This window comes from Paenibacillus sp. JT22N1 (genome assembly GCF_059692155.1).
On record NZ_JCAUAW010000005.1, the window covers coordinates 1 to 230,686 of the forward strand.

The window sequence follows — 230,686 nt, forward strand, 5'->3', positions numbered from 1 at the left end:
TAGCTGGTGGGTTAGCGATGTTTTTCATCGTTAGAGTAGCTGATTGCTGGTTGTGAGTGGGTGTTGAGCCATTTTAGGGATGTTTTTCATCGCTAAAGTTGGAATAGATGAGCTAGCTGGTGGGTTAGCGATGTTTTTCATCGTTAGAGTAGCTGATTGCTGGTTGTGAGTGGGTGTTGAGCCATTTTAGGGATGTTTTTCATCGCTAAAGTTGGAATAGATGATCTAGCAGGTGGGTTAGTGATGTTTTTCATCGTTAGAGTAGCTGCTTGCTAGTTGTAAGTGAGTATTTAGTGATTTTAGGGATGTTTTATACCGCTAAAGTGTATACGAAGGGGAAAAGTGTTTCCGTAGTGATGAAAAACATGCTTAAAACCTGAAGATGAAGCTGGATAAGGAAAATTCTCGTTTTATAGAGTTATTTTAAGCAATACTCAGGAAGGGAGTTGAGCCTCAATATGTCAGGATATGAACTGCATGTCATTTCCAATGGCAAGTTATCTTGGACGGAGTTGGCGGCGACTACAGCTCAGATTTACCCTCATGTCACAGCCATTCATATACGTGAGAAGACGAAATCATTAGACGAGATCTTCCTAGGTGTGCAGTTTCTACTCGAAACAGGTATTCCCGCGAAAAGCCTATATATCAATGGTTACCCGTCCATTGTCACGGCTGCGGGATTAGGTGGATTACAGCTCCAGGGCAGCACCCCGCCGCTTTCAACCCTAAGAGAATTCTCTCAGGGAGTGCAGAGGACTGGCGTATCGATACATAGTGCGGAGGAAGCTAAGCAGCGAGAGCGGGAGGGGGCAGATTATGTGATGTTCGGTCATGTTTTTCCTACGAATTCTAAGCTAGGTATCCCACCTCGGGGGCTGGAGTCCCTCAGAGATGTGGCAGCCCAAGTCTCAATTCCGATTATTGCGATCGGAGGCATGAGACCTGAACGTGTAGGATCAGTTTTGGAAGCGGGAGCTTCTGGTATAGCAGTGATGAGTGGGATATGGGAAGCGGAAAATCCGTTGGAAGCAGTGAAAGCTTACGCCAACGTGCTGGAGCGAAAGGAGGTGGGATAAATGAAACATATGAACGATGTGATCATCGTCGGCGGTGGGGTCATTGGCTCCTCAATCGCCTATAATTTAGCAAAGCGAGGCCAGTCCGTCATGCTCCTCGAACGCGGGAGGCTTGGCATGGAGGCTTCGGCGGCGGCAGGCGGCATGCTCGGAGCACAATCCGAGATGGAGGATACGGGCCCTCTTTTCCAATGGGCCCGGCAAAGCCGAGCGATGTTCCCTCAGCTGAGCGAGGAACTGAAAGCTCTCACGGGCATCGACATCGGCCTCGTCCGTGAAGGTCTACTGAACGTGGCGCTCAGCGACGTTCAAGAGCAGGAGCTGCGCACGAGGGAGAAGCTCCAACGCGCAGCGGGCGAGCAGGCGGAGTGGCTGAGCGCAGCTGCAGCCGCCAAGCTCGAGCCCGCCTTGAACGGGGCGACGCGCGGAGCCTTGTACCTGCCGGGCGATGGGCAGGTAGAGGCGCCGCTGCTGGCGGCGGCGTTCGCGCAGGCAGCCCGGGTGCTGGGGGCGAAGGTGCAAGAATTCGCCCAGGTACAAGGGCTGCTGACGGAGCGAGGCCGAGCCATCGGGGTTATGACGAGCGAAGGTCCGCTCTACAGCGACCACGTCGTAGTTGCGGCTGGCACGTGGAGCGGGCAGCTAATGGCAGGTATCGGCGTCGACCTGCCGGTGTATCCCGTGAAGGGCGAGTGCTTCTCTGTCCTTACGACGAAGCCGCTGCTCAGGAAGACCCTGTTCACGACAGGGTGTTATATCGTCCCGAAAGCCGGAGGACGACTGCTGGTCGGCGCGACGGTAGTGCCGAACAGCTACGACCGCAAGGTGTCGTTGGCTGGGCTGGCTGAGCTGATGGATCGCGCGAGGCTGCTCATGCCCGCGTTAGGCGAAGCCGAGTGGGAGAAAGCTTGGTCGGGTCTGCGACCGCAGACGGCAGACGGGCTGCCGTACATCGGCAAAGTGCCGGCGTACGATGGTTTATATGCCGCTTGCGGGCATTACCGCAATGGGATTTTGCTCAGTCCGGTCACCGGGAAGGTGATTGCGGATTTTGTTTTAGGCGAGGGAGAGGACTCCTTTCAGCCAGAGCTTGAACTGGGATTTGAGATAGGATCTGGATCAAGATACGAGATAAGATCTCAGACTGGATCAGAGACAAGATTAGGGACAGGATCAGAAATGCGAGCTGAGACAAGATCAGAGACAGGATCCGAGGCAGAAACACAGACAGAAGCACAGACCTTTTCGGCTATGGAATCGTTGCTAGATGCTTTTATTCCTGATCTATCTGGGCAATCGAAGCGGATTGGGCGGCGTGAAGGGAACCTATTTTCAGCCACAGGAAAGGAGCTGTACAGCATTGAAGCTGCACATTAATGGGCAAAGCGTAGACATTCCAGATTCGATCCGAACCGTTGAAGAGCTGCTCGCACATTTTGATTTGAGTGAGAAAATGCTCGTCGTGGAACATAACGAAAACATTTTACAAAAAGAAGATCACGCGAAAGTTGAGCTTTCCGAAGGACATAAAATCGAAATCGTTCATTTTGTTGGAGGGGGATAATTCTTATGTTAAAAATCGGTCCTTACGAGTTTCGTTCACGACTATTGCTAGGCACGGGGAAATTTCCGGATTTCAATATTCAGAAACAGGCGGTTGAGGTTAGTGAATCTCAGATTTTGACGTTTGCGGTGCGTCGTATGAATATTTTTGAAGCGAGTCAGCCTAATTTCTTGTCGATGCTGAATGTGTCGAATTTCACCTTACTGCCGAATACGGCAGGCGCCAAAACAGCCGAAGAGGCTGTACGTATCGCGAGACTAGCGAAGGCATCTGGACTATGCCACATGATTAAAGTCGAAGTTATTGGGGATGAGATGACGCTGCTGCCTGACCCAGTTGAAACGTTGAAAGCTTCGGAAATGCTGCTAGAGGAGGGCTTCATCGTGCTGCCATACACATCAGATGATGTTCTTTTAGCCAAACGCTTGCAAGCCCTCGGAGTTCATGCCATTATGCCTGGCGCATCGCCAATCGGAACAGGTCAAGGCATCATTAATCCGCTGAATCTGAGCTTCATTATTGAGCAAGCGACCGTTCCTGTAATCGTCGATGCCGGCATTGGCGCTCCTTCGGACGCGGCGCTTGCTATGGAGATGGGAGCCGATGGTGTGCTGCTCAACACCGCTGTGTCGGGTGCCAAGGATCCGGTCAAAATGGCTTATGCCATGAAATTGGCGATTGAAGCCGGGCGTGCAGGATTCGATGCGGGCCGCATTCCGAAGAAGCGGTATGCCTCGGCTAGCAGTCCGATGGAGGGTTTTAGTCGCGTTTAATTGGGGGAGAGCAAAAGTGTGAATCGGAGAGGGCCGGAATGGACGTCTCGGTAGAGGAATAGTGAATATTCCATAGTGAGCGGTCGGAAAAGGTGTTCTCAGCAAATGTTAGCGGGTTGAAAGCAAGCTCTGAGAAGCCGGGAAATAAAAGTTGAAGCTGAAAGGGGGAGCAAGATGTCTGTTTACAAAGCATTAACGATCGCGGGCTCGGATAGCGGAGGGGGTGCGGGGATTCAAGCAGACCTAAAGACGTTTCAAGAGCTGGGCGTTTATGGGATGTCGGTCATTACTGCGGTGACTGCGCAGAACACGCTGGGTGTTCAAGGGGTTTATCCGATGAGCGCTGAGGCGATCGAGCAGCAGTTGGCTTCTATCGGGGAAGATCTACCTCCCAATGCGCTCAAAACAGGGATGTTATTCAGTGGTGACATTATACGAATCGTAGCGGCCGCGATACAAACCTACAAGTGGCAGCGTGTCGTGGTCGACCCAGTGATGATAGCCAAAGGCGGGGCCTCTTTACTTCAGCAAGAGGCTGTTGAGGCTATGATCCACTCTTTATTGCCGCTGGCCGATGTGGTCACACCGAACATACCTGAGGCAGAAGCACTTAGCGGTATGCAAATAACAGACAGCGAGTCACGTCAACAGGCTGCGAAACGAATTTATCTCTACGGCTGCAAGAACGTGATGATTAAAGGCGGTCATGAGGTGAATACGGAGCATGCAACTGATTTGCTCTATGACGGGAAGACTTTCACGGAGTTTTCGTCCAGACGCTTGGTTACCAAGCATACGCACGGTACTGGTTGCACGTTTGCTGCAGCGGTCACTTCGGGACTTGGACAGGGTTTAACGACGAAAGAAGCCATCCAACTCGCAAAAAGATTCATCCAGGCTGCAATTGCGAAGCCATTACACATAGGCAGCGGTCATGGTCCTACGAACCATTGGGCTTATCAACGTGGAGTTAGAGCGAGCAATGCACGAACGGTGATGAATGAGCTTGATAGGACGTCAGCTGGGGGGCAGCTAAAGAGTGATATGGCTGTGAACGCTGAAGCTAATTCCGCTAACCTAGATGACATTTTTGTCAACGAGGATGTCTTCATTCGAGGTGCACGATGAATAGCGAGCAGCTGCGCAAAGCGCTGCGTTTGTATTTGGTAATGGGCAGCCCGAACTGTGGCGGAGCTGATCCGTATGCAGTGCTGGAGGCCGCGATTGCCGGCGGCATCACGATGTTTCAGTTCCGCGAGAAGGGTGCCGGAGCCCTGCAGGGGGCGGCGAAGCTCGAGCTGGGCGCGCGGCTGCGCCGCTTGTGCGCGCAGCACGCGATCCCCTTCATCGTCAACGATGATGAAGGGCTCGCTCTAGAGCTTGAGGCCGATGGCATTCACATCGGCCAAGAAGACGCCCCAGCGGCCGCCGTGCGGCAGCGGCTGAAAAACAAGATCGTGGGCGTCTCCGCCCACGATCTCGCAGAAGCTCAGGCGGCGCTCGCCGAAGGTGCCGACTATCTAGGCGTAGGCCCCCAATACGCCACGCGCACCAAGCTAGATGCGCGTGAGGTCCAGGGGCCTGCCGTCATCCAGCGGATTCGCGCAGGCGGCATCCGGCTGCCGCTCGTTGGCATCGGAGGCATCGATGCTACGAATGCATGCCACGTCATCCGCGCAGGGGCGGATGGCGTAGCCGTAGTCAGCGCGATTGCAAGCGCGCACTCACCACGTGAAGCAGCAGCTGAGCTGCTTAGAAACATCAAATAGAGGAGGAATTCGTATGACAACGAGTAATAGTAGTTCCGTAAAAGACGTCCAAATTTCTACATTTCCAGGTAGTAAAAAGGTATACGTACAAGGCTCAAGACCAGATATTCAAGTGCCAATGAGGGAAATTTCTTTGGGAACCTCCACGAATATACAAGGAGAGGAAGTAGCTAATGAGCCTGTGCAGGTTTATGACACAAGTGGTGTTTATACCGATACAGAACTGAAAACGGATATCCGTCAGGGTCTTCCCGCTAATCGCTTAACATGGATCGAAGAACGTGGTGACGTTGAATCTTACGTTGGACGTGAAGTGAAGCCAGAAGATAATGGGCTTGCATCTCCTGATGCAAGAGGTGCCGCAGAAATATTCCCTGGCTTACACCGCAGGCCGCTCCGAGCTAAGCAAGGCTGCAACGTGACACAGATGCATTATGCACGCCAAGGCATCGTGACACCAGAAATGGAGTACATTGCGATTCGAGAAAATCTCGATGCTGAATTCGTTCGTAAAGAGGTTGCTATAGGTCGTGCCATCATTCCTTCCAATATTAATCATCCCGAAAGCGAGCCGATGATTATCGGGCGCAACTTCCTTGTGAAAATTAATGCCAACATTGGAAATTCCGCCGTCGCTTCTTCCATTGAAGAAGAAGTAGAAAAAATGACGTGGGCTACCCGGTGGGGCGCTGACACGATTATGGATTTATCGACTGGTAAAAACATACATACAACACGCGAATGGATCATTCGTAACTCCCCTGTTCCTGTTGGAACGGTGCCATTGTATCAAGCGCTCGAAAAAGTGAACGGCAAAGCGGAAGATCTCACTTGGGAAGTGTACCGTGATACGCTGATTGAGCAAGCAGAACAGGGTGTAAGCTACTTCACGATCCATGCGGGCGTACTGCTGCGTTACATCCCTATGACGGCTCAGCGCGTAACCGGTATCGTCTCTCGCGGTGGATCTATTATGGCTGCATGGTGCCTAGCCCACCACCAAGAGAATTTTCTTTATACGCATTTCGAAGATATTTGCGAAATTATGAAAGCTTACGACGTCGCCTTCTCCCTTGGTGACGGACTGCGTCCTGGTTCGATCGCGGACGCGAACGATGAAGCCCAATTCGCCGAACTGGAGACACTCGGTGAACTGACGCAAATCGCTTGGAAGCATGATGTCCAAGTCATGGTTGAAGGACCTGGCCACGTGCCGATGCACCTGGTCAAAGAAAATATGGACCGTCAGCTAGAAGTTTGCCAAGAAGCGCCGTTCTACACGCTTGGACCGCTGACGACTGACATTGCACCAGGCTACGATCATATCACCTCTGCCATTGGAGCAGCGATGATCGGCTGGTTCGGCACGGCGATGCTGTGCTATGTGACGCCAAAGGAGCATCTCGGCCTGCCGAATAAAGAAGACGTCCGTGTTGGGGTTATCACGTACAAGATTGCTGCGCACGCCGCCGATCTGGCTAAAGGCCATCCGGGAGCGCAAATTCGCGACAACGCGCTGTCGAAGGCGCGCTTCGAATTCCGCTGGCGCGATCAGTTCAATCTCTCGCTCGATCCAGAACGCGCAATTGAGTACCACGATGAGACGCTGCCGGCCGAAGGCGCGAAGACGGCGCACTTCTGCTCCATGTGTGGGCCGAAGTTTTGCAGCATGCGCATTACACAGGATATAAGGCAGTACGCACACGCTCAAGGGCTTGATGAAGAGTCCGCGCGAAACAGCGGCATGGAGGAAAAGTCCAAAGAATTCCGTGAAGCAGGAAGCCAAATTTATCGATAAAAATGAGGGACGTTTCCACCATTAATTGGTGACAGAAACGTCCCTTTTTGCTACCATAGAGAAAAGCTTAACTTCGTTAATTCGTTAAAGCGTTGAAATGGTCAGAAAAGAGGACATTCATGCTTGCTGAGACTGCAATTGACATGAAATCCTTTTCGCATTATGATACGGTTAAAAAGATTTGACCGTCGTTTAATTAATCTCATTAAGAGATTAAGAGTTGACCATGAGCGCATGTTTAAGGGCTAGATTGGTACAATAGAGGGAGGTCGAGTCCAGATGAAGCTGCAACCAGTTTATATTATTGAAGAACTTGAGCAATTAAAAACGATAAGCGATCCACTACGCGCCAAGGTGTTACTTTATTTAATAGAGAAAGCTTACACCGGTCAGCAAATAGCTAAAATGCTGGGAATGGCACGTGCAAAAGTGCATTATCATTTGAACGAACTTGAGAAGCATGGTTTAATCTCGGTCGTTCGTACGGAACTCAAGAATGGTATTTTGCAAAAGTTTTATCGTGCAATAGCCCGCGGCTTCGTCCCTAGTGAAAAACTGCTGCCTTACGTCTCAGAGGTAGAGAATTACTATCGCGAGAGGACGCTTAGCGTACTTGGACGTGCCAGACGCAGAGCGATTAATGCCCCTGAAGAGGCGTTTCAAATTCCTTCTTCTGATCGTACCCAATGGCCGATTATCATGACCCAGGTCGAAGTCAAAATGAGCAAAGAGAAATATGCAGAATGGCTGAGAAAGTTTCGTGCTCTTATCTTTGAGCTCGATGCATCGCAGGAAGAAAATGGGGAGTGGTTTTATTTGACTACGGTCGGCTTTCAAACGAATGAGCCGAATTTTGACCCTGTTGTAGAAGAAGAGGAGAGATAAAGTATGCTAGATCCAAGACTAACGAAGCTCGCAGATGTGCTTGTGAATTATTCGGTTAAAGCGCAGCCTGGCGAAAATATTTTGATAGAAGCGTATGGCATTGATTCTGCTCTAGTGAAAGAGATCGTGAAAAAGGTTCACGCAGCTGGCGCGCACCCTTTCGTCAATGTAAGAGATCATGTGATTATGCGTCAACTCATCATGAACGGTACAGAGGCTCAAATGCAAACATGGGCAGAAGCCGATGCTTTCCAAATGAAACAAATGCAAGGCTACATAGGTGTACGCGGCGGAGCCAATATTTATGAACTGTCGGATATTCCGGCAGATCGGATGAAGCTGTACAATTCGATTTATTATCAACAGGTTCATTTTGATGTCCGCGTGAAGGATACGAGATGGGTCGTTCTTCGTTACCCGACGTCATCTATGGCGCAGCTTGCTAGCATGAGTACGGATGAGTTCGAGGAGTTCTACTTCAACGTATGTACGATGGATTATGGCAAAATGTCCAAAGCGATGGATGCTTTGAAAGACCTAATGGATCGCACAGATAAAGTGCGACTCGTCGGTCCAGGAACGGATTTGACGTTCTCGATTAAAGGAATCGGCGGCGTTAAATGCGATGGCGAGCTCAACATCCCGGATGGCGAGGTTTACTCCGCACCGGTTCGTGAGTCGGTGAATGGTATCATTTCCTACAATACACCGACGCCTCATGATGGTTTCATTTTTGAGAATATCGTACTTGAATTCGAAAATGGTAAAATCATAAAAGCGACAGCTAACGATACAGATCGAATTAATGAAATTTTCGATATGGATGAAGGTGCGCGTTATATAGGGGAATTCGCGATTGGTGTGAATCCTTACATTCAAGAGCCGATGAAGGATACACTTTTCGATGAGAAAATCGACGGCAGCTTCCACTTCACACCAGGTAATTGTTACGATGATGCCTACAACGGCAACAAATCCTCCTTGCACTGGGATATCGTGAATATCCAACGTCCGGAATACGGCGGCGGCGAAATTTGGTTTGACGATGTGCTGATTCGTAAGGACGGTATTTTCGTACTGCCTGAGCTTCTACAGCTGAATCCGGAAAACTTGAAGTAGAGCAGATGTGGGTTTGGTAATTAGGTAGCTTATTTTCAAGGTATCTCCTCTAGCAGGTAGATATATTTTGTGCAGCAAATTTGGCTCGAATGCACCTATATGCTTGATTTAACTGCAAAATGTGCAGCTATATTCAGCGATCAGGCCTTCATTTGCTCAAAATCGGGAAATTAGATGCACTTTCTGCAGCAAGTCAACTCGTTTAGAGTGATTCCTCACGAAATTGATGTACTTTATGCAGTTACTTGGCAGTAGCGCTCCTATTCTCCGGATTTCAGCCTGTTCCGATTACCCCCTTCATAGTCCCAACAAAAAAAGGTTGTCCTAAGTCACGAAGACTTGGGCAACCTTTTTCAGTTTGGCGACCTTTTTAATGGCACTTCCTCAATTGCTGTCTAGCGCCCTTTTCAAACGCACCTGTTCATTCGCAATCTACCCAACCTATTCAACTCGCAGTTACACAATCAAACCCGCCGCTGCTGGGCCTGATACTGCCGAGGAGGAAGGCCGACAGCCTTCTTAAACGTTCGGATAAAGTTGGAGTAGTCGTTGAAGCCTGCTAGCTGGCATGTATCTGTGACTGTAGAGCCCTCGCGCAGCAGCTGTTTCGCTTTGGCGATGCGCTTGAACAAAATATGCTCATGGATGGTGCTGCCTGTGTGTTTTTTGAACAGTCTGCATAAGTAGGAACGATTCATGAACACGACGTGTTCCAGCACTTCGAGCGATAGATCTTGATCTAAATTTTCGTCAATGTAGGTGAATAGAGAGGAGAGCTTATCGGGAATCATGATCTGTTCCTCTTGTTTACCTTGATTTTGAAAAATTCGATTGATAAACACGAGCAGCTCGATAAAGGCTGAAACAAACAGGATTTCCGATCCAGGGAGCGCTTGAGGTCGCTTATGCATCTCCATACGCTCGTAAAGCTTCATAATGTCATCAATTTGCTGGGGAGTCAGCCGCATCCGGTTTTGCTCACCAAATATACGGTTATTGAAGCAATCGAGCAAGTTAAACTGCGGAGAACTAAACGTCTCCACTAGCATTGGATTAAAATGGATCACGACGTTCTCATATCGCTGTTTTTTGGATTGAAAATTAGGTCTGTGCAATTCATTACTGTGCATGATCAGCAGATCCCCGTACTGCAAGGGGTAAACCTGTTTTTCGATGAAGTAGTGAACGTCTCCAGTAAGGAAAAAGTAAATTTCATATTGGTCCTGGTGCTGGTGGAAATCCAATGGAATCGGATCATGGGTCACGGCATGTCTAAATTGGATCATGCGATGAAGATTCTGGTAAAGTTCCTGCATGTGAGGCTCTCCTCTATATTTAGCTGGAGTCAATATTAGCAAACTTTTGCCCAATTATTGCAATGAATACGTTTTTATTATACTGCAAAATAAAGAATAGATAAACAATCAACCTGCTCTTGTTAAAATATTAGGAGGCTCGTATATGAAATTATCCGTGTTTACTGTAGCTACACCTGACCTGACACCAGAAGAACTAGCAAAGGCGGCCATTGCTGCCGGGATTGAAGGCATTGAATGGCGTTTTAAAGATATTCCTGCTGAAATGGTAAATGAGAAGCCATCTTTCTGGAGAAATAATCTTTGTTCCATTGATCCGAATGGTTCGGATGAAGAATTGGAACGTTTCCGACTCGCTGCTGTTAACAATAACTTAGTGAACTTGAGCATCACCCCTTACTTAAACGCTTGTAATGTTGCAGAGACCGAGCATGTTTTCAAAACTGCTAAGAAAATTGGAGCTTCCTTCATTCGTGTTGGTGTTCCTGGCTATGACAAAAGCAAAAATTATAATGACTTGTATGCAACGGCTGTGGACTATTTACATCATGTGCAGGAGTTTTCTCAGCAGTATGGCGTTAAAGCCTTAACTGAAATCCACCATAATACGATCACACCAAGTGCTGGTTTGGCACATCGACTGGTTTCCAACTTCAATTCGGATCACATCGGGGTTCTGCATGATGCCGGCAACATGGTGCATGAAGGATACGAGAATTTCCGCATGGGTCTTGAGCTGCTCGGGCCTTATCTAGCACATGTTCATGTTAAAAATGCAAGATGGTTGCCAACCGGCGAAGAGCAAGATGGCATCAAGCTCTGGAAAAGCGAGTGGTCACCACTAAGCGAAGGGATCGTCAATTGGAAGCAACTGCTGAATGACTTAAAAGCGGTCGGCTACGATGGTTACCTAGGTATTGAAGATTTCAGCGGTCAATATGGTTCACAGGAGATGCTGAACAATTTTGCTTCGAAAGTGAAGCAATGGTTGGCATAAATAATTGAATGGTTCATGAGTCTCACTCGTCTTCAGCGGGTGGGGCTTTTTTCATTTCGTTTATCCTTGTTTGCATGCCCATGGTTGATATGTAGCCCATGCTTTGTGTAAGATGGAACTCAAGAATACTGGGCAAAGGAGGGGAGCCATGGCGCGCTCGAAATCGCTCTGGTTACTATTGTTATGGTTTATAATCGCTGTCGCTGGTCTGCTTATTTTGAAATGGACCGGTGTATGGGAGCGCTTGGATCTGGATTGGATGACCGATTGGCTGCGTGACTTAGGTCCACTTGGTGGGCTGCTATATATTATTGTTTACACACTTCGTCCATTGGTGTTATTTCCGGCGACACCTTTGACCCTATATGGGGGCTATGTGTTTGGAGCTTTCTGGGGCACTATCTATGATATTATTGGGGCTGGCGCCGGGGCTATGCTTTCTTTCTATATTACGCGCAAATGGGGCCGCAACAGCTTTCAGCGGATTTTGCGAAATAAGAAGCTGCAGTCTTTCGATCAGAAGGCCGAAGAAAAAGGTTTTATGGTCGTCCTGTATATGCGGCTAATGCCTTTCTTTCCTTTTGATGGCGTGAGTTATGGGGCAGGACTGTCCAAAATCCGCTTTTGGGACTATACGTGGGGAACGCTGATTGGTATAATTCCGGGTGCCGTTGTTTATAACGTTTTTGGCGCATCACTGCAAGACATTGGGTCGGGTAAGTTTTATGCCGCAGTGGGAATGTACATCGCTTTTGCGTTAATACCGCTGCTCCTGAAAAAGACACAGGCTTTAAGAACTCGCGACCGGGCATAGCGTACATAGCGTAAAGAGAAGATCATTATGGGGGAGAACTTAAGTTATGCAGGGGAAATCATTGTACAAAGATTTATTTTGGGGATTTGGGGCAGCGTGCGTGTTGTTAATCGGTTTCGTTCTATTGTCTCAAAGCTTGTCATCCAGCTGGTTAAAGGAATTTGACGAGAGTATTGGTAGTGCTGTACGTTCGCTGAGGAGTGACGCTGTAACACCGGTTGCTTTATTTTTTACGATAATGGGAAAAGCGATAACAGAATTCATTGTATTCGTTGTTGTAGCCCTGATCCTACTGCTCAAATTTAAGCACAAATGGGAGACACTTGTACTGCTCATTGGTGTATTAACAGCGTGGGGATTGAATCAACTGCTTAAAGATCTTTTTCAGCGTGACCGCCCTACGGGAATGCGATTGATTGAGGAAGACAGCTTCAGCTTCCCTAGTGGACATGCGATGGTATCCATCCTGTTCTATGGATTGATCGGCTACTTATTGTGGATCAATGTGCGTAAAGTTTGGAAAGCGGCCTGGCTAATCCCAGTTGCTACTATCGTTGTGGTTGCATGTATCGGACTAAGCCGGATTTATCTAGGTGTTCATTATCCAAGCGATGTTCTGGCAGGGTTTGCCGCTGGCGGCGGCGGACTCATTGGATGTATCATGGCGATTCACCGTATAAGGACGAGAAAGATACGAAGCATACATAGAACGGAACAGCTGCGAGGTTGAGTTTATGACTTTTGTATTAAAGCGAGTTTGGTAAGATAGAAAAAGCCGTCAGGATTATCCTGACGGCTTTTTTGCAAGTTGTTGTACAGCGTACAACAATTTTCTTGATTTCTTCTCGGAATGATAAGAATGTTGTATGTTGTACAACAATTTTGCCTTATTAGAGGCTAAAGAGCTACTTTTGGCTGAAACTGTTGTATTTCTTGCAACATTCGCGTGGAAAACGCGGATTTGCTTGCTTAAAGTTGTACGAAATACAACTTCACTAGGTTGAGCAGCGAATGTAAGTCTTAGTGGCAACTTGCTTTGCATCAACTTTTATAGACGCTCCCGCTCAAGGATAGCGTAAATCGTTTTTTTATAAGAAAAGGTTAGGTTTCAAAAAGAATCATTTGGTGACCAGTTAGATTAACAGAAACGGAAGTATAACCTTCTTCGTCCGTCCTATGAGGAATCATCGTCATCTCAGGCAGCAGCATGACTTGTTTAACTTCCTTATCCAATTTGATCTGTACGGAGAGATCCTTTAAAGTCAGCACATCTTCGATGACCTGGGTGTCTCCTCGAAAGATAGGGACGGCATAGAGCAAATGCAGCACGTAATCAGTCCCATTGGATTGACGGGTCAAGTTTACTTTCCCAGCAGAAGGCAGATCGGTTTTCACCATTGGAGCCGAGATAGACTGTTTGACACACGCAAGGAATAAGTCCCTATACAACTGCACGCCGTGCTTCCGATACAACCTAAATAGAGGTTGGGCGATATAGATGATATTGCCGTGTTTAACAACAGCCGGATAATCCGCTTCTTCTTTGGCCGGAGCGTGAAGATGCGAACAGAAATGCCCGTGCCTCCGGTTGAAATAAGGCCTGTAGGTCTGGGCCAATACTTCAGCTTTGTTCACCTGAACTTGATAACCCGATTCATAATTGAGAAAAGGGGATCTCACAAGCGAACCTGTTAGTTGATCAGTGACAAGAGTATAATCCACATCCCACTCTGATTTTCCTTTGAATTCTACTCCTAGATCCAGAGCGAACTCAGGGCGATCTGACCGAAGTCCACTTTCTGCGCTCATAATCAGATTTCCGCCGCTAGCCATATAATCTTCAAGTTTGCGCTGTAAGGCATCGGATACTCGAATACAGTCGGGCAGAACGATAATTCGATAGGCGGAGAAGTCCATCGAGTCGTCAATGATATCGAACAAATAGTGGCCCTCTTCAAGCATCATATAAGCACCCATATCGCTTGTTCGGCTATCTTCGGCATCCATTCGTGCATTGGCTGAAAGGATGGCAATCTCGGCTACGCTGGTCGTATCCTTACACCATGGTTCTTTGGCCGCAATCCCATCGAAAGCTTCCCCAATAATCCGGTAGGTTTCTTCGTCCATTTGTCCATCGGGGTGAAGCTGATCCCCAATACAAATTCTTGCTCCGAAGGCTAACATTTGCTGGCATTCATACTTCAATGCGGCCGGATTTTTGAATCCGCCGAATTCTCCCCACGATTTGTGGAATTTCCCTGTCATCCCAAGATACTGGAAGTCTTGTTTGCGAATGTACCGAACCATGCTAGTGAAGTAATCATAACCCCAGCCGCCTGTCGGCAGCGATTCGATGTCATAATGCGAATAGTAAGGATAGTATTGTTTTTCACCCATTTTCTCAGTGCAGCAGTTATGATACAGTCTGGTTTCCGGGTTAAGGGACCAGATCAATTCGGATGTTTGCTGCAAGTAATTCAAGTACACTTTTTTGGCCAATTGCTTGCGGTGATCCGGGTTGTTTTCGTCAAGACCCATTTCTTTGAGGCTGTCGCGGCAGTAAGAACAAACGCATGGATATTCTCCGACAATATCGTAAAAGATTCCAACTGGCTGGAATCTCTCCATGACTTCCTTCGTATAGTCCAGAAGATACTGCAAATACGGTGTATTCAGACATAGCATATGCCAACCGTCAAATCCGGTCGAACGGGGGTCATCTGGATCAGATTTCGGTGGACCATAGGGATCATCACCTTCGGGGGCGATTGCCACCCATTCAGGATGCTCGCGGGCAGAAAGCTCGTTAAATCCGACCGTAATATAAATCGGAGCTTCGATGTCATTTTTGCTGCAAGCATCTAACATGCGAGGCAACAAATTCGTTTCCAAATGAGGATGAGGGTTCCCGACTTTCGTGTCAAAATAACTCCAACCATGATGGCACATGGCGAAGACGTTGATGGTATCTACTTGAGCACTTTGCAAACAAGAGATGAATTGTTCTTCATCGAAATTTCTACCAACGCCGGTAATGTGCTCAGACGTATGAAAGTCCAGATGGACTTGGCGGTAACGAATAGATTTAAATGATTTCATAGATTCACATTCTTTCTAAGTGTATTGTTATTCCGTGTGAACCATCAATCTGGATGGAAACCCAAATTTAGAATAACAAAAGCGTTATGAGCTGTCTTTGAAGGAATGTATTACATTTGTACAAAACTATCCTAATCTTTTAATATCCCTCCCTTAAACGTTTGCGATAGGCTGAGGGTGACTCGCCGAAATTTTGTGTAAATAATCTTGAGAAGTAATGTATGGAACCGAAACCAAGGTCTTCCGTGATATCAGTGATAGACAGATTGGTCTCTCGTAGAATCTTCTTGGCTCTCTCCAGCTTGCATTTAATCGCATAAGAATGAGGGCTCATGCCTATTTCCTGGATAAATAACTTATGCAAATATGAAGTGCTAATCCCTAGTTGCGAAGCCCATTTTTCAATAGAAATATTATGTTGAGGAAATTCCTTCATTTGCTTCATGATCGATTGCATTCTTCTGTCACTTTTAAGGGTAGGGTTCCGCCAGAGGTTCGCCAATTCTGAAACAAATTGCTCAAAGGAAGCCCTTCTGAAAAGTTTGGCATCTTCCTGTGTCTGCTCGATATTTTCGATTACGTGAAGGTACAATTCCATCCATCTCATCTGCTTTGGGGCGTGCACTTTGGTAGGAATCGTAGGCATATCCTGAAATACGACGTTAGGTGAGCATTCGGAAGGATCACAGATCTGGTCTCCGAAATGAAACAAAGACATATCTCCCACTCGAGGTATCGTGTTGATCCAATCAAAGTAAATCGAAGCATGGACCATCGGATGCTGGTGTTCCGCATGAAAAGAGTGAGGCAGGCCTGGCGGAATGTAAAATAGCTCTTCTCTGGTACAGGAATAAACGGTTGTTCCAATAGTTATTAAACCTTTGCCTTCATAGATGTATACAAAGGAATGTACGAACGATTTACGCGGACCAATTCGCTCATTTGGACGAAACGGAAAATAATCGGCTCGATATATTTGCGGAACAATGTCGGAAAGTTGTATCGTTTTCACTTCTAGGTTCATATATGCAGTGTCACCTCGATCACCTTAATATTTGTATAATACAATACTTTATGAATGAATGAGATTCGTAGGGTGAAAATTTTAACCCTTTGTAAATTTATGCCATTGTCAAAAGAAGATAATCGATTTATACTATGAACCAGAAGCACAGATAACCTTCTGGTATCGATACCAGAAAACACATTGTGTATTCAGATACAAATTAATTTGGATATCTAGCACCGAATCTGGTATCGATACCAGATAGTTGTAATCTTACACAGGAAGGTGGTTAGCCCCTGCGAACGTTTTGCCTACCATTCTGGTATCGATACCAGAAATAATTCTTAGACGAAATGTTTATGCTAATGAATGCATATAGGGTGGTGCAAGCGCCATGAATAACGTGAAATCAAGAGGGCGTCGTATGTGGTTGGGGAAAGCTGAAATGAGCCTTGGAATTACAAATGTCTAATATGATTATCAAATTTCTTTTAATCGGAGGAACAAGACTATGAAATTTAAAGCATTGTCCAGTGTACCACTAGCTCTTAGTTTGATTCTTGTCGTTTCTGCCTGTGGTAACCAGAATAATACGAATACTTCGACGCAAAAACCAACTACGACCAGCTCTAATCAAAATGAAAGCGCTTCTAACCAGAAGGTTTCGTTAACGATGTGGTATTGGAACGGTGCGATATCCGACTCAACCATTGAAGCAGCTAAGAAAAAATTCCCGAACATTGATTTGCAAGCACAGAAACTTCCGTCCGGAGGTGATTACGCTACCAAATTAAAAACAACAATCTCAGGCGGAGGAAGCGGGCCGGACATCGTAGCGATGGATAGCTGGATTTCTTCCATGCTCCCTTACAAAGAAAAATTCGTGAATTTATACGATCAAGGCGCTAAGGACATTCAACCCCAGTATTTGGATTGGAAATGGAAAATGGCCGCGTCAGCAGACAATAAATATTTGATCGGTTTGCCGATCGATGTTGCTCCTCTTGTTATGTACTATCGGAAAGATTTGTTTGAGAAAGCGGGAGTGCCGAGCACGCCGGAAGCCATTAAAATCCAAGTGAAGACGTGGAGTGATTATTTCAATCTTCAACAGAAAGTGAAAGACGCAACAGGATCGCAATTATTATCCATTGTGGATGTTTTCAGAAACATCATAGGCCAAAATAGCCAAGGTTATTTTACGGAAGATGGGAAATATATTGGTGATCAGGCCCATATAAAAGGTGCTTGGGATATGGCTGTGAAAGCCTACCAATCGGGCTTAACGTACCCAAATGTTAGTGATGCTGAGAAAAATGCCGCAACGAATAACAGCAAAGTTTCTTCTTTCATCGGGGCGTCTTGGGCTGTTGGTGATTTGATTGGCGCAGCTCCTGACACGAAGGGGAAATGGCAGATTGCTTACCCGCCTGGTGGTGTGGGTAATCAGGGAGGATCCTTCTTCGGATTGTTGAAATCGACGAAAAATCCGAAAGAAGCGTATGAAGTTATTAAATTCCTAACTAGCCCCGACAATCTGGTTGCTGGATATAAGGAATTCGGTAACTATCCGTCTACACCGGAAGTTTACACGAAACCTGAAATGGTAAATAAAAATGAGTTCTTCGGAAACCAAGATCTGAGTCCGATATTCGCTGACGCGGCAAAAGATGTAAAAATCGCGCCTGTCGATCCAAGAGACGATATGGTCGGTACTTCTTTAACCGACGAAATTGGTTTAATTGACACGCAGAAGAAAGACCCAGAAAAGGCTTGGAAAGATGCGCAGGAAAAAATTAAAAGGCAGCTTTCACGCTAAGCCGGATTTGACAAGAAAATGAATGAAATAATGGATGTAGGTGAGGAAGTAGGCTTCCTCGCCTCATCCAATTAGCGGAGGAATAGCATGGGAGGTCTTTTTAAAGAAATTTATAAGAGCAGAACACTGTATCTTTTTATTTCTCCATTTTATATTTTGTTCCTGATCTTTTCGGTATTTCCCATTTTGTTCTCGATGTACTTAGCCGTACATAAATGGGATGGGATTGGAGAAATGAAATATGTTGGATTCAAGAATTTTGATTATATGCTCCATGATCCGACTTTTTGGAAAGTGTTAGTCAACAATATCGCGCTTTGGATATTAGGGAACGCCCCGCAGCTTCTGTGTGCGTTGGTTGTCGCCTATATCATCAATTTATCCATCGTAAGATTCAAGGGTTTTTACAGAATTGCCTATTTTCTACCGAATGTAACAGCTATGGTGGCTGTCGTCATTATCTTTCAGTCTTTGTTCGGCAACGAGTACGGGCTAATTAACTATTTGATGGAAAAAATCGGCCTTCATAAGATAGCATGGTTAAATTCTGAATTTGGAGCAAGAGTTGTAATTGCATCCATGATTTCTTGGAGATATATGGGGTATAACGCCGTCATCTATTTATCGGGCTTGCAAAGGATTCCAAAAGATCTATATGAAGCAGCTGAGCTGGACGGCGCTACCTTATTTCAAACTTTCACTAAAATTACGATACCAATGCTCAGACCTATCATCTTGTTCTCTGTGATGATGTCGACAATCGGCGGGTTTCAAATTTTCACGGAACCTCAAGTATTAGCTGGAAATCAACCGCCATACCCGGGTACCGATACGATCGTTCTCTATATGTTCCGGGAAGGTTTTAATTATCAGAATTATGGTTATGCAGCTGCGGTATCATGGGTGTTATTCATCATCATCGGCTTATTATCCGTCCTCAATTGGAAATTTTTCAACAGATCGGATGATTGATAAAAAGGAGAATACAAGATGACTGTTGAAGTGTTGACCAAAAAAATAATCGTAAATACTTTTTTGATGATCGGTGTCGCGATCTCCATATTCCCGTTTTACTGGCTTATCGTCATGTCTACAAATGAGACAAGCGCGATGTTTGCTTTTCCTCCGAAGTTAACGTTCGGAACTAATTTTATGAATAATTTTCATCATGTATTGGAGAAAAGCAATTTTATTCGTGCATTCTTCAACACGGTTTTCATTGCATTGATTAGCTGCGCGCTTCAGTTGTTTTTCAATTCATTGACTGGATTTGCATTTGCCAAATTTAAGTTTCCGGGTTCTAAATTGCTCTTTTTTGCCATGATGGCCACGATGATGATTCCTGCGCAAATGCTGCTTGTTCCGCAATTCATCATCATTAAGGAGTTCGGGTGGCTGGGAAGTTATAAGGCCTTGATTATCCCGGGCATGGCAAGTGCATTCGGGATTTTTTGGATCAGACAATATGCGTTAGCGATCCATGATGATTTGCTCGAGGCTGCGAGAATCGATGGCTGTAATAAATTTGGACTTTATTGGCATGTTGCTTTGCCGATTTTAAGACCTGCGCTTGCCTTTCTCGCTATCACGACGTTTATGGGCGTGTGGGAAGATTATTTGTGGCCTTTGATCGTATTGACGGACACATCCAAATTCACATTAATGTTGGCTTTACAACAATTAAAATCGGCTCATACAGCAGACTATTCCATGGTCATGACTGGAGCTCTTATGGCTACCCTTCCATTGATTGTCTTCTTCCTCATTGTGAGCAGACAATTCATCGCGGGGATCACGGAAGGTGCAGTTAAAAGCTAAGACATACATTGGAAGAGAACTAGTTTTCAGAAGGTAGGGTGACAAGGTTGGCTCCGAAGATTAAGGATGTCGCCAAACAAGCAGGCGTTTCCGTGACTACGGTTTCGCGGGTGCTTAATGGAGAGAAGTATGTAAAGGACGATCTAAAAGCTAGGGTGAAGAGAGCTATTGACGAGCTCGGGTACGCGCCTAGTCATATCGCAAGGAGTCTGGTACGGAAAAAGACGAACCTTATCGGTGTCATTGTCCCAGACCTTACGTCAAGCTTTTACTCCACTATTCTAAGCAGTATTGAAGAAACAGCGAGCCTTAATGATTACAATCTTCTGGTGTGTAACATTATTGAGGATATCGATAAAGAGTTTAAATATTTAAATGTATTTAATGAAATGCGTGTAGACGGCATTATCATTATGCATGAGAAATTGAATGATGAAATCCGGGCATTTTTGAATAAGCTGGATATTCCGATTATTTTCTCAAGTGTAAGACCATCGGATCAAACGTTCCTTTCTGTGATCATTGATGATTACGCGGCAGCCTTCGATGCAACCAATTATTTGATAGAGCTTGGACATGAACGAATTGGCTTTATTGGTGGCGATATGAGAGACGTAACTTCTGGTCAAAACCGATATATCGGTTACCGAGGTGCTCTATCCGAGCGCAACATCCCAATCGTAGATGAGTACATTCGGTTCGGTGATTATAAAATACAAAGCGGATATAATCTCATGAAAGAGATTCTGGCTTGCGGTACCCATCCAACTGCTATATTTGCAGTGAGTGACGATATGGCTGTAGGTGCTATGAATTGCATTCATGACCATCAGTTGAAAGTTCCGGAAGACATTTCGATTATTGGATTCGATGGAAGCCAGTTGACGGAGTTGGTTCGTCCACAGTTATCCTCGATGGAGCAGCCTATTCAGGATATGGGGAAAGTTACGGTGGAAACGCTGCTTGATTTGATTTCAGGGGATGCGGAAACGCCGAAGGAAGATATCATTTTAAAACATAAGCTAGTTGTCCGTAATAGCTGTGGGCCTTATCGTGAAGACAAATAAGCATAGAAAAACATAGATATAGAGAAGCGTAAAAGCATAAATATTTATCTGGATTGAGAGAGGGAGAGTATATTGAAAAAATTTGATGTGGTGGTCATCGGTGACGCCAATATAGATCTCGTTGTGGCAGGACTTAATCAAATTCCTCAGCCAGGGCAGGAGATTTTCGTTGATAATATGACGATGCATGTTGGCGGGGGGGCGGCATTGTTCTCGATTTCACTCGCTAAGCTCGGGCTTCATGTGGCTTTTAACGGTGTTCTGGGAGATGATGGCTATGGCCATTATGTTCGAGAGCAGTTTGGCCAATATGGAATCGATACCAGCTTGATTAAAACGAGTACAACGAGTAACACCGGTCTCACGATCGCGATTAATCCCGAAACGGATCGGTCTTTTATCACTTATGGGGGATCCAATATGGAGCTTCAAATAAGGGATTTGGACTTGTCACAAATCGCTCAAGGGAAACATGTCCACGTGACGGGATATAGAGGAAGACGTAACCACGAGGAATTCATAGCGATGGCCAAAACACTGAAGGAGATGGGGCTAACCCTTTCTTGCGATGTAGGCTGGGATGATTCCGGCGAGTGGTTTAAGGGTGTTTTCGATTTAATGGCTTATTTTGATGTGTTTCTAATGAACGAAACGGAAGCTTTTCATTACACAGGCTTCGATCATATAGAAGAAAGCTTACGCTTTATGGCGAACTATTCCAATCATCTTGTGGTTAAACTCGGTCCAAAAGGGGCCGTAGCCATGAAGGAAGGCCAGATAACGTACCATTCGGCATTTCCTGCCGAGACTGTAGATACAACTGGCGCAGGGGATTCATTTAACGCTGGCTATATCTATGGACATTTGACGGGGCAAAATGTGGAAACATGCTTGCAGTACGGAAATGTTTGCGGAGCACTATCTGTCGGAGCTCACGGCGGCAGCACGGGTACACCGGACAAGGATGGGCTTGAGGCCTTTATCCTTCAATTCGGAGATCACATCAAAGAACGTATGGAGGCGTAATTATGAAATTGACCTTAATCGGAGGCGGCGGGGTTCGCGCCGTGTTATTTACAAAAAGCTTAACGTTAAAAGCCGAAGATGCCGGGATTACTAAGCTTGTTCTTCATGATACGGATGCGGAGCAGCTTACTGTTATTTCGAAATTATGCCAAATCGTAATCGACCGCAGCGGAATTAACCTTCAGCTGGAGACGACAACAGATAGCCGCGTAGCGATTAAGGGTGCGGACTACATTGTAACTACGGTACGTGTAGGTAAGGAATGGTCACGGTATGTAGATGAGCAGATCGCTCTAAAGCATGGCGTGATCGGTCAAGAAACCACTGGCCCAGCCGGTTTCTCGATGGCGATTCGTACGATTCCAGTTCTCATGGAATATTGCGAGATTGCCAAAGAGCTTGCACCCCAGGCTTGGATCTTTAACTTCTCAAACCCGTCTGGACTCGTTACGCAAGCATTGCGAAATGCGGGTTACGATCGGGTGATCGGCATCTGCGATTCGCCAAGCCATACGAAGCTGCGAATGGCGGAAGCGCTAGAGCTCGATCCGAAGGAGCTTGAAGTTGAATTTTTCGGACTTAATCATTTGTCATGGATGACCAAAGTGATTTACCAAGGCAAAGACATTATGTCGGAGCTTAAGAATAATCCGGATTTTACAAGTCGGGTGGATGAATTCAAAATGTTCGACACCGATTTGCTGAAATCACTTCCTTTTCTGCCGAATGAATATTTGTACTACTATTACCACCGCGAAAAGGCCTTCGCCAATATTGTCAAATCAGGAATGACGCGCGGCCAGATGATCGCTGAGAATAATAAGGAAATGTTGGATATCTTACGTAAGATGGATATTGAAAGCAACCCGGATGAAGCTATTCAAACCTATTTGTACTATACGCAAAAAAGGGAAGCTTCTTATATGGCGATTGAAACCAACTCGGAATCGAAGCCTGTTCTACCGACAGATAAGCTGGAGCTGCCTAACTCACTTGGCTATGCAGGTGTCATGCTGGATTTTGTGGAGTCGCTGCAAACGGGTGAGACCAATAATATCGTTTTATCTGTACCGAATGAAGGCAGTATCGAAGGTTTCGCGGATGATGACGTCGTTGAAATTTCTTGCGTTATTACGAAAGACGGGGCCAAGCCAGTTCAGATCGGTTCCGTGCCGGAGGAAATGAGCTTGCTGATGAAAAATGTGAAGCTGTTTGAGCGTCTGACCGTTGAGGCTGTCAAACATAAATCGCGTGATCTAGCCATCCAGGCACTCACCGTTCATCCACTTGTCAATTCCTATTCCATTGCTAAGCTGCTTGTCGATGATTATTTGGAAGCCTATAAGGATATTCTGGGGGAATGGAAATAATGACCTTGCCTAATTCTGTCACTTCCTTGCTTGAAGAAGCGGAGCTTAAACTTGCTGGGCACCCGAAACTGCTCGCCATGTTCAAGAACTGCTATCCGAATACGCTTGAAACGACAACCAAAATAATGAACGACAATACCGCATTTGTATTCACCGGGGATATCCCGGCGATGTGGTTAAGGGATTCCAGTGCGCAGGTGAGGCACTATATACCGCTCACAGCCGGAGACAAAGAACTGCAGGAAATAGTGGCTGGCTTGATTCGCAGGCAAATCGCTTATATTCATATCGACCCTTATGCCAATGCTTTCAATGAGGAAGCGAATGATAACCGGTACGATCAGGATCTGACCGAGCTGAATCCGTGGATTTGGGAACGCAAATACGAAATTGATTCGCTCTGTTACCCGATCCAACTGTCTTACTTGTTTTGGAAGGCGACCGGACGGACGGATATGTTCGATGATTCCTTCCGGTCAGCGGTTCACACTATTATCTCGCTATGGAAAACCGAACAAAGACATGCTGAACAATCTCCATACCGGTTCGCCCGTGTAGATTGTCCGCCAAGTGATACACTTCGTAATAATCGGATGGGAATGCCCGTAAATTATACAGGGATGACTTGGTCTGGATTTCGTCCAAGCGACGATGCTTGTACGTTCGGTTATTTGATTCCCGCCAATATGTTTGCGGTCGTGGTGCTTCGATACATCGAGGAAATTGCCCAGCTTGTATGGGACGATCAGGAATGTGTACAGCTTGCGGCGGAGCTTCGAGAAGAGATAGACTTTGGCATTCAAACCTACGGCACTTATCTTCATCCTAAGTATGGAAAGATCTATGCATATGAAACAGACGGATTCGGCAATTACAACCTGATGGATGACGCCAATGTTCCCAGTTTGCTGTCGATTCCTTATTTGGGTTACACGACCTCTGACGATCCAGTCTATCAGAATACGCGTAGATTTGTGCTAAGCAGTGACAATCCATATTACTTTGATGGGAAATATGCGAAGGGGATCGGAAGCCCACATACGCCTGCGGGCTACATTTGGCCGATCAGTCTGGCGATGCAGGCCCTTACCTCGGAGGATGAAACCGAAGTAAAAGAGCTTCTGGAGATGTTACTGCGAACGGATGCGGATACGGGGTACATGCATGAAGGGTTCGATCCGAATTCGCCGTCCGATTTTACGCGTCCATGGTTTGCTTGGGCGAATAGCTTATTCGGCGAGTTGATCCACCGTTTGCTGGTAAAGGGTCACTTTAATTAATAGATGTCTTTACGAGGGAGAGAGTGGTCACATTGATTCACATCAATCGATATTGGGAAGACTTAAATGTTTTGCAGGTGAACAGGGAGACTCCTAGGGCCCATTACATCCCTTATGGAGATGAGGGATCGGCGAAATCCAGAAAACGCGCTCGTTCCCCTTTTTATCAGACATTGAACGGAAGTTGGAAGTTTCAATATCATCGCAGTGTTAGGGAGGTAGAAGAAGCTTTCTACGAGGAATCGGCCAATGTCAGCACTTGGGATGAATTAATCGTTCCGTCTTGCTGGCAGGTCAATGGCTATGATCAGCTTCAATACACCAATATCAATTATCCTTTTCCTTGCGATCCCCCTTATGTACCGGATAACAACCCAGCCGGACTATATGTGAGAGAATTCAACGTTTCGGGTCACTGGGACAAAAAGGACAAATATATCGTGTTTGAAGGGGTTAACTCGTGCTTTTATCTTTGGGTAAACGGCAAATTCGCCGGTTACAGCCAAGGCAGCCGGGTACCTGCGGAATTCAACGTATCTTCCTTGCTCCGCGAAGGGAAAAACCGTATTGCCGTCATGGTGTTGAAATGGTGCGACGGTTCTTATCTGGAAGACCAAGATGCGTGGCGGTATACCGGAATCTTCCGGGATGTGTATTTGCTTGCACGCGATTCTGTCCATGTTCGAGATGTGTTCAATAAACAAACGTTCGAAGACGGTTTCCGGAAGGTTACTCTGTTGACAGAACTGGAGACGACAGGTCAGGTTGCGGTCCGAGCTGAATTAAAGGATGCTGAAGGTAACATCGTGGGTACCGACGAAGCTGCAGTCGACGGAAAAGGCACGCTCCGCTTCGAGGTGACGAATCCGGTCTTGTGGAATGCCGAGAAACCGAATCTGTACCAACTCTATGTTCATTGTGGTAATGAGGTGCTTCAATTTCCAGTCGGGTTCCGGCAAATTACAATTACGGACGGCGTTTTCCAGATCAATGGACAGGCGGTTAAGCTAAAGGGCGTTAATCGCCACGATTCCCATCCTGAGCTAGGACAAACGATTCCGCTGAATCATATGATCAAAGACCTCATTCTGATGAAGAAGCATAATATCAACACGATCCGAACCTCGCATTATCCGAACGATTCCCGATTTATGGATCTGTGCGACGAGTACGGTTTCTATGTTATTGATGAAGCTGACTTGGAATGCCATGGAATGGGGACGGCCAGCGAGGAATGGGATGATACGAATATTCATCTGCTTTCTCAGAAACCTGAATGGAAAGCTTCGTTTCTAGATCGGGCTATTCGTATGGTAGAACGTGATAAAAATCATCCATCGATCGTGATGTGGTCCATGGGCAACGAGTCTGGTTACGATGTTAACCATATCGCGATGGCTGAATGGACAAAATCGCGTGATGCATCCATACCGGTTCATTATGAAGGTGCTGCTTCGAGTCAAGCTAATCCCGACGTGGAGAGTCTCGATATGCTAAGCCGAATGTATGCTTCCGTGCAAGAAATTGAAGCGTATGCTCGGGACGAGAAACAAAAGAAGCCGCTGTTCCTATGCGAATATAGCCATGCTATGGGGAATGGGCCAGGCGATTTGAAGGATTACTGGGATGCCATTTACAAATATCCGAAGCTCATGGGCGGCTGTGTGTGGGAGTGGTGCGACCATGGCATCAAGACGGAGACGAAAGACGGTACGCCTTTCTTTGCTTATGGGGGCGATTTTGGAGATAAGCCTAACGACGGGAATTTCTGTATCGATGGTCTGATTACGCCGGATAGGAAACCACATACAGGGTTGCTTGAACTCAAGAAGGTGATCGCGCCGATTCGCATCGAAGCGCAAGATTTGCGAAAAGGTACGATCAAGGTGACGAACCTTTATGACTTCATCGATTTATCTCATTTGGGATTTCACTGGAAAGTGGAGATGGATGGTTTGGTTGTCCAACAGGGACAACTTGGGTCTATTGAAGCCGCACCGCATGGTCATCAAATGGTGACAATTCCTTATGATTTGCCGGAAACATCAACGGGAACCTATCTGCTGACCTTATCCTGTTGGTTGAAGGAACAGACGATTTGGGCGGAAGTCGGCTACGAAATCACATTTGAACAGTTTGTATTACCTGTGCAGCAGGTGAAAGAATCAGGCGATAGCCAGTGGCAGATTCCTCCTCTTCAAGCTTATCAGGAGGGAGATATCCTGACTATCGAAGGCTTTGATTTCTGTCATTCCTTTGACTTGTACAACGGAACGATACAGAAGATTTCCAAGCAGGGAGTGAATATGCTCCAGGCTCCGGCCCAGCTCACTATTTGGCGCGCTCCAACGGATAATGACATGCATGTGAAGGAAAGATGGATGAACGCCGGTTATGATCGGACAGCAATGAAAACCTACAGCTGTGAATGGACGGAAATTGACGGTACATCTGTTGAAATCAAGAGCGATTTCTCCCTCGGCGGTGATAGCCGGTTTACCATCCTTCATGGAGAAGCGATATGGAGAGTAGATGGAACTGGCGAGATTTCAGTCAAGCTGCAAGTAAAAGTGGGGGAAAAGCAGGTCTATCTTCCGCGTTTTGGCCTTCAGCTTACGATGCCTCAAGGTATGGAGGAAGTGGAATACTTAGGCTTCGGACCGCATGAGAGCTATATTGACAAGCGTCAAAGCGTGAAAAAAGGCAGATACCTGATGACCGTCGATGAGATGTTTGAAGATTACATCATGCCTCAGGAAAATGGGTCCAGGTATGGAACAGAGTGGGCTATTGTTTCCAATGAGCAGGGGATGGGGATCAAGTTTTCCTCTCCAGAGGACTTCTCCTTGAATGTGGGCCATTTTACCCCAGAGGATTTGACAAGAGCGGCTCATAACTACGAGCTTGCGAAAAGGAAAGAAACGATCGTCCATCTGGATTACAAGATGAGTGGGGTTGGATCCAATTCTTGTGGACCGGAGCTTCTTGAGTCATACCGTCTTAACGAAAAAGAATTCGCGTTTGAACTCCGTTTGCTGCCGGTGTTTAAAGAGGATGAATAGAACGGCAGCCGTACTCACTTTGATTGGTCGGTCAAATGTTTGAAGGAGGATTCATGATGAGATATATGTATATCAAGGGCGTAGATAAACCCATTTCCCGGTTGTTCATGGGAACGGGAGATTTGAGAAAATTGGAAGAGCCAGAACGGATGATGCTGGATGCTTACATTCGCGCTGGCGGCAATGCCTTCGATACTGCTCATCAATATCGGGGGAAAGAATTGGTTCTCGGCCAATGGCTCGCGGAGCAGAAAAACCGAGAGAATGTGGTCATTCTAACGAAGGGTGCTCATCATGATGACGGCAGTCCGGGTCCACGGGTAAATCCGGAAGCGATCCGCAAGGATTTAACGGAGAGTCTGGAAAGGCTAGGAACGGAGTATGTCGATCTATATGCGCTGCACCGGGACGATCCGGACGTTGCGGTCGGACCGATCATCGAAGAGCTGAATGCACACCTTGAGGCCAAGCGAATCCGGGCAATTGGAGCATCTAACTGGTCGCATAAGCGAATCCAGGAAGCGAATGAGTACGCGGCTGCCCATAAACTCACAGGTTTTTCATTCAGTAGTCCGAATCTTAGTCTTGCTAAGCCGAACGTACCCCGCTGGGAAGGCTGCGTTTCGGCAGATGAGGAAACCTGCGGTTGGCATTCGGTCAATCAGCTGCCATTATTGGCATGGTCCGCCCAAGCTGGCGGATTTTTCTCAGGAAATTTCACACCAGATAATCGTGCGGATGAGGAAATGGTACGCGTGTACTACAGCGAAAACAACTGGGAACGTTATCGTCGTGCCGCAAAGCTGGCAGAAGAGAAACAAGTTACACCGATTCAAATTGCCTTATCATACGTTCTTAATCAGTCATTCCCGACATGTGCAATCATTGGGCCTCGAAATCCCGAGGAGTTGGATTCCTCCATACAAGCTATGAATCTGCCCTTAACTGAGCAAGAGGTTGAATGGTTGGATTTGAAAAGGGAGGAGATTGCAGAATGATCAAACATAAATTAGCTGCGCAATTGTATACCTTGAGAAACGAATTGAAAAAAGATTTCCCAAGCGTACTAAGAGAGCTGAAAAAGATGGGATGGGCAGCTGTCCAAATCGATGGACTGCATGGAAACCCCGCTAAAGATATTGCTGCGGTAATGAATGAAATCGGCTTGCAAACGGCTGGCATGCATGTCGGTTTGGAGCGGTTGAAGAACGATATGGACGCCGTATTGGAGGAGGCTCGCCTTTTCGATACGAAAGATCTGATCTGCCACTCGCTCCCCGATGGGCTGCAGAATCCAGAAGGATATACTAGCGTGCGTAAAGATTTGTTGCAGGCAGCATCCAAAGTCAGCGGCATGGGATACCGCGTAGGGTATCATAATCACGATTTTGAATTTCATACGACAATCGACGGTAAATTTGCGTTGGAATATTTGCTTGAAGATCCGGCTATTTATGCGGAGATAGACACCTACTGGGTAAAAAAAGCGGATCATGATCCGCTATCCTTCATCCAAAATTATGCTTTTCGTATGCCGATCCTCCATTTGAAGGATATTACTGCAGACGAAAGAAAATATTTCGCTGAAATCGGAACTGGATTGATTGATTTCGCGCCTATCCTGAAGTGGGGATTGCAAAATGGGGTAGAATGGTTCGCTGTTGAGCAAGATTATTGCCCGGGAAACCCGATGGATAGTTTGGCGTTAAGTTATTCCAATTTGCTCAAGCTAGAGAAATTGATTCACTGAAATCGATAGGAGGAGAGATTCGATATGTTTTTTACAGAATCCAAGCTGGAAGCGAGACTGCGCGAATTAAGCGAAACCCGGTATCGCGATGCGGTACCTTTGGAGCGATTTTCAGCTACGGAAGACGAGGAAGGAACGATTGGAGCAAGGCCGCCAGTCACGCAGCCTACGTTTGAACTGAAGACTGGTGAGACTTGGAAAGGGCGCGATCGCTACGTGTGGCTATCGCGCACGATTGATATTCCAAAGGAATGGGCAGACAAAACCATTTTGGGGCGCTTCGATTTCGGTGAAACGGGCGGAGGCAACAATGACGGTTTCGAATCCTTATTATTTTGGAACGGTTCCCCTTTTCAGGGCGTAGATTCGAACCATCAAGAAGTATTTTTGCCGGAAGAAGCGGCAGGTACGAAGGGGCGGATGGATATCCGCCTGTGGTCAGGACTCGAAGGAGGCGGGAAACCGCGCGAGAAGAAGCATACGGTAAATCGCGCTGAAATCTGCTGGCTGGATGAGCGGGTTGACGATTTCTACTACACAGGACGCGCTGTGATGGAAACAATCCGCAGTCTGGATGCTAACCATCCTGAACGTACTCAGTTAGTTAAAGCGCTCGATCGTTCTTTTAAGCTAGTTGATTGGTCGAATCCGCTCTCGGACGCCTACTATGAATCCGTGTATAGTTCCCGTGAGCTGCTGCTTGAGGAATTAAATCAGATGGAGAAGAAGCATCCCGTTACGGTTACTTGTATTGGGCATACCCATATTGATGTGGCTTGGTTGTGGAGACTTAAGCATACTCGGGAGAAATGTGCGCGCTCATTCTCAACAGTACTGCGCTTAATGGAACGATTCCCTGACTATGTGTTTTTGCAGACGCAGCCTCAACTATACGCCTATATCAAGCAAGATTATCCTGATATTTACGAGCAAATTCTTGAGCGTGTACGTGAAGGGCGCTGGGAAGTTGGCGGAGGCATGTGGCTGGAAGCGGATTGCAACCTAACCTCCGGGGAATCGCTGGTGAGACAATTTTTACACGGAACCCGATTTATACGAGAAGAGTTCGGAGTGGAAAGCACCTATTTATGGCTTCCCGACGTATTCGGGTACAGCTGGGCTTTGCCGCAAATTTTGCGGAAATCCGGTTTCGATACGTTCATGACGACCAAAATCAGCTGGAACCAGTTCAATCGTATGCCTCACGATACCTTCAAATGGCGGGGAATTGATGGCACCGAAGTGTTGACGCATTTCATTACCACACCTGGCGATTGGGAAGAAGCTAACTCATTCTTCTATACGTACAACGGCGAGGTAACGCCGATGACAGTCAAAGGTACTTGGGATGCCTACCGAGATAAAGAAGTGAATCAAGAGCTTTTGCTTTCTTACGGTTATGGGGATGGCGGCGGAGGCGTCAATCGAGAGATGCTGGAGATGCGCCGTCGTTTGGAAGACATGCCTGGCCTGCCACAAGTGAAAACAGGGCGTGCAGACGAATACTTCGAGCGGTTACATGAAACTGTTGAAGCAACCGATCGTTATGTGCATACATGGGACGGTGAGCTGTATCTTGAATACCATCGCGGGACTTATACAAGCCAGGCCTATATCAAACGAATGAATCGTAAGCTGGAGCTTCTATATCGTGAAACGGAATATGTCAACGCTTTGGCCGCTTTGTTGAAATCCGATTGGAGCGTTTATCCACAGGAAATGCTTAACAAGGGTTGGACTATCATTTTACGCAATCAGTTCCATGATATTATTCCTGGTTCTTCGATTACTGAAGTCTACGAGGACAGTCGTGAGGAGTATGCGGAAGCTATGTCTATAGGGACAGCCGCGTGGAATGAAGCTGCAGCACGAATTGGAACACAGCAAGAAAAAGGTGCGGTTACGGTTCTGAATAGCGCTTCATGGGAACGCAGCGATCTTGTTGTAATCCCTGGGGAAAAAGCTGCAATTGGCAGCGTTTGGACTGATCGGGAAGGCAATCAATTGAAATCGCAATACACGGATGGTCGCTGGCTCATCGACGCACCTAAGATGCCATCATTAGGTATGACGACGATTCACTTTAATGATCAATCTCAATCAACTGCTGCTGACGAGATTCCTTTCCAACTGGAAGGACGCTCGCTGAAAACACCTCATTATGAAATTGAATGGAACGAATCCGGTCAATTGGTTCGCGTATTCGACCTAGATAATCGCCGGAACGTGCTTGCCGCAAGCTCGCGAGGCAACGTTCTGCAGGTGTTTGAAGATAAGCCGATTGATTTCGACGCTTGGGATATCGATATTTTCTACCAAGAAAAAATGCGCGAAATTACCGATCTCGTATCTGTTGAGCTCGTTGAAAAGGGACCATTAGCAGCAACTGTTGCATTCAAATGGAACTTTGCGAAGTCTACGATCTCGCAGTCGATGACTGTCTACGCAGGCAGCCGACGCATTGATTTCAGCACCCATATCGACTGGCAGGAACGTCAGCAACTGCTGAAGGTTGCATTCCCGGTAGACGTACGTTCTACGGAGGCTACTTACGATATCCAGTTCGGTAACGTCAAACGTCCGACGCATTGGAATACGAGCTGGGATTGGGCGCGTTTTGAATCCGTCGGGCATCAATGGGCGGACTTGTCTGAACGAGGATACGGCGTAAGCTTGCTTAATGATTGTAAGTATGGCTACGACATTAAGGATAACGTCATGCGCTTATCGCTAATTAAATCCGCGATTCATCCGGACCCGACAGCTGATCTTGGGGAACATTCCTTTGTGTATGCTCTTCTCCCACATGCTGGGGATTGGTATGCAGGCGGTACTGTACAGGAAGCATGGGCGCTTAACAATCCGCTGACGAGTTACGACGGCGTTCCAACGCAAGGTACACTTTCCATGTTCGAATTCTCTGCTCCAAACGTGATGGCGGATGCGATCAAGAAAGCAGAGGATGGAGAGAGACTGGTGCTGCGTATCCATGAGTTTGCTGGAGTCCGTACTCATGTGGATATTAAGAGCGATTTTAAAGTTCGATCCCTGCAGGAATGTGATTTGATGGAGCGTCCTATTGGAGACGTTGAGGCTACTAATATTGAGCTTAAGCCTTATGAAATTAAAACATTTCTTGTTAGTCTTGAAATTTAAGTAACGGTTGGAAAACCTGAATCTAATCCTAAATTCCCACCTACGTCTCAATATAGTTGCAAAACAATGGACCTAGCGGTGATTTTCCGCTAGGTTCTTCGCTTATCTCCTATATTGCATGGTTGGCTGTGGATGCTTGGACATGCGGAGCTTTTGGCAGACAATGGTGTAGTTTCGAGACTGTGGATTCATTCGGGTAATCCTCCTAATGGGCTATCGTAGTTACCCAATGTTGTAATATCTACAACAATTCACACGCCTAAAAGCCATTTTGCAGGTAGAAGTTGTAGTTTGTACAACAATTTGAACCCATTTGCTCCGTAATGGCCTGTATAGGGCCCAATTGTTGTACATTATGCAACAACGAAGGGAGAAAGGCGAGATTTAGGCAGCAATTGTTGTACGTTCTACAACATCGTTCAACCGAGCATAGGGATTCTTTCATCTAGTAACCTCACTGAGCCTATATGACGACGGATTCCGATTTTATACCCCTCAATTAAAGATTAAAATGTATTGAAAAATGCTGTTTGGAAAAAAGGTTGGCATAAAATTTCCCTGTAACCATACACTTTTAGTAAGTAAGAGGAATGGATTAATCAAAATTTAACAATTCGGGACAACGCCATTAGGGGTTTGTCCTTTTTCTTTTGTTGGTCGGACGTTGTATAATCAAGATCATCGGCAGATGACTCAGAAAGAAGGGATGACAATGCTGAAGCTAAGTATTCTTGATCAGTCACCGGTATCATCCGGGTTTACGCATAGCGAGGCGTTACAGCAAACAATTGGGTTGGCTCAGGTGGCCGACCGTCTAGGCTACACCCGATTCTGGGTGTCGGAGCATCATAACTCGGCAGGCCTTGCGGGCTCCTCGCCAGAGGTACTTCTCTCCACGCTGGCTGCCCGCACTAGTCGTATTCGGCTCGGCTCCGGCGGCGTACTGCTGCCTCATTACAGCCCCTACAAGGTCGCTGAGAATTTCCGTATGCTCGAAGCACTCTATCCAGGGCGCATCGACCTTGGCATCGGGCGTGCGCCCGGAGGCACGCCGCATACGGCCAAAGCGCTGCGAGGCATCAGCGCTGATATGTTCGAAGGACTTGAGCGGTTCCCAGCGCAAGTCACGGATCTACTCGGGTTCCTCGCCGACTCGGTGGAACCCGGGCACGTGTTCGAGGGCATCCGCGCCACCCCTTTGGTGGACTCGATGCCCCAGGTGTGGCTGCTCGGCTCCACCGGACAGAGCGGGGTGTATGCCTCGCAAGCAGGCGCAGCTTTCTGCTTCGCGCACTTCATCAACGGAGCGGGAGGACAGCATGCGGTGCGCAGCTACCGCAGCTCGTTCCGACCGTCTGCGCTGAATGTCGTACCGCAGGCGACGGTGTGCATCTATGTGCTGTGCGCTGAGACGCAGGCGGAGGCCGAGGGGCTTGCGTCTTCGATTGATTTGCGCATCCTGCAAATGGAAAAAGGCGAATTCACAGGAGTGAAATCGCCCGAAGAAGCGGCTGACTATGTGTACTCAGATTGGGATCAAACAAGGGTAAGGGACAATCGATCCCGTATGATTATTGGTGATCCGAACCAAGTAAGGGAGCAACTGCTGAACCTAGCCGAAAGCTACCAAGTCGACGAAGTGATGATCGTGGCTGGCGGCTACCGTTTTGAAACGAGACTGCAGACGATTGAATTGTTGGCAGAAGCTTTTAAACTTGAGATGAGGCAGCATGCATTTTAAACAAACGATTAACGGTTCTTACTCGGACGCTTATCGATTTCTTGTGTGACGATGAAGGCGAGCTCCTCGTTGCCGAATAGAGATAGTACGCCTAGTACAGTATCATCAGGGACTTCACCGGCTTCTTCTTTAGGAACCGTTAAATCAAGGGCTTGCTGCAGCGATTCGTTATTAGGCTGGTCGGGATAGGCGCTATGATAAAGCGCAGCAGGATCCAAATCATGGTTGATACACCATTGTGCAAAAACGAGGATCATCATATGCTCTTCACGTTTGTAATTTTCGATCATTTGCTCTTCTAATTGTTTATTATTCATATTTGAATAGACATCTCCTTAAAACAACCTCTTCCTGGTGATGGGTTCATTATAGCGAAAGATTAGGTGTAATCACAATGATTAAGAATGAGAAAATTAAAGCATCCGAGGTTCATGTTACGGGACTGCTTGGCGAAGATCTGGGCGTTATGTCCACGAAGGAAGCATTGCTGCTAGCGAAACAGCTGAAAGTGGATTTAATCTGCACCTCGCTCATGAGCAGTCCTCCCCCATGTAAGCTCATAGGCGCTGGGCAAGCGAAGCAAGAAGCACTGCAGGAAAAGCAGCAAGCCCGCAAGCGAGAGCAAGCACCGAAGGTCAAGGAGCTCCGCTTAACACCTCACATCGAAGACCATGACTTGGAGACGAAGAGGCAGCAGGCGGAGCGCATTCTGCAAGGCGGTGACGCTGTGCTGCTGGTTGTGAAGATTTCAGGCAAAGAAGGCGCGAAGGCCAAAGAATTGCTTGAGACGCTGACCAAAGATTTGAGCTCGCATGGGCGTAAGCACACAGGCATACAGCTTAGCGGTAAGCAAGCGGCTGTGCAAATGGATCCCATATAAAAAAAGCATGGACTACTCGGGATAGATCGAGCAGTTCATGCTTTTTATTGTTTGGAGACTTTGGGCTGTGTATAGATGCCACACAAAGCAAGAGAGACTTTCGGTTAATTAACTGTAATCGCTTGAGAACCCATCTGCTCCCAGACTGTTTTGAAATCAGATAAAGCATAGGATTCCTGCTTTCCGGTCATAGGATCGTTCATATAGGCGTAATCGTCGTCCCAGCCTGTTAAGAGTAAAGCGTGCTCAGGTTGATACCACTCGACTAGCTGCCCCTCTTCATCCTGCCATTCCATTTCCAGATAAGGTGTATCCATATGTTCGGTTGCCCAGATCATGGCTGGTTTTCCTTGGGCAATAATCGTGAGCAAATCATCAAAGGCAATACCAGACAAATCCGTAACTCGACCGGGTAACCATTGATCCAGCATGTCCGCGATCGGCTTATGATAAATACCATAACCTACCTCATAAGGGTTACCTACAAATACATCTTTGGGATTACTGCCAATAAATGCACCGTCGTCATTCACATAGGGCAACTCGCCTAAGGGGAGTGCATCAGCGACTTCCTCTTTGGGTACTGGGACTCCAGCCCAGTTTAGCAGCATCGTGGCAACGACTGCTTCGCATCCGTTCGGCAGCTCAGGCAGTTGCGATAGGGCAGGAACATTTTGTAACTGAAAATGATGCTCCTTATTGGGTTGAATGGATGGTGCAGGGGTATGTAATGAAATTGATATTGATATTGGTTGTTCTGTACCATCTAGATGTGGTTTAGTGACGGATATAGGTAATACCTGCTCCAGGGCAGGAGATGTTGGCATAGCGATTGCCAAACAAAAGATGCTGAATAACACTAAAAAGCAACAAGCCATTTTCTTCATTTCCCACGTCCAATCTGGGTTATCTTCTCATTACAACATGGGAAAATGCAAAAATCAAATAAAGGATTCGGCCATTTATTTCTGCAAAGTGGAAATGATCTAATCAATGCACATACAATGACAATACTGCAGCCTAGTTTAGGAGAACGGATTATTGTCAAGGGCGTAGGTTTTTTAAAGCGAACGCTCATTGCCCATTTAAATTTATGAATTATAAAACTTGGCGTATGAACTTGTGAGGTATATGCACATAGAATAGGGTAAAATGGGAGCAAAGACTCGTTTAACGGATATAAAGGGAGACTTATGAATAAACACGAGGATCAGAAAAAGGCGATGGAACAAGCCGCTATTGATATCTTTCTGGAGTTATACAATTTGAACAACGAGGTTCCCCTTCGTATGGTTCAGCAGCAAGAGAAGCCGGACGCACTGCTTGAGGATGCCAGGAATAATCGAATAGGGTTAGAAGTCACCCATCTGTTCTACGATACCGAGGAAGCACGGCTTATGCTATCGCGTTCCGAGCTGACTAAGCCTAGTGTCGAAGGAATAGATACGTTTATTAAGGTCATTAATGACCGCATTCAAAGTAAGGAACATAAATTTAAAGATTACTCACATGATTATCCCTGCATGCTGCTTATTCGTAATCTATCCCTTTTGTTTGGGATGTCCGATATACTTGGCCGGAAGCGTAATTTGGTACTACCGCATGGAAATTTCACCCAGGTGTGGCTCCTGTCTAGAGATTTCACACCAGACTGGTTATTGATTAACTTGAACGAAGTTGGTCGTGGAGGTATGAAATGAAGCGTTTCTACATGGGACTTATCGTAGCTTTTGGTGTATATGCGTTAACCTTGATCGTTTACTTCTTAAAAGGGGACTTGTTCCACATCCCATATGCACTAATTGGAACCATTGCAGACCCGCATACGTTCATGACCACACAAGAAATTACAAAGGCCGAGTCCTTGTCACGCATACGGTCGCTAGCTTATTTCCTAAGCACTCCACTGCAAATGGGGGTCCTGCTGGCACTGCTCGGAATTGCAGTAAAGTTTCGCGGTATAGCAGAGAGATTGTTCCGAGCCTCCTTCCTGCAGATGGTTTCTTTTGTGCTTTTATTTACCTTACTTATGGACGTGCTCTTGCTGCCGATTGATTATTTCCTGTTCAAAATCGATCAGGCTTATGGGTTGTCCACGGAAACACTAACCATGTTTTGGAGTGATCATGGCAAAGATTTTCTGATTAATGTCTTGGGTACGACAGTTATCGTCTGGATTTTTAGAGGGGTGTTAAAATGGAGTCCTAACCGTTGGTGGCTATGGTTCTGGCTGGTATCTATTCCGCTTATTTTGTTCGTCACTTTCATCCAGCCCGTTGTGCTGGACCCGCTGTATCACGATTTTCAACCGCTTCAAAATCAAGAGCTAAAGGCACAAATACTCCAGCTTGCTGCGCAATCACACATCCCTGCGGATCAAGTATATGAAGTCAATATGTCTGAGCGGACTCATACAATTAATGCCTATGTGAATGGCATTGGAGGGAACGCGCGCATCGTTCTTTGGGATACGATACTGAAGAAGCTGCAGCCTGATGAAATTTTGACCGTGATGGCTCATGAAATGGGACATTACGCCGAGCAGCATATCTATCTAGGGATTGCCTATGGGATCGCACTTAGTTTTATCGGTTTCTGGCTTGCCTTTCATGCTTATCGTTGGTTTATTCGACGTTGGGGTTCAATTTGGGGAATACGAGGGGAAAACGATTTGGCTGCTCTGCCGATCCTGCTGCTTATAGTAACGATCATGAGTTTTGCCTCTGCGCCAGCACAAAATGCGTTCTCGAGAGTCATCGAGCATCGAGCTGATGCCTATGCTATGAAAATGACCGGAGACGGCAGCGCCGCGATCCGCGCCTTTCAACACATTGCCAAAGAAAATCTCAGCCCCGTCACACAACCAAAGCTGGTTCAGTGGTTCCGCGGCTCGCATCCAACGATTTTGGAGCGGATTTTGTATTTCGAGCAGTTTGAAGCTAAGCGTTAGGGACGAGTATGAATCGAATGAAGAGTAGAAAGAGTTAGAAGAGAAGAAGGAGTAGAAAGAGAAGGGCGAGTAGAAAGATAGAAGATAAGTCGTAAGTATAAAGAAGGCAGGAGAAAAAAGCACGGAAGCTATCCAGAAATTCTGGATGCCTTCCGTGCTTTTTATAGACTAAGCAGGGGTAGGGCGACGAGGTTGACCTTATTTAGAAAAGCAAGTTGTAAAGAGCTCCAACAATTTCCTTGATTTCTTCTTGGAAAGCTAAGAATGTTGTATCTTCTACAACAATGTAGCCTTTGTATAGGTATTTAGAGCTACTTTAGTTGAAATTGCTGTATTTTTTACAACATTCGGGCGGAAAACGCGGATTAGCTTGCCTAGAAGTTGTACAAATCTCAACTTTACACGTTGAGAAACCTTGTGAATGTAGCTTATTTTGGCATTAACCTTACAAGCACGCACACCCAAACAAGGCGTAACTTCCACCGAACACTATTCGTTTCTACGCGTCATTTGCTGCCAGACAGAGCCTTCGGCGGCGTGCCCGCCTTCGATGCGCTCGAGTGCGATTTTCACCTGCATGCGCACCTCGAATTCGGGGTCATCTACTGCCTGGTGCAGGTCACTGAGCACAGTGTTGTCTCCCACTTCGTACAAGAAGCGCGCCGCACGCCAGCGGACTAGCTTATTGCGGTCTTTGAGCGCCTTCGCCATGGCCGGAATGGCGGCAGGGTCTCCGATGTCGGACAGCGTATCGCCTGCGGTCCGCCGAACGGAAGGTGTATCGTCCTCGAGGGCACGATACAGGAAGGGCAGTACCTCGGGTTCCTTGATATCCCCGAGGTATACGGTTGCCAGTCGCCGAATCGACGTGTTCTCGTCCTGCAGGGCATGGACGAGAAGTGGCAGCGTCTCAAGCGACGGCTGGATCTTCTGAAGCGCGGCATAGCGCAGCTTCCAGTCGCTATGGCGCAGCTGCGCACTTGCTGCGCTTGCATCTTCAACCCCTGTGGATTCCTCCGCAGGGGAAGTTTCTGAGGTCTCCTCCATCGCGAGGGAGACCAAGCTTTCGACGCGGGCGTCGTCGTAAGAAGCGTCCAGCTCCTGGACGACTTCGCCCGCGATGTCCCCGAGCTCGCCGTAGCGTACGCCGAGCTCCTCGAGCTTCCGCTCCTTTATCAGGTTCGGCGATGCCGTACCTGCGCGAACTGCCGCTTGCGTAAAGCGCTCCGGCATTCCTACGCGCACTTCCTCAGCGCCAGCGCGTACCCTCACCTGGAGCGGGATACCACGAAACATCTGCACGAGGACTTGTGCCTCACCGAATGCAGCTTCAGCCGTAGGCTGCTGCTCCGGAGGTAGGCCTCCGTCTGCAGATGGCTGCGCTTCGCCGAAAATCTCACGGGCTCTGGCCAGAATGAACTGCCAGTCCCCCTTAGAGGTACGGTCTACGGCAATGAAATCCGCAGCGTGGAACACACTAATCACGCCTTGGACAGCCAGCAATTGCCCAAGGTTTTCAGGTGCTTGCTTGCTGTTTTCTTTTGTATAGGTTTTTCGCTCACCAGTAGGAAGCGACTCATCCATATTGAGCTTCATCGAATTCGGGCTAGGTGTAGGTTCAATAGATATAATTTTCAAGTGGACAACTCCTTTATGAAGGCATCGCAGCCGCGAACTGTTACGTGAAAAGACCCGGACGAAGTTCCGTCCAGGCCTGATATAGGCAGTTACTGCCGTTTAATCTAAATCAACTAAATTGCGATTTAAGTACTGATCCAACGTTTTCGTTAAATCAAACACCGTATGAGCTAAATCAACATTCTCAAAGACATGATCACATTGGTCACGGAAAGCTAATTCATCTTCGTAATAAGAGAGATACTTTGAAATGACTTCTGCAGAATCTCCACTTTCTTTCATCCGTTGTTCAAGTTTATCCCGTCCGGCATGAATGAAGATAAGGACTACGTGATCTCCGTAAATCTTTTTGAGGGTTTCGGCGCCAAAGCGATTCAAGATTAAATAAATGCTTCCGCTGAGCTCGAACATGTGTTCAATATCTGCACTTTTGATACCATACAAATGGTCATTAACTGTACTAACCTCAATGAATTCACCGGCAGCTTGGGCTTTAACAAACTCAGCCGGAGAGATAAAGTGATAATCTTGACCATCTTCTTCGGTAGCCTTCGGAGGTCTAGTGGTATAAGAGATGACCTGCTTCATGCCGAGCGTAGAGCCTGACATTTCCGCGACCGTCTTACGACCAGCACCGTGAGGACCGGTGAATACAAAAATCATTTCCTTGTCCTTTAATGCGTACATGGAACATACCTCCTTAATGGGAATTGTGGGGGGTAAATCCTACGTGCGTGCAACGGTATGAAACGATTTTTGATAAGTAGGATCACTTGCAGCCGTATTTATATTTTACAACGTTCGGGTTATTCGGTAAAGCCTTGTGTGGAAAGCGCTTTTTTTCTTAGCGCTTTCCGCCACGGCCGCCACCACGTGGTGCACTGCCGCGGGATCCGCCTGATTGCCCGCCGCGAGGCGAGCTGGATCTGTCGCCACGCGGCGCTCCGCCGCGTGCTCCGAAGCTATCACCGCGAGGTGCGCTACCGCGAGCTCCACGCTCGGCACTGTCGCCACGTCCGCGTGCCTGGCCGCTGCGTTCGCCGCCAGCTTGCCCGCCGCGAGGCGCACTCGGTCTGTCGCCACGCGGCGCTCCGCCACGTGCTCCAAAGCCTTCGCCACGCGGCGCTCCGCCGCGAGCCCCAAAGCCTTCGCCGCGCGGCGCTCCACCGCGAGCTCCAAAGCCTTCACCGCGAGGCGCAGCTGCACCTCGAGCTCCGCGCTCGGGACTGTCGCCACGGCCTTTGCCGCCGCGAATCGTGCGTGACGCACTTGCAGCGTCGTCACGCCCCGTGCCGGCATACTTGTTATATGGCGAGTAAGACTTATCGCCATGAGGAGCAGAACGTTTGCGCTCTGTACCTTCACCGCGACCTGCTGTACGAGGCGCGCGTTCGGCTTCGTCTCCGCCACTCCATGAACGGGTGACGCGAGCTTTAGCCGCATTCATGTTGTCACCGCGACCTGGTCCAGCGTTCGTTGCTGCAGGGCGGTCTTTATTCTCAGCGCGTCCCCATGTATTCGGATTGCGTTCCGAGTTGACCTTCGCAGGACGTGGACCTGTACGTGCACTTCCAGGTGCAGCAGTACGCGAACCGAATTTATCGCCTCTAGAGGACGAACTATTTGTTCCATACTGAACGTTGTCTCGACCACCACGGCTAGCTTCGCGAGCGCCGGATCTTCCGCTGCGTCCGCCGCGCTGTTCAGCTGCGCCGTTTCTTTCATTACGGCCACCGCGTGATTGCCCGCCGCTGCTTCTGCGTGCGGAACCTCTGCCATCTGTGTCTACATATTCTTCAGAGTTGGAACGAACACGTCTTTGCTGTTGTTCCGGACTTCTCAAAGACATCCGAATCCCTTTTTCGATCAATTCAATAGTAGGCATATCTCGTTGTGTAGCAAAAGTCACAGCTACACCCGATTCCCCAGCACGGCCAGTTCGGCCAATACGGTGAATATAGCTCTCAGCATCTTGCGGGACATCATAATTGAAAATATGAGTGACGCCTTCAACATCTAAGCCACGAGCTGCGATATCCGTTGCAACCAAAAGTTCGATTCGCCCGTCTCTGAAACGCTTCATGACTTGTTCGCGCTTCGCTTGAGACAAATCACCATGAAGCTCATCCGACATTAAGCCGATTTCCTGCAAAACCTCATTGAGCGCTATAGCCTTAGCTTTCGTACGACAGAAGATCATAGCTAGATATGGCTTATATTCTTTTATAGCTGCTATCAAAGCATCTTGTTTGTCTCGATCTGTCGTTGGAACCAGTACTTGTTTAATTTCAGTCAAAGTCACTTGTTTACTTTGAATTTTAATTTCCTTAGCTTCTTTCATATAAGCTTTGGATAGGTTTACGACCTGCTCAGGCATAGTTGCAGAGAAGAGAAGTGTTTGACGATAAGGGGATGTTTGGGCAATGATATCCTTCACTTCATGAAGGAAGCCCATATGCAGCATTTGATCGGCTTCATCTAATACAAGTATTTTCAATTTATAGAAGTTGATAGAACCGCGGCGAAGGTGATCGAGCAATCTTCCCGGTGTTCCTACTACTATATGTATGTTACCTTGTAGCTTTCTAAGCTGCTTTTCTACATCTTGCCCGCCATATGCCGCCAAAACCTTTGCTCCTGTAACAGGGACAAGGTTTTTTAGCTCGTTGCTAATTTGAATAGCTAATTCACGTGTCGGTGTCAATATAAGTGCTTGAACATCTGGGCTTTCTACATCAATTGTTTCTAATATAGGAAGTACAAAGGCAAGGGTTTTACCAGTACCTGTTTGTGCTTGTGCGATAACATCTGTACCTTTTAATAAAACAGGAATCGCTTCTTTTTGAATGGGGGTCGGTTCTACGACTCCTCCAGATTGTAATACTTGAACAAGACTTTCTCTAATACCTAATGAGGCAAATCCATTTGACATGGTAAATTGGCCAGCTCCCTTTTTCCTGCTAATATAGGGACTTTGGTCGTAGACCAGAGTCTCTCCTTGTTAAAGACGATTCCCTCATTGTACAGGAATGCCAGACAAATGAAAACAGGAGCCGACCAACAAGCAGTAATTACTACTTTATATAGAAGGAATTTTCGTGAATTCATGTAGTTTGCTTCTACGTTAGTGTTCAGGCAATACTTGCGCTGTGCCGAAAACGCGCGTAACCGTTTGATTGAAATCCGTTAATAAAGGCATAAGTGAGTGGCCCTTCCAGCTTTCTTGGGCGTAGTTATTCATTTTATTAAGGAAATCACGGTTTGCCGAAATGTATACATCCATAATGTTAGGCTGAAGCGAACGAATTTTCTCAGCCATGGCTTGTTTGAAACGATGTGAAAGTAGATCGTGGTGCACGGCAGTTTCATAACTATTGTAGCCATTGTTTAAATCATTGGACGGCATGGAGTCGTTGAGTGGCGCCTTATCGTTATAAAAACCTTTGTTAGTCCCCTGGTTATTCGTCTCTTTGGTGGTACCTTTAGTACCTATAGCACTGCTGTCAATCATTAGAGCGACGTAGGCATTCTGATCCGTAGTCATCACGATGGCTGTATTAACCCCGTTCATAGCATGTAATTGATTGGAAAGAAATTGGCTGTATTCCAGCTTTGAATTGTTGTGCGTAACTGGACCATAGAGCTGCTGAGTTTGATAAGATCTTTCGGTTTCCTCTGTTTTTTCGACAGGGGCGCCAAAATTCGTGTGGTCGGGACTTTTCCCGTATTCTCTTCCATTCTCTGCACAACCGGATAATGTCAGCAGGAGGAATAACATTCCACAAATCGGAAAACCTAACTTCCTGAGCATCAAAAGAGACCTCCCATATACGTTGTAATGTTTATAGGATGGGATGTTTCTGCGCTTTTATTCGTGTTCACAAATAAAGGCTTTTATGCATAAAGAGGCGGGTGTATGGAAATAACCATGGAGGGAAAATATATCGCTACAGAGCGGTTTAAGAACAATTTGTGAACTTCCCTCCAGCGATTGACAAAAACTTTTCACGAATTTATAGTTAATAAAGTGAATTGACATGGGCATGGCCTTCGTGGTAAAAATATTGTTTTAAAAGTGGGGTTGATACAATGAGTCGATTGAAAAAGTTATGGCGTCTGGTGCCCCTTTTAGCGGCAATGACGTTCTTGCTAACCGGGTGTGGAGACCCAACCTTGTCTGCTTTAGTACCAAAAGGTCCTGTGGCAACCGAGCAGCTTTATTTAATGAAATTAAGTCTCTTTATCATGGTTTTTGTCGTAATTGTCGTATTTGCAATTTATGTGTATGTGTTAATTCGCTTTCGTAAGCGTGAAGGTGATAATAGCGTACCTAAGCAAGTTGAAGGTAGCCACGTGCTTGAGATTATCTGGACCGTTGTTCCGATTCTCCTTCTGTTAGTACTTGCGGTGCCAACAGTGACCTACACATTTAAGCATTCAACAAATTACAATAAGGACAAAGCTGCGGTTCATGTCAAAGTAACTGCACATCAATTCTGGTGGCAGTTTGAATATCCCGATTTAGGCATCGCTACAGCTCAAGAGCTTGTCGTACCTAAGGATAAAATCATTGCATTTGAACTTGTTTCGGCTGACGTTTCTCATGCTTTCTGGGTACCGTCCTTGGGCGGTAAAGTAGATACAAATCCTGGCATCACGAACACGCTTTACTTGCAAGCAGATGAAATCGCTACATTCCAAGGTAGATGTACAGAGCTTTGCGGAGCCTCGCATGCCTTAATGAACTTCACAGTCGAATCGAAGACTGAAGCAGATTTCAATGCATGGGTAGCGAAAATGAAAGCTCCTGCTAGTGTGCCGGCAACTGCACAAAAAGGTGAAGAGCTTTTCAAAGAAAATTGTATGTCTTGTCATGCTGTAAATGCAAATGGTCCTGGTGTTGCTCCTAACCTCAAAGGTTTTGCAGATCGCAATACGCTTGCTGGTATTCTTGAACACACTCCTGAGAAGATGGCGCTGTGGATACATAATCCGCAAGAACAAAAACCAGGCAATAAAATGCCGGCTTTTGGTAAAGAAGCAGGCGGCAAGCTTGATGACGCTCAAATTAAAGATATTGTTCAGTACTTACAGACTTTGAAATAAACTTCTCAGGTAAAGGAGGTTAATACGTTGGCTCACTCTCATCCAGTAAAAAAATACAGCGGTTTGATGGATTGGCTCACTACAGTCGATCACAAGAAAATCGGTATCCTGTACTTAATAGCGGGCGGCTTCTTCTTCCTCGTAGGAGGACTTGAAGCCATCTTGATCCGGATTCAACTTGCTTATCCCGATCAACACATTTTTATCGGCGATTCATTTAACCAATTAACGACGATGCACGGAACAACGATGATTTTCTTTGCGGCTATGCCGGTTATCTTCGCATTCATGAATGCCATCGTTCCTCTACAAATTGGTGCAAGGGACGTTGCGTTCCCTTTCGTTAACTCACTTGGTCTCTGGTTGTTCATCGCAGGTGGGGTACTGATGAACACTAGTTGGTTCTTGGGCGGGGCACCTGATGGCGGTTGGACGGGGTATGCACCATTGTCCTCGATAACAGACAGTGCTTTGGGACAAACAATAGAAAACAACCTGCAAGGTATGGACTTCTATGTAATTGGATTACAAATTGCCGGTATTGGTACACTAATCGGGGGGATTAACTTCCTCGTTACCATTATCAACATGCGTGCACCAGGTCTAACGTATATGCGTATGCCAATGTTCACATGGTCTGCTTTCATTACTTCCGGTTTGATCGTGCTTGCCTTCCCGGCATTTACGGTTGCCCTTGTTGAACTTATGTTTGACCGTGTCTTCGGTGGTGCATTCTTCGATGCAGCCAGAGGCGGTAACAACGTACTATGGGAGCATTTATTCTGGATTTTCGGGCATCCCGAAGTTTACATTTTGATTCTTCCTGCTTTTGGTATCATTTCTGAGATTGTTTCAACTTTCTCGAAGAAACGTCTTTTCGGATACAGCTCCATGGTATTTGCAACAGTTTTGATTGGTTTCCTAGGCTTCATGGTTTGGGTTCACCATATGTTTACAGCTGGTTTAGGTCCAGTGGCCAATTCCATCTTCGCGATTGCTACTATGGCTATTGCAGTTCCAACTGGCGTGAAGATCTTTAACTGGTTATTCACACTTTGGGGCGGGCAAATTCGCTTCACAACAGCGAATATTTTCGCAACAGCTTTTATCCCAACATTCGTAATGGGTGGAACAACGGGGGTTATGCTTGCGATTCCAGCAGCAGACTTCCAGTATCATGATACGTATTTCGTTGTCGCACACTTTCACTATGTTATCGTTGGTGGTCTAGTACTTGGTTTATTCGCGGGTCTTTACTACTGGTGGCCAAAAATGTTTGGACGTATGTTAAACGAAGGAATGGGTAAACTGCATTTCTGGTTGTTCTTCATTGGCTTCCATCTAACATTCTTCCCTCAGCATTTCTTGGGACTTATGGGAATGCCGCGTCGTGTCTTTACGTACCAACCCGGACATGATCTCGAAGTAGGTAACTTGGTTTCAACCGTAGGTGCATTCTTGATGGGTATCGGTACATTGGTATTCCTGATCAATATTATTTCAACAGCAAGAAAACCAATTACGGCTCCTGCAGATCCATGGGACGGTCGTACATTGGAGTGGGCGATTCCTTCTCCTGCACCTGAATATAACTTCAAACAAACGCCGCTTGTTCGCGGATTAGATGCACTTTGGAAAGAAAAAATGGCTGGTAATAAAGAGATGACTCCGGCAGAACCTGTAGGTTCGATTCATATGCCTTCAGCATCCATTTTACCGCTTGTTATGTCCGTTGGTTTGTTCATTGCAGGATTTGGTTTTATGTACAAAAACCACTATGTAGCTGTCGCGGGTATGATTGTTACATTTATTGCAATGTTCTTGCGTTCCGTATATGACGATCATGGTTGGCATATTGAAAAGGAAGAGCTTGAAGATGACAAGGGGGTAAAGGCATGAGTACTCATCATACGGGCGCACTGCCTGCTAATCCGGAAACGGCTACCCTCGAAGGGAAAAATAAAGTTCTCGGATTTTGGTTGTTCCTCGGTGCCGAGGTTGTGTTGTTCGGTTGTTTATTCGCAACCTACATCGCGCTTCGGAACTCTGTTCCAGACGGTCCTACAGCGGATGAACTTTTCAAGCTCAAAACAGTAGGCTGGTCTACGTTCATCCTCTTAACAAGTAGCTTAACGAGTGTATTCGCGATCATGGCGATGCACAAACAGAAGCTAGGACAATTGCTGTTTTGGCTTGCAATTACTGTATTGTTTGGTCTTTCGTTCTTGGGAATGGAGATTTACGAGTTCGTTGAATATGTGCACGAAGGTCACAAGTTCACAACAAGTGCTTTCTCAACCTCGTTTTATACCTTAGTCGGGTTCCATGGAGCTCACGTAGCGTTCGGTGTTTGCTGGATTACACTGTTGATTTTGCAAGGATTCAAAAAAGGTCTTACGGTTGTTACAGCGCCTAAGTTTTATGTAGCAGCCTTGTATTGGCACTTTATTGACTTAGTCTGGGTATTTATCTTCACAGTCGTTTATCTGATGGGGAAGGTGGGTCACTAAGATGAGCAATTCTCATGATACACACACACCTAGCAAACGAGTTAAGCATGAATCACCACTGAACCACTACTTGTCATACATTATCTCGATTCTTCTCACGATGTTGGCATTCGCAGTCGTTCTTTACGGAGACTTAGATCGTTCCTTTATTTTAATCTTCATCGTAACTTTGGCGCTTGTGCAAGCTATCGTCCAACTTCTGTTCTGGATGCATGCCAAAGAAAGAGGACACTTATTCCCGCTAATTTTCCTCGGGGCAGGAGCGTTTGTAGCTCTAACAGGAGTTATTACAGCGGTATATTGGATGTGGTGGTAAGAAAGCAGGAAGAGGCAACTTTGTCTAGACAAAGTGCCTCCTCTTTTTTTAGTTGAAAGGAGATAGAGATTAGCTATGAGCCAAATTGGTGGATTTTTCGATTTGTGGAATCCTGTTATTCTGTTGGTGGTCGTCGTTGTCGGATATGTCTATAGTCGATTTGTCGCTAAGGGGAATGGGAATTTCGCAGATGCCGAGCCAGTTACGGGTAAGCAGAAGCTATATTTCTATACGGGGCTTGCCCTATTCTACATTGGACAGGGGAGTCCGATTAACTACATCGGCCATCATTACTTGTTTAGTGTGCATATGCTGCAGCAAACAATTCTTTATTTAATTGTTCCTATATTTATATGGCTAGGTACGCCTGCTTGGGTGCTCCGTCTTTTTATGCAAAATCGAGTCTTCCGCGGCATATTTTCATTTTTCACACGTCCGCTGATCGCGCTGTTTTTGTTCAACATGCTCTTCTCCATCTATCACATGCCTTTTATTATGGACGGTTTGATGAAGAATGATGTGTTACTTTTAAGTTATCATACGGTGCTTCTGATTACTGCGTTCATGATGTGGTTCCCTGTATTTTGTCCACTTCCGGAGCTGAATAGCCTGAATGACCTGAAGAAATTGGCCTATATTTTTGGCAATGGTATGTTGTTGACACCTGCCTGCGCGCTTATAATATTTGCTGATTCAATCATTTATGATATGTATTCGAATGTTACTGTGCCTTTCACTCATTTGTCTCCGCTCGATGATCAACAGCTCGGCGGTGTTCTTATGAAAATCATCCAAGAAGTCGTATATGGCACTACACTTGCCTATATTTTCTTCAGATGGTACCGTAGAGAGCGTAAGGAAGATGACGATATGGATCTTCTTGAGGCACAAGAGAGCTTGAATAACCAAGGCGGGAATTGGAATCGCGCTTAGAAAGGATTTATGGAGATGCACATTTTACCAACTATTTCTACGATGTTTATCGTTATCAGTGCCATATTTGTTGGTTTCGGCTGGTATCATATTGTAAAAGGGAATCGGGAAACGCATCAAAAGCTGATGGTTCTTGGAGCAATCTTCGCACTAGCGTTTTTCATCATCTACATGTCCCGTACCTTGTTTGAGGGAAACACGGCATTTGGCGGACCGGAGAGTCTGAAGCTGCCGTATCACTTATTCTTGTTCTTCCATATAACGCTGGCAACGGTGGGTGGAGTGCTGGGTCTAATCACATTATGGTTTGCTTACAAAAACAAATTTCTAAAACATAAAAAAATCGGACGAGTCGCCGCGATTGTATGGCTGCTTACCGCGCCTACAGGCGTCATGGTGTATGTTCTGCTCTATTTGATGTATCCAGGTGGAACAACGAAGCCAGTTATTGATGCGATTTTTGGCTTGTAAGGAGAAGCTGAATGTGTGAGTTATGCTCACAACATTCGGCTTTTTTTGTTCCCGTTTTTTTCCAAATATTGTGGTAAACTAATTCATGAACAAATAAACGTGTTATCTAAGGAAGGTGGTTAAAAGGTGACATATCCTTTGATCGTTGATCATGTTACAAAGCAATACGGGGAGAAAACAGCAGTGAATGACATCCAGCTTCGTGTAAAGCAGGGAGAGATATATGGGTTACTTGGGGCTAATGGAGCTGGGAAGACAACGACGATGCGGATGGTATTAGGTCTGATTTATCCGGATCATGGAAGCATAAAGTGGAAGGGTCAAGGCTATCGGGAAGAGCTGAGACAGTTGATGGGCTATTTGCCAGAAGAGCGAGGTTTGTATCCGAAGGTCAAAGTTAGCGATCAGATCATCTATTTAGCGGAGCTGCGTGGTCTTTCCCGTAAACAGGCTGATGCCAGTCTGAAGCTGTGGTTGGAGCGATTTGACGTCCCCGAATATTACAATAAGAAGGTGGAGGAGCTATCTAAGGGAAACCAGCAGAAGATCCAATTCATCGCTGCGGTCATACATAACCCGGAAATACTAATTCTGGATGAAGCCTTTAGTGGACTCGATCCGGTGAATGTGGAGCTGCTGAAAACAACAGTGAAAATCTTACGCGACGAGGGAAAGACGATTCTCTTTTCCAGTCATCGCATGGATCATGTGGAGGAGCTGTGCGAGCATATTTGCATTCTGCATCGTTCCAATACGCTTGTGCAAGGCAGCTTGAAAGATATTAAAGCAACGTTTCCTAAAGAGAGAATCATACTCGAGACCGAGAATCCGATTGAAGGTTTGGAGAAGCTCCAAGGCGTTACTGGGGTAGAAAAGCATCTGACCGGGTATGAGATACGCATTAATGATGCTGCGGCGTCGCAGCATATTCTCAGACATGCCATGGGGCAGTCAAACGTATATCGGTTTCAGTTGATGGAGCCAACGTTAAATGAAATCTTTATTCAGAAGGTGGGGAGCGCACATGAATAGGATCATGACCGTTATTCAATTCACTTTCATGACCCGTTTTCGATCCAAATCGTTTCGTGTGATGAGTGTGATTCTGATTCTGCTATTATCCATTATGATTCATTTACCTGCACTCATTGAAAAACTTTCCTCCCATGAAGCGACGAAGATTGGTGTCTTTGGAGGCAAACAAACGGAGCTTGCTGGTAAGCTAGCGGCATTTTATAATAATCAACCGAATCCGGATATTGTCATTATTCCACTTCCGGATGCGGGAAGTACTGCAGCGAATGAAGCTTTAGGTAAGCAGCAGATCGCTGATAAGAAGATCAAGGGATATTTGGAATTTACAGATGCCGTTGCAGCCGGTTTTCCGAAAATGGTGTATAAATCCGAAGGCACGATGGAATTTTCGTTAAAGGGCAAGCTTCAGACAGCTCTTCAGCTTATTAAAACTGACACGGCCTTACAAGGAGCAGGTCTCGCGGCTGAACAAAAGGCTAATATTCAAGCGCCAGTTTCCTTAGAGACTGTGCAAATCTCAACTAATGACAAGGCTGCGTCTGGCAAAACGGAATCGCAAATGGTGATGTCCTACGCGCTTGTATACGTGATGCTGTTCATGCTTTACATGGGTGTTATCGGCTTTGGGAACATGGTCGCGATGGAAATCACAGCAGAGAAGAGCTCCCGAGTAATGGAGCTTCTTATCACCAGTGTGTCCCCGCTTAAGCAGATGTTTGGCAAAATCATCGGAATTTGTCTACTCGCTTTATCACAAATAGCGCTGACGATTGTGGTGGGTGCAATCAATTTAAGCTTTTCTGGCAGCAGCAAACTAATTTCGGAGCTGCACCTTAACTGGTCCGATTTACAAATATCACTTATCGTATATTTCTTAATCTTCTACCTGTTAGGGTTCTTCATCTATGCAACGGTTTTTGCGGCTGTAGGTTCACTTGTGAGCCGTACAGAGGAGGTGGGGCAGGCGATCATGCCGGTAACCCTGCTCATCGTGGCAGCCTTCATGATTGCCATGTTTGGACTGAATAACCCGAATGCCGGATTCGTTGTTACGATGTCATTCATACCGTTCTTTTCGCCGCTTATCATGTTCCTGCGCATAGGAATGAGTAGTCCGCCTATTTGGCAAATATGGCTCTCCATCGCCATTCAATTGGCATCTATCGGTGCTATGGCTTGGCTTGCTGCTAAGATCTATCGCACAGGGGTGTTGATGTACGGCAAACGTCCTTCGTGGCGAGAGCTGCGGAAGGCGATGCGGGCTTATAAGGTGTAGGGGGATATCGTCTGCAGTCCCCCAGTATGAAATGAGATCAACCAGAATGATCTAGTTGATCTCATCATACGACGCTTTAATGCGTAATAGGAAGACTTATCTCTATCGTTGTCCCTTTATTTTCCTCACTGAACACGGCGATTTCTCCATTGTGATTTTCTATAATCCTTTTACTGACCATGAAGCCTAGTCCGGTTCCCTTTTCTTTTGTTGTGTAGAAGGGTTCTCCTAACTTAGAAAGAATGTGTTCGGGAATTCCACACCCTTGATCAATAAAGCGAAGCAAGATATGATTTGGATTTTCATTTTTACTTATTACTTGAATAACGATATTTCCGCCTTTCGGCATAGCTTCGATAGCATTCTTAATAAAGTTAATACACACTTGCTTCAGTTGATTTTCATCACACAGAATAAGGGGAATGTCCGGATCAAACTCTGTGATGATTTGAACATTGTTGATAATAGCTTGCGTATCTAGTAAGGTAGTCACTTGTGCTAGGAGCATCCGAATATCTCTACGTTCCGTTTGAATGATTTGAGGCTTTGCAAGAATTAATAGTTCACTTAGAATCATTTCAATTCGTTCGATTTCGGAGGCCATGATGTCCAAATACATTTTTTTCTCGACGATGCCAGATTTCATGAGTTGAACGAATCCTTTAATTGCCGTGATCGGATTGCGAATTTCATGAGCAATTCCGGCCGCTAATTGCCCTGCAATGGACAATTTTTCTGACCTAATCAATAGCTCTTCCGCTTGCTTTTTGTCAGTGATATCCCTTAGGATCACAGCCCAACCAGTAATATGCCCATTCTCTCTGCGCATTGTGAAAGTTGAAATCATAACCGTAAGATTAACGCCATCTTTTCTTTTTCTAATGGTTTCATATCCCTCGACGGTCTCAATGGATTTAATCCTAGCCAGATTATGAGCGACATCCGGTTTGAGTTCAAGAGGAATGTTGGGTAAATCCAATACATGGAGTCCAATAATTTCGGGCTCTGTCCATCCATACGTTTTTTCAAAAGCCTGATTGATTCTTACTGCTGTTCCTTCCAAATTAAGAATAAGAATCGGATCCACATTTCGATCAATAAAGGATTCAAGCTGGTCTTTCGCTGCTTTCAGTTCTTGCTCCGCACGTTTTCTTTCACTAATATCTCTTCCCACAGCTAATACTTTAACAATTTCCCTGTCTTCATTACGAATGATTTTTGCCGTTGTTTCAAACCAGATATAGTGTCCTTGTTTATGACGAACTCGGGAAGTAAAAGTATCTACATCTGATTTTTGCAGAATATTTTCATCGATAAATGAAGCAACATCATCCGGGTGCCAGAAGTCTATTGCGACTTTGCCCACATATTCATCAGGCTCATATCCAAGTAAAGTCTTAATGGCAGGGGAAACATAACGAACTACGCCATCAGGCGTTGCAAACGTAATAATATCCTGCGCATTCTCTGAAATGAGTTGGTATAGATTTTGACTTTCTTCTAATCTTTTCCACAATTCTTTTCGGTATGTGATATCACTAGCAAGTCCGTAGACACCAATGACTTGCTGATTGACTAAGATCGGGACATTGGTCACATCGAAAGTTGTATATCTCCCTTTCTTATTTATACCTGATGCCTCGTATCGTTGTGCAAAACCTTTTGCCGCTTGATTGAAATGATTCTCTACCAGTTCTAAATCTGTAGGAGCTGCGACCGAACGAAAGTTTATCAGATTCTCTATCATTTCCTGTTTCGTATAACCCATCAGTTCTTCAAAAGATTGATTAATAGAGGTGTAGTTACCCTCCAAATCCATCGAATAAATTAAATCCGGATGATAGTCGAAAAGGGATTTATACCGCTGTTCGTTGTCCTGTAAGTTACGCTCTTTTTTGATTCGTTCGGTAATATCTCTGGAAACGACGATAATTTCTTTCGTCTCACCAGTTTCTGAATCGAGAAGGGAGCTGCTAGTTGACTCGGTCCATATATAACTCCCGTCCTTTTTTCGTATTCGAACGATCCTGTTAGATTGCTTGTCTGTTTGAAGGATATCTATATGATCCTGAATGGCTATTTGGACATCCTCAGGATGAAGGAATTCATAACCTGCTTTCCCGATCATTTCTTCAGGCACATATCCAAGAACTTCATAACAAGAAGGAGATGCGTAAAGATAGGTTCCGTCAGGGTTGTGCATGGTAATGAAATCAAATGCATGTTCCACAACGGATCGATAGCGCTGCTCTCTTTCTATTAAAAGGCGCTTTTTCTCCTGGATTTCGTTATAAGCGATCCTTTGATCGGTGATATTGATAACCTGAGATATGAAAAATAGGGGTTCTCCAGCTTTATTTTTCACTAAGGAGACCGTTATTTGTACCCATACAATCTCGCCCTCTTGCTTAATCAGGCGTTTTTCCATTTGGTATGATTCTCTCATACCTTCTATTAATTGGTTCCTAAATGCAAGATCAAGGTCTAAATCATTGGGATGTGTCACTTCTTGAACGGTCTTACGGAGTAATTCTTCCTCAGATATTCCTAAGATCGAGCAGACAGTTGAATTTGCTTTGAGTACGCTCCCATTAATTGCTACGAGAACCATACCAATCGGAGCATATTGAAAGGCCTGGAAAAATAAGGTTTGATTCTCTAGCTGGTGCTCAATTAGCATGGGGTAACCCTCCTGTTATAACTCGATGTATGAATTCTTCTATGGAATTGATCTTTTCTCCTTCTAGCTTTAAAAACAAATATGCAGTTGCTCTTTTTTCGGATTCGATGATACACTAAGACGCGAAATCAGATTGAGCGGGGGAGCGACTCATGCCCAGAATAGGCACCTTCTATCAGAACCATTTGAAGCGGAAAATGTTTAATAAAATATTGTTTCTCTATACCATTGCACTGATTATCCTGTTTGTCACCGTGGCCTTCTTAGCCTATCGGTACTACGAACAGCGCGTTATTCAGGAAAAAATGGATAAAAATTTGCAAACGATCGATATTGTTAGCGTTTACATAAATCAGCAGGTAGAGAGAATGCAGTCCAATATTCAAGAGCTGTATACAGATGCGGCCGTCAGCGAAGATTTGAATTATTTTCTGATGCATGACTATTCTGCCTACTTGGAACATCGACTAAATCGCTATTATATGAATGAAAATTACCAAGGAAAAGGGATAGACACTTATCTCAAATCGATCGTAAACGAAGAGGCAGGAATCGAGAACCTCATTCTATACAGTTATGAGAAAAAGTTTTTTTACATCCTAAATCAAAGCTACCAAGACCGCATTACTTCGCCGATTAGCGAATCTGAGGAAACCAAGTGGCTCATGGAGATGAAAAATCAAAGCTGGAGGAGTTTGGATGAGGGTGCTTTGCTGGAGCGGAGGGTGGAAGGGAAGTCCTTGTTTATGTATGCGAGGATGCTTCAGGATCCGATAACGCTCAAGACGAACGGCCTTATGATTTTTGATTTTAATACGGATCAAATTATTAAATCCATTCACAGCAAGACAGAAGACAGACGAGGGAACTTTGTTATCGCGACGCCAACTGGCGAAGTCATTTACGATTCCGAAAACAAATATTACGGCAAGAAATATCCGTATTGGAACGAATTGCAAAGCCAGAAAGAATGGTATGCACTGGATGAGTCATCGAAGGTGAATCTCATCAATATCGGAAACACAGGGCTCGTGATCGCCGGTATTATGCCGCTGTCGACGATTCAGAAGAGTGTAAATACGGTGCGCAACAGCTTAATCGGCGTCACGCTGCTTGGCATCGCACTCAGTTTTGCCTTTACATTTTCGGTGATCGGTCGATTTTCGAAGAAAATTAGGAAGATTATGCTGCATACCAGTCGGCTGCAAGGCGGAGATTTGTCAGCGCGAATTCGCATGGAAGGGGAAGACGAGCTTCAGCAAATATCCGAAAGCTTTAATTATATGTGCGATCGTCTGGAATCCTACATCGAGAAGATGTATGTGTCGGAAATTAGGCAGAAGAGTGCCGAATTGTCTGCTTTGCAGGCGCAAATTAACCCCCATTTTCTCTACAATACGCTGGAAAGCATTCGGATGAAAGCTTTTGCCTCCGGAAACAGAGATGTGGGACAAATGATTTACTTGCTTGCGGGCATTTTCCGCAATATGATTCGCAATCAGACGAGCATCAAACTGGCGGAAGAAATCAATATGTGCAGCACCTATCTGGAATTGTTTCGATTCCGATATGAAGATAAGCTGATGGTTGATATCCGACTGGACGGTTCGATCGCGGGCTGTAAAGTGATAAAGCTGCTCATCCAGCCTATTGTAGAGAACTATGTCGTTCATGGATTTCGACCGGATTCGGGTGAGAATCGAATTTCCATTACGGCCGACCAGGTGGAAGGTCGTATTGTTATCATGGTGGCAGACAACGGGAAGGGGATTTCACAGGTAAGATTGGATGAAATTGAAAAAAGGCTGAAGCCAGTCTATGCAGGTGCATCCGAAACTAGTGATTCACTTGGCTTGTTTAACGTGAATGAACGCATTCGTTTGACGTATGGGAATGATTATGGACTTCGTATCCGAAGCGAAGAAAATAGGGGTACAGAAGTTATTTTGGAGCTCCCGGCGCTGAAGGAGGAGGCAATCGCATGAGAAAAGTTTTTTTCGCGGATGATGAGCCATTAATCGCTAAAGGAATGCCTTCTGTTCTTGATTGGCAGCAATTTGGTTTGTCCGTCACAGGAACGGCGATGGATGGTGCAGAAGCGTTTGCGAAGCTGCAAGAAGAGCCGGTGGACTTGTTGATTACAGATATTATGATGCCAGAGATGAACGGATTGGATTTGATTCGCAAGGTCAAAACGATCCATCCCCGAACGAAGTTCATTGTGATGAGCGGTTACGAAGAATTTCAATACGTGAAGGAAGGCATTACGTTAGGCATTGAAAATTATATTCTGAAACCGATCAATATCGATGAGCTGGAATCGACAATTAAGCACATTATTAGGGACTGGGAGCGAGAAGAGTTCAGCTTGTTCCGTACCGATGAGGATTGGAAAATACTCCGCAACAACATTTTACAGCGCTGGTCGAGCGGAGAAATTGAAGGTCAGGAACTAAGAGATCGGGCTGCACTCTTGGGAATTCCCATGTTTCATGCTTATTATCAAGTCGCTACATTGAAAATTGTGTATGAAAGCGATCCGTCCTCCCGGCTTCACAAGTTGGACGTGCTGGCTGAACAATGCGAGAGAATGGCGAAGGAAAGGCTGCCTAAGGGCAGTGAGGTTGTCTCATTTTCCGATGGCGATGAAAACATTGTTGTCATTTTCGCTTTGACCAGCTCAGATCACCAAGACGTATCCTATCTCGCTATTGAAGATATGATCAGTTGGCTTACACAGGCTACAGGCTATCCGGTTTGGGGAGTGTCAGACGGGGCCCAAGAAGACGGTCAAAGCGTAGCCAAGAGTTATGGTTCCGTGAAACAATGGTTTCACGAACACTTGCTGCAAAGCGCAGATCAGGTGAACCTTCATAAGCTAGCTGAAAGTGTGGAGACTGTGCCAGCTGTCTCGAAGCAAGAAGTTGATATCCATGCCTTTGTTCAGATTTTGGCGGGAGATCAGCTAGAGCAGATCCAGCCTTTCGTTGAGACAGCTCTCTCCGTAGAGCTAGAGGACACTCCAACTCAGCCGAGCAGACACCCTTACTTTAATTCAGCGATCCAGTTGATGCTTGCCGCTAAAGATCGGGAGAAAGGCCAGGATTACGCAGAAATTTTTGCACCATTAGCTCATATTCATACGCTCGCCGGATTGAAAAAGCATGTCATCAAGATCATTGAAGGGACGATAGAACGCACTGCCAATGCTTCTCTTCAAACGTATAGTCCTCATGTCGGGGCGCTGCTGGACCATGTGCATGCACATTATCGTGAGGAGCTATCGTTAAAGACTTGGGGGCATAAAGTTGAGCTGCATCCGAATTATCTGGGACAATTGTTTCAAACAGAGGTCGGAACCAGCTTCTCCGATTATTTGAATCAGTTCCGAATTGAGAAAGCGACCCATCTGCTGCTTTACACTGATCGTAAAACAGCGGATATCGCCCAAGACGTGGGCTATTGGGACACATCCTACTTCTATCGGCAATTTAAGAAATATGCCGGCGTATCTCCCACCGAACTAAGATCGATGTACGCCAAAAAGTAAAAGCAAGCGACAAGTTAACGAACACATCCGATCTATTGATCGCATGTGTTTTGTTTTTTTCTAAAACTTATCTTTAATTTATCCATCTATATGTAGTATTTCTCTACTTTCTAGGCTTCATCATCTACTGGCATAATAAGGTAGACGTTAGAGAGAGGGGGAGAAGCCATGCCGCGTGGAGTCAAGAACATTTTGAAGAACCAAGCTTTTCTCTTCATGGTACTACCGGGAGCGCTGTACTTTATCGTATTCGCCTATTTACCTATGTTCGGTTCCGTTTTGGCTTTCAAGGATTTTCATATTAGCTCCAATGGTTTTTTTGCAAGCGTTTTTAACAGTAAGTGGGTCGGGTTGAAAAACTTCGAATTTCTGTTCTCCACGGACGATGCGTATCTGATTACTAGAAATACGGTTCTTTACAATCTGGCTTTAATCTTCATTGGCCTTGTTTGTGCGGTCGCTTTCGCCATTATCTTGAATGAATTATTAAGCAAAAAGCTAGCAAAGTTGTATCAGACGGCGATGTTCATGCCTTACTTTTTATCTTGGGTCATTATCAGTTACTTTACTTTCACCTTTCTTAGTGTGGATAAAGGGGTCATGAACAGGCTAATCCTCTTCTTCGGAGGTGAAAAAGTCAGCTGGTATGCAGATACCACCTACTGGCCTTACATTCTGATTATTATGGGCATCTGGAAATCCGTTGGCTATGGCAGTGTCGTTTATCTCGCAGCGATTGCGGGCATTGACCGTTCCTACTATGAAGCCGCCATGATCGATGGAGCGACCAAGCTGCAGCAAATTCGGTTTATCACACTTCCACTGCTGAAGCCGCTAATGATTATTTTGACGATTCTTTCCTTGGGCGGCATTTTCCGGTCTGATTTCGGGCTATTCTTTCAAATTCCGAAAGATTCAGGCGCATTATACGCAGTTACCAATGTTATCGATACCTTCGTCTATAACAGTTTAATTAACACAGGAGACATCGGCATGAGTACGGCGGCTGGCTTGTACCAGTCTGTGGTAGGACTTATTTTAGTGCTACTGGCTAACTATACCGTTCGGAAAATGGAGAAAGACTATGCGGTCTTTTAGCAGCAGGGGAGGTGAAGAGAATGTCGCGTATTAACAAAGCTAAGGATTTGAACAGGATCAGTTATTTCTGGAATACGATTTTTAGCCTTCTGATCGGTCTGTTTGCCGTATCCTGTGTATTTCCTTTTTTATTCGTTATTCTCATCTCGTTTACGGATGAACACACGCTTGCTGTCGAAGGGTTCAAAGTGATACCCAGCAAGTGGAGCGGTGAAGCGTACAAGTTCGTTTTCGAGTCAGGACACCAGTTGTTCCGCTCCTTTGGAGTCACCATAACGGTGACGATCATCGGGACGCTGCTAACGTTGTTTTGCGTTTCTACTTACGCTTATGCGATTTCAAGAAAGAATTTTACATATCGCAGATTTTTCAGCTTTCTGGCTTTTTTCACGATGCTCTTCTCTGGCGGATTAGTGCCATCCTACATCATCATGACGCAATTTCTTCATTTGCAAAATACGATCTGGAGCCTCATCCTGCCATCAATCGTCAATGCGTTCTACATTATCGTCATGCGCACGTTTTTTATAACCACGGTTCCAGATGCTCTCATTGAATCAGCTAAAATCGATGGCGCAACGGAGTTCGGTATTTATCTGAAAATCGTGTTACCGATTTCACTTCCAGGCATTGCAACGATAGGTTTATTCAGCACCTTAGGCTTCTGGAATGACTGGTTTAACGCGCTGCTGTATATTGACGATCCGAATTTGGTCCCTCTTCAGTCCATGCTGATGCGTATTGAGGGCAATATGGATTTCATGGTTCAGAACAGTAAGAATCTCATTTCCTATGAAGTGATCAGCACACTGCCTACTGAAACGGTTCGGATGGCGATGGTCGTTCTGGCCACGCTGCCAATTGCACTAGCATATCCGTTCTTCCAAAAGTATTTCGTAGCGGGCTTAACGATTGGTTCAGTGAAAGAGTAACCGGGATTGTCCCCGCATTAGCGGTGTCAATAGATATGATCGATCATAAGGGGGAAAAGAATCAATATGGTGAAAAACAAACTATTTCCACTGACGATGGCTACGATGCTGCTCAGTACTGTGGCACTAACCGCATGTGGAACAGATAACAACAAAACGAGCACACCAGCACCGACAGCGGCCGGAACAGCCACGAAAGCGCCAAGCAAAGACAAGGATAAGCTAGATCCTGTTAAGCTGAAAATGTATTTGATCGGCGGACCGCAAGGGGATATGAAAACGGTTCAAGAAGAAATGAACAAGTATGTGAAGGAAAAAATCAACGCCGAGTTGGACATCACGCAAATCGACTGGGGCGATTATACGAAAAGGATGCAAGTCATAACAGCGTCTGGCGAGAGTTTCGATATCGCTTTCACTAGTTCTTGGGCATTCGATTATCGCCAGAATGTGGCAAAGGGTGTGTTCTTGCCGCTGAATGATTTGCTGGATAAATACGGCCAAGGCATTAAAGATACGCTGGACCCGCGTTTTCTGGCAGGGACCAAAGTTAGCGGCAAGAATTATGCTATTCCTGTAAACAAAGAGCTAGCTCAGCAATTCGTATGGCGCTTTAACAAGAAATATGTTGATAAGTACAATCTGGATATCACCAAAGTGCGCACGCTGGAGGACCTGGAGCCGCTGCTCAAGAAGGTGAAAGAAGGCGAATCGAAAGATATTATTCCACTTGCCGTGCCGAAAGGATTCAAAGCATACCTGCCTTTCGACTACCTATTTGACGACAATATTCCAATCGGAATGCCGATGGATACGAAGGACTTCAAATTCGTTAACATGCTCGATACGCCTGATATGAAAAACTCCTTGAAGACGATGCGCAAATATTACCAAGCTGGATACCTGCGTGAAGATGTAGCGACGCTGGAAGGTATCGACAATATGAAGACAGGCAAATGGCTGGTGGATAAGGAAATTACACAGCCTTATGCGGACAAAGGTTGGTCCCGCAGCGCCGGCTATGAGATCGTATCAGCGCCTATGCAGGATCCTATTATTTACACAGGTTCCGCTGCTGGATCGATGCACGCCATCTCCGCTAACTCCAAAAATCCGGAGCGCGCGATGATGTTCCTGAATTTGCTCAACTCGGATAAAAAGCTGCGCAACATGATTCAGTACGGTATTGAAGGCGTGCATTATAAGAAGGTTTCTGAGAATGTCATCGAAGATCTTCCTGCTATGAAAGAAAGATATGCGATGCCTGGATTCGCGCTTGGCAATATGTTCTTAACGTATCTGCATGCTGATGAGCCAGCGGATAAGTGGGACGCTTTCGGCAAATTCAATAAGTCTGCCACCGTTGCTCCTACATTTGGATTTAACTTCGATCCAACTCCGGTAAAAACGGAAGTAGCGAACATCACGAATGTGGCCAAAGAATTTATGCCAGCAATTTATACGGGATCTGTTGATCCTGATGCTTATGTAGTCAAAGCTATGGAGAAGTTTAAATCGGCTGGTATGGATAAAGTTATCCAAGAAGCTCAGAAACAGTATGATGAATGGAAGAAAACGAATAAATAAGGCTTGAGCAAAGCAGCACCAGGCAGAGGGAATCGGATGTACAGCATCATACATCATACCGTTTCCCTTATTTTTTACGCACTAAATCATATTGTTCTAGGAGTGAGAGTTTACATAGTCTTGATTGAATGAATTGGAGGTTATTTGATGAAAAAACATGGGTTAAGTCTAATGTTCTTAGTATTGATTTGTCTTGTCTTGCCATTAACAGTTTCGGCTAAACAACCCCAATCCTCGTATTGGTTTCCGGAGCAATTGCTCCAGTGGAGTCCGGAAAGCGATCAGGATGCGGAGTTTAACCGGAGCATAATCCAACTGGAGGATCGTTTCGCTGGGAATAAAGTGAATCCCAATGCTTCCAAGGATACCAAAATTGCGGCGCTCTCGGCCATGAATCGGCAGACCAGCGGTGTGCCGTCGCAGGGCTCGCGAAAGTTTGAATCGAACACATTCTCTTACTGGCAATATGTAGACAAGCTTGTATACTGGGGTGGCTCTTCCGGCGAAGGCATCATCGTGCCGCCAAGCGCGGATGTGACGGACTCGGCGCATAAGAATGGCGTTCCTGTGCTTGGAACGGTGTTCTTTCCTCCGAGTGCTTACGGGGGCAAATATGAATGGGTGCAGCAATTTCTGAAGCAAAACCAAGATGGCTCATTCCCGATGGCTGACAAGTTGATCGAAGTCGCGAAACATTACGGTTTCGATGGCTGGTTCATTAATCAGGAGACCCAAGGGGGGACGGCTGAAGATTCGAAAAAGATGCAGGAGTTTCTGACGTATATTCAGGCACATAAGTCCGCGGGCATGCAGGTCATGTGGTATGATTCCATGACGTCGGATGGAAGAATCAACTGGCAGAATGCGCTGAACGATAAGAACAGCATGTTCCTGCAGATGAACAAGCAACAAGTATCGGACAGCATGTTCCTCAACTTCTGGTGGAGGGAGCTGGATTCTTCGGCTTTGAAGGCGAAGAGCTTGGAAAGAAGTCCTTCTGATCTGTTTGCAGGCATTGATGTAGAAGCAAACGGGTATAACACCAATGTTAGATGGAATGCTTGGTTCCCAGAGGGTAAAGCGCCAGGGACCTCCCTTGGCATTTATCGCCCTGACTGGGCGTTCAACAGTGCAGGCAGCATGGAGGATTTCTTTGCTAGAGAAAACCGTTTCTGGGTTGGCGAGAAAGGTGATCCGAGCCACACGCAGACCACATCATCTTGGAAGGGAATGGCTCACTATGCCGTTGAACAATCTCCCGTAAATGAATTGCCGTTCACAACGAATTTTAACACAGGCAGCGGCAAGCAATTTTATGTAGCCGGTAAAATAAGCAGTGAGAAGGCTTGGAACAACCGCAGCTTGCAAGATGTGCTGCCGACGTGGCGCTGGCTGGCGGAAAGCAAGGGTCAAGCGCTGAAGGCGAGTCTCGATTGGTCGACAGCCTATAATGGAGGAAGCTCCTTGAAAGTTGAAGGAAAGCTGAGTCCGGACAATGCAACCCACTTGAAGCTTTATAAGACGGATCTTCTAGTGGAGGAGAGTACTAAATTGTCCATCACCTACTTGACGCAGCTTGCTCCCGAGATGAAAGTAGGGCTCGCTTTCTCGGACAGTCCGGATCAATACCTATTCTTGGACGTGAAGGGCGGCACGAATATGGATTGGACGACAGAATCGTTTAACCTTACCAAATATAAAGGAAAACGAATTACGGCGGTCTCTTTACATTTTGATTCGAAAAAGACCATCGACCATTATTCGATCCAAATCGGCCAATTATCCATAAGCAATGCGAATGACAAAGGTGGACCACTTCCGGCTGTCAAGGATTTGAAAGTGCTTGGCGCGGACTTCAGAGATGGCATTTATGGTGACGCAAGACTTGGGTGGAAGGCTATTGGTAAAGATGTGAAGCATTATGAAGTCTACAGAGTGTATCCGGATGGCAAAGAGGAATGGGTCGGTGCGACGCCGAACCGAGTTTACTACGTGCCGGAAATGCGAAGAGCCGGGAAAGAAAGCCAAACAACGCTGAAGGTTGTAGCTGTGGATACGGCAAATCGCCAAGGCAAATCAGCGGAAATCGTTTACACCTGGCCGACGTATCCGAAGCCAGTCGCCGGGTTTAAGGCGGACCATACATTGATCGCGCCAGGGGATAAAGTGAACTTTACCGACTTATCTTCGGAGGTTACCGAAAGTTGGGCGTGGTCCTTTGAAGGAGGTACGCCTGCGACAAGTACCGATAAGAATCCTGTTGTAACGTATTCACAAGAAGGAACATTCTCTGTGACGCTGACAGCAAAGAACAGTGTAGGGGATCAAAGTATCACGAAACAAGGATTGATTACCGTTACGAAGCTCGCTTCGGGCGGAGTAAAGAACCTGGCGTTGAATAAAACGGCAACGGCGGATGGAGCTTGCGGTCCGAATGAGGGGCCTTCTGGAGCGCTCGATGGTAAAGTGACCGATAACAGCAAGTGGTGCGCCCTCGGCAGCGGGCCGCATTGGTTAGCGGTTGATCTCGGAGGGGAACACTTGATTAGCGAGTTTGTCATTAAGCACGCTGAGACTGGCGGCGAAGCGGCTGCTTACAATACAAGAGAGTATCAAATTCAAGTCAGCAACGATGGCAGCACGTGGACGGATATGGTATCCGTAACGGGCAACACGATGGGTGAGACGAAGGATGCCATTTCGCTGACTAAAGCGAGATATGTGAAGCTTACCATTGTGAAGGCGACGCAAGGCGGCGATACGGCGGCTCGTATTTACGAATTCGAGGTAAATGGGCTGGAGTAGGCACGTAGGGACAGGTTCAGGTCCTTCACCGGGAGCGGTGGAGGACCTTTTTTGTTTTTATACAGCATGATTACATTTTCCCTAGCTTCAATGAGTGGGAAGGTGGATGCCCGACGATTTTCTTGTACATGTAGTTGAAATAGGTCTGGTCGCAGTAGCCGAGCGAATCCGATATTTCCCCGATCGTCATATTCGTCGTCAGAAGCAGCTCCCTTGCGGAGGCCACACGTATTTCATGCATATATTCTATCGGCGTTCGTCCGATTACTTCCTTGAACACATTCGAAACATAATTCGGGCTTCGGTCGACATGCTGGGCGAGATCTTGTATCCGCAGAGGTTCCCGATAATGCTGAACGATATATTGCTGAATCCGCAGCGCGAGACTTCGACGCGAGGATGAGAACGCTTCGTTCGTTAATTCACGCTGTACAAGTCCAAGTATCTCCGTTAATATGCCTTCGGATATCATCTCATAGAATGGCATCTTGCCGATCCACGATTCATTGAGAACGGAGAAGCGCTGCTTGATGTAGTCAAAACCGGTCGGACGGTATTGCAAATAGGGCTCGCTGCTGAATCCAGTGAGTTTATCGAGAGGTAAATCACTAAAGTGTGCAGAGTACATATGGTGTGGCTCGCTCTCATCGGCTTCTGCAGCCCGCCAAGTGCCTTGGGTTAGGAACAGTCCTTCCCCCTTCGAAATGCATAATGTCCGATCACCAATTGCGTAGCGTACTTTTCCTTTTACGACGAGCAGCAGAATATGATGCCGAGTAGGGCCCAGGTCCACATGCCAATTCGATCCGGCCGGTTGTTGGTCGAATATAATATGTTCGATCTTCATCAGAAACGTCTCCCCTCGGTCCTTTGAAAATCGTAGAATCCTTAAAAAAACTGTATGATTACCAATCGTAACCTCTATCAAAAGAAATTACAATAAGGACAGACGAAGGAAAGGGGTTTGATGTATGAACAAGGAAATGAAATGCATTGATGTCGATGTCCATAACGACCTGAAGAGTCCACAAGAATTGCTGCCGTATTTGCCAGAGCCGTGGAGATCTAGAGTAGCGAGCTCGGGGCTCGGCTTTCCTGGGCATGGATATTGGTCTCCGGTCGGGGTCGTCCGCAAGGATTGCATTCCGCCTTCCGGAGGACCGTCTGCTTCCGATCCGGATTATCTCGTTAAGGATCTTGTCGAGCAGTTCAACATGGATAAAGTGATCCTAACGGGCAACTTGACGAACTCCTCGACGATCCATGATCCGGATTACGCAGCAGTGCTCGTTTCGGCCTACAACGATCATATTGTCGCCGACTGGCTGCCGAAGCACGAATCATTCCGGGGGTCGATCACCGTCGCTCCGCAGGATCCGTCCCTCGCTGTGAGGGAGATCGATCGGCTGGCCGATCATCCGGCTATGGTACAGGTTCTCATGGGCAGCGCGCAGCGTGCAGGGCTCGGACAGCGCCAGTTCCATCCGATTTACGAAGCAGCCGAGCGGCATGGTCTGCCCATTGCCATTCATCCGGGGGGCGAAGGCGCAGCAGGGATGCCGGCCCCGACGCCAGCCGGTTATCCAACCCGTTACCTGGAGTGGCATACCTGCCTTTCGCAAAATTATATGGCACATCTGACCAGTCTCGTCTGCGAAGGCGTATTCGAGAAATTTCCGAAGCTGAAGTTCGTGATGCTGGAGGGCGGCATTGCTTGGCTTCCGCATCTCATGTGGCGGCTGGATAAAAACTACAAGGCATTGCGTTCCTCGGTGCCATGGCTGAAGCGGCTGCCGAGCGAGTATATCCGGGAACATTGCATGTTCTCTACACAGCCGATCGAGGAACCAGATGACCCTAAGCAGCTGATCTCGATCTTCGATATGATCGATGCCGAGAATATATTGATGTTCTCCAGCGACTATCCACATTGGGACAACGATATGCCGACGGAGATTTTGAAGCGGCTTAGCTACGAAGCGCGGCAAAAAATATTTTACGATAACGCCAAAGCGTTGTATCGCATATAGGAGGGGGGATGAACAATGGCAATCCATTATGTAGCTGAAGCGGATGATATTCGGGAAGGCCAGAGCAAGATCGTGGATGTCGAGGGTCGGTCTATCGGAATCTACTGCGTAGGAGGCGAATATTACGCGCTGCATAACAGGTGTCCGCATGAAGGCGCTCCGTTGTGCAAAGGTCCGGTTTGCGGAACAACGCTGCCGTCCAAGGTATACGAATACGAATTCGGCCGCAATGGCGAGCTGGTGCGTTGTCCTTGGCATGGCTGGGAATTCGAGATCAAGACGGGGAAATCGATCTTTGACGAGAAAGTTCGAACGAGAAGCTATAAGGTTCAGGTCGATAACGGCAAAATCGGGATCATCATTTAGACATTAATGCCGAATTGACTAGTTTCCTGTATGATGAGGAAACAGCATGTTTATCGGAAAGGGCATTCCTTGCTGTCATAAGGCGGGGAATGTCGTTTCGTTTTTAATTGCTATCGTCGATACAGAAAGGGGAAGGTCGACTATGCCGTTTTTTTTCAAAACGAGATCGTTTCGGATCACTCTGTTCTGGCAGTTTTTCGCGAAATATTTCTTGCTTATCGTGGTACCTGCCATTCTCGCTACCATATTCATTAATGTGTTCGTCGTTCGTTTAATCGAGAACGAAGCTGAAAAATCGAGTTTAGGCATTATGCGCAATTACGCGAGACAGATGGATGCTCATTTCCAATCCTTGCAAGCTAGCATGATTCAATTGCTCGGCTCGCCCAACATGAAAAGCTTGTTGAAGGATATCGGCAAGCAGCCGCCGACCCCCGAACAGATCGAGCTCTTCTATGCGACGATGGAAGAGATGAATACGATCCGGACGGAACCAATCGTATCCGGGGCCTTTCTTTACTTTGCCAATGCCGATCTTGTGATCGATCATCATATTCATACAAGCAAGTCTTATTATTTCAGGAATCAGTTTTCACTGGAGCCACCGGACGCCGAGCGTCTATGGTCGCAATTCACCGGCAAAAAAATGATGCACTTCACCGATCCGTACTATGCTTACATGACGGATTACGGGGCGAGAGCTTCTTTCACGTCCGTCGTCATGGGGTTTCCGTTCAATTCCGATATGCCGGGCGTATTCCTCTCTGTTCAGATTGAGAAGGAAAAGCTGCAGCGCTTGATTCAGACGCAGGAGAGTTGGATCTCCCGCACGGCGATTCTGGATGCGGACCGCAGTGTGGTCAGCCAGTCGGATGAAGAAAAGCTGGATAAAGAACAATGGCTGAAGGTGATTCATTCGGGGTCCGAAGGAGCCTTGGCCAAATATGATCGCAGACTGGCCGCATCTTACGTCCGGTCGGAATTCGATTCATCGTGGTACTACGTCAGCTGGGTCGATCTGCAGACGCTGATGCAGCCTGCGCGCACGCTTAGAATGTTAAGCATCGCGTTTCTCTGTTTTTTTCTGCTGCTAGGCGCTTTCGTATCGTATTACTTGAGCCGCCGCCTGTACAATCCGATCTCGGAGATCCGGAACAGGCTGCAGTCGCATCCTCCGCATCGTCTATCGGAGCATGCGGTGCCGCAGGATAACGATTTCGATATCATCCAACGATTTACTAAGTTGCTGATGAATGAGCATAAAGAGCTGTCTCAATTGGTAAAGGGAATTCTTCCTGTCGTCCAAGAAGATTTTATCTCGCGAATATTGCTCGGGGAATATCGGGATGACTTGTCGATCGCGTATTATTCCAAAGAAATCGCGTTTGCCTGTGAGCTTGAGGGTGCGCGCGCCGTGCTTGTGGTCGAGTATCAATATTACGACTCCGTACTTGAGCAGCTGTCGGAAACGTCCAAGTCATTTCTGCTCGCGGAGGTGAAGGAGATGATCGGCAAGCAGGCGCAGGGCACGATCTGGCTTTGCCAGACCCGGGCGGACATACTGGCCTGTGTCGTTCACTGGGATCACGACCAGCAAGGGGAGTTGGCGGAGGTCGCCGCACAAATCAAATTGGTGCTGGAGCCGTACGCAATCTATTTTAAAGCGACGATCGGATTAGGCAAGATCGTCCAAACGATGGGCGAGCTGAGTGTATCCTATCAATACGGATTAGCGCTGCTAAAGCAAAAAAGCTTGAATGCCCAAGTGGAAATATTCAGTGATGACGACAGCTGGGACGACCGGGAGCCGCTGGACAGTTTTCTCTCCGCGGAGGAAGTCAATCGGATCGGAAATGTGTATCGAGCGGGCGATTACCCTCGTTTGCTTCAGTCTGCGAGAGAGTTTCTCGAAATGGGCAAAAGGAAGCAAGCGAACGCCTCCCAGATGAAAAGCTTGTTCTCCGATGTGCTCAATACATGGATACGCGCCGTAGAGACCGACAGAAGAGATTTGGAGATCTCGATGTATTCCGGTTTGTTTGATTCCTTGAACCGCAGCCAGACTTGGGACGAGATGGAGCAGTGTCTCGAACGCATCCACGCCATGCTGTTCCTGTCGCTGCCGTCTATGAGCCGCAGCGACCAGTTCGAAGATGTCGTGAGGTATATCCGCGAACATTATGACGAGGATCTGTCGATCGAGCGGTTTACGGAACAGATGAATATGTCGGTCAGTCATTTCAGCCGCACGTTCAAAGAGGTAGTTGGCGAGAAATATGTGGAATTCATTACGAGTGTCCGTCTGTCGGCGGCCAAACAACTGCTGCGCGAGACAGACATGAAGATCGAAGAAATTGCGGAGCGGGTAGGTTATTTGGGCAGCAATGCGTTTATTCGCAGCTTTCGTAAGTACGAAGGGGTTACGCCTGGGAAATACCGCAGCATCAAGTAAATGGGCTTTTTTTGCGCGGTGTGCCTTTTTTGTTTAAAGCGCGTGAGAGAGAGGATGCCACAGCATCATGTAGAACCGAGAAGTCGGCCAATTGGCCGGCTTCTTTTGCTATTCTCGCATTCTTCGCAAAACAAGCCAATCGCGAAAAAATGCACGATATACAAGGGAGGGGTCATATCCCTATGCTATGACTAAGCGTTCCCGGCTTGCCTCAGGCCAGCCAAATCGCTGGGGCGATACAGAAACGACTATACAGATGAACGATTTGGGAGTGTGATTCATGAATGGTTGCAAGCAATTGGAAAGCGGGCTGGAGGGTCGCTCGGAAGAACAAGATCCTATATTTGTTGATGCTGCCGGGCATTCTGTACTATATCATTTTTAAATATGTTCCGATGTACGGGATCCTTATCGCGTTTCAGGATTATTCAATGGGACTTGGCATCTGGGGGAGCAAGTTTGTAGGATTCAAGCATTTCACCGAGTTTTTCGTGAATACGCCCGATTCATGGAAGCTCATACGCAATACGCTGATGCTGAACTTGTACGATTTATTGTTCCATTTTCCGACGCCGATCGTGTTAGCGCTTCTATTTCACGAGCTGAGTAACAAGTATTTTAAACGGATGGTCCAGACGATCAGCTATATGCCGCATTTCTTGTCCACCGTGGTGATCGCGGGCATTCTCGTCATCTTCCTGTCGCCCACGACTGGGATAGCTAATGTCATCATGAAGTGGTTCGGTGCTGAACCCGTCATGTTCCTTGGGCTCCCGGAATGGTTTCGAACGATCTTCATCGGATCCGAAATCTGGCAAAAAGCGGGCTGGGGCACAATCCTTTATCTAGCGGCAATTGCGGGTATCGACCCGTCCTTATACGAAGCGGCTGAGATGGACGGTGCAAACCGATTCCAAAAGATGCGACATATTACGCTTGTCGGCATGGTCCCGGTCATGATTATTTTGTTCGTGCTTAATTTGGGCCACATTATGGAGATCGGCTACCAGAAGATCATTCTGCTGTATAACCCTATGAACTATGAAACCTCGGACGTGATTAATACTTACGTGTACCGGAGAGGGATTCTCGATGCAGACTTCAGCTTCGCATCGGCCGTCGGCCTGTTCCAATCGGTTATCGGTCTCGTGCTGGTCGTGTTCGCAAACCGGATCGCCCGCAAACATTCCGAGACCAGTTTATGGTAGAAGGAGGTACACATGCATACCAAGCAAAGTTTTTCATCGAAGTTGTTCGACTTCTTCAACGTACTTATCATGCTGTTATTGATAATCGTTATGCTTTATCCGATGGTTTTTGTGTTCTCAGCTTCTATTAGTAACAACGCCATGGTAGCGGCAGGAAAGATCGTGCTATGGCCTAAAGGGATCACTCTGATTGCTTACGAACGGCTAGTTTCTGATAAACAACTATGGCTCAGCTACTGGAACACGCTCCGCTACACGTTCTTCCATACGCTGCTGACCGTATTTGCGACGGCTGCGATGGCTTATCCACTGGCCAAGAGATGGCTGCCCGGCAGACGGGCGATCCTGATGCTCGCAGCCTTTACGATGCTGTTCAGCGGTGGACTTATTCCGACCTTCATGGTCGTGAAGCAACTGAATATGCTAAACACGATCTGGGCGATTGTCCTTCCTTCATTGATCAGCACCTGGCACCTCTTTATTATGCGGACTTTTTTTGAAGCGCTCCCACAGGAGATTGAAGATGCCGCGACGATAGACGGCTGTGGGCCGGTGCAAGTGCTGCTGCACACTGTGATTCCGCTCTCCATGCCGGTTATCATGACGATTAGCCTGTTTACAGCCGTCGGACAGTGGAATGCCTTTTTCGATGCGCTCCTTTACTTGAACGAAAAGCACATGTATCCTCTGCAGATCATGCTGCGCAGCTATCTGATCGAAGGTTTGAATCCTCCGCAGGGCGAAGGTGATCTCAATTCGATGGAAACGGTGAAGTATGCGCTGATTATGATTGCAACGCTGCCTATTCTGTGCGTGTACCCGTTTGTTCAGAAACATTTCGTTCAAGGCAGCATGATTGGTGGAGTGAAAGGATAGAGTCGGATTCACATCGAATCTGTTTTCTATAGATAAAACTAGATAATGGGAGGTTTGCAATATGAAAAAGAAGAAGATAGCGGCGATGCTTGTCCCGGTCCTGCTTGCCGGGATTGCAACGGCTTGCAGCAGCGGAGGGAAAGCCGGCCAATCGCCGGATCCTGTAACAAGTGATTCAGGAGCGGCTAAGCCGAAATCGTCTGTGTTCACGTGGCTTGTTGCCGATCGCGTCGAAGGGCCTGTGCGTCAAGACTGGGAAGTGTTCAAGGAGCTTGAAAAGAAAACGGGTGCTAAGATTGAATTCCAGGCGGTTCCAGCCGCGTCCTTTGCCGAGAAGCAAAAGATTCTGATTGCGACCAATTCGGTTACCGACTTGATGTTGGTGACCAATCAGGAGGGCCGGGAGTATGGTCAAGAGAAGATATTTCTGAATCTGAAGGATTACTTGGATCAGGCCCCCAATATCAAGAAGTTTTTCGATTCGAATCCGGAAGCGAAGGCACAGGCCACCGCAGCGGATGGAGGCTTGTACACGATTCCTCAACTGGACAGCTATATCGGGGGAAAAGGATTCAACCAGGCCTGGTATGTGCGACAAGATCTGATGGATAAATACGGTTTGAAAGCGCCGAAAACCCTCGATGAGCTCTACCAGCTCCTCAAAGCGTTCAAGCAGCAGAATCCTGATTCCTACCCGCTTACGTTGACCCCGCCTGAGTCAGGCGAGATGGGGGTGTATGGCGTATTTATGAAAGCATTTACCGGTATACAAGGTTATATCAATCTGAATCCCGAGAACGATCAATTTGCATTTACTGGGAATCAGAAAGGATTCAAGGAAGCTCTCCAATTCATGAATAAATTGTACAGTGAGAAACTGCTAGACCCCGAATATTCGCTGCTGACACGGGCGCAATATGACGAGCGGCTGATCTCGAGCAAATCGTTCGTCACCTACTATTGGAAGGCGGATGTCGAACTTCTCCAGAGCAAAGCGCGCACAGCAAGCGGCAATCAGCAATTCAATTTGGACGGATTTCTACCTGTTACTGCTCCAGGTGTGAAAAATTATTTGTTCTCCCGTCCGGTTGTTGGAAGTCTGGGCATGGCGGTATCTGCCAAAGTCAAAGACAAGCAAGCGGCAGTCAAACTTATCGATTATTTAGTTGGCGACGAAGGCAAGAAACTGCTTAATCTTGGTATCGAGGGTAAGACGTATAAAATGGTGGACGGAAAGCCTCGTTTTATGGAGGAGTTCGGAACGGCCCCATACAACACGCTTCGTCGCGATTACGGCGTCTGGTATCCAATGATCGGCTTTGACTTCGCTCTCCCGCGCTTGGCTTGGGAAAGCGCATTGGACGAGAAGACGAAGAAGATCAATGCGGCTTACGAACCGCTTGTCATCTCGGCTCCGCGATCCTATGTGAAGACGAAAGAAGAGCAGGAGATGGAGAAGTCGAAGCTGAACAATCTCACGAAATATCTAGATCAGAGGATGGCTGAATTCGTGATGGGGAAAACGCCGATCAACGATGAGAAAATCAATGACTTAATCGAGCAGTCGAAAAAGCTCGGCCTGGACGACATTGTGAATATGTACAACACGGCCTATAAGCGGACTTACGGTTCGAAGTAATGACTCTCCTGAGACCCGAAAATAGATTTGGAAAGACGAATGCAAACCTAGAGTTTGCATTCGTTTTGATCAAAATAGAAAGCGTTTTCTTTTGTTTTTTTGGCCTTTACGGTGAGATTGGAGGTCCATTAATTCAAACTCCATTAATGAAAATGAAGAAAGGGTGGATGCATAATGTATAAAAAGATAATGTCGGGGCTCATTTTATGTACTCTTCTAGTTTCGTTGTTACTCCCGCTACCTAAAGGATTTGCCGCCGGAAGTACAGGCGTCCTTCAATTCCAGGATGATTTCAGTACAGGGATGTCACTGTGGAATGGAATTAACGGGTCATGGGTCGTTGATAATGGCGCACTTCGCGTTACAACGTCCAGCTCGAACAATATTGAGATGAAAGGGACGAATTCGGTTTGGCAGGATCAAATCGTTGATTTCAGGCTGAAAATCTTGGAAACGCCAGGAGGTGGATTTACAAGAGTATATACGAGGTATAGTAGCAATACCAGCAATTTGAGCTTGATGATCCGGCCAATCGGGTTAAGTTATACCATTAATGGGTCTAGCGAGGTGTCCCTTTCCGGCTATAAATTTACCGTTGGCAGTAACTACGACATCAAGATGAATATATCGGGAAGCACGGCAACCGTATATGCAAAAACTGAATCGGAAACCAATTATACGAGTGTAGGAACGATTACGGGTGTACCCGTTCAAAGCGGGAAGGTCAGATTTTCAACCTTCAACGATAAAGTGCAGCTCGATAATGTAGGCGTTGCCAATTTGCGCGATTCGGCTTTTATGGCTAACGGAAACATATTGTCTTCTTTGAACGTGGGAAGTCAATCCAATATGCAATTAATAAATGCGACTGGAAATTCGGTTATATGGACTTCTGGCGATGCGGCGAAGGCAACTGTTGATGGAAACGGTGTGGTTACCGGATTAAGCAGAGGACTAGTTACTATTACTGCCGCTACGGCAGACAATTTGTCGCAAGTGAAATTCGATATCTATGTGAAAGATCCGGTCGATTCCATAGGGGTATTGCAGTTCCAGGACGATTTCAGCAATGGCATGAATCTATGGAATCCTGTACAGGGGACTTGGATGGTTGATAATTCCCGCTTATCTTCGACAACAACCGCTTCCTCTCTGATTGAACTCAAAGGGGCGAATGCACAATGGAGAAATCAGACGATTTCGATGCGGTTTAATCGTGGAGACAACTTGGCCGGCAACTTCATTTCCATTAAGCTTAGATATGTGAGCGATTCCGATTACACACGGCTGCTGATCAGAGGGACCGGGTTAAGCTATATTAAAGCAGGCGGTACGGAGCAGTCTTTTTATTCCGCAGCATTTAATCAAGGGATAGATTACGATATCAAACTGGCTGCTTTGGACGATTCGGTTCAAGTATATGTAAAAAGCGCAGCGGATGCTGATTATACGTTTGCGGGAGCCATTTCCAACGTTGCGTATTCATTTGGCAAGGTGCAGTTGACTACTTACAATCTAAAGGCGACTATTGATGATATTAAAATTTGGAACCATGAAAGCTCGAAGTTAGTCATGGGCACCAAGCTGGCCGCTTACGCCAGAGGAAATAGCGCGCCTATTCCGATCACCAATAACACCGGAAAAAATGTCATATTGAGCTCAAGCAACCATGCTGTAGCAACAGTCGATCAAGCTGGTGTTGTTACAGCCGTCGCAAAGGGGCGGGCTACTATTACCGCTGCAACGTATGACGGTTCTTATCAAGATAAGAGTGACGTTGTCGTCTATGTCCGGCCAACAGGCGTTTCCCTAAATAAGGCCAGTACTTCGCTATATGTAGGGGAATCCGAGGAACTTACAGCGACGATCGCTCCAACTGATGCTGATAACTTGTTCACCGTATGGTCAATCAGCGACCCATCCGTGGCAAGCTTGGTCGGCGGAGCAAGCAAGTCCAGAGCCATCAAAGCGTTGTCCGCCGGGACGACGACGGTTACTGTTACTACGGTAGACGGCGGATTTTCGGCCACAACCCAGGTTACGGTGAATCCTATACCGGGTCCAACCGTTTCATCTGCGGAATTCCAGATCGATACGACTCCGTACGCTTTGTCGCCCTATCTATTAGGGGTGCATAACGAACAAGTTTTAAAAATCGGCAGGGTGACCGACTTTCAACCTGTAAGTCATGATAATCTCGGCATGGAGCTTAAGCTACAAAACGTACGTGGTCCGGATGGAACAGGTGCCGATTTCTACATGTACAACGAAGGTACCCTTATTAATTCGAAGGATCCGCGTTATCAGCAATTTTACGGAAATAAAACGATCGGGGCTATTGAAAATGTAAGCTTAAAGCCGGGCTATCCGGGGCTATCCCTTGCGAATTCGTACCATCTGGCTAATACTTTGGGTGTGCCGTACGTATATGACTTGAACGTCATCTCACAGTCGGTAGAAGAAATTATGACTCAAATTCGGCAGATGAAGCAGCTGACAACCCAGCCAATTTATGTGGAAATGGGGAATGAGCTATATTCCATTTTCTTTGATAAAGCGTTCCCATCGGTAAACGAGTACATTGCAAAATGCAAATTGATTTATCAGGGCATCAAAAACATCGACCCAACCATAAAAGTTGGTATTGTTGCGGTCGCGAAAGACCTTGAAGACAGGATCGCGGCTGACCCCAATAATCAGCCAGATCCTAACGTCGACTGGGGAGCGACGCAAGGGGGGCGAGTTGCTGCCTGGAACCAGAGCCTAGCGCAAGACACCAGTTTCTACGATGCGATCATCGTCCATGTGTATTCCCCTATTCCATATCTGAACGATTTGACGAACAGCAAGATGATGGATTATTTGTATACGTATAACCAAAGCGCATTGGAAGGGCTCATCATTCAAAAAAATCAATTCCCGGGCAAGGAAATGTGGGTAACGGAATGGTCCTCGCTTCCGACGGTCCTTTTCGGAGAGACGGACTTGAACGAGAAGGCGCGCAAACAGTTCATGAAGACACCAGGATTTGCGATCCACAATATGGAGCGGGTGCTGCAAATGATTGAGTCAGGCGCAGTGACGATTACCGACGTGCACGCGATGGTGGATACTCAGGGGTTTGGAATCGTGCAGCAGGCATCGAATGGCGATCTCGTCAAATTACCGAATTTTCATGTATTTAAAGCATTAGGCGATTTGCTTGACGCAAACAGCAGTTACTACAAGATCAATCTCGCACAGGGCAACGTTCAAAATGAAAAACTTCGCTTTATAGCAACGAATGTATATTATAATATCGCGGATGTTGGCGCATGGGGATTCGGCGATGCAAGCGGCATTAAGAAGGTCGTATTTGCCAACCGCACGATGAACCCGGTTAACGTATCCGTACCAGGAGCGGCGCTCAAGACGAATTGGATATACGGGGGAGAAAATCCTTTGCCGGATTACCTGACCAACCCGAATGCGAGCTGGCTGGACGCTCCTCAGGTCAATCCGTTGCCAGAGGCACCTGTCTCAAGTTTTGCCGGACAGATCCAATTGAAGCCTTATTCGATGACGATCGTGGACATTACAGACACGACAGTGCCGACTGCATCGGTCGCATATAGTAGCACAACACCGACCAATGACATTGTAGTAGCGTCCATTATACCAAGTGAGCATGTAACGATCACGAACAACGGGGGATCAAACAGCTACTCGTTCATCATGAACGGCAGCTTTACTTTTGAATTTGTTGATGATGCAGGCAATCAAGGTACTGCGACCGCAACCGTAAACAACATGATTACGAAAAGCAAAGGAGTGCCGGGAAAACCCGATCTGTCTAATGACAATGGGTATGATACTGGCATTCAAGACGGCAATTATAGGGTGAAAATGGATATGTGGTGGGGAGAAAACGGTAGAATCTATAAGCTGTATGAAAATGATGTGCTCATCGAGACCCAAATTCTTGCGGATAATTCACCGAGTGCCCAATCTACCGTAACGTCAGTTACCTACAAGATGAATGGGACCTACCGCTACTACGCTGAACTCACCAATACTTTTGGCACAACGAGAAGTGACATTATGACCGTTATCGTTACTCAGGCAACACCGGCTAAACCGGTCCTTTCCAATGACAACTGGGATGGCGACGGGAATTTCAAAGCCACCATGAACATGTGGTGGGGCACGAATGGAACAACTTATCATTTATATGAAAACGGCGTTCTTATCGATACGCAAACACTTTTGGATAAAACACCCAATGCTCAATCAGCAGTAACGACCGTAGCAAATAGAGCAATAGGCACCTATGAGTATCACGCTGAGCTCGTCAACCATGCAGGAGCTGTATCCAGCGATAAGATGTTTGTAAAAGTAACTAAGTAATACTCATCTACGAATGACTTTAGACACCAACCGTAAGTGAATGTTGGTAGAGTCAGCTCTCTGTCTCAGACAGCTCTTGGCTAAACGAGATAAACTCACGCATAGCGTAAGAGACGTAATGATCCTTAGGCCAAATAATGACTAAATTCCAGGGAATAGAAGGCTCTGTTAAAGGTAATGTAAGTACCTCCGGACAAGTGATTTTACTGCAAATCGTCTCGGGTATGATGGAAATGCCTGCATTCGAAGCAACCATTTCAGCCAAAAGGTCCCATTGCGAGCTTTCGTAGACAACGGAAGGATCGAATCCAACGGATCGACAGGCATGAATGACATGGTTTCGAACGGCATAGCCGCTAGGAAACAGGATAAAGGGTTCATTTCTAAGCTCCAGCAGAGATACACTAGGTTGATCAGCTAGCGGATGAGAACGATGGATGATGAGCGCTAATTTTTGAAAGAGAAAAGGCAAGGTTTCAAAGTTAGACGTATCTACTGGCCCAACCACCACACCAAGATCAAGCTTTCGATTTTGCACAAGGCTTTCTACATTCTTAGCGCCTTCTTCGACAAGTTGGAAGTGGATATTTGGATGTTTAATTTGGAACTTTGCGATAACTCGTGTAAAGAAAACGGAACCAACTACTGGGGGCAACCCTATGGTAATGGTTCCTTTTTTTAGGTTGGAGACATCATCTAATAGGTGATGAAGATCTTGGACAGCCTGCACGATGACTTGAATCTGTTGAACGGCGATCTCTCCCGAGTCCGTCAATTGAACATATTTACCTGAACGATCAAATAAAGTAGCGCCCAGTTCTTCCTCTATATTTTTCACCATTTTACTCAGTGTTGGTTGTGTGAGGTGAAGGGCTTCGGCCGCTTTAGTAAAATTCATATGTTTAGCAATTTCAAGCAGATAAGTTAATTGGCGTAAATCCAAAGGATCATCCCTCCCCGACCTATAGCATTTTTTCATGATGGTCATTCCAAATATGAATTTTACCTCTTGGGAATCTGCGTGTAAACTGAAATTAATCCAAATGTAATTTAAACAGCTTATTCATACCAGACAAGTTGGAAGCGCTTTACAAATGACTATAAAGGAGAACAAAACATGTTTATTGAGATTTTAGCGATTGTGTTATCCTTAGGCCTGCTGATGTTTTTTGCTTACAGAGGCTACCCAGTCATCGTTTTCGCACCTATTTTCACCTTGCTGGCCGTATTGATTTCGGGAATTGCTTTAATGCCGAGCTATACAGAAGTGTATATGGTGAACGCAGCGAATTATGTGAAAAACTTTTTCCCGATTTTTCTATTGGGAGCTGTGTTCGGTAAAGTAATGGAACTGAACGGTGCGGCGTCCTCCATTGCGCAATCGTTAGTGAAGGCATTGGGATCCAAAAGAGCGATGCTTTCCGTAGTTCTTGCGTGTGGTATCTTAACGTACGGCGGCGTTTCATTATTTGTGGTAGCGTTTGCAGTGTACCCTTTCGCTGTTTCGATCTTCCGAGAAGCGAATATTCCAAAGAGATTGATTCCCGGCACGATTGCTTTGGGAGCGTTTACTTTTACGATGGATGCGCTGCCAGGAACACCGCAAATTCAGAATATTATTCCTACAACTTATTTCGGAACGGATTCGTATGCGGCTCCAATCCTTGGTATTATCGGCGGTCTTATTGTATTTGGCTTAGGGCTGTTCTGGTTGGAACGCAGACGCAAACAAGCAGAAGCAGCGGGTGAAGGCTATGGTCAAGGACATAAGAATGAGCCTGAAGGGTTAGACAATCAGAAATATCCGAATCTTTGGGTGTCCATCATCCCGTTAGTGCTGGTCTTGTTATTTAACTATTTGCTGAGCAGAGGTTTCTTAACGGTAAACAACTGGTATTCAGCAGATCTTTTGAAAACGTTTAACATTGCCAACGTAAAAACGGTATCGTCTTCCTGGGCATTGATCGTAGCCTTGTGCATAGGTATTCTTTCTGCAATCTGCATTAATGCACGCGTTGTTCAAAGCAAATTGGCAGCGGGCTTGACGGCTGCAGCAATGGGAGCGCTGCTTGCTATTTTCAACACAGCATCTGAGGTAGGCTTCGGTAATGTTGTAAAAACCCTACCAGGATTCAAAGCTATTCAAGGTTGGATTCTAGGCTTAAGTTCTCATCCGCTTATTTCGGAAGCCATTTCTGTCAATATATTGGCCGGCGTAACGGGCTCCGCATCAGGAGGGCTGTCCATCGCCTTGGAAGTCATGGGTAAGCAATATTTGGCCGCAGCAAACAATGCAGGGATTAGCCCGGAACTGTTACACCGAATTGCTTCGATGGCATCAGGTGGTATGGATACGCTTCCTCATAATGGTGCAGTCATCACACTCCTTGCCATTACAGGACTCACACATCGACAATCGTACAAGGATATTTTCGCAATTACGGTTATCAAAACAGTAACTGTTCTAGTGCTCGCGATCATTTTATCGATTTTTTAACCACATAAGAAAGTATAAGTTTTCGGTTTTCGAAAACAGCTTTCTTATTGGCGATAAAACCTACTACTAAACGTGGTCGCACATCCCTGAATGGCCTCGATAGAGGTTTTCTCATAGTTAAAGATGGAGGTATGCGCAATGGCTAGGTTCTTGGAAAATAGAGTCGCTTTGATAACAGGGGCAGCAAGCGGTATTGGTCTTGAAATCGCACGCACTTATGCACGGGAAGGAGCCAAGGTGGTCATTTCCGACATCAATGGTGAACAAGCGAATCTGGCTGCGCATAAGTTGCAGCAAGAAGGTTTTGAAGCCATAGGGGTCAAGTGTGATGTAACGCAGGAGCCGCAATTCATAGAAGCGATCGAAACTGTGGTTCAAACCTATAAGAGACTTGACATCCTCGTCAATAATGCAGGATTACAGCATGTTGCATCCATTGAGGAATTCCCTGTAGAAAAGTTTGAATTCTTGATAAAGGTTATGTTAACAGGCGCATTTATCGGCATCAAGCATGCGTTCCCTATCATGAAGGAACAAGGCTTTGGCCGGATCATTAATATGGCTTCGATCAACGGAGTCATTGGATTTGCAGGCAAAGCTGCCTATAACAGCGCAAAGCACGGGTTGATTGGCTTGACGAAGGTAGCGGCACTGGAAGGTGCGGCTCACGGCATTACGGTGAACGCGCTGTGTCCGGGATATGTAGATACACCTCTTGTTAGAGGACAGCTGCAGGACTTGGCAAAAACGCGCAATGTTCCTTTAGAAAGTGTCCTTGAAGAAGTTATTTACCCTTTGGTTCCACAAAGACGGCTCTTAGCTGTAGAGGAAATTGCTGACTATGCGATGTTAATTGCAAGCGATAAATTACGAGGGGTTACGGGAGCTTCACTATTAATCGACGGCGGTTACACGGCACAGTAGAGATAGAACAACCTAGGGATAGGAATAGGAGATGGATTATCATGAATAAAATATGTTCTTCCATAGAGGAAGCTGTAGCGGATATTCGTGACGGAGCCACGTTAATTGTTGGCGGTTTCGGGCTTTGCGGGATTCCGGAGAATTTGATTGCGGCGCTTAAAGCGCAAGGAACCAAAGATTTATGCGTAGTTAGCAACAACTGCGGGGTTGATGATTGCGGCCTTGGTCAACTGCTGGCTAACAAACAAATCAAGAAAATGATTTCCTCCTATGTGGGAGAAAACAAAACGTTTGAGCAGCAGTTCTTAAGCGGGGAGCTCGAGGTGGAGCTGGTTCCTCAAGGAACACTTGCCGAAAGAATTCGCGCCGGAGGAGCCGGCATTCCGGGGTTTTATACAGCTTCAGGCGTAGGCACTTTAGTCGCAGAAGGCAAAGAGCACAAAACATTTGAAGGACGCACCTATTTGTTGGAAAAAGGGATTGTTGGTGATTTTGCCTTGGTCAAAGCTTGGAAGGCTGATCCGCTGGGCAATCTAGTTTTCCGCAAAACATCGCGCAACTTTAATCCGTTGGCAGCAGCAGCAGGGAAAGTGACGATCGTTGAGGTTGAAGAAATTGTGCAGGTAGGCGAGTTGAGCCCGGACGATATTCATACGCCAGGTATTTATGTGCAGCGGATTGTAAAGGGTGCGTCCTACGAAAAACGGATTGAGCGTCTCACCGTTCGAAGTAAGGAGGTATCGGCATGAAAAATGACCGTTTAACGATTATTAAGTGCGCCGTTGAGGAAATTAAAGAGGGCATGTATGTCAATTTAGGCATTGGCCTGCCTACGCTAGTCGCCAATTATATACCGCCAGAAATGACGGTTATGCTGCAATCGGAAAATGGGCTTCTGGGCATCGGTGCCTACCCTTACGTAGGAGAAGAAGATCCGGATTTGATTAATGCAGGCAAAGAAACGGTAACCGCTGTGGCGGGCGCTTCTTTTTTTGACAGCGCAGAATCGTTCGCTATGATCCGGGGCGGCCATATTGACTTGGCCATTCTTGGGGGTATGGAAGTAGCGGAGAACGGTGACCTTGCCAACTGGATGATTCCCGGAAAAATGGTGAAAGGGATGGGCGGCGCTATGGATTTGGTCAACGGCGCCAAACGGATCATTGTCATCATGGAACATGTGAATAAAGCAGGGGAGTCTAAGGTTAAAAAGGCATGCACCCTGCCACTGACAGGCAAAGGTGTAGTGAATCGTCTGATCACGGATTTAGCCGTTTTTGATTTTACAGATGAGGGCATGGTGTTATCGGGCATACACCCAGGCGTAACGTTGGAAGAGGTTCTCGCCAACACAGAAGCGCATTTTACAATTAGTCCTCTTCTTCAAAATGAACCCCAGATGAGCAAAGGAGATCGTTATGAGTAGAGAAGTCGTCATCGTTAGCGCAGTTCGAACAGCCGTTGGCAGCTTTCAGGGAGCATTGGCAGACATATCTGCTCCGCAGCTGGGCAGTACAGTTATCCAAGAGGCTTTGAAGAGAGCTAATCTGGTTGACAGCCAAGTAGACGAGGTCATCATGGGTAACGTGCTTCAGGCTGGACTTGGGCAAAACCCAGCCCGGCAAGCTTGGCTGAAGGCGGGGTATTCGCAATTCGTTCCAGCGATGACGATTAACAAGGTGTGTGGTTCGGGACTGAAGTCCGTCATGCTGGCGGCACAGTCTGTGAGCCTCGGAGATACGGATATCGTGGTGGCAGGCGGTATGGAAAATATGACGCAGGCGCCTTTTCTGCTGCCCGGGGCTCGATCGGGCTTGCGGCTCGGTGACAGCACCATGGTCGATTCGATGATTCGGGATGGATTATGGTGCGCGATGTGCGACATCCATATGGGTATCACGGCTGAGAATATAGCAGAGCATCATAGCGTTACACGTGCAGAGCAGGATGAGTTTGCTGCTTGGAGCCAGCTGAAAGCGGAGCAGGCGATTGCATCCGGCAGATTCAAGGATGAGATAGTGCCTGTAGCTATCCCGCAAAGAAAAGGTGATCCGGTGCTATTCGCGCAGGATGAGTTTCCTCGGGCGGGTACGACGGCTGAGATCCTTGGCAAGCTTCGTCCGGCATTCAAGAAAGAGGGAACGGTTACGGCTGGCAACGCTTCTGGCATTAATGACGGAGCCGCTGCGCTGGTTGTTATGTCCGCGGATAAGGCTAAGGAGCTTGGGCTTAAGCCCTTAGCTCGGATCAAAGGCTATGCGAACGCTGCCTTAGATCCATCCATGATGGGAATGGGACCCGTAGATGCTGTTCATAAGCTTCTTAGCAAATCAGGCGTTTCCTTAGATAGAGTTGATTTATTTGAGCTGAATGAAGCCTTTGCTTCGCAGTCTTTAGCCGTTGGCCGTGAGCTGGGCATCCCGCGGGAGAAATTAAATGTCAATGGAGGATCGATTGCTATTGGACACCCGATTGGTGCAAGCGGAGCCCGCATTCTGGTTACGCTGCTGCATGAGCTGGAGAAGAGAGATGGCAAGCTGGGGATAGCTGCTTTATGTATTGGCGGCGGACAAGGCGTTGCCATGTTGGTGGAGCGGGGATAAATGGAAAGAAGCAAAAGAGCAAGCTGCTGATCCTGCGGCTTGCTCTTTTGCTGTATAGTGGAGCTTTTGGATTCCGTTTTAAACGCGAAAGCTAGTTACTCGCTACACAAGCGATTAGTCAAGCTGCCTAATTTCTCGATAGAAATCGTGACGACATCACCGTCTTTTAAGTATACGCGCTTATCAACTGGATCGCCGAGCACAACACCTTCTGGTGTACCTGTTAGAATGATGTCTCCCGGATACAGCGTCATATGCTGAGAAATATAGCTGACAATTTCGTCACAGTGGAAAATCATATCCGCCGTGTTCGAGTTTTGACGTACTTTGCCGTTGACTGTGGTGCTAATCTGAAGGTCATTCGGGTTGCCAACTTCATCCGCAGTCACTAGATAAGGACCGAGTGGACTGAAGTCATCGCACGATTTGCCAAGCAGCCATTGCTGGGTCCGCATCTGTAAATCACGCGCAGAAAGGTCATTCACACAGCAATAACCGTATACGTGTTCTAAGGCTTGTTCTTTGGAGATATACTTGGCCTGCTTACCAATTACGATAACTAGCTCGGCTTCGTAATCGACTTCTTTGGTTACACGAGGTAGTGCAATGTCATGCCCGTGTCCGGTAAGCGTATTATTAAATTTGTTGAAAAGAATCGGGTATTGCGGGATTGGGGCATTCGTTTCTTCGGCATGCTTGCGATAGTTCAGGCCTACGCAAATGATTTTGTTAGGATGCGTAACGCAGGGGCCGTAAATCATTGTCTCTTCGCTGAGCAGCAAGGAAGCACGGTCTTCGCGCTCTAGGACAAGATTAACAAGGTTAAGTAATGCATCGGTAGCGGCTGCCCCGCCATTAATGGCTTCGTGAACAGTGGCAGGGACTGTGAATGCTGGCGACAGCTGCTTGACAGCTTGAATGACATCCAGCACGCCAAACTCGGTTTGGACGCCTAGAGTGAATGTATCATTATTCTTAAAAGTAAGCAGTTTCATTAGAAAAACCTCCTGAATGAATGTAGTAGTGAATGAATAAATGAATAAATGCAGGATGCAGGCCGTCTTCTTAAGCGTTCTTGCCGAAAGTCACGCCTCCGTCAATATATAACGGTGAACCCATCATGAATTTGGAATCGTCTGAAGCGAGGAACAATGCCGCTAGCGCGACGTCTTCCGGACGGCCCATTTCGTTGCTTAACTGCCTGGATTTCAAAGAGGCGATGGCTGCTTCAGGATCGTCGTAGGAAGTGCGGAGATAGTTTTCTACGAACGGTGTTAAAATGGTCCCCGGCAGCAGCGCATTCACCCGAATGCCATAGGCGGCATAATCCACCTGCATGGATTTCGTTAATGCGAGAACAGCGCCTTTTGTTGCTGCGTAAGATGCCCGGCGGGCCAGACCGATTTCAGCGATACAGGAAGACATGTTAATAATAGAACCGGATTTGCGCTCCATCATATGCGGCACGACATACTTAGAAGGTAAGAATACACCTTTGACATTAACGCTCATGATGCGGTCCCAGGCGTCAGGTTCTAGCTCATGAAGCGCGCCTACACCGCTAATTCCGGCATTGTTGAAAAGCACGTCTATACGGCCATGTGCCTGTATGATTTGCTCTACCATCTGACTAACGGAGTCTGCTTGGGTAACGTCCGCTTGTATATACGTAGCAGCTCCGCCAGCCCCGATTATTTCATCCGCTGTCTCCTGCCCTTTGACGACGTCAAGATCGTTCACGATGACTTGCGCACCTTCTTGTCCAAATAAGAGAGCGGTACTTTTGCCAATTCCTGATCCTGCACCTGTGATGAGAATGACTTTGTCTTGTAATCGCATGTGAATTCTCCTTTTTATTCGGATAGTTTATGAGCGAGCTTGCAAATTTCTTCTATACAGGACTGCTTCTTTTGCTCCCATTGAGGCAGCATCATGGAGCAGCTGACAGCGGCAATGACTTGGCCTTGGGCATTACGGATCGGAGCCGCTGCGCAGCTAAAACCAAGCACGGCTTCCTCCAAATCCAGCGCATAGCCTTGTTGTCGGATTTGCTCTAAACTTTGCTTTAATGCTTGTAAAGAGGTAATGGAATGAACCGTTAAATGTGGAAATGGTTCTTGGTCAGAACGATAAAGCATATCAATTTCCTCATCGCTCAGATCAGCCAGCATGACCTTACCGAGTGCTGTGGCATGTGCAGGCAACCGCATTCCTGGTTCAGAAGCGAGCCTAACAGGCGTAAGCGCTTCCTCTTTGGCGATATAAAGAACTTCCTTGCCATCTAATTTGGCGAGTTGGAAAGATTCACCCAGCTTCAGCTTGGATATGGCTGCTTCCTTATGGAAGGACTCATTCAAGTCACCCTGCTGTATGGCGGCATGGCCGAAACGAGACAATTCTCTTCCTAACCGGTAGGTTTCTCCGGTCTCCTTTTCGATCCACCCCAAGTTCTCCATGGTTAATAACAATGAGTACATCGAGCTTTTGTTAATGGCGAGCGTTCGTGATAAGTCGATGAGTTTCAACTCACCGGGATGCTGAGAGATTTCTTTGAGAATCAGGTGTGCACGTTCGATGGCCGGAACGCGGTATTTATCATCCAAGTAAGGGCCTCCTTGATCGTAAAGCGATCGTTCAAATCATGTCGATTTTGTTGTGTGGTTTTGTATATAAAACCAAGTTTATATGATAGAACCATTTTATCATAATATCATCAAAAAAACGAGAACCCCCCGTGAGGAATTCTCGTTTTTTTTCAAGATAGATTAGGATTCTTACACTGCATGTTGTATAACGTACAACAATTTCCTTAGTCTCATCCCTCAAAGCTGGAGATGATGTATCTTGTACAACAATTTTGCGGGATTTCGTGCTAAATGGTTACTTTGAGGCGGAATTGTTGTATGATCTGCAACATTTAGACGAGCTAGCACGGATTTGCTTGAGTAAAGTTGTAGAAAATACAACTTTCTGAGTGAGGATGCGCTGAATGAAATCAGGGATTCCAAATACGAAGTTACTCCACTTCGATTTAGCTCTCAGGCCACCCAGCTTACAAGACAACTACTACTTATCTGCCACCTGGAATGAACTGTTTAATCCACCCGCCGAAACCCTGCGGATTCCTCGTTTGAATAAGCACGACACCTTCGCCGCGGAATCGGCAGACCACGCCTTCGCCGCTCGTCAAACTGGATAACCAGCCTTTGGCTGCTTTTTCAATCGTATACTGCGTATAATCCGGCCAAGCGACAAGATGTCCATTATCGATGATTACTTCTTGCCCTGGAGCTAGATTAATGGCATGAATAGCGCCGTAGGAGGAAAGGAAGACGGTGCCTTTTCCGCTAATTTCAACGATGAAAAAGCCCTCGCCTGACATAAACCCACTCATCAGGTTTTGCATTTTCGTATTCACCTGAATGCCGGATGTTCCAGCAAGAAAGCCATCTTTTTGCACATACAGCTTGTAGGATCCGTCTAGTTCTACGGCCTCAATATCGCCAATGACAGTAGGTGCCAGTAAAACCTCGCCCGATCCTCTGGTTGGTGTTAGTTCTTGGAAGAAGAATTTCTCGCCGCTCAGCATTCGGCCTAAACCGCGCATGAGACCGCCCTCTACGGTTCCCTTAAGTTCGATATTGGGGGACATAGAGACCATGGCTCCAGCTTCCGCCTTGATATTCTCGCCTGCTTCAAGCTCTACCTTCAACATAGGAAATGCGCCTTTATATAAAATTTCGTGTTTCATAGTCATCCTCCAATTTTAAATGAAATGGTTGTGTTAAGCCGTTTTTGAATGGTAATGACTGTCTAAACTGCGATTCGTATAGACGAATCCAGCACAGAGCAGTAAAATGCCCATCGTGACATAGAAGACGGATGTGAAACCGTACGCTGCTGCAAGATGGCTGCCAATTAAGGGGCCAATCAGATTGCCTAGGAACAGCGATGAGGTATTAAAGCCGTAAGCGGTCCCTTGAATCTGAGTAGGTGCCAGCTTCATGACCAGCGCGTTCAGAGAGGGAATCATGCCGCCGATGAACAGCCCGAGCAGGAACCTGCCGACTAGGAGCATAGTGATGCTAGTGGCAAAAGCCTGCGGGATGAAGGCAAGTGCCGCCATCGATAAGGCGATTACAAGCGTTTTGCGCTGACCGATACGGTCGCCGAGTCTCCCTAAGGTTGGAGCACCGAATAAGTTCGCGATGCCGGTAATCGCAACGATTAGACCAGCGAACAGCTCTAAGTGGCTGCCGGTATATAAGGTCTTCGCGTACACCGTCACAATCGGCTCGATGCTCATCATTCCGATCTGTGTGATCAGGGAAGCAGCGAAGACCGGGAACAAAGGCCGAAACAGCCGCCAATCTGTGCGCTGTCGTTCTTTTTTCTTAGAGGGAGGCTTACGCTCCTCTTTAATGAAAATCATGACGATGATGCTCGCGCAGAGCATGAGCCCTCCAGTGAAGAAGAACACATGGCTGTAACCGAAGAAACCTGCTAGCAAGCCTCCAAGTAAAGGGCCGATGAGCGATCCGGCGATCGCTCCTGTTTGTAAGGTGCCGAGCGATTTGCCCGAATGCTCCGGCGGTGTAACAGAAGCTTGAAGAGACACCGCCATGGAAATGAAGCCGGAGAAGATACCGTTGAGCAGCCGCAGAGACAGCAGCTGCCAAGGTGACGTGACGATGCCCATGAGTGCTGTCACAATCGCCATCCCGAACCCGGCGCGAAGCAGCATGATTTTACGTCCGCGTCGATCCGCAATTGCTCCCCAGAGCGGCTGAGTGAGAAACGATGTGATGAACTGTGCTGCGACAATCCAGCCTGTCCAACGTACAATTTCGCCAAGATCTTGAACCCCGAGTTCTCCGATGTAGAGCGGTAGAAACGGAAGAACGAGATTCATGCCGCACATAACGGAGAAATTAGCACCCCATAGAATCCATAGTGACTTTTTCCAATGTAAGGGGGATGGCATGTTTGTGGACTCCTTATCATTTTTTTCCAGTATAACATAAAAAGAGCTATCCCCAAGCGGTTACGGCCGCATGGAGGATAGCTGTGCAGGAGAAGGTTTTATTGATTCATATTCGACATCATTGCGCCGAAGAAGAGAACAAAGAAAATAAAATAGAGACCGATTCCGATGAGAGCCCAGATTAAGCTTGCTTTGGCATAATTAGATTTTGTAGGGTTTTCTCCTTTACTGAATGCCCACACGAATAACATCACAATATTTACAAGTGGAATCGCAAGGAGCAGGATTGTAATCATCCAATCTTTTACACTTAGGACAGGCGCATTTTGTTGTTCTTCCAAATCAAGTCAACTCCCTCTAAGTTATATAAGTTAACTGTATTTTGAAGTTAACCTATATATGCCTTCGAGTTGTTGGTTAATTACCCCCGCGAGAACCGCTGCCTGTACTTGCGAGGAGAGATACCTTCCATTTTGGTGAAGCAGGTGGCAAAATAGGCAGGCTGCTCAAAACCAACTTCTTCCGCGATGTGCGCGACGGGAAGATCGGTTTGAAGCAGCAGCAGCTTAGCCTGCTGGATCCTTAACCTGAGCAGGTATTCCGTTGGGGAGCAGCCATATTCCTTTTGCATGCAGCGTGCAATGTAAACAGGGTGGAAGTTGACATGATCGCCGATCTCTTTGGCTGAAACAGACGATTTGTAATGCTGCCTTAAATAAGAGGCCGCTTTTTCCGCACAGGCCGTGGACGGTGATGGATGATCGCTGTCCGTGGTAGCGGAAAGCTGGCGCAATAATTCATGAAAAAGCTGCTGCTGCGCAAAACGGATACTGCTCATATGAGCACTTGGTTGCAGCTGCCCAAGCTGTTCGAACAGGTCATAGGTTTTTTCTGGCTGCAGAAGTGTTGTATATTGAGGGATCCGTATCGTAAAGGGCTCTACAGCAAATGGCTCAATTGGGGTTTGTGTTAGATCTTCCAGAGGTATAGGTTGGACCGTATGGTCTACCATAGCCCATGGTCCACCCGCGTGGAAATGCATCCAATAAGTACCCGTCAGCTCGGAACAGACTTCTGTAGCGAAATGATAGCTGTCCGGCCTTAGAATAACGGCTTGTCCTGCTGCTACCTCGAACCTAGCATCCTCCTCGCCTATATAGAAGCAGCCCGATGTGGTGATTAGTAAGTCAAATACTTGGATATTGCGTCTGCTCGGATGTTTGCTGCCTTTGGATATCGTGCTGAAACCGCTTGTAATGTAGTGCGGCAGCGGAGGGACAGTCATTTCGATAAAAGCCATCGGTGTCACCTTTTCATCTCTTGAATGGAGGTTGGAATTTTGAAACTTTAAGTTGCAATACTCATACTTGGAGTCAACTATAGCATCTATAATTTGAGCAGACAACAAAGTTTCATTTATACAAAAAGAGAGATGATAATCGGATGGTGAAAAACATGGTCAAAGAGAAAAATAAGTTTACACTATGGCTTCTAGCTTGGCCTATTTTCGTCGAATTGCTTCTGCAATTGCTTTTAGGAGCCGTCGATACCTTAATGGTGAGCCGCGTATCGGATGATGCAGTGGCGGTGGTTGGTTTATCGAACCAATTGTTCCAAGCGATGATGATCTTATTTATGACGGTTGCGAGTGGCGCCGGGATTTTGATTGCTCAGAAAATAGGAGCCAAGCAGAATGAATCTGCGCGTACCGTCGCCATTATGGCCGTAACCGTCAGTGCAGTGATAGGCAGTGTGCTGAGTGTGATTCTTTATATGGAGGCTCGCCCTCTAGCCAATCTGTTCCACTTGGAGGAGCGGCTGCTTCCTCTGGCTGAAACCTATATATCGATTGTGGGGAGCGGGATGGTTTTAACGGCTTTGACGGCGGCGCTTAGCACCGTAATTCGGAATACGGGGAACACCAAAGGGCCAATGATTACGGCTATTGGTATGAATGTTATACACATCGTGTTCAACTACGGATTTATATATGGCGAGCTCGGATTTCCTCAACTGGGTTTAACAGGTGTTGCCATTTCTACCCTCGTGAGCCGGTTGTTGGCGACGTGTTTGCTGCTGTTTATGTTCGTTTCCGCGTTCGAGCGGAGGATGGAGTGGCGGGATCTTATCGTATTCAATCGAAAGCTGTTTGGTGATATTTTGAAAATAGGTTGGCCGCTCGGCGTGAACATGTCTTCCTGGGTATTGACGCAGTTGACGATCTACACGTTCCTAGCCACGATGGGAGCTAAGGAATTGGCAGCGAGAACGTATATGAACACGCTCGAGTCGATTTGTTTTATGTTAGGCTACTCAATTGCCTTAGCGGTTCAAATTCAGATAGCCCATCTGTATGGAGCCGGAAATATCAAAGAAGCTTATAAGAGCGGATATCGAGGTACATGGATTGGACTCGGTCTTGTTGGGTTCAACAGCATCATTCTCTTTCTCATCGGTAAAAGCTTTCTCGGCTTCTTCACCTCAGACGCGGATATTATCAAGCTGGGACTCTCCTGTTTGGTGTTGACACTTATCCTGCAGCCAGGGAGAATGCTCAATATGGGCTTCGGTAATGCACTGAGCGCGGTAGGCGATACCCGTTACAATATGATTATCTCGCTGTTCTCGATGTGGGGAGTGGCCGCGGGCCTTTCTTATGTCTTGGGCTTGCACATGGGCTGGGGACTGGCGGGTATTTATGTCGCTATGATCTGCGACGAATATTTGCGCGGTATCCTCGTCGTCATCCGTTGGCGCCAGCAGAAGTATTTGCGCCGGGCGGAGGCGCGGGATAAGAGCGCTGCTTCAGGGAGCGGTGAGGCTGCTGGTATGGGTATAAATGCGTAGCGTGAGTATGACGAGGTTGGTTAGACAAACAACACCATTTGTTTCTGAAAGGCACGGGATTTCTCTTCCGTGTCTTTTTTGTTTCGAGAATGGAATGAATAGGCAGAATACACCAAACTTGACATGCAGACAAATGGTTGCATATAATGATGGCATGGATAAAGTATTTAAAGCTCTTGCTGATTCAAGCCGAAGACAACTCCTTGATGAGCTCTTCAAGAAAAATGGCCAGACATTAAATGAACTATGTGATCATCTTGAAATGACGCGTCAATCAGTAACGAAACACCTGCTTATTTTGGAGGAAGCGAATCTGATTCATATTGATTGGCAAGGCCGAAATAAAATTCATTATCTAAATGTTGAACCCATTGGAGAGATTTATGACCGCTGGATCAACAAATATGATCGTGATCGCATCGAAGCATTGCATGAACTTAAAAAGCAGCTTGAAGCAGAGTGACTTTGAGCAAGCTCAAATATCCCTAAGCGGAGAGACTTTGAACAAGCTCAAAGATCCCTATATATGGAGGAAAATAATGACTGATGCAGCATTTGTTTATGTAACTTACATCAAGACGACGCCTGAAAAGCTTTGGGAAGCTTTGACAAGCAGCGATTTTACCGAAAAATACTTCTTCGGAAGCAAAATCCAATCTGATTGGCAGGAAGGCTCTAACGTTACCTATTCGCGGAATGGACAAGTCACCGATCACGGAATCATACTAAAATGCGAGCCGCATCGTTTACTTTCTTTTACATGGAACATGGTAGGAGATGAAACTTCTCGTAAGCAGCCGTCACAGGTCACCTTTGAGTTGAAACCGCTGGATTCGACTGTCAAACTAATACTTAAGCACGAAAATTTAGAACCTGCTGATATCGTGGATAGAGAAGATACGTTTGAGGGATTAAATAATGGATGGCCAGCCATTCTGAGCAACTTGAAGAGTTTACTCGAAACTGGGAACACTTTGCCGCCCATTTCCATTTAACCAATCACAACTATATCGAAAGAGAGTTGATTTAGGATGAACAACCTTACGAAATTTAAAATAGTTAAGCCCGTTAATGAAGTATTTGAAGCTCTTATAGACCCTGCAAAAATGTCCAATTATTGGTTTTCTTCGGGTTCTGGAAGATTGGAGCAAGGCGAGACGATTACATGGAGATATGATGAATATGATGCACAAGTGGATATAAAAGTATTGGAAATCGAGGTAAATAAGACAATCGTTTTCCAGTGGGGTGCAACGGATGAAGGTAATGTTGTTACGATTACGCTGAAAGAGTTGGATAATTCGAGTACCGTTATTGAAGTTAACGAAGAAGGTTTTAATGAAAATGATGGGGACCTAATCAGTCAATTGATAGATAATAAAGAAGGTTGGGTTTATATGTTGACCTGTTTAAAGGGGTATTTGGAATTTGGTGTTAATGGATTACGAGCAGCCATTGTGAGATGAGTGTTAAAAGAAGTTCAAAAGAGCCCATGGGGCTCTTTTTTACATAGCGCACCTAGCCATGCTAAGCACAACTAATAGTGGCGAGCTGCGGGAGGGAAGCCTGCGGGGGTTTTAACACCGATGAAATGAGGACAACAAAAGCTCAGGGGGGAGGAACCCCTACTTTGTTCAAGCATGTGGAGGAGGAACGAGTGAGTGCAGTCAAACCTGCTAGCTACGCCAAAGTAAAGGCTCCAGAACTTCTGCCGAGAAGTCGATTTCCATCTTCTCGGACTCAGTGGGCGAGCTTCGGCTCGCATAGTTCTCGCTGTAAGCGCGTATTTTGCGCTTATTTGTTCGGGCGCTCCAGATTAAGCGCGTTTTCCGAGCTTAATCTGCTTGGACGCACGGGAAAGGTCTGCCGAGAAGTCGATTTCCGTCTTCTCGGACTCAGTTGGCGAGCTTCGGCTCGCATAGTTCTCGCTGTAAGCGCGTATTTCGCGCTTATTTGTTCGAGCGCTCCAGAATAAGCGCGAAATACGCGCTTATTCTGCATGGACGCGCGGGAAAGTCTGCCGAGAAGTCGATTTCCGGCTTCTCGGACTCAGTGGGCGAGCTTCGGCTCGCAGAGGTCTCACTGTAAGCGCGTATTTCGCGCTTATTTGTTCGAGCGCTACAGAATAAGCGCGTTTTCCGAGCTTATTCTGCATGGACGCGCGGGAAAGGTCTGCCGAGAAGTCGATTTCCGGCTTCTCGGACTCAGTGGGCGATATGACTTGGGACAGCCCCCTATTCATACGTGTACACAAGACGCCCCCTACCTACGGTAGGTGCGAAACAGAATGTCACGGTTGTAGTTGCCAAACCCCTCACCGTACAAGGTCAAACCGCCGACATGCGCCGCATGGTTCGGCACTTCGAGCCGCAGTGTCCACTCGTTGCGGGACATGGGGATATCCTTGATCGAGACAGCCGATAGCCGTTGTCCATCAAGGAACGTTCCCTGCTCCGTGACCCGGATGATCTTCAACCAACCATATTGGTTGATTGAATCCGGCCACCAGGCAGGAGTGAGTTGGCCGCGGCCTTGTCCCGAATCACCGGGACTCGTCCAATAGCCGAGCAGCGTATCATTGACGTAAAAATGAATGTCGGACGGCCAATTCGCTTCAATACCTGGAGCTTCGGAGCCTATTTCTAGCGAAATCTCGATTTCTTCAAGTGTCTGACCGGGCAGTACATAGTTCGGAATGCGATACTCCACGAAGCCGCTACCGAACCAAAGAATCTTCGCATGCATCCGCTCCGGCTCGAAGAAGAAGCGCGGATCATCATACTGACCAATCACATGATCAGCCGTAGCCAAACCGCAGGTTGGATGCACATCGAAGCGTGTGTAGTGGCCAACCGGAATCGCAACTTCATCGAACGCTCGCTGCTGCTCAATTGGCTGCGGGAGCCGCATTTCGATGCGGGAGAGGGCCAACTTGCACATTTTGTGCGTGCCGCCTTGCTTACGAACTAAATCTGTCTGAATAAGCCCTCCAGCCTCGAGCTTTTTTACATGCATAGTTACGATGGCGCTGCTTAATCCGAGCATATGGGCTAATTCCTTGACATTCATCTCTTTCTCAGCGAGCAACTCCAGTATCTTAAGCCGCACATCGCTTGCCAGCGCTTCATACAGCGGCAGCCATTTGCGGTCTGTTGTCGTTTGGATCATTGGACAATCTCCTCATAAGTAGACTAATTAATGAAAATGTGAATTCAACAGAAGGCAGATAAAAAGCTTGAAATCATCTTCTGATTATTGTTTAATATAGTCAATAGCATTATAAATATATTAACTGATTCATATTTTTATTAATTATACTACGAGGTGAATGCAATGTCTATGAAAGCGAGTATGATTATCGACAAAGATTTTAAAATCGGAGAAGTAGATTCTCGTATTTATGGCTCATTTATTGAGCATTTGGGACGCGCGGTCTATGGCGGAATTTACGAACCTGGACATCCGCAAGCGGATGAGCAAGGCTTTCGAGCAGACGTACTGGAGCTGGTAAAAGGTTTGGATGTTCCAATCGTTCGTTATCCAGGAGGTAACTTTGTATCCGGTTATAACTGGGAGGATGGCATTGGGCCATTAGAAGGACGTAAGAAGAGACTTGATCTGGCTTGGCGCACCATTGAACCTAACTTGGTTGGTCTGAACGAATTCATGGATTGGTGCCGCAAAGCAAATACAGAAGCAATGATGGCCGTTAATCTGGGGACCCGCGGTCCGGATGAGGCAAGAGATATCATTGAATATTCCAATATCAAAGGCGGTACCTACTGGAGTGATTTACGGATTAGTCATGGGTACAAGGCGCCTCATAATATCAAAACCTGGTGTCTAGGCAATGAAATGGATGGGCCTTGGCAAATAGGCAGCAAAACAGCCGCGGAATATGGACGTGCAGCCTGTGAAACTGCCAAAGTAATGAAGTGGGTAGACCCTTCTATCGAACTTGTTGCTTGTGGCAGCTCCAGTCTAACTATGCCGACTTTCCCTGAATGGGAAGCGACTGTACTTGAGCATACGTATGATCACGTTGATTATATTTCCCTGCACCAATATTATGGCAATCGTGATAAAGATTCTGCCAATTTCCTCGCACAATCTATGGGCATGGATCGGTTCATCAATACAGTGATCTCGACGGCTGATTACATTCAGGCCAAAAAGCGCGGAAAGAAGAAAATCAACTTATCTTTTGACGAATGGAATGTTTGGTATCACTCCAACGAGGCGGACCGACGAATTGAGCCTTGGTCCATCGCGCCGCCGCAGCTTGAAGACATCTACAACCACGAGGATGCCTTGTTAGTTGGTTGTATGCTTATCTCCATGCTGAAGCGTGCGGATCGTGTGAAGATGGCTTGTTTGGCACAACTCGTTAACGTCATCGCACCGATCATGACCGCGAATGGGGGAGCAGCCTGGAAACAAACGATCTACTATCCATACATGCATACAAGTGTGTTTGGACGAGGGACTGTTCTTGTGCCGCTGATCAAATCACCGAAATACGACGCGAAGGATTATACGGATGTGCCTTACTTAGAAGCTGTTGCCGTTCATAATGAAGACAAGTCCGAAGTGACGATCTTCGCAGTTAACCGTCATCTGGAGGAAGCACTTCCGCTGGAGCTGGATCTTCGCAGTTTTGGTGAATGCCGAGTTATTGAGCATATCGTTCTGGAGAACGATGATCTGAAAGCTTCGAATACCATTGATGCCCAGGATCGGGTGAAGCCTCACACAGGAGGTAATGCGGCCATATCGTCAAACAGCCAGATTCAGGCGGTACTTGGCAAAGCATCGTGGAATGTCATTCGGTTGAAATTAGCTTAAAAATTAAGACATGGCCCGGGTTATTGCCCTTGCCATGTCTTTTTATTATCCAGCCATTTGCTTGATACAACAGCCGTTGGAAATCATCTGACTAAAAAATAAGGAAATAATTAATATTTATAAGCAACTACCTTCATAAGTCTTTGTCGCGTGAGCGGCATGGCTGGCTGGCGGGAAACACAACCTCGAATATTAAACTCCCTTGTTCCTGACGGAACAAGGGAGTTTTTAACTATATTACGATTTATTGCAGAGACGCAGCCAAACGGATCAAGACGTCGGCCTGGTGAGTCGTCAGTCTTTTGCCGGTTTGTGCCTGCACTTCATTGATAAAAGCATCGTAATTACCGTTCTCAAGCTTTTTCACAAGCGAGTTCGTAACCCCGTCTGCTCCCGGTCCTGTCACAAATGTACGGGTTACGTTTGAAATGGAACTAAGGGTCGCCTGCACCGTGTACGTAATCGATGCGGAGGCTGTGTTGCCTGCGGCATCCTGAACGTCGACGGTCACGACGTGCGTGCCGAGACCAATCTCATAGGCCGGAGCATCGACAAGGAGCGCGGAGCACGGATTATAGACGAGGCCCGAAACCGTATCGGAAGCGGTACATTTTATTTGAACGGTTTGATCTACGGAGTAAGTGGCCCCGCCGCCCATTTGAATCAATGGGGCGGACCGGTCGATGCGAATTTCCATGCTTTTCGCTTGTTCCACGTTGCCGGCAGCATCCTCGGACCGGTAAAGAAGGGTGGTCCCGCCGTCGGCCTCAACGGTAACAGGCCCACCGTACGGCTGCCAGCTTGCGCCGTTGTCGGTGCTGTAATACGTGGAGCTGACGCCGGTAAGGTCGTCCGTCGCCGTAAGCATCACGGTCGCCACCGAAACGTACCAGCCGTTATGCATCGTTCCTTCCACGCTCACAGTCGTCACAGGTGCTGTCACATCAAGTATGTTCGTTATCGCAATCGCATTGCTGGCCGCACTTTCGTTGTGGAGGCGGTCCACAGCGGTAATGACATAAGTATACCGCGCGCCGTCAGCGGCAGTCCGGTCGACGAACGATCCCTTCGCGCTCTCCTGCTTGCGGAGGGTTGCGACGATCTTCGACGCATCCTGTAAGCTTCCTGCCGTATCGCCCTCGAAACGGTAAACGACATAGTAGGCTGCGTCTGCTGTACCATTCGCCCAAGTAAGCTCCACGCCGGATGGTTTGCGGATGGCGGAAGCGAGAACAGGGGTGTTTGGCGCTTGATTGTCAAGCCAAGGCATCGCAGGGACAAGGGCCGAGTAGCGGTAGAGATCGGTTTTTAACCGGTCCGTAAAGCCCAGCGGATTCGCCGGCAGCCATTTGGCGCTGAAGAAGATGCTTCCCTTGACGTTGCCGAAATTACGATTATAGCTTACTTGGTCTGGCATTTCGTTCGGGTTCAGCCAACTCGGATCGTTCGAGCCGATGCGGTAGGTGGCCTGGCCACTGTAGAGGTGAACGTTTTTGTTGGTAGTAACGCCGTTCCACCATTCGATCAACTTGTCGTAGGCGGCAGGCGAATAGCCCATGTACCAATAGATTTGCGGTGTGATGTAATCGATCCATTGCTGGTCGATCCATTTTTTCGAGTCCGCATAAATAGCGTCGTAGCTGCTGAGACCGTTCGTATCGGAGCCTGCAGGATCTTCCCCTTTGTTCCTCCAGATGCCGAACGGACTGATACCGAATTTGACGTAGCTTTTCTCCTGCTTGATTCTGGTGCCTATCTCCTGTACGAACGAATTGACGTTGTTACGTCTCCAGTCCGCTTTGCTTGCAAAGCCCGCACCGTATTTCTGGAAAGCATCTTGGTCGGGGAAGTCGACACCGCTGACCGGGTACGGATAGAAATAATCGTCAAAATGAACCGCGTCGACATCGTAATTATTCACGACTTCCATAATGCCGTCCATGATGAACTGCTTCGCTTCCGGAATTCCTGGGTTGAAATACAACTTCCCGCCGTACGAAACGACCCAGTCCGGATGCTGGCGCGCCGGGTGATCCGATACCAGCTTGTCGAGACGATCCTCTAAGCTGATCCGGTATGGGTTGAACCAAGCGTGGAACTCCATATTGCGCTTATGCACTTCCTCCAGCATGAACGCAAGCGGGTTATAGCCGGGATCCTTGCCCTGCACGCCCGTCAGCCATTCCGACCAAGGACCGAATTGGGACGGGTAAAAGGAATCCGCCGTCGGCTTTACCTGCACGATGACCGCGTTGATCCCCGTAGCTTGCAGCTGGTCAAGCAGCTTTGTGAAATCGCGTTTTTGCTGCTCAGGGTCCGTTACACCTTTGTCCGGCCAATCGATATTGTCGACCGTTGCGATCCAAGCCGCTCTGAGCTCGGACTTCGGAATGGCTGCCATTTTGTTCACCACCAAGTAGAAATCGCTCGTTTTTCCGCCATACATCGCAGTAATCCGTGAGGTGCCGAATTTCAGTGCCGTAACGAAACCGCTTGCGCTCACCGCGGCGACCGCCGGGTTGCTGCTCGTATACGTAACACCGTTAATCAATTGAACGGGCTCCGGAAGCCATGTGTAGGTGCCGTGAGTCTTCGCTTGCAAGGTATCGCCAACTGTCATTGTGTGGAGCTCGGTCAGCTTGATGCTCTGCAATATGGGTACAGGGGCGTTTACATTCAGCGTGTAAGCTGATGAGATGCCCTTATAGGATATTGTGATCGTTGTCGTTCCGGGTTTTATGGCCTTCACTACGCCATCGACATCGACGGTTGCAACATCAGGAGTGCTGCTTTCAAACGTTGCTCCGCTCCGCACGGTAACGGGTTCAGTCATTTCAGGGTACACGGCGTAGAGGCGAATTTTGTTCGTGGAGCCGGATTCCAACTTCTCCAAGGAAGATTGCTCTAATTTCGACGGCACGGCTGCACTTGTTGATACTTTCAGCACGTAGGATGCTTCTGGTGCCGTCCCATAGGAGGCATAGATCGTAGCTGTGCCTGACTGCAGCGCCCGAACTGTGCCGTCTGCGTCGACGGTTGCGACCTGCTCGTTGCTGCTGCGGAAGGATAGCCCGCTTGTAACGGGGACCGGCTCCACCGCGTTTTGGTAAGTCGCGAATACTTGCGCCTTCTTCGATTCCCCAACCTGAAGCGGAGGCAGATCCACTAAATCGAGCCCGTTAACGGTCGAATCCGTGTAAAACGCCGTCAACTGGTCAAAATAAAGCGTACCTTTGTTTTTGTTGTAGTCTTTGGTCTCCGCGACATAGATTTGATTGAGCTTGATCGGAGCTCTCAGCGAGCTCGGAACGGATACCGTGATGTACTTCCAGCCGGTCCAGTTCAGCCCAGTGCTGGATGTGAAATCAAGCGTCGTGACGGTTCCCGCTGAGTCTTTGACTTGGGTGCGCAGCCAGTGGTTGTTGCCGTCACCGTACACCCAGAGGCCGAGTCTCTTCGGAAGTCCCTGCAGTGTTCTGCCCGTTGTGCCGTCCGGATCCTTGAAGTTGACGTAAGCTGCCGACGTTCCGGTAGTGCCGGTAAAATCGTAGGACAAATTAACAGCATGATAGCCGTAATAAATGGTTTCCGGTCGGCTGATAAGTCCGATGCTTGCCGTCGCTCTCGCCGAGGACGAGAAGAGATTAGCGGTTTGTTCAAAGCCATCCACACCAGCCGCAGCCTGGACGCCGGCTAACGCCTGCGCATCTGAGATTAAAGCAGCCTCCGTGCCCGCGCTAGCAACGGGTACACCGAACATGATCGTGCTCAAGAATATAAATAAGGCCATGGTAAAATGGATGGATGCCGTGCGACTTTGAGCTGTTTTCTTCAAATGGAATTCACTTCCTTCTCGTTATGTATCCGCTTACATTAAAGCCGAATAAATGGTTTTCCTCCTTTCTTCCTTTCTCTTGGCAAATGTTATAAATAATTTCGGCTGTCTTAAGCATACAAAATATTATTTCAACAATCAATAATATATGTGAAATTTTATTTTAAATGAATAAAGATTTTCCCGATGAGTTTAATCCGGCTTTGTTGTATTGTTGCATGCACTTGGGCGGACTCCTTTATTTTACAATCTATGCTCTGGTATGATGAGAGAAATACAACAGATTGAAGGAGTTTCGTGCGTATGAAATTAAAGCTATTTAGTGTAATTGTTCTGGCTCTCGTCTTATCTGCCTGTGGAAATAAACAAAATGAATCGCAGCCGGCGGCGGTCAAAGTGGATGTTCCTAAGCTTTATCAAAATTTCTGCATCTCGTGTCATGGTAATCAATTACAAGGTGGACAAGGCCCTAATATCCAAAAAGTGGGAGAACGTTTAGATGAAGCGGAGATCATAAAGCGTATTCAAAAGGGTGGTGGCGGGATGCCGCCGTTCCAAGTGACAATGAAGGAGGAAGAATTGAAGGCATTGGCGTCATGGCTGGCAGGGCTTAAATAATGGGATTTTTATGGTAAAACTAAGCTTCCTTTAAGGTTACCTACATAATTTCTTCACAATTGGTGTTTATAATAGGGGCAAGAGGAGAGTGATGCAATATGCACTTGAATTTGAAGCCCCGGAACCATCTTCCTAAGAAGATGAGACCAAACCGTCTGGGAGCGACGATTTCGCTTTTATTATTTATGATATGCTTACCTATACTTTCTGTAGCGGGAATGGAACTTCTCGAACGTGGTACTTTGCATGAAACGGTCCAATGGATAACATCTAACCGATCACTTTTTCTATTAAATGTAGCCATATCCTTCTGTTTATTAGCTTTCCTTTATGCTGTTGTAGGATCATTAGCTATTTCCGGATCCATCGCAACCTTATTGCTTGGCCTTATGGCACTGATCTCTTATATGAAGGTGAAAATGATCGGGGAGCCCTTCTTCCCGTGGGATATTTTGCTGAATAAAGAAAGTATGGATATAGCTTCGCTCGTTACAGGGAAAGCCGCACTTCTCCGGATCGGAGCTGTGGTCATCGCGGTCATCCTTGTATTGTTATTAAAATGGGTACTCCCACGTATATCTCTATCTATCGTCAGTCGAATTGGTTTAGGGCTGTTCTCGCTCTATGCCTTGTATGCATTTGCAATCAAAACACCGTTAGCTGGCAAAATTCTTGACCATATAGGTGTAAACGAAATTGTATGGAATCAGAAAGAGAACTATGCGAATAATGGGCTAGCGCTCGCTTTCACCCTCAATGTCAAAAATTCGATCGTTCAAAAGCCAGAAACGTATAGTGATCAGAGCATTGCAACCGTTGCAGCTAATCTCCAAGAGGTAGGCATGCAAAAGGCAGGACAGAAGAAATCCGTAGATGCTGATTCTCTAAAAGGGAAGAAGCCGAACGTGATTTTTATTATGAGTGAAGCGTTCTGGGATCCGACTTTGTTAACGAATGTGAAGTTCAGTGAAGATCCGGTACCCACCCTCCACCGCTTGCAGAAGGAGTCAACATCCGGATACCTGTTGTCTCCCCAATTCGGTGGCGGTACAAGCAATGTGGAATTCGAAGTGTTGACGGGGAACTCGATGAGCTTCCTGCCGGGAGGGTCCATTCCGTATCAACAATATATAACCAAACCTGTACCGAGCTTGGCGAGTTATTTTGCCGATCAGGGCTACAAAAGTATGGGGATTCACTCCTATGAAGGCTGGTTCTGGAACCGTAATTCGGTGTATAAGGAGTTAGGCTTCCAAAGCTTTAAGAGCAGTGAACATTTCGTGAATCCGGAAATGAAGGGTTACTTTATCTCGGACGCCGAAGTGTCTAGGAGCATTATAGACGAAGTAGATAAAACCGAAGATCCTATGTTTATGTACACGGTAACCATGCAAAATCATGGACCCTATGATGAACCGCGGTACGGAGAAAATCATTTCAAAGCGCAAGGTGACTTGACGCCTGAAGCAAAAACGATTCTTGAGACATACGCGCAGGGCGCGCACGATGCAGATCAAAGCTTACAAATGCTGATCGATCACTTCCAGGAATCGGATGAACCGACGATGATCGTCTTCTACGGAGACCATTTGCCGATGCTGGGATTAGATTATCAAGTATATAAAGAAGCAGGTTTCATCCAAACGAGCAACGCGAATAATTGGTCGCTGGAAGAAGTGAAGAAGATGCACAGCATCCCGCTTGTTACTTGGTCGAACTTCGATATGCCGAAGCAGGACATTCCACTGCTCAGTGATTCCTTCCTTGGTGCCCACGTGCTGGATATGCTGCATATGGAGAAACCAGCTAATTTCAAGTTGAATGCCGAATTGGCGGCGCAAGTGCCAGGACTTCTGAGTAATCTTGTCGTTGATGCGAACCAAGAACTCCATGCTGAAGTCCCCGAATCGGTGCAAGCACTCCGTGATGACTATAGGAATGTGCAGTACGATTTACTATTCGGTAAGCAGTACTTGGCTGAACACATCGATCATGAATATTTGACGAAAACCAGTCAGGATAACTATAACGCTGAGTTTAGTGAAGGAAATGTTCCTCCGCAAGCTGCGGGAGTGAACAGCAATTCCCCGCCGGCTAAGCCGGTGAGCGCGCAGTAAATAGAAGTCCCTATTTTGTTGCTTTGAGCGACGAGATGGGGACTTTTTCATTTTTGAAGATGTGTTATCTGAAACTTAAAATAATCATTGCTATAGTTAGGGGGATTTTGGTAATATAGACTTCCGTCTCTACGCGGCGGCTGCAAAAAAAGGCTAGTTGATAAGGATCAAAACAGCTCAGGAGGTGTTTTATGCTTTTCGCGGTTTTGGCGCGCAAGGCGTATGCGAGGAATTTGCAGTATCGCGGTTCGCATCTGCTGCACAATGCAGTGAGTGCGGTGTTTGGCTTCATTTATGCTAGCATCTGGACCGGTTTGGGGAGCGACTCGTCACTCGGCGAATACGGTGCGAAAGGGATTGTAGGTTATATTGCTTTTAACCAAGCGATCCTTTGGATTACGCAGTTCACGACGAATGGACTCGGGCTCGAGCAATCGGTGCGCACCGGGCAAATTGCGGTTGATCTCATGCGGCCGGTACACTTATTCTATCAGGCGATGAGCCGGGAATGGGGCCAGGTATATTATCAGTTTCTTTATAAATTTATCCCGATTTATGCCCTCTACTACTTCATTTTCTCCTTACAGATTCCACATCACGCTTCGGTTTATGGCTGGACAGCGATTGCGCTCGTCTTAGCGGCATATATCTCCATTTGCACAAATTACTTGATAGGTGTTGCAGCCTTGTGGACCACGGAATCTCGTTGGTTTTACTGGGTTAATTATTCCTTTAGTACACTGCTCTCTGGTTTTTTCATTCCTCTAGAATGGTTGCCAGGTTGGCTCCGCACGATTAGCTTTTACACTCCATATCCTTATTTACTCTATTACCCAACTCGTATCTACATGCAGCTTGAACAAGGAACTGTTGTGCTCGGCGCTCTTGCTTGGGGCATCGGGTTAACTTGTGTCTGTCTGGCGGTTACGCAGGGGGTACGCAGAAAGCTGGAGGTGCAGGGCGGATGATGTCAGTGAGGCTCTATATGCTGCTGATCAAGGCGAGCTTACGAAGCCGAATGCAGTATAAGTTTAATTTCTTTTTTTCGACGGTGATGGCTTCCTTTGTACATACCTCAGAATTTCTGATGGTGGCGTTGGTGATGATGCGTTTTGGTAATATCAAAGGTTGGACGCTGTATGAGGTTTGCTATCTCTACGGGGTTATGATGGTATCCAAGGCGATTTATCGCACATTGGCTTCCGATGTGCATCATTTAGAGAAATATCTCGTTTCAGGTGACTTAGATGCACTTCTCACAAGACCTGTTCCGGTGCTGCTTGCGCTGATGACACAAAACTCACGCCTCTTATTTGCCGAAGTAGGGCAAGGTATCATTTTACTTTTCATTGCTATGAATGCCTTAATGGCTACTGGACAAATTGGATGGTCCGCCATACCTTTAACGGTGTTAATTATCATAACGGGTGCCATTATTTTATTCGCCATCGGTCTCGCAACTGCGGCTGCCGGCTTCTGGCTGACCCGGATCGAATCCTTGCAAAATATGACCGAAGATGCTTCTCAAACCGCGGCGCGCTATCCGCTTTCTTTGTATCCAAAGTGGCTGCAGGGTGCTCTGTTGGTACTCGTTCCGGTAGGCTTCGTCAATTACATACCTACCTTATATTTGCTAAGACATCAAGGCGGCATAGGTATGCTGCTAGGAACCATAGCTGTTTCAATTGCTGCGCTCTGGCTAGCTATGCGTTTCTGGAAGCTAGGCTTATCTCGCTATCAAAGCACGGGAAGTTAATTGGATGGCCTTATACAAGGAGGGATCACATAAACATGATAACCGTAACGAATTTACGCAAAACTTTTCAAACTCCGATAGTCAAAGATGGCAAGTTCTCAGGTATTCGAACGTTGTTCTCACGAGCCTATAAAGAGAAGGAAGCGGTACGCGATGTAAGCTTCGAGATTGAATCTGGCGAGTTCGTCGGGTATATTGGACCTAATGGAGCAGGAAAATCTACGACGATCAAAATGCTCACCGGCATTCTACACCCAACCTCCGGCGAAGTGCTGATTCACGGCTATAGTCCTCAGAAGCATCGAAGACGAGTCGTAAAGCAGCTTGGCGTTGTATTCGGACAGCGCAGTCAGCTGTGGTGGGATCTGCCGGTTAAGGATTCCTATGAAATTCTAACGGCGATGTATCGGGTGGAGGAAAGCACCGCTCGCCGCAGATTAGGCGAACTGACTGAGCTTCTTGAACTGAAGGAGCTGATGGACACGCCTGTCCGGAAGTTGTCCCTTGGGCAGCGGATGAGGGCCGATTTGGCGGCTTCGATGCTGCATGATCCGGATATTTTGTTTCTGGATGAGCCGACCATCGGGTTGGATGTTGTCGCCAAGCGGAACATTCGCGGCTTTCTTCAGACTTTAAATCGAGATTTCGGTAAGACGATTCTGCTGACAACGCATGATATGGATGATATCGAGCAATTGTGTAAACGAGTGATCGTCATTAATCATGGGCAAATTGGCTATGACGGGTCGATCGATGAGCTGCGGGATCGCATTGGCTTACCGACGATGATGAAGGTCACTTATCGAGGTGATATTCAAGTCCCAACTAGCTGGGAGCTTCCATTTCGCGTGGTGGAGCAAGAAGCGAATAGTCTCACGATCGCTTGCAACCGCCAGGAGCTGAAAGCGATGGAAGTGCTGCGTATCGTCAGCAGCTGGGGCGATATGGACGATGTACATATGGAAGAGCCTGAGTTTGAAGAGGTGATCCACGGGGTATATAAATAGATAGAAGTGGAGTGAGACCGTATGCCTATAGAGAACGAAGAACGGGAGAGGGAAACGCAGCGCGTTGCCTCTGTACGTTCCAATATACAGCAGCGAATTGAAGAGCTGCGCCAAACGGTGGATGAGCGCCGATCTGAAGCGACAGCGATTGGCCGCAGCTTCTGGGATGATATCTCGGTGAATGCGGATAATGCTGATGATTTGATTGAGACGGCAGCGAGTATGGCCCAGCAGGAGCATGTACTGCAGGGCCAAGAACGCAGCTATCGTTTGGCGCAGGATGCGCTGCGTAAGCTGCAGCGTGTCGTCGATGCGCCGTATTTCAGCCGCATTGATTTCAAGGAGCGCGGGGAGCAGGAGCGTGAGAAGATTTACATCGGATTGACATCTTTTATAGATGCCAAGACGGATGAAATTCTTATCTACGACTGGCGTGCACCCATAGCCAGCCTGTTCTATGACTATCCGCCGGGTCCTGCGACATATCGGACACCGGAGATGGATGTCAGCGGTGAGCTGATGCTCAAGCGCCAGTACATCATCAAAGCCGGCGTGCTGCAGGATGTGTTCGATACGGGGATCTCCATCGGTGACGAGATGCTTCAGCAGATGCTGAGCCGCAGCGCCGACGAGAAGATGCACAGTATCGTCACGACGATCCAGCGCGAGCAGAACAAGATCATCCGCGATGATCGGCACAAGGTGCTCGTCGTGCAGGGGGCGGCAGGCAGCGGCAAAACCTCCGTCGCGCTGCAGCGCATCGCGTATTTGCTCTACAAATATCGGACGACGCTGAGCGCCGACAATATGATTTTGTTCTCGCCGAACTCACTGTTCAGCGACTACGTCTCTCACGTACTGCCGGAGCTAGGCGAAGCTACCATGCAGCAGACAACATTCCAAGATTATTTAACACATAAATTAAGCGACACGGGTCTTACGCTGGAGGATCCCTACGATCAATTGGAGTTCATCCTTACGGGGACGGATCAAGATCCCGCCTACGCAGCGCGGCTGCAAAGCATTCATTACAAAACGTCTGCTGCTTTTCTCAGCGTCATTGAGGCCTACGGAGAGAAACTGAAAAATGGCGGAATTCGTTTTCTCGATTTATCCGTAGGTAAGAAAGTATTGATTACTGCGGATGAGCTTAGCGAGCGATTTTACAGCAAGTCCTCCATTCTTGCGCTAGGTGAACGGATGGAACAATTATCGGAGTGGATGCTGGAGAAGTTGGATGAGTTTCAAGCGGATGTACAGATGAGGTTTTATCGTAAAATGGTGCGGGAGCCGAAATATTTGGGCACCGAGCCAGAGATGAAAAAGATGAGCAAGGTCAAAGCGCATAAAGCGATTGCTCCTCTTAAAGAGAAGGCGCGAAAGCTCGCTTATGTGGACGTGCTCGGAATGTACCAAGATCTTTATACGAATAGTGAACTACATCAAGAGCTTATGCACCATTCGGAACAGCGTCTACCCGCAGCTTGGGAAACAATCAGCTCGTTCACGGCTGATGCGCTCTCTGGTGGAATGCTGCATTACGAAGATGCGACACCTCTTGTATATTTGAAGGGCCTTGTTGAGGGTCAACTGCGCGTAGGTACCATCCGTTATTGTCTTGTGGATGAGGCGCAGGATTACTCGCCGTTTCACTATGCGTACTTGAAGAAGCTGTTCCCACGTGCTCGGTTCACCCTGCTTGGGGACTGGAATCAAGGGATCTTCACGCACGCGAACGCGAGCAGCAGTACGGATGGCGAGGGGCAAACGAGCGAGTACAGCTCCATAAGCGAGCTGATGAAGGAAGACGAGACGGAGACAATCCGCCTCGTCAAGAGCTACCGCTCGACGCGCGAAATCGTCGATTTCGCTAGTCGCGTGCTGCCGGGCGGCGAGCCGATCGAGCCGTTCAGCCGCAGCGGCGAGGCGCCGCGTGTTCTGCGCGCGGCGGACGAGACCGAACTCAGCCGCCTCGTGGCTGAGGCGGCCAAGGCCAGACGCGACGGCGGCGCAAGCTCCGTCGCGATCATTTGCAAGACCGAGCGCGAGACGCGGGGCGCGCACGCCAGCCTGAAGCCGCTGCTGCCGGGACTCGCGCGGATCACCAAAGAGACGCTGCACTATGAGGCAGGCGTCATGATCCTGCCGGCGTACCTCGCCAAAGGGCTCGAGTTCGACGCCGTTATTCTCTACGATGCCGGGGCGGCTGTCTACGCGGAAGCGAAGGAACGCAAGCTGTTTTACACTGCTTGTACCCGTGCGCTTCATCACCTAGACGTATTCTATCTAGGTGAATTGACACCTTTTCTCCTGAATAAATAGACATACGTCCATACCTATCTGCCCTGCCCGACATAGGATATATCGAGTAACAACAAAGAAAAGGTTCTTGCAGGCAGAAGGGAGGAACCACCATGTCAGGCGTTGGATATTCTAGCACAGCTGTCGTATTGGTACTGTACATTCTGTTGGTCATCATTCTTGCAACATTCTAATATACAAATAGGATGCACAAAGCCGCCCTCCGATTGATCGGAGGGCGGCTTTCTTGTTGTCAACTTTTTGAATTTCCCCAAGTCTCGCTGAATATCAAATTATTCAGGCTTCTGCGTTTTTCCCAATTGGCTGTCTCTAAAATGGGCTTCTCTGGATAATTTTCTGTGAACCCAATAGATAGCAATGCTACTGGATCAATATGAGGAGGTATCCCTAGGATATCTCGTACATCATTTTTCTTATAAAAGCTTACCCAGCCCATAGCTAATCCCTCTGCACATGCCGCTAACCACATGTTTTGAATCGCACAAGCAACGGACATGATATCTGTTTCTGGTATAGAATTTCTTCCTAGCACATGAGAACCGCCGCGTGTTGGGTCACAAGTTACGCAAATCGTGAGAGGGGCCTGCTTGATCCCTTCGATCTTGAGATTTAGAAATTCGTCTTGACGTGTATCTTCATAATGAATGGCCAAAGCCCGTCTCTCTTTATCTGCCGCCCAAGCCAAACGCTCTTTCACTTTATCTGTAGAAATTATTATAAAATTCCAGGGCTGCATAAATCCAACTGAAGGACCATGATGCGCTGCATTTAGCAATTTCATTATCGTTTCTTCCGGGATAGGATCCGATAAAAATGTTCGTACATCCCGTCTTGTATAAATGCTCTTGTACAAGCCTTCCTTTTCTTCTTCCGTAAACATTCCTTTCACCTCACCCCTTCATTAAGCTCCCATACAATGTAATTATTCATTAAATTTACACCCTCTCTTCTCTTTTTGCAATCGATTGAAGACCTAATTTCGACAGGCGTCTAAATCTAATTTGTCGCACCGTATAAATCCACATGAATAGGAAATCTTAACTTATAAAAAGTTTCCACCTAATACCAATGCGGGAGATTAGCTTATGTCTGGAACCAAGAAAATTACCGCGCTTCAATTATATTTTATCTTAATTCTATCCATTAGCATTACGAACCATGTCTTATTAATTCCGGTACTGCTGCATGTTGGTAAGCGTGATTCCTGGTTCGGCGCAGCGGTCTCCCTGATTCCTTTGCTTATATGGGTATGTCTGCTATATATCGTTGTTAAACGTACGAAACAGCAGTATATGATGGAGTGGATCAAACGGAAATTTGGGAAAGTGGCTGTTTTTCCATTCAAGATAGGTCTCATTGCCATTTGTTTTGTAAATGCAATAATAACTATAAAAGATATGGTGACATGGACACATGTGACCTATTTACCTCGGACACCGCCTTTCATGATCAGTCTTCTGTTTATAGTCTTTTGCTTCTTCGCAGCGAGATCCGGGTTGCGAGCGATTGCGATCACCGCAGGTATTCTACTGCCGGTTGTCGTTTTTCTTGGGTATTTTGTAATGGGAGCTAACTTCCAATATAAAGACTACAGCCTGCTTACACCTTTATTTACACACGGTTATGGACCTACACTTACATCCATCATGCTTACTTGCGGCGCCTCCTTCGAACTGCTAGTTATCGTATTCCTCCAGCATCATGCCGATACGCGCATCCGGCTGTCGGCTTTATTGATTCTTGCGGCATGTGTGATCGGACTTACCATAGGACCGTTAACGGGCTCCATTGCCATATTTGGCCCCTTTGAAGCCGCGGATTTAAGATATCCAGCTTTTGAACAGTGGCGTATGGTGACCTTGGGGAAATATATTTCCCATTTGGATTTCTTGTCTATTTTCCAATGGATATCAGGGGCTTGTGTCCGGACGTCGATGCTAATGTTTCTTAGTGTGGATCTAATTGGTATTCAAAAGAAGCGCACACGGACTCTAATGCTGATAGGGATCAGCCTGTTGTTCCTAGCGGCGAGCTTGTACCCAGTTACAGACAACCAGATGGTGTATCTGATTCAAAATCGATATTATCCCATTATGTTTGGAATAGGCTTAAGCTTGCTTCTTGTCTTGCTTGTGATGTCTATCCTGCCGGGGAAACGAAAGGAGAAGAATGCCTAATGCATGAGCAGGATTTACGGGATTGGTTTGCGTTGTCTGATGATGTCATCGTGAAATCTTACCGATTATCGGAAGCTCATCCGAAGGGGCGAGTGTTACTCATGTACTGTGAGGGTATGACCAATATGGATCATATCGAGAATCTCGTACTGCCTAAGCTTGAAGGTTTATTCAAAAATGAACTTGATGTTAGCGGGTCTAAGCTAGATGTGAATACAATGCTTCAATTGATTGAAATTACGGGTCCTAATGCCATGGAGTCAATGACAGTTTCATTGTATGCAGGATCGCTGATCTTATTTTTCGAAGAGACGCAATTGCTGTATGCACTGGATATTTCTGCGCCTCCCAATCGCTCACCAGAGGAATCAAGTACAGAGACTTCCATCAAAGGTCCAAGAGATGCCTTTACAGAAAGCATCGTTACGAATATCGCGCTCGTTCGCAAACGCTTGCTGACGCGCAGTTTTTGTGTTGAAAAAATGCAAATTGGAACGAGAAGTAACACCTCGGTAGCTCTCCTCTATATAGACGATGTAATAAATGCTAATATCCTCCAGGAAGCAAAGCAGCGGCTTCAAGCTATTAACGTTGATGCCCTGATTAGCAGCTCGCAATTAGAAGGTGAGATGTCTGGGCGCAAATACCCATTCTTTCCTCTATTGGATTATGCGGGAAGACCCGATTATATAGCGGATTGCTTGCTGCGCGGACGATTCGCGGTCATCGTGGACGGTTCCCCCATGGTTGTTATTGCGCCGGCGAATTTGATGTATATATTGAAATCCCCTGAAGATGTGCATGCCCCCTACTATTATGTCGCGTTCGAACGTATTTTGCGTATAGGCGGGTTGATCGTTTCAGCCTTATTGCCTGGTTTTTGGATTTCACTATCCGCCTTTAATCTGGACCAAATCCCGTATCCGTTAGTAGCTACTATCGCTACATCCAGGTTGGGTTTACCCTTGTCAGGTCCGATGGATTTTATTATCATGCTGCTGCTGTTCGAAATGTTTCGTGAAGCGGGAGCGCGGCTGCCCAAGGTGGTAGGTCAAACGGTCACTGTCGTTGGCGGGCTTATTGTTGGGGACGCCGCGATACGTTCGGGAATTACGAGCCCTACAACATTAGTGGTGACCTCCATTTCGACGATATCGATGTACACCCTAGTGAATCAATCGCTAGCGGGAACGATTACCGTGCTGCGGATCATAATTTTAATCATATCCACAATTTTCGGTATTTACGGGTTTATGGTATCCCTCATGGGGCTCGTTTTATATTTGTCAACATTAGAATCATTCGGAGTGCCTTACTTATCGCCCTTGTCGCCACCTCAGTTCAGGGATATTATCTCTTCCGTATTGGCCAAGCCGTGGAACAAAATGAAGCGAAGACCGAAGGCATTACATACGAAGGATGACACACGCCAAGGCGGGGAGTCCTCATGATAACGAAAGGGTTAGGACGACTGGTCTTCGGAATGCTGCTTCTGGTAAGTCAGACAGGCTGTTGGGATATAAAGACGATCCAAGATACGAATTACATTACTGCGATAGGCTTCGATTATCAAAAAGGGCGCTATGTCGTATACTGCCAAATGTTAGACTTCTCTAGCGTGGCTAAACAGGAGGGCGGTAAAGGAGGGGCTTCCATGATTTGGGTTGGACAAGAGGAAGGGGACACGGTTGATGATGCTTACACCCGTTTGTACAAAACAACACAGCAGCGAGTCTTTTGGGGGCATGTAGGAGCTTATGTTTTTACAAGAGAGGCACTTAAGCAAGGTGTAGGTAATTTTACTGATAGTTCCGTACGTTATGGTGAAACGAGGTATACCCAATGGGTTTATAGTACGGATGAGCCTATAGAGACGATTTTTTCGGTCATCCCTTTTTTTAATGTCTCCCCTCTGTCTTCTATTCTTATGCAGCCTGTAGAAAATTACCTTCAACGTTCTTATATTCGACCGCTCAAATTGTATAGGGTTGCTGCCCTAACCAGAGAGCCTGGGAACACGGTGATGATGCCCACCTTGGCCATTCGTAAGGACGTGTGGGTGAAAAATGAAAAACCAGATCCTAAATTAGAAGTAAGCGGTGTTTATGCAATTGCTAAAAAAAATCATGTGGAATGGCTGTCAGAGGATGAATTCAAAGGTGCGCGTTGGTTAGAAAAAAGCACCGTCCGTACACCTTTAGTCGTTTATATAAATGGGAAAGCTGGACTATCTGTTTCTATTCAGAAGCCTGAAGCCCGCATTACATCTCGAATGGAAGGAGATCAACCTTTATTCGATATTCATATCGAAGCCAAGGCAATCGTTGCCGAATTGCTGGAGAACGTTGATGAAGATACGCTGAAAAAACAGGTTGTCAAACAAATCGCAGAGGAAATCGAACAAACGTTTAAGCAGGGAAGAAGCCGTGATACGGATGTCTATCAGCTAGAACATGTATTATATAAACAAGCTTTTCCTGAGTGGTCTAAGCTTACAACTAACGGAGAGAAACCGCTGGAAAATTATCAATTAGGCGATATAAAAGTAGATATCCAGCTAACCCACTCCGGGATGCTTATGATGAGAGAAAAAGAGCAGCAATACTAGTTATTGACCCATATTTGAAGCCTTCATCTCCGCAGATATTGCGGTTTTGCAGGCTTTTTTTAATAAAGTTTTAAGAATTGTTTTAGGCACGGTTAATAGGTGATTTAGAGGCAGTTAATGCAGAGGGGATAAGATGAATACATGGAAGCGAGGAACGCATCCAAATTAGATAAAGCGTATAAATACGCGGAGGAAATAAGATATGAATAAGAAGTTAGCGATGATGGGATTAGGCGTTGCGGTAGGCAGCATGATGCTAGTGACCTCGGTATATGCAGGTGTGGGAGACGCTCCCGGGTATGAGACATTCAAATCAGCATTCAAAAAGACAGCAGCAGTGGAGAATGTGACTCGTCAGGTGAATGTGTCCCTACAGGACAATGGAGCTTCATTACTCAATGTGAAATCAACGATTAAGAGCACAGGTGTCGATCACGCCGGCAGCGCTGTAGTTACAGTGAAAAGTGGAACGGATGAGCAAACCATTCACATCTACAGCCAAGATGGGAAGCGGATTGTAAAAACCGAGGATTCCGAGGTGTATAAAGTGCTGGAAGGTGAAGGCATGCCGGCCAAGTTCAAAGGACATGATCAAGCAAACCATACACCTGGCCCACAAGTGATTAGCGAAGTGGAAAATGTGGTCGATGCATTGGTTGGTAACCTGAAGAACTATGTAACCATGAGTGAAGCACCTGGTAACGTGAAGGACATTCATTTCAAACTGTCCGGTAGTCAGATTTCACCTGTTGTGAACACAATTGGCTCTCTGGTTATTAAACACGGCACTGTTGAGAACAGTCACCGTCCTCTACCGGCTAAAGCGGATACCCTTGGTGTAGATGTAACAACACTCAAAAACAGTCTGCCTCAGCTTGTAACAGACATCAAAATGGATGAAGTCGAAGTGAATGCTAGCGTGGATGCGGATAACCACATTACGAATCAAACGGCACAAATTCATATTTCCGGTAAGGACGCTCAGGGTGCAGCGCATGATGTGGTCTTGAGTGTTGATGTGACACTATCTAGCCTGAACTCGACAACGTCGGATACGATTGATTTGAACGGAAAACAAGTAGAAAATGTGAAGTTTGATGAGAATTCCCACAAAAACTGGGGAGAGAAGCATTAATAGAAAGACGAGAGGAGGATTCAACGATCGTTGACCTCCTCATTCATCCTGAAAGGCGGCCCGTTCATGAAGCCAGTAGTAGAAATTAAGAACCTCACGAAAACTTACAAAAATTTGCGCGGCATCCATCAAGTGAATATGACCGTGCAGCAAGGCGATATCTATGGTTTCTTCGGACCCAATGGCGCTGGTAAAACATCGGTCATGAAGATCATGACTGGTTTAACCAGAGCGCAGCAAGGCGAAGTAAAGCTGTTCGGCCATGATGTGTCTACGCATTATGAGCAGGCAATGGCGAAGGTTGGCGTGCTGATTGAAACTGCTGAAGCTTATACCTATATGAGCGGGAAGCGGAATCTGGAGCTAGCGGCGCGCTTTTATCCTGGGATCGGCAAGCAGCGAGTGGATGAAGTACTAGAGATCGTTGGACTCACCCCTTTTCAGCACGAAAAGGTTGCGGGCTACTCACTAGGCATGAAGCAGCGGCTCGGACTAGCGGCAGCCATGCTGTCGAAGCCTGAATTGCTTATTCTCGATGAGCCTACCAATGGGCTCGATATTGAAGGGATGGTTCATATTCGGGAAATCATCATGCACTTAGCGCGTGAAGAGCGAATTACCTTCCTCATCTCCAGCCATCTCATTCATGAAATGGAGCTGATGTGCAATCGCATGGGCATCATTCATCAAGGACGGCTTGTTCGCGAGGGACTCGTATCCGAATTATCCAAAGGCAGCGCGACGCTGGAAGAAGCGTACTTGCGCGAAATCAATGAAGTCAGGAGGCTCGCTGCCCATGCATAGCTTAACAGCCAACGTCTGGAACGAAACAATCAAACTCGCATCGAAGAAGAAAACCATTTTCTTCCTAGCTGTTACGCTGCTTCTTCCGGTTATTGCAGGCTTATTGCTTGCACGCTTTCAAAGCGGCATCGGCATCGGAACCATTGCATCGGGTGATTTCCCTATCGTCATGCTCGGTTTGTTTACGAGTATATTCTTGCCTTTGTTCGTGTTCATGGGAGCCGCGGATGTATTCGCTGGTGAGATGGGTGAACGCACGCTGAAGAATACGCTCACTCGGCCCATCACTCGGTTTAAGGTCTTTGCATCCAAGCAAATTGCGCTGGGCGTGTATATTGCACTTTATTTAATTGCAGGTTTGCTGGCTTCGATCGTGTCTGCCTTATTTTTTCAAGACTTTGGAGGCGTAAGTACAGTACTTACTTGGTTCCTCGCCTATGGTTCGGCATTCATTCCTCTGCTTGTGCTTAGTATTGCAGCCGTACTTCTCGCGCAGTTCTTCTCCAGCAGCAGCTCCGCATTGACCGTTAGCATTCTTCTTTATTTGGCATTTAAAGTAGCTGCATTTTTCATTCCGCAAATTGCAACCTACTCGCCAACAGCTTACACAGATTGGCATATGCTCTGGATTGGCAGCTCGATGGCCATCGGTAAGATGAGCAGCATCTTTATGTTTTTGATGGCGTGTAGTATATTGTTTTTTACAGCAGGATTTTATTTGTTTGATAAAAAGGAGATTTGATCCGGATGTCGATTCGTTTACGGCTGGTACTTTCCTATATAGCCATGCTGCTTGTACCACTAGTGCTCTCCGTACTAGCCGTGATCTTAATCAGCGTCGCAACGTTTGGGAATCTGAAGTCCGTCTTTCAGGTTGATTTCTCCCAAGGCAATCCGATCAAGCGTGTTGTTGATCAAGAGCTTGAAAATGTCGCTTATATGAAAGCGAAGACGGATACGGAACCGGATGCTTTTCTGGATCCCGCATTCGTGAAGGATCTAGAGGCCAAATTCCATAAAATTAATATGGGCATCATCATCCGGAAGGATAAAGAGATTACGTACGTTTCACCGTATATTAAACAGGGTGAGGCTGAGGATACCTCCAAGCTGCCTTCATTTGGCACATCCTCCGGTCAATTTCAGCGTAATCAAGGTTCACTGTGGATAACTAGGCAGCAGGATTTTTTATTTTCGGATAATAGTAAAGGCTCTGTGTTCGTTTTTCTGGACGGTGGTCCCTTTCAAAAGTATCTTCACCAATTTTCCAAATCCGTCATTGTTACGTTTATTCTCATTCTCGTATTGACGAATGGTGTACTGACTTACTTCGTTTCTCGCAGTATTATTAGGCCTCTAAGAGCACTCAAACGTGCGGCGGAGGAGATCAAGGAAGGCAATCTCGACTTTGAGATTGTACCGCATTCCGATGATGAAATTGGTGAGCTTAGCACGGCATTTGAAGAAATGCGTCGTAAGCTCAAGAAGTCCGTGGAGGTTCAGCTTCAATATGAAGAGAACCGTAAGGAGCTTATTTCGAATATTTCCCACGATCTCAAGACGCCGGTTACGGCAATTAAAGGATATGTTGAGGGGATTATGGACGGTGTATCGAACTCCCCAGACAAGCTGGATCGGTACATTCGAACAATCTATAACAAAGCAGCTGATATGGATCGGCTCATTGATGAATTATTTCTGTTCTCCAAGCTGGATTTGGGCAAAGTGCCATTTCAATTCGAGAAGGTTGATCTCGGTCAATACGTGTTGGATTGCGCGCAGGAATTACAGTTCGATATGGAGAAAAAAGGGGTTCAGTTCGCGCTCACCGAGCTGCCGAAATCACCGCTGTATGTGACAGCAGACCGTGACAAGCTCAGACGTGTCCTGCTCAATATTATCGAAAATGCGATAAAATATAGTGAAGAGGGCCAATGTCACATTACCTTAACGTTGAGAGAGATAGACGGCAATGCCGTCATTCAAATAAAAGATAGAGGTCAAGGCATATCGGAGGAATCGCTTCCTCATATTTTTGATCGGTTTTACCGGGCAGATCCTTCACGTAACACAGCTACCGGAGGAAGCGGGCTTGGACTGGCGATAGCCAAACAAATTATGGAAGAGCACGGCGGGAGAATCAGCGCATCGAGCATCATTGGACGGGGAACGACCGTCTACATGGCATTGCCGCTTAGTCAGCAGGGGGAGAGCGAAGGATGAGTCGAATCTTAATTATTGAAGACGAGCAAAGTATTGCGGAGCTGGAGCGGGATTATTTGGAGATCAGCGGCTATGAAGTCGATATCGAAAATAGCGGGGACAAGGGGCTCCAGCGAGCCCTTTCCACGGATTATGATCTCATCATTCTCGACCTGATGCTGCCGAAGGTGGATGGCTTCGAAATCTGCCGGCGGATTCGCAGTGAGAAGGACATTCCCATCGTGATGGTTTCCGCTAAAAAGGAAGACATCGATAAAATTCGCGGTCTCGGCCTCGGCGCTGACGATTACATGATCAAGCCCTTCAGCCCCAGCGAGCTGGTGGCCAGAGTGAAAGCCCATTTAGCACGCTACGAACGGCTGATGGGACGGCGCGAAACGCGGAATGATGAAGTCCGCATCCGCGGTTTGATGATTGATAAAACAGCGCGCCGTGTTTTTGTAAACGAAAAAGAAGTCGTCTTCACGACGAAAGAATTCGATCTGCTCACCCATCTCGCGATGAACCCGAATCGGGTGTACAGCAAAGAGCAGCTTTTTGACCTCCTATGGGGGATGGACGCCATGGGGGAAATCGCGACAGTGACAGTACATATTCGCAAGCTGCGCGAGAAAATCGAGCAAGATCCGTCCAACCCGCAATACATCGAGACGATCTGGGGAGCGGGATATCGGTTTCGGATATGACGGGAAGGCCTGGGAAGAGTGTATGACTCTTCTTGGGCTTTTTGTTTTGTATGTGCTTCGCCGGCGAGGGCTCGGAAACGGACTTCTCAGGCTCTATATTCCGGCTAGGTCAAGGTGTCGCCTTGGTATAAGCGCGTTTTCGGAGCCTATTTCGGAGGATGCCAGCCGAAAGCGCGTTTTTAGAGCCAATATGATGATTTTGTAATTAACAAATGGTCATTTACTCCAATGAAATGTTAAGATATTGTAAAGGTAATTTACACAGAGGAGAAAACTTACAATGATGCTGTCCGTGGATGTAAACATTTTAATGAGATTAGGGATTTCCGCTATTTTCGGTTTAATTATTGGTCTGGAACGGGAAATCAGGAATAAACCGCTGGGTCTGAAAACTTCTTTAGTCATTTGCTTGAGCAGTTGTTTGTTGACGATAGTTTCAATCGAATCAGCAAATAAATATGCGGTTATGGGACTTCATGTCATGGATCCCATGCGGCTTGCTGCGCAAGTAGTCAGCGGGATTGGTTTCCTCGGGGCCGGGGTGATTCTTCGCAAGCATAATGATGTCATAGTCGGTTTAACGACGGCTGCAATGATCTGGGGAGCGGCTGGACTTGGTATCGCGGTAGGGGCAGGTTTCTTTGTAGAAGCCTTTTTTGGACTCGTATTAATCATGGTTAGCGTCGTTCTCTTGCCTTATTTTATTAAGAAAATGGGTCCAAGACCGCTTATTATGAAAGACCTGCGCGTGAGGCTCGTCGTCTCCCATGACGGCAACTTAACTACGATTATCAAAGCGATCATTGCCAAAGGTTACAAGATGAAAAGCGTACACATCAAAGAGCTGAACAAGGAGCAGCAAGAGCTTCATTTCATCGTGTATATTGATAGGAAATATGCTTCGGAAGTGTATGATGAGTTGAAAAGTATGGATTATATTGAGATTGCGGAAGTTGAGACTTTGTAGGGGACGAAAGAAGAATAGGATCGGATTGTGCTTTGACGCAATCCGGTCCTTTTTATAATAAGATCGTTGTACCTTATGAAGCTGCGAATCTTGCACCGAGTTAAGCTAATGTATTGGATAGGGAGCAGAAGTCTATACAACTTGAAGTGAAAAATCATGTTACAATATTGATCAAGAAATCATAACGGATAGATGAAAAGGGGCGCTGGCATGGAGGATGTTCATCTGCATTTAAAAAATCTCGGCTTCACGGACCTTGAAGCCAAGTGCCTGCATGTGCTCGCCGAAAGCGGCACGCGGACGGGCTACGAAATCGCCAAGCAGCTTGGCGTTTCGCGCTCGAATGTCTACTCCGCGCTGCAGAAGCTCGCGGAGAAGGGAGCCGTGCTCACTAGTCATGGTGAGCCCACGCATTACCAGAGCGTGCCGATCGAGGAGATCGGCGAGCGGATAGAAGCGGAGCTGCAAGCCTCGATCCGCTACGTGAAAGCGCATATGCCGAAGCAGGATGCGCACCGCTCTGAGTACTTTAGCTTGGAGGGAGACGCTAAGGTCATCGAACGTATACGAACTGAGCTGAAAAAGGCGAAGGAAGAGGCGCTCTGTGACCTATGGTCGGAGGAAGCGAAGCTGCTGAAGGATGAACTTCGGCTAGTGCCAACGCAAGGCGTGCGCTTGCTGGTTTCGACGATTGGCGAAGTGGAGCTGCCAAATGGGGTTCATCTGTTCCCACACGGACGCGAGGAGGGTGTGCAGGGACGCAATGGGCGGAAGTTTACGCTGCTGATTGACCGTAAGCTGGCGATTATTGGTACGCGAGGCGGTGTTGAGCCGACTTTGGCGATGTTGACAGAGCATCCGGCGATGGTGGAGCTGCTGCTGAACAATTTTTTCCGTGATGTGGTGATCCACGAGTTGCTGCAGGATATGGGCACGAAGCTGGAGGATAAATACGGCAAGAACTTCAAGAAAATTATCCAGAAGTACACAGAGGCCAAAGAGAAGGATATCATGCCAGCGGGTGTAGGAAAGTCCCTGGAGGGCAAGTTTAATGAAGGAAAGTCTCCCGAAGGAAAGAGGAAGAAGAAGAAATGATGCAGCGTGATGGGGAACACCTGAATACAGAAGAGCAAGAGAGCATTCTACTCGCGGCGGAAGCACTCGTTAAAGAGAAACTCGAGCGCGATAGCAGCGGCCACGACTGGTGGCACATCTATCGCGTCGTACAGACGACGAAGCGCATTGCCGCACAGGAGGGCGCCGACGGCTTCGTCTGCGAGCTTGCGGCGCTGCTTCACGACGTCGTCGATGAGAAGCTGAATGCCGATCCAGCCGCTGCGCAGCGCGAGCTGGAGGCGTGGCTCGCTACCAGCGGCACGCCAGCGGAGCAAGTGCAGCACGTGCTGGAGATCATCAGCACGATGTCATTCAAGGGCGGCGCGCGTCCACCTATGCGCACGCTGGAAGGCCAGGTCGTGCAGGATGCCGACCGGCTGGATGCGATAGGCGCGGTAGGCATCTCGCGCGTATTTGCATATTCGGGCTGGAAAGGCCGCCCGATTCACGATCCTACCGTCATGGCACGTGAGCATATGACGGAGGCAGAGTATCGCGCTGGGAAAGATACCGCGATTAATCACTTCTACGAGAAGCTCCTGAAATTGAAGGAGCTTATGAACACAGCCTACGCCCGGCAGATGGCAGAGGAGCGGCATCGCTTTATGGAGCAGTACCTCCAGCAGTTTTATGCGGAGTGGGAAGGCGAGCGATAGCAAATGAAAAAGAGCCAATGATGGCTCTTTTTTTGGTGAGATAGGCAGATCTATTCACTTCTGCAGCTAGAAATGTTGTAGAGCATACAACATTCTCTTGAAATTTAGGGTTCCAAATGAAAACTGTTGTACGCTGTACAACAATTTGTTCTAATTTGTTTCAAAAATGCCCGATTTGGAATTAAACTATTTAGTAGACACACCGTAATGGAAGACCTGTATACTGAAAATATAAATTAGGTCGAGGTGTGGCATGGGAGAAACGAGAGAAAAACGCAAACATTACACGCAAGAGTTCCGACGGAAAACAATCGAGCATTTGGAACAAACGCACAAGTCGTTGACCCAGTTATCTAGGGAACTGGATATCGGGGTGACGACCCTAAGTAACTGGAAACAAACGTATGGTGCTAATAACAAGGACAACAGCACTCAGCCATTGGTGGATTACGAGCGGATGAAAAAGCTCGAACAACAAAACCGTGAACTACAAGAGGAAAATGAAATTTTAAAAAAGGCGATGCACTTCTTCACCAAAGACCGGGACTAATTTATCCGTTTGTTTACAAACACCGCTCAAAGTACCGGATCGAGAAGTTGTGCAGCGTTATGGGTATATCACGCAGCGGTTATTACAAGTGGACTCACAAGAAACCAAGTAAAAGTGATAAGCGCATAATAAAACTTAAAGAGCGGATTCGTCACCACTTCTACGGATACAAGAAGCGGTATGGCAGTCCCAAGGTCGCAGCCAAGCTACGTGAAGACGGTTGGAAAGTGGCTACCAAAACCGTAGCACAGCTTATGAAAGAGCTGGGTCTGGTTTCGTGTACCGTTAAGAAATATAAAGCCACAACAAACTCCAAGCATAGCCTGCCGGTCTATGATAATGTGTTAAACCGCGGGTTCAAGGTAGACAAACCACACAAAGCGTGGGTGTCCGATATCACGTATATAGCTACATCAGAAGGTTGGGTGTACCTTGCAACGCAAATGGATTTATTCTCCCGCAAGATCGTGGGATGGGCCATGGGAGAACGGATTACAAAGGAACTTGTGCTAGCTGCACTTGACGATGCTCACAAGCGTGAGCAACCCTGTGGGGGCGTCATTCACCACTCCGACCGTGGCTCCCAGTATGCGTCGAATGAATATAGAGCACAGATCGATCATTACAAGATGGTGGGAAGCATGAGTCGTAAAGGTAACTGTTACGACAATGCTTGCATTGAATCGTTTCACAGCATTCTAAAAAAAGAACTTGTATATCAGACTAAATTTCGCACCCGAAAACAGGCCTATGAAGCCATCCATGGATATATTGAGATCGACTATAACCGGATTCGTATCCATTCTACATTAGGCTACAAATCCCCGTACAGGTTCGAAAAAAACTACTACGAGCAACTCAAGGTTTCATAAAGTTGTGTCTACTATCTTGACAGAAGTTCAATTTGAAGGGAATTGCTGCACTTTATACAACAATGGAGTGGATATCCTCGTCTTCAGGGGCAAATTGTTGTATAAAGTGCAACTTCGCTTCGCTTTCGGTTATTAAGGTTTGATTTGGCCATCACTCAAAAGAAGGCTTCGTCAACGGACAATTCGGCAGCCCCAGAATCTCCACATTATAAGCAGCCAGCTTACGCAGGAAATAGCAGGTTTCCGGCAAGTGATGCTCCAGAAACCGCAGTGTCAGCCGACTAAGCAGCTCGGTTTCTTGGTACTCCCGAATGACACCCTCGACAACGTGGTAGAAACCGATGACGGTTTCGGCCACCTGACGCGCAAATTTTTGCTGGATAGGGAAATTTGGCGCTGTAAAGCGAAGAAATCCGCGGATTTGCGTGTTTTTGACAATATGTGCGCTGAATTGTTGACCGTAGAGCTGTGCGGTTTTGGTTAGCTCCATCTCCGTTGGATCCAAATAATTGCCCAGAAGAAAGGCGTGACCGAGTTGATCCTCGAGCCACATTTCCATCAGGGTTACAAGCTGAAGGGGTTCATAGGGAACTCCATTCATCCAATAGTGTAAAATCCGTATATATTCACCATTCTCCAAAAGGGTCCCATTGAAATACGCGGGTATTAAGGAGATAACAATTTTATTTTCAATGCGCAGATGCTGCAAAAATCCCTCGAATTGATAATAGCCGTGAACAACGGGGTAAATATCTTTAGAGAGCTGAATCATCGTTGCCGAGGAGACCGGCAGTGCGGGGTCTGTTTTCAAGATACGGTTCCGCAGTTCTGTAAAAGCACCGATGTAACGCTTGGCTATCGCAATCCATTGCACCTCTTCATTTGCTAGCGCCTCATCCACAAAGATGGCATGATCCTGTAAAATTTCGACCCAGAATAAATGCTCCTGCCACGGTGTTATTGTCCCACTTAGGCTCATGGATAAGTTCCTCCTATACTTAAAGCTTCACGCCAAGCCCTGATTTATTACGCTTCAACGAAGTGTATTCAACTAAAAATGGTTCGAGAACGGTTTTCGTCGCATTTTGTGATAAAATAGAAAGAATGATTTATTAACTTCGAGCAGAAAGAGATGTTATGACAATGAAAAGAGAAGCAAAGTATATAGCGACGGTTTCCTTAGGGGTTATGGGAGCAGGTTTTCTGGCTACGCTGCCCACAGCGGTATCTTCAACCATATGGGGAACCTTTTTGCAGGGTGGTTTTGAGGCCGGAGTTGTAGGCGGCTTGGCTGACTGGTTTGCGGTTAGTGCACTGTTCCGTCACCCTCTTGGCATTCCGATTCCGCATACAGCCCTATTGCCAAAAAATCGTGAGAAGATTACGAAAGCGCTTGTCTCGACGGTTGAAAATGAACTGCTTTCCAAAGAAACCATTCGTGTCCGCTTACAGCAAATTCGTTTCTTAGAACGTGGACTTGAGCTGGCGGAGAGCCATCTGGACAATGTGGCGCTTCACAAAGGTCTTTCGACACTTGCCAAACAGGCTCTAAACGCGATTGATCTGGACAAATTGACGCCGCTTTTGGCGGAGGAAATTCATAAAGCACTCCAAGACGTGGATACGAGTCGACTCGTTAGTACGATTGTGGATAGCATTGTTGATGGCGGATATGACGGTAAAACGTTTGATTTTGTTATCGATAAAGTGGAAGCATGGGCCGTTAAGGCGGATACGCGCGATCAGTTGGGCGCTATGGCGCTCAAAGCGTTCGAGGGTTTGCAGTCGAATGGCTTCATGGCATTTGCCGTTAATGCGTTCATCGGTATGGTGAATGAAGAGAAGATCGGGGGCATTATCCAGAACTTCGTTCTTTCCTACATCGAGCAAATGCGAACGAAGAATCATCCGCGCAGGGAAGCGGTTCTTACTTTTATTCGGAATGAACTGAACAAGCTTGAGCGGAATCCAAAGCTTCTGGCTGAGCTTGAAGGTTTGAAAGCGAAGCTGCCGGGCCTATTTGATCTCGATGAGAAATTATCGGGGCTGTTAGAGCGGTTGAAGGCGAAGGCAGAGGATTTCGTGGATCAGCCCGATTTTGTGCCTCAGCATGTGGTTCCGGTGGTTCGTAAAATGCTGGTTTCAGTGAAAGAAAACGAGGATATGCTGCAGCGCGGCGAGAGCTGGATTCAAGAGCAAATCGCTGCTTATTTGGAGCAAAATCACAGCAAAATCGGTCTACTCGTCAAAGAAAATCTGGATAAGCTGACGAACGAAAAGCTAACCCAGTTGATGGAAGATAAGCTCGGCAATGATTTGCAGTGGATTCGTGTCAACGGTGCGATATGTGGATTTATTATCGGACTTGGCTTGGCAGGGTTAAAAATGTTGTTTTAGGTGAAAAAGACGGGACATGCCCGAGTGGAGGTAGGCATTTTGATCGAGATTAAGGGAGTCAGTAAGACGTTTGTTCAGCGATTAGGCGGCAGCTATCAGGCGCTGGATAATATCACTTTAACGATTGAAAAAGGGGAGTTCGTCTCTCTGCTGGGCCCGTCCGGATGCGGGAAATCGACCGTGCTGAATTTGGTCGCAGGCTTCGATACGCAGAGTGAAGGCCTTATTCAGGTGAATGGGAAAAAGGTGACCGGCGCTGGAGCGGACCGTGTTGTCGTGTTCCAGGAGCATGGTCTATTCCCATGGTTGACGGTGCTGGACAATGTGGCCTTCGGTCTCAAGCAGAAGGGTATAGGTAAAAAAGAGCGCTACGAGTTGGCGATGGAACAGATCAAAGCTGTGCATCTCAGCCGTTTTACGGATCGTTATCCGCATGAGCTTTCGGGCGGGATGAAGCAGCGGGCCGCAATCGCCCGGGCGCTTGCCATGGACCCAGAGATTTTGCTGATGGACGAGCCGTTCGCCGCTTTGGACGAGCAAACGCGCCTTATTTTGCATAAAGAACTGGAAGAAATCTGGATGCGTACGCGCAAAACGATCCTCTTCATTACCCATAACATTCGTGAAGCCGTGATCCTCTCGGATCGTGTATTCGTAATGTCCACGCGTCCCGGAACGATTAAGAAAGAGTTCGCCGTGAAAGCGGCGAGACCTCGGGATAGCGCAGACACCGTCCTCCATCATGTGGAGAATTCGATCATGGACGCGCTGGCAGACGAGCTGGAGAAAGTGGTAAGGGAGGAGACTGGCGATGAGTACAGCATCAAGAAGAACGATTTTTCTGGTACTGCTTCTGATAGCTTGGGAGGCGGGATTTAGAATATTCGGATGGGGATGGAAGTTCCCTTCGCCCACCCAAACCTTGCAAGCTTTCTATGATGGATTGGTGCATGGCGAACTGCTCCAAGCGACATTTGCGAGTATGGCGAGGTTGTTGATTTCCTTTGCTTTGTCTTTGCTAATAGGTACAACACTTGGTTTCTTATTCGCACGCTACAAAATGCTGGATGATACACTTGGATTTCTGGTGGTTTCTTTGCAGACCATTCCGAGTATTGCTTGGCTGCCTTTTGCTATTATTTGGTTCGGTCTTAACGAATCTTCGGTTATTTTCATTACGACACTTGGAGCAACCTGGACGATGGCATTGGCCAGCCGCACAGGGATCAAAAACATCCCCCCGATTTATTTGCGCGCCGCGCAGACGATGGGGACGGGCAATGGGTTTAATTTATTCGTACAAGTTATGATTCCTGCCGCTTTCCCGCATCTGATCAATGGTGTTCGTACGGCTTGGGCTTTCGCATGGCGCGCGCTTGTTGCCGGTGAGCTTATTGCCAAAGGGGCTGGGCTAGGCCAGCTATTGCAGGACGGAAGAAATCTGGGCGATACCTCACTAATGCTGTGTATTGTCATTATTATCGCGGTACTGGGCACGGTATCTGATCACTTCTGCTTCAAGAAACTCGAAGATAAAGTGCTAGAGCGATACGGCCTCGCTGGCTCGAAGTCTTGAGTAGGGGGCGGATCAGATGAGAAAACATGCATGGGTGCTGATGCTGCTTCTGGTCGTGGTTGCGATGGTGAGTGCTTGTGGTGAGAAGTTGACTCCTACAGGCAAAGCTCAAGTAGTACGAGTCGGCGTATTCAAAAATGTCACACATGCTGCAGCCTACATCGCGCTGGAAAATGGCTATTTCGCCCGGGAATGGGGCAGCGAAGTGAAGATCGAAGTCACAGCCTTCGATAACGGCTCTGACCTATCTATCGCTATGGCGACAGGGGATATCGATATCGGATTCGTTGGTCCTGGACCTGCGACAACCTTCTTTTTGAAAAGTGGGAATTACCGTGTCGTCTCCGGTTCGAATAATGGTGGCGCTGTGCTTGTTGCCCGGAATGGCTCAGGAATTAATAGTGTTAAAGATTTAGTAGATAAAACGGTCGCGATCCCGTCCAAAGGAAACACGAACGAAATCTCGTTGCGCATGCTTCTGCAGCAAGAAGGTGTAAGCTTGGGCAGAAGTGCTGAGAGTGCGCACCTCATCGTACGCTCCCCGTCGGATGCGCTGATCTCCTTCCGCCAGAAGGAGATCGATGCTGCGCTCGTCCCCGAGCCATGGGGCACACAGATTGAAAAGGCCGGACTTGGCAAAGTCGTCGTAGACTGGAAGGCGATCCCGCCGAACAACGGCGATTATCCGACGGTCATCATGGTCGCGAGCGACAAGTTCATTGCGCGGCACCGCGACATGGTGAAGGGCGCAATCAAGGCGAATAGGGATGGCATCGCGTTCATCCAGAACAGTCCGGAGCAAGCCTATGATCTCATCAACAACCAGCTGAAACAATACAGCGGGAAAGGGATGGACAAAGGCTTGATCAAAGCCTCGCTGAGCCGTTTGAAACTCACCACCGACGTTGACGTCAAGGTGATGGAGGAGATGGCGAAGGTGTCCATCGATGCTCGCTATATTAAGGGCATTAACAAAGAGGAGCTCGACCTTAGTAAATTCGTTGATCTGTCGATGCTCGAAGAAGTAAAGAACGGGAAGTAAGGGAAGTGAAGAAGAGAGCTTGTTAGCGTTCTTATTGGATGCAAGCTGGCTTTCTTCACTGCTTTGCAATTGCATTCATGAAAGCGCTTATAAAAATATTGTAAAGGATATTGTCAAATGGAAAAGTTGGCCTTATACTAAAAACCAGAACCACAAAACGATTATGTGGAAGCGTTACCAGAAAGGCTATTTATACTTGCAGTAAAATGGGATAGGAAGAAATTCGCAATATGGAACCGATACCAGAAAGTGCGAATGAAAATTGGAAAGGTGGTTAAACCATGCAAACGAATCTCCCCGCAGCTAAGGTTGGCGGTGCGACGAAGAAAAGAAATACGGAATTGTGGAAAAGAATTATACAGCATAAGTATATGTATCTGATGCTGCTTCCCTGTATTTTGTTCTTTATCATTTTTTCGTACATTCCAATGGGTGGCTTGCTGCTGGCTTTCAAGGAATATCAGTTCAATAAAGGGATTCTATTTAGCCCATGGGTCGGACTGAGATACTTCAAGACATTCTTCGCCAGCTATGAGAGCGGAAAGTTGATCGCTAACACACTGATTATTAGCTCCATGAAGTTATTTCTCGGACTGCCGTTCCCGATCATACTCGCGCTGATATTTAACGAGGTTAAAAGTAAGCGCTTTCGGGGTGTGACCCAAAGCATTGCTTATTTGCCCCATTTCTTGTCCTGGGTTATCGTCGTCGGAGTTATCCAAAGAGTGCTGGCTCCGGACACAGGCTTGCTAAACGAGGTCATTAAAGCGTTTGGCGGTGGAGGCGATACGTTTTTCTTGATGGAGCAAAGCTATTTCTACCCGATCATGTTTGGCAGCCATATTTGGAAGACGATCGGTTGGGACTCGATCATCTACTTAGCGGCAATCGCGGGCATCAATCCCGAATTGTACGAGGCCGGGAGAATTGACGGTGCAAGTAAATGGCGTGAAATTTGGAACATAACACTGCCAGGCATCAGGCCTACCATCATGATTTTGTTTATTTTATCGCTTGGCAGCATCTTATCTGCCGGATACGATCAGCTGTATTTGCTTAGAACACCAGGCAACATGGACCTTTCAGAAATTCTGGACACCTACGTGATTAGCGTGGGCTTGCAGAGCGGACAGTATGGTTACGCAACGGCTGTCGGTATGCTGCAGGGTGTGATTGGACTTATCTTGGTTGTTGCTGCTAATCGCATTGCCCGCCGTTTATCCGAAACATCTGTATGGTAGCGCTACCAGTAATGAAATAATCTCGTTGAAAGGCGCCTACTTCGGCGATTTTCATATAAAAATGATGTGAAATGGGGAGTGCACATGAGCAAGAAATGGATGAAATGGTCTGTATTTTCGTTAGCCTCAGTCATGCTGCTCGTCGGCTGTCAAAACAATGGTGATCAGGCAGCTCCGAAGGAAAGTGAGCAAACAAACGCTCCAAATACGGCCGGAAAGCCGGCGACATGGATCGCCGATCGTACGATTAAGGGCCGACTGTTCATCGACAGCGACGACGTTTCTAAGGACATCAATCCCGAAATCGCCAAAAAGCTAAAGGAAATGACAGGTATTACATTGGAGCTTGAAGGGGTCACAGCAGACCATGCGATTGATGCGTTAACTGCGGGACTTGCGTCTAACGATTTACCAGATTTTGTCGTCTATTACTTGAACAACAGCGGCCGGAAGGAAATGTCTGTCATCCTAAAGGGAGCACGTGAAGGCATGTTTACAGACCTAACTCCATTGATCAAAAACACAAAAATTTACAGTAAGTATTTGCAGGACAAATACTTGCCTTTAGATACGCAGTACGGCGTTATGTTCCGCCCGGAATTCAAAGGATCGACGTATTTCATGCATATGAACATCCCGAGAGAAGGCGGGTATCAGGAAACCAAGTATGTAGGCGGACCTTTTATCCGCAAAGACATCGTAGACGCGCTTGGTGTCGATCCGAAATCGATCAAAACGTCGGATCAGCTTTATGAGCTGGCTAAGAAAATTAAAGCGGGCAGCTTCAAGGACAAGAACGGCAAAGACGTATACCCGATCGGACCGCGATACTGGGGCGGGAAAGAAGTTGGCGGTCTTTACAATGATCTAGTCTGGGGAGCCGATGAGCAGCGGATCCATCAGACGAAAGACGGCAAAATTGTTCATGAAAGCCAAACGGAATATCCAATGAAACGTATCGCCTATGTGCAAAAGCTGTTAAGCGAAAAATTGATGGTTCCGGAGTTTTACACGATGGAGGAAAATCGCGCGACGGAGGGTATCTTAAACGGTTCCTATGCGATAATCGCCGACATGCATAACTACCTGGATTTCAATAAAGACGCGCACTATGTTCCACTCGGACCTATGAATACTGTGGATGGTCCATACCAAATGCAGCTCGATTACAAAACTGGCTATATGGCTTGGTCGATTCCGAAAACGACGAAGAATCCACAAGACATTGTTAAATTTTCCGACTTCCTTGCAAGCCGCGAAGGCAAGCTGCTGTGGCAGTATGGTATCGAAGGAAGAGACTACACGCTGGATGCCAAAGGCAATCCGATTGTGAAGAAAGAAGTGCTTGAACTCAGGGATAAAGATCCGAAAGCGGCTAAGGCACTAGGTTTTGATGGCGTTGGCAACTCTTGGGGCAGCTACCTTGGAAGCACTGACGTGAACCGCAACGCCGATTTTAATGAAATGCAGTATGGAGACGCCGCTTCGCCGGAAGCGAATGCAGGACCGCTCAAGATTCTCGAGATGTGGGGATATGATGAAAAACGCAAAAATGCCAAACTGAACGATGGCTATCAACCTCTTGCCTTCATGGGAGAATTCGAGCAAGAAACGCAGTTAAAAGATGCGCTCAAGAAATATGACGACAGCATGGTTCGCGCATTTTATGCCAAGAATCTGGATGATGCGAAGAAAATCATAGATTCAGCTACGGCGCAGCTTAAGGCAGCAGGGTTGGATAAATATGAAGAACTGTTGGCGAAGAAAAATGCGGATCCGAAAACCAAAGTTATTTTGAACTAGTGCAGCAAAGGGATCAGATGTTGATCCGCCGTATCGCCATTGTGGAACCGCTACCAATGTCGAAACAAGCTTGGTATATGAACTAAAAAGGGGAGTTAATGTGAATATGAAATGGATGAAATGGTCTGTGATTTCGTTGGCCTCCGTCATGCTGCTGGCTGGCTGTCAAACCAATACTGATCAAGCTGCTCCGAAGGAGAGTGGGCAGGCAAGCACCCCAAATAATGCCGGAAAGCCGGCGACATGGGTCGCCGATCGTACGATTAAAGGCCGACTATTCCTTAGTAGTGGCGACGTCTCCAAAGATATTAATCCCGAAATCGCCAAGAAGCTAAAGGACATGACGGGTATTACACTGGAGCTGGAAGGCGCCAATGCGCAAAAGTCGATTGACGGCTTGACTGCAGGTCTTGCTTCAGGAGATTTGCCGGACTTTATCGTTTACAACTTAAACAACAGCGGACGCCCAGAGATGACGCTTATTCTTAAGGCAGGGCGCGAAGGCATGTTCACCGACTTGTCTCCTTTGATCAAAAACACGAAAATTTACAGCAAATATTTGCAAGATAAATATTTGCCGATCGACACACAGTTTGGTGTTATGTTCCGCCCAGAATTCAAAGGATCGACGTATTCCATGCATATGAACATTCCGCGCGAAGGCGGGTATCAGGAAACTAAATACGTAGGTGGCCCATATATTCGCAAAGACATCGTCGACACGCTCGGTATTGATCCGAAATCGATCAAAACGTCGGATCAGCTTTATGAGTTGGCGAAGAAAATTAAAGCGGGCGGCTTCAAGGACAAGAACGGCAAAGAAGTGTACCCTATCGGCCCAAGATACTGGGGTGGCAGAGAGATGGGAGGGCTTTACAACGATCTGGTCTGGGGTGCGGATGAGCAGCGGATTCATCAGGGGACAGACGGCAAAATTCTTCATGAGAGCCAAACCGAGTATCCGATGAAGCGTATTGCCTTTGTGCAAAAGCTACTAGGGGAAAAGTTGATGGTTCCGGAGTATTACACAATGGAAGAAACCCGTGCAACGGAAGGGATCATTAACGATTCCTACGCCATTGTCGCCGAAATGCATAACTTCCTTGATTTTAACAAAGATGCGCACTATGTTCCGCTCGGGCCTCTGAATTCAGTGGACGGAGCCTACCAAATGCAGATTGACTACAAAACAGGCTACAGGGCTTGGTCAATTCCGAAAACGACGAAGAATCCCGAGGATATCGTTAAATTTGCCGATTTCCTTGCAAGCCGTGAAGGCAAGCTGCTGTGGCAGTACGGAATCGAAGGAAGAGATTACACGTTGGATGCCAAGGGCAATCCGATTGTGAAGAAAGAAGTACTCGATTTGAAAAAGAAAGATCCGAAAGCAGCTGCAGCACTTGGGTTTGATGGCGTTGGCAATTCTTGGGGCGGTTACCTCGGCAGTACTGACTTGAACCGTAAAGGCGATTTTAATGAAACGCAGTATGGCGACACCGCTTCACCGGAAACGAACGCTGGTCCTTACAAGATTCTCGATATGTGGGGATATGAGGAGAAACTCAAGAATGCGAAGCTGAACGACGGTTATCAGCCACTTGCATTCCTCGGCGAATTTGAGCAAGGCACACAGCTGAAGGAAGCTCTCAAGAAATATGATGACAGCATGATTCGCGCATTCTATGCAAAGAGTTCAGATGAAGCGAAGAAAATAATCGATGCCGCTTCGGCGCAACTTAAGGCGTCTGGCTTGGAAAAGTATGAAGAGCTGCTGGCGAAGAAAAACGCTGATCCGAAAACAAAGGTTATTTTGAACTAAAACTAGGATTGGATGATTCGGGCCACTTCCATCTTGCTTTCATGGAAGCGGCCTTCTTCTAAAAAACTTCTGCTTACGAGGAAAGTTTTCTTACGAAAACTCAAAGGAGGTTCGAGGATGGGTAACGAATTTTACAAGCTTACTGCTGGAGAGAAGCTGTTTAAGATTGGGATCTACTTGGTCATCATTGTGTTGTGTTTGTCGATCGTGATTCCGTTTCTTAATATATTTGCGCTCTCCTTTAATGCCGGTAAGGATGCGGAACGCGGAGGCATCTATTTTTGGCCGAGGATATGGACGCTTGAGAATTATAAGGAAGTATTCTCATCCTCTAACATTACTCGTGCGTTTCTCATTTCTGTATTCCGCACCGTAGTAGGAACGATATCCAGTGTTTATTTAACGGCAATGGCAGCGTACGCGCTAAAACGGACCACGATGCCGGGATCGCGTTTTTTTACACTTCTTATCGTATTTACAATGCTGTTCAGCGGGGGAATCGTTCCCTATTATATGCTGCTCAAGAGCCTTCATTTGACCAATACCATTTGGGTGTATGTTGTACCGGGCATGTACAGCGCATGGAATATTATTATCATTCGCACCTTTTTTCAACAGATTAGTGTTAGCTTGGAGGAGTCTGCGAAGCTCGATGGGTGTAATGATCTGGGTATTTTTCACCGCATCATGCTGCCGCTAAGCAAACCAGTGATCGCAGCAATATCACTTTTTACTGCCGTTGGGCATTGGAACGATTGGTTCACTGGAGCGTTTTTTGTGCAGAAAAATACGCTGCGTCCGCTGTCCACCTTGATGCAGGAAATGCTGACGAGGCAGGATGCGATCCGCGATGCGCTGCTGCAAACGGCAGGCTCGACGCAGTATCTCATGCTGGAAAAAATGCAATTGACCGGAAATTCATTGAAAATGGCCACAATTATGGTGGTCATCGCACCCATCATCTGTGCCTATCCTTTTGTGCAAAAATATTTTGCCCAAGGCGTGATGATCGGTTCAGTTAAAGAATAAAGGACCAGGGAGGGATCAAGGATGAAAATTGTTAATCCTTATGATAAACAAGGCATCTGGCTGCGAGGCAGCTTTCATAACCACACAACCAACAGTGATGGGCATCATCCGCTTTCAACGGTGTACCACATGTATCATGATTATGACTTTCTAGGCATATCCGATCATGATCTGATTACTGAGCATGAGGGTGAGCACACGATTGGGACCGTATTTGAAGCAATTGAGGTGAGCAGTTCGCAAACGCATATGCTGCTTGTCCACCCTCCGAGATCTCTCATGGATGGCTATTCCAATGAATTTTCGATTGACAATTATCAAAGGCTTTCCGATATATGTGTAGAGAACGGGGGCCTATCTATACTGGCTCATCCGAATCGATTTTTCTCCCATTATTGGCGGCATGAGGATATGCTCAGCATGCAGCGGTACAATGGCATTGAGGTTGTGAATGGGGATGGAAATCCGGAATACGACATCGCTTTCGATAAATGGGATTACCTATTGTCCGCAGGACGCAGGGTATGGGGCTTCGGAAATGATGACTCACATGTCTACGGACAGGAAAAACGAGCCTGGAATATGGTGCTTTCAGAAGAAAATACGAATGGAGCTATTCTTACCGCAATCCGCGAGGGCAGCTTTTATGTTTCTACAGGCTACGGCTTTGATGGAATTCGGGTAGAAGACGGTCAAATTATTTATGATCTTCGATCAAGCCCATTATATGATAAAATGTATAAATATGTGACATTGATCGGTAAAGAAGGCCGTATACTTCATGAGGAAACAGGAAGAATCAAACAGGTGAAGTATACGGTCAAAGGCGATGAAGGTTATATCCGCATCGCTGTCTACTTGGAAGGTGGATTCGGGGCGTTCGCTCAGCCGATATTTGTCGAATAACAGAGAAAATTGTTCATGCTGCTAGTAAGGAAGGATGATAATCATGGCGCCCAAAATTAAAGATGTAGCCAAGAAAGCGGGAGTATCCGTAACAACAGTTTCCAGAGTGTTAAACGGAGAAAAATACGTGAAGGACGATCTGAAGGCCAAAGTGAAACGCGTAATTGACGAGCTTGGTTATGCACCGAGCCACATCGCGAGGAGTTTGGTACGGAAGAAAACGAACCTGATTGGCGTCATTGTTCCCGATCTGACATCCAGCTTCTATTCCACTATTTTGAGCAGTATCGAGGAAACGGCGAGCTTGAATGATTACAACCTACTTGTCTGCAACATTATCGAGGATACGGATAAAGAGCTGAAATACTTGAATGTGTTTAAAGAGATGCGAGTAGACGGCATTATTATTATGCATGAGAAATTAAGCGATGACATTCGCAGTTTTATTAATAAATTGGATATCCCAGTCATCTTTTCAAGTGTAAGACCTTTAGATCATAAGTTCGTTTCTGTCATTATCGATGATTACGAGGCGGCTTATGATGCGACCCGTTATTTAATTGAGCTCGGACATGAGCGAATTGCCTTTATTGGCGGGGATATGAGAGACATCACATCAGGGCAGAACCGTTATGTAGGCTATCGCAATGCACTCAAAGATCAGCGGGTCAAGATTGTGAATGACTATATCCGGTTCGGCGATTATAAGACGCAGAGCGGATACAATCTGATGAAGGAACTGCTTGCCTGTGAGCCTCGTCCTACCGCTTTATTTGCGGTAAGTGATGATATGGCGGTTGGAGCTATGAACTGCATTCATGACCATCAGCTAAAGGTTCCTGATGATATATCCATCATCGGATTTGATGGAAGCCAACTGACGGAGCTCGTTCGTCCGCGCTTGTCCTCCATGGAGCAGCCTATTCAGGACATGGGAAAAATTACGGTGGATACGCTGATTGAATTAATTTCAGATCCTACATTCAGTCCGAGAGAAGATTTGATTTTGGGGCATAAGCTTGTTGTGCGCGACAGCTGCAGGGCTTATCAAACTGAAGGATAGACAGAGCGGAAGAGGGAGAGCAGAATGAACAAATTTGATGCGGTTGTCATCGGCGATGCCAATATTGATTTAGTAGTGGTGGGCTGTAATCAGATTCCTCTGCCTGGGCAGGAAATTTTTGTTGAAGATATGTTAATGCATGTAGGCGGAGGTGCAGCTTTATTCACGATCTCATTAGCCAAGCTAGGGCTGCATGTAGCCTTTAACGGTGTTCTTGGAGATGATGGCTACGGCCATTATATCCGGGAACAGTTTGGACAATATGGTATCGATACCAGTCTTATCCTGACTAGCCAAACGAGTCGTACAGGCATAACGATAGCGATTAATCCGGAGCAGGATCGTTCTTTCATTACCTATGCAGGATCAAACGCTGAGATGCAAGTAAGCGACCTGGATTTAGCTCAAGTAGCATTAGGCAGACATGCCCACGTGACCGGTTATAGAGGGCGACGCAACCATAATGAATTCGTCGCAATGGCGAAGAAGTTGAAAGAGATGGGAGTCACAATATCTTGCGATGTAGGTTGGGATGATACCGGAGAATGGTATTCCGGGGTGTTTGAATTGATGCGTTATGTAGATGTCTTTCTAATGAACGAAACCGAGGCGCACCACTATACGGGCTTCGAACACATAGATGACAGCTTAAGCTATATGTCGAGCTTCTGCAAGCATGTTGTAATCAAGCTCGGACCTCAAGGAGCCGTAGCGATGAAAGACGGTTTGCAAACGTCTTGCCCCGGATTCTCGGTCAAAGCCTTAGATACGACAGGAGCAGGAGATTCATTTAATGCGGGTTACATGTATGGGTTCTTAATAGGGTTAAATGTCGAGACTTGCCTGTTATATGGCAACGTTTGTGGAGCCATGTCCGTCGGAGCTTATGGCGGCAGCACCGGTACCCCGGATCGGGAAGGGCTGGAAGCTTTTATTAGGCAAAATAAAGAACAGGGATCTGACCATTCTGAGGTGGTATAACGACGACTTTTTACAACATCATTCTACCGAGTTTGCGAATACATTCTTAGTAGCTTATTCAGATATTTGAAACTGCGATTAGAAAGGGGCATGGATGAATGGCGGACGATCTGAGGTTCCGGGAGGACGGGACATTTACTATTGTACAGCTCACGGACTTGCATATAGGAGGCGACAAGGACAATGAAGAGGATTTGAGGACGCTCGCTTTAGTCAGTGCGGTGCTAGCGGCGGAGAAGCCGGATCTCATCGTGTATACGGGCGATCTGATTTCAAGCTATGGCGTATCTGACTCTTCAGCATCCTTTCGCAGAGCTATTGCTCCAGCTGTTGAGTCTGGCTTACCCTGGACGCACGTATTCGGTAATCACGATGCGGAGGAGAGTGTGACACGTGAGGAACTGATGGCGATCGCGCTGGAGCATAAGACTTGCTACTCGCAAGCAGGACCAGTAGATCTCAGCGGCGTTGGCAATTACATGCATACGATTCAAAGCGTGCAATCCGGGAATCCGGCCGCTGTTCTTTATTTTCTCGATTCCGGCGTGATGGCACCAGAATCAGTGGGCGGTTACGCTTGGATTGCCTCGGATCAGGTGCATTGGTATAAGCAGCAGTCGCTTGCTCTCCGCGAACGGAGCGGGGCTATATTGCCTGGGCTCGCGTTTTTCCATATCCCGCTTCCTGAATACAACGATGTATGGAATCTAGGGAAAGTGAGCGGTATCAAGCACGAAGAGGTATGTTGTCCCAAACTCAACAGCGGGTTGTTTGCTGCCATGGTGGAAATGGGCGATGTGATGGGAACCTTTGTCGGTCATGATCATGACAATGATTACTGTGGTACGCTGCATGATATTCGGTTATGTTTTGGCAGAGTGACAGGCTGCAGCACCTACGGAGACTTACCTCGGGGTGCTCGCGTTATTCGTCTGCAAGAAGGAAGGCATTCCTTTGAAACATGGCAGCGGCTAGAAGATGGAGGTATCTTAAGATGACGTTTACGGTTGGTGGAGAAAATGATGCCCAGACCCTCATTGTTCCCATCTGCTCGGACGACATCGAAGAGATGGGAGCGACACGCCTTCCTTCATGGCTGCAAGCCTATTCACTTCTGCTGCATATGGGAGAACGAGGAGCGCTGACTTGGCTGCATGGCCGTATTGGAGAGCGTGACGCGCTGCTGGTCGGTTGTGGAGAAGCCTCGTGCTTGGATACGGAACGAATCCGCGAGGCAGCGGGCAATGCAGGACGTGCGATTCATAAGCACAAGAAAGAGCTAGTAGGCATAAACTTAGGCGAGCTGCTGAAGCGCTTTGAGCATTTGGTTGCCATTAGCGAAGTGGAAGCAGTAATCGCTTGGGTGGAAGGCTGGAAGCTCGGCACTTATGCGTTTGAGGTATATCGAACGAAACAGACCAAGCATGTGGAAGTAAGCTTGCAGTTTCTCACCGAAGCGGAAGCAGAGGTAGTAAAGGTAGAGGAAGCAAGCGAGGCGTTGAACGAAGCGGTACGATGGGGACGCATTTATGCAGAGGGGGCGATTCTAGCCCGCAATCTCGCGAATGAGCCTCCCAATATGCTGCGTCCGAAGACTCTTATCGAGAAGACGGTGGAACATTTTGCCCGTACGAAAGTTGAGGCTGTCGTTTATGAAGGGGAGCGTCTGGAGCAGCAAGGTATGGTTGGCTTGATCGCCGTGGGGAAAGGCAGTAAGTACCCTCCAGCGCTTCTGGAGCTGCGCTATTGTACAGATGAGGCATTGCCGCTTACGGCTCTAATTGGCAAAGGCATTACTTTTGATACAGGTGGTATCAGTCTGAAAAAGGATTTCGATATCAGCGATATGCGCATGGATATGGCTGGGGCGGCAGCCGTGATAGGCGCTCTTGATATTCTTGCTGCTGGGGACGTGCAGGCTAACGTCGTTGTTCTGATTGCTGCTGCCGAAAATATACCAGACGGGGAGGCATTGCTGCCTGGCGAGCTGTTGCAATATCCGAACGGTGTATCGGTTCAAGTGGGCAATACGGATTCAGAAGGCCGCTTGGTGCTAGCTGACGCCTTGATTCATGCCCAGCGACTTGGGGCAGTGGAAGCCGTTGATATTGCGACCTTGACCTATTCTTGCGGAGCCGCTCTAGGTTCCAAGTATGCTGGAATCTGGGGGGAGGACGCTATGGTGGCGGAGATCGTGCAAGCGGGGAAGCAAGTGAGCGAAAAAGTGTGGCAGCTCCCGCTTGTCGATGAATATGAAGCTTACCTGCACAGTGATTATGCGGATATATGCAACATCAGCAGGGTAGGAGAAGCAGGGGCTACGACGGCAGCTTTATTTTTGCGTAAGTTCGTCCAGCCATCGCTGCGCTGGGCTCATATCGATATGGCGTCTTTAAAGGCTGCATCGTCTGCTCAAGGCTGGCATTCGGCAGGCGCAACCGGTTACGGGGCCCGTTTACTTGCGCAATTTGTACGGAATCGAACGTTGAGAGAGGAGTAGCAGGTGTGGAAGATGTCAGAAGAATTACAAGTACTTTTAGGGAAGTTTAAGGTTTAAAAGAAAAATATGGAGTAATAGAAGGGCTGTCCCAAAAATGATAAATACATTAGATGGACAGCTTCTTTATGGATGCATGCATCCATCTACCAACGGTAGGCTTCCTTTAAAGCATGCGTTAGAATAACATTGCTAACAGAGGGAGGGAACGTAGAGACCCTATTTACGTGGATTATGCTCTAATTCAAGTAAACGAGGAACGTATAGACCCTATTCCGTTGTTTTTAGCTTCGAATAGCACAAATTTCATCGAATAACGCCCTCTCGTTCCGCTAGTTGGTTATTTTCCTCAAAAAAACCCAAATAGCGACCTCTCGTTCCTCCAATTCAAATTTTCAGCTCATTTCATCCCCTTTAGCGGCTTGTCGTTCCATTAAGAACAACAATTCTACACCAAAAGGACCTCCCCTTATCGGTGGAAGTCCTCATGGATTCGTGTAACCATCTTCAATGTAGATACCCCTCAAGTCTATAGCCCTTTTGGGATAGCCCCTTACCCTTAGTATTACTTGTCTTCACCCGAAGGAGGAGTGGGTTCGCAAGATGCTTACCGGCATTTAGTTCCCGCCAGAAGCAGCCTGCTGCTCGCTCTTCTGCTGTTTATGTGCTTTGGCATCGATGACTTTGCCGTTGCCTCCGCCTTTGTCACTAACAGCGGCTAGGTTCATAGCGCTGCTTCCTTGAAAGATGCCGCCCTCCTGAATAATGAAGGAGCGGACATCGATATTGCCAACAAGCACGCCTGAGCTGGTCACGATGAGCTTGCCTTTGGTGTGAATATTACCTTTCACTTTGCCGGCAACGATGACATCGCGTGCTTGGATGTTGGACTGCACAACAGCGTTCTCGCCAATCGTGATGTCGCCTGCGCACTCAATGTCGCCGTTCATCTGACCTTCGATGCGAAGGCTGGCCTCGGACATGATTTTACCCTCACAAATGGTACTGCCCCCGATCAAAGTGTCGGTTGTTTTCGCATCAATTCGCTTCGTTTTTGAGCTTCCAAGCATTAGGGTTCATCCTTTCTATTGGAAATGAGATAAGGGGAGGGGTCAATCTGGACGCCGTTCTTATGAACTTCATAATGCAGATGGGAGCCCGTGCTTCGTCCTGTGGAGCCGAGTAGGCCGATCTTTTGACCTTTCGTTACAGATTCTCCGCGTTTGACGAGCATTTTATTCAGATGCATGTACTCCGTTTGTATCCCTCGGGAATGATCGATAATAATATGATTGCCATGTTCGTTGTCAAAGCTCGCTTCTACGACTTTACCTGCAGCAGTGGCATATACGGGGTCATTCATCTCACCATCGAGGTCAAGCCCGGCATGCATGGTCGGTTTAAGCGTAAAAGGATCTCTTCGTATGCCGAAACCTGATGTAATAAGGTGGGTCATCGTTGGCCAAAGTGTCGGTGTAATGCTGCGTAGACGCTCGGCTTCTGCCAGCCTGGCTTCGGATTCGCTCAAATTCACAAGAAGAGCATTAATATCCCCAACTAACGAAAAAAGTCCTTGTTTGGTGCTGCTGACCAAAGAAGATACTTCTTGCGAAGTAACAGGGACTTCGCTGCCACCGATGTCAGAGAGTACTCCACTCGGAGTCTCTGTACTCTCCATAGAAATCTTTTTGCTTGTCCGGTTTGTTCCTTCTGTCTGGCTCATTAACTGAATGACATGATCAAGTTTCTTAATTTCTTCTAACTTCACCTTAAATTCATTCGCTTGCTGGGATAAGTCAATCAAATTGGTTTGAAGCTGTTCCAGTTCGCTATTTTTAAGTGTAATTTGATTAACCAGTTGGCGCTCTTGTCCATCGAACGTTTGCTGCATGCTGGTTTTCGTTTGATGAGAGTAGATATTCATTAAGTAAATCGTGACAAAAAATCCAATCAACACGAGCAGGATCAAGCTTGGCACAATATACAGGCTACTGTGCGGAAGTTTGAATCTTACGGTTCGGTGGTTGGCGCCCGGAATGATCATTAAGGTGAGTTCTTTTTTACCCCAGATGAATTTCAACCGATCCTCTTCCTTTCCGTAACAATGTCCCCCTCCTTGATTCGATTGTATTCGTCAATGGGATGAGTCATGCCTAATTTATTATTTTGCTAAAAAGGGGATGTAGGTCATTCTTGCTCCCATCATAAGCACAATACGCTATGGGACATACTAAATCTGCCAAAAAACTATGTGTCTACGGGCTCAACTTTTCTCAGGAAAGTTACGTCTATAAGGTAGATCGATGAACGATTAGAAGTGAAGGGAGTTATCATCATGTTGAGAAAAACATTTACGCTTTTGGCAATTACGCTATTCGCACTTACAGGGTGTGAATCATCCGGAACAACAAGCGGGACAGTGAATGCTTCAAATTCACCGACACCTAGTGCAACGATCACGCCACAACCGACAGCTGCGGCTGAGACGCCAGCTCCAGGTTCGACAGCTGTTCCCAATAAAGGTAATGAAACACCATCGAAGGTATCGATGAACGGGGTAACAGCAGTAAGGCTGGCTGATGCCAAATCTGGCTGGATCGGCGGCAAAGGTTGGATCGCACGGACAGATGATGGCGGTGTAAAATGGAAGGTTCAATACGAGGGGACAGGCGACATTAAGCAGTTGTTTGCACTGAATAATCAAGATGCTTGGGCCGTTGCCTCGGATGAAGGTAAACTGTTAAATACGAAGGATGGAGGCCAGCACTGGACATCCGTTGGTAAAGTACCGAATCAGGCATTCCTTCATTTTGTAACGAAGACGGAAGCATTTAGCGGGAATGCACACACTGTGGATGGAGGCGTGAAGTGGACTTCTTTGCCAGTACCTGAGGGGACGAAGGGGGACGCCTATTTCCATGATAAAAATAATGGATGGGCTGTTAGACAAGTCAAGGATACTATTGAAGTCCAGCGAACACAGGATGGCGGCAAGACATGGAATAAGGTTATGTCGCGTAAAACAGAAGCTTCACTAACCGGTGTCGTTATTCGTTCTGCGGGTGTAAACGATGCGTGGGTTGAGCTAGTTGGAGAATCGGGGATGACCCAAACCTCGTATTCGTTGTTTCACACGAAAGACGGCGGGAAGAACTGGCTGACGGTTTTGGCAAACAGCACCGCCGGTGGCGGACCAGCCCCTGGTTTCCCTGCGGGCGAGAACACGGGACCGAAGAACACGGGCTCCAAGCCCGGACCTCTCTATGTCGTGAGTCCAGACGTAGCTTATATGGGCGGGCAGTGCCCGAGCTGTGACAAGCCGAACTCCGTCGGTTGGACCAAGGACGGCGGCAAGACATGGGTGAATGGCAAGGAGTTGTTCACAGGCTTTGGTGAGCTGCTGTTGGCTATGGCAGACATAAATCAAGGCTGGCTCATCACGAATGGTAATGAGCAGCCTAGCGTGATGTACACCACTGCTAGCGGTGGTGTCAGTTGGAACAAGGTGCATACGTTTGATGCACTGAAATGACGAAGAAGCCTTTCTGGAAGCAGTGCACTGCTGACGGAAAGGCTTCTTTGCTGTTAATCACCCATGAAATCCCATCCTCTATACCCCCTGACCTTGTCATCGGCCGTAGAATGGTATAGGTAAACTTGCTTATCTAGAGGAGGCCACACATGCTTGCCAAAAAATATGCGATAGCCGCTCTAGTCATTGCTTTTCTGGTGTTAATCGGTTTTACCATGAAAAATCCTGAAAACATGGAATTATCGGCTGCATTCTCGAATGCTTACGCCAATAGATGGGTAGCAGCTGCTCCTATTCAGTTATCAGGACAGGATGCCACTACCGATAAAGAACCTTCAGTGAAACCAATGACAACTCCTGATAGCAGCGAGCCTTCCGTGAAGGAGAATGAGAGCGCTCTCACACAAGATCAGACTCAAGATGGAGATGATCCAGTCCCTAATACGAAGAATGTAAATATATCCGCTGCCGAAACCGCTAAAGTCGTCGCGCATTTTGAACAGCTCGCTCATTCGGATCAAAAGGAGCCAAGTTGGAAACGCAAAGCCGACCATCTCATTGTGAAAGGATTTGGCTTCCTTGGAACCCCCTACGTATTCGGGGCGAAGTCGGACCAAACCGACTCTTTCGACTGCTCTTCCTTCTTGAGATACATCTTTATCAGTCAAGGGGTATCGCTGCCGCGAGATTCAAGGAAGCAGAGTCAGCTTGGTACTGAGGTGTCTATCGATCAACTACGTGAAGGTGATCTCGTGTTTTTCACCACGCCCAAAAGAAAAAATAAAAGCGGTATCGACCGTATCGGACATGTTGCGGTGTACTTAGGTAACGGCCTTATGCTGCATACCTTCCGTCCGGGCATTGGAGTCACGATATCTGAATTGAATGGTTCTTGGAAAGAGCGCTTTGTCCAGGCTAAGCGAGTTCTGTAACTCCCCCCAATGTTCCACGTCATTCTGTCCCAAAGTATTGTTCACCAACTGGAACCCGATTTGTAGACAATACGTCGCTTACAGTCCCTACATGCAATCCTTTATTCTTTACAGCAGTAATCATGCCATCCAAAGCTTTACTTGCTGATCGAGTAGGATGCATGAGTATTAAGAAACCTTTGTCCACTTTTGTACTTATTTTATGAATAATGGATTGCGGGCTTGGATTTCTCCAATCAACTGTATCTAATGTCCACAACACCGTATTCAGCTTCATACTTTGAGCAACTTCTACAGTCTCTTTATCGAAATCACCCGACGGGGGAGCAAACCATCGGTTTTTTACTTGCAGTTCTTGAGTGAGCAGTTTCTCGGTTTTCGAGATTTCTTGGTAAGCTTGGCTATTGCTTAATTGGCTCATGTTTTTATGAGAATAAGCATGATTGGATAATTCATGACCGCGACTGAGGATTTGTTTGGCCATGGTCACATTTTTTTTAAGCCAAGATCCGTCAAGAAAGAAAGTTGTTTTCACATGATGCTTGTCCAATGTATCGAGAATAACAGGGATATATTCATTTCCCCATGCAACATTGATCATGAAAGAAACCATCGGTTTTTGAGGGTTGCCGCGATAAATGGGGGCTGCTCCCAACTGGTTAAGATGAATCTCCGCTGGTATTTCTTTATAAACATAATGAATAGATCTGCTGCCAAGGTTGTTTTTGTTCATTTCGTATGTCTTTTGAATATCGACTTCCAGACCATTGTAACCAGGGATAGCACCCTCAACACGATCTATCCTGGCGGAAATAGGTAAGATTCGCTTTTTTGGAGCTTCGTTCATAATCTCGGTCATGACGGAGTCGCCAGCGGATGCTGTGAATCCGAACAAAACAGGCAGCGCACAAAGTATCAAACAATAACGAAGCTTAAAAATTGCCATCGAAAAGCACTCCATTTCAAATCTCTATTTAGTTAGGACCTCTCAATGTCTAATGAATTTTTGCCGGGAGAGCCTTGTTATAGTTTAGAAGTTGTGAAACGGTAACTAGCTGATATCCCCTACTTTTTAATTCCGGCAAAATGATCTTCAAGGCTGCTATGGTCTGTGTAGGACCTTCAATATAGTCATGAAATAACACAATATTTCCGTTTTTCGCATTCTTTAATACGCTATTTACAATTTTGTTGACCCCTGGTGTACTCCAATCCTTTGTATCCAATTGCCAACTCCACATAATCATCTTATAACCTTCTGCTCGAACAGTAGCTACAAGCCGTTCGTTATAAAACCCTCCAGGTGGGCGAAACAATAGGCACCGCTTTCCTGTTGTGTCATAGATAAGTTCCTCTGTTTGATTAATTTCTTTTTTGATGTTGTTTTTTTTGCTTAGATAGGCGTGGGTGTATGTATGATTAGCTATCTCATGGCCCTCGCGTATAGTTTGATTTAGAACGTCAGGATAAAGCTTTACTTTATTACCTACAACGAAAAAAGTGGCTTTAGCCTCGTACTGTTTGAGCAGTTCCAGGATCTGAGCTGTGTACTCAGGGTGAGGACCATCGTCGAACGTTAGTGCAATGACTTTTTCATCGGTATTTACTTCCCAAACGATTTCTCCGCGTGTCTCATAATAAGCTCGATCTTTCTTAGGGGTTGCACTAGCAGTAGGTTGCATCAAAAATAGACAAATACACAAAATCAAGAATATTCTCATGGTGTTCTCCTTTATACAAGTAGGTGACAAAATTATAATCCCCAAATAACCCAATCCAATTCAATATAGATTTGGCTCGATTCAGCTCTTATGGTGATTTTAAGCAAAAAAAAGGGGCTGTCCCAAAAACTTCAGCCAATAGCGGAGGTCCTTTTGGGGAAGAGTTGTTCTTAACGGAACGACAAGCCGCTAAAGTGGATGAAATGAGCTGAAAGTTAAATTAGCGGAACGAGAGGGCCTTATTCGTTGAAATTTGTGCTATTTGAAGCTAAAAACAACGGAATAGCGCCTCTACGTTCCTCATCTGCTTGAATTAGAGCATATTCCACGTAAATTGCGCCTCTACGTTCTCTTAATGGAAGTCTACCATTGGTAGATTTGGGAATGCCCCAAACCACACAAAACAATAAATTATATGGTAAAAAAATGGGACCGTCCCAAAAGGTCAGTATCTACTTTTGGGAGAGCCCCTTTTTTTACCATCTTATTAGGTCTTCGGCTGATCGCCGCCGTTACTTCCGTTTCCGTTACTGCTCCCATTCCCGTTTCCATTAAAAAACGTATTCGTCAATGCACGAATTTTCTCCATGAATTTCCCGTATCCATAACCGGTAAGAAACGCCACACTGATACGAGCGGCCATCGAGTCCCCGACTTGCAGCAGCAGAATGCCGCTCTCGAATAAGACGATGGTTATAATCGCTGATCCGAAGCAAAGTATCGGGCGCATCAGGTACCAGTACACCCACTGTGTGGTGAGGTCGTGATAATGCTCATGAAACATGCGCAGTCCATACAGCGCTCCGCCCAAAGCTCCCGCAAATCCAAAGCACGCATACTCGTGATACAGAAATATGTCGACACCGAACAGTTTCCCCTGAACTGAGCCGCTGCCCAGCACAGCCATCATCCAGAGGCTGCCGACGAACCAGATAAGCAAATAAGAGAAGATGAACTGCTTGCCGAATCGATGAAGGGGATCCATAAATAAAACACCGCCCTATACATGGTTAATACCATTGTATGAGCGGTGTTGTTGTTGATGCCTGCATATAGGGGCGCTTCTCCGATAACTTTAAGTATTGCATGATGGCTGTGGAGCAGTCTTGCGCCGTATATTTTTGATGGTTGCGGATATCTGTTCTACGTTTCACAAGCTCGGGATACTGTTCAAGCAGTAATTTGAACCAGTGGTCTATCATCTCTAGCGAAATAATTTTCTGGCCATAACCCTGTTCCTGAAAATAGTCGCAGTTCTTCTCTTCTTGACCTGGAATTGGGCTGTAGAACAGCATTGGAATGCCTTTGGCCATCGCTTCTGTACAAGTCATCCCGCCTGGCTTCGTAATGAGCAGATCGGAGATGTCCATCAGCTTGTTAATCTCGCTTGTATAACCGATTAGATGTACGTTAGGCTGCCGGAACACGTCTTCCTCGAGTAGTTGTTGACGTGCTTTTTCATTCGTTCCCAGGCAGATTAGAAGCTGGATATCCTTGCTCCAACTTGCCAAGTACGTCAGAAGTTCTTCCTTTTCTTCCTTTTTAAATACTCCCCAACCGCCGCCCATGACCATAACAGTGGGCATTGCTTTTAGACCAAATTCTTGGCGAATCTGCTCTTTGCTATGTTCCAACCGGAAATTAGGATGCACAGGAATCCCCGTGACTTCAACATGCGTTTCCGGCACGCCGCGGCCTATCAAGCGTTCTCTCACCAATGGTGTTGAAACCAAATATTTGTCCACTGCTGGATCAATCCACGTGCCATGAATGTCATAATCGGTGATGACGGTGAAGAGTGGAACAGCAAGTCCAGCTCTTTTTAGACGAGAGACAATAATGCTCGGAAAAGGATGCGTGCAAACGATGATATCTGGTTTTAACTGCTTGATGATTGCTTTCGTTTGGGAGTAGAAAATACGATGCAGAAAAAGTGCTGCAACGCGGTTAGGCGACTTTTCATATTGATTACGGTAAAGCATACCATAGAGTTTGGGTTGTGATGTAACCGTGCGGCGGTATGCCGAAAAGATCCAAGGTGCTAAGGTAGGATGCAAAAAAGCGCCAAGCTCGATCACACGTGTGATAATTTCAGATGAACTTTGTCTTAGCTCCACTGAAAGCGCATGAGCCGCTTGCGTATGACCTTTCCCGAAGCCCTCGGATAAGAGCAAAATCCGTTTTTTTCGCAAGGAACTCACCTTTCTTAATAAAACCATATCTTTGTGACCTATAGATAGTATAGCCTTTAAATTTGTGAAGACTTCCGCTTAGATGCATAACATTTACGACACACAGGTACATAGCTTTCATTACCGCCAATTTGAATCTGTTCGCCGTGGAAGATCGGCTTCCCGTCTTTGCAGCGCATATTCATAATCGCTTTTTTGTCGCAATACCAGCAGATGGTTTTGATCTCCTCAATCGTGTCAGCTACAGCTAATAATGCATCGCTTCCTTCGAATAATTGCCCCATGAAATCAGCCCTGAGCCCATAAGCAATAACGGGAATATCCAATTCATCAACAATTTCAATTAATTGAGCAACCTGCTCTTTATTCAAAAACTGCGCTTCGTCAACCAAAATGCAGTTTGGGCGTTCTGTGCTCGCGAGTGCAATCATATCCAAGTCCTTGTCTACCACGGTAGCGAACTTTTGCATGCCGATTCTGGAGACAACTTTGCCAACTCCAAAACGATCATCTACGACGGACGTGAGGAGCAGTACTTTTTTTCCTTGTTCTTCATAATTGTGAGCGACTCGTAAAACTTCAATTGATTTACCACTGTTCATTGTGCCATAACGGAAATACAATTTTGCCAAGCTGGGCCATTCCCCTCTGCGGATGTAATAAATGTAAGTATTATATGGTGAAAAAGTAAGTAGCGGTCATGCTATCGAGCTCTGCCAGTTTGACGGCAGATTGAAAGCTTGCTTCTGAGGCGAGCTTATCGCCGATCAGTGGTTGTTTCTTGTAAGGTTTTCGAATTTTGACTTCTATACTGCCTGGAACAGGCTCCCCTGTGATTTGAATCCGTTGGGGCTCGTACATCAGCACATGGATGATTTCCCTGGAAGTCGCATTATTGCTCTGCAAAAGCTCCTGGATCAATTCGTGATCCATAAGGGAAGGAATACGTTCCTTCATGCCGGGATTCGACTCGCAGTGATGAGCAGCGGCCTTAGCCAGCAGAGCATCCATCGCAAGGAACTGTGGGTTCAGAAAGAGTCGGTGGTCCTCGACAACCGCATGAACAAGCGCAGCAGCCGTATCTTCGTCAGCTTCCACATAATGACCGCGTAAGCGAAGCCCTTTGACAATCTCAGAGGGTGGTCGTACTTGTTGTCCGGCATAATAAGTATCTCTTAGAAAGCTATCAAGATGATCGAGCCCAAGCAGCGTTGTTTTATTCGTAAGAGGGCTGTCTTGATTCAAAATATCCACAATCGACGGTGGCGAAATGCCGTGCTTGATGAGAATATCAGCAACGACGCCGCGCCTAATCAATTGCTCAGTCTGCTGATGATGATCGTACCCAAGTGTTCTCTCAACCGCATGGGAGAAAGGCAAGTGTCCAATATCATGTAGAAGCGCAGCAATACGCAGATGAGGTTCATCTGGGCAAAAGTGAGCCATCAATGACCAGACGCCTACGGTATGTTCAAAGCGGGAATGTGTCATCGGTGAAAAAAGCGCAGATGCCCCGAAGTGATGGAGAAACTTCAGACGGCGCAGCGGCTGCGACCGGAAAAGCTCAACTTCAATCGGATGGGCCTTCATTTGCCATTGATAAAGAGGCTCCCAGATCGTTCCGGTTGAAAAAGTATGCTGTATACTCAAAACAGAGTTCCTCCTAGGCTGTGGAATCTGGATGTATGTTCATTGCAGCGGTATAAGCTATCATAGCATGAAACATAGAAAGTTTGCTATCATGGGCCTATGAAAAAGAAACTCAAAACTTGGTTTTGGATACTCGTTGCTTTGTTCCTAATCATCCTGTTTTACTTTACTCTAATGAGCTGGAAAGTTAACTATACTTGGAAACATTCCCATGGAACTCCTAGTGATTGTATCATTATTCTAGGCGCTGCGGTATGGGATGGCAAGCCGAGTCCGGCTTTACGTGAACGATTGGATATTGCGGTGGAGGCTTTCAGCAGTGGATTAGCTCCGAATATTATTGCCAGTGGGGGAATAGGCGGCAGTGAACCCTCTGAAGCCGAAACGATGAAACGTTATTTAATGGAGAAAGGAGTACCGGAGCGGGCCATCCTTTTAGAGGAGAAGTCACGAAGCACCATGGAGAATTTACAGAACAGTCAGGCGATTATGATGGAAAAAGGATATCGGACAGCGGTGATTGTAACGCATGGCTTCCATGCTTATCGGGCATCTCTGATGGCGAGAAGCCTGGGAATTACATCGACGGTCGAGCCGGTTCAGATTCGTCCGCTTTCGTTGACGTACTATACGTTAAGGGAGTGTGCAGGCATTGCGATTTTCACGCTGGAATCTATTAAAATGAAAACCTTTTCATATTAATTATTTTTGAATTGAACTATAAGATATCAAGTGTTAATATAATATAAAAAATATTGAGAATATTTCATCTAATTAATTAGCTTGGTTTAGGTGGAATAGGCATTCGCGTGTCATAACTTTTTAGCGCTTTAACGCGTGCGTCCAAGGGTAAACGACTCCATCGTCCAACAAGGACGAAGAGTACAACCAAAAACGAGGGAAGAAAGGTTGCACAACATGACTAAAATTGGATTACCTCCCAAACAGGGATTGTACGATCCGGGGTTTGAGCATGATGCGTGCGGTATTGGCTTTGTTGCCAATATCAAGGGCGTCAAATCACATGAAATCGTCAAGCAGGCGCTTCGTGTCCTTTGTAATTTAGATCATCGCGGTGGTCAAGGTAGTGAAACGAATACGGGTGACGGGGCAGGCTTATTGATGCAAATCCCGGATACGTATCTTCAGTCCGCTTGTGTGGAGGAGAATATAAAGCTCCCTGCTGCTGGCAGCTATGGTGTCGGTATGGTCTACTTACCTCAGGATTTGGAGGCACGCCAAGCATGTGAGAGTATAATTGAGCGAATTGTCAAACAAGAGGGTCAGCAATTCCTCGGATGGAGAACCGTTCCAACGGACAACAGTTCTTTGGGAGATTCCGCCAAGTCAGCAGAGCCTTTCGTACGCCAAGTCTTTATTGGTCAAAGTGAAGATGTTACGAGCAACTTGGATTTTGAGCGTAAGCTATATATTATTCGTAAGCTGTCAGAAAACGCTATCAAATTATCTCATCGTGATTCGCAATTTTACTATTCTAGCTTGTCTAGCAGAACGATTGTATATAAAGGAATGTTAACGCCCGAGCAAGTTGACGCTTATTACATTGAATTGCAAGATGAGAAAGTAGACTCCGCACTCGCACTCGTTCACTCCCGCTTTAGTACGAACACATTCCCGAGCTGGGAACGTGCACATCCGTACCGCTATTTGATTCATAATGGTGAAATTAATACCCTGCGCGGCAATGTGAACTGGATGCATGCCCGTCAGGCTATGTGCGAAACCGAATTATTCGGCGACGATTTCAAACGCATTCTTCCTGTTATTGATACCGATGGCTCCGATTCACAAATGTTTGATAATACATTAGAATTCCTCATGCTTTCTGGGCGTTCGCTGCCGCATGCAGCGATGATGATGGTACCTGAACCTTGGTCCAAACACGAAACGATGGATGATGAGAAGAAGGCTTTCTACGAGTACCACAGTACACTGATAGAGCCGTGGGATGGTCCAGCTGCCATTGCTTTCACAGATGGCAGTCAAATTGGAGCAATTCTTGACCGTAATGGCTTGCGTCCATCGCGTTACTATGTAACTACCGATGATTTCATTGTTCTGGCTTCTGAAGTTGGTGTCTTGGATATTGAGCCGGAGCGTATTTTGTACAAAGATCGTCTCAGACCGGGACGTATGCTGCTTGTCGATACGATAGAAGGCCGCATCGTGACCGATGAGGAAATCAAAAGCCGCATCGCTGGCGAACAGCCTTACCGTGATTGGCTGAACGAGCACCTTGTTTCCCTTGAAGACTTGGAAGATGCGCCAATCGTGCTCGGTTTCGACCATGACACGGTACTGCAGCGTCAGCATGCATTTGGATATACTTTCGAACAACTGCGTAAGACACTGGAGCCAATGGCTAAAACGGGTGTAGACCCCATTGGTTCAATGGGTACGGATGCACCGCTTGCCGTGCTTTCCGATCGACCGCAGCTGCTATATAACTATTTTAAGCAACTGTTTGCGCAAGTTACCAACCCGCCGATTGATGCGAATTTCGAAGAAATTATTACAGCTCAAGGCACTACAATCGGTCCTGAGCGTAACCTGATTAACCCTGAACCGGAGAGCTGTCGACAAATACGTTTGCAATCGCCATTCCTCTCCAACGAAGAACTGGCGAAGCTGCGTCATATTAAGCGCGATGGCTTCAAAACAGTTACCTTGCCTACGCTATTCGAGGCGGTCGAAGGCACAGAGGGTCTGGAAAGTGCTATGCAAGCCCTTTATGCTGCGGCTGATCTAGCCATTGTGGAAGGCGCTTCGCTATTAATTCTTTCAGATCGCGGTGTGGATAGCCGTAAGGCACCGATTCCAGCGCTGCTTGCGACTTCAGGTCTCCATCACCATTTGATTCGCCAAGGCACACGGACCAAAGTTAGCTTGCTTGTAGAGTCAGGCGAACCGCGTGAAGTGCACCATTTTGCTTTGCTGCTCGGTTATGGCGCAGGGGCTATTAACCCATATCTCGCGTTAGAAACGTTAGACGACATGATAGGGCGCAAGCAGCTAGTTGGCGTTGATATTGAGAAAGCGACGTATAACTACATTAAAGCGGTGACGAAGGGCGTTGTTAAAGTCCTGGCGAAAATGGGAATTTCCACGATCCAGAGTTATCGTGGGGCGCAAATTTTCGAAGCGATTGGACTTAGCCAAGAGCTCATCGATTCGTATTTTACATGGACCTACACGCCTGTTGGCGGGATTGGCATCGATATTGTGGCTAAGGAAGCTCTGATCCGCCACAACCGCGCTTTCTCTGAGCAAGAGGGACGCGATAAGGTGCTGGACACCGGGGGTGATTTGCAGTGGCGCAGAGATGGAGAAGATCATCTCTACACACCAGAAACGGTGCATGCCCTACAATCAGCCGTTCGTACGAACAACTACGCGATGTATAAGAATTTCTCGAAACTCATCAAACGTGAGGATGAGAAATATATGGCTCTGCGCGGGCTTCTGAGCTTCAAGGAAGGCCGACAACCGATCCCGATCGAAGAAGTGGAGCCGATCGAGTCGATTTTCAAGCGCTTCAAGACGGGAGCCATGTCCTATGGCTCCATCAGTAAAGAAGCGCATGAGACGATTGCGATTGCGATGAATCGCATCGGCGGCAAGAGCAATACCGGCGAGGGCGGCGAGCATCCGGAGCGCTTCACGCCGGATGCGAACGGCGACCTTCGCCGCAGCGCAATCAAGCAGGTGGCGTCCGGCCGCTTCGGCGTCACAAGCCACTATCTCGTCAATGCTGACGAGATTCAGATCAAGATGGCGCAGGGCGCGAAGCCCGGCGAGGGCGGTCAGCTCCCGGGAACCAAGGTGTACCCTTGGGTTGCCGAGGTTCGCGGTGTTACGCCAGGCGTAGGCTTGATTTCGCCGCCGCCGCATCACGATATTTATTCGATCGAGGATCTAGCTGAGCTGATCCACGATCTCAAGAATGCCAACCCGCGGGCACGGATCAGCGTGAAGCTGGTATCCGAAGTCGGTGTTGGCACCATCGCTGCCGGCGTAGCCAAAGGGAAAGCGGACGTTGTCCTGATCTCCGGCTACGACGGAGGAACAGGCGCGTCGCCGCAGACGAGTATTCGTCACGCGGGACTGCCTTGGGAGCTCGGTCTGGCGGAGACGCATCAGACGCTCGTGCTCAACAACCTGCGCAGCCGTATCGTCGTCGAGACAGACGGCAAGCTGATGACGGGGCGCGACGTTGTCGTAGCTGCCCTGCTTGGGGCTGAGGAGTTCGGCTTCGCTACAACTCCGCTCATTACAATTGGCTGCGTGATGATGCGCGTGTGCCATTTGGATACCTGTCCGGTTGGGGTTGCTACGCAAAATCCGGAGCTTCGTAAGAAATTTGCCGGGGATCCGCAGCATGTGGTCAATTTCATGACCTTCATTGCGCAGGATGTGCGTGAGATGATGGCTGAGCTTGGTTTCCGTACCATTGAAGAGATGGTCGGTCGCACAGATGTGCTTGAGTCTAAACAAGCTGTCGAGCATTGGAAGGCTAAGGGCGTCGACTTATCGCCGCTTCTGCACCAACCAGAGATGGGCGAGGATGTGGGCCGTTTCTGCCAAATGGCGCAGGATCATGGTTTGGATCGCTCATTGGACGTAACGAAGCTGCTCGCTATTTGTGAGCCTGCGATTGAGCGCAAAGAGCATGTGCACGCCATCCTGCCAATTGCGAACGTCAACCGTGTTGTCGGAACGATTGTAGGTAGTGAAGTTACACGTCGTCATGGCGTGGACGGCTTACCTCACGATACCATCCGCCTCCACTTTAATGGGTCTGCTGGACAAAGCTTCGGTGCTTTCGTACCGAAAGGGATCACACTTTCGCTGGAAGGCGATGCCAATGACTACGTTGGTAAAGGATTATCTGGTGGTAAACTGGCTATCTTCCCTTCCAGTAAGGCGAACTTTGTTCCCGAAGACAACGTGATTATTGGAAATACCGCGTTCTATGGCGCAACCGACGGGGATGCTTACATCCGGGGTATTGCAGGTGAGCGTTTCTGCGTAAGAAACAGCGGCGTGCGAGCGGTTGTCGAAGGTGTAGGCGACCATGGTTGTGAATACATGACGGGCGGCCGTGTTGTAGTTCTCGGTTCTACGGGACGCAACTTCGCTGCAGGCATGTCAGGCGGTATCGCTTATGTACTGGATGAGAAGGGGGACTTCTCAAGTAAGGTGAACAAAGAAATGGTTTACCTAGAGCAGCTGGAAGAAACGTATGAAATGAACGAACTGAAAACGATGATTCAGCATCATGCCACATTTACGGATAGCAGCGTTGCCCACCGAGTTATTCAGCACTGGGATGAGTACGTTTGGAAGTTCGTGAAGGTTATACCGAAGGACTACAAACGGATGTTTGATGCTATCGAAAAGGTGAAACGCTCCGGACTAAGCCAACAAGAAGCTATCATGGTTGCTTTCGAGGCGAATATGAGGGATGTTTCTCGGGTCGGTGGAAATTAACGAATCAGATCAGATGCTGACGAAGTAAGTTTTGCTGAAGCAAAACATGAGATGCTTCCGATGCCCGTTTTTCTGGTGAAAAACTCAGCAGATGCTTACGAAGTAAGTTTTCTCGCGAAAACTCTCAGGAGGGATTAAACGTAAATGGGTAAACCAACTGGTTTTATAGAACATCGTCGTGAAGTGGCAACTGAAGCTGCTCCCCTAGTCCGCATTGGACATTGGAAAGAGTTTGCGACGCCGCTGACTGAAGATAAATTGCAGACGCAAGGTTCAAGATGTATGGACTGTGGGATTCCTTTCTGTCACACAGGGGCGTTGATCAGCGGCATGGCCGCTGGTTGCCCGGTAAATAACCTCATTCCGGAATGGAATGATCTGGTGTACCGCGGTCAATGGAGAGAGGCTCTGGACCGTCTGCATAAAACGAACAACTTCCCTGAGTTCACGGGACGCGTTTGCCCGGCGCCATGTGAAGGTTCGTGTACGGTAGGTCTGAAGGATACACCGGTTACGATCAAAAGCATCGAAAAAGCGATTATTGATAAAGGCTTCGATGAAGGCTGGATTACACCTGAGCCTCCGGAAGTTCGGACAGGTAAGAAGGTAGCTGTCGTAGGCTCGGGTCCATCCGGACTCGCTGCAGCAGCGCAGCTGAACAAAGCTGGACACTGGGTTACCGTGTTCGAACGTGCAGACCGCGTGGGCGGACTGCTCATGTACGGTATTCCGAACATGAAGCTGGATAAGAAGTACGTCCAGCGTCGTGTGGACCTGCTCGAAGCCGAGGGCATCACGTTCGTTACTGGCGCTCATGTCGGTGTGAACTATCCGATCGAGAAGCTACAAGAGGAGTTCGATGCCATCGTTCTATGCGGCGGGGCAACGAAAGGCCGCGATCTTCCGATCGAGGGTCGTGAGCTAGGCGGCGTTCACTTGGCCATGGAATTCCTGAGCAAGAACACGAAGAGCTTGCTGGATTCCGAGCACGCCGACGGTGCTTTCATTTCCGCCGAAGGTAAGGATGTTATCGTCATCGGCGGCGGCGACACGGGTACGGACTGCGTGGGCACATCTTTGCGTCACAAAGCGAAGAGTGTTACGCAATTTGAGATTATGCCGAAGTCACCGGACACACGTCCTGCGAACAATCCTTGGCCAGAATGGCCAAAAGTCCACAAAGTGGACTACGGTCAACAAGAAGCGGCTGCGCTGCAGGGTGACGATCCGCGCCAATACTTAATCAACACGAAGAAATTCGTGGGGGATGAGAATGGCAACTTGAAGGAACTGCATACGGTGCTCATCGAGTGGCAGAAGAACGAGAAAGGCCAATTCGTTCCTGTGGAAGTTCCGGGCAGCGAGAAAGTATACCCAGCTCAGCTGGTACTGATCGCGATGGGCTTCACAGGGCCGGAGAACACGGTGCTGGATCAACTAGGCGTCGTCAAAGACGAGCGCTCCAACGCGAAAGCAGACTATGGTAAGTTTGCGACGAGCGTGGACGGTGTCTTCGCAGCCGGTGACATGCGTCGTGGGCAAAGCCTGGTGGTTTGGGCAATCAACGAAGGTCGCGCAGCGGCTCGTGAAGTCGATCGTTACTTGATGGGATCATCGAATTTACCATAAAGATGCGGATAAGAGGCTGACTCAAAAGGTTAATAACCTAGCGAGCAGCCTCTATTTTGTTTCGATACGGAGCGAAATCTAACAGGAATTCCTCCCGTTAATTTGGCGTTAATTGTTCTAAACGGTCATCTAACTGGAAAACCTCCCTCTAATTTTTGGGGGAATCGCTATTCCGCGAGAAAACATCAGAAATAACGGGAGATTTTCCATGTAAACTAGCTTTTTGTGAAAAAACACCTAAATTAACGGTAGGTTTTCCATGTAGTGCAACAGTGAAAACAGAGGCAGCCTAAAGATGAACGCCTTATGGGACAGTCCCTTTTTTTGGCCCTGATTTAGTTGTCGTCGAACAATAGCAGTGGGAGTATCACATCTATCCAACGTCTGCTCTCAAAATTGAAATAAACGCACTGACGTTCCGCCACGCTAGCATTATAGCAATTATTAAGTAAAATAGACGTTCCCTTTCGCGGTTCCATAAGATGCCCTAACCCGTCACTGAAACCGACGAATAGCAGGCACGCATAGCACACTAGCAACAATGGCAATGCCAATCGAAGCGAACAACGTTATGGTCGTAATCCCGCCAATTCCATCAGCAATTAAGCCGATGAGGAAATAACTCACAGGCAGCAGGGCGAAAGAACCTAACAGATCCAGACTGACCACACGGCCGAAGGCTTCTGCCGGTACAAGCTCCTGTAAGCTAGTTTCCCAGATAAGACCGAAGATCATAAGGCCAAAGCCTTCTACCGCCATTAGGACAGCTAGAATGACCGCTGAAGAGGTGAGAGGCAGGAGCAGCAATGCCACACCGCTGAGGAGTACAGAACCGTAAGCGAGTAGACCTCGATGAGGCCATTTCGTCTTAGAGCCGAAAATGAGTGCTGCAACAATCGCCCCAAGTCCGGAGCAAGTAATCCCGACACCATACATCAATGGATCCAGTTGTAGATGTACTTTGAATAACCAAGGAACAAGAATGACACTAATTCCACTATAACTAATATTAATGAACGAAAAGGCAAGGATCGTTATCCAAAGCCAGGGATGACCTTTGAGGATCGTAATGCCTTCTAGAAATTCGCTCTTCCACGAAGTCGAGGGTTGATCTGCAATTTGTTTGATGATCGGTGTATAAAGCGATTTTTTCACCATAAAGAGCAGGCATAGAAAGGAGAGTAGATAGGTCAGCGCATCTAATCCGAAGCCGTAACTCGCTGATAAGGAAGAAATCAGCAGTCCACCTAGGACAGGTCCGATAAGTCGGACGGCTTGATTGCTCATTTGTGTCAGAGCGTTAGCTGCATTACGAATTTCGGGTGTGAATACGGTGGCGCGTACAGCTGAATAGGCAGGATGAAAAAGGCCCTCCATGAGGCCATAGATGCCTACAAGTCCGAATAAGACATGGATGGATAAGGTGTTAGTAAAAATAAGCACCGCGATGGCTAACATGGTGATAAATCGAACGATATCAGAGAGCATCATAATTTTAACGCGATCATAACGATCTACGATCCAGCCGGAAAAAGGGAGCATGATTACGTAAGGAAGCATATAAGCAGCCATAACGATGCCCATCATCGTGGTTGAACCTGTTAGGGAATAAACAACCATGGGTAAAATAACGGTAGTAACAGAACCGCCGAGCATGGATATGAGTTGGCTAAGCCACAAATAAGGAAAGGAACGTGATTTTACAAAAGGTATCAGGAAATTATCTAGTACTCGCTGTTTCTTTTTAAGATGTGATTCTATTTGCATGTTTGATTTACTCCTAACTCTCAGAATCAAAAGGTGAACAATTCATACACATCATGTACAATAGAAAGAGCAGGTAAGCTCGCGATGATGAGGGAGCCTAATATGAACGGATTGGAGGGGAGCACATGAAGAAAGAGAATCTCATTACGCCGGCGGAACTGCATGCACTGCTAGCTGAGAATGGGCAGGACCTTCAGGAGTTTGAAATGGACGAACCCATCGGTACACAGCATCTTCATTCTCTGCAAAAAGCAGTTGTGCTCCTCTCCCAGCAGGTAGCGGATCTTCAAACGCAGCTTCATGCACATTTTGAACTCCAAAACAAACAGCAAGAACAAATGCTGCGGCAATTTAAATACCAAATTGAACATAAGCTCCATGAGCAGTTGGCAAATGGGATCGTGGTACTGCAGCAGCCGACGGACATGGATACCGAAGTTTTGCATAAGGAATCCCAACAATTGACGCTCTATGCAGCTGAATTGCTTGAACCGGTTGATGATGAGCCGACATATTCCAGGGTGAAAAGCTATAAAAAGATTCGGAAACGAAAAAAGTCGTTACTGGAGAAGCTTTTCGGATAGTTGAAAGGACAAAAGACCGCATCTTCCTAGTCGAAGAGCGGTCTTTCCGTGTCTTAGTGCATCTGGAAATCTATAGCATCCCTTCCTCATGAGCCTTCTTGGATGCTTGCACGCGGTCTCGGACGTCCATTTTCGAGTATATGCTGGAAATATAGTTCTTCACGGTGCCTTCGGACAAGAACAGCTTTTCGGCAATTTCTCTGTTATTGAGGCCATCGGCGATACAGTGCAGTACTTGCACTTCTCGTTCACTGAGTCCATAAGTATCGGCCCGAACCTGCTCTTCCAGAGCTTTGACTCCGGCACCCTGCGATGTGCTATCTGAAGCGCCTCTCGCTTGCTGGACGAGCATTCTGGCGATATCTTGAGGGATGAGTGTGCCGCCTTGATGCACCCATTTGATACCGGCCGCCAGATCCTTCGGATGAATAGCTTTGAGTAGATAGCCTTCGGCACCCGCTCCTAGGGCATCGACGACATAGCTGATTTCCTGGAAGGTAGTCAGAATGATGACGCGAATCTGAGGCCATGTGGCCTTGATTTGGCGGGTTGCTTCGACGCCGTCCATGACAGGCATATGAATGTCCATAAGTACAACGTCAGGCTGCTGTTCTTCGCACTGTTTTAGAGCTATGTGACCATTCTCGGCCAAACCGACAACATGAATATCCGGATCCATATCAAGAACGATGTGTAGGCTTTCTCTTATTAAATCCTGATCATCGACCAGGAGAAGTTTAAGCGGGGTTGTGTTCATGCTTGGTCCTCCTCAGAGTTTTTCGCCAGAAAAACTGGCATCGAAAGCGTTACTTGAGTTTTTCGCCAGAAAAACTGGCATCGTAAGCGCAGCTTAAGTTTGTATCCACATTGTACCACCCAGTGCTTCCAACGGGAAAGGATTTAGAATGACGGCAAACGTTTGGCGGGAATGGAACAATGAACGACAGTACCTTGACCTATTGTGGAACTCACCTGAAGTGTACCCTGCAGCGCAAATATGCGTTCCTGCATGGCATTGATACCAAAGCCAACTTTCAGCTGTTCCGTACCGACGCCATCGTCCTCAATGCGAATGTCTACTAAATCATCGGAGTAAGTGAGTGTTACTTCTACGGTGGAAGCCCGGCCATGCCGTTTGGCATTGGTTAGTGATTCCTGCAGACAGCGAATGAGCGAAAGCTTAGTTTGTTTCGGAATGTCGAATTCGTTACCTACGGTGGTGAATCGGATTTGGGTCCCGGTATGAAGAGCAAATTCGTTGGCCAGTCTCGTCAATTGTTGGGAGAGCAGCATATCGCCTTCGGGAACCATCTGATGAATACTGCGACGTACTTCTTCGAGTCCATTGCGGGTTACACTACGTAGGACGTCCAGCTTTTCTTTGGCTTTATCTGGCACTGTTTCGATCAGGTAGGACACAGCGTCCATCCCCATGATGACGGAAGTAAATGTATGACCTACTGTATCGTGTAATTCACGTGCCATCCGGTTACGCTCCTCAAGCAGCGTAAGCTGTTCGATTTGGTTGGCGTACTGCTCTAATGCGTTATTTTGCTCATGGATTAAATGATACTGACGTTGGTTCTCGGCTAAAAGCTTTTCGGTCTTCTCATTCGACGTCACAACCCGCTGTAAACTAAGACCAATGGCGAAAAACAGTACCGCATTTAAGATAATGCTGAATAATTGGCCAACACCCATTCCACTGTTTAGGATGAAAAAATAGGTAACAGGCATAGCCACCATAAATATGGGAGCAGTCCACCAAGCATTTTTTCGGTCGGTTAGGAATCCAATGACCATTAATGGGCAATTAATAGTAAGGTACGCATCCTGCTGCATCCATGAAAGATAGATTTGTAGAGGAATACCTGTCAGCAGCACGGCAATCGGATAGAAAGTTGAGTTGATATAGTTCGGTCTCCAGAATAGAAATGGGGCGCCGTAGGACAGGAGGATGGCCAATATCGTTTGGATGGTGGCAGTTAGTTCATGCTCATGCATATGCAGAAGCGCATAAAGTAAGCCAAGCAGCGTAGAACCGGTCAAGACGATAAACAGGGACCACTCCACACCGTGCCAAGGTCTTCTTTGAATCATAAAAGGACTCCTTTACACAAGATCTTATAAGATCATTGTACATAAAATCAGGAAAAAGCCATAGTGAGCGCAGTCATATGGTTTGGTGATGATTTGTGACATTTCTCTATGACTATTCTTAAGAAGATTACTAGGCAAAGCGGTTCAGGTAGGGTAGCATTGGGTTATATTGGTTAAAAGTTAGGGGGAGTGTTAAAGATGAAGGCAACAATAGAAGCCATTACGCCGATAGTAAAAATCGATCAAATTACGAAACGAATCGGTTCTAAGACGATTATTGATAAATTAAGCTTTGAGGTGCCGCGGGGCGAGGTGTTTGGATTTCTCGGTCCGAACGGAGCCGGTAAAACGACAACCATTCGGATGATGGTCGGACTCATGTCGATCACGGAAGGGGATATACGGATTGGCGGGTATTCGATTCGTACCCATTTTGAGCAAGCGATTCGTCATGTTGGCGCAATTGTAGAAAATCCGGAAATGTACAAGTTTCTGAGTGGTTATCATAATTTGGTCCATTACGCGAGAATGTTCCCGGGTATAGAGGAAGACCGAATTCAAGAGGTCATTGATCTTGTCGGTATGGAAAATAGAATTCATGACAAGGTCAAAACGTACTCCCTCGGTATGCGCCAAAGGCTTGGGATCGCTCAAGCTTTGCTGCATAAGCCGTCTGTGCTAATCCTGGACGAGCCTACTAATGGGCTGGATCCAGCAGGTATTCGTGAGCTGCGTGATCATTTACGAAAGCTTACCCGGGAGGATGGGATCTCAGTTATCGTGTCCAGTCATTTACTAGCGGAGATGGAGTTGATGTGCGACCGTGTCGCCATTATTCAGAACGGGAAGCTGGTGGACGTCAGACTGATTAAAGAGTTTGGTCAGGCGGATGGCAAGCAGCAGGTGGCTTTTGAGGTGGCGTCGATGGATCGAGTTTTAACATTAGCAGCAGAACACGGAGCACAAGCGGAAGTGGCTGGGGATGAGATCATCATGAATCTCGATAAGAAAGAGACAGCAGCGTGGAACAAAAGGTTCGTAGAGGCAGGGATTGCGGTCTACGGCATTCGAGCGGCAAACAAATCCCTGGAAGATCAATTTTTAGAGATGACGGGAAGTGATCCGATTGCTTAATCTCATTCGAAATGAACATATGAAAATTTATCGTAGGCTGCGAACTTGGATTCTAGGTGGATTATTGATTGTCATTGTCGTATTAGCTGCACTGTTCTCACATTCGGGCTATCAGACTGATGACGAAGGCTGGAAGACCAGAGCATCGGAATCGATTGAGCACAATCAGAAAGAGCTGGAAAATCCGGATGTGCCGGCCAAATTTAAACAGCAGATGAAGGAGGACATAGCACTCCAGCAGTACATGTTGGATCATAATTACCCTCCGACAGATAACACCTTATGGGGTGGCACGCTAAGCGCAGCAGGATTAATCATCATGGTTACGTTATTTACCGTAATCATTGCCGGAGATATGGTCGCTGGTGAGTTTACATGGGGGACAATTAAGCTGCTGCTCATTCGTCCTGCGAGTCGAGCGAAAATTCTCTTGTCTAAGTATCTAACAACGCTGCTGTTTGCAGCTACTCTGCTGATTGTGATGTTTATTACTTCTCTGATTGTGAACGGGTTTCTCTACGGATTTCAGAGTCTAAATCTTCCGCACTTGACTGTAAATGCAGCAGGACAAGTTCAGGAAGGAAGTATGCTGGTGTATGTGTTTGCAACCTATGGACTAAAGTTGATCGAGCTCGTTATGATCGTGACGATGGCCTTTATGATCTCGACCGTATTTCGCAGCTCCTCATTGGCTATTGGCCTTAGCATTTTCATCATGTTCGCGGGGCAAATTATTACGCTATTGCTGATGAGATACAGCTGGGGCAAATATTTTTTATTCGCCAACACAGATCTCACTCCCTACTTAGAGGGGCAGCCACTGGCAGAAGGGATGACGCTTGGTTTCTCTATAACCGTGCTGCTCTTCTACTTCTTATTGTTTATTGTGCTCTCTTGGGAAATATTCCGCAGACGCGATGTAGCCGCCTGATAATCGTGTGGTCTAGAGACTAACGGATACAAAAAAAGGACGACTCCTAGGTTATGAAACCTTTGGAATCGTCCTTTTCTCATTTTTGAATATACGCGTGGATGGTATCAGGAACTTCCTGCAAGGAGTTCAACTGGTAGAACGCCCCTTTAGGAGTGATGTCAATGGTTCCTGTGTTGTACTCCCAGTCCTGCTGTACTGGAATGTGAATCGAGTGGATACCGGCATGCAGCGCAGGCAGTACATCCGTCTTGATCGAGTTGCCGATCATCCATGTGTGATTGCGATCAAAACGCTGTTCATTCATGATCGTTTCCATGTATTCTCTCGTCTTATGCACCGTAACAAAGATGCGATCATCAAAGTAGGTGTCTAAGCTCAAATCCTTCACTTTTTTCATTTGGATAGTTGCATCGCCACCTGTATATAGAAACAGTCGGTGTCCGGCTTGCTGGAGATGATCGAGTGTTTCGTTCATAAGCGGATAAGGCTCTGCTGTATATTCATAAACAGTGTGGCCTAATTGCAACAACCATGATTCTTCTTTTACATTAGTTGGACGGTTATACTGTGCGGCGAACCATTGGTATGTCTCAACAAATGATTTGGGAAAACGATCCGGCATAAAGCCATGAATGTGGATGCCAGCGAGATCGATTTGGAGCTGCTTCTGCTTGATATCCTGCGCGTTAAGTCCGTGCCCAGAATACCAAGTAAGCATAAGATCGATAAACTGGTCAATCACGAAGTCAAAATATTTATTACAATGCACCAACGTATCATCAAGATCAAAAAGTATCGTCTGTTCTCTCATAGGCCTTGTCTCCTGCATCAGTTAGAAATGAATTTCCAACTATTATATCATGCGCCTAGCTCCAATCCTAGGCGAGACCCTTACATAGCCACCGTATTCCCCTTAAATGCCCCATTAGCGGATGAGGCAGGTTTACTCCCATTGTCTTGCTCACCGTTTTGGATAGGAGCAGTTGTTGATGCTTTCGATTCCATTTTACTGTTTCCTTGGAATAGTCCACCTTCTTCTATGATAAAGGAAGCCGCGCTGATATTGCCTTGAAGGGAACCTGTAGAAGTAATCGTCAGCTTGCCCTTGGTGATGATGTTACCCTGTACGCTTCCTGCCAGTACAACGTCTCTTGCAGAAATATTGGATTTTACTACGCCATTTTCCCCTATAATAACATCCCCAGCGCATTCGATATCACCTGTAATGCCGCCTTCAATGCGAATGCTCGCTGCTGATTTGATGCGGCCTTCAAAGGTTGTACCTTCTCCAATTAAAGTATCTGTTGTATTCGGATTCATGAAGTCTTTCTTTTTCTTAAACATGGCGGTTATTCATCCTTTCGATTCGCTTTGAGATAAGGTTTGGGATCGATGCTTTCCCCATTTTTGAGTACTTCATAGTGCAGATGAGGTCCAGTACTGCGTCCCGTGGATCCGACTAGGCCTATAGAACTACCTTTTTCCACCGAATCTCCCTTATTCACTAAAATTTTATTTAAATGCATGTACCAAGTGCGTAATCCCTTAGAATGCTCGATGACGATATTGTTGCCGTGGAACATATCACTCCCGGTGCTGACGACTTTGCCGTCTGCTGTTGCATAGACAGGATCATTCTCACGGGCACCGAAATCAATGCCGGAATGAAAGCTTGGACGATGCGTAAAAGGGTCCGTACGGTAACCGAACGTTGATGTGACGACCTTTGTGGTAGTCGGCCACAGGGTTGGGGTAATGCGAAGTAATTGCTGCTTGTCGGTAACCTTTTGTTTCGTTACGGTTAAGCTGGTTTGCAGCTCCTTCACTTCGCTGTTAAGTGCCGTGAAGGAAGCTAACGTCTGCTCACCAAGCTTTATGATGTCCTCCTGAGAAGCTGGATTAGAACTTCCGCCAATGCCGCTATCAAGGGCAGGGAGCTTTCCATCTGCATCCGCAGGTTTATCCTGTTTGCTGGATGACGTGCTGGCAACGGCTGTGCCGGTTGTGTTTGCGTCGATCCCGGCAATCGATTTGAGATCACTTTCGAATTTCTTCATCTCTTCAACTTGTGTTTTCATTTGTTCGGCTTGCTGAGACAGTTGAATAACTTCATTCTGTAATTGTTCGATGGCCTTGTCTTTGGAATTTAATGCAGCACTCCACTGCTGATTAGCTCCAGTTAGCTTAGACTGAAGAGCACTAGCCTTTTTCAAGGTGCTTGCATGCATTACATAAGTGATTATAGAAATTAGCAGTAGCACGGATAAGCATGCTGCGGCGATATAAGCGAATAGATGGGGAATACGAAACCTGACGACCGATTGATTGGCATCTGGAATGATGACTAGCGTCAGTTTTTTGGGTTTCCAGTTGAGCTTCATAAAGGCTTAATTGTCTCCTGTCGTGGTTGAATTTGGTAAATTGCGTTTCCTGTACTTCATTCGTCATATTCTGATAAAAACCTTCTTAATACCTACTAGTCCTAGATAAAATGAGTCGAAAGTAGGAAGGAATCTTGTCGGATATAATCGAATGTACTTAACAAATACAGGAAGTTGTAGATATGGAGTGTAGCCACTAATGATAAAGCTTGCAGGTATCGATATAGGGAACGATAGTATTAAACTGGTGCTAGATGGTTCTAGAGAACCGTTAGTGATCCCGAATATCATTGCGCCGGGATACGAAAGGCATATTTTGCAGGAAGAGGATTCCCCGTTGAAAGCGCTGGATGTGATGATTTACAGCCCGTCCCTTTCTCAAAGAAATCAACGCTATTTCGTCGGACAACTTGCTTTGGAACACGAAGATAACCTGGAGCTTGAAGACACGGATAATAAAGCGATATCGGATCAATCCCTTATTGTTGCGCTTACTGCATTAGCTTATCAAGGTCTCGCCAACCAAGCCTTTAATGCTGGGTACGGAAATGTAGACGAAATCGAGTATACGCTTGGAACCGGTTTGCCTGTTCGTGCGTTTGCGAAGTTCAATCAGCAATTCGAGCAGAGACTTCTTGGTGAGCATGAAGTGACGTTTCTATCCACTCCACAATTCCAAAACCGCAAAATTAAAGTATCGGTTCGCAAGGTTGCAGTCTCCATTGAAGGAGCGGCAGCAATGTTCCATTTGGCTACGCACGACAGCTTGCAAGTCAAGGATGAAGAGATTTACAACGGCTGCATCGGCGTTTGCGAGATCGGTGCGCTGACAACGGACTTCCCTGTTATCAAACGGATGGCCATTGACAATCACTTCAGCCATGGCGAGCAAATTGGCATCGCTACCTATCTGGATGCCGTTATTCGCGATGTCGAAGATGCTTATGGCTACGTGTTTCCAAGCCGTGCGAAGCTGGTGCAGCGTGTGAAGAATCGTGAATTTACGATTCAACTCCTTGGCGAAGGACAGGTCGATATTCGACCGATCGTAGACCAGCATTTCCGCCGCGCGGCTTTGCGTATGATCGAGATGATCAAAAAGCGCTGGCGCAAATATCCCGATATTCAATGCTTCTATGTGATTGGTGGAGGCGCATCAGCGCTGAAACCTTATATCCAAGAAGCCGCAGGGTCATTAAAACTGCGATTCGCGAATGAAAGCGAATTTCTAAATATGTATGGCTACTTGAAAGTGGCCAAAAGTCGGTTAAGCCAATCAGTTCCTGTCTAGCCATGTAACGCACCTGTTTATGAGGGTGCGTTTTTTTTATGCATTTTTTTGCCACAAAATCATTTACCGGCTTCTGATTGCTTCGAAAGGTTCACCTCCATATAAGTTGTCAGGACCGTAAGGAATAAACAACAAGCAAAACACATTGCGCAGGCGGTGCTCATGATAGGCTTATACTTGCCGAAGGCAAGTCCGATGACAATGCAGACTGTAGAAAAAACCATCAGGATATTGCCCAGCCATACCCATTGCTTGTAAGAAAATCGCGCAGTGATCTTGGTCATCTGTTTAGGAGGGGCAATATTAGAATTCCCATTGTCTCTGGGTTGCACCGCTGGTTGTGGCTGCTTCCGGAGCTTGATCCTCGCGGCAGCGAAGAGGATGCCGATCACGAAAGGCTGATATCCCAGTACGATGAGCGGCATGCTGAAATTCGCGAAGGCGAGCACCTCAGTGATACTTTTGAACGATAGAATCGTCGTAAGCGCCACCAAGAGGGCAACCTGCTTGTTAATGATGGGATAGTTGCGCTCCTTGATGACTGAGCTAATGCCTAAGAGAATCGCCAAATAAATCGCGATCATTTTGCAACCTAGTACGGGTAACCAGATGGTCATGAGAACGATGTCTAGCCGATCGAGGAAATCCGTCACATGGATCACTTGCACCAAATTGTAAGCGGGATATACGAAGTTCGCTGGCATTTTGGGTCCCAAAACGGTAAGTACCAAAAAAATAAGAAGCGTGAACAGGCAAATACCGAGCAGGGACCCGTGTCGGATTGCGGAACGGATTTGATTGGCGTTGTACATCATGTGCAGAAAGGCGCCGAGAATGAAAATATCACCCGCGCTTCCGATGGGAAGTAGGTTACTGAAGGCCAATTGTTTGAACGGCATTGTGAGAACGGGCATAGCGAGCCGAAGATTGAATTCGTTCGACAGCAAGAGCGGCATCAACAAAGTCGCGATGACGAAGAGAGGATAGAACATGTCATTGACGCGAGCGACGATTTCAACGCTGCTTCTCCCAAAATAAATCAGATACAAACAGGGCATCAGAACTAAGATTTCCAAGGGTGTGTTATGCAGCAACAACGTGGAATTGTATTTCGACGCGGCAGCCATATCCTGCACGAGAATTTGCCAGAAGTGGAACAAAATCAAGAGATTGACGGCAGTACCGCCCCAGCGCCCCAGCAAATGTATGGATATTTCGAAAATGTTCAGCTTGGGAAACATCTTCACTAAATATCCGAAAAAGGCTGCAATCACAAATATATAGAAAACAGATAGGATATAGCTGAACCACGCATCCATCTCACTTACTCGAATCAGTACATTTTGCAACGTAAAGATGCCTCCGCTTGTGATGACGGATGAGGCCAGCCATGCCAGCTGTCTCTGGTTGATCACTTGTTTTTTATCCATGAAAGACACCGCCTTTTCAATTGCTGCAAGGGCTGATCACTGAATCATTGAGTTATTGATGCTAATTTGCAATCAAATGCCCATTAAATGACTAAACCAAGGGGAGACCGTGTGGATAAAGAAGCGCGATGGCATCGGAATCGGTATGTGTAAATATTTGGTGATAAAGAGTACGAATGTGACAAAGGTAATTAGCCCATACGTTACCTTTACATTGCCTTTCTGATGCTTAAGTAGCTTGCGGTCTATCAGAAGGCTGGTAATCATAATGAAAAGAAAACTAAGTATAAATATGCTGTTCATCGCTATCTCCCATCTTTGGTCACGTTCTGATTGATAAGACCGGTTTCGGTGATGGAGGCTTCCACCTTGATGCGGAATTCAGCTTCTTTGAACACCTCACGCCACTGCGTTTTTAAACCGTTGTTCCATGTATTAGGATGGCTCCTCCAAATCATTAATCCCAGTTGTGCTGAATCGGTCCCTTCCTCTTGCATTTGCTTAATGGCGGCTAGGACGCATTTCTTCACTTGCTCTGCGAATTTACGTTCCACCTTGTGGATGGCTTCCGGCTTGTTGAGAGCTTGTTCGGATAAATCCTCACCAATAACCCCTTTAGCCTCTAGAGTAAGTTGAAAGATGACCTTGTCCCCTTGCAGTATAGGTTTGATTTCGGTATGTCCTTCCTTAACGAGAATGGAGATATCTTTGCCTGATTCGAGCGGAAAGGTGAGAAGATGTTCTCTAACACGGTTTCTCATCCACATGAGTCCATTCGCCTCCTGGTTCTTGTAAATGCCAACCATTCTGTCTCCTTTGAACTGACCATAGCCAACTAGCTGAATTTCTTGAGAGGGCTTCTTAGTTCCTTGGGTTTCCTTGGCTTCGAGGTAACTCAAAATAGGATCACTGTTAAAGCTAAGCGAAATGCCAATATCCTTCGTGGATGTCGCCATCGCGCGGCGCGATTTAGTTATTTCGCGAATGACTTCGGAGGGAAAACGTTCAAACTTGGGCTCCGCATTCAGCAGGTCGTAGCCTTTGCCCTTCGTCACGACGAGAAAGCAGGTCAGCCGACTCTCCGGTGTGCGCGCCGCATCGTCAAACATGATGCCGATTCCTGCCTTGGCAAGCTTTTCGCCTAGGACGATCGTTCGCCGATGTGATAGAAACAGTCTGCGCGACATTCGCATTTGCAGCCTGCTTGTTGCTTCGCGTATCGTCGTTCCGACTTCTGAATCTATATAGTAACTTTTGCCTCCGCTCGTACCGCCTCCACCCCCGCTGGCGCCGCCCATGGAACCGGGGAGGGGTAACATATAGGTAACGCGATACTTGCCGTCGTCCTCCAGATCAATGGAAGAGGTGAGCACAAAGGCGATATCGTTGGTTTCGGTACGATCCCAACAGCCTGTCAGGAATGTCAGCACGAGGGTGATCATCATCCCAAACACAAAAAGACGCCTACGATGAGTCATTTGAATTGCCCTCCTCACTCGCTTTATGCTCATGCTGAATTCTGCTTCCGTCTACGCCTCCGTCCTCCTTGATTTGCTGAGGCAGCTTGTGATCCATGCGCTGTGTGTCTTGAATCGCCATAAATGCAGGACGTTTCTCCATCGCCCACAAAGGAGAGCGAATCAGCGAATCCTGTAAGTCTCCAGCGGATAACGGTCCTAATGGGGATAAATAAGGCACTCCGAAGGAACGTAAATTCGCCATATGTCCAAATAAAATCATCAAGCAAAAGAGAATTCCGTAGAAACCGAATACGGAGGCAACGATTAGAAAAGGAAAACGCAGCATCCGAATGGCGATAGCGCCGTTATAACGCGGGATGGTGAATGAAGCAATCCCAGTAATGGATACGACGATGACAATCGGTGCGGATACGATGCCGGCTTGGACAGCGGCTTGTCCAACAACGAGCGCACCCAAGATGGAGACAGCGGAGCCGACCGCCTTGGGCAATCGAATACCTGCTTCTCGTAAGGCTTCGAATGTAATTTCCATGATTAACGCCTCAACAACGGCAGGGAACGGAATCGCTTCGCGGGCGGCAGCGACACTTAACATCAGTGTTGTCGGTAGTAGTTCATGGTGGTACGTCGTTATAGCTACATACAGAGCAGGTGCCGTGAGCGACAGAAACAAGAAGATGTAACGCAGCAAGCGTAATAGTGTACCGATTTGGTATCGTTCATAATAATCCTCGCTCGCTTGCATAACCTGTATGAATACGAAAGGAACGACTAGCGCAAAGGGTGTGCCATCAACGAGGATGGCCACTCGTCCTTGCAGGAGAGCACTGGCAACAACGTCTGGCCGTTCTGTGTATTGGATCTGTGGAAATGGCGAATACCATTCATCTTGGATGAGTTCTTCGAGCATGCCTGATTCCAAAATGGCATCGATCTTGATTTGCTCAATCCGCTTGACCACTTCCTCAACAAGAGAGGGCATTGCCAAGTCGTCGAGATAGCAGACGACGAGAGCGGTATTGCTCTCTTTACCGACACTCATGGATTTCATCTTCAATCTAGGCGTCTTTAATTTGCGGCGGATCATAGAGGTGTTCGTGCGAATGCTCTCCACGAACCCTTCTTTCGGTCCGCGCACGACCGTTTCCGTCTCCGGCTCGCCGACGGAGCGCTTATCTGTTCCGCGGATGCCGAGCAGGATGGCTTTCGCGTTGCCTTCCACGAGCAGGGCGGTGTCTCCGCCCAAAACAGAAACGAGCAGGTCTCCGTAATTATCGGAGATTTGTGTCTGAGACACCGGCAGTATCGTACCTGCGATGCGGTCGATCGCTGTTTGGCCGCCACCCAGAATCATTAACGATTTCATCGTTTCGTTGAGCAGTTGGGTGTTAATTAGTCCATCAACGAAGAGAAGTAGTGCCGGAATGTGCGGTTCGATCTCGAATTCACGTACGACAACATCAGAGCAGTCCTGAAACATGGCTTTAATAAATTCATGATTTTCATGTAGAAGGAGTGATAGTTTAGTCTCTTTAAGCTCTTCAATGAAGTGGTAGTCTAACGAATCCTTTAGCTCAGATTGTTCATCATTCTCACCCAGCCTATCTGATGGGCGTTTACGCAGGATACTTTTCATCAATTGTTTGGATGCTTTAACCATGCGAGGGCCCTCCTGCTGCAATCTGGATGAAGATTATAGGAATGCGTTTCATATTTTTCACGAAATGAAAGGATTTTATTACGAAAGTTGGAAAATTTTATTCAGTCGAGCCCAGACTGTGGGATGGGTATAGATGAGAAGCCCTTGGCAAAAGCTATCAGGACGAGAAATTACGGGGAAATTTGGACTAATTGGATCGTCCTTGATACAGGTTAAGTCGTTTATCTTTGTTGGCAGAGGAGATGGAGCTTTTGTTGTGGGTTGTGATACTACTGCTGCTATTCATCTTTCAGACCGCCACGATTCTGATCGGCGAATACAAACGACCAGCTAAAACGGTAGCGTGGCTGCTTGTTTTGTTTATTTTTCCAATCATCGGATTTATCATGTACTATTTCTTAGCTAAGGAATATAGCCAAAGGAAGATGGTTCGCCGTAAAGGACGTCGTAAAATGGATGAAATTAAACATCAATGGATGTATAAGGAAACTGCTGCGATTGCGACGAATGCGGGGAGTTATCAGCTTTTCGAGGAGCCGCGTCTTTGTGGATTGCTCCATAACGTTCCGGGCTCACCCATCACTCCGAAGAATCGAGTTAAGGTGTTGACCAATGGGGAAGTCACTTACGAGGCTATGTTAAAGGCGATCGAACAGGCGAGAAATCATATTCATTTTGAGTTTTATACCATAAGACATGATAAAACTGGGGTGAGATTTCAAGAAGCGTTGATCCGTAAGGCGAAGGAGGGTGTCAAGGTCAGAGTTATTTATGACGGGGTAGGGAGCTATACGCTTTCTGCGGCTTACATAAATAAGTTTAAGCAAGCTGGAGTTGAAGTGCATCCTTTTTTGCGGCCGCTCATTGCCTTCTTCGATAAACGAATGAACTATCGCAATCATCGGAAAATTATTGTTGTTGACGGCTTGGTGGGGTTCGTTGGAGGTATTAATATTGCCGATGAGTACTTAGGGAAAGATCGAAAGCTTGGTTTCTGGCGGGATACCCATCTCATGCTGCACGGTGATTCGGTGTATTATTTGCAGCAGACCTTTATGACAGACTGGATGTTCGTTAGCGGGGAGCGTTTGGTTGAAGATTCGTTATTTCCTGAGCATAATGAACCGGAAGCTTCTTTGATTCAGGTCATTTCAAGCGGTCCAGATGCTCACTGGGATGCTATTCAGGAGATGTTTTTTGCAGGTATTATAGCAGCTAAGAAGCGAATTTATATGACAACGCCATACTTTATTCCAGATCCCAGTATCACTATGGCACTCAAAACGGCGGTTATCAGCGGTGTCGATGTCCGTATTATTCTCCCTTACAAATCAGATTCGCAAATCGTGCAGTATGCATCAAGATCCTATCTGCTGGAGCTGATGCAGGCAGGGGTACAGTTCTATTTATATCGCAAAGGCTTCATGCACGCCAAGGTCATGATTATTGACCATTTAATGGCTACAGTAGGTACGGCGAACGTGGATATGCGCAGCTTTTTCAGCAACTTTGAATTGAATGCCGTTATGTTTAATAAGGATGTTATTAAGCGTTTAGAGACTGACTTTTTAATGGATTTGAAGGACAGTGTTGAATTGAAATTAGCCCAATTTGAGAGGAGGTCCCGGATGGAGAAGGGGAAGGAAGTCATTGCCCGATTATTATCCCCTTTGTTCTAAGAGAGTAGTTCTGTGAAAGGCTGTTAAAATTATTTAAGACGCTCTAATATGGCGTTCAAATTTTGTAGAGGAACCTTCTCAATGAGGTCGCCATACGTTCTCAAACGGTTCATCACCGTATGTAAATTGAAATCACGAATACTAGGACGCAGCTCAACCTCTTTCCATAACAGGGGGGTGGAAACGGAGGCGTCTTTTTTGGCGCGTGGTGTATAAGGAGCGGATAATGTTTTTCCATACCAGTGCTGCAGGTAGTCTACGTAGATTTTATCGCCGCGATTTTTCTTGAACCTTTCGATGGTAAAAAGATTAGGATATTTTTTCACGACAAAGGCGCCAATAAAATGGCCGATACGACGAAGCTCTTCAAATGTGTAACCATGCTGAATAGGGATGTAGATCTGAACACCTGTAGCCCCTGAGGTTTTGGGAACCGACTGAATATGCAGGGAATCCAACACTTCTCCAATAATGTGGGCAGCCTCCATAATACGCGGCTCTTCCTCTAGCGAAGGATCGATATCGATCACCCATTCTGCTGGCAGCGTGTCGCCAATGCGGTGGAAGGAAGGATGAAACTCCAAGCAAGCCAAATTTCCCAGCCAAATCAGGGTGGGTAACGAGTCAAGATTGATGTAATTAATGCCATCCAGCGGTGCCAGCTTCACGAAGCTAGGTACCGGATCGGGGGCATTTTTTTGATAAAAGGATTTTTCATTATACCCGTTAGGGAAACGAATGGTTGTTAAGTGGCGATTACGGCAATAACGCAGCAGGAAAGGTGACAACTCGGTTAATTTAGCGAGATAGTCGGCCTTGGTAATGCCCGTTTCAGGCCATAAAAGCTTGTTTGGGTTCGTAATCGTCAGCTCATGCCCTTCCACGAGCAGCGTTCCTTTGGTTGTGACCGCCATGTAAATTCGTCCCTCCTGATATGGATTTACATCCGATTATTCCCCGTAGGGAGGGATCTCAAACTTCTACGACCTGTTGAAAGGTAATGAAATTATACTTGACAAAAAGGTGGATTCGCATGATAATAATAAAAGTAAGTGACATTTAGTAAGTAACATATAAAGTAGAAGTTAGTTCTTATTTGTATATAAAACTTAATTCTATCAGATGATAGAAGCGGAGGAGAGATAAATATGAGTAACTCATTTTTAGCAGCAGTAAAAGAAAGACGCACGTACTATGGACTGAGCAAAGAAGTGGTCGTTTCGAATGAACGCATCCAAGAGATTGTGAACGAGGCTGTGAAACATACACCGTCCTCTTTTAACTCACAAAGTGCAAGAGTTGTTGTATTATTCGGCGAGCAATCCGATAAATTGTGGAACATTACGAAGGAAACACTCAGAAAGATCGTACCTGCTGATAGCTTCGCGCCAACAGAGGAACGTATCGATAGTTTCAAAAGCGGGTATGGAACTGTGTTGTTCTTTGAAGATGAAACGACATTAGAGAATCTGCAAAAGCAATTTGCTGCTTACGCTGACAATTTCCCGATCTGGTCCAACCAATCCTCAGGCATGCTGCAATTTGTAGTATGGACGGCACTGGAGCAAGAAGGTCTAGGAGCATCGCTGCAGCATTACAATCCTTTGATTAACGAGGAAGTTGCACAAACGTGGAACCTTCCAAGCGAGTGGAAGCTGCTTGCCCAAATGCCATTCGGTAAACCAACCTTTACACCGGGCGATAAAGAGTTTCAACCGCTTGAAAATCGCGTGAAGTTTTTCCAATAAGAAATGTAAGATTAGCCGTCAATTCGTCCTTATAAAAAAGTCATCCCATTCGTCCTTTGACGTTGGGGTGGCTTTTTGTACGTATAAAGAAAAACCTAGCAGCTTGGAAACCAAGCACTCGTGAGGTGGGATGTGAGGTGTAGGTGCGAAAGCTCGGAAATCGAGCTTTCCGCGAGGAGTGACTGAGATAGGGACTTCTCAGCAACACTTTGCTACTTATCGACGGTGAGAAGTCCATTTCGGCTCACTCAGCATACATTTGTGGTTAAAAAGCATCATTCTGGCTTGGAGAAGTCCTTTTCGGACTTCTCAGCAAAAGGTGGGAAGTGCTGCGCAGGTGCGAAAGCGCGGAAAACGAGCTTTCACCATAGCGTATAGTTGCTTAAAAATAAAAATTGTCCACCTTCTTCACAAATGGTAAAACCGCTTGCAACTCCACGTCGTTACCTTAGATAGAAAATTTAAGGAGGAGTAATCGAGCATGGGTAATTTTAAAAAAGTATTGGTATCTTCCCTAGTGTTACTAGGTCTTATGGCGGGAGTGACGGCTCTATCAGCTGTTGCGGCTGAGCCTCTGAAGGTCAAATCCGAAACGGATATAGCAGGGGATATTGGTATCCTCCAAGGAGAGGGCAATGGGCTGACGGCTGAATACTTAAACAAGCCAACTACCAGGCTGCAAGCCGCGGTAATGTCCCTAAGATTAAAAGGATTGGAAGCCGAAGCGTTAGCTTTCACCGGAACAACTAACTTTAAGGATGCTAGCGGCGTTTCCAAAGAGAACCAAGCGATTCTAGGTTATTTGAAAGCGCATCCTGATTTAGGCTGGCAAGGAACCGGCGACGATAAATTCGAACCGCTCGCAGGAATTACAGCGCAGCAGTATTATAAGGTTCTGTTGGAATCGCTAGGCTACACACAAGGCACGGATTTCGAGTACGCGAACGTATTTACCTTTGCCGGGAAAAATGGCTTATCGAAGATTGCTAATGTGAAGCAATTCAAAAACTTACATATCGCTACAGCAACCATCGAAGCTCTGAAGGTGCCAATCAAAGGAACTACGAAAACGCTAGGTGCCGATTTGACGGATAAAGGTAAAATCAGTGCGACTAAGCTCGATGTTCTTAAGAACGCAGAACTCAGCTTGAAGCAAAGCGATACGTTGGGTAGTTATCTGACGGACTCCAAAGGCATGACGCTTTACTATTTTACAAAGGATGCAGCAGATGTTAATTCTTGTGTGGGTCAATGTTTGGTCAATTGGCCGATTTTTAACGGCAATAATTTCACGGTTCCTGCAGAGTTTAGCGCAGCGGATTTCAAAGTGTTCGTGCGTGCTGACGGCAAAGAACAACTGACTTATAAGGGTTGGCCTTTATACTACTTCGTTAAGGATCAAAAAGCCGGAGATACCACAGGAGATAACGTTGGTAAGGTCTGGTTCGTTATTAAACCCTCGAACGGTGGAGTGGCGTTAGGCACCAAAACCGATCTAGGCAATTATTTGACAGATGCAAACGGCATGGCACTTTACTACTATGATAAAGATACGAAGGGCGTCAGCAATTGCTCCGGCAAATGCTTAGAGAAATGGCCATTATTCTACGCACCGAATATTGCACCTCCAACAGGAGTTAATTCAGCAGATTTCGGCACTCTCATTCGTGCAGATGGTAAAATGCAAACAACGTACAAAGGTTTCCCTCTGTACTATTGGGTAGATGATAAGAAAATGGGCGACACGTTAGGCCAAGATGTTGGTAAAGTCTGGTACGTAATTGACCCTGCGAAATTCAGTGGCACCAAGGCGACGAATACATCTGTAAAAACAAGTAAATCCGACGCTCTTGGCACGTATTTGGTGGATCAGAACGGCATGGCTTTGTACTTGTTCACAAAAGATAAAGCGGACCCTAACTCCTGCGTTGGCCAATGTTTGGTTAACTGGCCGATCTTCTATGATGCGAACCTTACGGTTTCCACGGATCTAACTAGCAGTGATTTCGGTACTCTTACTCGAAACGATGGCACGAAACAAAGCACGTATAAAGGCTGGCCGCTTTACTACTGGATCAAAGATCACAACCCTGGCGATACGACTGGGCAAAATGTAGGAAAGGTCTGGTTCGTCCTCGATCCAGCTCAAACCACAGCAAGATAACTTCCTAGTCGACCCTGTAGGTTTATTGCGCTCCAACATGCTGGAAGATTCAGCGACGTTGGGGCGCTATTTTTCTATAAAGCTATTGCCAAGAAGTCTAGCTGGCGATAAGGTAGAAAGATAATAAACTTCATTTCGACTCGGGGTGTACCGAATTATGCGAAATCGAACAGACGGTGAGCTCATGAAGCTGGTGATGGCTAAGCACCATCCTGCCTTAGAAGAGCTATACGATCGCTATGCGAAGCTGGTGTATTCATTTGCGCTGAAATCCATGAAGGAAGAGCAAGCAGCCAGAGAAATTGTCCAGCTTGTTTTCACACGTCTTTGGACCACAGAAAAGGGCTTTGACGCAAGCAAAGGTGCATTCGTCAACTGGGTGATTACGGTTACCCGTAATATCACCATCGATTGCTTGCGCAAGAAGCGCAGACTCGATCAAGTGATCCAATTTGAGCCCAGAGAGTGGGAACATACGCTCATTTCGAGCGATCCTGATCCAGAATCGGTGATGTCACGTAAGTGGATTGGAGAGCAAATTCAAGAGGCTTATGTGCATTTGTCGGATAGCCAAATTCAATTGATCGACATGATGTACTGGCAAGGCTATTCTTTAAGCGAAATTGCGACTCAAACGAATGAGCCGCTTGGTACGATAAAAAGCCGTTTGCATCAAGGTTTGAAAATACTTCGGAAGCATCTGACATCACTGAGGGAGGGATGACGTAATGAAAGAACAGGAGACTGTGGAATGCAGTTATCTTGTCAATTATTTGACAGGCGACTGCACGGAGTGGGAACGCGCTGCTTTCGAACGGCATCTGCGAACTTGTGTCACATGCCGGGAAGAATTAAGCGAGCTGCAGGAGGTCTGGCAGGCACTTCCTTTTGAGATGGAGGAAGTAGAAGTCCCTTCGGATTTGAAGCAACAGGTGATGCAGTCTATTATCCCGACTCAACTGAAGGCAATCAAGAAAAAGAAGAAACGTTCGTATAAATGGGTGTATGGCGGAGCCGCTGCCATTATCTTAGGCCTCGTTGTAGGCGTATGGTGGAACAATCAACAACCAAAAAACTTTTCAGCCAACCCTTCTTTAAGTCAACCTGCGGAAATCGTGCATACGTTTCAATTGAAATCCGTTGAAAGTACAATGCCAACTGCCTCTGGCACAGCTTATGTGCTGCAAAATGGCGATATCCACAATGTGGTCATTAATTTGCAAGGTCTTAAGGAAACCAAAGGGGATTGGGCCTATCAGGTGTGGTATAACCGAAACGGGAAGCGATACAATTGCGGAACGCTCCGTGTAGACGAGAAAGGTACGGGTGTGCTGACATACAGCATCCCTGTGAAGGTGAAGGATTTCCAAATTGACTCCTTTGGCGTTACGTTAGAACCGGATCCAAATGGTTTGCAGCCGCGCGGTAAGAAGATACTGGGCACTTCGTGATGTTCGTCATTTCAACTATTTCCATCATCTAACCAAGTTCATACTACGAATAGATAAAGGTTAAACTACTTGTTGTGTTTGATCAGAGGTCTGAGCATTTGTAGAGAGGACGGATAGATTTGAACGTAAAAGGTATTCATCATGTAACCGCGATGACAGGGGATGCAGCAGCGAATTTCCAGTTCTACACCGAGGTGCTTGGCATGCGGCTTGTCAAGAAAACAGTCAATCAAGATGATACAACGGCTTATCATTTATTTTATGGGGATGAAAAGGGGAATCCGGGAACAGAACTCACCTTCTTTGATTTTCCGGGAGTTGGGCCTAATGTCTTAGGAGTAGGCAGTATTTCAGGTACATCCCTTCGTGTAGCGAATGACGATGCGCTTTCATATTGGGTAGAGCGATTCAAGGAACTTGGTGTAAAGTACTCCCCTGTGGAGGATTTTGCGGGACGCAAAGTCATTTTTTTCGAGGATCCGGAAGGTCAGCAGCTAGCCATCGTTTCCGATGAAAATAATACAGGTGTTAAGGCCGGAAAGCCGTGGGAAAAAAGCCCGGTTCCTGTCTCATACGGTATTATCGGACTAGGCCCAGTGCTGCTGACCGTACGGAATCCGGAATTCACATTGGAAGCACTTCGCATACTAGGCTTCACTGAGAAAGAACGCATTCCCGCACTTACTAAAGGACAAGAAGATATCATTGTCATGCAGGTAGGCGAAGGTGGGTCAGGGGCCGAAGTGCAAGTCGAGCCGCGCAGCGATCTGTCGGTTGCAAGTCAAGGCAGTGGCGGCATTCATCACGTAGCTTTCCGTATTGAAGACAAGGAAGAACTCCTGGCTTGGGCTGAGATCCTTAACCAAGCTGGATTACCTAACTCAGGGTTTGTAGAACGATTTTATTTCCGTTCTTTGTACTTTCGCGAGCCGAATGGCATTCTCTTTGAACTAGCCACCGATGGTCCGGGCTTTGCTACGGATGAACCCCTTGAGACGTTGGGCGAATCTCTTTCCCTTCCACCATTCTTAGAGAACCAACGTGTTTCCATTGAAGCAAACTTGAAGTCGCTGCATACGAAACGTTGATGACCAAAAACGAACATTTCTGCTCTGTGATTCAGCTCACGGATTAGAGATGTTCGTTTTATTTTATGATTGGAGTCAAATCGGTTATCATGGATACATACATAGAGTGAAAATGATGAAGGGATAGATGCCAGATGACGACAGGGGATAAAATTAAACTAACCTCTTACTCCACGAAAGGTGGATGCGGATGCAAAATCGGTCCGGGGGATCTTTCTCAAGTGATAAAATCTTTACCGCCTACAGTTGCCAACCCCAATCTTCTGGTTGGGATAGATACTAGCGATGATGCTGGTGTTTATAAATTAAGTGAAGAGCTTGCTCTCGTTCAAACCGTAGATTTCTTCACTCCGATCGTTGACGATCCCTATTCATTCGGACAAGTAGCTGCGGCGAATGCCATCAGTGATATTTATGCGATGGGCGGTAAGCCATTAACGGCATTAAACATTGTAGCTTTTCCGATTAAAACGCTTCCCAAGCAAGTGCTTGCCGATATTTTGCGTGGCGCTGGGGATAAAATGCAGGAAGCAGGAATTACACTAGTAGGTGGTCATTCCATTGATGATAACGAGCCGAAGTTTGGACTCGCCGTCACGGGATTAGTTCACCCAGGGAAAATTCGTACCAATGCAGGAGCTAAGCCCGGAGATAAATTGATTTTAACGAAGCCGATTGGTGTCGGTATTCTGACAACCTCGATCAAAAAGGATCGACTAAGTGATGAAGAAATTCAGCGAGTCACGCAGGTGATGGCAACGCTGAATAAGACGGCAGCGGAAACGATGGAGCCTTATAACGTTCATGCCTGCACAGATGTGACGGGCTTTGGTTTAATGGGACATTCTCTGGAAATGGCCAAAGGTAGCGGCGTGGGTATTCGCATTACTGCGCAAGATGTACCTGTTTTGCCGCGGGTCCGAGAGCTTGCAGAAGAGGGATTCGTTCCTGGAGGCACCAAGAACAACTTCGCTCATGTACAGGAATCGATCACATTTACTGAAGCGTTGGATCAAATTGGCCAATGGATTTTATGCGACGCGGTCACCTCAGGTGGTCTCCTCATCTCTGTAGATGGAGAGCAGGCTGATGAATTACTTTGCAAACTGAAGGATGCAGGTGTAGAAGCGAGCTTAATTGGTGAAATCACCGCAGAACATCCTGGACGTATTGTTGTACTTTAAAGGAGCGAAAATCCATTGTTTCAAGATATCACCATCGAAGAATTACTAACCCTGCAACATAAAAAAGAGATCATTCCGATCGACGTTCGTTCCTCTTCCGAATTTGAAGATGGCACATTCCCCGGCAGCTTGAATATTCCCATATTTGAGGATGCAGAGCGTGCCGAGATAGGTACCCTCTATAAGCAAGTGAGCGTGCAAGCAGCGAAGGATAGAGGGCTTGAGATCGTTTCAGCGAAGCTGCCCGCTTTTGTGAAGACTTTCGAGCAAATCAAGGAACCGAAGGTCGTTTTCTGCTGGCGCGGCGGGATGAGAAGTAAAACAACAGCAACCGTTTTGTCGCTAATGGGCATTCGGGTTTATAGGCTGACCGGAGGTATTCGGGCCTATCGGAAGTGGGTTGTAAGTACACTAGAGCAGCTTGGAGATTTTAAGCCTCCTGCCCACGTTATTCTGGGAAACACGGGAACTGGAAAAACAGCGATTTTGCGCAGTCTTCTTGAAGAAGGCTATCCTGTCTTGGATTTTGAAGGGATGGCGGGTCATAGAGGCTCCATTTTTGGAGAAATTGGCTTGAAATCGCATAACCAAAAGACGTTTGAATCCTTACTCGTCGGACAACTATTGAAGCTTGAGTCAGCGCCTTACGTTTTAATAGAGGGAGAAAGCAAGCGAATAGGTAAAGTTGTACTTCCCGAGTTTCTCGTTCAAAAAAAAGAAGCTGCTAAGCAGATTTTTATCGAAATGCCCATCGAAGAACGTGTTCAGCATATTATTGAGGATTATAAACCTTTCGAACATCAGCCGGATATTTTACACGCGTTTAAGCATATTAAAGACCGCATCCATACCCCAATAGCCAAAGAAATTGAGACAAATCTTCAAGAACAGCACTATGAGAACGCCGTCAGGCTGCTACTGTTGCATTACTATGACCCGCGCTATGAGCATGCGATGAAGCAATATGAACAAGACCGGGTCGTTATCAAGGCTGGAAATAGGAAAGAAGCTGTAGAGGCTGTGAAAAAGTATTTATCGGAGCTTTAGAAACGGCTATGGCAAGGAAAAGAGGGGCTGTCCCAAAAGGGTTATAAACCTTGAGGGGTATCTAGCTTAAAGATGGTTACACGTATCCATAAGGACTTCTGCCAATAGGGGGAGGTCCTTTTTGGTCATAGCAGAATTTATATGTTTAGGGTCAGGGGTAAGCATAGCTTACTCCTTTTTTATTCGTGCGCTCCAGAATAAGCGCGTTTTCCGCGCTTATTCAGAACAGAGGCGCAGGATGGTCTGCTGAGAAGTCGATTTCCGGCTTCTCAGACTCTGTCGGCTCGGCGAGGACTCACTGAAAGCGCGGAAAACGCGCTTATTGGTTCGTGCGCTCCAGAATAAGTGCGTTTTCCGCGCTTATTCAGAACAGAGGCGCAGGATGGTCTGCTGAGAAGTCGATTTCCGGCTTCTCAGACTCTGTTGGCTCGGCGAGGACTCACTGAAAGCGTGGTTTTCGCGCTTATTGGTTCGTGCGCTCCAGAATAAGCGCGTTTTCCGCGCTTATTCAGAACAGAAACGCAGGATGGTCTGCTGAGAAGTCGATTATCAGCTTCTCAGACTCTGTCGGCTCGGAGAGGACTCACTGAAAGCTCGGTTTTCGCGTTTTTTGGTCATAGTTGTTCTTAACGGAACGACAAGCCGCTAAAGTGGATGAAATGAGTTAAACATTGAATTAGTGGAACGAGAGGGCCTTATCTGATGAGATTTGAGCTATTATTGGCGATAAAACCTTATAGAGGGATCTTTGGTTGGAGACCAAAGTCTCTCCTTATTAAACGCAGTCGCCTATCTTTGAATGGCCTCGATAGAGGTTTCTTCACATTTGTCTTAAAGTATCATATACATGAGTCGCAGCAGCAGAAAGGGGTGTGCTCTTTAATTTAATAATACCAACTTTTCTGGCTGGGATAGGTGTTGTTAACTGAATTTCATACAACGTTTCGTCCAATAACTCTTGATTGACAAACTCTCTAATACCGCAAGCAATACCGAAGCCATTTCTAGCAAATTCAATTAGTAAATCAACACTCCCAAGCTCAATCTCTGGCTTCATGGATAAACCATGCCCTTCAGCAAAATGATCTAAGTAGGCACGAGTGCTGCTGCCTTTTTCAAGAAGGATAATCGGATACTCGAGCAACCTCTGAAGTGAAATGGGTGTCTCTGCAAGCTGCTTGTACGCTGCCCCTGTTAAGAAGCAGTCATGAATGACTATGCTTTCCTGAATGGAAATATGAGGGTCAGAAATAGGGAGATTGACGATACCAAGGTCTATTTTCCCCTCTTTTAGCAAAGTAATGGTCTCCGTTGTTGTTCGGTTTGTTACTTGTATCTTAACTTTAGGGAACGATTCGTGAAACTGCTTAAGATGCGGTAAAAGAAAATGTTTACAAAGCGTATCACCAGCTCCAATTTTCACCTCTCCGTGCGTAAGTTGATGCATCTCCGTAATCTTTCTTTCACCATTAAGAATAAAATGATAAGCCTGCTCAATATAGGTGAAAAGCTCACGACCCTCTGTTGTTAATGTCACTCCTCGAGATGTGCGGAAAAATAATTGCCCACCCAGTTTTGCCTCCAATTGTTTAATCGAATGCGTAACAGCTGGTTGTGTAACAAATAGTTCATCAGCTGCCTTAGAGAGACTTCCCGCTTTTGCCGTGATATAGAAGACTTGATATAGTTCCATATTGTGAATCATAGTACGTTCACCTCCGTGACATCAATACTGTTAATATCTATTATTAGTAATATTAATTTTTTTAATATGAACATTGTCATTATACTTAGTTGTATGGAGTTATTTCAATGGGAGGTTGATCTTAAGATGACGATTACAGCTATTGTGGGAGCGAATTGGGGCGACGAAGGCAAGGGGAAATTAACAGATGTGCTAGCCGTTCATTCCCAGTTTGTAGTTAGGTACCAAGGAGGGAGCAATGCAGGGCATACGATTATTAACGACTATGGAAAATTTGCGCTGCATATGCTGCCTTCAGGAGTGTTCTATCCTGGAACCACGAACGTAATTGGACCAGGTGTTGCCTTAAATATGAGTAAGCTCCAAAGTGAATTTCAGGAATTAGTGAAGCGAGGCGTACCTGAGCCTAAGATATGTATTTCTGAACGTGCGCAAGTCGTGCTTCCTTATCACATTCTATTCGATGAGTTGGAGGAGGAACGTTTAGGGGATAGGAAGTTTGGATCCACCAAGCAAGGGATTTCGCCATTCTATGCGGATAAATATGCGAAGCTTGGCATACAAGTATCGGAATTATTTGATGAAAGTCATCTAAGATCAAAGTTAACTAGGGCATTGGAGTCCAAAAATATACTTCTCACACATTTATATAAAAAGGCTCAGCTGGATGTAGATCAACTTGTTGATGAAGTGCAGAAGCAAGCGGCATTCATTCAGCCATTTGTATGCAATACGACAACATTGCTGCAAGAAGCATTAGCAAAAGGACAATCGGTATTAGTTGAGGGACAATTAGGAGCGTTGCGAGATCCTGACCATGGTATTTATCCTTATACGACATCTTCATCCACATTGGCTGGATACGCTGCTGTTGGGGCAGGAGTTCCTCCATATGCCATCAAGAAAGTTGTCGCTGTAACGAAGGCTTACTCAAGCTGTGTCGGCGAAGGGCCATTTGTATCAGAAATTCATGCCGAGGCCGCCCATGAGTTACGCACGCGTGGCGGGGATGCTGGAGAATTCGGTGCAACAACCGGCAGGCCAAGGCGCGTAGGATGGTTCGATGCCGTTGCGACCAAGTATGGCTGTCAACTGCAGGGCGCAACTGAGGTTGCCCTAACCAATCTAGATGTGCTGGGTTATCTTGAGGAGATTCCAATATGTAACGCTTATCGTATTCAAAATGAGATTAGCATGGATTTCCCGCATACCTCACAATTACAGCAAGCAGAGCCTGTCTATGAAAAACTACCGGGTTGGAAGTGTGATATTTCACATATTCGTACCTTTAACGATCTCCCTATTGAAGCTCAAAATTATGTACTTCACATTGAAAAACTAATTGGTGTACCTATTCGCTGGGTCTCCATAGGACCGAAACGCGAACAAATTATCGAAAGATAAATAGCGTTAAGGAATAGTAAAAAACTAGGCCTCTAAGCAACTAATAATTGCTCAGGGGTCTAGTTTGTATGGTTTATCTATTAAATAGTTTCTCAAGAGCCTCACGTTGAGGGGCTCTAACATTCACAACTGGGCGAATGCTTTGAGCGATTTTCTCCGCTTCTTCGATGGTCTGGCTTTTGCCCAGTGTTATCAAAGTGCCAATAGCCACAGCGCCGGTACGGCCTTTGCCTCCGCCACAGTGGAAACCAACCTTTTTGCCACTTTTATAAGCCTCTACAACGTGATCGATTGCTTTCTGGAAAAGCTGATCCTGTGGTCCTTCTGCGTTGTCTCCAAGGGGGACTTGAATCCATTCGACGTTACCAGCTGGGAAAGCACACTCCGTGGCTTCTCCACGTAGATCAACAATCACTTCAACATTCTCGTTCTTTACCATGTCTTCTACGTCAGAAGCACCGCCAAAGTAGATTTTATCTTCGATTAAGGCTTGATAATTTTTCGGCATGGATACGCCCTCCTTATTTTTTCTTAAATGGTGTGAATTCTATGCTTGCCTTTACAGGCGCGGACGGTGGAGCACAGCATAATGAGGCATCCATAGGCTCCCCCGCGGATTCAAAATCGGAATCTTCCTTGGTATAAAAGATTTCCCAAGCGTTGCCGTCGGGATCATATACCCAAACCTTATCTTGAACAGCATAACAGCAGGTCGTGTTCATTTCGTCGGTAAGAAGTAGGCCACTTTGTCTCAGACGCTCACCCATCTGCAGTACATCTTCCGTGTTATCCACTTGAAATCCCAAATGATTAAGAACGCCGTTTTTTTCGAACGACCTTACATTCAAAGAGAAGTGAAGAGCGGGACTTTCAAGCTCGAATTTCGCGTAGTTGTCTTTGACTTTCGTCGGCTCGGCGCCGAAGAAAGCGCGGTAAAAATCTAACGACTTGTGAAGATCAGAGCAATTGACTGCAACGTGCATTCTTTTGATCATCTTAGTTACCTTCTTTTGCGAACTGTGTAATACGAGCTTTAATGGCATCGCGAACCTCGCGGAATTTGGCTGTAATTTCTTCTTCGGTTCCCGTTGCTTTTGCCGGATCATCGAAGCCCCAGTGCCATCTTTCAGCTTTATCATTACGTACAACAGGGCAATTGTCATTAGCATGACCGCACAATGTAATGATGTAATCCGCTTGACTCAAAATGTCAGGGTCAATCACATCAGAGGTATGATTCGAGATATCAATGCCATCTTCCTTCATCGTGGCAACCGCTCTTGGGTTTAGACCGTGGGCTTCCAGACCGGCACTCTTCACTTCATATTTGTCGCTGCCCAAAGCTTTCAAATAACCATCTGCGATTTGACTCCGGCAAGAATTTCCCGTGCATAGAAAATATACGATTTTTTTGTCCATCGTGGACATCTCCTTATAGGTTGATTATGAAACTACGTTTAACCATAGGTACAGACCAATTAACGTGATTAACAAAGTTGGGATCGTAAGGATGATGCCTGTTTTAAAATAGTACCCCCAGGTGATTTTCACACCTTTTTTGGATAATACATGGAGCCATAATAAAGTCGCCAGCGAGCCGATTGGGGTAATTTTAGGCCCTAAATCGGAGCCGATGACATTGGCATAGATGAGAGCTTCACGAATGATTCCCTCTGTTTGAGTGCCCTGGATCGCTAGCGCATCAATCATAACCGTAGGCATGTTATTCATAACCGAGGAAAGTATAGCGGCCAGGAAGCCCATCCCTATGGTGGCAGCGAACAAGCCTTGTCTTGAAATGGTGTCAATTAGTTCTCCAAGAGCATTGGTTAAGCCAGCGTTCTTTAATCCATAAACAACTACGTACATGCCGATTGAAAAAATGACGACAGCCCATGGCGCATCTTTGATGATTTTTTTGGTTTCGATCACCTTGCTCGATCGGGCAATCAGAATGAAGTTTAGTGCAGCGACCCCGGCTATGATGGAAACAGGAATTTTAATAAACCCACTGATTAGGTAAGCAGCTAATAGGATCCCAAGAATGACCCAAGATAATCGGAATAGCTGAATATCCTTAATCGCATCAGAAGGGCGCTTAAGCTGAGTGACATCGTAGTTTTGAGGAATGTCTTTTCTAAAATAAAGGAACAGCACTAGCAAACTTGCAGCTAATGAGAAAAGACTTGTAACGAACATTCGGCTAGCATAGGTGACAAAATCAATACCGAAAAAGTCAGCCGATACGATGTTCACCAAGTTGCTCACAACGAAAGGAAAGGATGTCGTATCTGCAATAAAACCACTGGCCATAATGAACGGCAGAATCATTTTATCTGGAAATTTCAAGGCACGAACCATAGCTAGAACAATTGGCGTTAGAATTAGCGCGGCGCCATCATTGGAGAAAAATGCAGCAACAGCGGCCCCGAGCAGGATGACATAGACGAACATGACTTTCCCGTTCCCTTTGGCAATTCGTGCCATATGAAGGGCAGACCATTCAAAGAATCCAATGTTGTCCAAGATGAGGGAGATCAGAATAATGGCGACAAAAGTCAAAGTCGCATTCCACACAATGCCTGTCACAGTAACGACATCATTCAGAGAAACAACCTGAAAGAGGAGTGCCAGAATGGCACCTGCCGATGCGGACCATCCAATATTCAGCCCTCGAGGCTGCCAAATAACGAAGGTCAGTGTAAGTAAAAAGATGATAAGTGCTAAGTAAACCATGTGTTCCACTTAAACCTCCTAAATAGTAAATATCTGCTAGTCGCAGCAATTGAGCTGTTCGCAAGATATGAGATCTACCTTTTCTTTTTGAGAAGGCAAATATTGAAATAATACATGCAAATAGGGCTTATCGTCAATGTTTAACGAATAATAGACCCATTGCCCCTTCTTGGCTTCCTTAACCAAGCCGCCGTCCTTCAATTTCCGCATATGTTGGCTCACATTAGGCTGGCTGGTGTTCATGATTTCCACAATTTCGCACACGCAAAGCTCGCGTTCCTTAAGAAGCGAGAGAATCGTGAGCCGCATTTTATCCCCCAACAGCTTGCAAACGTCCGCGACTTTTTCTATTTCTACCAAAGCTGCACACTCCTTCGTAAGGCGTAAAGTACAAGAAATTTCTTTGTCATTTTCTCAATTAGCTATTCATTTGTCAATGCTTATATAATTACTTAATTATATGATGGGGTGAGTGTTTGTTCTGTTTTATGGAAGGAGGATGAATTGGATGTTTGTGAAGCTAGCTTTTATCGGCTTATGGGCGAAAGTTGTACAGCGTACAACAATTTCTTTCGTTTCTTCTCATCAAGCTGTAGATGTTGTGCGTTGTACAACAATTCAGCCATATTTCATGCTATGAGGCTACTTTTAGGAGTAAATGGTGTATTTTTTGCAACAATTCTAAAAATAACGTGGATTTGCTTGCTTATTGTTGTACAAAGTACAACATGTTTTGGGGCGAACTTGGGTTGGAGCAAACATTGATCGTCTAGGCAGCTAGTATAGTTGGTTTGTTCTTTTTTAATAATGGCAACAATGAAGAGAACATATCAAACATGGGAGAACAACATGGAACTTACGCCCGTATTTCCTTTCGAGCCGATCAGCACGGAAACGATTCCAACATCCGATAATTGGGTGGCCCAGATTAAATGGGACGGCGTCAGAATGCTAACCTATTTTGATGGCAATGACGTTCGTTTAGTGAATCGCAGATGTAATGACCGTACCAAGCAGTACCCCGAGCTGCTAGAAATAAAAACATATTGTTCGGCTTCTTCCGTCATCTTAGACGGGGAAATCATAGCATTTGATCAAAAGAAGCCTGCCTTTCACGAGATTATGAAGAGGGAATCTTTACGAAAAAGCCAAAGCATCGATAGAGCGATCATGCAGACGCCCATTACTTATATGATTTTTGATATCCTCATGTACAATGACAAGTGGGTCGTGGATAAGCCATTATCAGAGAGACAAAAGATACTCCATGAAGTGATTACCCCCTTGCCCCAATTTCAGATTACGCAAAACATTGCGGACGGAAACAAACTCTTCGATGTTATGAAGGAGCACGGCATGGAGGGAGTTGTATGTAAGGACCTCAAGAGTACTTATGCCATTGGGGGAAAAGACAGCCGTTGGGTGAAGAAGAAGATTTTCCGCGACCTATTTGCTGTGATTGGCGGGGTAACGACTAGGGCGGGAGTTGTCAATGCGATATTGCTAGGGTTATACGACAAAGAAGGCCGTTTTATCTATATAGGTCACGCTGGCACTGGGAAACTTAGCAGGGAAGATTGGCGTCAATTAACGAAGATCGTTGAACCGATGACGACGCCTCAAAAGCCATTTATTAACGAGCCTGAACGGAGTAAAGAAGCCATTTGGACCCAACCCAAGTTAACGGTGAAAATCCAATTTCTTGAATGGACTCCCCACGGAACGATGAGGCATCCCAGCATTCAAGCCTTTGTTCAAATGGATCTAGCGGATTGTACCTTCGCACAGAATATGTAGATGAACAAATGAACAAAGCAAAAGCGCTAATCCTTGAAAATCAAGAATCAGCGCTTTATTTGTGTCCTATTCACCTTCACGTTACTGGTTCTTTGACTTTTTTGGCTCTCGGTTTAGCTTTCGGCTTCTTGACCTCAGTTACACTGGCGTCCTCGCCTAGCGCTACTTTATCATCCGTCGATTTCGTGGCGTCAAGACTCGCTTGCAGCGCGGCCATGAGATCGATAACGCTCGTTTTCTGCAGTGCAGGCGCCGATTGAACTTCTTCTCCAGCTACCTTATGCTCGATTGCTTCGAGCAAGCGACCGCGGTACTCATCTTTATATTTCTCAGGTTCAAAAGGTGTCGATAGCTGGCTGATGAGCATCTTCGCCATTTCCATTTCACGCTCGTTCACAGTGACTTTCTCGGGAAGGTTGGGAACTTGAGAAATCGGTCGAATCTCATCCGGGTAAAAAATAGTTTCCATAGCGAGGCAGTTCTCAATAACTCGAATGGCGGCTAGTGAGCTTTTGGAACGGATCGAGACTTTGGCGATGCCGATTTTACCGGTTTGACGCATGGAATCCAGCAGCAAATGATAGGCGCCAGACCCTGTATCTCCAGGTCCAAGATAGTAAGTCTTTTGAAAATAAACCGGATCAATATCTGTCAAGTTGACGAAATCCAGAATCTTGATCTCCTTATTCGCTTCACCCGAGATATTTTCCAATTCATCTTTCTCAAAAATAACGAAACGTCCAGGTTCATACTCGTATCCTTTGGAAATTTCCTCCCACTCTACTTCCTTCTCACAAGTCTGGCATTTACGCACATAAGAGAGTGGTGTAATACAAGTTTTATGTATATAACGCATGGAGATATCCTTATCTTCCGTAGCCGAGAACATTTTCACAGGTACATGAACAAGTCCGAAGCTAATAGCACCTTTCCAAACCGTATGCATCTCGTGATTCCTCCTGGGTAATCGTGATTGTACTAGTATTCTCTTGATTTAATGGCTTTATACGGTAGGAATTTAAGAGAATAGATGGCCTTGAGAGTGGGTACGTTAAAAACGAAAGTTGATTACCATGAAGCTAATCTATGCTAAGGAGGGATTCACGGATGGCACAAGATTCAAATGCATCCCAAGATACAGATAATCAAGGGCAAGATGACCATTTTATGGACATTGATCGCATGATTAACGAAGGCTTGGGAGGCGGTAACGTCACCATGCACAACGGATTAATCGAATCCTCGACAACGGATACGATGGATCATCCGGAATCCGTATTGGATGAGCCATGAACATTCATCGCGCTCAAGAAATTATAGCCGCAGATGAGAAGATTCACGTCGAGTTAAATGGCCTCCCTGTCTGGATCGACAGTGTGGATACCGGCAAAGCAGTTGCCAAAGTTCATGCGGAAGAAAACCCGGCCGATTCTCGGGTAGTGGCGGTTCAAGAGTTAGAAGAGGTCCATTAGTGGATGTGAAAGAACAGCAAAGCCTGCTCCGAGCTATCTCGGGGCGGGCTTTTTCAATTAGAGAGTTGATGTTGCCTACTAGCGAGGACTATAATAGGAGCAGCACGCGCAAACGGAAAGAAAGGGATGAGATCTACTTGCCTCAATCCACATTTACGTATAACTCCAGGCATGAGGAAGATACCGATAAACTAGGGAGATTGCTGGCCGCCTATTTGCAGCCTGGCACCGTCTTTACACTAGATGGCGATCTGGGTGCGGGAAAAACGAGGTTTTCGCAAGGGTTCGCCAGAGCGATGGGAATTACCGAAATCGTCAACTCACCTACATTTACCATTATCAAAGAATACGAGGGAGCCGAGCTTCCTTTCTACCATATGGATATGTACCGCATTTCCCAAGAGGAAGCGGATGAATTAGGGCTCGACGATTATTTTTATGGAGCAGGCGTTACGCTGATCGAATGGTCAAGCTTAATTGATGATCTTCTGCCGCCAGAGAGACTAGCCATCACGATCGCCCATCAGGATGATCAAACCAGAGTATTTCACCTGACTCCGCACGGAGCCCCGTATCAGAGCTGGTGTGTACAAATGAAGGAGAACGGACATTTACAATGACAGAACGGACAATGAATTTAGGACGATGCTTGGCCATCGACACCTCAACATCTGCAATGACAGTTGCTATTTTGGAAAATGGAAATATGCTGGGCGAGGTCAGCTCCTACGCTGAACGGAATCACTCGATCGGGCTTCTTCCCCATATTCAAGATTTGCTTGCGAGTTTACATCTCAAACCCAAGGACCTTCAATCGGTCGCTGTGGGTCAAGGCCCCGGTTCCTATACAGGGGTTCGTATTGCCGTGTCTGTTGCCAAAACATTCGCATGGTCGTTAAGTCTGGATCTCATTGGTGTGTCCAGCTTAGAAGCAATGGCACTTGGTGGTGCTATGAAGGAGCAGAGCGCGACCGGAAATGGGCCAACTTGGGTGGTTCCGCTTATGGATGGCAGGAGAAAGCAGGCTTTTACAGCAGTCTATGCTTACGAGGGTGCTTCCCCCATGACAGCTAATGGAGAGCTAGAAGCAAGCTGGCAAGAAGTACTGCCTGATGGCATTCGTGTTATTGGATCTTGGACGGAGCAAATCGTTAAGCAAGCAGCCTCATCTATGCAAGGACAAAGGCCCCAAGAGATTCTGTTTGTGGGTGAAACCGAAGGCTTTAAAGATGAACTGGAGCAATTTGCGCGGAATTGGGAAGGAGTCGTTCGTGTCCTTTCCTATGGCATTGAAGCCGAATATATCGGGAGGCTAGCCTATCCGAGACTGGCTAAAGGGGAGAAGGCAGATGTGCATACATTTGTCCCCAATTACACCAGACTTCCGGAAGCCGAAGCCAATTTATTGGCAGGGATTAAGACGAAGAAAGGGGATCATTGATGATGGAACAGCGACAACCGCAAACAACTGAAAACTCGTTGGTGTTCCGTTCCATGCGAATGGAAGACATCCCTTTTATTTGTGAAATCGAGCAAGAAGCGTTCACGACACCTTGGACAAAAGGTGCTTTCGAGAATGAATTAACGAACAATCAGTTCGCTCATTATATGATTATGGATATCGAAGGCGAGGTTGCTGGGTATGGCGGCATGTGGCTCATTATGGAAGAGGCGCATGTCACGAATGTGGCAGTTCGGGATACGTATAGAGGACGTAAGCTAGGGGAACGTTTACTTCGGGAGCTGATGAAAACAGCTGCTTTCTTAGGGGCTATTCGGATGACACTTGAGGTTCGGGCCTCGAACTATGTTGCGCAAAATTTGTACGAAAAAGTCGGATTCCGCTCTGTTGGCGTACGTAGAGGGTATTACACGGATAATCGCGAGGATGCTGTCATTATGTGGGCGGACTTGCCTAAGAGAAGAAAGGATAGTCTCGGGGATTGAGGCTTTCGGATAGGTGACGAATTTGACTAGAGAAGTAGGGCAAGAGCAAAAGAGTGAAGCGGAACAACAGATAGATACAGGTGTGCAAAAGGGTGAAACAGGACAACAGCAAAAAGAAGCTCCCGTCACGAAGCCGGTTTATATTTTGGCCATCGAAACGAGCTGTGACGAAACTTCCGTAGCCATTGTCGAAAATGGTAAAATCATTCGTTCCAATGTGATTTCCAGCCAGATCGAAACCCACCAACGCTATGGCGGTGTGGTGCCGGAGGTGGCTTCCCGTAAGCATGTGGAGTCGATCACATGGATGCTGGAGGAAGCCGTCGAAAAAGCGGGCGTATCGCTGCAGGAGCTGTCCGCGATTGCCGTAACCGAGGGACCCGGATTAATCGGGGCCCTTTTAGTAGGCGTCGTTGCGGGCAAAGCGCTAGCCTGTGCCTTAGATCTGCCGCTGATTGGTGTTCACCATATTGCGGGACATATTTATGCGAATCAACTTGTGCATGAGCTCGAGTATCCATTGATCTCGCTCGTTGTGTCCGGCGGACACACCGAGTTGATTCTGATGGAGGGGCCGGGCCAATTCCGCATCATCGGGCGAACGCGCGATGATGCGGCTGGCGAGGCCTACGACAAAATCGCGCGGGCGATGGGCTTGCCTTACCCGGGCGGACCGCACGTGGATCGGCTTGCGCAGGAAGCCGAATCCGAGATCAAGATGCCTCGCTCGTGGCTCGAGGCTGACTCTTACGACTTCAGCTTCAGCGGATTGAAATCCGCTGTGCTGAACGTCGTCAACCAAAGCAAGATGCGCGGCGAGGCCGTTCAAGTCGCGCAGATTGCCAAGGGCTTCCAAGCCTCCGTCATCGACGTGCTTGTGGAGAAGGCTGACCGCGCCGTGCGTGAATACGGCGCGAAGCAGCTGCTGCTCGCGGGCGGTGTCGCCGCGAACAAAGGTCTGCGCAGCAGGCTCGCCGAGCGCTGCGAGCAGCTGAATGTGCCGCTGCTCGTGCCGCCGCTAGGCCTCTGCACAGACAACGCTGCGATGATAGGCGCAGCCGCTTTCCTCAAGTGGGACAAGCAAGAATTCGACTCCATGGAACTGAAGGCAGAGCCTCAGCTCAAGCTTGAAGAGTGGTAAGAGCAATAAAATAAATTTTCTGACAACTGTATTGACTTTGCCAAAGCTGCATATTATAATCACAATCAATACTTTCAAACGCAACGAACGGGATTAGTAAGGAACATCAGTTTCGCTCAGAGAGCTGTGCGCTTGGTGAAAGCACAGACGAAACGGTACCTGAACTCGCCCGGGAGCGGTAAGACTGATAAGGATGCCAAGGATCCAGCACCCAAGTAGGTCTTGACGGTTGACCCCCGTGATCAGGTACATGAGTGGTTTCGAGTGTAACAGCTCGGATCAATTAGAGTGGTACCGCGGAAGGTTCAAGCCTGTCGTCTCTTTTATAGAGATGGCAGGCTTTTTTGGTTGTTCTGAAACTTGAAGCGAAACATGAACAAATGCGAAGAAGGAATATGAACATATAACAAGGCAATGAACAAGAGTAGTAAGGAAAACATACACAAAAACGCGATGAACAAGAGTAGTAAGGGCTCACTTGTACGGTACAGAAAGCTGCGGGTTGATGCAACGCAGACCGTGAATGCCCCGAACTCGCTTGGAAGCGGTCATCCTGATCAGCAAATCAAATGCTGTTAGGGATGAACGGATGACCTCCGTGATCGGGTGACATTGAGCAGCAGCTAGTTTTGCTGCGCTATGTCTGAGGTGGGCTCCGTGACTTGGAGCCAACAAGAGTGGTACCGCGCTGGGTGAAGACCCGTCGTCTCTTATGTGGAGATGACGGGTCTTTTTGTTGTTTTTGAGGTGGCTGAATGACTTATCTCAGCAAGTCACTGAAACGATGAAAAACATCACTAAAGTCACAGAAAAACCCCAACCACTTATATTAGCGATGAAAAACAGCACTAAAGTAGCGTGGAGACACATAAGTCAGTCGTAGCACGATTCATTTTCATTTTCAAACATAAAAGATAATCGCCAGCAGGTCTGGCCCAACCTTGAGGAGGAATAACCATGGAAATCAACAACACTAACAACAATCGACGTATTCGCATTTTTGACACGACACTAAGAGATGGCGAACAAGCGCCAGGAGCCTCACTATATCCGGAAGAAAAGATTCGTATCGCAAGGCAGCTTGCGAAAATGGGTGTGGATACCATTGAGCCGGGCTTCCCGATATCAAGTCCTGGCGATTTTCAGGCGGTGCAGCAAATATCACGTGAACTGCAGAGCATTGAGATTTGCGGCTTCGCCCGCGCTGTTAAAGCGGATATTGACTCAGCGGTGAAAGCCACACAGGATGCTGCTTCAAGGCGCATTCACATGTTCCTGTCCTCGTCGGACATCCATCTGGATTTCCAACTGCGCAAATCCCGTCAACAGGTGGTAGAGATGGCTCGCTCCATGGTCGCCTATACGAAGCAATTCGTTGATCGGATCGAATTCTCACCGATGGACGCAACGCGAACAGGGGACGAATTCCTTTTTGAAGTACTCGAGGCGGTCATTGCTGAGGGAGCAACGATCCTAAACATCCCTGACACAGTAGGCTACGCGCTGCCGGAAGAATACGGAGCAATGTTCCGTAGAGTGCGCCAAAGTGTAAGAGGCGGCGATACCGTGGAGTACAGCGCGCATTGCCATAATGATTTGGGTCTTGCGGTTGCAAACAGCCTTGCGGCTATAGCTGCAGGGGTCACACATGTGGAAGTAACCGTTAATGGTGTAGGGGAACGAGCAGGTAACTGTTCTCTCGAAGAACTCGTTATGGCTATTGAGACACGTAAGCAAACCATGGGTGTGGAAACAGGGATCGTAGCCAGTGAAATTTTCAACACATCCAAAATGGTCAGTCGCATCATGGGCTTCCCCATTGCGTACAATAAGCCGATTGTCGGCCGTAATGCCTTCCAGCACGAAGCAGGTATCCATCAAGATGGGCTGCTGAAAAATCGTAATACGTACGAAATTATGGATCCTGAAAAGCTGGGCATTCCACGGTCCATGATCATCCTTGGCAAGCATTCGGGACGTCACGCGCTTAAACATCGCGTCGGACAATTTGGCATTGAGCTTACGGGAGAAGAACTGGATACACTGTACACCAGATTCAAAGAAAAAGCAGATGATCAGAAAATGGTGACCGACGACCAGCTCATGGAACTTGTAGGTTCTACTGTTGATGGGCAAATGGAGCCATTTACTCTGACACATATGCAGGTCGTTTCTAGTAGTGATCGCAATCGGGTTGCTTCCGTTTCGGTAAAGAACAATCAAACAGGTGTTGAAAATGTGTACTCGGGGACAGGTGAAGGACCGATTGAAGCAATCGTGCAGTGCCTTAGACAAGCGATTCCGATGGCTGTGGATTTCTCCGATCTGGAGCTTCATTCGTTATCCACAGGTGAAAAAGCCACTGGAGAAGCGGAAGTCACCATCTCAGTGGGCGGCCAAACTTACAAAAATACTGGCATAGATCAGGATGTGCTTGTTGCGGTAGCGAAAGCTTTTATCTCAGCCTGCAACCAAGCCATTCGTATGCAAAATAGCGTATCGGCTCCAACTGAAGCCACTACGGCGTGATAAACGACTGAACAATATTAAATTGTAAGAAAACTTAGATATATACACAGCTTGTGTGCAAAGTTATTCACATACCCTGTGTACAATGTGCATAACTAGAGCAAACCCACGGTTACCAACGATTTTAAAAGAATACGGAGAAGAATAACTTTTTCACAATTTTTTGTGGACAATGTGGATAAGATTGTGGAAAACGAAGGAATATCGCAGGGAGAGGCGGATTTTGCCTCTCTTTTTTTGTGGATAACGATGTGGATAAGTTTTTGGACATAAAATCAGCCTACTTTAAATTATCGGAACAATCCGGCATTGGATAGCTTTTCACTTGGATGAAAATGCTAAAAGCAAAAACAGTGGGTGAATACACATGAAAATAAAAATAGCGGGAATATTTGTGGGTATCTTAACTTTATTGTTAGAGTTGTCCACAAGCGCGGAGGGAATCGAAGCCGGTATCGAACAATCCATCCACAACGAAGTAAAGTCCAAGCAGGTAACGGTGATTTCGATACCGGGTTTATCGTTCGTGGAGCTCCGACCCGATCAACTTGTGGGGCTCCCCCATTTACGGCGACTGACGGAGTTAAGTGCAGTTGGGGCTATGAACATTCGTACATCGAGCCGAACGATGAGAGACGTGTATGTCTCGTTGGGAGCAGGAGCACCTTCCGTAGGAATCGCAGAAGTGCAGGCTTTTGCAGCAAAAGAAACAAGGCATGGTATTCGTTTTTCTGAACTTATGAATCGTTACACAGGCTGCTGCCAGGAAGAAAAGCCGATTGAAGCTGACGGAGTACTAGTGCCTGACATCACGTTGCTGCAGCGGGCTAATGAGAATCAAGCATATGGAACAGGTATCCTAGGGGAACTGTTGAAGGAGTATGGTGTTTTTCGTGCCGTGTTGGGAAGCAGTGATTTAGGGAAGAGATCAGGCATCGAAGAAAAGAAATTGCGGCGCTATAGCCCGCTCATGCTGATGGATTCTAGTGGCTTTGTGGACAAAGGTGCACTCGGAGATGATGTCATAACTGAGGTTGCGGATAGACCGTACGGTGTTAGTACTAATTATGTACAATTACGTTCTTTGTGGGAAAAAAGGAAGCTGCCCGGCATTACACTAATCGAATTAGGTGATTTGTACAGACTTTACATGGATAAAGAGCATTACAACGAGGAACGTTTCACGCAGTTGAAAGGGCAAGTATTGAGGGAAATGGATCAATGGCTAGGGCAAGTCGTAGCAGGAATGACGGAGGAGGAAAGCTTGTGGATTTTCTCTCCAGAAGTGAATAGTGAGGCGGCTAGAGCCAAAGCCTATTTATCTCCTATCCTTCATTACACGAACGACAGCAGAGGAGCAATATTAGTTTCGGAATCTACTCGCAGGGAAGGTGTAGTCACGGCGCAAGATTTCACAAGTTCGCTGCTAAAAGAGTTCAATATCCCAGTGCCGAGTGGGCTGATGGGTATTCCTTTATCCTATATGGGGAAAAATGACGTTCTTGCTGAACTTGCCAGGGAACAGAGCAGCATGCAGATGATTTACCGCAGTAGGCCGCTGCTGCTATATCCATTTGTTACTTATGAAATGCTCGTATTGCTCTTGAGTTTGATGTATGGTCTGTGGATTAAAAAAAGACAGGCAGACCCTGGATATCTCGAAGGGAGGGCGTTACCTTGGCGCAGGAGTGTGCGTACGCTGCTTTTCTCGCTGCCCACGGCGCCTGCTATCATGTTGTTGATGGGCTGGTTGGTTGTTCCTCTGACAACAAAAATAGGGATAGAAGGAACGATGGGGGTGCTGACTGCCATTTTTATTGTGTGCACGCTGCTAATTTCTGCTGTTATGGAAAAATGCCGCTTATCCACAGCCATGATCTGGCTTGGTCTTGGGAACGCGCTGATCATAACGCTCGATGGCAGTACAGGGGCTCATGCCATGAAGTATTCCATTCTGGGATATGATCCGATGATCGGCGCCCGCTACTACGGCATCGGGAATGAGTACATGGGCGTCTTGATCGGCGCCCTCGTGCTTGGCGTGACGGCGGTTTTGCAGCGCCGTCATGGGGGTGGGCAGCCCGCGCTGCGCGGGTTTGGTGGGGATGAGCCGCTCCTTAATGGGAGCGGGAAGATGGAGGCATCGCCGCGCCTCGGAGTCGCGGCGGCTTCTCCTACCGCAGCGCTGCTCGCATGCGGGGCGTTCTTGCTCGTGGCAGGGTGCCTGGCGGCACCGTCACTCGGCGCGAACGCGGGCGGCGCCTTGAGCGCCGCGGTCGCCTTCGGCGTAGCCGGCGCGCATTGCTTCGCCGGCGAACGCTGGCGCGAGCTGCGCCTAGGCAGGGGCGCAGCCCTGCTGTCGGCGCTGCTCGCGCTAGGGCTTGGGGCGCTGTGGCTGCTCAACAGCGCCGATTCTCCCGCGGCATTCGCGCGGGAGAGCCATGTCGGGCGTGCGTTTCACGCGCTGCACGCCGGGCACTTCGATCAGATCGGACAGCTGATCGAGCGTAAGCTGCGGATGAACGTGCACTTGCTTCGTGCATCCGTGTGGAGCAAAGTGCTCATCACCAGCCTCATCGTGATGGCTGTACTTGTGATCCGTCCCCGCGGTCGACTTCGTTTGTGGCAGCACAAATACCCGTACTGGATGTACGGGTTCTCGGCCAATATGATCGGAGCCATCGCAGCGCTACTGCTTAACGACTCCGGCATTGTTGCAGCAGCGACGTTAATCATCTTTGTCGCTGTACCGATGCAGCTTCTGCGACTTAAGGAACTCGAAGCTTCTTAACGTCTTCATTGAAAATCTCATTGGATCGGCCGGAGTAAGTGCTCACACATTTGAAAATAAGAGCCTCCAGAAGCTTCTATTTCAACAAAAAGTGGCTAATGATGGGCAATAAGAGTCTCCAGAGACTCTTATTTGATGCCGAACACAGCGCATACGGAGCATTCCTCGCAAATAAGAGCCCCCAGAAGCTTCTATTTCGACAAAAATTGGCTAATGGTGGGCAATAAGAGTCTCCAGAGACTCTTATTTAACATAAAAGGTTAAGTTTTGGATTTCAAGAAGCGTCCGGAACCCTATACCCAATCTCTCCCCATACACGAAAAGTATGCAATAGACAAAAAGACCTGAGGCAAAGCCTCAGGTCTTTTACAATGATTGATTAGCAGATTAAGTGCAAACAAAAATCTAAATCCGCTTGTAAATGTTGTTTCATCAAAGCTTCTGCTTGGTCGCCATCTCTTGCTTTAATGGCCTCATAGATATTCTCATGTTCATCAATTAAGAAGGGCCGGTTGTAGTAGACAACGGTACGACGAAAAAGATAGATGATGGACTGCATACGATCAATGATATCAATCATGAACGGATTGTTACTTGCCTGTACGATGATCTCGTGAAATTTCTCATTGGCCTTCATAATGTCTTCCAATGCCCCTGTTCGGCCAATTCTCACACACTCAAGAAGAGACTGTAACTCGCTTTCGGGAAGATAAGTCGCAGCACTTCGAGCAGAGGATCCTTCTAACAGCATACGTACTTGAAACGTATTTCTCAAATCCTTCTCAGAAGGATTAATGACCATTTTATTTGCTATAAGTCCTTCTTGCTCCAATTTACGTATGGATTCACGTATCGGGGTCCGGCTAACTCCTAATTCAGAAGCAAGCTTTTCCTCGACAATTTTGGTTCCGCGCGGAATATCGCCTTGTAAGATCATATCACGAATAATTTCATAGGATTGGTTGTAAGCAGGACGAGATTTTTCATTGTTCTTGGCCAAATTGTCCACCTCTTCGCAGGTCCAAAATCTTAAACTAAAAGATTTACTATACAACTTTTTTTCGAGAAAGTATAGACTAGTACTTTTATTAAAATAATATTAAGATATTCGTATCCGAAATGAACAAAATTGTATACAATTCATAAATATATTGAATACATTTCGGTGTTGCATTACATGTTAACCCGTTGCATGCTGTTACGGAATTCAAGCTTTGATTTTTATCATAAACACATGTTCGTCAAAACATTCATGAGTAGCTATGAGGCAGACATGTGAAAGCGTAATCAATAGGAGGAATAGAAATGAGTAAAAAAATTGGCTTTGTTGGATTAGGCATTATGGGGAAACCGATGTCAATCAATCTTTTGAAGGCCGGGTATCAGGTAACCGTCACTGATTTAAATAAAGAGGCTGTGGAGCAAGTTGTTATGTCCGGTGGTATTGCTGCTGCAACTCCTCAAGAGGTAGCGGAGAATAGTGACGTTATTATCACCATGCTTCCGAATGCGAACATTGTCAAAGGCGTTATTTTTGGAGGAAATGGCATTCATAAAGGTGCAAAAGAAGGAACAATAGTGATTGATATGAGTTCCATCTCTCCCGTAGTATCCAATGAAATTGCTAGTGAGCTGGCTAAACAAGGGATTGAAATGTTGGATGCGCCTGTAAGCGGAGGAGAACCGAAAGCTGTAGATGGCACATTGGCCATTATGGTAGGCGGTAAGGAAGAAGTTTATGAAAGCGTGAAAGATGTGCTTTTCAGCATGGGAAGCGCTGTTACCTTAGTAGGCGGAAACGGATGTGGCTCTACGGCTAAATTAGCCAATCAAATTATCGTAAATCTCAATATTGCGGCTATGTCGGAAGCGCTTGTTTTGGCTGCAAAAGCCGGAATTGATATCGATAAAATGTATCAGGCGATCAGAGGTGGGCTTGCTGGAAGCGCTGTATTGGATGCAAAAGTTCCGTTAATCCTCGATAGAAATTTCGTTGCCGGAGGCAGAATCGATATTAACCTTAAGGATATTACCAATGTCATGGAAACAGCGCACGCAATTGGTGTTCCACTGCCGCTATCCAGCCAGCTGCTTGAAATTTTCCACGCGTTGAAAGTCGATGGCAAAGCCAGTCATGATCATGGCGGTATTGTTCAGTATTATGAAAAACTTGCAAACGTTGAAGTAAGGAGGTCGTAAGAAATGAGTAAGAGCACAATAAGTGTCTCATTCCTCGAATCGCAATTGCCTCCGGAATGGAAAGGCAGCGATCTTCGTGGGCAAATCAAGCAAATCAATCAATCCCGCAACAAGAAGATTATTGTGCTGGACGATGATCCGACAGGTGTACAAACCATACACGACATCGACGTATTGACTCAGTGGGACAAGGAATTATTGCGTGAAGCTTTCAATAATCCGGAAACAGTTTTCTATATATTAACCAACACACGCGCTTATCAAGCGGCCGAAGCGGAACGAATCAACCGTGAAATCGCTCAAAATGTACAGGCTGTAGCAAGTGAAACGGGAATCGACTTCGTCTTCGTCAGCAGAGGCGATTCTACATTGCGCGGGTATTATCCAGTGGAAACCGATACGCTAACTGATGAGATTCGCCGAATGACAGGGCTTGATTATGATGGGCATTTGATTATCCCAGCTTTTTTTGAAGCAGGTCGTATGACTTATCACAGTACCCACTACCTCAAAGAAGGCGACGCGCTGCTTCCTGTTCACGAGACGGAGTTTGCTAGAGATAAAGTCTTTGGTTATGAGCATAGTGATTTAACGCAGTGGGTTGCAGAAAAAACGAACGGACGAATCAAGCCAGAAGATTGCATTGTGATTACGCTTGAACAGGTGCGCCGCGGACCGGATGCAGTGGAAGAAATGCTTTTGAAGGTTGAGGGAAATTTGCCGGTCATCGTGGATTGCTTATCTTACGCAGATCTTGATGTGCTTTCCTTAGGGCTATTGCAAGCTGAGATAAAAGGTAAAAAGTTTATCTTTCGTACGGCAGCCTCTTTTGTGAAATCGTACGGGGGCATCGCAGATCAAGATATTTTGCCGAAAGAAAAGCTAATGGCCAAAGGAAAAGAATCACACGGAGGTCTTGTGGTGGTCGGCTCTCATGTGCAAAAGACAACACGCCAATTGGAACAATTGCTTGCAGGTACGGACATTATTTCTTTGGAAATGGATGTAAATAAAATATTAAACCCGGCCGAAAAGGCAGATGAATCGAAGCGTCTCATTTCGAAAGTGAATGAACACATTGCCAGAGGGCAAAATGTGGTCGTATTCAGCAGCCGCAAACTAGTTGCCGCCCAAACCTCCGATGGAAATTTATCCATCAGCCAAACCGTTTCGGAATCACTGGTTCAAATTGTGAGTTCCTTGGATATCGTTCCTAAATTCATCATTGCAAAAGGAGGAATCACCTCAAGCGATGTCGCGACGAAAGGACTTGGCATTCGCAAAGCGAGAGTCATTGGACAGGCAGCAGCGGGTATTCCAGTTTGGCTCACGGGTGAAGAAGCCAAATTCTCAGGCATTCCGTATATCGTGTTTCCGGGTAACGTAGGAAGCGATACAACGCTGCTTGAGACTGTTTTGAAAATTGAAGGCTAGCATTTATGGGGGCGTATATCACGGTGTTGATATTTGCGTTGTATACGCTCTTATGAAATTGCCAGTCATGAAAACGAATTCAACTTAAAGGGGCTTATAAAATGCTTGTGAATACCAAAGATGTATTAAAAGAAGCTCAAAGAAAAAGTTATGCTGTGGCTGCTTTTAATGTATTCAATCTAGAAACCGTTCAAGCGGCTATACGGGTTGCTGAACATGAACATCAGCCAGTCATTATCGCCTTGGGAGAACGCTACTTTCCAACGGTAGATGTTGAAGGATTTGCTGCGATGGTTCGAGCATTAGCTTCCAAAGCTAGCGTGCCTGTTTCGCTTCATTTAGATCACGCTTATGAGAAGGAATCTACTATTAGGGCGATTGAGAATGGTTTTACATCGGTGATGTATGACGGCTCCAAGTACGACCTTAATGAAAATATTTTACGGACAAAAGAAATCGTAGACCTTGCTCATCAGGCAGGCGTATCGGTAGAAGCTGAGATTGGATCCTTGGCAAGAGGCGCTTTTTCGGACGAAGAAGAAGGGGATGGAACTCTGACAGATCCTCAATCCGCGAAAGAATTCGTCGCAGCAACAGGGGTGGATTTCTTGGCAGCCGCGATTGGCACGGTACACGGGATGTATCAAGGGGAGCCTAATATTAACCTTCCGCTGTTGGAGAAAATTCGTGGTGTTGTTGATATCCCGCTTGTCCTTCACGGAGGTTCTGGAACACCCGATGAAATGATCAGGCAAACGATTAAACGAGGCATATGCAAAATTAATGTCAACACGGAAGTGTCGATGGCGGCAGTTAGCTATTTGCAAAATCAGTCTGATAATCAATCAATGGTACATCTTTCTTCAATAATGTCAGATATGCAAGCTTCAATGGAGCCTGTGATGACTAAATTCGTCAAATTATTTGCTAACTAAGTGCTTTAATTGGTAATCGCTTACAAATGAAAAGGGGGCAAAAAAATGGTTTCTTTGTTTGGATTAAGTCACGACACTAGTTTATTGATATATGCTCTGATTTCCATTGTAGGTTTAATTGTATTAATCGCAAAGTTTAAAACCAACCCATTTATCGCACTGATCGTCGCTGCATTGTTTATGGGATTGATTTCGGGAATGAAGCTGCCCGACATAGTGAAGTCCTTTCAAGATGGAGTTGCCAGTACATTAGGTTTTATTGCCATCGTAATCGGACTCGGAACGATGCTCGGGAAAATGATGGCCGAATCAGGGGGAGCTGAACGTATCGCCCGAACGCTTATACGTGCTTTTGGCGAGAAGAATGTCCATTGGGCTATGATGGTAGTGGCTGTCATTTGCGGAATTCCTGTATTTTTCCAAGTTGGGGTTGTCTTGTTGATTCCGCTTGTATTCGTGATTGCCAAGCATACCGGCACTTCGCTAGTCAAAATCGGTCTTTCTTTAGTTGCCGGGCTTGCTGTTGTTCACAGTCTTGTTCCGCCGCACCCTGCTGCGATGCTGGCGGTTGGTATTTTTCACGCAGATTTGGGTAAGACGATCCTGTTATCTATTTTCGTAGCTTTCCCTGCTGCTGCGGTAGCGGGTCCGATTTATGGCTCGTACATTGCCAAGAAAGTTATTGTAGAACCAACGGGTGAACTGATTGAGCAATTCACGAAGGCTCAGCAAAAGGAGCTGCCTGGTTTCGGCATCACACTATTTACGATTTTACTTCCAGTTATGTTAATGCTGCTTGCTACACTCGTGGATGTTACGCTTCCTGCTACTAGCGGATTACGCATCGTTGTTGATTTTATTGGCAGTCCGGTCGTAGCTCTCCTGATTTCGTTGGTATTTGCTTTTTATTCATTTGGTTTTGCTCGCGGCTATGATAAAAACGACCTTCTAAAGTTTACGAATGAGTCTCTGGGACCTGTCGCTTCTATTATTTTGATTATTGGCGCAGGCGGCGGCTTCAATAAAATATTGACTTCAAGCGGAGTGAGCGATGCGATTGCTAAACTGGCTACAGGCGCACATATCTCGCCTATTGTATTAGCCTTTGTCATCGCCGGGGTCATCCGGGCTGCGGTTGGATCTGCTACTGTCGCTATGACAACATCAGCAGGTATTGTTGCCCCGCTTGCTGCTACAATGCCCGGTACTAGCCCGGAACTCTTAGTGCTTTCAGTAGGAGCTGGTTCTATCATGCTTTCTCATGTGAATGACTCCGGGTTCTGGTTGATTAAAGAGTTCTTTAATATGTCGGTGGCCCAAACGCTAAAAACGTGGACCGCTATGGAAACCATCTTGTCTTTCGTTGCTTTTGGCATTGTTTTGCTGCTTAGTTTCGTTATGTAAGGGAGGAATTCCATATTGAAAGAGAACTTGCATTAGAAATCGTTAGGGTCACGGAACTTGCCGCATTGGCAGCTTCCAGATGGATGGGAAGAGGCGATAAGAATAGCGCAGACGGTGCTGCTACTTCGGCAATGAGGGCTATGTTCGACTCGGTATCCATCAAAGGCACGGTTGTTATCGGAGAAGGGGAGATGGACGAAGCTCCTATGTTGTATATTGGGGAGCAGGTAGGCAATCAGGACGGCCCAGAGGTTGACATCGCAGTTGATCCCTTGGAAGGAACTGAACTAGTGGCGAAGGGAATCAACAACGCTCTGGCTGTTGTTGCTGTTGCTAGCAAGGGAAATTTGCTGCATGCTCCGGATATCTATATGGAGAAACTGGCTTGCGGACCTCTGCTAAAAGGACGTCTGCGATTATCAGAGTCATTAGAAACAACATTGCTCAAGGCTTCCCAAATTTTAAATAAATCAATATCAGAATTAACAGTTTAGATCGGGAAAGGCATACCGCACATATGGAGACGCTGCGCAGCTTAGGGGTGCGTATCAAGCTTCTGAGTGACGGAGACGTTGCCGGAGCTATGGCGCCGGCTTTTCCTGAGTCAGGCGTTGATCTCTATGTAGGCTCAGGGGGTGCGCCGGAGGGAGTGCTTGCCGCAGCGGCATTATCATGTCTTGGCGGTGAAATTCAAGGCCGATTAATGCCGTCTTCTCCGGAAGAAGAGCAGCGTTGTCGGGAAATGGGGCTGCATGATCCGCTAAAGATATTATCGATGGAAGAAATGGTCGGGGACGGCGATGTCATTTTCGCGGCAACGGGCATAACACCCGGAGATTTTTTAGGCGGGGTGCTTTTTCTACCTGGACATCGTGCCGAAACGCAATCTATCGTCATGCGGGCAAAAACAAAAACGATTCGGCATATCCGAACAAGTCACTTTTTGCCCAATAAACTGTTTCTAAACCATGTCTGATTTCTTTGATCGTAGATGCAAAAAAAAGTTTGGTTGAATTTTCAACCAAACTTTTTTGCATACCCGCTCTATGCAAGGAGCGTCTCCCACTCCTCATAACAAGCAGTGAGCGCACTCTTACGCTCATCAACCGCAGCGGTCTTCTCTTGAACGAGCACATAGTTGTTGTACACAGCGGGATCAGCAAGCTCCGCCTCCAAGGCGGACACTTCTTCTTCCAGCCGAGCGATGTCGAGCTCAAGCTGCTCCAGCTTACGCTGGCGGCTGCGTTCTTCGCGCTTCGCCAGCTTGTCTGCTTCATACCCACCGCCACTCGCGGGTTCACTTTTCCCAGCCGAACCGCTGCCTCCAGCGGCCTTCTTCTCGGCTTCTTTGGCTAGACGCTTCGCTTCCATCTCGGCGAGCTCGGCCTTTTTCTCCACATAATCGTCGTAGTTGCCAAGATAGCTCGTTAGCCCGTCCTTCTGCAGATCAAGCATGCTCTCAGCCATCTTGTTCAGGAAGTAACGGTCATGGGAGATGAAGAGGAGAGTACCCTCGTAATCCATCAATGCCGATTCCAAAACCTCTTTACTGTACAAATCCAAATGGTTGGTAGGCTCATCGAGTATCAAAACATTCGCTTTTTGCAGCATCAGCTTGGCTAAGGCTACACGAGCCTTTTCCCCGCCGCTTAAGGCCGCAACCTTTTTGAAAACATCTTCGCCGCTAAAAAGAAAGCTCCCGAGCACCGTGCGAATGCATGCTTCTTCCAGATGCGGATACGTGTTCCACACTTCCTCCAGCACGTTGTTGGTCGGGGTCAGTCCCGTCTGCTCCTGATCGTAATAGCCAATCGTGACGCCAGCGCCCCATTTGAAGGTGCCTGCGTCTTGTTTGTGCTGACCAATTAATGTTTTGAGCAAGGTGGACTTACCCACACCGTTGGGCCCAATGAGTGCAGCAGTTTCCGAACGACGAAGCTGGAAGGAGACGCCATCGAGCAATCGGTTCTTTCCATCATAGGAAAGCGCCAAACGATCAACCTGCAGCACTTCCTTGCCGGAGGTCTGCTCGATTTCAAAAGAAAACGAAGCCCGCTTCAAATCCCCCATCGGCTTATCGAGTCGATCCATTTTTTCGAGCTGCTTGCGGCGGCTCTGCGCTCTCTTAGTCGTCGAAGCACGCACAATGTTGCGCTGAACAAAATCCTCCAGCTTCGCAATTTCATCCTGCTGTTTCTCGAACTGCTTCATTTCGATCTCATAATTAGCTTCTTTAATCTCGATGAATCGGGAGTAGTTCCCGGTATATCTTTTGGAAGCATTTCGCTCAATTTCATAAATAGAAGTTACCAAAGCATCCAGGAAAAAACGGTCATGAGATACGACCAGAATAGCGCCCGGATAGCCGCGTAAATAACCTTCCAGCCAAGTTAGCGTCGGAATGTCCAAATGATTCGTAGGCTCGTCGAGCATCAGCAGATCGGGTTCTTCGAGCAGCATTTTGGCAAGGGCAAGCCTTGTTTTCTGACCGCCGCTTAGCGTTTTGACTAACGTATCCGGAGGAAACTGACCGAAGCCCATCCCGTGCAAAATGCCGCGGATTTTCGCTTCAATTTCATAGCCCCCATGTTCACGGAACCATTCGGAGCGCAGAGCGTAACGATTCATCGTGGTTTCGTACTTTTTTTCATCCGAGATTAATTCAGGGTCTGCCATTAACGCTTCAAGCTCACGAAGTTCTTGCTCAGTCTCCAGTAAGGAACTAAATACGCTCAGCAGCTCGTTCCAGATAGACTTGTCCGTTTGCAGTCCGCTATTTTGCTTCAAATAGCCGATTTTCGTTTCCTTCGCCTTGAATAAGTCGCCGCTGTCATAGGACATTTCGCCGGCAATAATTTGGAGCAGCGTCGATTTACCGGCGCCATTCACGCCAACTAGACCGATCCGTTCCCTGTTTTCGATCTGAAGCGTTATATTGGAGAGTACGGAACGTACCCCATAGCTTTTTGAAATGTTAGAAACCTGTAATAGCATCTGCTGCTACCTCCTGCTTATTAATGAAAGGACCTATCCAAGCCCGCCCTTTCGCCCTCTTATAAATCCCATCAATTCACTAGTATACACCATGCGCGAGGGCATCGTATGCTTAATTTTGCATAGATCAGATTGGGTAGGGGATGGGTAAATGGTACTTTTGAGGCATGCTAAGTATATAGGCTATTCGTTCTTGCCCCTGCTTCTGTTGATATTACTATGTCAAGGAGTAGCAAGCTCATCTGTTACTGGGATGCGTGCCATATCTGCAATTCCCGCGTCTAGTTCAACCACTTCCCCAGCAGCATTCACGATTATGACGTTTAATATCCACCATGGTGAAGGTTTAGATGGTAGAGTAAATATACAACGTATTGCTGAGCTCATTCAAAATGAAAAAGCCGACATCATCGCCTTGCAAGAAGTGGATCGTTACCGCTGGCGCAGCGGGTATGTGGATCAAGCGAAGGAATTGGCCGAGCTTCTTGGGATGGATATGCGTTTTGCACCTAGTTTAACCTATACGGCCGGGCAATATGGCAATGCGATTCTGAGCCGTTATCCGATTGAGGACAGCAGCTATACACTGCTTCCAGGTAATAAGGAAACTAGAAGTCTGTTAGAAGTAAAAATCAAGCTTAATTCTGAATCTGTTCGAATAGCCACCACGCATTTGGGTCTGTCCAAAGAGGATCGAAACCTTCAACTTGCTCGTATTTCAGAAAAGGTAACAAACTACGATGACCCACTTGTTGTCGCGGGGGACTTTAATATGGAATTAGATGCCTTTCCGTTCAAAATAGACACAGAACAGCTCACCAATGTGCCATTACGAGCGGGTATGCAATCGACTTTTTTAGATGGAAAAAGGATCGATCACATCTTCACGAATAGGAAGAAAGTCCAATCTTCATGGGCAATTCCGACGATATTCTCGGACCATTTTCCCGTAATAACGCTCATTCGACTGGAGTCCCCAGTGCAAGTATAGTTTTTTTCCTTGTTTATGTTAAAATGGGGGAAACCACTCCTCGTTAGGGAAGGGCTGAAGCTAGTATGAACATCCGAGAGCGGAAAATCGAATTACGCAAAGAAATGGAAGAACTGCGCTCCTCCATCATGTCTGAAGAACGTGAAGAGAAGCAGCAGCGCATAAATGAGAGATTGAAAAAACTATGCAGCGATAGGCTTCTTGGGCATGGACAGAATGAAACGTCCGCTCCGCCTACGATCATGAGTTATATGCCTTTTCGGTCTGAGCCGGATGTTGCCCCTCTGATGGAATGGTGTTGGCAGCAGGGAATTCGTGTGGTTGTGCCGAAGGTTGTAACAGATACGAAGACGATGAATTTGCATGTGATAAGCAGCTATGAAGATGTGGAAAGCGGGGCATATGGCATCAGAGAACCTCGCGGCGAGGTGCAGATTGAGCACGATTTGTCCACCCTATCTATAATCTTAGTGCCAGGGCTTGCGTTTGATTTGGATTTCGGAAGACTGGGCTATGGGGGCGGTTTTTATGATCGCTTCATGCAGTTATTTGCTGCGCGTGGGCTTAAGAGGCCATTTGCGGTTGCTGCCGCTTTTGATAATCAATTGATTCCTGCGGTTCCTTCTTCCTGGCATGATTTTCGAGTTGACGGGATCGTCACCGAGAGCAAAATGGTCTTCAAATCAGAAACCTAAAATAGAGGTGAGTGCTTTGCCCGATTCTTCCCCATTAACCCATTTTAATGAGCAGGGACGAGCACGAATGGTCGACATTTCGGACAAAACAGAGACGAAGCGTACGGCTACCGCGCGTTCCACTTTAATTATGAAGAGCGAGACGCTCGATTTAATTAAGCAGGGTAAAATGAAAAAAGGCGACGTCCTCGCCGTTGCGCAAGTGGCTGGCATCATGGCCGCCAAAAAAACGTCAGACTGGATTCCGATGTGCCATCCGATTGCGCTGACGGGCATTGATATTCAGTTTGCTGATAATGGCAACAATGAACTATACATAGAAGCAACTGTCCGGACGACGGGTCCGACTGGTGTTGAGATGGAGGCATTAACTGCCGTATCCGCCGCCGCGTTAACCGTCTACGACATGTGCAAAGCAGTAGAGAAGGATATGATTATCAGCTCCACGCTGCTTGTCCTCAAAACAGGCGGCAAAAATGGGGATTTTCACAGACAAGATAGTTGACAGTGACGCGACTAGACAGATAAAGCAGTTTTTTTCATAGAAATGAAAGTCGACGATCACTCAGGTTAGTGGGGTTATCTCATTCAGTTAACAAGGGAGAGGTGACGAAGGATGCACTGGAAAGTTGCGATTTTGACAGCCAGTGACCGCGGTTACCGAGGAGAACGAGAAGACACTAGCGCTCAGGTAATCCGCGAGCTGATTGAAGAGGAAATTCAAGGCGAGATCATCGAATACCGGGTCGTTCCGGATGAGATGGATGAAATCATGGCTTCATTAATAGAAATGACGGATTATTATCAGGCAGATTTGATTTTAACGACTGGCGGCACGGGACTAGCCCCTCGAGATGTGACACCGGAAGCAACGCTCAATGTGATTGACCGAGTTGCGCCTGGTTTTGCAGAAGCCATGCGAATGATTTCGATGCAAAAAACGCGGAAAGCGATGCTTTCCAGAGCGGTATCCGGCATCCGCGGGCGCACGCTGATTATTAATTTGCCGGGCAGTCCCAAGGGCGTGCAGGAGAATCTGATGGCGATTATCGATCAGCTTCCGCATGCGCTGGGGATTCTGACAGGCAAAGAAGGTGACCATGGGTGAGTTCTAACCATGAATCGATGCTGCGCGAGGTCAAGGTAGAAGATGCGATTGGCATGATCCTGCCCCATGATCTTACGCAGATTTTGCCAGGTGAATTCAAGGGACGGCTGTTTCGCAAAGGGCATCAGGTGACGGAAGCGGACATTCCTGCTTTGCTCAGCATTGGCAAGGAGCACATCTATGTGATGGAACTGCAGCCTGGCTACCTGCATGAGGATGAAGCTGCGCTGCGCATGGCCAACGCGATAGCTGGAGAGCACCTCACGCTGACAGAGCCGCATGAGGGCAAAGTGAACGTGAAATCGGCGATTCACGGCTTGGTCAAGATCGATAAGGCGTTCGTCGACAGTGTGAACGCCATCGATGAGGTCGTGTTGTCGACGATTCGCAGCAACACAGTCGTTCAGGCAGGCGCTTCGTTAGTCGGCACGCGGGTGATCCCGCTGATTGTAGACGAAGCGAAGGTTGCGGAGGTCGAGCGCCTAGCTGCCGCTCGCCGTGAGGAGGGCTTCACCTTGCTTGAGGTGAAGCCGTTTCGCAAGCTGCGCGTCGGCGTTATTACGACGGGCAGCGAGGTCTTCAAGGGCCGAATTAAGGATAAATTCGGCCCGGTTGTGAAGGAGAAGCTCGCGCAGCTCGGCTCCGAGGTTGTAGACCAGCGCTTCGTGTCGGACGACAGCGAAGCGATTGTGGGTGAGATCCACGCGCTGCTAGCGCTGGGTGTGGATCTAGTTTTGGTCACGGGCGGCATGTCCGTGGACCCTGACGATCGCACACCGGGTGCGATCAAGCAGGCCGGCGCCCGCGTGGTCAGCTACGGCACGCCGATGCTGCCGGGCTCGATGCTGATGATCGCCTATCTGGGCGATGTGCCGATCATGGGCTTGCCGGGTTGCGTGATGCACGACCCGTACACGTCCTTTGATGTGCTGCTCCCGCGGATTTGCGCGGGCGAGACTATCGTACGCAGCGACATTACGGAGATGGGGTACGGTGGGTTTTATCAGTGCTAGTGGTAGTCGATGAAATCCTACAAGTTAAGCTTGTTTGAATTTATTGTGCGATTTGTTGCATGACTTACAAAGTTGATTTTGCTTTTTAGAGCACATTTCAAACATTTAGCTGCATTTTGTGCAGTTAATTGGTTGAATTTGTTTCGTATCTAGCAATTTGCTGCAAAATGTACATCTTTTTTGGCGATTTGGCGGTATATTGGCTGTTTTTAGCTGATTTTGATGTACAAAATGCAGGTAAAGTGGGCCGTAGAGGTGAAAAGTAGCAAAATAACTGCACTGTTTGCAGCTAATGCAAAAGTGTGGTGACGGTAGTAACAGCGTTGACCGCAGTTACTACCCACTAGGAGATATCGTTGCTGATTTGTGTGTTTGCCAATTTGTTTTTTACGGTTTAGTTGATGTCGCAACAAATGATGGAGATGAAGTCCATGTTTCAAAATATCGGTTTCACCGAGCTTTTATTAATAGCAATCGTTGCTCTTGTACTATTTGGACCGCAGAAACTGCCCGAAATTGGCCGTGTGCTGGGGCGCACGATCAGGGATTTTAAGAAAGGCGCTCACGCCCTGCTGAACGATGAGCCGGAAGAAGCGCCAAAGCCGGCAGCCCAGGTCAAACCAGCTCCGCAGGTTTCGACTCAAGGCGAAACAGCCTCGTCAAACGCTGTCGAAACAGGTGTTCCTTCCGAGAGAGCGGCAGTGGCGTTTGTATCGGCTGCTCCCGCAGTAGTCGAGTCGGTAGTCGAACCGAGTGCTGCTGCAGCATCCGTCCCATCGCTTACTCCAGAGGATGCACCATCTGCCTCTCCGGCAGCAGTCTCCGCTGTGGAAGCACCGTCGGTCACTCCGACGGCACCCGCTCAGACGGACGCACCACCTGCCTCTCCGGCAGCGCCCGCGGCGCCTATCGCGCCGTCAAGCAACACGCGGCGTCTACCGGACTAGCCGCTTTCTTTTCAGCATAACAAGTGCTTCAGCCTTATAGGTTTGATCCATTAGATCAGGTTGGTGAAAAATGACAACGAACGAAGAAATGTCACTCGTAGAGCACCTTGGTGAGCTGCGCAAACGAATCATGTGGGTACTGGTCGTCCTGGTTATAGGGATGGTAGGCGGACTAATCTGCGCGAAGCCGATCATTCGATACCTCAAAAACATTCCGCCTGCGGATAGCATCAGTTGGAACGTTTTTTCCCCATGGGATGCCCTGCGCTTGTATATGAATTTTGGTTTGGCCGTTGGTATTCTTATTACCCTGCCGGTTATTCTTTATCATATATGGGCGTTTGTTAAGCCTGGCTTGCGTGAGACTGAGCAGAAGGCTTCGATTATTTATATTCCTTATGCGTTTTTGTTATTTTTGGGAGGTCTTTCCTTCGGTTATTGGGTTGTTTTTCCGATGGCATTTTATTTTACTTCCTCCATTAGCCGGAGTCTCGAGATCACGGAGATGTATGGCGCGGCGCAATATTTTACGTTTATGTTCAACATTATTCTTCCATTGGCCATTGTGTTTGAAATGCCGATTGTCGTGATGTTCCTCACGAAGATTCGCCTTTTGAATCCGAAGCGTCTGCACAAGTTCAGAAGGTATGCTTACATGCTGCTTGTTATTTTATCTACAGTTATCACGCCGCCGGATGCGATATCGGCTATCTTAGTGGCTTTGCCGCTTATTGTTTTGTATGAATTTAGCGTATTTATGTCGGGATTCATCTATCGTAAACAGTTGGCGAAGGATGCTGAGTGGGAGCGGGAGTTCGGTCCAAAATGATAAAACAGTCTGCTTAACGTGCGGGCTGTTTTTCTTTTTTCGAAGGGAATATTTGTTTTTCATTTGGGTAGAATGAGGGGGGTGTCCGAAAGAATGAAAAATGTGTAAAAGGACTTGCAAATTACTCCCAGAATGAGTATCATAAGAATTGTTGTTAGCACTAAACACATTCGAGTGCTAATAACCGAAATACACCCATTACCAATTTTCTAAAGGAGGCTATTTTTCCATGATCAGACCGTTAGGTGATCGAGTAATCATTGAAGCCGTTGCGAAAGAGGAGACTACAGCAAGTGGCATCGTGCTGCCAGATACAGCTAAAGAAAAACCACAAGAAGGTAAAGTTGTAGCCGTAGGCGCAGGCGCGTTGAAAGATGGCGTACGTGTTCCGCTTGAAGTAAGCGAAGGCGACCGCATCATTTTCTCCAAATACGCTGGAACTGAAGTGAAATACGAAGGCCGCGAACTGTTGATCTTGCGCGAAAGCGACATTCTCGCTGTATTAGCCTAATTTAGCAGGATATAGATCGGCACTGCGTTTACTTAGTTTTTCCGTAATACTACTTACTATGTACAGGTTCTAAATTAGAGGAGGTTTCCTATCATGGCAAAAGAAATTAAGTTCAGTGAAGACGCACGCCGCGCGATGCTTCGTGGGGTAGATGCTTTAGCTAATGCTGTAAAAGTAACCCTCGGTCCTAAAGGCCGTAACGTTGTTCTTGAGAAAAAATTTGGCAGCCCGTTGATCACAAATGACGGTGTTACTATCGCGAAAGAAATCGAGCTTGAAGATGCTTTCGAAAACATGGGAGCACAACTTGTTAAAGAAGTTGCTACCAAAACAAATGATGTTGCTGGTGACGGTACAACAACTGCAACGGTTCTAGCACAAGCTATGATCCGCGAAGGTCTGAAAAACGTAACTGCAGGCGCTAACCCAATGGTTATCCGCAAAGGTATCGAGAAAGCTGTTAAAGCGGCTGTAGAAGAGCTTCAAGCTATCGCGAAGCCAATCGAAGGCAAACAATCCATCGCACAAGTAGCAGCAATCTCTGCTGCTGACGAAGAAGTAGGCGAATTGATCGCTGAAGCTATGGAAAAAGTAGGTAAAGACGGTGTTATCACAGTTGAAGAATCCAAAGGATTCCTTACTGAACTAGAAGTAGTAGAAGGTATGCAATTCGACCGTGGTTACACTTCCCCATACATGATCACTGACACGGATAAAATGGAAGCTGTCCTTGACAACCCATACATCCTGATCACTGACAAAAAAATCTCGAACATCCAAGAAATCTTGCCTGTTCTTGAAAAAGTGGTTCAATCCGGTAAACAACTTCTGATCATTGCTGAAGATGTTGAAGGCGAAGCACAAGCAACACTTGTTGTTAACAGACTTCGTGGTACATTCACTTGCGTAGCTGTTAAAGCTCCTGGTTTCGGTGACCGTCGTAAAGCTATGCTTGGCGATATCGCTGCTCTAACTGGTGGTCAAGTGATTACAGAAGAGCTTGGTTTGGATCTGAAATCCACGACTCCTGACCAATTGGGTAGCGCGCGTCAAATCCGCGTAACCAAAGAGAACACAATCATCGTTGATGGCGCTGGCGACAAAAAAGACATCGGCGCACGTGTTACTCAAATTCGCGCACAATTGGAAGAAACAACTTCCGATTTCGATAAAGAAAAACTTCAAGAGCGTTTGGCTAAACTTTCTGGCGGCGTAGCTGTTATCAAAGTTGGCGCAGCAACTGAAACTGAGCTGAAAGAGCGCAAACTTCGTATCGAAGATGCTCTGAACGCAACTCGTGCAGCTGTTGAAGAAGGTATCGTTTCTGGTGGTGGTACAGCGCTAGTTAACGTGTACAACGCAGTAGCTAAAGTAGTAGCTGTTGGTGACGAGCAAACAGGCGTAAACATCATCCTGCGCTCCCTAGAAGAGCCAGTTCGCACAATCGCAGCTAACGCTGGTCAAGAAGGCTCCGTAATCGTTGAGCGCCTCAAGAACGAAAAAGTAGGCATCGGCTACAACGCAGCAACTGGCCAATGGGTGAACATGTTCGAAGCAGGTATCGTTGACCCTGCTAAAGTAACTCGTTCCGCACTGCAAAACGCAGCGTCCGTAGCAGCTATGTTCCTAACAACAGAAGCTGTTATCGCTGACAAACCAGAAAAAGACAAACCAGGCATGCCTGACATGGGCGGAATGGGTGGAATGGGCGGCATGATGTAAGTCGTGCCCAAAATAGAGGCTTCTCATGAGTTCACCGAACTTATGGGCGGCCTCTTTCTTTTTCGGTTTGGTAAAGGAACCTTCTATTTATAAAGATAGACAAATAAACTAATACCCTCTTTTTTGATCTTGTAGTTCTTAAAAGGGGTTTCTTTTAAAAGTGACTCAAAATCTTCTTTCGTGTAAGCACCTTGTTTTAGGAAAGTTTTGAATGCAAATTTCACAAAATGCTTGTCAAATCCTTTCATTCCTGTCTGTCTAATCTCATTGTTAATGTCTTCAGATGTTGCCTCATAATTCATGTCGATAATTAGGGAGGTTCCACCTTCTTTCAGCACTCGATACATTTCACTCAGCGCTTCTACGGGGTCCTTAAAGTTCTTGAATGCAGCACTGCAAATAATAGAATCAAAAAAGCTATCTTCGCAGGGTAGATGGGATGCGTTACCCTCTTTAAAATCAACTGAAACATTTGCTTCTTTCGCATTGTCTTTTTCAATTTTCACAAAGTCTGGGCTTATTTCAACTCCTGTAACGTTAAACCCTTTCTTGGCGAGTTCAATCGACAAATAACCCGGCCCAGGAGCAACTTCCAAAATATTTGCACGTTTGCCGACGAAAGATGCAACTTCATTCGCATAGGTTTGCATTTGAGTCATTCGACTTTTGCGAGAATTCTTATCATACCACTTTGCAGTTAAGCCATAAATGCCGACATCCTTGGTTTTTCGCATGTTTTTCAACATAAACATATCTCCTTTAAAATTAGCTCGATTTCTTCAGCATCTTATCGATTTCATTATATAGGATCGATCGGCGCGTCTGAACCATCCGGCGGATGACATACAGCTCCGTCTTAAGACGGAGTCGTCGAGCAAATCAAAGATCCCAAGCCGCAACAACCTTATTCTTCCCCGTCTGCTTCGCAGTAATCTCCGCAGTATCAGCCTGTTCAATCAATTCCTCTATCGAAGTTGGACTACAGAGCTCTAGGGAAGATACGCCCACACTGACGGTGATCTGGTAAGGGCGCCCGAAGGCAAATTCTCTCTCAATTTCGCCTCGCAGCTGATGGGCAATCTTGAGGGCTTCTTTCCCATCCGTTTTAGGTAAAATTAGAATAAGTTCCTCACCGCCATATCGTCCAGCGATATCGCTCTTTCGTAAATTAAACCGGAAAATATCTGCGATTTCTCGTAAAACTCGGTCCCCTTCCGGGTGTCCGAACTCATTGACCCTGCGGAAATTATCCACATCGATCATGATTACGGATAAGTCGAGGTTATAACGTCTAGAGAGATCGAATTCTTCCCTCAGCTTTTCCATGAAATAACCGCGTAAATAAAAGCCGGTCAGGTTATCAATCACCATCTCTCTATGCAAGAGAACGTTGATAATATGCGGTTTGATAAAAGAGAGAAAATGCTCCATATGTTGAAGCTTTGTTTTGGTCATACCATCTACAAAAACCTGGAGAGTAATAGCTTGATCACCTCGCTGAAAGAGAGTGAAAGTGTGGGCCCAGCTATCTTCACTTCGGCTTTGATAGGCAATCAATTCGTCGTGGTCTCTTAGTCCGGAAGCCGTAACGAAAACTTTTTGTTTATAATGCAGCAGTTTGTAGGTGATGGCCAGTTGAATGACTGGAAAGTAGTCAAAAAGTGCCTTGGTCAATCTCTGCATCGTTGTCATTAGATCCAAAGTTTCGGTAACCTGTTCACTGAGTTCGATGATGATTTGTAAATCCAAGGAGAGGAGCAACCATTGCTCGCGGTCCGCAATCATTTTTTGAACAAAATCATCTTGCATAATAGTAGGCGATGCCGGGGCAAAGGTGGGACGAATAACCTGTTCCATGTAGGCGGTCAAGTAGGGACGCCAAGTTTCCTTTTGAATAATCTGATAGCCATTTAACGCACGTCGCAAATACAGCATCGCATTTTGAATATCGCCCTCATACATGGACCTCTCCGCCGAAAGTCTATAATAATCAGGCCAAAAGATGTCAAAAGAGCATCGTTTTAAATAAGCTTCAAAGTTTTCGAACCAAATCCCCACATTCTCCGAGCGAAGCTCTAAGAGAAGCGTAAGCAATTCTCGGTAAGCCCAGCCTGCATACATCCCTGAGTTATTTTTTGAAATAAATTGTTCAAAAAGCTTGCTGGCTAACCCCAGATTTCCCTCTCTAGTTTGGAACAGTGCCTCCAAGAAGATCGAAGTGTTCTCATATTTCAAGAAGCCCGGGATGGTGATAGGCTGGTTTTGACGGAAGGCAACATATCCTTGAAAAACGGACAATAAAGCCAAACTCGACTCTGTGATTTGCTGCTCGAACAGAAGGGTTTCTAGTTCTTGAAACAGTTCCCACTGCTCCCATTCAAGTGCGTATAACAACTGATTCGTTAAATAAGTTTCGGCCAAATCCTTGCGACGCAATTCGTCAACCTGCATTACGCGTTCTTTGTGATAGTGGTAGCTGGCTAAGTCTCCTTGATTTAATGAAAATTCCATCGCATTCAAATGACCTACTTGTTCCTTGATCGTGTAGCCAGAGCGCTTGGCACCTTCAATCCCGCGGTATACATACGTATTAATCAGCTTATTGTTACTCTGATAGGAATATAAATCATATAGACGGAGCATGAGGTCCGTATGAGGTGATGTTTCCAGAAGCGGTTCTAGCTTAGCTGCAATGGATAAAGCCCACTCCTCGGTTTCAGGAAAATGAATCAGCATATTAATCGTATAATAGTTCGTAATCTCCGCAAAATGGCGAAGTGAAAGCAAATTTCTCTTTGGATAAACGACTTCGGTATAGAAGACATGAAGCTTACGCACCTCTTCATCCTGTAGAGGGAAACAGAGATTGCTGGTGTTGAGTAGAAATGCAGCCCGTACCCGGTCCTCTAATGCCTGACTTTCATCAAAAATAAAGGGGAACAGCTGCTCACGTAAAATATAAACATCCAAATCATTTTGGATGATACGGATATACATCCACCCGAAGCGATCGGTGATTTCGCCTGTTCGTTCGTATACAGTTAGTGCCAATTGTTCAGAAAGAGCAAATTGGTTGAGCAGTAGATACATTCTACTTAGCAGTCTGTCTAGGAAGATAAGATAAGGCCTTTCTAATTTTTCATATAAATATTTGATGCGTTCTAATAATTCAACCTTTTGCCCATAAGAGAGAAGGGAACGGATCTGTTTGTAATATTTTAAAAGCAAATAATACTCTACTTTATACTCACTCGCTTGGCTGGATAGTGTAATGAGTTGAGGTAAGCCAAGTGGACGGAATTGCTGCTGGTAGACCAAAGCTTTTTGGTAGTAAGACATTAGTTGAACTGCCGGCAGCTGCTGTAAGACCAATTCGGTAATTTCAGTTGAGATAAATAAGCTTTCGTTGTGACTGACATGAACAAGGCCAAGCTCTGCCAGCTTCGTAACCGAAGAGAGAATGATTCCTACATCCATTTCATTCGCCTTAAACAGGGAAAACATGCTTATTGGCATAGGCAAACAGCATAGGAGCCGTAATAGCTCTATTTCCTCATTGTCCAAAAGGGAGATGCGCTTAGAAAACAAGTTAAGAGAGTGGAGCTTTTCATAATCAAGATGGAATGCAGCTGTTTTATTCCAGCCCTTGTTAGTAAGATGAATGCTTCTAGATTGAATAAGCTCCTCCAAAATAATGCGGCAGTGACTAAAGTTGATCTTGTGCTCATAAAACCAATTTTTCAATTCGGATATTAACGTGGAATCAGCTCGTCCAAATTGTGAAGACAACAGCTGTTCATAGATCGCTTGGTCCGAATGATGGATTTCAAGCGTTTGAAAGGATATGCCAGTGAATATAGTAGGTATCTGGCTGCCGCTGAATATAATATGTAAGCCAGTCATCTCATGGCCATACTCTCGCCAAAAGTTGAGGAGGATAAGCTGAGAATCTTCATCAAAGTGTTCGCAGTTTTCAAAAATATAAAAAATGTTTTGAACAGGGAACATCGGGATTATTGAAGAAAAAAACTGATTCAACCATTCAGTTAGCAAATAAAGGATATCGTCCCCTTCATAGTGCTTTTTAAGAAGCTGATCAAATTTACGAGAAAGATTCCGCAGCATGGTGATTGATTCAGGGACTAAGCCATTAGCCAGATGTAAGGTTCGGGAGACCACTTCACGCAAAGTTGAGTAAGGAAGTCCTTGAGAGACAATCTTGAAGAAATAGCCTCTTTCTAACATCTCATTGACATTCTGCGTATAAACATCAAATCGAATAGCCTCATCCTCACAAACGAGCCCTAATAAACGTTTCTCATTTGACTGCAAAAAATAACGAAAATGCTTTTGATGCTCTTGCGTAATTGGCGCAGCGGCAGGGTGCAGCCATTTTGGGCTGCTATGGTAAATAAGAGGTTGCACCTGCTCAGGCAGTTGAAAGGCAGCTCGAATGATATCGGCAATTTCATCAGCGAATAACATAGTTTCTGGCTTAGTACGCAGACTCTCTGATAATTGCAGCAGGTTATTAGGCACAGAGCCGGAGCCATATATCGTATGAATCAGCAGGTGGATAGCTTCAAAATCAGCAGCTCGGGAAAGAAGAAATCGCCGTGCATAACGCGGAAATGAAGTGAATGAAAAGTCCGTCATTAAATGATTAATAAATTCGATAGCGGACGGGAATGGTTGCACATCGATGATAATGGCTAACGTTTGCGGATCGAAAAAAAGCTGCTTTGGCAGCAAAAAGCCCATATAAAACTGCTCTTCATGTAGGATGGAAAGCGCTCTACAAATGGAGATCAGCAATTTTCCTTTGGATTCATCACTTAAAGCTTCTTTTTCTATATGTGAAAACGGCAAATAGCCTTCTGGTAATGGAGAAAGCTGAACGACGAGATTGCCCTCAACAAGATTCCAATCCAGCAGTTGACGGAAATAATCTCCTTTAGCAGCCTTGGTCCAAGAGAGCAAACGATTCTCGATTTGTTTTTCGTGGAAATAATTCCAAAGCTTATGATGGAGATGCATCTCCGAATAATCAGGGGCATGAGAGTATGTTAAATGCCGAAAGTCGGAATTCGTGTTTTGAGTTGTATGATTCATCATACTCCCTCCTCCTTCTAAGGTATGGGAATTCAAGACGCAGGGGATGGGAGGAAACCATCAAGTACATCGCATTTCTCAATTGTAACAAATATATGAAGCAAAAGGGAGAGAATCATGGTGCTGTTAGCCTGCCTTTTTCGGGCTTGCTTGGACATTTAACCTGCTTGGCCCATAAAATCAAGCCTAATTATTGGCTATATAGGCATTGGTACATTCACTGGACTAGGCATAAACGTATACTAACACAAACCTATAGAGGAGTTGACCCGCCAATGGCTTACCAACCTAACCAACCAACCCAAGGCAGACCATTCCAGTGTCCACCGGCTGACCCGATCATGACAGATCCAGAAAGAGTAGTAAGAGACTTCTACCACCCACAAAAAGTTCAAGTTATTCATCCAATTCAAATCGTTAACCGCCACCACTGCGTTCCTGTCTATGAGCATGTGTACACTTGTTCAGAGACAGATGAGTATTGCGGCACTCACCCGCATCCGCATCAAGGCATGCTGCGCGACTAGTTGATAAGGAAACCCTCGGAGAGAATCGTAGATTCTTTTCGGGGGTTGTTTTGTATGTGCTCAGAACAAAAAAAGATACACGGGGGACCACTTATATCTTGGAGTTAGAGATAGAGTGGAACCATTGGACGGGGCGATACCTGTGAAAAGTGCCGGGCCTATCTTGAATAGCAATATGCGAATTAGAAGGTTTATAATGCGTTTTGTGTGGAGGAATTGTATGCGCGAGCATTTGGCAGCTGAATAAGCTGGCGGATGATCAGGAGTCGAAAATAAGGGGCATTTATAAGACTCAGGTCGTACTATACTCATGTAGTTTTGCGATGCTTTGGTGGAATCGGGGTTGGGGTGTGTATGATCTCTTTTATAATGTTGAGTACTTTTTCTCAAAATTAACGAAACACAGCAGATGTGCGAACTGATATAGGGGGATAGTATTTATGATGATCGACCATCAAGCCCTGGAGGACAATTTTCGGTAAACATCAGGTATTTGAAGAAGTAAAGATACCTGTGTTTGTTCCAAGAAGAACTGAAATAAGAGAGGATAGTTTGTAATGTTATGGTATGCAAATAATTCATTAACGAAGTCAATTGTAAAATGTGACGAGCACTAGACGATTGGAAAAAGAACTGTTAATAGTGCTAGGAACTCACAATATCTGGGTTAGTTAAATGATTAAAAAGGCATAGTTAATTTTATATATTGCAATAAAAAATAACTATGCCCCGGAAGTTCTAATTAAAACTTTGCATTCAACAATTTAATTATTTCTTGTTTTTCATTTGAATCTTTATTTACAAGATTATCATAAATGCCTTGATCATTTTTATTTTGTTTCTGCAAGGCGGCGAGGTACCAACGTGCAATAATATTATTTGATGGGTCAAAGGATAAGCTTTGTCTCAATAATTTACTGGCGGAATCATAATTACCACGCATGTATTCAATCTGACCTAGAGCAAGTCCGATTGTTTTGGTCATTCCGAATGCACGACCTTGAGCTTGTCCTTCTTGGAGGTTAGCCAGTAGCGCTATCCTCGATGTAACTTGATCATAGATTTCAAATGCTTGTTTCCAATACTGTTCCTTCAATGTAATATCTTGTTGTCCTCTAGCCCTATTTCCGAGATCGGTTTTTATAGAAATACTTTTCTCATACAACGTAATATCCCAAGGGTAGTTAGTAATTTGGCTGTCAATAGTTGTGTTAGCTTTTGTTAATTGATCTTTCATTAAAAATGCATTGATTTGTTGTTCAAGTATTGCTCTGTTATGAGGCTCAGCGGCTTTTAATTGATCAATCGTACTTACTGCTTCATTGTAATATTGTTCATTCTTAGTTTGGTTAAAAGCTTGAATGAGCAAATTGATTTTAAACAAAGCATACTCAGGATGATTCGGATGAAAGTTTAGTGCTTGATTAAGAGGGTCCATGATGGTATTAATAGGTTTTTGATTTTGCATGTTATTTTGTGCTGTGTCAAATGCACTCCTAGCCTTCACTGCTTGAACAGAATTATAAAAAAATACGCCTGCAAATATTAAGAGTATAACAGGGTATATTTTATTTAGTAGAGGAAGCATGGTTTTTACTTTATTAAAATTAAATTCTTTTTCAACGTTACTGACCATGACACCTAATGACAAAAATAGAAGTATACCTAAATAAACAAAACTAAGATCAAAGTCGATCATACTATGAATTAAAAGAGAAATCACTACAATATAAAATATAAATCGTTGATCCAGTTGTTCTTCATTTCGTGTTATAAAATTTCGAATAAATAAATAAAAAATAATTCCTACTAAAATAACAAAAATTGCAAATCCTACGACCCCAACCTCTACTAAATATTGCAAAAAGAAATTGTGTGCTTGTCGGCTAATATAAGGGTTACTCTGGTATTTTTCGTATAATGAGCTCCATGCCCCGCCACCAGCGCCGATTAGAGGATAATCATTTAATAGTTTCATTGAATCTTTATAGAATGTTCCACGTTCAAAAACACTTTGCTGTTGCAAATTGATAGTTTCTATTCGAGTGCGAATATTTTCTGGAAGTAATTTGGTTAAACCTATATCACTAAAAAGGACAAATACGCATACAGTTCCCAAAATAATAGCGGATAGCGGAATAAAAAAATTGGAGAATCTTTTCTTATCGAAATTAACAAGTTTATCTTTTAGCCATGTAGAAACGAATTTTTGAATCAATATAGCACATATCATATTAGCTAATGATACTGTCAACAAAATGCTCCATCCAGTAACAGACAAAGTGGCTTTGTACCCTTGATTAAGTTCTATGCCTATATTTGTTACTTTACTTAATATTAATATGGAGAAGATAGCTGATGTAACTAAATGTATAATAAATAAAATTTGTCGAAATGGCTTTAAGAATATAAGAACAAAGAGCAGCACAATAGGCAGAATAACTAATCCGCCTCTAGATAAAGTTAAGACAAGTGAAACGAAGATCGGTACAGTCATTACAGCATGAGATGCAATGGAAATTCTTTTTTTTGATGAGATAATTAAGAACAAAGAAGATAGAAGAATAGCAATCAAAAAGGCTGCATAGCTGTTAGGGTATTGAAAGATTGAGGTTAAACGCACTCCATCTGAACCAACCATAATTGCATCTCGATATGTTAGCCCATCCTTGTCGGTTATGAACCACTTGACCAATGAAAAAGCAAATTCTTTATTACCGAACCAGTTCAATAATCCAAACAAAATGATGACATAAGCCGAAAGCATAAGGCTTATTTTAAGTATAGAAAATCCTAATTCCATTCTAGAGATGTAAAGAGCAAGTAAGAAGAAGGATACATATATCATTTGGATTAAAATTTGGTTGTAGGCACTATAAGCTGAAGCAGCTGAAATATATGAAATACAATAGGAGAGAGGAATAAACCATATTACCATACTAATCAGACCAACTACGGTATTTAATTTCCAATGTAAGAAAAAATAAACACCAATAAGAATAAGTATAATTGAAGACCAGACTGCAGTTGAATAAATAGGTGATTCAAACGCTAATGAATTTCCATTAAACATTCCCTTTTGAAATGGGCCCCAAAACAAAAAAAGAATAGCAAAACCTGCTAGAATCCAAAAAATGATGGATCCCTTCTCAGCATTATTACTATGACTTTTCTTTAAAGGACCTGTATAACTATTTTTTTTTATTTCTGCCATTTTAGGTTCTCCTTTTCCAATCAAATCGACAAAATTTTATCATATATATTAGTTTAATGCCAATTTATTTGTGAAAATAACCTTATGTAATTTTAGCATTTGAGGTGGGAAAATATATGAATCTAGCATTATAGAGATATATTTGCTAAGATAACAATAGACTTTATTCGACATTTACTAAGATTTTTATTATTAAGGAGAGAATGTAATTTATGGAAGAGGATATTAGTTTAAGGAATATTATTGAAACTGTTTGGGATGGAAAAAAAATCATAATTCTTATTACAACTATAGCCATTATTATGAGTGGAATTGTAAATTATTTTATTTTGACTCCTACTTATGAAGTATCCACTTCAGTCATCATTAATAATCAGTTAAATGACCAAAAAAATCCAGTAAACTTAAGCTCATTTGCCGGTCAAGTCAAAAGCAGCATGATGCTTAGCAAAATTATTCAGAAATTAAATCTTGATAAAAGTCAATATTCAACGGAAATGTTAAATGATAGTATTTCTGTTACGAACATCAAAGAATCGAATTTGATACAAATTAAGGTTAAAGGAAATAACGCTGATTTGATCACTCAAATCGCTAATATTGTTGCCTTGGAATTAGGTTCCTTTGTAGAAGTATCAACTCGATTGGATATGATTGTTGGTTTTAAAAAACGTATAATTGAAGTTGAAGACAACTTGAAGATAAATCAAAAAGAAATTGAACAGACTAATCAACAGCTACAAACCACTCCTGAAAAATTACTTACTAAAAAAGTACTTGCTGATGATCCTTATCTACAATCAGTTGCTGCAGATTCAAATCAAACAAGTAATAAAAATTTAGGTTCTTTGCAATTGAACAACGAAGAAATTAATCCTGTATATACCACTTTAAAGTCTAAATTGGCAGAATCAAATATCCAACTTTCTAAACTTCAAGCTGATCAACAAAACCTGAGTGATAGAGTCGGCGAGAATCAAAAGGCAATTGATGAAATTCAGAAGCGGACAAATTCAACTGAATTCTCATCCGATCAACTTATTTTATCATCTAATCGGTTTAATGCTGTTTTGATAACACCAGCATTCAAGCCAGAATCTCCTGTAGGACCCCAGAAATTACCCAATATAGTTATTGCCGGAGTTATGGGTGCGCTGATTGGGACATTTATTATGGTCTTTAGAGATTATTGGAGAAAAAGTAGTACAATTAAATTAGGGTCAAATAATTCGGTGTAGTGGAATTGATATGGAGGAGAAGAAGTGAGTAAGTATTTTAGGATTCCTACACTTTTAATCATTGATGCTATTATTGTAAGTTTATCTGTATATTTTTCTTACTTGTTAAGGTTTGATTTTGAGATCAGACATGAGTTCACGTCTAGTCTCCCGTACGTTATGGCGATTTATACGTTATCGACTTTAACTTGTTTTTATTTTTATAAAATATATAAAAGACTTTGGCAATATGCGAGCATTGGAGATCTAATTTCAATAATTAAAGGTTCATTAGTAAGTTCAGGATTTATTTTTATTTTGCATCATTTTGTAGTGAATACTTTTTATCCTCAAATTATCATTCCACGTAGTATTTATATTCTTTCCATTATGATTATCTTTTTGACTGTTGGCGGTTCGCGCTTTTTGTGGAGGATCGTTAGGGATAATTACATTAAGATCCAACCACATCATCATCGTGTTTTAATTGTTGGTGCGGGTGATGTCGGCATTATGGTCGTTAAAGAACTTAAGCATTCTAATTCCGAATATTATCCAGTCGCATTTATTGATGATGATCCTCAGAAAAGGAATTTGGAAGTGCTGGGTGTTCCTGTTTTAGGTAACAGAATGGATTTAATAACTGTTACAGGAAAATACAAAATTGATGATATTATTATCGCCCTGCCGAATGCATCTCGAACAGAGATAGCAGACATATTTGAAATATGTAAGAAAACGAGCTGCCATATTAAAATAGTCCCGCATTTTAAGGATCTGATTAATGGGAGCATTTCTATTAATATGATCCGTGATGTCAGCGTGGAAGATTTATTGGGACGAGAACCTATAAACATTAATCTTAAAGAAATTTCAGATTATCTTTTCGGCCATGTTGTGCTTGTTACAGGGGCAGGGGGATCCATCGGATCAGAATTATGCCGTCAAATCGCTGGGTTTGAACCTAAGCAATTGTTATTGTTGGGTCGAGGTGAGAATAGTATATATGATATCGAAATGGAATTACGCAAAAAATTCCCAAATGTTAGTATCGAACCGATTATTGCAGATATACAACATAAGCACAGGTTAGTGGAGATATTTAAACAATTCCGACCGCAAGTCATATTTCATGCAGCAGCACATAAGCATGTCCCACTTATGGAAAAAAATCCGATCGAAGCAGTGAAGAACAATATTTTGGGAACTAGAAATGTGGCAGAATGTGCTCATGAATTCGAGTCATTACGGTTCGTAATGATATCAACAGATAAAGCTGTAAATCCGACTAGTGTAATGGGTGCCACCAAAAGAGTTGCAGAAATGATCGTGCAAAATATCAATGAAACAAGTAAGACCCATTTTTCGGCTGTTCGTTTTGGTAATGTATTGGGCAGCAGAGGCAGTGTAATCCCAGTATTCAAAAGGCAAATTGAAGAAGGTGGACCTGTCACGGTTACCCATCCAGAAATGATACGCTATTTTATGACCATACCTGAAGCCGTTCAACTAGTTATCCAAACTGGAGCACTGGCTATTGGCGGAGAAGTTTTTATTTTAGATATGGGGAAACCTGTGAAAATAGTAGATTTGGCACGTGATTTAATCCGACTTTCAGGATTGGAACCTGATGAAGATATTAAGATTACTTATTCGGGATTACGACCAGGAGAAAAGTTATTTGAAGAGCTTCTGACAGCTGAAGAAGGAGCGGCAACTACTAAGCACGATCGTATATTTGTAGGAAAACCTCTACAACTAAATTCCCATGAGTTAAGTTTACAATTGCGAAAATTAGAATATATGGCTCTTGAAAGGGAATGTCCCGACATAAATGAAATTCGTGAACAAATAAAGCAATTAGTAACTTCCTTTAAGATACCCGATGATTATCAGAACTCAAAAAAAGCAATTGAGGAGGCCTTGCAAGCTTCTTTGGAAGTAGTGGCCGCGCTAAATAATAAATAATTTGATCTAAAAAGGTGCTTCCATGATAATATATCCAATCGTTAAACGTATTATAGATTTTACATTATCTCTTATTGGGCTTGTCATCCTTTTGCCTATTTTTTTAATCCTAGTGATCGTCATAAAGATTGATTCCAAGGGACCTATTTTATTTAAACAAAAACGTATCGGTAAAAATAAAAGTCATTTCTATATATTAAAATTTAGAACCATGAAGACGGATACGCCGCAAGATATGCCAACCCATATGCTTCAAAGTCCAGACTTTTTCATTACTAGGATTGGTAGGTTTTTGAGGAAAACTAGCTTGGATGAGTTACCTCAAATTATTAATATCTTAAAAGGTGAGATGAGTATTGTTGGTCCAAGACCAGCATTATGGAATCAATATGATTTAATAGCAGAAAGGGATCGATATGGTGCTAATAATATTTATCCTGGGCTAACTGGTTGGGCACAAGTGAATGGTAGAGATGAATTGCCGATACAAGCGAAAGCACAATTCGACGGAGAATATGTTGAAAAAATGAGTTTTTATTTTGATTTGATTGTATTTATTAAAACAATAATTAATGTAATTAAAAGTGAGGGTGTTAAGGAGGGAACGTCTAATAAAGTTAATCAGAATCTGTAGTTAGGAGAGAAAAAAGTGATATATGTAACTGGTATTACAGGACATACAGGAAAATGGTTTTTAGATAAACTAATCAAAGAAAACTATCAGGGCAAAGTAAGATGCTTAGTTAGAGAGGACAGTAATTCAGAAATCATTGATAATTCGGAACTTAACATAGAAAAGGTGTATGGAAGCCTTGAAGACAAAGTTCTATTAGAATCATCAATGATTGGAGTAGATACTGTAGTTCATATTTCTTCTATCTTGCATTCTAACAATGTGATCGAAGCAGCTTTGATAAACAATGTCAGATGGGTGATACTTGTTCATACCACAGGAAGGTATTCAAAATATAAAAGTGCTTCCGAAGAATATATTAAAATTGAGGACGGTATACTCCAAAGACGTAATCAATTAGGAATCACAGTGCTAAGACCTACTATGATTTATGGGTCCTCGTTTGATAGAAACATGTATAAACTTGTTGATTATTTATTTAGAAATAAATTTTTTCCGTTGTTTGGGAAAGGTGAAAATCTCATGCAACCGGTTCATGCTAAAGATTTGGGCTATGCTTATTATGATGTACTTCTAAATGTGGATAAAACCTTCAACAAAGAGTACAATTTATCCGGAAAAGCTCCTATCAAATACATTGATTTAATTAGATGTGTATCAAAAGCTCTTGGAAGAAAAACTGTAATTGTAAAGTTTCCGCTATGGATTTCAATAGTGGCAGTGAAAATTTATAATGTTGTAAATAAAAAAGCTTTCATTTCTGTAGAGCAAGTGCTCAGAATGCAAGAGGATAAAAGCTTCGGATATGAAGAAGCAGTTAAAGACTTTGGTTATTCTCCTGTTTCTTTTGAGGAAGGGATAAAAGGTGAGGTCGAAGAGTACCTCAATAGTAAGCAAAGAGGAAGATAATGATGAAAATAATTGTGGTTTGTCAATATTTTTACCCAGAACAGTTCCAAGTAAATGATTTATGCTTTGAATTGGTGAATAAAGGACATGAAGTAACAGTACTGACAGGATTGCCAAACTATCCAAGTGGAATAGTAGATAAAAAGTATAGAGGCTTAATAAATAAAAGTGAAGAAATAAATGGAGTTAAAATAATTCGCAGTTGGCTTCTTGGAAGAGGAAATGGAATTAAAAGGCTAACGCTTAATTATATTAGTTTTGCCATATCTGCCTCTTTAAAAGCTCTCTTTCTTAAGAAAGATTTTGATCTTATTTTAGTATATCAGCTTTCTCCTGTAACAATGGCTTTGCCTGGTATCGTATTGAAAAAACTTACCAAAAAACCACTTATCTTATATTGTTTTGATTTATGGCCGGAAAGCATTGCATCTGCTGGAATTTCATCGTCTAGTAAGCTATATAGCTCTTTACTTAAATTAAGTCGATGGATTTATAAAAGCGCAGACCAAATATTCACAAGTTCCGAGCTGTTTAAAGAATATTTTAGTAATAAACTTAATATTAAGGGGAACATTACACATCTTCCAGTATATGCTGAGTCTTTGTTTGAAGATATTAATATAACTAAGAGAAATGATGATAATGTTAATCTGGTTTTTGCGGGAAATATTGGTGAGATGCAAAGCGTTGAAACAATAATATACGCTGCTAATGAACTTAAAGAATATCGGCATATTAAGTTTCATATTGTGGGAGATGGTTCCTCGCGGCAAAAATGTGAGGGTTTAGCTAGACGTTTTCAACTTCATAATGTTACTTTTCATGGGCAACACCCGAAAACTGAGATGCCAAGATTCTATGGCATGGCGGATGCTTTTCTAATTACATTGAAAGCAAATAATTTCATTTCATATACATTACCTAATAAAGTTCAATCTTATATGGCGGCAGGAAAACCGATTATAGGAGCAATTGATGGTGAGACCCAGATCGTAATTAGTAAAGCCAATTGTGGAGTGTGTTCATCTGCAGAAAATTATAAAGAACTTGCTAATAATATAATAGCTTTTGCTACCAATAAAGAAAAACATTCCGTTTATGGACTTAATGCAAGGAAGTATTATGATAAACACTTCTCTAAAACAATATTTTTGGAGAAATTAACTGATTTACTTCAAATCCAATGTAGATAGGGATGTTCGCGATGTTCGATGATAAAACGATTTTAATCACCGGAGGGACAGGCTCTTTCGGTCATGCAGTAATGAAAAGATTTCTTGATACAGAAGTAAAAGAAATTCGAATATTCTCACGCGATGAGAAAAAGCAAGATGATATGAGAAAGCAGTATACAAACAATAAGTTGAAATTTTACTTAGGTGATGTTAGAGATTTAGCAAGTGTTAAAAACGCTATGCATAACGTGGATTTTATTTTCCATGCAGCGGCATTAAAGCAAGTTCCTTCTTGTGAGTTTTTCCCACTTGAAGCGGTTAAAACGAATATTATCGGTACGGATAATGTACTAACAGCTGCTATAGAGTATGGAATTAAAAAAGTTATCTGTCTATCTACAGACAAAGCAGCTTATCCCATTAATGCTATGGGCATCTCGAAAGCAATGATGGAGAAAGTATTTGTTGCTAAATCGAGAACAATATCCTCCGAAAAGACCCTTATTTGTGGTACAAGATACGGAAATGTTATGGCATCTCGGGGATCGGTTATACCATTATTTATAGAGCAGATAAAAAATGGACTACCTTTAACGGTAACGGATCCTGCTATGACGAGATTTCTAATGAGCCTTGAAGAAGCTGTAGAACTTGTCGTTTTCGCATTTTTATATGCACAAGCAGGAGACATTATGGTACAAAAGGCTCCTGCATGTACCGTAGGAGACTTGGCTCAAGCAATAAAAGAAATATTTAATGCAAATAGTGAAATTAAAATAATAGGCACTCGTCATGGTGAAAAAGAGTATGAAACCCTGCTTACTAAAGAAGAACGTGTAGTATCTGAAGATATGGAAGGGTTCTTTAGAGTGCCCGCTGACCAAAGGGATCTTAATTATGATAAGTACTTTGTTGAGGGGGATAAACAGCTTGCAACTGAACAAGAGTATAATTCTCACAATACACACAGATTAAATGTAGATGAGATAAAGCAGAAGTTGCTTGAATTAGACTATGTGCAGAGAGAGTTGAAGGGCTGGAATAACGAATGAAAATTCTTGTTACGGGAGCAAAAGGTTTTATTGGGAAAAATCTCATAGCTGAGTTGAGGAATAAAGGTTATTCAGATATTTTTGAATATAGTAAAGAAACAGAAATATCAATGTTAGATCAATTTGTTAAAGAATGTGATTTTGTATTTCATCTTGCAGGTGTTAATCGCCCAAAGGATGAAAGTGAGTTTTTGGAAGGGAATTTTGAATTCACTTCACAACTGTTAAAATTATTAAGGAAACATGATAATAAATCGCCTGTTCTTCTTACGTCTTCAACACAGTCTGAATTGGATAATGCCTATGGAAGAAGTAAAAAAGCAGGGGAAGATTTATTATTTACCCATTATGCAGAAACGGATGCAAAGGTCTTAATCTATAGATTGCCAAACGTATTTGGTAAATGGAGCAGACCTAGTTATAATTCGGCTGTCGCAACATTCTGCTATAATATTTCCAGGGATTTAGATATTCAGGTGAACAATCCAGAAACTGATTTAACTCTTTGTTATATTGATGATGTTTTGGCAGAATTTTTAAGAGCATTGGAAGATAACCCTACGAAACAAGGGGATTTTTGTGTTGTACCAGTAACATATAATGTTAAATTAGGCAAATTAGTAGAGCAATTAAAAGAATTTAAAGATTGCAGAATCAATCTTGGCATCCCTAATATGGGGGATGAATTCACTAAAAAGCTATATAGCACATATTTAAGTTTCTTACCAGAAGAAAATTTCTCATATGAA

At 46.1% G+C, this 230,686-nt stretch carries 193 protein-coding genes, 3 pseudogenes and 2 other annotated features (1 of these 198 cut by a window edge); of the genes and pseudogenes, 141 read left to right on the plus strand and 55 right to left on the minus strand.

What is annotated here, in order from left to right; all coding sequences use genetic code 11:
* Positions 1-458 precede the first annotated feature (458 nt).
* The 9 genes and pseudogenes from AC58UU_RS11175 to AC58UU_RS11215 all read left to right on the plus strand — a co-directional run bounded on the left by AC58UU_RS11175 (position 459) and on the right by AC58UU_RS11215 (position 8,987).
* Positions 459-1,079, plus strand: coding sequence for a thiamine phosphate synthase (locus AC58UU_RS11175; RefSeq protein ID WP_497315590.1), 621 nt, complete (start codon positions 459-461; stop codon positions 1,077-1,079).
* Between the two features lie 9 nt (positions 1,080-1,088).
* Positions 1,089-2,456 carry a glycine oxidase ThiO gene (gene thiO / locus AC58UU_RS11180; protein ID WP_497316222.1) on the plus strand — a complete coding sequence of 456 codons (1,368 nt, stop codon included), beginning with the start codon at positions 1,089-1,091 and terminating at the stop codon, positions 2,454-2,456.
* On the plus strand, positions 2,440-2,643 hold the full coding sequence (gene thiS / locus AC58UU_RS11185) for a sulfur carrier protein ThiS (protein ID WP_497315592.1): 204 nt from the start codon (positions 2,440-2,442) through the stop codon (positions 2,641-2,643). Before thiO ends, thiS begins: the two co-directional genes overlap by 17 nt.
* Before the next feature lie 5 nt (positions 2,644-2,648).
* On the plus strand, positions 2,649-3,416 hold the full coding sequence (locus tag AC58UU_RS11190) for a thiazole synthase (RefSeq protein ID WP_497315594.1): 768 nt from the start codon (positions 2,649-2,651) through the stop codon (positions 3,414-3,416).
* A gap of 174 nt (positions 3,417-3,590) precedes the next feature.
* Positions 3,591-4,379: pseudogene (gene thiD / locus AC58UU_RS11195) on the plus strand (bifunctional hydroxymethylpyrimidine kinase/phosphomethylpyrimidine kinase); the annotation flags it as partial.
* Between the two features lie 161 nt (positions 4,380-4,540).
* Positions 4,541-5,185, plus strand: a complete 645-nt coding sequence (gene thiE, locus AC58UU_RS11200; RefSeq protein WP_497315596.1) for a thiamine phosphate synthase — start codon at positions 4,541-4,543, stop codon at positions 5,183-5,185.
* Between the two features lie 13 nt (positions 5,186-5,198).
* The gene (gene thiC, locus AC58UU_RS11205) at positions 5,199-6,983 is read left to right on the plus strand and encodes a phosphomethylpyrimidine synthase ThiC (protein WP_497315598.1); all 1,785 of its coding nucleotides are present in this window, start codon (positions 5,199-5,201) and stop codon (positions 6,981-6,983) included.
* A gap of 279 nt (positions 6,984-7,262) precedes the next feature.
* Complete coding sequence (locus tag AC58UU_RS11210) at positions 7,263-7,868, plus strand: ArsR/SmtB family transcription factor (protein WP_497315599.1); 606 nt, start codon at positions 7,263-7,265, stop codon at positions 7,866-7,868.
* A 3-nt stretch (positions 7,869-7,871) separates the two neighbouring features.
* The gene (locus AC58UU_RS11215) at positions 7,872-8,987 is read left to right on the plus strand and encodes an aminopeptidase (RefSeq protein WP_497315601.1); all 1,116 of its coding nucleotides are present in this window, start codon (positions 7,872-7,874) and stop codon (positions 8,985-8,987) included.
* Between the two features lie 464 nt (positions 8,988-9,451).
* Here AC58UU_RS11215 and AC58UU_RS11220 read toward each other — a convergent pair whose 3' ends face one another.
* Positions 9,452-10,303, minus strand: a complete 852-nt coding sequence (locus AC58UU_RS11220; RefSeq protein ID WP_497315603.1) for an AraC family transcriptional regulator — start codon at positions 10,301-10,303, stop codon at positions 9,452-9,454.
* Between the two features lie 145 nt (positions 10,304-10,448).
* Between AC58UU_RS11220 and AC58UU_RS11225 the strand changes: the two genes are divergently transcribed.
* The 3 genes from AC58UU_RS11225 to AC58UU_RS11235 all read left to right on the plus strand — a co-directional run bounded on the left by AC58UU_RS11225 (position 10,449) and on the right by AC58UU_RS11235 (position 12,844).
* Positions 10,449-11,300 (plus strand): sugar phosphate isomerase/epimerase family protein, encoded by an 852-nt coding sequence (locus AC58UU_RS11225; RefSeq protein WP_497315605.1) that lies wholly within the window; start codon positions 10,449-10,451, stop codon positions 11,298-11,300.
* Positions 11,301-11,448: 148 nt separating this feature from the next.
* Positions 11,449-12,114 carry a TVP38/TMEM64 family protein gene (locus tag AC58UU_RS11230; RefSeq protein WP_497315607.1) on the plus strand — a complete coding sequence of 222 codons (666 nt, stop codon included), beginning with the start codon at positions 11,449-11,451 and terminating at the stop codon, positions 12,112-12,114.
* Between the two features lie 46 nt (positions 12,115-12,160).
* Complete coding sequence (locus AC58UU_RS11235) at positions 12,161-12,844, plus strand: phosphatase PAP2 family protein (protein ID WP_497315609.1); 684 nt, start codon at positions 12,161-12,163, stop codon at positions 12,842-12,844.
* A gap of 371 nt (positions 12,845-13,215) precedes the next feature.
* On the opposite strand, the gene AC58UU_RS11240 is transcribed toward AC58UU_RS11235, so the two are convergent.
* Both AC58UU_RS11240 and AC58UU_RS11245 read right to left on the minus strand, forming a co-directional pair.
* The gene (locus AC58UU_RS11240) at positions 13,216-15,213 is read right to left on the minus strand and encodes an alpha-amylase family protein (RefSeq protein WP_497315610.1); all 1,998 of its coding nucleotides are present in this window, start codon (positions 15,211-15,213) and stop codon (positions 13,216-13,218) included.
* 139 nt (positions 15,214-15,352) lie between these two features.
* The gene (locus tag AC58UU_RS11245; protein ID WP_497315612.1) at positions 15,353-16,237 is read right to left on the minus strand and encodes an AraC family transcriptional regulator; all 885 of its coding nucleotides are present in this window, start codon (positions 16,235-16,237) and stop codon (positions 15,353-15,355) included.
* Positions 16,238-16,730: 493 nt separating this feature from the next.
* Between AC58UU_RS11245 and AC58UU_RS11250 the strand changes: the two genes are divergently transcribed.
* From AC58UU_RS11250 to AC58UU_RS11305, 12 genes are all read left to right on the plus strand, one after another.
* The gene (locus AC58UU_RS11250; RefSeq protein ID WP_497315613.1) at positions 16,731-18,038 is read left to right on the plus strand and encodes an ABC transporter substrate-binding protein; all 1,308 of its coding nucleotides are present in this window, start codon (positions 16,731-16,733) and stop codon (positions 18,036-18,038) included.
* An 87-nt stretch (positions 18,039-18,125) separates the two neighbouring features.
* On the plus strand, positions 18,126-19,010 hold the full coding sequence (locus AC58UU_RS11255; RefSeq protein WP_497315614.1) for a carbohydrate ABC transporter permease: 885 nt from the start codon (positions 18,126-18,128) through the stop codon (positions 19,008-19,010).
* Between the two features lie 18 nt (positions 19,011-19,028).
* Positions 19,029-19,856 (plus strand): carbohydrate ABC transporter permease, encoded by an 828-nt coding sequence (locus tag AC58UU_RS11260; RefSeq protein WP_497315616.1) that lies wholly within the window; start codon positions 19,029-19,031, stop codon positions 19,854-19,856.
* Between the two features lie 47 nt (positions 19,857-19,903).
* The gene (locus AC58UU_RS11265) at positions 19,904-20,923 is read left to right on the plus strand and encodes a LacI family DNA-binding transcriptional regulator (RefSeq protein ID WP_497315617.1); all 1,020 of its coding nucleotides are present in this window, start codon (positions 19,904-19,906) and stop codon (positions 20,921-20,923) included.
* 72 nt (positions 20,924-20,995) lie between these two features.
* The gene (locus AC58UU_RS11270; RefSeq protein WP_497315619.1) at positions 20,996-21,949 is read left to right on the plus strand and encodes a carbohydrate kinase family protein; all 954 of its coding nucleotides are present in this window, start codon (positions 20,996-20,998) and stop codon (positions 21,947-21,949) included.
* Between the two features lie 2 nt (positions 21,950-21,951).
* The gene (locus tag AC58UU_RS11275) at positions 21,952-23,319 is read left to right on the plus strand and encodes a family 4 glycosyl hydrolase (protein WP_497315621.1); all 1,368 of its coding nucleotides are present in this window, start codon (positions 21,952-21,954) and stop codon (positions 23,317-23,319) included.
* The gene (locus tag AC58UU_RS11280) at positions 23,319-24,599 is read left to right on the plus strand and encodes a glycoside hydrolase family 125 protein (RefSeq protein ID WP_497315623.1); all 1,281 of its coding nucleotides are present in this window, start codon (positions 23,319-23,321) and stop codon (positions 24,597-24,599) included. Before AC58UU_RS11275 ends, AC58UU_RS11280 begins: the two co-directional genes overlap by 1 nt.
* A gap of 23 nt (positions 24,600-24,622) precedes the next feature.
* The gene (locus AC58UU_RS11285; RefSeq protein WP_497315625.1) at positions 24,623-27,661 is read left to right on the plus strand and encodes a glycoside hydrolase family 2 TIM barrel-domain containing protein; all 3,039 of its coding nucleotides are present in this window, start codon (positions 24,623-24,625) and stop codon (positions 27,659-27,661) included.
* Positions 27,662-27,717: 56 nt separating this feature from the next.
* On the plus strand, positions 27,718-28,659 hold the full coding sequence (locus AC58UU_RS11290) for an aldo/keto reductase (RefSeq protein ID WP_497316224.1): 942 nt from the start codon (positions 27,718-27,720) through the stop codon (positions 28,657-28,659).
* On the plus strand, positions 28,656-29,411 hold the full coding sequence (locus AC58UU_RS11295) for a sugar phosphate isomerase/epimerase family protein (RefSeq protein ID WP_497315626.1): 756 nt from the start codon (positions 28,656-28,658) through the stop codon (positions 29,409-29,411). The genes AC58UU_RS11290 and AC58UU_RS11295 overlap by 4 nt, the downstream gene beginning before the upstream one ends.
* 24 nt (positions 29,412-29,435) lie before the next feature.
* Entirely contained in the window at positions 29,436-32,567 is a 3,132-nt protein-coding gene (locus tag AC58UU_RS11300) for an alpha-mannosidase (protein ID WP_497315628.1), read from the plus strand.
* A gap of 712 nt (positions 32,568-33,279) precedes the next feature.
* The gene (locus AC58UU_RS11305; protein ID WP_497315630.1) at positions 33,280-34,308 is read left to right on the plus strand and encodes an LLM class flavin-dependent oxidoreductase; all 1,029 of its coding nucleotides are present in this window, start codon (positions 33,280-33,282) and stop codon (positions 34,306-34,308) included.
* A gap of 8 nt (positions 34,309-34,316) precedes the next feature.
* Here AC58UU_RS11305 and yxiS read toward each other — a convergent pair whose 3' ends face one another.
* Complete coding sequence (gene yxiS, locus AC58UU_RS11310; protein WP_171649491.1) at positions 34,317-34,625, minus strand: protein YxiS; 309 nt, start codon at positions 34,623-34,625, stop codon at positions 34,317-34,319.
* 77 nt (positions 34,626-34,702) lie between these two features.
* Here yxiS and infC point away from each other — a divergent pair, with 77 nt between their 5' ends.
* Positions 34,703-35,188 (plus strand): translation initiation factor IF-3, encoded by a 486-nt coding sequence (gene infC / locus AC58UU_RS11315; protein ID WP_171649492.1) that lies wholly within the window; start codon positions 34,703-34,705, stop codon positions 35,186-35,188.
* A 104-nt stretch (positions 35,189-35,292) separates the two neighbouring features.
* On the opposite strand, the gene AC58UU_RS11320 is transcribed toward infC, so the two are convergent.
* Positions 35,293-36,015, minus strand: a complete 723-nt coding sequence (locus AC58UU_RS11320) for a C39 family peptidase (protein ID WP_497316226.1) — start codon at positions 36,013-36,015, stop codon at positions 35,293-35,295.
* On the opposite strand from AC58UU_RS11320, the gene AC58UU_RS11325 reads away from it, so the two are divergent.
* From AC58UU_RS11325 to AC58UU_RS11335, 3 genes are all read left to right on the plus strand, one after another.
* The gene (locus tag AC58UU_RS11325; protein WP_497316267.1) at positions 35,897-36,178 is read left to right on the plus strand and encodes a hypothetical protein; all 282 of its coding nucleotides are present in this window, start codon (positions 35,897-35,899) and stop codon (positions 36,176-36,178) included. The two genes, AC58UU_RS11320 and AC58UU_RS11325, sit on opposite strands and share 119 nt — an antisense overlap.
* A 203-nt stretch (positions 36,179-36,381) precedes the next feature.
* Positions 36,382-36,888, plus strand: a complete 507-nt coding sequence (locus tag AC58UU_RS11330; RefSeq protein ID WP_497315633.1) for a hypothetical protein — start codon at positions 36,382-36,384, stop codon at positions 36,886-36,888.
* The gene (locus AC58UU_RS11335) at positions 36,885-38,138 is read left to right on the plus strand and encodes a M48 family metallopeptidase (protein WP_497315634.1); all 1,254 of its coding nucleotides are present in this window, start codon (positions 36,885-36,887) and stop codon (positions 38,136-38,138) included. Before AC58UU_RS11330 ends, AC58UU_RS11335 begins: the two co-directional genes overlap by 4 nt.
* A gap of 489 nt (positions 38,139-38,627) precedes the next feature.
* On the opposite strand, the gene AC58UU_RS11340 is transcribed toward AC58UU_RS11335, so the two are convergent.
* The 4 genes from AC58UU_RS11340 to AC58UU_RS11355 form a co-directional block, all read right to left on the minus strand.
* Positions 38,628-39,776: a conserved virulence factor C family protein gene (locus AC58UU_RS11340; RefSeq protein ID WP_497315636.1), complete on the minus strand. Its 1,149-nt coding sequence runs from the start codon at positions 39,774-39,776 to the stop codon at positions 38,628-38,630.
* Between the two features lie 99 nt (positions 39,777-39,875).
* Positions 39,876-40,463 carry a guanylate kinase gene (locus tag AC58UU_RS11345; protein ID WP_497315638.1) on the minus strand — a complete coding sequence of 196 codons (588 nt, stop codon included), beginning with the start codon at positions 40,461-40,463 and terminating at the stop codon, positions 39,876-39,878.
* 157 nt (positions 40,464-40,620) lie between these two features.
* Complete coding sequence (locus AC58UU_RS11350; protein ID WP_497315640.1) at positions 40,621-42,708, minus strand: DEAD/DEAH box helicase; 2,088 nt, start codon at positions 42,706-42,708, stop codon at positions 40,621-40,623.
* 192 nt (positions 42,709-42,900) lie between these two features.
* Positions 42,901-43,587, minus strand: coding sequence for a YhcN/YlaJ family sporulation lipoprotein (locus AC58UU_RS11355; protein WP_497315642.1), 687 nt, complete (start codon positions 43,585-43,587; stop codon positions 42,901-42,903).
* Positions 43,588-43,865: 278 nt separating this feature from the next.
* Between AC58UU_RS11355 and coxB the strand changes: the two genes are divergently transcribed.
* The 8 genes from coxB (at position 43,866) to AC58UU_RS11395 (ending at position 51,423) form a co-directional block, all read left to right on the plus strand.
* Positions 43,866-44,882: a cytochrome c oxidase subunit II gene (gene coxB, locus AC58UU_RS11360; protein WP_497315644.1), complete on the plus strand. Its 1,017-nt coding sequence runs from the start codon at positions 43,866-43,868 to the stop codon at positions 44,880-44,882.
* Between the two features lie 27 nt (positions 44,883-44,909).
* Positions 44,910-46,781: a cytochrome c oxidase subunit I gene (gene ctaD / locus AC58UU_RS11365; protein WP_497315646.1), complete on the plus strand. Its 1,872-nt coding sequence runs from the start codon at positions 44,910-44,912 to the stop codon at positions 46,779-46,781.
* Positions 46,778-47,392: a cytochrome (ubi)quinol oxidase subunit III gene (locus AC58UU_RS11370; RefSeq protein ID WP_497315648.1), complete on the plus strand. Its 615-nt coding sequence runs from the start codon at positions 46,778-46,780 to the stop codon at positions 47,390-47,392. Before ctaD ends, AC58UU_RS11370 begins: the two co-directional genes overlap by 4 nt.
* A gap of 1 nt (position 47,393) precedes the next feature.
* On the plus strand, positions 47,394-47,708 hold the full coding sequence (locus AC58UU_RS11375; RefSeq protein ID WP_497315650.1) for a cytochrome C oxidase subunit IV family protein: 315 nt from the start codon (positions 47,394-47,396) through the stop codon (positions 47,706-47,708).
* 75 nt (positions 47,709-47,783) lie between these two features.
* The gene (locus AC58UU_RS11380) at positions 47,784-48,641 is read left to right on the plus strand and encodes a cytochrome c oxidase assembly protein (RefSeq protein WP_497315652.1); all 858 of its coding nucleotides are present in this window, start codon (positions 47,784-47,786) and stop codon (positions 48,639-48,641) included.
* Between the two features lie 9 nt (positions 48,642-48,650).
* Entirely contained in the window at positions 48,651-49,112 is a 462-nt protein-coding gene (locus AC58UU_RS11385) for a DUF420 domain-containing protein (RefSeq protein WP_171649503.1), read from the plus strand.
* 126 nt (positions 49,113-49,238) lie between these two features.
* Complete coding sequence (locus AC58UU_RS11390; protein ID WP_497315654.1) at positions 49,239-50,144, plus strand: ABC transporter ATP-binding protein; 906 nt, start codon at positions 49,239-49,241, stop codon at positions 50,142-50,144.
* The gene (locus tag AC58UU_RS11395) at positions 50,137-51,423 is read left to right on the plus strand and encodes an ABC transporter permease (RefSeq protein WP_497315656.1); all 1,287 of its coding nucleotides are present in this window, start codon (positions 50,137-50,139) and stop codon (positions 51,421-51,423) included. Before AC58UU_RS11390 ends, AC58UU_RS11395 begins: the two co-directional genes overlap by 8 nt.
* Before the next feature lie 76 nt (positions 51,424-51,499).
* Here the strand turns inward: AC58UU_RS11395 and AC58UU_RS11400 are convergent, their stop codons facing one another.
* Positions 51,500-54,103, minus strand: a complete 2,604-nt coding sequence (locus AC58UU_RS11400) for a PAS domain S-box protein (RefSeq protein ID WP_497315658.1) — start codon at positions 54,101-54,103, stop codon at positions 51,500-51,502.
* A 152-nt stretch (positions 54,104-54,255) separates the two neighbouring features.
* Here AC58UU_RS11400 and AC58UU_RS11405 point away from each other — a divergent pair, with 152 nt between their 5' ends.
* From AC58UU_RS11405 to AC58UU_RS11430, 6 genes are all read left to right on the plus strand, one after another.
* Positions 54,256-56,088 carry a sensor histidine kinase gene (locus tag AC58UU_RS11405; RefSeq protein WP_497315660.1) on the plus strand — a complete coding sequence of 611 codons (1,833 nt, stop codon included), beginning with the start codon at positions 54,256-54,258 and terminating at the stop codon, positions 56,086-56,088.
* The gene (locus tag AC58UU_RS11410; RefSeq protein ID WP_497315662.1) at positions 56,085-57,653 is read left to right on the plus strand and encodes a response regulator transcription factor; all 1,569 of its coding nucleotides are present in this window, start codon (positions 56,085-56,087) and stop codon (positions 57,651-57,653) included. Before AC58UU_RS11405 ends, AC58UU_RS11410 begins: the two co-directional genes overlap by 4 nt.
* A gap of 168 nt (positions 57,654-57,821) precedes the next feature.
* Positions 57,822-58,751, plus strand: coding sequence for an ABC transporter permease (locus tag AC58UU_RS11415; RefSeq protein ID WP_497315664.1), 930 nt, complete (start codon positions 57,822-57,824; stop codon positions 58,749-58,751).
* A 20-nt stretch (positions 58,752-58,771) separates the two neighbouring features.
* Positions 58,772-59,683 carry a carbohydrate ABC transporter permease gene (locus AC58UU_RS11420; protein WP_497315666.1) on the plus strand — a complete coding sequence of 304 codons (912 nt, stop codon included), beginning with the start codon at positions 58,772-58,774 and terminating at the stop codon, positions 59,681-59,683.
* Between the two features lie 66 nt (positions 59,684-59,749).
* Entirely contained in the window at positions 59,750-61,270 is a 1,521-nt protein-coding gene (locus AC58UU_RS11425) for an ABC transporter substrate-binding protein (protein ID WP_497315668.1), read from the plus strand.
* A 147-nt stretch (positions 61,271-61,417) separates the two neighbouring features.
* Positions 61,418-64,075 carry an endo-beta-N-acetylglucosaminidase gene (locus AC58UU_RS11430; protein WP_497315670.1) on the plus strand — a complete coding sequence of 886 codons (2,658 nt, stop codon included), beginning with the start codon at positions 61,418-61,420 and terminating at the stop codon, positions 64,073-64,075.
* Between the two features lie 70 nt (positions 64,076-64,145).
* Here AC58UU_RS11430 and AC58UU_RS11435 read toward each other — a convergent pair whose 3' ends face one another.
* Positions 64,146-64,922: an AraC family transcriptional regulator gene (locus tag AC58UU_RS11435; protein WP_497315672.1), complete on the minus strand. Its 777-nt coding sequence runs from the start codon at positions 64,920-64,922 to the stop codon at positions 64,146-64,148.
* Between the two features lie 124 nt (positions 64,923-65,046).
* Here AC58UU_RS11435 and AC58UU_RS11440 point away from each other — a divergent pair, with 124 nt between their 5' ends.
* The 7 genes from AC58UU_RS11440 to AC58UU_RS11470 all read left to right on the plus strand — a co-directional run bounded on the left by AC58UU_RS11440 (position 65,047) and on the right by AC58UU_RS11470 (position 77,032).
* Entirely contained in the window at positions 65,047-66,105 is a 1,059-nt protein-coding gene (locus AC58UU_RS11440; protein WP_497315674.1) for an amidohydrolase family protein, read from the plus strand.
* Positions 66,106-66,120: 15 nt separating this feature from the next.
* Complete coding sequence (locus AC58UU_RS11445; RefSeq protein WP_497315676.1) at positions 66,121-66,471, plus strand: Rieske (2Fe-2S) protein; 351 nt, start codon at positions 66,121-66,123, stop codon at positions 66,469-66,471.
* Positions 66,472-66,517: 46 nt separating this feature from the next.
* The gene (locus AC58UU_RS11450; protein WP_497315678.1) at positions 66,518-68,923 is read left to right on the plus strand and encodes a helix-turn-helix domain-containing protein; all 2,406 of its coding nucleotides are present in this window, start codon (positions 66,518-66,520) and stop codon (positions 68,921-68,923) included.
* Positions 68,924-69,207: 284 nt separating this feature from the next.
* Positions 69,208-70,131, plus strand: coding sequence for an ABC transporter permease (locus AC58UU_RS11455; RefSeq protein ID WP_497315680.1), 924 nt, complete (start codon positions 69,208-69,210; stop codon positions 70,129-70,131).
* 12 nt (positions 70,132-70,143) lie between these two features.
* The gene (locus tag AC58UU_RS11460; RefSeq protein WP_497315682.1) at positions 70,144-71,007 is read left to right on the plus strand and encodes a carbohydrate ABC transporter permease; all 864 of its coding nucleotides are present in this window, start codon (positions 70,144-70,146) and stop codon (positions 71,005-71,007) included.
* Between the two features lie 61 nt (positions 71,008-71,068).
* The gene (locus AC58UU_RS11465; protein ID WP_497315684.1) at positions 71,069-72,646 is read left to right on the plus strand and encodes an extracellular solute-binding protein; all 1,578 of its coding nucleotides are present in this window, start codon (positions 71,069-71,071) and stop codon (positions 72,644-72,646) included.
* Between the two features lie 174 nt (positions 72,647-72,820).
* Positions 72,821-77,032 (plus strand): Ig-like domain-containing protein, encoded by a 4,212-nt coding sequence (locus AC58UU_RS11470; protein ID WP_497315686.1) that lies wholly within the window; start codon positions 72,821-72,823, stop codon positions 77,030-77,032.
* 52 nt (positions 77,033-77,084) lie between these two features.
* Here the strand turns inward: AC58UU_RS11470 and AC58UU_RS11475 are convergent, their stop codons facing one another.
* Complete coding sequence (locus AC58UU_RS11475) at positions 77,085-77,975, minus strand: LysR family transcriptional regulator (protein ID WP_497315688.1); 891 nt, start codon at positions 77,973-77,975, stop codon at positions 77,085-77,087.
* A gap of 174 nt (positions 77,976-78,149) precedes the next feature.
* Between AC58UU_RS11475 and AC58UU_RS11480 the strand changes: the two genes are divergently transcribed.
* The 5 genes from AC58UU_RS11480 to AC58UU_RS11500 all read left to right on the plus strand — a co-directional run bounded on the left by AC58UU_RS11480 (position 78,150) and on the right by AC58UU_RS11500 (position 83,056).
* Entirely contained in the window at positions 78,150-79,529 is a 1,380-nt protein-coding gene (locus AC58UU_RS11480; RefSeq protein WP_497315689.1) for a GntP family permease, read from the plus strand.
* Positions 79,530-79,667: 138 nt separating this feature from the next.
* Complete coding sequence (locus AC58UU_RS11485) at positions 79,668-80,453, plus strand: 3-hydroxybutyrate dehydrogenase (RefSeq protein ID WP_497315691.1); 786 nt, start codon at positions 79,668-79,670, stop codon at positions 80,451-80,453.
* A 41-nt stretch (positions 80,454-80,494) separates the two neighbouring features.
* Positions 80,495-81,202 carry a CoA transferase subunit A gene (locus AC58UU_RS11490; protein ID WP_497315693.1) on the plus strand — a complete coding sequence of 236 codons (708 nt, stop codon included), beginning with the start codon at positions 80,495-80,497 and terminating at the stop codon, positions 81,200-81,202.
* Positions 81,199-81,879, plus strand: a complete 681-nt coding sequence (locus AC58UU_RS11495; protein ID WP_497315695.1) for a 3-oxoacid CoA-transferase subunit B — start codon at positions 81,199-81,201, stop codon at positions 81,877-81,879. Before AC58UU_RS11490 ends, AC58UU_RS11495 begins: the two co-directional genes overlap by 4 nt.
* Positions 81,872-83,056 carry an acetyl-CoA C-acetyltransferase gene (locus tag AC58UU_RS11500; RefSeq protein ID WP_497315697.1) on the plus strand — a complete coding sequence of 395 codons (1,185 nt, stop codon included), beginning with the start codon at positions 81,872-81,874 and terminating at the stop codon, positions 83,054-83,056. Before AC58UU_RS11495 ends, AC58UU_RS11500 begins: the two co-directional genes overlap by 8 nt.
* A gap of 95 nt (positions 83,057-83,151) precedes the next feature.
* On the opposite strand, the gene AC58UU_RS11505 is transcribed toward AC58UU_RS11500, so the two are convergent.
* From AC58UU_RS11505 to AC58UU_RS11535, 7 genes are all read right to left on the minus strand, one after another.
* Positions 83,152-84,051 carry a fumarylacetoacetate hydrolase family protein gene (locus AC58UU_RS11505; protein ID WP_497315699.1) on the minus strand — a complete coding sequence of 300 codons (900 nt, stop codon included), beginning with the start codon at positions 84,049-84,051 and terminating at the stop codon, positions 83,152-83,154.
* 70 nt (positions 84,052-84,121) lie between these two features.
* Positions 84,122-84,895 (minus strand): SDR family NAD(P)-dependent oxidoreductase, encoded by a 774-nt coding sequence (locus AC58UU_RS11510; protein WP_497315701.1) that lies wholly within the window; start codon positions 84,893-84,895, stop codon positions 84,122-84,124.
* A 14-nt stretch (positions 84,896-84,909) separates the two neighbouring features.
* Positions 84,910-85,659: an IclR family transcriptional regulator gene (locus AC58UU_RS11515; protein WP_497315703.1), complete on the minus strand. Its 750-nt coding sequence runs from the start codon at positions 85,657-85,659 to the stop codon at positions 84,910-84,912.
* Between the two features lie 467 nt (positions 85,660-86,126).
* Positions 86,127-86,807, minus strand: a complete 681-nt coding sequence (locus tag AC58UU_RS11520; protein WP_171648161.1) for a TIGR00266 family protein — start codon at positions 86,805-86,807, stop codon at positions 86,127-86,129.
* A gap of 33 nt (positions 86,808-86,840) precedes the next feature.
* Entirely contained in the window at positions 86,841-88,040 is a 1,200-nt protein-coding gene (locus tag AC58UU_RS11525) for an MFS transporter (RefSeq protein ID WP_497315705.1), read from the minus strand.
* 98 nt (positions 88,041-88,138) lie between these two features.
* Positions 88,139-88,381, minus strand: a complete 243-nt coding sequence (locus AC58UU_RS11530; protein WP_171648157.1) for a hypothetical protein — start codon at positions 88,379-88,381, stop codon at positions 88,139-88,141.
* 80 nt (positions 88,382-88,461) lie between these two features.
* A complete protein-coding gene (locus AC58UU_RS11535; protein WP_497316228.1) occupies positions 88,462-89,340 on the minus strand; it encodes a helix-turn-helix transcriptional regulator in 879 nt (292 codons plus the stop codon).
* A 143-nt stretch (positions 89,341-89,483) separates the two neighbouring features.
* Here AC58UU_RS11535 and AC58UU_RS11540 point away from each other — a divergent pair, with 143 nt between their 5' ends.
* The 5 genes from AC58UU_RS11540 to AC58UU_RS11560 all read left to right on the plus strand — a co-directional run bounded on the left by AC58UU_RS11540 (position 89,484) and on the right by AC58UU_RS11560 (position 92,862).
* Positions 89,484-90,887, plus strand: a complete 1,404-nt coding sequence (locus AC58UU_RS11540) for an MATE family efflux transporter (protein WP_497315707.1) — start codon at positions 89,484-89,486, stop codon at positions 90,885-90,887.
* A 133-nt stretch (positions 90,888-91,020) separates the two neighbouring features.
* A complete protein-coding gene (locus AC58UU_RS11545; RefSeq protein WP_497315709.1) occupies positions 91,021-91,350 on the plus strand; it encodes an ArsR/SmtB family transcription factor in 330 nt (109 codons plus the stop codon).
* A gap of 76 nt (positions 91,351-91,426) precedes the next feature.
* The gene (locus AC58UU_RS11550; protein WP_497315711.1) at positions 91,427-91,882 is read left to right on the plus strand and encodes an SRPBCC family protein; all 456 of its coding nucleotides are present in this window, start codon (positions 91,427-91,429) and stop codon (positions 91,880-91,882) included.
* A gap of 36 nt (positions 91,883-91,918) precedes the next feature.
* Positions 91,919-92,353, plus strand: coding sequence for an SRPBCC family protein (locus tag AC58UU_RS11555; protein WP_497315713.1), 435 nt, complete (start codon positions 91,919-91,921; stop codon positions 92,351-92,353).
* A gap of 191 nt (positions 92,354-92,544) precedes the next feature.
* Entirely contained in the window at positions 92,545-92,862 is a 318-nt protein-coding gene (locus AC58UU_RS11560) for a hypothetical protein (protein ID WP_497315715.1), read from the plus strand.
* Between the two features lie 15 nt (positions 92,863-92,877).
* Here the strand turns inward: AC58UU_RS11560 and AC58UU_RS11565 are convergent, their stop codons facing one another.
* Entirely contained in the window at positions 92,878-93,129 is a 252-nt protein-coding gene (locus AC58UU_RS11565) for a hypothetical protein (protein WP_497315717.1), read from the minus strand.
* 20 nt (positions 93,130-93,149) lie between these two features.
* Positions 93,150-94,055 (minus strand): ArsR/SmtB family transcription factor, encoded by a 906-nt coding sequence (locus AC58UU_RS11570; RefSeq protein WP_497315719.1) that lies wholly within the window; start codon positions 94,053-94,055, stop codon positions 93,150-93,152.
* Positions 94,056-94,220: 165 nt separating this feature from the next.
* Between AC58UU_RS11570 and arfA the strand changes: the two genes are divergently transcribed.
* On the plus strand, positions 94,221-95,732 hold the full coding sequence (arfA, locus tag AC58UU_RS11575) for an arabinosylfuranosidase ArfA (protein WP_497315721.1): 1,512 nt from the start codon (positions 94,221-94,223) through the stop codon (positions 95,730-95,732).
* Between the two features lie 244 nt (positions 95,733-95,976).
* On the opposite strand, the gene AC58UU_RS11580 is transcribed toward arfA, so the two are convergent.
* The gene (locus AC58UU_RS11580; RefSeq protein WP_497315723.1) at positions 95,977-99,567 is read right to left on the minus strand and encodes a family 10 glycosylhydrolase; all 3,591 of its coding nucleotides are present in this window, start codon (positions 99,565-99,567) and stop codon (positions 95,977-95,979) included.
* Positions 99,568-99,870: 303 nt separating this feature from the next.
* Here AC58UU_RS11580 and AC58UU_RS11585 point away from each other — a divergent pair, with 303 nt between their 5' ends.
* The 6 genes from AC58UU_RS11585 to helD all read left to right on the plus strand — a co-directional run bounded on the left by AC58UU_RS11585 (position 99,871) and on the right by helD (position 107,387).
* Entirely contained in the window at positions 99,871-100,185 is a 315-nt protein-coding gene (locus tag AC58UU_RS11585) for a c-type cytochrome (protein ID WP_171648144.1), read from the plus strand.
* 140 nt (positions 100,186-100,325) lie between these two features.
* The gene (locus AC58UU_RS11590) at positions 100,326-102,302 is read left to right on the plus strand and encodes an LTA synthase family protein (RefSeq protein WP_497315725.1); all 1,977 of its coding nucleotides are present in this window, start codon (positions 100,326-100,328) and stop codon (positions 102,300-102,302) included.
* Between the two features lie 191 nt (positions 102,303-102,493).
* Entirely contained in the window at positions 102,494-103,270 is a 777-nt protein-coding gene (locus AC58UU_RS11595) for an ABC transporter permease (protein ID WP_497315726.1), read from the plus strand.
* Positions 103,267-104,058, plus strand: coding sequence for an ABC transporter permease (locus tag AC58UU_RS11600; RefSeq protein ID WP_497315728.1), 792 nt, complete (start codon positions 103,267-103,269; stop codon positions 104,056-104,058). Before AC58UU_RS11595 ends, AC58UU_RS11600 begins: the two co-directional genes overlap by 4 nt.
* Positions 104,059-104,093: 35 nt before the next feature.
* The gene (locus AC58UU_RS11605; protein ID WP_171689675.1) at positions 104,094-105,065 is read left to right on the plus strand and encodes an ABC transporter ATP-binding protein; all 972 of its coding nucleotides are present in this window, start codon (positions 104,094-104,096) and stop codon (positions 105,063-105,065) included.
* A gap of 21 nt (positions 105,066-105,086) precedes the next feature.
* Positions 105,087-107,387 carry an RNA polymerase recycling motor HelD gene (helD, locus tag AC58UU_RS11610; RefSeq protein ID WP_497315730.1) on the plus strand — a complete coding sequence of 767 codons (2,301 nt, stop codon included), beginning with the start codon at positions 105,087-105,089 and terminating at the stop codon, positions 107,385-107,387.
* Between the two features lie 232 nt (positions 107,388-107,619).
* Here the strand turns inward: helD and bluB are convergent, their stop codons facing one another.
* A complete protein-coding gene (gene bluB / locus AC58UU_RS11615) occupies positions 107,620-108,267 on the minus strand; it encodes a 5,6-dimethylbenzimidazole synthase (protein ID WP_497315732.1) in 648 nt (215 codons plus the stop codon).
* Between the two features lie 205 nt (positions 108,268-108,472).
* Here bluB and AC58UU_RS11620 point away from each other — a divergent pair, with 205 nt between their 5' ends.
* The 12 genes and pseudogenes from AC58UU_RS11620 (at position 108,473) to AC58UU_RS11675 (ending at position 121,181) form a co-directional block, all read left to right on the plus strand.
* The gene (locus AC58UU_RS11620) at positions 108,473-109,564 is read left to right on the plus strand and encodes an endospore germination permease (protein WP_497315734.1); all 1,092 of its coding nucleotides are present in this window, start codon (positions 108,473-108,475) and stop codon (positions 109,562-109,564) included.
* A complete protein-coding gene (locus AC58UU_RS11625; RefSeq protein WP_497315736.1) occupies positions 109,564-111,015 on the plus strand; it encodes a spore germination protein in 1,452 nt (483 codons plus the stop codon). The genes AC58UU_RS11620 and AC58UU_RS11625 overlap by 1 nt, the downstream gene beginning before the upstream one ends.
* A complete protein-coding gene (locus AC58UU_RS11630) occupies positions 111,012-112,172 on the plus strand; it encodes a Ger(x)C family spore germination protein (RefSeq protein ID WP_497315738.1) in 1,161 nt (386 codons plus the stop codon). Before AC58UU_RS11625 ends, AC58UU_RS11630 begins: the two co-directional genes overlap by 4 nt.
* Before the next feature lie 202 nt (positions 112,173-112,374).
* Complete coding sequence (locus AC58UU_RS11635; RefSeq protein WP_497315740.1) at positions 112,375-113,307, plus strand: hypothetical protein; 933 nt, start codon at positions 112,375-112,377, stop codon at positions 113,305-113,307.
* Positions 113,308-113,373: 66 nt separating this feature from the next.
* Positions 113,374-114,111 (plus strand): ABC transporter ATP-binding protein, encoded by a 738-nt coding sequence (locus tag AC58UU_RS11640; protein WP_171648124.1) that lies wholly within the window; start codon positions 113,374-113,376, stop codon positions 114,109-114,111.
* A complete protein-coding gene (locus AC58UU_RS11645) occupies positions 114,104-114,853 on the plus strand; it encodes a DUF2705 family protein (protein WP_497315741.1) in 750 nt (249 codons plus the stop codon). Before AC58UU_RS11640 ends, AC58UU_RS11645 begins: the two co-directional genes overlap by 8 nt.
* 5 nt (positions 114,854-114,858) lie before the next feature.
* Positions 114,859-116,334, plus strand: coding sequence for a sensor histidine kinase (locus tag AC58UU_RS11650; RefSeq protein ID WP_497315742.1), 1,476 nt, complete (start codon positions 114,859-114,861; stop codon positions 116,332-116,334).
* A complete protein-coding gene (locus tag AC58UU_RS11655) occupies positions 116,331-117,020 on the plus strand; it encodes a response regulator transcription factor (RefSeq protein WP_047687167.1) in 690 nt (229 codons plus the stop codon). The genes AC58UU_RS11650 and AC58UU_RS11655 overlap by 4 nt, the downstream gene beginning before the upstream one ends.
* 283 nt (positions 117,021-117,303) lie before the next feature.
* Entirely contained in the window at positions 117,304-117,987 is a 684-nt protein-coding gene (locus AC58UU_RS11660) for an MgtC/SapB family protein (RefSeq protein WP_497316229.1), read from the plus strand.
* Between the two features lie 192 nt (positions 117,988-118,179).
* The gene (locus tag AC58UU_RS11665) at positions 118,180-119,082 is read left to right on the plus strand and encodes a TrmB family transcriptional regulator (protein ID WP_497315745.1); all 903 of its coding nucleotides are present in this window, start codon (positions 118,180-118,182) and stop codon (positions 119,080-119,082) included.
* On the plus strand, positions 119,079-119,759 hold the full coding sequence (locus tag AC58UU_RS11670) for an HD domain-containing protein (protein ID WP_497315746.1): 681 nt from the start codon (positions 119,079-119,081) through the stop codon (positions 119,757-119,759). Before AC58UU_RS11665 ends, AC58UU_RS11670 begins: the two co-directional genes overlap by 4 nt.
* 253 nt (positions 119,760-120,012) lie before the next feature.
* A pseudogene (locus AC58UU_RS11675) lies at positions 120,013-121,181 on the plus strand (IS3 family transposase).
* Positions 121,182-121,332: 151 nt separating this feature from the next.
* Here AC58UU_RS11675 and AC58UU_RS11680 read toward each other — a convergent pair.
* The gene (locus AC58UU_RS11680) at positions 121,333-122,160 is read right to left on the minus strand and encodes a DUF2935 domain-containing protein (protein ID WP_497315748.1); all 828 of its coding nucleotides are present in this window, start codon (positions 122,158-122,160) and stop codon (positions 121,333-121,335) included.
* A gap of 158 nt (positions 122,161-122,318) precedes the next feature.
* Between AC58UU_RS11680 and AC58UU_RS11685 the strand changes: the two genes are divergently transcribed.
* The 13 genes from AC58UU_RS11685 to AC58UU_RS11745 all read left to right on the plus strand — a co-directional run bounded on the left by AC58UU_RS11685 (position 122,319) and on the right by AC58UU_RS11745 (position 137,538).
* Entirely contained in the window at positions 122,319-123,578 is a 1,260-nt protein-coding gene (locus AC58UU_RS11685; protein WP_497315750.1) for a DUF445 domain-containing protein, read from the plus strand.
* Between the two features lie 39 nt (positions 123,579-123,617).
* Complete coding sequence (locus AC58UU_RS11690) at positions 123,618-124,457, plus strand: ABC transporter ATP-binding protein (protein WP_497315752.1); 840 nt, start codon at positions 123,618-123,620, stop codon at positions 124,455-124,457.
* Positions 124,390-125,154: an ABC transporter permease gene (locus AC58UU_RS11695; protein WP_497315754.1), complete on the plus strand. Its 765-nt coding sequence runs from the start codon at positions 124,390-124,392 to the stop codon at positions 125,152-125,154. Before AC58UU_RS11690 ends, AC58UU_RS11695 begins: the two co-directional genes overlap by 68 nt.
* A 16-nt stretch (positions 125,155-125,170) precedes the next feature.
* Positions 125,171-126,196: an ABC transporter substrate-binding protein gene (locus tag AC58UU_RS11700; protein WP_497315756.1), complete on the plus strand. Its 1,026-nt coding sequence runs from the start codon at positions 125,171-125,173 to the stop codon at positions 126,194-126,196.
* Between the two features lie 281 nt (positions 126,197-126,477).
* Positions 126,478-127,437, plus strand: a complete 960-nt coding sequence (locus AC58UU_RS11705; protein WP_497315758.1) for an ABC transporter permease — start codon at positions 126,478-126,480, stop codon at positions 127,435-127,437.
* A gap of 84 nt (positions 127,438-127,521) precedes the next feature.
* Positions 127,522-129,240, plus strand: coding sequence for an extracellular solute-binding protein (locus tag AC58UU_RS11710; RefSeq protein ID WP_497315760.1), 1,719 nt, complete (start codon positions 127,522-127,524; stop codon positions 129,238-129,240).
* Positions 129,241-129,346: 106 nt separating this feature from the next.
* Positions 129,347-131,059 carry an extracellular solute-binding protein gene (locus AC58UU_RS11715; protein ID WP_497315762.1) on the plus strand — a complete coding sequence of 571 codons (1,713 nt, stop codon included), beginning with the start codon at positions 129,347-129,349 and terminating at the stop codon, positions 131,057-131,059.
* 117 nt (positions 131,060-131,176) lie between these two features.
* Complete coding sequence (locus AC58UU_RS11720; protein ID WP_052229287.1) at positions 131,177-132,088, plus strand: carbohydrate ABC transporter permease; 912 nt, start codon at positions 131,177-131,179, stop codon at positions 132,086-132,088.
* Between the two features lie 21 nt (positions 132,089-132,109).
* Positions 132,110-132,994, plus strand: coding sequence for a CehA/McbA family metallohydrolase domain-containing protein (locus tag AC58UU_RS11725; RefSeq protein WP_497315764.1), 885 nt, complete (start codon positions 132,110-132,112; stop codon positions 132,992-132,994).
* A gap of 43 nt (positions 132,995-133,037) precedes the next feature.
* Complete coding sequence (locus AC58UU_RS11730) at positions 133,038-134,057, plus strand: LacI family DNA-binding transcriptional regulator (RefSeq protein ID WP_497315766.1); 1,020 nt, start codon at positions 133,038-133,040, stop codon at positions 134,055-134,057.
* A 24-nt stretch (positions 134,058-134,081) separates the two neighbouring features.
* The gene (locus AC58UU_RS11735) at positions 134,082-135,038 is read left to right on the plus strand and encodes a carbohydrate kinase family protein (protein WP_497315768.1); all 957 of its coding nucleotides are present in this window, start codon (positions 134,082-134,084) and stop codon (positions 135,036-135,038) included.
* 98 nt (positions 135,039-135,136) lie between these two features.
* Positions 135,137-136,036: a metallophosphoesterase family protein gene (locus tag AC58UU_RS11740; RefSeq protein ID WP_497315769.1), complete on the plus strand. Its 900-nt coding sequence runs from the start codon at positions 135,137-135,139 to the stop codon at positions 136,034-136,036.
* Positions 136,033-137,538: a leucyl aminopeptidase family protein gene (locus tag AC58UU_RS11745; RefSeq protein ID WP_497315771.1), complete on the plus strand. Its 1,506-nt coding sequence runs from the start codon at positions 136,033-136,035 to the stop codon at positions 137,536-137,538. Before AC58UU_RS11740 ends, AC58UU_RS11745 begins: the two co-directional genes overlap by 4 nt.
* Before the next feature lie 614 nt (positions 137,539-138,152).
* Here AC58UU_RS11745 and AC58UU_RS11750 read toward each other — a convergent pair.
* A complete protein-coding gene (locus AC58UU_RS11750; RefSeq protein WP_497315772.1) occupies positions 138,153-138,605 on the minus strand; it encodes a bactofilin family protein in 453 nt (150 codons plus the stop codon).
* A complete protein-coding gene (locus AC58UU_RS11755; RefSeq protein ID WP_497315774.1) occupies positions 138,605-139,615 on the minus strand; it encodes a M23 family metallopeptidase in 1,011 nt (336 codons plus the stop codon). Before AC58UU_RS11755 ends, AC58UU_RS11750 begins: the two co-directional genes overlap by 1 nt.
* Before the next feature lie 255 nt (positions 139,616-139,870).
* Here AC58UU_RS11755 and AC58UU_RS11760 point away from each other — a divergent pair, with 255 nt between their 5' ends.
* Together AC58UU_RS11760 and AC58UU_RS11765 are read left to right on the plus strand one after the other, a co-directional pair.
* Complete coding sequence (locus tag AC58UU_RS11760) at positions 139,871-141,067, plus strand: hypothetical protein (RefSeq protein WP_497315776.1); 1,197 nt, start codon at positions 139,871-139,873, stop codon at positions 141,065-141,067.
* 149 nt (positions 141,068-141,216) lie between these two features.
* Positions 141,217-141,999, plus strand: coding sequence for a C40 family peptidase (locus tag AC58UU_RS11765; protein WP_497315778.1), 783 nt, complete (start codon positions 141,217-141,219; stop codon positions 141,997-141,999).
* A gap of 19 nt (positions 142,000-142,018) precedes the next feature.
* Here the strand turns inward: AC58UU_RS11765 and AC58UU_RS11770 are convergent, their stop codons facing one another.
* The 6 genes from AC58UU_RS11770 to AC58UU_RS11795 form a co-directional block, all read right to left on the minus strand.
* Positions 142,019-142,945 carry a polysaccharide deacetylase family protein gene (locus AC58UU_RS11770; RefSeq protein WP_497315780.1) on the minus strand — a complete coding sequence of 309 codons (927 nt, stop codon included), beginning with the start codon at positions 142,943-142,945 and terminating at the stop codon, positions 142,019-142,021.
* A 49-nt stretch (positions 142,946-142,994) separates the two neighbouring features.
* Positions 142,995-143,720, minus strand: coding sequence for a polysaccharide deacetylase family protein (locus tag AC58UU_RS11775; protein ID WP_497315782.1), 726 nt, complete (start codon positions 143,718-143,720; stop codon positions 142,995-142,997).
* Between the two features lie 487 nt (positions 143,721-144,207).
* Entirely contained in the window at positions 144,208-144,705 is a 498-nt protein-coding gene (locus AC58UU_RS11780; protein ID WP_497315784.1) for a hypothetical protein, read from the minus strand.
* A gap of 25 nt (positions 144,706-144,730) precedes the next feature.
* Positions 144,731-145,912 carry an MGDG synthase family glycosyltransferase gene (locus AC58UU_RS11785; protein ID WP_171648078.1) on the minus strand — a complete coding sequence of 394 codons (1,182 nt, stop codon included), beginning with the start codon at positions 145,910-145,912 and terminating at the stop codon, positions 144,731-144,733.
* A gap of 56 nt (positions 145,913-145,968) precedes the next feature.
* Positions 145,969-146,544 (minus strand): thymidine kinase, encoded by a 576-nt coding sequence (locus AC58UU_RS11790; RefSeq protein ID WP_497315786.1) that lies wholly within the window; start codon positions 146,542-146,544, stop codon positions 145,969-145,971.
* 40 nt (positions 146,545-146,584) lie between these two features.
* A complete protein-coding gene (locus tag AC58UU_RS11795; RefSeq protein ID WP_497315788.1) occupies positions 146,585-147,562 on the minus strand; it encodes an HD domain-containing protein in 978 nt (325 codons plus the stop codon).
* A 99-nt stretch (positions 147,563-147,661) separates the two neighbouring features.
* On the opposite strand from AC58UU_RS11795, the gene AC58UU_RS11800 reads away from it, so the two are divergent.
* The 3 genes from AC58UU_RS11800 (at position 147,662) to AC58UU_RS11810 (ending at position 154,702) form a co-directional block, all read left to right on the plus strand.
* On the plus strand, positions 147,662-148,264 hold the full coding sequence (locus AC58UU_RS11800) for a YdcF family protein (protein ID WP_497315789.1): 603 nt from the start codon (positions 147,662-147,664) through the stop codon (positions 148,262-148,264).
* A gap of 216 nt (positions 148,265-148,480) precedes the next feature.
* A complete protein-coding gene (gene gltB / locus AC58UU_RS11805) occupies positions 148,481-153,073 on the plus strand; it encodes a glutamate synthase large subunit (RefSeq protein ID WP_497315791.1) in 4,593 nt (1,530 codons plus the stop codon).
* Positions 153,074-153,217: 144 nt separating this feature from the next.
* Positions 153,218-154,702, plus strand: coding sequence for a glutamate synthase subunit beta (locus AC58UU_RS11810; RefSeq protein ID WP_497315793.1), 1,485 nt, complete (start codon positions 153,218-153,220; stop codon positions 154,700-154,702).
* A gap of 495 nt (positions 154,703-155,197) precedes the next feature.
* Here AC58UU_RS11810 and AC58UU_RS11815 read toward each other — a convergent pair whose 3' ends face one another.
* Positions 155,198-156,469 carry an MFS transporter gene (locus tag AC58UU_RS11815; protein ID WP_497315794.1) on the minus strand — a complete coding sequence of 424 codons (1,272 nt, stop codon included), beginning with the start codon at positions 156,467-156,469 and terminating at the stop codon, positions 155,198-155,200.
* Between the two features lie 125 nt (positions 156,470-156,594).
* On the opposite strand from AC58UU_RS11815, the gene AC58UU_RS11820 reads away from it, so the two are divergent.
* Positions 156,595-157,053, plus strand: coding sequence for a hypothetical protein (locus AC58UU_RS11820; protein ID WP_497315795.1), 459 nt, complete (start codon positions 156,595-156,597; stop codon positions 157,051-157,053).
* Positions 157,054-157,123: 70 nt separating this feature from the next.
* Here AC58UU_RS11820 and AC58UU_RS11825 read toward each other — a convergent pair whose 3' ends face one another.
* Both AC58UU_RS11825 and AC58UU_RS11830 read right to left on the minus strand, forming a co-directional pair.
* Positions 157,124-157,810: a response regulator gene (locus AC58UU_RS11825; protein ID WP_497315797.1), complete on the minus strand. Its 687-nt coding sequence runs from the start codon at positions 157,808-157,810 to the stop codon at positions 157,124-157,126.
* Positions 157,811-157,953: 143 nt separating this feature from the next.
* Positions 157,954-159,153 (minus strand): sensor histidine kinase, encoded by a 1,200-nt coding sequence (locus AC58UU_RS11830; RefSeq protein ID WP_497315799.1) that lies wholly within the window; start codon positions 159,151-159,153, stop codon positions 157,954-157,956.
* A gap of 198 nt (positions 159,154-159,351) precedes the next feature.
* On the opposite strand from AC58UU_RS11830, the gene AC58UU_RS11835 reads away from it, so the two are divergent.
* Positions 159,352-160,287, plus strand: coding sequence for an ABC transporter ATP-binding protein (locus tag AC58UU_RS11835; RefSeq protein ID WP_497315801.1), 936 nt, complete (start codon positions 159,352-159,354; stop codon positions 160,285-160,287).
* 19 nt (positions 160,288-160,306) lie between these two features.
* Entirely contained in the window at positions 160,307-161,218 is a 912-nt protein-coding gene (locus AC58UU_RS11840; RefSeq protein WP_497315803.1) for an ABC transporter permease, read from the plus strand.
* Between the two features lie 79 nt (positions 161,219-161,297).
* Here AC58UU_RS11840 and AC58UU_RS11845 read toward each other — a convergent pair whose 3' ends face one another.
* The 3 genes from AC58UU_RS11845 to AC58UU_RS11855 all read right to left on the minus strand — a co-directional run bounded on the left by AC58UU_RS11845 (position 161,298) and on the right by AC58UU_RS11855 (position 163,602).
* On the minus strand, positions 161,298-162,032 hold the full coding sequence (locus AC58UU_RS11845) for an HAD family hydrolase (RefSeq protein ID WP_497315805.1): 735 nt from the start codon (positions 162,030-162,032) through the stop codon (positions 161,298-161,300).
* An 80-nt stretch (positions 162,033-162,112) separates the two neighbouring features.
* Positions 162,113-162,565, minus strand: a complete 453-nt coding sequence (locus tag AC58UU_RS11850; protein ID WP_497315807.1) for a bactofilin family protein — start codon at positions 162,563-162,565, stop codon at positions 162,113-162,115.
* A gap of 5 nt (positions 162,566-162,570) precedes the next feature.
* Positions 162,571-163,602, minus strand: coding sequence for a M23 family metallopeptidase (locus tag AC58UU_RS11855; protein ID WP_497315809.1), 1,032 nt, complete (start codon positions 163,600-163,602; stop codon positions 162,571-162,573).
* A gap of 199 nt (positions 163,603-163,801) precedes the next feature.
* Here AC58UU_RS11855 and AC58UU_RS11860 point away from each other — a divergent pair, with 199 nt between their 5' ends.
* Entirely contained in the window at positions 163,802-164,893 is a 1,092-nt protein-coding gene (locus tag AC58UU_RS11860) for a ParM/StbA family protein (RefSeq protein WP_497315811.1), read from the plus strand.
* 59 nt (positions 164,894-164,952) lie between these two features.
* Here AC58UU_RS11860 and AC58UU_RS11865 read toward each other — a convergent pair whose 3' ends face one another.
* The 4 genes from AC58UU_RS11865 to AC58UU_RS11880 form a co-directional block, all read right to left on the minus strand.
* On the minus strand, positions 164,953-166,323 hold the full coding sequence (locus AC58UU_RS11865; RefSeq protein WP_497315813.1) for a GerAB/ArcD/ProY family transporter: 1,371 nt from the start codon (positions 166,321-166,323) through the stop codon (positions 164,953-164,955).
* Between the two features lie 72 nt (positions 166,324-166,395).
* A complete protein-coding gene (locus AC58UU_RS11870) occupies positions 166,396-166,626 on the minus strand; it encodes a hypothetical protein (protein WP_497315815.1) in 231 nt (76 codons plus the stop codon).
* A gap of 2 nt (positions 166,627-166,628) precedes the next feature.
* On the minus strand, positions 166,629-167,801 hold the full coding sequence (locus AC58UU_RS11875) for a Ger(x)C family spore germination protein (protein ID WP_497315817.1): 1,173 nt from the start codon (positions 167,799-167,801) through the stop codon (positions 166,629-166,631).
* Positions 167,788-169,464: a spore germination protein gene (locus AC58UU_RS11880; RefSeq protein WP_497315819.1), complete on the minus strand. Its 1,677-nt coding sequence runs from the start codon at positions 169,462-169,464 to the stop codon at positions 167,788-167,790. The genes AC58UU_RS11875 and AC58UU_RS11880 overlap by 14 nt, the downstream gene beginning before the upstream one ends.
* A 251-nt stretch (positions 169,465-169,715) precedes the next feature.
* Here AC58UU_RS11880 and cls point away from each other — a divergent pair, with 251 nt between their 5' ends.
* Positions 169,716-171,143, plus strand: a complete 1,428-nt coding sequence (cls, locus tag AC58UU_RS11885; protein WP_497315821.1) for a cardiolipin synthase — start codon at positions 169,716-169,718, stop codon at positions 171,141-171,143.
* Positions 171,144-171,172: 29 nt separating this feature from the next.
* Here the strand turns inward: cls and ligD are convergent, their stop codons facing one another.
* The gene (gene ligD / locus AC58UU_RS11890; RefSeq protein WP_497315823.1) at positions 171,173-172,057 is read right to left on the minus strand and encodes a non-homologous end-joining DNA ligase; all 885 of its coding nucleotides are present in this window, start codon (positions 172,055-172,057) and stop codon (positions 171,173-171,175) included.
* 234 nt (positions 172,058-172,291) lie between these two features.
* Between ligD and AC58UU_RS11895 the strand changes: the two genes are divergently transcribed.
* The 7 genes from AC58UU_RS11895 to mnmH all read left to right on the plus strand — a co-directional run bounded on the left by AC58UU_RS11895 (position 172,292) and on the right by mnmH (position 179,825).
* Complete coding sequence (locus tag AC58UU_RS11895; RefSeq protein ID WP_497315825.1) at positions 172,292-172,891, plus strand: nitroreductase family protein; 600 nt, start codon at positions 172,292-172,294, stop codon at positions 172,889-172,891.
* A gap of 481 nt (positions 172,892-173,372) precedes the next feature.
* Positions 173,373-175,055: a hypothetical protein gene (locus tag AC58UU_RS11900; protein WP_497315827.1), complete on the plus strand. Its 1,683-nt coding sequence runs from the start codon at positions 173,373-173,375 to the stop codon at positions 175,053-175,055.
* A 157-nt stretch (positions 175,056-175,212) separates the two neighbouring features.
* On the plus strand, positions 175,213-175,779 hold the full coding sequence (locus AC58UU_RS11905) for a sigma-70 family RNA polymerase sigma factor (RefSeq protein ID WP_057304934.1): 567 nt from the start codon (positions 175,213-175,215) through the stop codon (positions 175,777-175,779).
* 4 nt (positions 175,780-175,783) lie between these two features.
* A complete protein-coding gene (locus AC58UU_RS11910) occupies positions 175,784-176,506 on the plus strand; it encodes an anti-sigma factor domain-containing protein (protein WP_497315829.1) in 723 nt (240 codons plus the stop codon).
* Positions 176,507-176,625: 119 nt separating this feature from the next.
* On the plus strand, positions 176,626-177,594 hold the full coding sequence (locus tag AC58UU_RS11915; RefSeq protein WP_497315831.1) for a ring-cleaving dioxygenase: 969 nt from the start codon (positions 176,626-176,628) through the stop codon (positions 177,592-177,594).
* 134 nt (positions 177,595-177,728) lie between these two features.
* Positions 177,729-178,778, plus strand: a complete 1,050-nt coding sequence (selD, locus tag AC58UU_RS11920) for a selenide, water dikinase SelD (RefSeq protein ID WP_497315833.1) — start codon at positions 177,729-177,731, stop codon at positions 178,776-178,778.
* A gap of 15 nt (positions 178,779-178,793) precedes the next feature.
* Entirely contained in the window at positions 178,794-179,825 is a 1,032-nt protein-coding gene (gene mnmH / locus AC58UU_RS11925; protein ID WP_497315835.1) for a tRNA 2-selenouridine(34) synthase MnmH, read from the plus strand.
* A gap of 820 nt (positions 179,826-180,645) precedes the next feature.
* On the opposite strand, the gene AC58UU_RS11930 is transcribed toward mnmH, so the two are convergent.
* The gene (locus AC58UU_RS11930) at positions 180,646-181,530 is read right to left on the minus strand and encodes a LysR family transcriptional regulator (RefSeq protein WP_497315837.1); all 885 of its coding nucleotides are present in this window, start codon (positions 181,528-181,530) and stop codon (positions 180,646-180,648) included.
* 126 nt (positions 181,531-181,656) lie between these two features.
* Here AC58UU_RS11930 and AC58UU_RS11935 point away from each other — a divergent pair, with 126 nt between their 5' ends.
* Positions 181,657-182,934 carry an adenylosuccinate synthase gene (locus AC58UU_RS11935; RefSeq protein WP_497315839.1) on the plus strand — a complete coding sequence of 426 codons (1,278 nt, stop codon included), beginning with the start codon at positions 181,657-181,659 and terminating at the stop codon, positions 182,932-182,934.
* A 73-nt stretch (positions 182,935-183,007) separates the two neighbouring features.
* Here the strand turns inward: AC58UU_RS11935 and AC58UU_RS11940 are convergent, their stop codons facing one another.
* The 5 genes from AC58UU_RS11940 to AC58UU_RS11960 are packed head-to-tail and all read right to left on the minus strand — an operon-like array spanning position 183,008 to position 185,979.
* Positions 183,008-183,442 carry a protein-tyrosine phosphatase family protein gene (locus AC58UU_RS11940; RefSeq protein ID WP_497315841.1) on the minus strand — a complete coding sequence of 145 codons (435 nt, stop codon included), beginning with the start codon at positions 183,440-183,442 and terminating at the stop codon, positions 183,008-183,010.
* A 13-nt stretch (positions 183,443-183,455) separates the two neighbouring features.
* Complete coding sequence (locus tag AC58UU_RS11945) at positions 183,456-183,926, minus strand: ArsI/CadI family heavy metal resistance metalloenzyme (RefSeq protein ID WP_497316231.1); 471 nt, start codon at positions 183,924-183,926, stop codon at positions 183,456-183,458.
* Positions 183,927-183,930: 4 nt separating this feature from the next.
* Positions 183,931-184,353 carry an arsenate reductase (thioredoxin) gene (gene arsC / locus AC58UU_RS11950; protein WP_497315843.1) on the minus strand — a complete coding sequence of 141 codons (423 nt, stop codon included), beginning with the start codon at positions 184,351-184,353 and terminating at the stop codon, positions 183,931-183,933.
* 24 nt (positions 184,354-184,377) lie between these two features.
* Positions 184,378-185,670 carry an arsenic transporter gene (locus tag AC58UU_RS11955; protein ID WP_497316233.1) on the minus strand — a complete coding sequence of 431 codons (1,293 nt, stop codon included), beginning with the start codon at positions 185,668-185,670 and terminating at the stop codon, positions 184,378-184,380.
* Positions 185,671-185,706: 36 nt separating this feature from the next.
* Positions 185,707-185,979, minus strand: a complete 273-nt coding sequence (locus AC58UU_RS11960) for an ArsR/SmtB family transcription factor (protein WP_497316235.1) — start codon at positions 185,977-185,979, stop codon at positions 185,707-185,709.
* A gap of 199 nt (positions 185,980-186,178) precedes the next feature.
* Between AC58UU_RS11960 and AC58UU_RS11965 the strand changes: the two genes are divergently transcribed.
* Positions 186,179-186,310, plus strand: coding sequence for a hypothetical protein (locus AC58UU_RS11965; RefSeq protein ID WP_497315845.1), 132 nt, complete (start codon positions 186,179-186,181; stop codon positions 186,308-186,310).
* Between the two features lie 209 nt (positions 186,311-186,519).
* Positions 186,520-187,467, plus strand: a complete 948-nt coding sequence (locus AC58UU_RS11970; RefSeq protein WP_497315846.1) for an ATP-dependent DNA ligase — start codon at positions 186,520-186,522, stop codon at positions 187,465-187,467.
* Between the two features lie 76 nt (positions 187,468-187,543).
* Here the strand turns inward: AC58UU_RS11970 and ku are convergent, their stop codons facing one another.
* Positions 187,544-188,413 (minus strand): non-homologous end joining protein Ku, encoded by an 870-nt coding sequence (gene ku, locus AC58UU_RS11975; protein WP_497315848.1) that lies wholly within the window; start codon positions 188,411-188,413, stop codon positions 187,544-187,546.
* 161 nt (positions 188,414-188,574) lie between these two features.
* On the opposite strand from ku, the gene AC58UU_RS11980 reads away from it, so the two are divergent.
* From AC58UU_RS11980 to AC58UU_RS12015, 8 genes are all read left to right on the plus strand, one after another.
* The gene (locus AC58UU_RS11980) at positions 188,575-188,760 is read left to right on the plus strand and encodes a hypothetical protein (protein ID WP_171691062.1); all 186 of its coding nucleotides are present in this window, start codon (positions 188,575-188,577) and stop codon (positions 188,758-188,760) included.
* Positions 188,757-188,939, plus strand: coding sequence for an H-type small acid-soluble spore protein (locus AC58UU_RS11985; protein ID WP_497315850.1), 183 nt, complete (start codon positions 188,757-188,759; stop codon positions 188,937-188,939). The genes AC58UU_RS11980 and AC58UU_RS11985 overlap by 4 nt, the downstream gene beginning before the upstream one ends.
* A gap of 137 nt (positions 188,940-189,076) precedes the next feature.
* Complete coding sequence (gene tsaE, locus AC58UU_RS11990; protein WP_497316237.1) at positions 189,077-189,559, plus strand: tRNA (adenosine(37)-N6)-threonylcarbamoyltransferase complex ATPase subunit type 1 TsaE; 483 nt, start codon at positions 189,077-189,079, stop codon at positions 189,557-189,559.
* A complete protein-coding gene (gene tsaB, locus AC58UU_RS11995; RefSeq protein WP_497315852.1) occupies positions 189,556-190,380 on the plus strand; it encodes a tRNA (adenosine(37)-N6)-threonylcarbamoyltransferase complex dimerization subunit type 1 TsaB in 825 nt (274 codons plus the stop codon). Before tsaE ends, tsaB begins: the two co-directional genes overlap by 4 nt.
* Positions 190,380-190,886 carry a ribosomal protein S18-alanine N-acetyltransferase gene (rimI, locus tag AC58UU_RS12000; protein ID WP_200984466.1) on the plus strand — a complete coding sequence of 169 codons (507 nt, stop codon included), beginning with the start codon at positions 190,380-190,382 and terminating at the stop codon, positions 190,884-190,886. Before tsaB ends, rimI begins: the two co-directional genes overlap by 1 nt.
* Positions 190,887-190,968: 82 nt before the next feature.
* Positions 190,969-192,027 carry a tRNA (adenosine(37)-N6)-threonylcarbamoyltransferase complex transferase subunit TsaD gene (gene tsaD, locus AC58UU_RS12005; protein ID WP_171691080.1) on the plus strand — a complete coding sequence of 353 codons (1,059 nt, stop codon included), beginning with the start codon at positions 190,969-190,971 and terminating at the stop codon, positions 192,025-192,027.
* Between the two features lie 74 nt (positions 192,028-192,101).
* Positions 192,102-192,352 (plus strand) — a binding site (T-box leader).
* A gap of 119 nt (positions 192,353-192,471) precedes the next feature.
* Positions 192,472-192,741 (plus strand) — a binding site (T-box leader).
* Between the two features lie 243 nt (positions 192,742-192,984).
* A complete protein-coding gene (locus tag AC58UU_RS12010) occupies positions 192,985-194,556 on the plus strand; it encodes a 2-isopropylmalate synthase (RefSeq protein ID WP_497315854.1) in 1,572 nt (523 codons plus the stop codon).
* Positions 194,557-194,923: 367 nt separating this feature from the next.
* Positions 194,924-197,347: a hypothetical protein gene (locus AC58UU_RS12015; RefSeq protein WP_497315856.1), complete on the plus strand. Its 2,424-nt coding sequence runs from the start codon at positions 194,924-194,926 to the stop codon at positions 197,345-197,347.
* A gap of 379 nt (positions 197,348-197,726) precedes the next feature.
* On the opposite strand, the gene AC58UU_RS12020 is transcribed toward AC58UU_RS12015, so the two are convergent.
* Positions 197,727-198,347, minus strand: coding sequence for a GntR family transcriptional regulator (locus tag AC58UU_RS12020; protein WP_497315858.1), 621 nt, complete (start codon positions 198,345-198,347; stop codon positions 197,727-197,729).
* A gap of 305 nt (positions 198,348-198,652) precedes the next feature.
* On the opposite strand from AC58UU_RS12020, the gene garR reads away from it, so the two are divergent.
* The 5 genes and pseudogenes from garR to glpX all read left to right on the plus strand — a co-directional run bounded on the left by garR (position 198,653) and on the right by glpX (position 204,295).
* Positions 198,653-199,546 carry a 2-hydroxy-3-oxopropionate reductase gene (gene garR / locus AC58UU_RS12025; protein WP_497315860.1) on the plus strand — a complete coding sequence of 298 codons (894 nt, stop codon included), beginning with the start codon at positions 198,653-198,655 and terminating at the stop codon, positions 199,544-199,546.
* 3 nt (positions 199,547-199,549) lie between these two features.
* On the plus strand, positions 199,550-200,980 hold the full coding sequence (locus AC58UU_RS12030) for a four-carbon acid sugar kinase family protein (protein ID WP_497315862.1): 1,431 nt from the start codon (positions 199,550-199,552) through the stop codon (positions 200,978-200,980).
* 101 nt (positions 200,981-201,081) lie between these two features.
* Positions 201,082-201,915, plus strand: coding sequence for a class II fructose-bisphosphate aldolase (locus AC58UU_RS12035; RefSeq protein ID WP_497315864.1), 834 nt, complete (start codon positions 201,082-201,084; stop codon positions 201,913-201,915).
* Between the two features lie 45 nt (positions 201,916-201,960).
* Positions 201,961-203,319 carry a GntT/GntP/DsdX family permease gene (locus AC58UU_RS12040; protein WP_497315866.1) on the plus strand — a complete coding sequence of 453 codons (1,359 nt, stop codon included), beginning with the start codon at positions 201,961-201,963 and terminating at the stop codon, positions 203,317-203,319.
* A gap of 14 nt (positions 203,320-203,333) precedes the next feature.
* Positions 203,334-204,295: pseudogene (glpX, locus tag AC58UU_RS12045) on the plus strand (class II fructose-bisphosphatase).
* Positions 204,296-204,363: 68 nt separating this feature from the next.
* Here the strand turns inward: glpX and AC58UU_RS12050 are convergent.
* Positions 204,364-206,313, minus strand: a complete 1,950-nt coding sequence (locus AC58UU_RS12050; protein WP_497315868.1) for an ABC-F family ATP-binding cassette domain-containing protein — start codon at positions 206,311-206,313, stop codon at positions 204,364-204,366.
* A gap of 151 nt (positions 206,314-206,464) precedes the next feature.
* Between AC58UU_RS12050 and AC58UU_RS12055 the strand changes: the two genes are divergently transcribed.
* The 9 genes from AC58UU_RS12055 to groL all read left to right on the plus strand — a co-directional run bounded on the left by AC58UU_RS12055 (position 206,465) and on the right by groL (position 214,129).
* On the plus strand, positions 206,465-207,304 hold the full coding sequence (locus tag AC58UU_RS12055) for an endonuclease/exonuclease/phosphatase family protein (RefSeq protein WP_497315870.1): 840 nt from the start codon (positions 206,465-206,467) through the stop codon (positions 207,302-207,304).
* Positions 207,305-207,369: 65 nt separating this feature from the next.
* On the plus strand, positions 207,370-207,999 hold the full coding sequence (locus AC58UU_RS12060; protein WP_497315872.1) for a 5-formyltetrahydrofolate cyclo-ligase: 630 nt from the start codon (positions 207,370-207,372) through the stop codon (positions 207,997-207,999).
* A gap of 16 nt (positions 208,000-208,015) precedes the next feature.
* Entirely contained in the window at positions 208,016-208,504 is a 489-nt protein-coding gene (moaC, locus tag AC58UU_RS12065; protein WP_261306573.1) for a cyclic pyranopterin monophosphate synthase MoaC, read from the plus strand.
* 111 nt (positions 208,505-208,615) lie between these two features.
* On the plus strand, positions 208,616-209,107 hold the full coding sequence (locus AC58UU_RS12070; RefSeq protein ID WP_029197035.1) for a MogA/MoaB family molybdenum cofactor biosynthesis protein: 492 nt from the start codon (positions 208,616-208,618) through the stop codon (positions 209,105-209,107).
* Positions 209,108-209,124: 17 nt separating this feature from the next.
* Positions 209,125-210,120 carry a molybdopterin-binding protein gene (locus AC58UU_RS12075; RefSeq protein ID WP_497316239.1) on the plus strand — a complete coding sequence of 332 codons (996 nt, stop codon included), beginning with the start codon at positions 209,125-209,127 and terminating at the stop codon, positions 210,118-210,120.
* Between the two features lie 431 nt (positions 210,121-210,551).
* Positions 210,552-211,067 (plus strand): twin-arginine translocase TatA/TatE family subunit, encoded by a 516-nt coding sequence (locus AC58UU_RS12080; RefSeq protein ID WP_497315875.1) that lies wholly within the window; start codon positions 210,552-210,554, stop codon positions 211,065-211,067.
* A gap of 70 nt (positions 211,068-211,137) precedes the next feature.
* Positions 211,138-211,896, plus strand: a complete 759-nt coding sequence (gene tatC, locus AC58UU_RS12085) for a twin-arginine translocase subunit TatC (protein WP_171645312.1) — start codon at positions 211,138-211,140, stop codon at positions 211,894-211,896.
* Positions 211,897-212,125: 229 nt separating this feature from the next.
* Positions 212,126-212,407 carry a co-chaperone GroES gene (gene groES, locus AC58UU_RS12090; protein WP_028553854.1) on the plus strand — a complete coding sequence of 94 codons (282 nt, stop codon included), beginning with the start codon at positions 212,126-212,128 and terminating at the stop codon, positions 212,405-212,407.
* A 93-nt stretch (positions 212,408-212,500) separates the two neighbouring features.
* A complete protein-coding gene (gene groL, locus AC58UU_RS12095; RefSeq protein WP_056830967.1) occupies positions 212,501-214,129 on the plus strand; it encodes a chaperonin GroEL in 1,629 nt (542 codons plus the stop codon).
* A gap of 83 nt (positions 214,130-214,212) precedes the next feature.
* Here groL and AC58UU_RS12100 read toward each other — a convergent pair whose 3' ends face one another.
* Complete coding sequence (locus AC58UU_RS12100; RefSeq protein ID WP_497315878.1) at positions 214,213-214,875, minus strand: class I SAM-dependent methyltransferase; 663 nt, start codon at positions 214,873-214,875, stop codon at positions 214,213-214,215.
* 133 nt (positions 214,876-215,008) lie between these two features.
* Positions 215,009-219,244 carry a GGDEF domain-containing protein gene (locus AC58UU_RS12105; protein ID WP_497315880.1) on the minus strand — a complete coding sequence of 1,412 codons (4,236 nt, stop codon included), beginning with the start codon at positions 219,242-219,244 and terminating at the stop codon, positions 215,009-215,011.
* Between the two features lie 272 nt (positions 219,245-219,516).
* Between AC58UU_RS12105 and AC58UU_RS12110 the strand changes: the two genes are divergently transcribed.
* Entirely contained in the window at positions 219,517-219,768 is a 252-nt protein-coding gene (locus AC58UU_RS12110; protein WP_497315882.1) for a hypothetical protein, read from the plus strand.
* Between the two features lie 742 nt (positions 219,769-220,510).
* Here the strand turns inward: AC58UU_RS12110 and AC58UU_RS12115 are convergent.
* Positions 220,511-222,982, minus strand: coding sequence for an O-antigen ligase family protein (locus AC58UU_RS12115; RefSeq protein ID WP_497315884.1), 2,472 nt, complete (start codon positions 222,980-222,982; stop codon positions 220,511-220,513).
* A gap of 212 nt (positions 222,983-223,194) precedes the next feature.
* Between AC58UU_RS12115 and AC58UU_RS12120 the strand changes: the two genes are divergently transcribed.
* From AC58UU_RS12120 to AC58UU_RS12150, 7 genes are all read left to right on the plus strand, one after another.
* A complete protein-coding gene (locus tag AC58UU_RS12120) occupies positions 223,195-224,220 on the plus strand; it encodes a Wzz/FepE/Etk N-terminal domain-containing protein (protein WP_497315886.1) in 1,026 nt (341 codons plus the stop codon).
* Positions 224,221-224,379: 159 nt separating this feature from the next.
* Positions 224,380-226,167, plus strand: coding sequence for a polysaccharide biosynthesis protein (locus AC58UU_RS12125; RefSeq protein WP_497315888.1), 1,788 nt, complete (start codon positions 224,380-224,382; stop codon positions 226,165-226,167).
* Positions 226,168-226,189: 22 nt separating this feature from the next.
* Entirely contained in the window at positions 226,190-226,801 is a 612-nt protein-coding gene (locus AC58UU_RS12130) for a sugar transferase (RefSeq protein ID WP_497315890.1), read from the plus strand.
* A 15-nt stretch (positions 226,802-226,816) separates the two neighbouring features.
* Positions 226,817-227,710, plus strand: a complete 894-nt coding sequence (locus AC58UU_RS12135; protein ID WP_497315892.1) for an NAD-dependent epimerase/dehydratase family protein — start codon at positions 226,817-226,819, stop codon at positions 227,708-227,710.
* Positions 227,710-228,903 carry a glycosyltransferase family 4 protein gene (locus AC58UU_RS12140; RefSeq protein WP_497315894.1) on the plus strand — a complete coding sequence of 398 codons (1,194 nt, stop codon included), beginning with the start codon at positions 227,710-227,712 and terminating at the stop codon, positions 228,901-228,903. Before AC58UU_RS12135 ends, AC58UU_RS12140 begins: the two co-directional genes overlap by 1 nt.
* Positions 228,904-228,914: 11 nt before the next feature.
* A complete protein-coding gene (locus tag AC58UU_RS12145) occupies positions 228,915-229,937 on the plus strand; it encodes a polysaccharide biosynthesis protein (protein WP_497315896.1) in 1,023 nt (340 codons plus the stop codon).
* A protein-coding gene (locus AC58UU_RS12150) for a capsular polysaccharide biosynthesis protein CapF (RefSeq protein WP_497315898.1) crosses the window boundary here: on the plus strand, positions 229,934-230,686 show its 5' portion. The gene runs 357 nt beyond the window's last position; the window shows 753 of its 1,110 coding nt (coding positions 1-753); the start codon lies at positions 229,934-229,936; the stop codon falls past the right edge of the window. Before AC58UU_RS12145 ends, AC58UU_RS12150 begins: the two co-directional genes overlap by 4 nt.

What these genes read in the sequence shown, in the direction of transcription:
- AC58UU_RS11175 (WP_497315590.1), top strand. Translation starts at nt 459, where the DNA reads ATGTCAGGATATGAACTGCATGTCATTTCCAATGGCAAGTTATCTTGG.
- thiO (WP_497316222.1), top strand. Translation starts at nt 1,089, where the DNA reads ATGAACGATGTGATCATCGTCGGCGGTGGGGTCATTGGCTCCTCAATC.
- AC58UU_RS11190 (WP_497315594.1), top strand. Translation starts at nt 2,649, where the DNA reads ATGTTAAAAATCGGTCCTTACGAGTTTCGTTCACGACTATTGCTAGGC.
- thiE (WP_497315596.1), top strand. Translation starts at nt 4,541, where the DNA reads ATGAATAGCGAGCAGCTGCGCAAAGCGCTGCGTTTGTATTTGGTAATG.
- thiC (WP_497315598.1), top strand. Translation starts at nt 5,199, where the DNA reads ATGACAACGAGTAATAGTAGTTCCGTAAAAGACGTCCAAATTTCTACA.
- AC58UU_RS11210 (WP_497315599.1), top strand. Translation starts at nt 7,263, where the DNA reads ATGAAGCTGCAACCAGTTTATATTATTGAAGAACTTGAGCAATTAAAA.
- AC58UU_RS11215 (WP_497315601.1), top strand. Translation starts at nt 7,872, where the DNA reads ATGCTAGATCCAAGACTAACGAAGCTCGCAGATGTGCTTGTGAATTAT.
- AC58UU_RS11220 (WP_497315603.1), bottom strand. Translation starts at nt 10,303, where the DNA reads ATGCAGGAACTTTACCAGAATCTTCATCGCATGATCCAATTTAGACAT.
- AC58UU_RS11225 (WP_497315605.1), top strand. Translation starts at nt 10,449, where the DNA reads ATGAAATTATCCGTGTTTACTGTAGCTACACCTGACCTGACACCAGAA.
- AC58UU_RS11230 (WP_497315607.1), top strand. Translation starts at nt 11,449, where the DNA reads ATGGCGCGCTCGAAATCGCTCTGGTTACTATTGTTATGGTTTATAATC.
- AC58UU_RS11235 (WP_497315609.1), top strand. Translation starts at nt 12,161, where the DNA reads ATGCAGGGGAAATCATTGTACAAAGATTTATTTTGGGGATTTGGGGCA.
- AC58UU_RS11240 (WP_497315610.1), bottom strand. Translation starts at nt 15,213, where the DNA reads ATGAAATCATTTAAATCTATTCGTTACCGCCAAGTCCATCTGGACTTT.
- AC58UU_RS11245 (WP_497315612.1), bottom strand. Translation starts at nt 16,237, where the DNA reads ATGAACCTAGAAGTGAAAACGATACAACTTTCCGACATTGTTCCGCAA.
- AC58UU_RS11250 (WP_497315613.1), top strand. Translation starts at nt 16,731, where the DNA reads ATGAAATTTAAAGCATTGTCCAGTGTACCACTAGCTCTTAGTTTGATT.
- AC58UU_RS11255 (WP_497315614.1), top strand. Translation starts at nt 18,126, where the DNA reads ATGGGAGGTCTTTTTAAAGAAATTTATAAGAGCAGAACACTGTATCTT.
- AC58UU_RS11260 (WP_497315616.1), top strand. Translation starts at nt 19,029, where the DNA reads ATGACTGTTGAAGTGTTGACCAAAAAAATAATCGTAAATACTTTTTTG.
- AC58UU_RS11275 (WP_497315621.1), top strand. Translation starts at nt 21,952, where the DNA reads ATGAAATTGACCTTAATCGGAGGCGGCGGGGTTCGCGCCGTGTTATTT.
- AC58UU_RS11280 (WP_497315623.1), top strand. Translation starts at nt 23,319, where the DNA reads ATGACCTTGCCTAATTCTGTCACTTCCTTGCTTGAAGAAGCGGAGCTT.
- AC58UU_RS11290 (WP_497316224.1), top strand. Translation starts at nt 27,718, where the DNA reads ATGAGATATATGTATATCAAGGGCGTAGATAAACCCATTTCCCGGTTG.
- AC58UU_RS11295 (WP_497315626.1), top strand. Translation starts at nt 28,656, where the DNA reads ATGATCAAACATAAATTAGCTGCGCAATTGTATACCTTGAGAAACGAA.
- AC58UU_RS11300 (WP_497315628.1), top strand. Translation starts at nt 29,436, where the DNA reads ATGTTTTTTACAGAATCCAAGCTGGAAGCGAGACTGCGCGAATTAAGC.
- AC58UU_RS11305 (WP_497315630.1), top strand. Translation starts at nt 33,280, where the DNA reads ATGCTGAAGCTAAGTATTCTTGATCAGTCACCGGTATCATCCGGGTTT.
- yxiS (WP_171649491.1), bottom strand. Translation starts at nt 34,625, where the DNA reads ATGAATAATAAACAATTAGAAGAGCAAATGATCGAAAATTACAAACGT.
- infC (WP_171649492.1), top strand. Translation starts at nt 34,703, where the DNA reads ATGATTAAGAATGAGAAAATTAAAGCATCCGAGGTTCATGTTACGGGA.
- AC58UU_RS11325 (WP_497316267.1), top strand. Translation starts at nt 35,897, where the DNA reads ATGGATGGTGCAGGGGTATGTAATGAAATTGATATTGATATTGGTTGT.
- AC58UU_RS11320 (WP_497316226.1), bottom strand. Translation starts at nt 36,015, where the DNA reads ATGCCAACATCTCCTGCCCTGGAGCAGGTATTACCTATATCCGTCACT.
- AC58UU_RS11330 (WP_497315633.1), top strand. Translation starts at nt 36,382, where the DNA reads ATGAATAAACACGAGGATCAGAAAAAGGCGATGGAACAAGCCGCTATT.
- AC58UU_RS11335 (WP_497315634.1), top strand. Translation starts at nt 36,885, where the DNA reads ATGAAGCGTTTCTACATGGGACTTATCGTAGCTTTTGGTGTATATGCG.
- AC58UU_RS11345 (WP_497315638.1), bottom strand. Translation starts at nt 40,463, where the DNA reads ATGTACGCATTAAAGGACAAGGAAATGATTTTTGTATTCACCGGTCCT.
- AC58UU_RS11350 (WP_497315640.1), bottom strand. Translation starts at nt 42,708, where the DNA reads ATGTCAAATGGATTTGCCTCATTAGGTATTAGAGAAAGTCTTGTTCAA.
- AC58UU_RS11355 (WP_497315642.1), bottom strand. Translation starts at nt 43,587, where the DNA reads ATGCTCAGGAAGTTAGGTTTTCCGATTTGTGGAATGTTATTCCTCCTG.
- coxB (WP_497315644.1), top strand. Translation starts at nt 43,866, where the DNA reads ATGAGTCGATTGAAAAAGTTATGGCGTCTGGTGCCCCTTTTAGCGGCA.
- AC58UU_RS11370 (WP_497315648.1), top strand. Translation starts at nt 46,778, where the DNA reads ATGAGTACTCATCATACGGGCGCACTGCCTGCTAATCCGGAAACGGCT.
- AC58UU_RS11375 (WP_497315650.1), top strand. Translation starts at nt 47,394, where the DNA reads ATGAGCAATTCTCATGATACACACACACCTAGCAAACGAGTTAAGCAT.
- AC58UU_RS11380 (WP_497315652.1), top strand. Translation starts at nt 47,784, where the DNA reads ATGAGCCAAATTGGTGGATTTTTCGATTTGTGGAATCCTGTTATTCTG.
- AC58UU_RS11385 (WP_171649503.1), top strand. Translation starts at nt 48,651, where the DNA reads ATGGAGATGCACATTTTACCAACTATTTCTACGATGTTTATCGTTATC.
- AC58UU_RS11395 (WP_497315656.1), top strand. Translation starts at nt 50,137, where the DNA reads ATGAATAGGATCATGACCGTTATTCAATTCACTTTCATGACCCGTTTT.
- AC58UU_RS11400 (WP_497315658.1), bottom strand. Translation starts at nt 54,103, where the DNA reads ATGCTAATTGAGCACCAGCTAGAGAATCAAACCTTATTTTTCCAGGCC.
- AC58UU_RS11405 (WP_497315660.1), top strand. Translation starts at nt 54,256, where the DNA reads ATGCCCAGAATAGGCACCTTCTATCAGAACCATTTGAAGCGGAAAATG.
- AC58UU_RS11410 (WP_497315662.1), top strand. Translation starts at nt 56,085, where the DNA reads ATGAGAAAAGTTTTTTTCGCGGATGATGAGCCATTAATCGCTAAAGGA.
- AC58UU_RS11415 (WP_497315664.1), top strand. Translation starts at nt 57,822, where the DNA reads ATGCCGCGTGGAGTCAAGAACATTTTGAAGAACCAAGCTTTTCTCTTC.
- AC58UU_RS11420 (WP_497315666.1), top strand. Translation starts at nt 58,772, where the DNA reads ATGTCGCGTATTAACAAAGCTAAGGATTTGAACAGGATCAGTTATTTC.
- AC58UU_RS11425 (WP_497315668.1), top strand. Translation starts at nt 59,750, where the DNA reads ATGGTGAAAAACAAACTATTTCCACTGACGATGGCTACGATGCTGCTC.
- AC58UU_RS11430 (WP_497315670.1), top strand. Translation starts at nt 61,418, where the DNA reads ATGAAAAAACATGGGTTAAGTCTAATGTTCTTAGTATTGATTTGTCTT.
- AC58UU_RS11435 (WP_497315672.1), bottom strand. Translation starts at nt 64,922, where the DNA reads ATGAAGATCGAACATATTATATTCGACCAACAACCGGCCGGATCGAAT.
- AC58UU_RS11440 (WP_497315674.1), top strand. Translation starts at nt 65,047, where the DNA reads ATGAACAAGGAAATGAAATGCATTGATGTCGATGTCCATAACGACCTG.
- AC58UU_RS11445 (WP_497315676.1), top strand. Translation starts at nt 66,121, where the DNA reads ATGGCAATCCATTATGTAGCTGAAGCGGATGATATTCGGGAAGGCCAG.
- AC58UU_RS11450 (WP_497315678.1), top strand. Translation starts at nt 66,518, where the DNA reads ATGTTTATCGGAAAGGGCATTCCTTGCTGTCATAAGGCGGGGAATGTC.
- AC58UU_RS11455 (WP_497315680.1), top strand. Translation starts at nt 69,208, where the DNA reads ATGGTTGCAAGCAATTGGAAAGCGGGCTGGAGGGTCGCTCGGAAGAAC.
- AC58UU_RS11460 (WP_497315682.1), top strand. Translation starts at nt 70,144, where the DNA reads ATGCATACCAAGCAAAGTTTTTCATCGAAGTTGTTCGACTTCTTCAAC.
- AC58UU_RS11465 (WP_497315684.1), top strand. Translation starts at nt 71,069, where the DNA reads ATGAAAAAGAAGAAGATAGCGGCGATGCTTGTCCCGGTCCTGCTTGCC.
- AC58UU_RS11470 (WP_497315686.1), top strand. Translation starts at nt 72,821, where the DNA reads ATGTATAAAAAGATAATGTCGGGGCTCATTTTATGTACTCTTCTAGTT.
- AC58UU_RS11480 (WP_497315689.1), top strand. Translation starts at nt 78,150, where the DNA reads ATGTTTATTGAGATTTTAGCGATTGTGTTATCCTTAGGCCTGCTGATG.
- AC58UU_RS11485 (WP_497315691.1), top strand. Translation starts at nt 79,668, where the DNA reads ATGGCTAGGTTCTTGGAAAATAGAGTCGCTTTGATAACAGGGGCAGCA.
- AC58UU_RS11490 (WP_497315693.1), top strand. Translation starts at nt 80,495, where the DNA reads ATGAATAAAATATGTTCTTCCATAGAGGAAGCTGTAGCGGATATTCGT.
- AC58UU_RS11495 (WP_497315695.1), top strand. Translation starts at nt 81,199, where the DNA reads ATGAAAAATGACCGTTTAACGATTATTAAGTGCGCCGTTGAGGAAATT.
- AC58UU_RS11500 (WP_497315697.1), top strand. Translation starts at nt 81,872, where the DNA reads ATGAGTAGAGAAGTCGTCATCGTTAGCGCAGTTCGAACAGCCGTTGGC.
- AC58UU_RS11505 (WP_497315699.1), bottom strand. Translation starts at nt 84,051, where the DNA reads ATGAAACTGCTTACTTTTAAGAATAATGATACATTCACTCTAGGCGTC.
- AC58UU_RS11510 (WP_497315701.1), bottom strand. Translation starts at nt 84,895, where the DNA reads ATGCGATTACAAGACAAAGTCATTCTCATCACAGGTGCAGGATCAGGA.
- AC58UU_RS11520 (WP_171648161.1), bottom strand. Translation starts at nt 86,807, where the DNA reads ATGAAACACGAAATTTTATATAAAGGCGCATTTCCTATGTTGAAGGTA.
- AC58UU_RS11525 (WP_497315705.1), bottom strand. Translation starts at nt 88,040, where the DNA reads ATGCCATCCCCCTTACATTGGAAAAAGTCACTATGGATTCTATGGGGT.
- AC58UU_RS11535 (WP_497316228.1), bottom strand. Translation starts at nt 89,340, where the DNA reads ATGGCTTTTATCGAAATGACTGTCCCTCCGCTGCCGCACTACATTACA.
- AC58UU_RS11540 (WP_497315707.1), top strand. Translation starts at nt 89,484, where the DNA reads ATGGTGAAAAACATGGTCAAAGAGAAAAATAAGTTTACACTATGGCTT.
- AC58UU_RS11545 (WP_497315709.1), top strand. Translation starts at nt 91,021, where the DNA reads ATGGTTGCATATAATGATGGCATGGATAAAGTATTTAAAGCTCTTGCT.
- AC58UU_RS11550 (WP_497315711.1), top strand. Translation starts at nt 91,427, where the DNA reads ATGACTGATGCAGCATTTGTTTATGTAACTTACATCAAGACGACGCCT.
- AC58UU_RS11555 (WP_497315713.1), top strand. Translation starts at nt 91,919, where the DNA reads ATGAACAACCTTACGAAATTTAAAATAGTTAAGCCCGTTAATGAAGTA.
- AC58UU_RS11565 (WP_497315717.1), bottom strand. Translation starts at nt 93,129, where the DNA reads ATGAATAGGGGGCTGTCCCAAGTCATATCGCCCACTGAGTCCGAGAAG.
- AC58UU_RS11570 (WP_497315719.1), bottom strand. Translation starts at nt 94,055, where the DNA reads ATGATCCAAACGACAACAGACCGCAAATGGCTGCCGCTGTATGAAGCG.
- arfA (WP_497315721.1), top strand. Translation starts at nt 94,221, where the DNA reads ATGTCTATGAAAGCGAGTATGATTATCGACAAAGATTTTAAAATCGGA.
- AC58UU_RS11585 (WP_171648144.1), top strand. Translation starts at nt 99,871, where the DNA reads ATGAAATTAAAGCTATTTAGTGTAATTGTTCTGGCTCTCGTCTTATCT.
- AC58UU_RS11590 (WP_497315725.1), top strand. Translation starts at nt 100,326, where the DNA reads ATGAGACCAAACCGTCTGGGAGCGACGATTTCGCTTTTATTATTTATG.
- AC58UU_RS11595 (WP_497315726.1), top strand. Translation starts at nt 102,494, where the DNA reads ATGCTTTTCGCGGTTTTGGCGCGCAAGGCGTATGCGAGGAATTTGCAG.
- AC58UU_RS11600 (WP_497315728.1), top strand. Translation starts at nt 103,267, where the DNA reads ATGATGTCAGTGAGGCTCTATATGCTGCTGATCAAGGCGAGCTTACGA.
- AC58UU_RS11605 (WP_171689675.1), top strand. Translation starts at nt 104,094, where the DNA reads ATGATAACCGTAACGAATTTACGCAAAACTTTTCAAACTCCGATAGTC.
- helD (WP_497315730.1), top strand. Translation starts at nt 105,087, where the DNA reads ATGCCTATAGAGAACGAAGAACGGGAGAGGGAAACGCAGCGCGTTGCC.
- bluB (WP_497315732.1), bottom strand. Translation starts at nt 108,267, where the DNA reads ATGTTTACGGAAGAAGAAAAGGAAGGCTTGTACAAGAGCATTTATACA.
- AC58UU_RS11620 (WP_497315734.1), top strand. Translation starts at nt 108,473, where the DNA reads ATGTCTGGAACCAAGAAAATTACCGCGCTTCAATTATATTTTATCTTA.
- AC58UU_RS11625 (WP_497315736.1), top strand. Translation starts at nt 109,564, where the DNA reads ATGCATGAGCAGGATTTACGGGATTGGTTTGCGTTGTCTGATGATGTC.
- AC58UU_RS11630 (WP_497315738.1), top strand. Translation starts at nt 111,012, where the DNA reads ATGATAACGAAAGGGTTAGGACGACTGGTCTTCGGAATGCTGCTTCTG.
- AC58UU_RS11635 (WP_497315740.1), top strand. Translation starts at nt 112,375, where the DNA reads ATGAATAAGAAGTTAGCGATGATGGGATTAGGCGTTGCGGTAGGCAGC.
- AC58UU_RS11640 (WP_171648124.1), top strand. Translation starts at nt 113,374, where the DNA reads ATGAAGCCAGTAGTAGAAATTAAGAACCTCACGAAAACTTACAAAAAT.
- AC58UU_RS11645 (WP_497315741.1), top strand. Translation starts at nt 114,104, where the DNA reads ATGCATAGCTTAACAGCCAACGTCTGGAACGAAACAATCAAACTCGCA.
- AC58UU_RS11650 (WP_497315742.1), top strand. Translation starts at nt 114,859, where the DNA reads ATGTCGATTCGTTTACGGCTGGTACTTTCCTATATAGCCATGCTGCTT.
- AC58UU_RS11655 (WP_047687167.1), top strand. Translation starts at nt 116,331, where the DNA reads ATGAGTCGAATCTTAATTATTGAAGACGAGCAAAGTATTGCGGAGCTG.
- AC58UU_RS11660 (WP_497316229.1), top strand. Translation starts at nt 117,304, where the DNA reads ATGCTGTCCGTGGATGTAAACATTTTAATGAGATTAGGGATTTCCGCT.
- AC58UU_RS11665 (WP_497315745.1), top strand. Translation starts at nt 118,180, where the DNA reads ATGAAAAGGGGCGCTGGCATGGAGGATGTTCATCTGCATTTAAAAAAT.
- AC58UU_RS11670 (WP_497315746.1), top strand. Translation starts at nt 119,079, where the DNA reads ATGATGCAGCGTGATGGGGAACACCTGAATACAGAAGAGCAAGAGAGC.
- AC58UU_RS11680 (WP_497315748.1), bottom strand. Translation starts at nt 122,160, where the DNA reads ATGAGCCTAAGTGGGACAATAACACCGTGGCAGGAGCATTTATTCTGG.
- AC58UU_RS11685 (WP_497315750.1), top strand. Translation starts at nt 122,319, where the DNA reads ATGACAATGAAAAGAGAAGCAAAGTATATAGCGACGGTTTCCTTAGGG.
- AC58UU_RS11695 (WP_497315754.1), top strand. Translation starts at nt 124,390, where the DNA reads ATGAGTACAGCATCAAGAAGAACGATTTTTCTGGTACTGCTTCTGATA.
- AC58UU_RS11700 (WP_497315756.1), top strand. Translation starts at nt 125,171, where the DNA reads ATGAGAAAACATGCATGGGTGCTGATGCTGCTTCTGGTCGTGGTTGCG.
- AC58UU_RS11705 (WP_497315758.1), top strand. Translation starts at nt 126,478, where the DNA reads ATGCAAACGAATCTCCCCGCAGCTAAGGTTGGCGGTGCGACGAAGAAA.
- AC58UU_RS11710 (WP_497315760.1), top strand. Translation starts at nt 127,522, where the DNA reads ATGAGCAAGAAATGGATGAAATGGTCTGTATTTTCGTTAGCCTCAGTC.
- AC58UU_RS11715 (WP_497315762.1), top strand. Translation starts at nt 129,347, where the DNA reads ATGAAATGGATGAAATGGTCTGTGATTTCGTTGGCCTCCGTCATGCTG.
- AC58UU_RS11720 (WP_052229287.1), top strand. Translation starts at nt 131,177, where the DNA reads ATGGGTAACGAATTTTACAAGCTTACTGCTGGAGAGAAGCTGTTTAAG.
- AC58UU_RS11725 (WP_497315764.1), top strand. Translation starts at nt 132,110, where the DNA reads ATGAAAATTGTTAATCCTTATGATAAACAAGGCATCTGGCTGCGAGGC.
- AC58UU_RS11730 (WP_497315766.1), top strand. Translation starts at nt 133,038, where the DNA reads ATGGCGCCCAAAATTAAAGATGTAGCCAAGAAAGCGGGAGTATCCGTA.
- AC58UU_RS11735 (WP_497315768.1), top strand. Translation starts at nt 134,082, where the DNA reads ATGAACAAATTTGATGCGGTTGTCATCGGCGATGCCAATATTGATTTA.
- AC58UU_RS11740 (WP_497315769.1), top strand. Translation starts at nt 135,137, where the DNA reads ATGGCGGACGATCTGAGGTTCCGGGAGGACGGGACATTTACTATTGTA.
- AC58UU_RS11745 (WP_497315771.1), top strand. Translation starts at nt 136,033, where the DNA reads ATGACGTTTACGGTTGGTGGAGAAAATGATGCCCAGACCCTCATTGTT.
- AC58UU_RS11750 (WP_497315772.1), bottom strand. Translation starts at nt 138,605, where the DNA reads ATGCTTGGAAGCTCAAAAACGAAGCGAATTGATGCGAAAACAACCGAC.
- AC58UU_RS11760 (WP_497315776.1), top strand. Translation starts at nt 139,871, where the DNA reads ATGTTGAGAAAAACATTTACGCTTTTGGCAATTACGCTATTCGCACTT.
- AC58UU_RS11765 (WP_497315778.1), top strand. Translation starts at nt 141,217, where the DNA reads ATGCTTGCCAAAAAATATGCGATAGCCGCTCTAGTCATTGCTTTTCTG.
- AC58UU_RS11770 (WP_497315780.1), bottom strand. Translation starts at nt 142,945, where the DNA reads ATGGCAATTTTTAAGCTTCGTTATTGTTTGATACTTTGTGCGCTGCCT.
- AC58UU_RS11775 (WP_497315782.1), bottom strand. Translation starts at nt 143,720, where the DNA reads ATGAGAATATTCTTGATTTTGTGTATTTGTCTATTTTTGATGCAACCT.
- AC58UU_RS11780 (WP_497315784.1), bottom strand. Translation starts at nt 144,705, where the DNA reads ATGGATCCCCTTCATCGATTCGGCAAGCAGTTCATCTTCTCTTATTTG.
- AC58UU_RS11800 (WP_497315789.1), top strand. Translation starts at nt 147,662, where the DNA reads ATGAAAAAGAAACTCAAAACTTGGTTTTGGATACTCGTTGCTTTGTTC.
- gltB (WP_497315791.1), top strand. Translation starts at nt 148,481, where the DNA reads ATGACTAAAATTGGATTACCTCCCAAACAGGGATTGTACGATCCGGGG.
- AC58UU_RS11810 (WP_497315793.1), top strand. Translation starts at nt 153,218, where the DNA reads ATGGGTAAACCAACTGGTTTTATAGAACATCGTCGTGAAGTGGCAACT.
- AC58UU_RS11815 (WP_497315794.1), bottom strand. Translation starts at nt 156,469, where the DNA reads ATGCAAATAGAATCACATCTTAAAAAGAAACAGCGAGTACTAGATAAT.
- AC58UU_RS11820 (WP_497315795.1), top strand. Translation starts at nt 156,595, where the DNA reads ATGAAGAAAGAGAATCTCATTACGCCGGCGGAACTGCATGCACTGCTA.
- AC58UU_RS11825 (WP_497315797.1), bottom strand. Translation starts at nt 157,810, where the DNA reads ATGAACACAACCCCGCTTAAACTTCTCCTGGTCGATGATCAGGATTTA.
- AC58UU_RS11830 (WP_497315799.1), bottom strand. Translation starts at nt 159,153, where the DNA reads ATGATTCAAAGAAGACCTTGGCACGGTGTGGAGTGGTCCCTGTTTATC.
- AC58UU_RS11835 (WP_497315801.1), top strand. Translation starts at nt 159,352, where the DNA reads ATGAAGGCAACAATAGAAGCCATTACGCCGATAGTAAAAATCGATCAA.
- AC58UU_RS11840 (WP_497315803.1), top strand. Translation starts at nt 160,307, where the DNA reads ATGAAAATTTATCGTAGGCTGCGAACTTGGATTCTAGGTGGATTATTG.
- AC58UU_RS11845 (WP_497315805.1), bottom strand. Translation starts at nt 162,032, where the DNA reads ATGAGAGAACAGACGATACTTTTTGATCTTGATGATACGTTGGTGCAT.
- AC58UU_RS11850 (WP_497315807.1), bottom strand. Translation starts at nt 162,565, where the DNA reads ATGTTTAAGAAAAAGAAAGACTTCATGAATCCGAATACAACAGATACT.
- AC58UU_RS11855 (WP_497315809.1), bottom strand. Translation starts at nt 163,602, where the DNA reads ATGAAGCTCAACTGGAAACCCAAAAAACTGACGCTAGTCATCATTCCA.
- AC58UU_RS11860 (WP_497315811.1), top strand. Translation starts at nt 163,802, where the DNA reads ATGATAAAGCTTGCAGGTATCGATATAGGGAACGATAGTATTAAACTG.
- AC58UU_RS11865 (WP_497315813.1), bottom strand. Translation starts at nt 166,323, where the DNA reads ATGGATAAAAAACAAGTGATCAACCAGAGACAGCTGGCATGGCTGGCC.
- AC58UU_RS11870 (WP_497315815.1), bottom strand. Translation starts at nt 166,626, where the DNA reads ATGAACAGCATATTTATACTTAGTTTTCTTTTCATTATGATTACCAGC.
- AC58UU_RS11875 (WP_497315817.1), bottom strand. Translation starts at nt 167,801, where the DNA reads ATGACTCATCGTAGGCGTCTTTTTGTGTTTGGGATGATGATCACCCTC.
- AC58UU_RS11880 (WP_497315819.1), bottom strand. Translation starts at nt 169,464, where the DNA reads ATGGTTAAAGCATCCAAACAATTGATGAAAAGTATCCTGCGTAAACGC.
- ligD (WP_497315823.1), bottom strand. Translation starts at nt 172,057, where the DNA reads ATGGCGGTCACAACCAAAGGAACGCTGCTCGTGGAAGGGCATGAGCTG.
- AC58UU_RS11895 (WP_497315825.1), top strand. Translation starts at nt 172,292, where the DNA reads ATGAGTAACTCATTTTTAGCAGCAGTAAAAGAAAGACGCACGTACTAT.
- AC58UU_RS11900 (WP_497315827.1), top strand. Translation starts at nt 173,373, where the DNA reads ATGGGTAATTTTAAAAAAGTATTGGTATCTTCCCTAGTGTTACTAGGT.
- AC58UU_RS11905 (WP_057304934.1), top strand. Translation starts at nt 175,213, where the DNA reads ATGCGAAATCGAACAGACGGTGAGCTCATGAAGCTGGTGATGGCTAAG.
- AC58UU_RS11910 (WP_497315829.1), top strand. Translation starts at nt 175,784, where the DNA reads ATGAAAGAACAGGAGACTGTGGAATGCAGTTATCTTGTCAATTATTTG.
- selD (WP_497315833.1), top strand. Translation starts at nt 177,729, where the DNA reads ATGACGACAGGGGATAAAATTAAACTAACCTCTTACTCCACGAAAGGT.
- AC58UU_RS11930 (WP_497315837.1), bottom strand. Translation starts at nt 181,530, where the DNA reads ATGATTCACAATATGGAACTATATCAAGTCTTCTATATCACGGCAAAA.
- AC58UU_RS11935 (WP_497315839.1), top strand. Translation starts at nt 181,657, where the DNA reads ATGACGATTACAGCTATTGTGGGAGCGAATTGGGGCGACGAAGGCAAG.
- AC58UU_RS11940 (WP_497315841.1), bottom strand. Translation starts at nt 183,442, where the DNA reads ATGCCGAAAAATTATCAAGCCTTAATCGAAGATAAAATCTACTTTGGC.
- arsC (WP_497315843.1), bottom strand. Translation starts at nt 184,353, where the DNA reads ATGGACAAAAAAATCGTATATTTTCTATGCACGGGAAATTCTTGCCGG.
- AC58UU_RS11955 (WP_497316233.1), bottom strand. Translation starts at nt 185,670, where the DNA reads ATGGTTTACTTAGCACTTATCATCTTTTTACTTACACTGACCTTCGTT.
- AC58UU_RS11960 (WP_497316235.1), bottom strand. Translation starts at nt 185,979, where the DNA reads ATGCGGCTCACGATTCTCTCGCTTCTTAAGGAACGCGAGCTTTGCGTG.
- AC58UU_RS11965 (WP_497315845.1), top strand. Translation starts at nt 186,179, where the DNA reads ATGTTTGTGAAGCTAGCTTTTATCGGCTTATGGGCGAAAGTTGTACAG.
- AC58UU_RS11970 (WP_497315846.1), top strand. Translation starts at nt 186,520, where the DNA reads ATGGAACTTACGCCCGTATTTCCTTTCGAGCCGATCAGCACGGAAACG.
- ku (WP_497315848.1), bottom strand. Translation starts at nt 188,413, where the DNA reads ATGCATACGGTTTGGAAAGGTGCTATTAGCTTCGGACTTGTTCATGTA.
- AC58UU_RS11980 (WP_171691062.1), top strand. Translation starts at nt 188,575, where the DNA reads ATGGCACAAGATTCAAATGCATCCCAAGATACAGATAATCAAGGGCAA.
- AC58UU_RS11985 (WP_497315850.1), top strand. Translation starts at nt 188,757, where the DNA reads ATGAACATTCATCGCGCTCAAGAAATTATAGCCGCAGATGAGAAGATT.
- tsaB (WP_497315852.1), top strand. Translation starts at nt 189,556, where the DNA reads ATGACAGAACGGACAATGAATTTAGGACGATGCTTGGCCATCGACACC.
- rimI (WP_200984466.1), top strand. Translation starts at nt 190,380, where the DNA reads ATGATGGAACAGCGACAACCGCAAACAACTGAAAACTCGTTGGTGTTC.
- AC58UU_RS12010 (WP_497315854.1), top strand. Translation starts at nt 192,985, where the DNA reads ATGGAAATCAACAACACTAACAACAATCGACGTATTCGCATTTTTGAC.
- AC58UU_RS12015 (WP_497315856.1), top strand. Translation starts at nt 194,924, where the DNA reads ATGAAAATAAAAATAGCGGGAATATTTGTGGGTATCTTAACTTTATTG.
- garR (WP_497315860.1), top strand. Translation starts at nt 198,653, where the DNA reads ATGAGTAAAAAAATTGGCTTTGTTGGATTAGGCATTATGGGGAAACCG.
- AC58UU_RS12030 (WP_497315862.1), top strand. Translation starts at nt 199,550, where the DNA reads ATGAGTAAGAGCACAATAAGTGTCTCATTCCTCGAATCGCAATTGCCT.
- AC58UU_RS12035 (WP_497315864.1), top strand. Translation starts at nt 201,082, where the DNA reads ATGCTTGTGAATACCAAAGATGTATTAAAAGAAGCTCAAAGAAAAAGT.
- AC58UU_RS12040 (WP_497315866.1), top strand. Translation starts at nt 201,961, where the DNA reads ATGGTTTCTTTGTTTGGATTAAGTCACGACACTAGTTTATTGATATAT.
- AC58UU_RS12050 (WP_497315868.1), bottom strand. Translation starts at nt 206,313, where the DNA reads ATGCTATTACAGGTTTCTAACATTTCAAAAAGCTATGGGGTACGTTCC.
- AC58UU_RS12055 (WP_497315870.1), top strand. Translation starts at nt 206,465, where the DNA reads ATGGTACTTTTGAGGCATGCTAAGTATATAGGCTATTCGTTCTTGCCC.
- AC58UU_RS12060 (WP_497315872.1), top strand. Translation starts at nt 207,370, where the DNA reads ATGAACATCCGAGAGCGGAAAATCGAATTACGCAAAGAAATGGAAGAA.
- AC58UU_RS12070 (WP_029197035.1), top strand. Translation starts at nt 208,616, where the DNA reads ATGCACTGGAAAGTTGCGATTTTGACAGCCAGTGACCGCGGTTACCGA.
- AC58UU_RS12075 (WP_497316239.1), top strand. Translation starts at nt 209,125, where the DNA reads ATGCTGCGCGAGGTCAAGGTAGAAGATGCGATTGGCATGATCCTGCCC.
- AC58UU_RS12080 (WP_497315875.1), top strand. Translation starts at nt 210,552, where the DNA reads ATGTTTCAAAATATCGGTTTCACCGAGCTTTTATTAATAGCAATCGTT.
- tatC (WP_171645312.1), top strand. Translation starts at nt 211,138, where the DNA reads ATGACAACGAACGAAGAAATGTCACTCGTAGAGCACCTTGGTGAGCTG.
- groES (WP_028553854.1), top strand. Translation starts at nt 212,126, where the DNA reads ATGATCAGACCGTTAGGTGATCGAGTAATCATTGAAGCCGTTGCGAAA.
- groL (WP_056830967.1), top strand. Translation starts at nt 212,501, where the DNA reads ATGGCAAAAGAAATTAAGTTCAGTGAAGACGCACGCCGCGCGATGCTT.
- AC58UU_RS12100 (WP_497315878.1), bottom strand. Translation starts at nt 214,875, where the DNA reads ATGTTGAAAAACATGCGAAAAACCAAGGATGTCGGCATTTATGGCTTA.
- AC58UU_RS12105 (WP_497315880.1), bottom strand. Translation starts at nt 219,244, where the DNA reads ATGATGAATCATACAACTCAAAACACGAATTCCGACTTTCGGCATTTA.
- AC58UU_RS12110 (WP_497315882.1), top strand. Translation starts at nt 219,517, where the DNA reads ATGGCTTACCAACCTAACCAACCAACCCAAGGCAGACCATTCCAGTGT.
- AC58UU_RS12115 (WP_497315884.1), bottom strand. Translation starts at nt 222,982, where the DNA reads ATGGCAGAAATAAAAAAAAATAGTTATACAGGTCCTTTAAAGAAAAGT.
- AC58UU_RS12120 (WP_497315886.1), top strand. Translation starts at nt 223,195, where the DNA reads ATGGAAGAGGATATTAGTTTAAGGAATATTATTGAAACTGTTTGGGAT.
- AC58UU_RS12125 (WP_497315888.1), top strand. Translation starts at nt 224,380, where the DNA reads ATGGCGATTTATACGTTATCGACTTTAACTTGTTTTTATTTTTATAAA.
- AC58UU_RS12130 (WP_497315890.1), top strand. Translation starts at nt 226,190, where the DNA reads ATGATAATATATCCAATCGTTAAACGTATTATAGATTTTACATTATCT.
- AC58UU_RS12140 (WP_497315894.1), top strand. Translation starts at nt 227,710, where the DNA reads ATGATGAAAATAATTGTGGTTTGTCAATATTTTTACCCAGAACAGTTC.
- AC58UU_RS12145 (WP_497315896.1), top strand. Translation starts at nt 228,915, where the DNA reads ATGTTCGATGATAAAACGATTTTAATCACCGGAGGGACAGGCTCTTTC.